General features: G+C 69.0%; 185 protein-coding genes, 2 tRNA genes, 2 pseudogenes and 1 riboswitch (1 of these 190 cut by a window edge). Of the genes and pseudogenes, 129 read left to right on the top strand and 60 right to left on the bottom strand.

Features of this window, described 5'->3' with window-relative positions; genetic code table 11:
• Positions 1-486 precede the first annotated feature (486 nt).
• From serA to ACFWNN_RS18630, 3 genes are all read left to right on the top strand, one after another.
• Positions 487-2076, top strand: a complete 1590-nt coding sequence (gene serA, locus ACFWNN_RS18640) for a phosphoglycerate dehydrogenase (RefSeq protein WP_382441148.1) — start codon at positions 487-489, stop codon at positions 2074-2076.
• Positions 2077-2262: 186 nt separating this feature from the next.
• Entirely contained in the window at positions 2263-5595 is a 3333-nt protein-coding gene (locus ACFWNN_RS18635) for a S8 family serine peptidase (protein ID WP_382441147.1), read from the top strand.
• A 275-nt stretch (positions 5596-5870) separates the two neighbouring features.
• Positions 5871-6908 carry a 3-isopropylmalate dehydrogenase gene (locus tag ACFWNN_RS18630; protein WP_285645728.1) on the top strand — a complete coding sequence of 346 codons (1038 nt, stop codon included), beginning with the start codon at positions 5871-5873 and terminating at the stop codon, positions 6906-6908.
• Between the two features lie 70 nt (positions 6909-6978).
• Here the strand turns inward: ACFWNN_RS18630 and ACFWNN_RS18625 are convergent, their stop codons facing one another.
• The gene (locus ACFWNN_RS18625; RefSeq protein WP_382441146.1) at positions 6979-7398 is read right to left on the bottom strand and encodes a YciI family protein; all 420 of its coding nucleotides are present in this window, start codon (positions 7396-7398) and stop codon (positions 6979-6981) included.
• Positions 7399-7561: 163 nt separating this feature from the next.
• Positions 7562-7708, top strand: a riboswitch (cobalamin riboswitch).
• A gap of 29 nt (positions 7709-7737) precedes the next feature.
• On the opposite strand from ACFWNN_RS18625, the gene ACFWNN_RS18620 reads away from it, so the two are divergent.
• The 6 genes from ACFWNN_RS18620 (at position 7738) to ACFWNN_RS18595 (ending at position 14075) form a co-directional block, all read left to right on the top strand.
• Positions 7738-8760, top strand: coding sequence for a FecCD family ABC transporter permease (locus tag ACFWNN_RS18620; RefSeq protein WP_382441145.1), 1023 nt, complete (start codon positions 7738-7740; stop codon positions 8758-8760).
• Entirely contained in the window at positions 8760-9497 is a 738-nt protein-coding gene (locus tag ACFWNN_RS18615) for an ABC transporter ATP-binding protein (RefSeq protein ID WP_382441144.1), read from the top strand. Before ACFWNN_RS18620 ends, ACFWNN_RS18615 begins: the two co-directional genes overlap by 1 nt.
• Positions 9494-10477, top strand: a complete 984-nt coding sequence (locus ACFWNN_RS18610; RefSeq protein WP_382441143.1) for an ABC transporter substrate-binding protein — start codon at positions 9494-9496, stop codon at positions 10475-10477. Before ACFWNN_RS18615 ends, ACFWNN_RS18610 begins: the two co-directional genes overlap by 4 nt.
• Before the next feature lie 511 nt (positions 10478-10988).
• Positions 10989-12572, top strand: coding sequence for a citramalate synthase (gene cimA, locus ACFWNN_RS18605; RefSeq protein WP_382441142.1), 1584 nt, complete (start codon positions 10989-10991; stop codon positions 12570-12572).
• A 17-nt stretch (positions 12573-12589) separates the two neighbouring features.
• Positions 12590-13348, top strand: coding sequence for a fumarylacetoacetate hydrolase family protein (locus ACFWNN_RS18600; protein WP_382441141.1), 759 nt, complete (start codon positions 12590-12592; stop codon positions 13346-13348).
• Positions 13349-13415: 67 nt separating this feature from the next.
• Positions 13416-14075 (top strand): LuxR C-terminal-related transcriptional regulator, encoded by a 660-nt coding sequence (locus ACFWNN_RS18595; protein WP_382441140.1) that lies wholly within the window; start codon positions 13416-13418, stop codon positions 14073-14075.
• Here the strand turns inward: ACFWNN_RS18595 and ACFWNN_RS18590 are convergent.
• Positions 14065-15321 (bottom strand): FAD-dependent oxidoreductase, encoded by a 1257-nt coding sequence (locus tag ACFWNN_RS18590; RefSeq protein ID WP_382441139.1) that lies wholly within the window; start codon positions 15319-15321, stop codon positions 14065-14067. The genes ACFWNN_RS18595 and ACFWNN_RS18590 overlap by 11 nt on opposite strands.
• 379 nt (positions 15322-15700) lie before the next feature.
• Between ACFWNN_RS18590 and ACFWNN_RS18585 the strand changes: the two genes are divergently transcribed.
• The 3 genes from ACFWNN_RS18585 (at position 15701) to ACFWNN_RS18575 (ending at position 16882) form a co-directional block, all read left to right on the top strand.
• Positions 15701-16438, top strand: coding sequence for an HAD family hydrolase (locus ACFWNN_RS18585; RefSeq protein WP_382441138.1), 738 nt, complete (start codon positions 15701-15703; stop codon positions 16436-16438).
• Positions 16439-16589: 151 nt separating this feature from the next.
• A tRNA-Gln gene (locus ACFWNN_RS18580) sits at positions 16590-16661 on the top strand.
• A gap of 148 nt (positions 16662-16809) precedes the next feature.
• Positions 16810-16882, top strand: a tRNA-Glu gene (locus tag ACFWNN_RS18575).
• Positions 16883-17514: 632 nt separating this feature from the next.
• Here the strand turns inward: ACFWNN_RS18575 and ACFWNN_RS18570 are convergent.
• Positions 17515-18216: an IclR family transcriptional regulator gene (locus ACFWNN_RS18570; protein WP_166043375.1), complete on the bottom strand. Its 702-nt coding sequence runs from the start codon at positions 18214-18216 to the stop codon at positions 17515-17517.
• Positions 18217-18289: 73 nt separating this feature from the next.
• On the opposite strand from ACFWNN_RS18570, the gene leuC reads away from it, so the two are divergent.
• The 3 genes from leuC (at position 18290) to ACFWNN_RS18555 (ending at position 21164) form a co-directional block, all read left to right on the top strand.
• Positions 18290-19696: a 3-isopropylmalate dehydratase large subunit gene (leuC, locus tag ACFWNN_RS18565; RefSeq protein WP_382441137.1), complete on the top strand. Its 1407-nt coding sequence runs from the start codon at positions 18290-18292 to the stop codon at positions 19694-19696.
• 2 nt (positions 19697-19698) lie between these two features.
• Positions 19699-20301, top strand: coding sequence for a 3-isopropylmalate dehydratase small subunit (leuD, locus tag ACFWNN_RS18560; protein WP_382441136.1), 603 nt, complete (start codon positions 19699-19701; stop codon positions 20299-20301).
• Positions 20302-20489: 188 nt separating this feature from the next.
• Positions 20490-21164, top strand: a complete 675-nt coding sequence (locus ACFWNN_RS18555) for an HU family DNA-binding protein (RefSeq protein ID WP_382441135.1) — start codon at positions 20490-20492, stop codon at positions 21162-21164.
• A gap of 576 nt (positions 21165-21740) precedes the next feature.
• Here ACFWNN_RS18555 and ACFWNN_RS18550 read toward each other — a convergent pair.
• Together ACFWNN_RS18550 and ACFWNN_RS18545 are read right to left on the bottom strand one after the other, a co-directional pair.
• Complete coding sequence (locus ACFWNN_RS18550) at positions 21741-22658, bottom strand: NUDIX domain-containing protein (protein WP_382441158.1); 918 nt, start codon at positions 22656-22658, stop codon at positions 21741-21743.
• Positions 22658-24955, bottom strand: coding sequence for an RNA degradosome polyphosphate kinase (locus ACFWNN_RS18545; RefSeq protein WP_382441134.1), 2298 nt, complete (start codon positions 24953-24955; stop codon positions 22658-22660). Before ACFWNN_RS18545 ends, ACFWNN_RS18550 begins: the two co-directional genes overlap by 1 nt.
• A 313-nt stretch (positions 24956-25268) precedes the next feature.
• On the opposite strand from ACFWNN_RS18545, the gene ACFWNN_RS18540 reads away from it, so the two are divergent.
• Positions 25269-26801, top strand: coding sequence for a hypothetical protein (locus ACFWNN_RS18540; RefSeq protein ID WP_382441133.1), 1533 nt, complete (start codon positions 25269-25271; stop codon positions 26799-26801).
• On the opposite strand, the gene ACFWNN_RS18535 is transcribed toward ACFWNN_RS18540, so the two are convergent.
• The 3 genes from ACFWNN_RS18535 to cofC form a co-directional block, all read right to left on the bottom strand.
• On the bottom strand, positions 26723-27889 hold the full coding sequence (locus ACFWNN_RS18535) for an acyltransferase family protein (protein WP_382441132.1): 1167 nt from the start codon (positions 27887-27889) through the stop codon (positions 26723-26725). The two genes, ACFWNN_RS18540 and ACFWNN_RS18535, sit on opposite strands and share 79 nt — an antisense overlap.
• A gap of 151 nt (positions 27890-28040) precedes the next feature.
• Entirely contained in the window at positions 28041-29015 is a 975-nt protein-coding gene (locus tag ACFWNN_RS18530) for a hypothetical protein (protein WP_382441131.1), read from the bottom strand.
• Between the two features lie 54 nt (positions 29016-29069).
• Positions 29070-29693, bottom strand: coding sequence for a 2-phospho-L-lactate guanylyltransferase (gene cofC, locus ACFWNN_RS18525; protein WP_382441130.1), 624 nt, complete (start codon positions 29691-29693; stop codon positions 29070-29072).
• Positions 29694-29766: 73 nt separating this feature from the next.
• Between cofC and ACFWNN_RS18520 the strand changes: the two genes are divergently transcribed.
• From ACFWNN_RS18520 to ACFWNN_RS18505, 4 genes are all read left to right on the top strand, one after another.
• Complete coding sequence (locus ACFWNN_RS18520; RefSeq protein ID WP_382441129.1) at positions 29767-30474, top strand: lysophospholipid acyltransferase family protein; 708 nt, start codon at positions 29767-29769, stop codon at positions 30472-30474.
• A 2-nt stretch (positions 30475-30476) separates the two neighbouring features.
• Positions 30477-31487 carry an NAD(P)H-dependent glycerol-3-phosphate dehydrogenase gene (locus tag ACFWNN_RS18515; protein ID WP_382441128.1) on the top strand — a complete coding sequence of 337 codons (1011 nt, stop codon included), beginning with the start codon at positions 30477-30479 and terminating at the stop codon, positions 31485-31487.
• Positions 31484-32551: a cystathionine gamma-lyase gene (locus tag ACFWNN_RS18510; RefSeq protein ID WP_382441127.1), complete on the top strand. Its 1068-nt coding sequence runs from the start codon at positions 31484-31486 to the stop codon at positions 32549-32551. Before ACFWNN_RS18515 ends, ACFWNN_RS18510 begins: the two co-directional genes overlap by 4 nt.
• 118 nt (positions 32552-32669) lie before the next feature.
• On the top strand, positions 32670-33128 hold the full coding sequence (locus ACFWNN_RS18505) for a cysteine dioxygenase (protein WP_382441126.1): 459 nt from the start codon (positions 32670-32672) through the stop codon (positions 33126-33128).
• Here the strand turns inward: ACFWNN_RS18505 and ACFWNN_RS18500 are convergent.
• Positions 33109-33753 carry a pyridoxamine 5'-phosphate oxidase family protein gene (locus tag ACFWNN_RS18500; protein ID WP_382441125.1) on the bottom strand — a complete coding sequence of 215 codons (645 nt, stop codon included), beginning with the start codon at positions 33751-33753 and terminating at the stop codon, positions 33109-33111. The genes ACFWNN_RS18505 and ACFWNN_RS18500 overlap by 20 nt on opposite strands.
• 67 nt (positions 33754-33820) lie before the next feature.
• Between ACFWNN_RS18500 and ACFWNN_RS18495 the strand changes: the two genes are divergently transcribed.
• Both ACFWNN_RS18495 and ACFWNN_RS18490 read left to right on the top strand, forming a co-directional pair.
• On the top strand, positions 33821-35188 hold the full coding sequence (locus tag ACFWNN_RS18495) for a PLP-dependent aminotransferase family protein (protein WP_382441124.1): 1368 nt from the start codon (positions 33821-33823) through the stop codon (positions 35186-35188).
• A 66-nt stretch (positions 35189-35254) separates the two neighbouring features.
• Positions 35255-36304, top strand: a complete 1050-nt coding sequence (locus ACFWNN_RS18490; protein WP_382441123.1) for a D-alanine--D-alanine ligase family protein — start codon at positions 35255-35257, stop codon at positions 36302-36304.
• On the opposite strand, the gene ACFWNN_RS18485 is transcribed toward ACFWNN_RS18490, so the two are convergent.
• Positions 36301-36864, bottom strand: a complete 564-nt coding sequence (locus ACFWNN_RS18485; protein ID WP_382441122.1) for a DUF3515 domain-containing protein — start codon at positions 36862-36864, stop codon at positions 36301-36303. The genes ACFWNN_RS18490 and ACFWNN_RS18485 overlap by 4 nt on opposite strands.
• Positions 36865-36887: 23 nt before the next feature.
• Positions 36888-37121 carry an Lrp/AsnC ligand binding domain-containing protein gene (locus tag ACFWNN_RS18480; RefSeq protein WP_030467939.1) on the bottom strand — a complete coding sequence of 78 codons (234 nt, stop codon included), beginning with the start codon at positions 37119-37121 and terminating at the stop codon, positions 36888-36890.
• Between the two features lie 97 nt (positions 37122-37218).
• On the opposite strand from ACFWNN_RS18480, the gene ACFWNN_RS18475 reads away from it, so the two are divergent.
• From ACFWNN_RS18475 to ACFWNN_RS18455, 5 genes are read left to right on the top strand one after another with little or no spacing between them, the layout of a single operon-like run.
• Positions 37219-38187, top strand: a complete 969-nt coding sequence (locus ACFWNN_RS18475; RefSeq protein ID WP_382441121.1) for a thiamine-phosphate kinase — start codon at positions 37219-37221, stop codon at positions 38185-38187.
• Positions 38188-38243: 56 nt separating this feature from the next.
• Complete coding sequence (locus tag ACFWNN_RS18470) at positions 38244-38654, top strand: GNAT family N-acetyltransferase (protein WP_382441120.1); 411 nt, start codon at positions 38244-38246, stop codon at positions 38652-38654.
• A 10-nt stretch (positions 38655-38664) separates the two neighbouring features.
• On the top strand, positions 38665-39186 hold the full coding sequence (locus ACFWNN_RS18465) for a gamma carbonic anhydrase family protein (protein ID WP_382441119.1): 522 nt from the start codon (positions 38665-38667) through the stop codon (positions 39184-39186).
• Between the two features lie 20 nt (positions 39187-39206).
• Complete coding sequence (locus tag ACFWNN_RS18460; RefSeq protein ID WP_382441118.1) at positions 39207-39881, top strand: uracil-DNA glycosylase; 675 nt, start codon at positions 39207-39209, stop codon at positions 39879-39881.
• Positions 39882-39924: 43 nt separating this feature from the next.
• Positions 39925-41124, top strand: a complete 1200-nt coding sequence (locus ACFWNN_RS18455; RefSeq protein WP_382441117.1) for an MFS transporter — start codon at positions 39925-39927, stop codon at positions 41122-41124.
• Between the two features lie 19 nt (positions 41125-41143).
• On the opposite strand, the gene rpmB is transcribed toward ACFWNN_RS18455, so the two are convergent.
• Positions 41144-41335 (bottom strand): 50S ribosomal protein L28, encoded by a 192-nt coding sequence (rpmB, locus tag ACFWNN_RS18450; protein ID WP_030467945.1) that lies wholly within the window; start codon positions 41333-41335, stop codon positions 41144-41146.
• A gap of 148 nt (positions 41336-41483) precedes the next feature.
• Between rpmB and ACFWNN_RS18445 the strand changes: the two genes are divergently transcribed.
• From ACFWNN_RS18445 to ACFWNN_RS18435, 3 genes are all read left to right on the top strand, one after another.
• Positions 41484-43094, top strand: a complete 1611-nt coding sequence (locus ACFWNN_RS18445) for a DAK2 domain-containing protein (RefSeq protein WP_382441116.1) — start codon at positions 41484-41486, stop codon at positions 43092-43094.
• Between the two features lie 14 nt (positions 43095-43108).
• Positions 43109-45268, top strand: coding sequence for an ATP-dependent DNA helicase RecG (recG, locus tag ACFWNN_RS18440; protein WP_382441115.1), 2160 nt, complete (start codon positions 43109-43111; stop codon positions 45266-45268).
• 245 nt (positions 45269-45513) lie between these two features.
• Entirely contained in the window at positions 45514-46644 is a 1131-nt protein-coding gene (locus ACFWNN_RS18435) for a hypothetical protein (protein WP_382441114.1), read from the top strand.
• Between the two features lie 54 nt (positions 46645-46698).
• Here the strand turns inward: ACFWNN_RS18435 and ACFWNN_RS18430 are convergent, their stop codons facing one another.
• Entirely contained in the window at positions 46699-48003 is a 1305-nt protein-coding gene (locus ACFWNN_RS18430; RefSeq protein ID WP_382441113.1) for a hypothetical protein, read from the bottom strand.
• A gap of 319 nt (positions 48004-48322) precedes the next feature.
• On the opposite strand from ACFWNN_RS18430, the gene ACFWNN_RS18425 reads away from it, so the two are divergent.
• The 3 genes from ACFWNN_RS18425 to ACFWNN_RS18415 all read left to right on the top strand — a co-directional run bounded on the left by ACFWNN_RS18425 (position 48323) and on the right by ACFWNN_RS18415 (position 53600).
• A complete protein-coding gene (locus ACFWNN_RS18425; RefSeq protein WP_382441112.1) occupies positions 48323-51700 on the top strand; it encodes a pyruvate carboxylase in 3378 nt (1125 codons plus the stop codon).
• Positions 51701-51824: 124 nt separating this feature from the next.
• A complete protein-coding gene (locus ACFWNN_RS18420; protein ID WP_382441111.1) occupies positions 51825-52895 on the top strand; it encodes an MBL fold metallo-hydrolase in 1071 nt (356 codons plus the stop codon).
• Between the two features lie 21 nt (positions 52896-52916).
• Positions 52917-53600, top strand: a complete 684-nt coding sequence (locus tag ACFWNN_RS18415) for an SDR family NAD(P)-dependent oxidoreductase (RefSeq protein ID WP_382441110.1) — start codon at positions 52917-52919, stop codon at positions 53598-53600.
• A 61-nt stretch (positions 53601-53661) separates the two neighbouring features.
• On the opposite strand, the gene ACFWNN_RS18410 is transcribed toward ACFWNN_RS18415, so the two are convergent.
• Positions 53662-53913, bottom strand: coding sequence for a hypothetical protein (locus ACFWNN_RS18410; protein WP_382441109.1), 252 nt, complete (start codon positions 53911-53913; stop codon positions 53662-53664).
• Positions 53914-54121: 208 nt separating this feature from the next.
• Here ACFWNN_RS18410 and rsmD point away from each other — a divergent pair, with 208 nt between their 5' ends.
• Together rsmD and coaD are read left to right on the top strand one after the other, a co-directional pair.
• A complete protein-coding gene (gene rsmD / locus ACFWNN_RS18405; protein WP_382441108.1) occupies positions 54122-54676 on the top strand; it encodes a 16S rRNA (guanine(966)-N(2))-methyltransferase RsmD in 555 nt (184 codons plus the stop codon).
• A 53-nt stretch (positions 54677-54729) separates the two neighbouring features.
• On the top strand, positions 54730-55212 hold the full coding sequence (gene coaD / locus ACFWNN_RS18400; protein ID WP_285645794.1) for a pantetheine-phosphate adenylyltransferase: 483 nt from the start codon (positions 54730-54732) through the stop codon (positions 55210-55212).
• A gap of 7 nt (positions 55213-55219) precedes the next feature.
• On the opposite strand, the gene ACFWNN_RS18395 is transcribed toward coaD, so the two are convergent.
• A complete protein-coding gene (locus tag ACFWNN_RS18395) occupies positions 55220-55660 on the bottom strand; it encodes a GNAT family N-acetyltransferase (protein WP_382441157.1) in 441 nt (146 codons plus the stop codon).
• A gap of 122 nt (positions 55661-55782) precedes the next feature.
• On the opposite strand from ACFWNN_RS18395, the gene ACFWNN_RS18390 reads away from it, so the two are divergent.
• The 8 genes from ACFWNN_RS18390 to ACFWNN_RS18355 all read left to right on the top strand — a co-directional run bounded on the left by ACFWNN_RS18390 (position 55783) and on the right by ACFWNN_RS18355 (position 61346).
• Entirely contained in the window at positions 55783-56499 is a 717-nt protein-coding gene (locus ACFWNN_RS18390; protein WP_382441107.1) for a DivIVA domain-containing protein, read from the top strand.
• A gap of 137 nt (positions 56500-56636) precedes the next feature.
• Positions 56637-57218, top strand: a complete 582-nt coding sequence (locus tag ACFWNN_RS18385) for a YceD family protein (RefSeq protein WP_382441156.1) — start codon at positions 56637-56639, stop codon at positions 57216-57218.
• 2 nt (positions 57219-57220) lie between these two features.
• Positions 57221-57403 carry a 50S ribosomal protein L32 gene (rpmF, locus tag ACFWNN_RS18380; RefSeq protein ID WP_030467958.1) on the top strand — a complete coding sequence of 61 codons (183 nt, stop codon included), beginning with the start codon at positions 57221-57223 and terminating at the stop codon, positions 57401-57403.
• A 16-nt stretch (positions 57404-57419) separates the two neighbouring features.
• Positions 57420-58223, top strand: coding sequence for a ribonuclease III (gene rnc, locus ACFWNN_RS18375; protein WP_382441155.1), 804 nt, complete (start codon positions 57420-57422; stop codon positions 58221-58223).
• Positions 58224-58231: 8 nt separating this feature from the next.
• On the top strand, positions 58232-58432 hold the full coding sequence (locus tag ACFWNN_RS18370; protein ID WP_030467960.1) for a hypothetical protein: 201 nt from the start codon (positions 58232-58234) through the stop codon (positions 58430-58432).
• Between the two features lies 1 nt (position 58433).
• A complete protein-coding gene (gene mutM / locus ACFWNN_RS18365) occupies positions 58434-59288 on the top strand; it encodes a bifunctional DNA-formamidopyrimidine glycosylase/DNA-(apurinic or apyrimidinic site) lyase (protein WP_382441106.1) in 855 nt (284 codons plus the stop codon).
• A gap of 622 nt (positions 59289-59910) precedes the next feature.
• Entirely contained in the window at positions 59911-60237 is a 327-nt protein-coding gene (locus tag ACFWNN_RS18360; RefSeq protein ID WP_089917641.1) for a PadR family transcriptional regulator, read from the top strand.
• Complete coding sequence (locus tag ACFWNN_RS18355) at positions 60234-61346, top strand: HAAS signaling domain-containing protein (RefSeq protein ID WP_382441105.1); 1113 nt, start codon at positions 60234-60236, stop codon at positions 61344-61346. The genes ACFWNN_RS18360 and ACFWNN_RS18355 overlap by 4 nt, the downstream gene beginning before the upstream one ends.
• Before the next feature lie 34 nt (positions 61347-61380).
• Here ACFWNN_RS18355 and ACFWNN_RS18350 read toward each other — a convergent pair whose 3' ends face one another.
• Positions 61381-61821 carry a MarR family winged helix-turn-helix transcriptional regulator gene (locus ACFWNN_RS18350; protein ID WP_285645804.1) on the bottom strand — a complete coding sequence of 147 codons (441 nt, stop codon included), beginning with the start codon at positions 61819-61821 and terminating at the stop codon, positions 61381-61383.
• 330 nt (positions 61822-62151) lie between these two features.
• Between ACFWNN_RS18350 and ACFWNN_RS18345 the strand changes: the two genes are divergently transcribed.
• The 4 genes and pseudogenes from ACFWNN_RS18345 to ACFWNN_RS18330 form a co-directional block, all read left to right on the top strand.
• The gene (locus ACFWNN_RS18345) at positions 62152-64641 is read left to right on the top strand and encodes a DUF4118 domain-containing protein (RefSeq protein WP_382441104.1); all 2490 of its coding nucleotides are present in this window, start codon (positions 62152-62154) and stop codon (positions 64639-64641) included.
• Positions 64638-65318, top strand: a complete 681-nt coding sequence (locus tag ACFWNN_RS18340; protein ID WP_382441103.1) for a response regulator — start codon at positions 64638-64640, stop codon at positions 65316-65318. The genes ACFWNN_RS18345 and ACFWNN_RS18340 overlap by 4 nt, the downstream gene beginning before the upstream one ends.
• Complete coding sequence (locus tag ACFWNN_RS18335) at positions 65315-65749, top strand: hypothetical protein (protein ID WP_382441102.1); 435 nt, start codon at positions 65315-65317, stop codon at positions 65747-65749. Before ACFWNN_RS18340 ends, ACFWNN_RS18335 begins: the two co-directional genes overlap by 4 nt.
• 120 nt (positions 65750-65869) lie before the next feature.
• A pseudogene (locus ACFWNN_RS18330) lies at positions 65870-66082 on the top strand (integrase core domain-containing protein); the annotation flags it as partial.
• 10 nt (positions 66083-66092) lie between these two features.
• Here ACFWNN_RS18330 and ACFWNN_RS18325 read toward each other — a convergent pair.
• The 3 genes from ACFWNN_RS18325 to ACFWNN_RS18315 all read right to left on the bottom strand — a co-directional run bounded on the left by ACFWNN_RS18325 (position 66093) and on the right by ACFWNN_RS18315 (position 67931).
• Positions 66093-66587 (bottom strand): hypothetical protein, encoded by a 495-nt coding sequence (locus ACFWNN_RS18325; RefSeq protein WP_382441159.1) that lies wholly within the window; start codon positions 66585-66587, stop codon positions 66093-66095.
• Positions 66588-66715: 128 nt separating this feature from the next.
• Complete coding sequence (locus ACFWNN_RS18320) at positions 66716-67189, bottom strand: hypothetical protein (protein ID WP_382441101.1); 474 nt, start codon at positions 67187-67189, stop codon at positions 66716-66718.
• Positions 67190-67211: 22 nt separating this feature from the next.
• Positions 67212-67931, bottom strand: coding sequence for a CAP domain-containing protein (locus tag ACFWNN_RS18315; RefSeq protein WP_382441100.1), 720 nt, complete (start codon positions 67929-67931; stop codon positions 67212-67214).
• A gap of 81 nt (positions 67932-68012) precedes the next feature.
• Here ACFWNN_RS18315 and ACFWNN_RS18310 point away from each other — a divergent pair, with 81 nt between their 5' ends.
• Genes ACFWNN_RS18310 through smc form a run of 4 tightly spaced genes read left to right on the top strand, consistent with a single transcriptional unit; the run spans position 68013 to position 73165 of the window.
• Positions 68013-68285 carry an acylphosphatase gene (locus ACFWNN_RS18310; RefSeq protein WP_382441099.1) on the top strand — a complete coding sequence of 91 codons (273 nt, stop codon included), beginning with the start codon at positions 68013-68015 and terminating at the stop codon, positions 68283-68285.
• 33 nt (positions 68286-68318) lie between these two features.
• Positions 68319-68825 (top strand): sigma-70 family RNA polymerase sigma factor, encoded by a 507-nt coding sequence (locus ACFWNN_RS18305; RefSeq protein ID WP_382441098.1) that lies wholly within the window; start codon positions 68319-68321, stop codon positions 68823-68825.
• Positions 68822-69454 carry an anti-sigma factor family protein gene (locus tag ACFWNN_RS18300; protein ID WP_382441097.1) on the top strand — a complete coding sequence of 211 codons (633 nt, stop codon included), beginning with the start codon at positions 68822-68824 and terminating at the stop codon, positions 69452-69454. Before ACFWNN_RS18305 ends, ACFWNN_RS18300 begins: the two co-directional genes overlap by 4 nt.
• A 60-nt stretch (positions 69455-69514) precedes the next feature.
• On the top strand, positions 69515-73165 hold the full coding sequence (gene smc / locus ACFWNN_RS18295) for a chromosome segregation protein SMC (RefSeq protein ID WP_382441096.1): 3651 nt from the start codon (positions 69515-69517) through the stop codon (positions 73163-73165).
• Between the two features lie 235 nt (positions 73166-73400).
• Here the strand turns inward: smc and ACFWNN_RS18290 are convergent, their stop codons facing one another.
• From ACFWNN_RS18290 to ACFWNN_RS18280, 3 genes are all read right to left on the bottom strand, one after another.
• The gene (locus ACFWNN_RS18290) at positions 73401-74114 is read right to left on the bottom strand and encodes a lysophospholipid acyltransferase family protein (RefSeq protein WP_382441095.1); all 714 of its coding nucleotides are present in this window, start codon (positions 74112-74114) and stop codon (positions 73401-73403) included.
• A 25-nt stretch (positions 74115-74139) separates the two neighbouring features.
• The gene (locus ACFWNN_RS18285) at positions 74140-74478 is read right to left on the bottom strand and encodes a hypothetical protein (RefSeq protein ID WP_382441094.1); all 339 of its coding nucleotides are present in this window, start codon (positions 74476-74478) and stop codon (positions 74140-74142) included.
• Positions 74479-74595: 117 nt separating this feature from the next.
• On the bottom strand, positions 74596-75033 hold the full coding sequence (locus ACFWNN_RS18280) for a hypothetical protein (RefSeq protein ID WP_382441093.1): 438 nt from the start codon (positions 75031-75033) through the stop codon (positions 74596-74598).
• An 89-nt stretch (positions 75034-75122) separates the two neighbouring features.
• Between ACFWNN_RS18280 and ACFWNN_RS18275 the strand changes: the two genes are divergently transcribed.
• Entirely contained in the window at positions 75123-76046 is a 924-nt protein-coding gene (locus tag ACFWNN_RS18275; protein WP_382441092.1) for a GNAT family N-acetyltransferase, read from the top strand.
• Here the strand turns inward: ACFWNN_RS18275 and ACFWNN_RS18270 are convergent.
• Both ACFWNN_RS18270 and ACFWNN_RS18265 read right to left on the bottom strand, forming a co-directional pair.
• Positions 75996-77570 carry a sodium:solute symporter gene (locus tag ACFWNN_RS18270; protein ID WP_382441091.1) on the bottom strand — a complete coding sequence of 525 codons (1575 nt, stop codon included), beginning with the start codon at positions 77568-77570 and terminating at the stop codon, positions 75996-75998. The genes ACFWNN_RS18275 and ACFWNN_RS18270 overlap by 51 nt on opposite strands.
• Positions 77558-78682, bottom strand: a complete 1125-nt coding sequence (locus ACFWNN_RS18265; protein ID WP_382441090.1) for an anhydro-N-acetylmuramic acid kinase — start codon at positions 78680-78682, stop codon at positions 77558-77560. Before ACFWNN_RS18265 ends, ACFWNN_RS18270 begins: the two co-directional genes overlap by 13 nt.
• Before the next feature lie 121 nt (positions 78683-78803).
• Here ACFWNN_RS18265 and ftsY point away from each other — a divergent pair, with 121 nt between their 5' ends.
• Positions 78804-80078 carry a signal recognition particle-docking protein FtsY gene (ftsY, locus tag ACFWNN_RS18260; protein ID WP_382441089.1) on the top strand — a complete coding sequence of 425 codons (1275 nt, stop codon included), beginning with the start codon at positions 78804-78806 and terminating at the stop codon, positions 80076-80078.
• A gap of 10 nt (positions 80079-80088) precedes the next feature.
• Here ftsY and rfbH read toward each other — a convergent pair whose 3' ends face one another.
• The 3 genes from rfbH to ACFWNN_RS18245 all read right to left on the bottom strand — a co-directional run bounded on the left by rfbH (position 80089) and on the right by ACFWNN_RS18245 (position 83339).
• Positions 80089-81405 carry a lipopolysaccharide biosynthesis protein RfbH gene (gene rfbH, locus ACFWNN_RS18255; protein ID WP_382441088.1) on the bottom strand — a complete coding sequence of 439 codons (1317 nt, stop codon included), beginning with the start codon at positions 81403-81405 and terminating at the stop codon, positions 80089-80091.
• On the bottom strand, positions 81402-82523 hold the full coding sequence (locus ACFWNN_RS18250; RefSeq protein WP_382441087.1) for a nucleotide disphospho-sugar-binding domain-containing protein: 1122 nt from the start codon (positions 82521-82523) through the stop codon (positions 81402-81404). The genes rfbH and ACFWNN_RS18250 overlap by 4 nt, the downstream gene beginning before the upstream one ends.
• 78 nt (positions 82524-82601) lie before the next feature.
• On the bottom strand, positions 82602-83339 hold the full coding sequence (locus tag ACFWNN_RS18245) for an IclR family transcriptional regulator (RefSeq protein WP_382441086.1): 738 nt from the start codon (positions 83337-83339) through the stop codon (positions 82602-82604).
• Positions 83340-83415: 76 nt separating this feature from the next.
• On the opposite strand from ACFWNN_RS18245, the gene aceB reads away from it, so the two are divergent.
• The 4 genes from aceB (at position 83416) to ACFWNN_RS18225 (ending at position 87954) form a co-directional block, all read left to right on the top strand.
• Positions 83416-84900: a malate synthase A gene (aceB, locus tag ACFWNN_RS18240; RefSeq protein WP_382441085.1), complete on the top strand. Its 1485-nt coding sequence runs from the start codon at positions 83416-83418 to the stop codon at positions 84898-84900.
• On the top strand, positions 84900-86069 hold the full coding sequence (locus tag ACFWNN_RS18235; RefSeq protein WP_382441084.1) for a DUF6986 family protein: 1170 nt from the start codon (positions 84900-84902) through the stop codon (positions 86067-86069). Before aceB ends, ACFWNN_RS18235 begins: the two co-directional genes overlap by 1 nt.
• Positions 86070-86144: 75 nt before the next feature.
• The gene (locus tag ACFWNN_RS18230) at positions 86145-86612 is read left to right on the top strand and encodes an Imm1 family immunity protein (RefSeq protein WP_382441083.1); all 468 of its coding nucleotides are present in this window, start codon (positions 86145-86147) and stop codon (positions 86610-86612) included.
• 61 nt (positions 86613-86673) lie between these two features.
• A complete protein-coding gene (locus tag ACFWNN_RS18225) occupies positions 86674-87954 on the top strand; it encodes an FAD-dependent oxidoreductase (protein WP_382441082.1) in 1281 nt (426 codons plus the stop codon).
• Here the strand turns inward: ACFWNN_RS18225 and pucL are convergent.
• Both pucL and uraD read right to left on the bottom strand, forming a co-directional pair.
• Complete coding sequence (gene pucL / locus ACFWNN_RS18220; protein WP_382441081.1) at positions 87881-88759, bottom strand: factor-independent urate hydroxylase; 879 nt, start codon at positions 88757-88759, stop codon at positions 87881-87883. The genes ACFWNN_RS18225 and pucL overlap by 74 nt on opposite strands.
• Positions 88760-88763: 4 nt before the next feature.
• Positions 88764-89246: a 2-oxo-4-hydroxy-4-carboxy-5-ureidoimidazoline decarboxylase gene (gene uraD / locus ACFWNN_RS18215; protein ID WP_382441080.1), complete on the bottom strand. Its 483-nt coding sequence runs from the start codon at positions 89244-89246 to the stop codon at positions 88764-88766.
• Positions 89247-89369: 123 nt separating this feature from the next.
• On the opposite strand from uraD, the gene ACFWNN_RS18210 reads away from it, so the two are divergent.
• The 15 genes from ACFWNN_RS18210 to ACFWNN_RS18140 all read left to right on the top strand — a co-directional run bounded on the left by ACFWNN_RS18210 (position 89370) and on the right by ACFWNN_RS18140 (position 107893).
• Positions 89370-90116, top strand: a complete 747-nt coding sequence (locus ACFWNN_RS18210) for a hydroxypyruvate isomerase family protein (RefSeq protein WP_382441079.1) — start codon at positions 89370-89372, stop codon at positions 90114-90116.
• Positions 90113-90970, top strand: a complete 858-nt coding sequence (locus ACFWNN_RS18205) for an NAD(P)-dependent oxidoreductase (protein WP_382441078.1) — start codon at positions 90113-90115, stop codon at positions 90968-90970. Before ACFWNN_RS18210 ends, ACFWNN_RS18205 begins: the two co-directional genes overlap by 4 nt.
• Positions 90971-90972: 2 nt before the next feature.
• Positions 90973-92673, top strand: coding sequence for a glyoxylate carboligase (gene gcl, locus ACFWNN_RS18200; RefSeq protein ID WP_382441077.1), 1701 nt, complete (start codon positions 90973-90975; stop codon positions 92671-92673).
• The gene (locus ACFWNN_RS18195) at positions 92670-93674 is read left to right on the top strand and encodes a glycerate kinase (RefSeq protein ID WP_382441076.1); all 1005 of its coding nucleotides are present in this window, start codon (positions 92670-92672) and stop codon (positions 93672-93674) included. The genes gcl and ACFWNN_RS18195 overlap by 4 nt, the downstream gene beginning before the upstream one ends.
• 5 nt (positions 93675-93679) lie before the next feature.
• Positions 93680-94969, top strand: coding sequence for an allantoinase AllB (gene allB / locus ACFWNN_RS18190; protein ID WP_382441075.1), 1290 nt, complete (start codon positions 93680-93682; stop codon positions 94967-94969).
• Positions 94966-95958 carry an allantoicase gene (alc, locus tag ACFWNN_RS18185; protein WP_382441074.1) on the top strand — a complete coding sequence of 331 codons (993 nt, stop codon included), beginning with the start codon at positions 94966-94968 and terminating at the stop codon, positions 95956-95958. Before allB ends, alc begins: the two co-directional genes overlap by 4 nt.
• A gap of 72 nt (positions 95959-96030) precedes the next feature.
• On the top strand, positions 96031-97536 hold the full coding sequence (locus ACFWNN_RS18180) for an alpha/beta fold hydrolase (protein ID WP_382441073.1): 1506 nt from the start codon (positions 96031-96033) through the stop codon (positions 97534-97536).
• A gap of 185 nt (positions 97537-97721) precedes the next feature.
• The gene (locus ACFWNN_RS18175) at positions 97722-99245 is read left to right on the top strand and encodes an alpha/beta hydrolase (RefSeq protein WP_382441072.1); all 1524 of its coding nucleotides are present in this window, start codon (positions 97722-97724) and stop codon (positions 99243-99245) included.
• 53 nt (positions 99246-99298) lie between these two features.
• Positions 99299-101083 (top strand): FtsX-like permease family protein, encoded by a 1785-nt coding sequence (locus ACFWNN_RS18170; RefSeq protein WP_382441071.1) that lies wholly within the window; start codon positions 99299-99301, stop codon positions 101081-101083.
• Positions 101084-101386: 303 nt separating this feature from the next.
• Complete coding sequence (locus tag ACFWNN_RS18165; protein WP_382441070.1) at positions 101387-101815, top strand: SAM-dependent methyltransferase; 429 nt, start codon at positions 101387-101389, stop codon at positions 101813-101815.
• A 175-nt stretch (positions 101816-101990) separates the two neighbouring features.
• Entirely contained in the window at positions 101991-103334 is a 1344-nt protein-coding gene (locus ACFWNN_RS18160) for an ammonium transporter (RefSeq protein WP_382441069.1), read from the top strand.
• Positions 103331-103669 (top strand): P-II family nitrogen regulator, encoded by a 339-nt coding sequence (locus ACFWNN_RS18155; protein WP_253323279.1) that lies wholly within the window; start codon positions 103331-103333, stop codon positions 103667-103669. Before ACFWNN_RS18160 ends, ACFWNN_RS18155 begins: the two co-directional genes overlap by 4 nt.
• A gap of 18 nt (positions 103670-103687) precedes the next feature.
• Complete coding sequence (locus tag ACFWNN_RS18150; protein WP_382441068.1) at positions 103688-106012, top strand: [protein-PII] uridylyltransferase; 2325 nt, start codon at positions 103688-103690, stop codon at positions 106010-106012.
• Between the two features lie 709 nt (positions 106013-106721).
• Positions 106722-107282 carry an AAA family ATPase gene (locus tag ACFWNN_RS18145; RefSeq protein WP_382441067.1) on the top strand — a complete coding sequence of 187 codons (561 nt, stop codon included), beginning with the start codon at positions 106722-106724 and terminating at the stop codon, positions 107280-107282.
• Positions 107279-107893 carry an HAD family hydrolase gene (locus tag ACFWNN_RS18140; RefSeq protein WP_382441066.1) on the top strand — a complete coding sequence of 205 codons (615 nt, stop codon included), beginning with the start codon at positions 107279-107281 and terminating at the stop codon, positions 107891-107893. Before ACFWNN_RS18145 ends, ACFWNN_RS18140 begins: the two co-directional genes overlap by 4 nt.
• On the opposite strand, the gene ACFWNN_RS18135 is transcribed toward ACFWNN_RS18140, so the two are convergent.
• A complete protein-coding gene (locus ACFWNN_RS18135) occupies positions 107886-111524 on the bottom strand; it encodes a hypothetical protein (RefSeq protein ID WP_382441065.1) in 3639 nt (1212 codons plus the stop codon). The two genes, ACFWNN_RS18140 and ACFWNN_RS18135, sit on opposite strands and share 8 nt — an antisense overlap.
• A 71-nt stretch (positions 111525-111595) precedes the next feature.
• Here ACFWNN_RS18135 and ffh point away from each other — a divergent pair, with 71 nt between their 5' ends.
• Both ffh and ACFWNN_RS18125 read left to right on the top strand, forming a co-directional pair.
• On the top strand, positions 111596-113149 hold the full coding sequence (gene ffh, locus ACFWNN_RS18130; protein ID WP_382441064.1) for a signal recognition particle protein: 1554 nt from the start codon (positions 111596-111598) through the stop codon (positions 113147-113149).
• A 2-nt stretch (positions 113150-113151) separates the two neighbouring features.
• Positions 113152-114207 (top strand): amidohydrolase family protein, encoded by a 1056-nt coding sequence (locus tag ACFWNN_RS18125; RefSeq protein ID WP_382441154.1) that lies wholly within the window; start codon positions 113152-113154, stop codon positions 114205-114207.
• Here the strand turns inward: ACFWNN_RS18125 and ACFWNN_RS18120 are convergent.
• Positions 114204-114680: a carboxymuconolactone decarboxylase family protein gene (locus ACFWNN_RS18120; protein ID WP_382441063.1), complete on the bottom strand. Its 477-nt coding sequence runs from the start codon at positions 114678-114680 to the stop codon at positions 114204-114206. The genes ACFWNN_RS18125 and ACFWNN_RS18120 overlap by 4 nt on opposite strands.
• A gap of 124 nt (positions 114681-114804) precedes the next feature.
• Between ACFWNN_RS18120 and ACFWNN_RS18115 the strand changes: the two genes are divergently transcribed.
• From ACFWNN_RS18115 to dprA, 15 genes and pseudogenes are all read left to right on the top strand, one after another.
• Positions 114805-115686: an RNA polymerase sigma-70 factor gene (locus ACFWNN_RS18115; protein WP_382441062.1), complete on the top strand. Its 882-nt coding sequence runs from the start codon at positions 114805-114807 to the stop codon at positions 115684-115686.
• A gap of 211 nt (positions 115687-115897) precedes the next feature.
• A complete protein-coding gene (locus tag ACFWNN_RS18110; RefSeq protein WP_382441061.1) occupies positions 115898-116674 on the top strand; it encodes a CPBP family intramembrane glutamic endopeptidase in 777 nt (258 codons plus the stop codon).
• Positions 116674-117405: a LamB/YcsF family protein gene (locus tag ACFWNN_RS18105; RefSeq protein WP_382441060.1), complete on the top strand. Its 732-nt coding sequence runs from the start codon at positions 116674-116676 to the stop codon at positions 117403-117405. Before ACFWNN_RS18110 ends, ACFWNN_RS18105 begins: the two co-directional genes overlap by 1 nt.
• A gap of 125 nt (positions 117406-117530) precedes the next feature.
• On the top strand, positions 117531-117974 hold the full coding sequence (gene rpsP / locus ACFWNN_RS18100; RefSeq protein WP_191303055.1) for a 30S ribosomal protein S16: 444 nt from the start codon (positions 117531-117533) through the stop codon (positions 117972-117974).
• Positions 117971-118210, top strand: a complete 240-nt coding sequence (locus tag ACFWNN_RS18095) for an RNA-binding protein (RefSeq protein ID WP_030468017.1) — start codon at positions 117971-117973, stop codon at positions 118208-118210. Before rpsP ends, ACFWNN_RS18095 begins: the two co-directional genes overlap by 4 nt.
• A gap of 19 nt (positions 118211-118229) precedes the next feature.
• Entirely contained in the window at positions 118230-118745 is a 516-nt protein-coding gene (rimM, locus tag ACFWNN_RS18090; protein ID WP_285645879.1) for a ribosome maturation factor RimM, read from the top strand.
• Positions 118735-119481: a tRNA (guanosine(37)-N1)-methyltransferase TrmD gene (gene trmD / locus ACFWNN_RS18085; protein ID WP_382441059.1), complete on the top strand. Its 747-nt coding sequence runs from the start codon at positions 118735-118737 to the stop codon at positions 119479-119481. The genes rimM and trmD overlap by 11 nt, the downstream gene beginning before the upstream one ends.
• Before the next feature lie 152 nt (positions 119482-119633).
• Complete coding sequence (rplS, locus tag ACFWNN_RS18080; protein ID WP_382441058.1) at positions 119634-119993, top strand: 50S ribosomal protein L19; 360 nt, start codon at positions 119634-119636, stop codon at positions 119991-119993.
• A 24-nt stretch (positions 119994-120017) separates the two neighbouring features.
• Positions 120018-120725 (top strand): annotated as a pseudogene (gene lepB, locus ACFWNN_RS18075) (signal peptidase I); the annotation flags it as partial.
• Positions 120726-120741: 16 nt separating this feature from the next.
• On the top strand, positions 120742-121608 hold the full coding sequence (lepB, locus tag ACFWNN_RS18070) for a signal peptidase I (RefSeq protein WP_382441057.1): 867 nt from the start codon (positions 120742-120744) through the stop codon (positions 121606-121608).
• Entirely contained in the window at positions 121605-122396 is a 792-nt protein-coding gene (locus ACFWNN_RS18065) for a ribonuclease HII (RefSeq protein WP_382441056.1), read from the top strand. The genes lepB (ACFWNN_RS18070) and ACFWNN_RS18065 overlap by 4 nt, the downstream gene beginning before the upstream one ends.
• Entirely contained in the window at positions 122396-122719 is a 324-nt protein-coding gene (locus ACFWNN_RS18060; protein WP_030479657.1) for a DUF2469 domain-containing protein, read from the top strand. The genes ACFWNN_RS18065 and ACFWNN_RS18060 overlap by 1 nt, the downstream gene beginning before the upstream one ends.
• 689 nt (positions 122720-123408) lie before the next feature.
• Entirely contained in the window at positions 123409-123774 is a 366-nt protein-coding gene (locus tag ACFWNN_RS18055) for a YraN family protein (protein WP_382441055.1), read from the top strand.
• Position 123775: 1 nt separating this feature from the next.
• Entirely contained in the window at positions 123776-125296 is a 1521-nt protein-coding gene (locus ACFWNN_RS18050; RefSeq protein WP_382441054.1) for a YifB family Mg chelatase-like AAA ATPase, read from the top strand.
• 229 nt (positions 125297-125525) lie between these two features.
• A complete protein-coding gene (dprA, locus tag ACFWNN_RS18045) occupies positions 125526-126740 on the top strand; it encodes a DNA-processing protein DprA (RefSeq protein ID WP_382441053.1) in 1215 nt (404 codons plus the stop codon).
• Positions 126741-126767: 27 nt separating this feature from the next.
• Here the strand turns inward: dprA and ACFWNN_RS18040 are convergent, their stop codons facing one another.
• Positions 126768-128252 (bottom strand): M48 family metalloprotease, encoded by a 1485-nt coding sequence (locus ACFWNN_RS18040; RefSeq protein WP_382441052.1) that lies wholly within the window; start codon positions 128250-128252, stop codon positions 126768-126770.
• 44 nt (positions 128253-128296) lie between these two features.
• Positions 128297-128887 (bottom strand): hypothetical protein, encoded by a 591-nt coding sequence (locus ACFWNN_RS18035; RefSeq protein WP_382441051.1) that lies wholly within the window; start codon positions 128885-128887, stop codon positions 128297-128299.
• 157 nt (positions 128888-129044) lie between these two features.
• On the opposite strand from ACFWNN_RS18035, the gene ACFWNN_RS18030 reads away from it, so the two are divergent.
• Entirely contained in the window at positions 129045-130022 is a 978-nt protein-coding gene (locus ACFWNN_RS18030; RefSeq protein WP_382441050.1) for a tyrosine recombinase XerC, read from the top strand.
• Positions 130023-130053: 31 nt separating this feature from the next.
• Positions 130054-130992, top strand: coding sequence for a FliA/WhiG family RNA polymerase sigma factor (locus tag ACFWNN_RS18025; RefSeq protein WP_382441049.1), 939 nt, complete (start codon positions 130054-130056; stop codon positions 130990-130992).
• 647 nt (positions 130993-131639) lie between these two features.
• Here ACFWNN_RS18025 and ACFWNN_RS18020 read toward each other — a convergent pair.
• Complete coding sequence (locus tag ACFWNN_RS18020) at positions 131640-132173, bottom strand: murein hydrolase activator EnvC family protein (RefSeq protein ID WP_382441048.1); 534 nt, start codon at positions 132171-132173, stop codon at positions 131640-131642.
• A gap of 373 nt (positions 132174-132546) precedes the next feature.
• On the opposite strand from ACFWNN_RS18020, the gene rpsB reads away from it, so the two are divergent.
• The 5 genes from rpsB to ACFWNN_RS17995 all read left to right on the top strand — a co-directional run bounded on the left by rpsB (position 132547) and on the right by ACFWNN_RS17995 (position 136628).
• A complete protein-coding gene (gene rpsB / locus ACFWNN_RS18015; protein ID WP_382441047.1) occupies positions 132547-133374 on the top strand; it encodes a 30S ribosomal protein S2 in 828 nt (275 codons plus the stop codon).
• A gap of 72 nt (positions 133375-133446) precedes the next feature.
• A complete protein-coding gene (tsf, locus tag ACFWNN_RS18010) occupies positions 133447-134262 on the top strand; it encodes a translation elongation factor Ts (protein ID WP_382441046.1) in 816 nt (271 codons plus the stop codon).
• 115 nt (positions 134263-134377) lie between these two features.
• Entirely contained in the window at positions 134378-135088 is a 711-nt protein-coding gene (gene pyrH / locus ACFWNN_RS18005) for a UMP kinase (protein WP_301325822.1), read from the top strand.
• A 61-nt stretch (positions 135089-135149) separates the two neighbouring features.
• On the top strand, positions 135150-135707 hold the full coding sequence (gene frr / locus ACFWNN_RS18000) for a ribosome recycling factor (protein WP_382441045.1): 558 nt from the start codon (positions 135150-135152) through the stop codon (positions 135705-135707).
• A 66-nt stretch (positions 135708-135773) separates the two neighbouring features.
• Entirely contained in the window at positions 135774-136628 is an 855-nt protein-coding gene (locus ACFWNN_RS17995; RefSeq protein ID WP_382441044.1) for a phosphatidate cytidylyltransferase, read from the top strand.
• A 10-nt stretch (positions 136629-136638) separates the two neighbouring features.
• Here the strand turns inward: ACFWNN_RS17995 and ACFWNN_RS17990 are convergent, their stop codons facing one another.
• Positions 136639-137457, bottom strand: a complete 819-nt coding sequence (locus ACFWNN_RS17990) for a VOC family protein (protein ID WP_382441043.1) — start codon at positions 137455-137457, stop codon at positions 136639-136641.
• 96 nt (positions 137458-137553) lie between these two features.
• Between ACFWNN_RS17990 and ACFWNN_RS17985 the strand changes: the two genes are divergently transcribed.
• Positions 137554-138297: a class I SAM-dependent methyltransferase gene (locus ACFWNN_RS17985; protein WP_382441042.1), complete on the top strand. Its 744-nt coding sequence runs from the start codon at positions 137554-137556 to the stop codon at positions 138295-138297.
• A 22-nt stretch (positions 138298-138319) separates the two neighbouring features.
• Positions 138320-139297 carry an aldo/keto reductase gene (locus ACFWNN_RS17980; RefSeq protein ID WP_382441041.1) on the top strand — a complete coding sequence of 326 codons (978 nt, stop codon included), beginning with the start codon at positions 138320-138322 and terminating at the stop codon, positions 139295-139297.
• A 1-nt stretch (position 139298) separates the two neighbouring features.
• On the opposite strand, the gene ACFWNN_RS17975 is transcribed toward ACFWNN_RS17980, so the two are convergent.
• Positions 139299-139685 carry a PadR family transcriptional regulator gene (locus tag ACFWNN_RS17975; protein ID WP_382441040.1) on the bottom strand — a complete coding sequence of 129 codons (387 nt, stop codon included), beginning with the start codon at positions 139683-139685 and terminating at the stop codon, positions 139299-139301.
• Between the two features lie 194 nt (positions 139686-139879).
• On the opposite strand from ACFWNN_RS17975, the gene rlmN reads away from it, so the two are divergent.
• Positions 139880-140986, top strand: a complete 1107-nt coding sequence (gene rlmN, locus ACFWNN_RS17970; RefSeq protein WP_382441039.1) for a 23S rRNA (adenine(2503)-C(2))-methyltransferase RlmN — start codon at positions 139880-139882, stop codon at positions 140984-140986.
• Complete coding sequence (locus ACFWNN_RS17965; RefSeq protein ID WP_382441038.1) at positions 140986-141462, top strand: hypothetical protein; 477 nt, start codon at positions 140986-140988, stop codon at positions 141460-141462. The genes rlmN and ACFWNN_RS17965 overlap by 1 nt, the downstream gene beginning before the upstream one ends.
• A gap of 15 nt (positions 141463-141477) precedes the next feature.
• Here ACFWNN_RS17965 and ACFWNN_RS17960 read toward each other — a convergent pair whose 3' ends face one another.
• The gene (locus ACFWNN_RS17960) at positions 141478-142434 is read right to left on the bottom strand and encodes a hypothetical protein (protein ID WP_382441037.1); all 957 of its coding nucleotides are present in this window, start codon (positions 142432-142434) and stop codon (positions 141478-141480) included.
• Between the two features lie 142 nt (positions 142435-142576).
• On the opposite strand from ACFWNN_RS17960, the gene ACFWNN_RS17955 reads away from it, so the two are divergent.
• Positions 142577-143218, top strand: a complete 642-nt coding sequence (locus ACFWNN_RS17955) for a hypothetical protein (RefSeq protein ID WP_382441036.1) — start codon at positions 142577-142579, stop codon at positions 143216-143218.
• Entirely contained in the window at positions 143211-143660 is a 450-nt protein-coding gene (locus tag ACFWNN_RS17950; protein WP_382441035.1) for a hypothetical protein, read from the top strand. The genes ACFWNN_RS17955 and ACFWNN_RS17950 overlap by 8 nt, the downstream gene beginning before the upstream one ends.
• On the opposite strand, the gene ACFWNN_RS17945 is transcribed toward ACFWNN_RS17950, so the two are convergent.
• Together ACFWNN_RS17945 and ACFWNN_RS17940 are read right to left on the bottom strand one after the other, a co-directional pair.
• Positions 143657-144148 carry a beta-class carbonic anhydrase gene (locus ACFWNN_RS17945; protein WP_382441034.1) on the bottom strand — a complete coding sequence of 164 codons (492 nt, stop codon included), beginning with the start codon at positions 144146-144148 and terminating at the stop codon, positions 143657-143659. The two genes, ACFWNN_RS17950 and ACFWNN_RS17945, sit on opposite strands and share 4 nt — an antisense overlap.
• A 120-nt stretch (positions 144149-144268) precedes the next feature.
• Positions 144269-145420, bottom strand: a complete 1152-nt coding sequence (locus ACFWNN_RS17940; protein WP_382441033.1) for a ricin-type beta-trefoil lectin domain protein — start codon at positions 145418-145420, stop codon at positions 144269-144271.
• Between the two features lie 186 nt (positions 145421-145606).
• On the opposite strand from ACFWNN_RS17940, the gene ACFWNN_RS17935 reads away from it, so the two are divergent.
• Positions 145607-147166: a serine/threonine-protein kinase gene (locus ACFWNN_RS17935; RefSeq protein WP_382441032.1), complete on the top strand. Its 1560-nt coding sequence runs from the start codon at positions 145607-145609 to the stop codon at positions 147164-147166.
• On the opposite strand, the gene ACFWNN_RS17930 is transcribed toward ACFWNN_RS17935, so the two are convergent.
• Complete coding sequence (locus ACFWNN_RS17930) at positions 147167-147529, bottom strand: winged helix-turn-helix transcriptional regulator (RefSeq protein WP_382441153.1); 363 nt, start codon at positions 147527-147529, stop codon at positions 147167-147169. It lies immediately after the preceding gene.
• Between the two features lie 103 nt (positions 147530-147632).
• Here ACFWNN_RS17930 and ACFWNN_RS17925 point away from each other — a divergent pair, with 103 nt between their 5' ends.
• Positions 147633-148532: an NADP-dependent oxidoreductase gene (locus ACFWNN_RS17925; protein ID WP_382441031.1), complete on the top strand. Its 900-nt coding sequence runs from the start codon at positions 147633-147635 to the stop codon at positions 148530-148532.
• Here ACFWNN_RS17925 and ACFWNN_RS17920 read toward each other — a convergent pair.
• Positions 148529-148786: a DUF2631 domain-containing protein gene (locus tag ACFWNN_RS17920; protein WP_382441030.1), complete on the bottom strand. Its 258-nt coding sequence runs from the start codon at positions 148784-148786 to the stop codon at positions 148529-148531. The two genes, ACFWNN_RS17925 and ACFWNN_RS17920, sit on opposite strands and share 4 nt — an antisense overlap.
• Positions 148787-148943: 157 nt before the next feature.
• Between ACFWNN_RS17920 and ACFWNN_RS17915 the strand changes: the two genes are divergently transcribed.
• Positions 148944-150083 carry an ABC transporter ATP-binding protein gene (locus ACFWNN_RS17915; RefSeq protein WP_382441029.1) on the top strand — a complete coding sequence of 380 codons (1140 nt, stop codon included), beginning with the start codon at positions 148944-148946 and terminating at the stop codon, positions 150081-150083.
• Entirely contained in the window at positions 150076-151206 is a 1131-nt protein-coding gene (locus ACFWNN_RS17910; protein ID WP_382441028.1) for a PotD/PotF family extracellular solute-binding protein, read from the top strand. The genes ACFWNN_RS17915 and ACFWNN_RS17910 overlap by 8 nt, the downstream gene beginning before the upstream one ends.
• Here ACFWNN_RS17910 and ACFWNN_RS17905 read toward each other — a convergent pair.
• Both ACFWNN_RS17905 and ACFWNN_RS17900 read right to left on the bottom strand, forming a co-directional pair.
• Complete coding sequence (locus ACFWNN_RS17905; RefSeq protein WP_382441027.1) at positions 151193-152305, bottom strand: cytochrome P450; 1113 nt, start codon at positions 152303-152305, stop codon at positions 151193-151195. The two genes, ACFWNN_RS17910 and ACFWNN_RS17905, sit on opposite strands and share 14 nt — an antisense overlap.
• Positions 152280-152819 (bottom strand): TetR/AcrR family transcriptional regulator, encoded by a 540-nt coding sequence (locus ACFWNN_RS17900; RefSeq protein WP_382441026.1) that lies wholly within the window; start codon positions 152817-152819, stop codon positions 152280-152282. The genes ACFWNN_RS17905 and ACFWNN_RS17900 overlap by 26 nt, the downstream gene beginning before the upstream one ends.
• Positions 152820-152874: 55 nt before the next feature.
• On the opposite strand from ACFWNN_RS17900, the gene ACFWNN_RS17895 reads away from it, so the two are divergent.
• The 4 genes from ACFWNN_RS17895 to ACFWNN_RS17880 all read left to right on the top strand — a co-directional run bounded on the left by ACFWNN_RS17895 (position 152875) and on the right by ACFWNN_RS17880 (position 156845).
• Positions 152875-153714 (top strand): ABC transporter permease, encoded by an 840-nt coding sequence (locus ACFWNN_RS17895; protein WP_382441025.1) that lies wholly within the window; start codon positions 152875-152877, stop codon positions 153712-153714.
• Positions 153711-154520: an ABC transporter permease gene (locus tag ACFWNN_RS17890; protein WP_382441024.1), complete on the top strand. Its 810-nt coding sequence runs from the start codon at positions 153711-153713 to the stop codon at positions 154518-154520. Before ACFWNN_RS17895 ends, ACFWNN_RS17890 begins: the two co-directional genes overlap by 4 nt.
• A 73-nt stretch (positions 154521-154593) precedes the next feature.
• Positions 154594-156198 carry a sensor histidine kinase gene (locus ACFWNN_RS17885; RefSeq protein ID WP_382441023.1) on the top strand — a complete coding sequence of 535 codons (1605 nt, stop codon included), beginning with the start codon at positions 154594-154596 and terminating at the stop codon, positions 156196-156198.
• Positions 156195-156845 (top strand): response regulator transcription factor, encoded by a 651-nt coding sequence (locus tag ACFWNN_RS17880; protein ID WP_285638736.1) that lies wholly within the window; start codon positions 156195-156197, stop codon positions 156843-156845. The genes ACFWNN_RS17885 and ACFWNN_RS17880 overlap by 4 nt, the downstream gene beginning before the upstream one ends.
• Before the next feature lie 60 nt (positions 156846-156905).
• Here the strand turns inward: ACFWNN_RS17880 and ACFWNN_RS17875 are convergent, their stop codons facing one another.
• Positions 156906-157172: a GlsB/YeaQ/YmgE family stress response membrane protein gene (locus tag ACFWNN_RS17875; protein ID WP_382441022.1), complete on the bottom strand. Its 267-nt coding sequence runs from the start codon at positions 157170-157172 to the stop codon at positions 156906-156908.
• A 135-nt stretch (positions 157173-157307) separates the two neighbouring features.
• On the opposite strand from ACFWNN_RS17875, the gene dxr reads away from it, so the two are divergent.
• The 8 genes from dxr (at position 157308) to ACFWNN_RS17835 (ending at position 165892) form a co-directional block, all read left to right on the top strand.
• On the top strand, positions 157308-158438 hold the full coding sequence (gene dxr, locus ACFWNN_RS17870) for a 1-deoxy-D-xylulose-5-phosphate reductoisomerase (RefSeq protein ID WP_382441021.1): 1131 nt from the start codon (positions 157308-157310) through the stop codon (positions 158436-158438).
• Positions 158439-158445: 7 nt separating this feature from the next.
• On the top strand, positions 158446-159663 hold the full coding sequence (locus ACFWNN_RS17865) for a M50 family metallopeptidase (protein WP_382441020.1): 1218 nt from the start codon (positions 158446-158448) through the stop codon (positions 159661-159663).
• Between the two features lie 50 nt (positions 159664-159713).
• Positions 159714-160844, top strand: coding sequence for a flavodoxin-dependent (E)-4-hydroxy-3-methylbut-2-enyl-diphosphate synthase (gene ispG / locus ACFWNN_RS17860; RefSeq protein WP_382441152.1), 1131 nt, complete (start codon positions 159714-159716; stop codon positions 160842-160844).
• Positions 160845-160965: 121 nt separating this feature from the next.
• Positions 160966-161817 (top strand): GNAT family N-acetyltransferase, encoded by an 852-nt coding sequence (locus ACFWNN_RS17855; RefSeq protein ID WP_382441019.1) that lies wholly within the window; start codon positions 160966-160968, stop codon positions 161815-161817.
• Positions 161818-161835: 18 nt separating this feature from the next.
• Positions 161836-163626, top strand: a complete 1791-nt coding sequence (locus ACFWNN_RS17850) for a penicillin-binding transpeptidase domain-containing protein (protein ID WP_382441018.1) — start codon at positions 161836-161838, stop codon at positions 163624-163626.
• Positions 163626-163754, top strand: a complete 129-nt coding sequence (locus tag ACFWNN_RS17845) for a hypothetical protein (protein WP_382441017.1) — start codon at positions 163626-163628, stop codon at positions 163752-163754. The genes ACFWNN_RS17850 and ACFWNN_RS17845 overlap by 1 nt, the downstream gene beginning before the upstream one ends.
• Before the next feature lie 10 nt (positions 163755-163764).
• Positions 163765-164622: a type I methionyl aminopeptidase gene (gene map, locus ACFWNN_RS17840; RefSeq protein WP_382441016.1), complete on the top strand. Its 858-nt coding sequence runs from the start codon at positions 163765-163767 to the stop codon at positions 164620-164622.
• 10 nt (positions 164623-164632) lie between these two features.
• A complete protein-coding gene (locus ACFWNN_RS17835; protein WP_382441015.1) occupies positions 164633-165892 on the top strand; it encodes an RNA-guided endonuclease InsQ/TnpB family protein in 1260 nt (419 codons plus the stop codon).
• Positions 165893-165929: 37 nt separating this feature from the next.
• Here the strand turns inward: ACFWNN_RS17835 and ACFWNN_RS17830 are convergent, their stop codons facing one another.
• Positions 165930-166610: an alpha/beta fold hydrolase gene (locus ACFWNN_RS17830; RefSeq protein ID WP_382441014.1), complete on the bottom strand. Its 681-nt coding sequence runs from the start codon at positions 166608-166610 to the stop codon at positions 165930-165932.
• Between the two features lie 28 nt (positions 166611-166638).
• On the opposite strand from ACFWNN_RS17830, the gene ACFWNN_RS17825 reads away from it, so the two are divergent.
• Positions 166639-168138, top strand: coding sequence for a cobyric acid synthase (locus ACFWNN_RS17825; protein ID WP_382441151.1), 1500 nt, complete (start codon positions 166639-166641; stop codon positions 168136-168138).
• Here the strand turns inward: ACFWNN_RS17825 and ACFWNN_RS17820 are convergent.
• Positions 168062-168955: an EamA family transporter gene (locus tag ACFWNN_RS17820; RefSeq protein ID WP_382441013.1), complete on the bottom strand. Its 894-nt coding sequence runs from the start codon at positions 168953-168955 to the stop codon at positions 168062-168064. The genes ACFWNN_RS17825 and ACFWNN_RS17820 overlap by 77 nt on opposite strands.
• A gap of 73 nt (positions 168956-169028) precedes the next feature.
• Here ACFWNN_RS17820 and ACFWNN_RS17815 point away from each other — a divergent pair, with 73 nt between their 5' ends.
• Positions 169029-169919 carry a LysR family transcriptional regulator gene (locus ACFWNN_RS17815; RefSeq protein WP_382441012.1) on the top strand — a complete coding sequence of 297 codons (891 nt, stop codon included), beginning with the start codon at positions 169029-169031 and terminating at the stop codon, positions 169917-169919.
• Here the strand turns inward: ACFWNN_RS17815 and ACFWNN_RS17810 are convergent.
• From ACFWNN_RS17810 to ACFWNN_RS17800, 3 genes are read right to left on the bottom strand one after another with little or no spacing between them, the layout of a single operon-like run.
• The gene (locus ACFWNN_RS17810) at positions 169903-170994 is read right to left on the bottom strand and encodes a winged helix DNA-binding domain-containing protein (protein WP_382441011.1); all 1092 of its coding nucleotides are present in this window, start codon (positions 170992-170994) and stop codon (positions 169903-169905) included. The two genes, ACFWNN_RS17815 and ACFWNN_RS17810, sit on opposite strands and share 17 nt — an antisense overlap.
• A complete protein-coding gene (locus tag ACFWNN_RS17805) occupies positions 170991-172094 on the bottom strand; it encodes an epoxide hydrolase family protein (protein WP_382441010.1) in 1104 nt (367 codons plus the stop codon). The genes ACFWNN_RS17810 and ACFWNN_RS17805 overlap by 4 nt, the downstream gene beginning before the upstream one ends.
• A gap of 46 nt (positions 172095-172140) precedes the next feature.
• Complete coding sequence (locus ACFWNN_RS17800; RefSeq protein ID WP_382441009.1) at positions 172141-172812, bottom strand: FadR/GntR family transcriptional regulator; 672 nt, start codon at positions 172810-172812, stop codon at positions 172141-172143.
• Positions 172813-172929: 117 nt separating this feature from the next.
• On the opposite strand from ACFWNN_RS17800, the gene ACFWNN_RS17795 reads away from it, so the two are divergent.
• Together ACFWNN_RS17795 and ACFWNN_RS17790 are read left to right on the top strand one after the other, a co-directional pair.
• Positions 172930-174105, top strand: a complete 1176-nt coding sequence (locus tag ACFWNN_RS17795) for an MFS transporter (RefSeq protein ID WP_382441008.1) — start codon at positions 172930-172932, stop codon at positions 174103-174105.
• Positions 174106-174153: 48 nt separating this feature from the next.
• Positions 174154-174558: a VOC family protein gene (locus ACFWNN_RS17790; RefSeq protein ID WP_382441007.1), complete on the top strand. Its 405-nt coding sequence runs from the start codon at positions 174154-174156 to the stop codon at positions 174556-174558.
• A gap of 10 nt (positions 174559-174568) precedes the next feature.
• Here the strand turns inward: ACFWNN_RS17790 and ACFWNN_RS17785 are convergent, their stop codons facing one another.
• The 3 genes from ACFWNN_RS17785 to ACFWNN_RS17775 form a co-directional block, all read right to left on the bottom strand.
• Positions 174569-174982: a hypothetical protein gene (locus tag ACFWNN_RS17785; protein WP_382441006.1), complete on the bottom strand. Its 414-nt coding sequence runs from the start codon at positions 174980-174982 to the stop codon at positions 174569-174571.
• Positions 174983-175046: 64 nt separating this feature from the next.
• Positions 175047-176420, bottom strand: a complete 1374-nt coding sequence (locus ACFWNN_RS17780) for a mycothione reductase (protein WP_382441005.1) — start codon at positions 176418-176420, stop codon at positions 175047-175049.
• 99 nt (positions 176421-176519) lie between these two features.
• Positions 176520-177047: a YbhB/YbcL family Raf kinase inhibitor-like protein gene (locus ACFWNN_RS17775; RefSeq protein ID WP_382441004.1), complete on the bottom strand. Its 528-nt coding sequence runs from the start codon at positions 177045-177047 to the stop codon at positions 176520-176522.
• An 87-nt stretch (positions 177048-177134) separates the two neighbouring features.
• On the opposite strand from ACFWNN_RS17775, the gene ACFWNN_RS17770 reads away from it, so the two are divergent.
• The 4 genes from ACFWNN_RS17770 to ACFWNN_RS17755 all read left to right on the top strand — a co-directional run bounded on the left by ACFWNN_RS17770 (position 177135) and on the right by ACFWNN_RS17755 (position 179387).
• Positions 177135-177905 (top strand): polysaccharide deacetylase family protein, encoded by a 771-nt coding sequence (locus tag ACFWNN_RS17770; protein WP_382441003.1) that lies wholly within the window; start codon positions 177135-177137, stop codon positions 177903-177905.
• Between the two features lie 10 nt (positions 177906-177915).
• Positions 177916-178365, top strand: coding sequence for a hypothetical protein (locus ACFWNN_RS17765; protein WP_382441002.1), 450 nt, complete (start codon positions 177916-177918; stop codon positions 178363-178365).
• Positions 178366-178374: 9 nt separating this feature from the next.
• Positions 178375-178845, top strand: a complete 471-nt coding sequence (locus ACFWNN_RS17760; protein ID WP_382441001.1) for a hypothetical protein — start codon at positions 178375-178377, stop codon at positions 178843-178845.
• Positions 178846-178910: 65 nt separating this feature from the next.
• Positions 178911-179387 (top strand): hypothetical protein, encoded by a 477-nt coding sequence (locus tag ACFWNN_RS17755; RefSeq protein ID WP_382441000.1) that lies wholly within the window; start codon positions 178911-178913, stop codon positions 179385-179387.
• A gap of 70 nt (positions 179388-179457) precedes the next feature.
• On the opposite strand, the gene lon is transcribed toward ACFWNN_RS17755, so the two are convergent.
• Both lon and ACFWNN_RS17745 read right to left on the bottom strand, forming a co-directional pair.
• Positions 179458-181806, bottom strand: a complete 2349-nt coding sequence (gene lon, locus ACFWNN_RS17750) for an endopeptidase La (protein WP_382440999.1) — start codon at positions 181804-181806, stop codon at positions 179458-179460.
• Positions 181807-181883: 77 nt separating this feature from the next.
• Positions 181884-182594 carry a hypothetical protein gene (locus ACFWNN_RS17745; RefSeq protein ID WP_382440998.1) on the bottom strand — a complete coding sequence of 237 codons (711 nt, stop codon included), beginning with the start codon at positions 182592-182594 and terminating at the stop codon, positions 181884-181886.
• An 82-nt stretch (positions 182595-182676) separates the two neighbouring features.
• Here ACFWNN_RS17745 and ACFWNN_RS17740 point away from each other — a divergent pair, with 82 nt between their 5' ends.
• The gene (locus ACFWNN_RS17740; protein ID WP_382440997.1) at positions 182677-183477 is read left to right on the top strand and encodes an SAM-dependent methyltransferase; all 801 of its coding nucleotides are present in this window, start codon (positions 182677-182679) and stop codon (positions 183475-183477) included.
• Here the strand turns inward: ACFWNN_RS17740 and ACFWNN_RS17735 are convergent.
• Together ACFWNN_RS17735 and ACFWNN_RS17730 are read right to left on the bottom strand one after the other, a co-directional pair.
• Positions 183450-184478, bottom strand: a complete 1029-nt coding sequence (locus tag ACFWNN_RS17735; protein ID WP_382440996.1) for a hypothetical protein — start codon at positions 184476-184478, stop codon at positions 183450-183452. The two genes, ACFWNN_RS17740 and ACFWNN_RS17735, sit on opposite strands and share 28 nt — an antisense overlap.
• A 121-nt stretch (positions 184479-184599) precedes the next feature.
• Positions 184600-186480 (bottom strand): patatin, encoded by a 1881-nt coding sequence (locus ACFWNN_RS17730; protein ID WP_382440995.1) that lies wholly within the window; start codon positions 186478-186480, stop codon positions 184600-184602.
• 79 nt (positions 186481-186559) lie between these two features.
• Between ACFWNN_RS17730 and ACFWNN_RS17725 the strand changes: the two genes are divergently transcribed.
• The gene (locus ACFWNN_RS17725; protein ID WP_382440994.1) at positions 186560-187135 is read left to right on the top strand and encodes a hypothetical protein; all 576 of its coding nucleotides are present in this window, start codon (positions 186560-186562) and stop codon (positions 187133-187135) included.
• Here the strand turns inward: ACFWNN_RS17725 and ACFWNN_RS17720 are convergent.
• From ACFWNN_RS17720 to ACFWNN_RS17705, 4 genes are read right to left on the bottom strand one after another with little or no spacing between them, the layout of a single operon-like run.
• Positions 187120-187647, bottom strand: coding sequence for an AAA family ATPase (locus ACFWNN_RS17720; protein WP_382440993.1), 528 nt, complete (start codon positions 187645-187647; stop codon positions 187120-187122). The genes ACFWNN_RS17725 and ACFWNN_RS17720 overlap by 16 nt on opposite strands.
• The gene (locus tag ACFWNN_RS17715; RefSeq protein ID WP_382440992.1) at positions 187644-188279 is read right to left on the bottom strand and encodes a CatB-related O-acetyltransferase; all 636 of its coding nucleotides are present in this window, start codon (positions 188277-188279) and stop codon (positions 187644-187646) included. Before ACFWNN_RS17715 ends, ACFWNN_RS17720 begins: the two co-directional genes overlap by 4 nt.
• Entirely contained in the window at positions 188276-190150 is a 1875-nt protein-coding gene (locus ACFWNN_RS17710; RefSeq protein ID WP_382440991.1) for an ABC transporter ATP-binding protein, read from the bottom strand. Before ACFWNN_RS17710 ends, ACFWNN_RS17715 begins: the two co-directional genes overlap by 4 nt.
• Positions 190151-190184: 34 nt before the next feature.
• The gene (locus ACFWNN_RS17705; RefSeq protein ID WP_382440990.1) at positions 190185-191081 is read right to left on the bottom strand and encodes an alpha/beta hydrolase; all 897 of its coding nucleotides are present in this window, start codon (positions 191079-191081) and stop codon (positions 190185-190187) included.
• Positions 191082-191151: 70 nt separating this feature from the next.
• Here ACFWNN_RS17705 and ACFWNN_RS17700 point away from each other — a divergent pair, with 70 nt between their 5' ends.
• Positions 191152-191357 carry the beginning of a M48 family metallopeptidase gene (locus ACFWNN_RS17700; RefSeq protein ID WP_382440989.1) on the top strand. It continues 817 nt past the right edge of the window, so the window shows 206 of its 1023 coding nt (coding positions 1-206); the start codon lies at positions 191152-191154; its stop codon lies beyond the right edge, outside the window.

Below are 191357 nucleotides of genomic sequence, written 5' to 3'. Positions count from 1 at the left end.
TGCTAGCTTCTCGAGCTCGGCCGGGCGCTTTTCAGCCCGGCCTTTTCCGGCCGATGAGCGCCTCGCAAGGGCCCCGAAGTCAAGCCCCAATCGCAACCCCCCAGGTCTTTCGTCGAGACCCGCGCAAGCACCCTCGCAACCGCAGCCCAACCAACAAAACGCAACCAACCCCGCTGGAACGCGACCAACCCAACGAAACCGGCACCCGCACGACCGCGACTCGACCCGCACCCCACCCCCAAGTCCCAGACTCACATCCCAGCGGCTGGACTTCACCCACTCAGGTGACGCCCACGTCCACCCCGCCGCCGTCCCATACTCCAAGACGACACGGGTGACCTGAGCCACCCGCCGGAATCCGGACGCAAGCCCCCTGTCTATGCTCGTTAACAGTCCGGACACATTGCGGTGCTCCGGTCGGCGCGGGCCAGCCGCCCCCGACCACGCCCGCGCCCCACGATCCGACCCTTCCTGGGAGCGATGTCCGTGAGCAACACGAGCCGACCTGTTGTCCTCATCGCCGAGAAGCTCGCGCCGTCCGTCCTGGACGCTCTCGGCGACGGCGTAGAAGTCCGCCACGTAGACGGCACCGATCGCGAAGCCCTCCTGACAGCGGTCGCGGACGCCGACGCGCTGCTCGTCCGCTCCGCCACCCAGGTGAACGCCGAGGTCTTCGCGGCCACCCGCAAGCTCAAGGTCGTGGCCCGCGCCGGTGTCGGCCTGGACAACGTCGAGGTGCCGGCGGCGACCCAGAACGGCGTGATGGTCGTCAACGCCCCGACCTCCAACATCGTCAGTGCCGCCGAGCACGCCGTCGCGCTGCTCCTGAGCGTCGCCCGGCAGATCCCGGCCGCGCACGAGACGTTGCAGAACCACGAGTGGAAGCGCTCCAAGTTCAACGGCGTCGAGATCAACGGCAAGACGGTCGGCGTCGTCGGCCTCGGCAAGATCGGCCAGCTGTTCGCGCAGCGCATCGCCGCGTTCGGCGTCGAGCTCATCGCCTACGACCCGTACGTCAGCGCCGCCCGCGCCGCTCAGCTCGGCATCGAGCTCGTCAGCCTCGAGGAGCTCCTCGAGCGCGCCGACGCGATCAGCATCCACCTGCCGAAGACGCCGGAGACCAAGGGCCTCATCGGGTCGGAGCAGCTGGCCAAGGCGAAGCGCGGCGTCATCATCGTCAACGCGGCCCGCGGTGGCCTCATCGACGAGGCGGCGCTGGCCGAGGCCGTGAAGGAGGGCCAGGTCGGCGGTGCCGGTGTGGACGTCTTCTCCACCGAGCCCACGACCGAGAGCCCGCTGTTCAACGTTCCCGGCATCGTCGTCACGCCGCACCTCGGCGCCTCGACGGCGGAGGCCCAGGACCGCGCGGGCACCGACGTCGCGAAGAGCGTCATCCTCGCGCTGGCCGGCGAGTTCGTGCCGGACGCCGTCAACGTCCAGGGCGGCGCGGTCGGCGAGGAGGTGCGCCCGTACCTGCCGCTCGTGCAGAAGCTCGGCACCGTCCTCAGTGCACTGTCGCCCAAGGCGCCGACCAGCGTCACGGTCGAGGTGCGCGGCGAACTGTCCAATGAGGACGTCGCGATCCTGCCGCTCGCCGCGCTGCGCGGGGTGTTCAGCAAGGTCGTCGAGTCGCAGGTGACGTTCGTGAACGCGCCGAGCCTCGCCGCCGACCTCGGCGTGAGCGTCGACCTGGTCAAGGAGCCCGAGAGCCCGAACCACCGCAGCCTCGTCACGGTCAAGGCCGTGCACGCGGACGGCAGCACGTTCAGCGTCTCCGGCACCGTCAGCGGCATCGCCCAGGTCGAGAAGCTGGTGAACATCAACGGCCGCAACTTCGACCTGAGGGCCGAAGGCACCGTGCTCCTGCTGGAGTACCCGGATCGTCCGGGTGTCATGGGCACGGTCGGCACGCTGCTCGGCGAGGCCGGCGTGAACATCGAGGCCGCGCAGATCAGCCAGACCGGCGCCGACGCCGTCATGGTGCTGCGCGTGGACCGCCCGGTCGACACGCAGGTGCTCGACCCGATCGGTGCCGCCGTCGGTGCGCGCACGGTCCGCTCTGTCGACTTCGGATAGTCACGACAAACCGGGAAGGGGACGGACAAAGTCCCCTTCCCGAGTACATCGTCATTCACAACGAAGTCGTAACAGGCAACTATCCGTAGACAACATTCATACTTTCGGGGCAGTCGCAAAGACACGATCAGCGATTAGCGTCCCCACGAGGTTGACCCGGTGCCGTAGAGGGCACGGCACATCTGGATGCGGGTCGAAGGCACACACCTCGGTTGGGGCAACGTTGTGAAGAGACGATCGAGTTTGGTGGTGTTCTCTGCCATCACCACACTGCTGATCGCACCCGCCACCGCACAGGCGCAGAGCCCAGAGCTCGCGCAACCGGTCAAGGGCGCGCACGGGCTGGACGCGGAAGCGTTGCAGCTCAAGGTTTCTCCCAGGCTGAACCAGACTGGCACGGTCACCGCGTTCGTCGCGCTCGACCGCAAGCCGGCCGTCGACGCGTTCGACGAGAAGAAGAGCCAGGGCAAGGAAGTCGCGAAGCAGGCCGCGAAGCAGGCCAAGAACGACGTCGCCGCCACCGCGGACCAGGTCGTCGGCCAGCTCAAGAGCGCCGACAACAAGACCGAAGAGCTGTACCGCACGTCCAACGGCGTTCCCGGCGTCGTCGTGAAGGCGGACGCCCAGAAGGTGCGCGACCTGGCCCAGCGCCCGGACGTGCTCGCGGTCTACTCGGTCGTGCCGAAGAAGCGCCAGAACTCGAACGCCGTCCAGCTCACCAGGACGCTCAACGTCTGGCAGCAGTACGGCAAGCTCGGCGACGACATCCGGGTCGGCATCATCGACACCGGCGTCGACTACACGCACGCCAACTTCGGCGGTCCCGGCACGGTCGAGGCGTTCAAGGCCGTCGACCCGACCAAGGCCGACCCGAACTTCCCGACCGCCAAGGTCGTCGGCGGCTACGACTTCGTCGGCGAGACCTACGACGGCGAGAGCACCGACCCGGCGATCAACACGCCGAAGCCCGACCCGAACCCCATCGACTGCAACGGCCACGGCTCGCACGTCGCGGGCACCACGGCCGGTTTCGGTGAGAACGCCGACGGCAGCACGTTCAAGGGCGACTACACCAAGCTCGACGCCGACAAGCTGAACGCGATGAAGATCGGCCCCGGCACCGCGCCGAAGGCCCAGATCTTCGCGCTGAAGGTCTTCGGCTGCGAGGGCTCGACCAACGTCACGTCGCAGGCGCTCGACTGGTCGCTCGACCCCGACGGCGACGGCGACTTCTCCGACCACCTCGACGTGGTCAACCTGTCGCTCGGCTCCGACTACGGCGCCCCGGACGACCCCGACAGCCTCTTCGTGAAGAAGCTGTACAAGGTCGGCGTCATGCCGGTCTTCTCCGCGGGCAACGGCGGCGACCTCTACGACATCGGCGGCTCGCCGGGCAACACGCCCGAGGCGCTGACCGTCGCCTCCGTCCGCGACTCGTACGTGCTGCGGGACGGCGCCGAGGTCAAGGGCCAGGGCCAGAAGCCCGGTCAGTACAGCCAGAACTTCACCGGCTACCTCGGCTACAACAAGGAACTGCCGGTCGCGAAGGTGACCCAGGCGGGCAACGCCGACGGCTGCCTCCCGATCACCGACGCCGCCGTCGCGGGCAAGTTCGTGTGGCTGGAGTGGGACGACAACGACGCCACGCGTCGCTGTGGTTCGGCCGCCCGCGCGAACAACGTGCAGGCCGCCGGTGGCCAGGGCGTGCTGCTCTCGTCCACTTTGGAGAACTTCGCGGCGGGCATCGCCGGCAACGCGGGCATCCCGATGTTCCAGTTCACCGGCACCGCCACCGCGGCGATCCGCCCGGCGCTGGACGCGGGCACGCTGGTCGTCCGCCTCGCGGGTGACCTGCGCACCTCGACGCCGACCTACGACCAGTCCATTTCGGACACCCCGAGCTCGTTCACGAGCCGCGGCACCCGCAGCGGTTCGATCAAGCCGGACGTCGCGGCGCCCGGTGACACGATCTCGTCGACCGCCGTCGGTTCCGGCAACGACCGCCTGGTGATCTCCGGTACGTCGATGGCGTCCCCGCACGTCGCGGGCATCGCCGCCCTGGTCCGCCAGGCGCACCCGGACTGGACGCTCGAGGAGGTCAAGGCCTCGATCATGAACACCGCCGGTGCGGACGTGAAGGAGAACGGCAAGACCTTCGCCCCCAACCGGGTCGGCACCGGCCGCGTGGACGGCAAGTCCGCGCTCGACAACCAGGTCCTCGCCTACGTCGAGGAGGACAACGGCTACGTCAGCGCGAACTTCGGCGTCGTCGAGGTCGCGAAGGCGCTCGAGAAGTCCAAGACCATCAAGCTGGTCAACAAGTCCACGAAGTCCGTGGAGTACAAGGTCGGCTACACCGCGGCCACGACGATCCCCGGCGTGAGCTACGTCCTCTCGCAGGACAAGGTGAAGCTGAGCCCGCGCGGCATCGCGAAGGTCAAGGTGACGCTGAAGATCACCGACCCGAAGGCGCTGCGCAAGACCGTCGACTCGACCGTCGAGCCGAACCAGCTCGACGTGCCGCGGCAGTTCCTCGCGGACGCCTCCGGTCGCGTGACCTTCACGCCGACCGCCGGTGCCACCGTGCCGCTGCGCCTGTCGGTGTACGCGGCCCCGAAGCCGGTCGCGGACATCAAGACCGCGTCGTCGCTGAAGTTCTCGGGCAACAGCAAGCAGGCCGTCCTGAACGTGACCGGCAAGGGTCTCGACCAGGGCACCGGCTCGCAGGCGTACCGCTCGCTGATCAGCGTCCTGGAGCTCCAGGCGCAGTCGCCGAAGCTGCGCGACTGCAAGCGCAACGTCACCGAGAACTGCGCGCTCAACGAGACCGCCAAGGGCGGCGACCTCCGCTACGTCGGCGCGGCCTCCACGGCCCCGCTCGCCAAGGCGCAGGGCAAGCCCGAGGAGGCGCTGCTCGCGTTCGGTGTCGCGACCTGGGGCAACTGGTACAACCTGGGCAAGAACACCATTCCGTTCGTCGACATCGACACCAACGGTGACGGCACGGCGGACTTCGAGGTGTTCGCGACCCGCCTGACCGACACCGACCTGCTGGTCGCGTCCACCGTGGACCTGAAGACGGGCGAGACCGTCGACATCCAGGGCGTGAACGGCCTGTTCGGCGACGTCGACGCGAACGTCCAGGACACCAACGTCGTCGTCCTGCCGGTGCTGCTCAGCGCTCTCGGCATCGACGCGTCGAAGGACTCGGCGCGCGTCTCGTACACCGTCGGCACCGCGGGCTACTACCCGGCGCCGGGCAACGCGAACAAGCTGATCGACGTGGTCGACCGCAAGCTGTCCTACGACCCGCTCAAGCCGGGTCTGTGGGCACAGGGCGGCGGCGACGCGGCGCTCTCCTACCTCGCGAAGCCGGGCACGGCCCTCGTCGTCAACAAGAACGAGGCGTCGCTGAAGGCCGACAAGTCCGACGGCCTGCTGGTCCTCAACCACCACAACGCCAACGGTGACCGCGCGTCGGTCGTCCTGGTGAAGTCGGCGGGCAGGGGCGGCTACTAGGTCGGATGTTTTACGGGAGGCCCGGTTCTTCGTTTGGAACCGGGCCTCCCGGCATGTCACGGGCCGGAACTGCCTCCCGTCACCCCTTGACGCGACACCCTTCCTGCGGTCGAGTGACACTCGAAAGTGGGAATGGGCCGTGTGGGTGTCCCGCAGTACGGGAGATAACACCCCGAAGGGGTGTCCGGCATGCGGCGAGCGGCCGCGTTGCCGGTAGCCTTTCGCGGAGGAAAGTAGTCCCACCAATTGGGGACTGACACCTGGGAGGTGTGTGGATGCGGCTCGCAGTGATCCCAGGAGACGGGATCGGGCCCGAGGTCATCGCTGAGGCCCTGAAGGTCCTCGGAGAGGTCGTTCCGGCGGCCGAGATCACTCGCTACGACCTCGGCGCGGCGCGCTGGCACGCCACGGGAGAGTTGTTGCCCGAGTCGGTGCTGGGGGAGCTTCGCCAGCACGACGCGATCCTGCTCGGCGCGGTGGGCGACCCGTCGGTGCCGAGCGGAATTCTGGAGCGGGGCCTCCTGCTGAGGCTGCGCTTCGAACTCGACCACCACGTGAACCTCCGCCCGGCTCGTCTCTACCCCGGTGTCCGCAGCCCGCTCGCGGACCCGCCGGAGATCGACATGGTGGTGGTGCGCGAGGGCACCGAGGGCCCGTACGCGGGCAACGGCGGCCTGCTCCGCAAGGACACGCCGCACGAGATCGCGACCGAGGTCTCGCTGAACACCTCGTTCGGCGTCGAGCGGGTGGTCAGGGACGCGTTCGCGCGTGCCTCGAACCGCCAGCGCCGGCACCTGACGCTGGTGCACAAGACGAACGTCCTCACGCACGCCGGCTCGTTGTGGTCGCGCGTCGTCGAGGAGGTCTCGCTGCAGCACCCGGACGTCACCGTGGCCTACCAGCACGTGGACGCGGCGACCATTCACATGGTCACCGACCCGGGCCGCTACGACGTGATCGTCACCGACAACCTGTTCGGCGACATCCTGACCGACCTGGCCGCCGCCGTCACGGGTGGCATCGGCCTGGCCGCGTCGGGGAACATGGACGTCACCAGGCGCAACCCGTCGATGTTCGAGCCGGTGCACGGGTCCGCCCCGGACATCGCCGGCCAGGGCATCGCCGACCCGACGGCCGCCGTGCTGTCGGTCGCGCTGCTGCTCGACCACCTCGGCGAGCACGAGGCGGCGCGCCGGATCGAGGCCTCCGTGGCGTTCGACCTGGCGACGCGCGACCACCAGTCTCCGGGCGCGACCTACGCGATCGGCGACCGGCTCGCGGCACTCGTGTCGTCGAACGTGCGCACGGGCTGAGTTCGTTTCAGACGTTTTGAAGCCCCGGCCGGATGGTTCCCGGCCGGGGCTTCGGCGTTTCTCCGCGCGATCAGAGCTGGCCGTTGGCCTCACGCCACGCGCGCTCCTTCTGGATGTACTCGTTGTCCTGCGGGAACTCGTCGATCGACGGCACGCGGCGGATCTCGGTCTTGAAGCCGGGGCCGGTCATCGGCATGCGGCGGGCCCACTCGATCGCCTCCTGGATCGAGGCGACGTTGAGCAGGTAGAAGCCGTTGAACAGCTCCTTGGTCTCGCCGTACGGGCCGTCCGTGATGACCGCGGGCTCGGCGGAGTAGTCGACGACGACGCCCTCGGACGGGTCGGAGAGGCCCTCGGCGGCGAGCAGCACGCCGGCCCGGATCAGCTCCTCGTTGAACGCGCCGACGGTCTCGAGCATCTTGTCGAAGTCGAACTCGCCCATGTTGGCGAAGGCCTCGTCGGTGGCGCGCATGATCAGCATGTACTTCACGGTGGTTCTCCTTGCGTCTCGTTCGTTGACGTCCAGAGGTCGAACGGGTGCCCCGCCGGATCGACACGCACCCAGAACTTTTTTGAAGTTTTCTTTTCGTGCAGGTCAGAGGCTTGCATACGGGCGGCCCGGTGTCGCAGCCGAGATGCGCCTCACGTCCGCCGTCGCACGGACGGGTGATCGTGTCGGGTTAGAGTGCTTTCGTCGTGCATGGGGGAAGTCCGGTCTGAATCCGGCGCTGACCCGCAACGGTAGGTCTCTCTGTCGAGAGGGACGAGCCCGAATACCCGCGCACGGTGCAACCAGGAACTCCTGCCGTGGACTGCGGGAAGGGCATCAGTGATCGGGAAGATCAGCGCGCTCGTCGGCGTGCTCGCCGTCAGCATCGTCGCGGGCGTGGCACTCGGCCCCGTGTCCGTTCCGTTCGACGTCACCCTGGACCTGCTGTGGGCGGCGTTCACCGGCGGCACCGTCCCGGCCGACCTCGCCGGCCAGTACCACATCGTCTGGGACATCCGGCTGCCGCGCGTGCTGCTGGCCGCGGTCGTCGGGGCCGGGCTGAGCGCGGTCGGCGTCGCGATCCAGGCGATGGTCCGCAACGCCCTCGCCGATCCCTACGTGCTGGGCATCTCGTCGGGCGCGAGTGTCGGCGCGACGGCCGTGGCGACGCTCGGCGTCCTGTCCGGGCTCGGCGTGTACGCGCTCTCGGTCGGGGCGTTCGTGACCGGCCTCGGCGCCACGGCTCTGGTCTACCTCACCGCACGCACGAGCCGAGGGCTCACACCGTTGCGGCTGGTGCTGACCGGAACCGCGCTGGCGTACGGGTTCTCGGCCGTCGCGATGCTGCTGGTGTTCCAGGCGCCGCACGGCGAGGCGGCGCGCAGCGCGATGTTCTGGTTGCTCGGCAGCCTGGGCGGCGCGACCTGGACGCAGTTGCCGATCGCGTTCGTCGTGACCCTGGCCGGCGTCGCCTACCTGATGACGCGCGCCCGGCAGCTGAACGCGCTGGCGATGGGCGACGAGACCGCCACGACGCTGGGCGTGTCCGTCAACCGGTTCCGCACGCAGCTGTTCATCGTCACCGCCGGCATCACCGGGGTGCTGGTGGCGGTCAGCGGCGCGGTCGGGTTCGTCGGCCTGATGCTGCCGCACCTCACCCGCATGGTCGTCGGCGCCGACCACCGCAAGGTCCTGCCGCTCGCGCCCCTCGCCGGAGCGTCGTTCCTGGTCTGGGTCGACGTGGCCGCCCGCATGCTGGCGGCGCCGGAGGAGCTCCCGCTCGGCGTCATCACCGCGGCGGTCGGCGTGCCCTGCTTCATCTTCCTGATGCGGCGCCGCACCTACGTGTTCGGAGGACGCTGATGCGCGTCGAGGTCGACCAGGTCACCGTGGCCGGGATCATCTCGGACATCACGCTGCACGCGGCCGACGAGGTCGTGGGCGTCGTCGGCCCGAACGGCAGCGGCAAGTCCACGACGTTGCGCTGCGTCTACCGCGCCCTGAAACCGACCACCGGCACCGTCCTGCTCGACGGCGCGGACGTCCACAAGCGACAGAACGTCGCCCGCGACCTCGCCGCCCTGACGCAGGAGTCGCAGGTCGAGTTCGACTTCACGGTCACCGAGGTCGTGGAGATGGGCCGCCTGCCGCACGACCGCTCACCCCGCGACGCCGCCGTGGTGGCCTCCGCACTGGACACGGTCGACGTCGCGCACCTGGCGTCGCGCAGCTTCCTCAGCCTGTCCGGCGGCGAACGGCAACGGGTCCTGATCGCCCGCGCCCTGGCCCAGGAACCGCGCGTGCTCGTGCTGGACGAGCCGACCAACCACCTGGACATCCGCCACCAGCTCGAAGTGCTGTCGCTCACCCGAGGCCTCGGCGTCACGGTGCTGACCGTGCTGCACGACCTCAACCTCGCCGCGTCCTACTGCGACCGCCTCTACGTGCTGGACGAGGGTGCGCTGGTCGCCTCCGGCACACCGGACGAGGTCCTGACGCCCGAGCTGATCGCCAAGGTCTTCCACGTCACCGCACACGTCGTGCGCCACCCCACCACGGGAGTTCCCCAGCTCCTGTTCGACCAGGAGGTCATTTCTTGAGAACCGCGCTCGTCGCTTCGTTGGTCCTGCTCGTGTCCGGTTGCGGCGCCACCGTCGCCTCAGCCCCTGCCTCCGCGGACCCGGTCACCATCACCAACTGCGGCGCCGAGGTCACCTTCGACTCGGTTCCGTCCAAAGTGGTCACCAACGACACGGGCATCACCGAGATGATGTTCGCCCTGGGCCTCAAGGACCGGATGGCCGGCTACGTGATCAACGGGGTCGACACCGTCGACGTGCGGACCTCGCCGTGGAAGGCCGACTTCTCGTCGTCGAAGCACCTGTCGGACAAGATCTCCAAGGAGGTCGTGCAGGGCGTCAACGCCGACCTGGTGTTCGCCGGGTGGAACTACGGCTTCTCCGAGAGCACCGGGTTCACGCCGGACGCGTTGAAGGGGCTGGGGATTCCGACCTACCAGCTGACCGAGGCGTGCCGGAACGGCGTGGGGAAGCAGCGGGGGATCATGCCCGCGCTGGACGCGTTGTACACGGATCTGCGGAACCTGGGGAAGATCTTCCGGGTCGAGGCGAAGGCGGAGGAGCTCGTCAAGTCCTACCAGGAGCAGATCGCCGCGGCCGGGAAGTTGATGGAGGGCAAGCCGCGCCCCAAGGTGTTCCTCTACGACAGCGGCCAGGACCAGCCGTTCACGTCCGGCAGGAACGCCGCGCCCCAGGACGTGATCTCGAAGGCCGGTGGGGACAACATCTTCGGCGACCTCAACGACAGCTGGACCACGGTCAGCTGGGAGACGGTCGTGCAGCGCAACCCCGATGTGGTGCTCATCGTGGACTACGCGGACGGGGAGGCGAACACGCCTGAGCAGAAGCAGGCGTTCCTGGAGGGGTTCGCGCCGTTGTCCAACTCACCCGCGGTGAAGGGCAAGAAGTTCTTCTCGTTGCCTTACGCGGCGTTGGTGGAGGGGCCTCGGAACGCGGCTTCGGTGGAGGCGTTCGCGAAGTTCCTGGCCGGGGCGTCCTGACGCTGCGGTTGCGAGGGTGCTTGCGCGGGTCGTGACGAAAGACCTGGGGTGTGCGATTGGGGCTTGACCTTGAGCCTCTGGCGGGATGCGTTCGCGGCCTTCACAAGCCGGGGTTGAAAGCGCCCCGGCCGGACCGGACAGGTTGGCATCCCGCCCCCTCAAGGTAAAGCCCCAATCGCCTTGAGCGGCGTAACCGGCTCACGGGGTGGCATCAGCCCGTTCGGGCTCGCCTGCGGCATCGCGTGCCAGGTTTCGCAGGTGGATGGCTTGCATTGACGACTGCGGTTGGGTGCCGCGTCACAGGCGTGAACCCGTGACCAGATAGTGGGAGATTTCCTCCCGTCGCTTGGTACGCCGAGCTGAGCTGTGGCAGCATCCCGGACATGGCTCAGTTCACCGCCATCATTATTGACGAGCGCGTCGGGTAGTTGCCGCCCCTGGCACCCGACGCGCAGACCTCTCGCATCCCGCGGGGGGTCTTTTTGTTTGCCCGGATGAGGAGATGACCCCGATGGCCGGCCCGACCGACGAGTTCCACGTCTACGACACGACGTTGCGCGATGGCGCACAACGTGAGGGCATTTCGTACTCCGTCACGGACAAGCTCGCGGTCGCGCGGCTGCTGGACGGGCTCGGCGTCGGGTTCATCGAGGGCGGCTGGCCCGGCGCTCTGCCCAAGGACACGGAGTTCTTCGCGCGGGCGGCGGCCGGTGATCTGGAACTGAAGCACGCCAAGCTGGTCGCGTTCGGGGCGACGCGCAAGGCGGGGATCAAGGTCGAGGACGACCCGCAGGTCAAGGCGTTGCTGGAGTCGCAGGCGCCGGTGGTGACGCTGGTGGCCAAGTCGGATCTGCGGCACATCGAACGCGCGTTGCGGACGGACACCGAAGAGAACCTGCGGATGGTGCGCGACACGGTCAGGTTCCTGAAGGAGCACGGGCGGCGGGTCTTCCTCGACGCGGAGCACTTCTTCGACGGGTACGCGTTCTCGCCGGACACCAGCCTCCGGGTGCTGGAGTCCGCTGTGGAGGGTGGCGCGGACGTGGTCGTGTTGTGCGACACGAACGGCGGGCAGCTGCCGTTGAACCTCGCCGACACGGTCGCCGAGGTCGTGGAGAAGACCGGTTTTCGCGTGGGGATCCATTGCCAGGACGACACGTCCTGCGCGGTGGCCAACACGATCGCGGCCGTTCAGGCGGGCGCGACGCATGTGCAGTGCACTGCCAATGGTTATGGCGAGCGAGCGGGTAACGCAGACCTGTTCGCCGTCGTGGGAAACCTCGTGACCAAGCTCGGCATGGAGGTGCTCCCGACCGGGGCGCTGGCCGAGCTCACCCGCGTCTCCCATGCGTTGGCCGAGATCGCGAACATCGCACCCGACACCCACCAGGCTTATGTCGGGTCGTCAGCATTCGCTCACAAGGCGGGTCTGCACGCGAGCGCGATCAAGGTGGATCCGGAGCTGTACAACCACATCGATCCGGACATCGTCGGCAACGACATGCGGGTGCTGGTCACCGAGATGGCCGGTCGGGCGAGCATCGAACTCAAGGGACGTGAGTTCGGGCTCGACCTGGCCGGCCGGGGGAAGGAGGTCGGGACGGCGCTCGCGCGCGTCAAGGAGCTGGAGGCGAAGGGGTGGTCGTTCGAGGCCGCCGACGCCTCGCTGGAACTGTTGCTGCGCGGTGAGCTGTCCGAACTGGACACTCCGCCGTTCACGCTGGAGTCCTACCGGGTCGTGCTCGACCACCGGTCGGACGGGGAGATCGTGTCCGAGGCCACGGTGAAGGTGCACGTGGCGGGGGAGCGGGTGATCGCCACGGCCGAGGGGATCGGGCCCGTGCACGCGCTGGACGCGGCGCTGCGCAAGGCGTTGCTGCCGCACCTGTCCTGGTTGGACGCGGTGGAGCTGGCCGACTACAAGGTGCGCATCCTGACGGAGCACCCCGGCACGGACGCGGTGACGCGCGTGCTGGTGGAGTCCACCGACGGCGAGCGCGAGTGGACGACCGTCGGAGTGCACGGGAACATCGTCGAGGCGTCGTGGCTCGCGCTGTGCGACGCACTCGTGCACAAGTCGATGAGGAATGGATGACCTCGTAAACTGGCACTGTGCGTATTGCCAGGATTGCTCATCCCGCTGGCGTGGCCTTCGTCGCCGTTCAAGGCGACGAGGCCGCGGAAATCGCCGAACACCCCTTCGGCACGCCCACGTTCACCGGCCGGAAGTGGCCGTTGGCCGACGTGCGGCTGCTCGCGCCCATTCTGCCCACCAAGATCATCGGTGTCGGGCGGAACTACGCGGACCACGCGAAGGAGATGGGCAACGAGGTGCCCGTCGAGCCGTTGCTGTTCTTCAAGCCGAACACCTCGGTGATCGGGCCGAACGTCGAGATCAAGCTCCCGGCCGCGTCCGAGCGCGTCGACTTCGAGGGCGAGGTCGCGGTCATCATCGGCCAGCCGTGCCGCGACGTGCCGCGCGCCAAGGCGAACAGCGTGATCATGGGTTACACGATCGCCAACGACGTCACCGCGCGGGATCTGCAGAAGAAGGACGTGCAGTTCACCCGTGCCAAGGGTTTTGACACGTTCTGTCCGTTGGGTCCCTTCATCGAGACCGAGTTCGACCCGTCGGACGTCCGCGTAGTCACCGAGCTCGACGGGCAGGTCAAACAAGACGGACGTACTTCGTTGATGGTGCACGACATTCCGTCACTGGTCGAGTACGTGTCCGCCATCATGACGCTGCTGCCGGGCGACCTGATCCTGACCGGTACTCCGGCCGGTGTCGGGCCGATGACGGCCGGACAGACGGTCTCCGTGACTGTGGACGGCCTTGGCACGCTCACCAATCCGGTCGCAAATAGGTAGCCGTACGGAGCAATCCGGCGTCCGGAAGGTTCCCCGACCGGGTACCCGCGAGTAACTTCCCGGTGTCATGACGGACCTGGCGTCCACCCGTGTGCTGCTGGTCGACGGTTCGCAGCTCATCACCGAAGGGCTGCGGCTTTCGCTGCACCGCACGCATTGCTTCCGCGTTGTGGGCATCGCCCACACCGTGGCCGAGGCTGCGCGGAGCCTCCGCGCCACGCTGGTGGACCTGGTCGTCACGGACTTCGACGTCCCGGGCGCCGGACCGCTGCGCACCGTGCGCGACACGGCGCAGTTCCGGCCGAGCGCCCGCGTCGTCGTGCTGTCCAATGCGGACAGTCCGAGCTGGGCCCGCGCGGCCCTGGACGCCGGCGCGGTCGCCTACCTGCTGAAGACCTCGCCCGTGGCCGAGCTGTTACCGCTGATCGCGGCCGCGGTGCGGGGTGCTCCCGCCACGATCGACGCGCGGGTGGGGTCACTCGCGCGCCTGCCGTCGCGGATGCCTCCGCCTGCCTCGCTCGGCCAGCTGTCGGCACGGGAGTTCGACGTGCTGGCCGAGATGGCGAAGGGAATGGACAACGCGCGCATCGCCCAGCGGCTCTTCATCAGCAACGACACCGTGAAGACCCACGTGAAGGCGATCCTGCGCAAGCTGGGCGCCCGTGACCGCGCCCACGCCGTGGCGATGGTGCTCGGCGAGTCCTCCGAGGCGTTCGTCACGACCTGACGATGGTCTGCGGTGCCCTGCGCGCGAAGTCCGGCGCGTGCTCAGGACGTGGGCCGATCGCCACCATGTAGGCGGGAATCGCCTGCAGCCGCGGGAAGCGCTGAGCGAGCTTCAGCGGTGCGGGCAGCCGGTCCGACGAGATCGTCGCGTTGCCGTCCACCACGCGCTTGAGGAAGGCGCCCTGGATGACCCGCTGCATCGTCTGGATCACCACGGTCGGGAACCACCTGCGGCGCCGCACCTTCGCGAGCTTGGCGCCGCTGACGGTGCCGTCCCGCAACGGCTTCGCGAGCAACGTGGCGGCCGCTACGGCGTCCTGCACGGCCAGGTTGATGCCCACGCCACCGATCGGCGACATCGCGTGCGCCGCGTCACCGATGCACAGCAGTCCGTCGACGTGCCACTGCTTGAGGCGGTCCAGCTTCACGTCCAGCAGCTTCGCGTCGTCGATGCTCTCGATGTGGTCGACGCGATCCGCGAGCCACGGCACGAGCGTGACGACGCGCTCGCGGAACTTCTCCACACCTTCCGCCCGCACCTGCTGATCTGTCCCCTTGCGGATCAGGAAAGCGCACTGGAAGTAGTCCCCGCGTGGAATAAGCACCAGCGCGCTGCCCGCGCTGAACCGGCCGGCGCCGCCCCTGACCTGGTCGCTCTCCTTGCGAGGCAAGCGGAACCACCACACGTCCATCGGCGCGCCGAAGCGGTACACCGGCAGTTCCACGGCGTCGCGCAGGATCGAGCTCCGCCCGTCCGCCGCGACGACGAGGTCCGCGGCGATCTCGCCCTCGTGCCCGTCGACGCGGTCCCGGTACTTCACTCCCGTGACCCTGTTGCCGCTCTTGGTGATCGCGGTGACCTCGGTGTTCATCCGCAACGAGAACGTGGGCTCGAGCCTGCCCGCGTCCGCCAGCAGGTCGAGGAAGTCCCACTGCGGCACCATCGCGATGTGCTTGTGAGGGCCGGGAATCCGGCTCAGGTCGGCGATCGGGATGCGGCTGCCGTCCTCCATCAGCGACTCGATCTTGTCCACCAACTGGTGCGGCACCTGCGCGAACGCCGGGCCGAGCCCCAGTTCGTCCAGCAGCGTGAGCGTGGACGCGTGCACCGTGTCGCCGCGGAAGTCGCGCAGGAAGTCGCCGTGCTTCTCCAGCACCGTGACCTCGACGCCACCCCTCGCGAGCAGCAACCCCAGCACCATCCCGGCAGGTCCGCCACCTACGACGAGACAGGTAGTCCTCTCCATGTCGATCCCCTCTTTTCAACCTCTGTTGAATAAACTCAGCATGCTCTTGATCGCCTGGTGCGTCAAGCGGAGTTCCGAGTGGCGTGGCTCTCGTTTGGGACGGTCCAATGTGGACGGTCTGGTGTCCCAGGCCCCGAATGGGTTGCGGCTGATGTGGAATGTCGTTGTGCGAGCTAGAGTGTCGCGCTCGCGGAACCGCCGGCTGAGACGAAGATCGTTGTCTCGCCGAACAACACTCGACCGGGCGATTGCTTTCGGCGCTCGGAGGAGTCTCACTGGTTCGTTCGGGCCCTCAAGGTCCGCTTGATCGTGCAAGGACCTATAGGAATCACCTCGTTAGCCGAATCGGACGAGGCCCCCTCGCACCTAACCTTCCGGGGTGACAACTGCGTCCCCGACTTTCACGCGTAAGAGAACCGGCGAGATCCGCGCTGTGTGCCTGGACGTCGACGACACACTTGTCGACTACAGCACTTCTTCGCGAGCCGCGTTGGCATCGATGGTCGGTAACGCCGACGCTTGGGCGTTGTGGCAGCGGATCACCGACGACCACGTCTCCCGCCAGCTCGCCGGCGACCTCCAGTACGAGCAGATGCGCAACATCCGCACGCAGGCCTTCTTCGCCGCACTCGGCGAGGACCTGACGCTCGAAGAGGCGACGCGCCGTGAGGTCGGCCGCCAGGAGGTGCTCTCCGCGGGCTGGTGCCTGTTCCCGGACGTCATCCCGATGCTCGACTGGCTGCGCGCCACCGGTCTGCCGATCGCCGCGATCAGCAACGCCTCGGGCCGCCACCAGCGCGTGAAGATCGCCCAGCTCGGCCTCTCCGAGTACTTCGACGCGGTGCTCATCGCGGGTGAGGTCGGCTGCGCCAAGCCGGACCGCGTGATCTTCCACACCGCGTGCCTCGCCCTGGGCGTCCCGCCCGGCGACACCGTCCACGTGGGAGACCGCCTGCACGCCGACGCCATCGGCGCGCGCGACGCCGGAATGCACGGCGTGTGGCTCAACCGCACGGGCCCGACCGGCGGCACCCTGCCCGCGGGCCTGTCGTCCATCACGAACCTGGCCGAACTGCCGGAGCTCGTCGTCTGCGAGCTGTCCGCCGCCAACGCCTGAGGTTCATCGTTGAGACCGGCCCCCACCTGCGCGGATGCGTGTTGGTGGGGGCCGATTTCACTTCTGGTGGGGGCGTGGTCTAGTATTTCTCTCGGCAGCAACGAGGACCTCGGAACTCCTGCGGGACAACGAAGTCGATCGTGAAAGCCAATGGGGTATGGTGTAATTGGCAGCACGACTGATTCTGGTTCAGTTAGTCTAGGTTCGAGTCCTGGTACCCCAGCTGCGAAGGAAGAACTGCCCTCGGGTAAGCTTCCGGAGCTGCTGAAAAGCTAAAGTGTTTGGCAAGAACAGCAACAAACAGAACTAAATAGCCGGATTTGGACCGGACAGAGAGATCTGATAAGGTTCACTCCAGCAAGAAGTTCTAGGGCCCCGTCGTCTAGCGGCCTAGGACGCCGCCCTCTCAAGGCGGTAGCGAGGGTTCGAATCCCTTCGGGGCTACAGAGGTGGATGAGGCCTGTCAGCGGAAAACGCTGACAGGCCTCTTTCGCTTTGTCCTCTGGGGGCCAAGCCCCCAGACCCCCGGCCGGCGGGCTCCGCCCCCGGACCCCCGCCCGTGTGTTGCCCTGATTTGCTCGGTTTGGGCTTCGCTTCGCTCGCCTCGTGGGTGTGGGCTTCGCTTCGCTCGCCGAAACCATCATGGGTGGTGTGGGTCACAAGAATGTGATCGGCCAATTCGGCCCTGTGCCGACCGTCCATTTCCGGCCGGTCGCCCTCGCTTCGCTCAGCGTGTCAGTCGGGCCATTCTCGTTCGCTTCGCCTTCGAGTTCCCGCTCAGATCGCCCATCCCTTCCGGTCTTCGCTGGCCTTCCTGCTCCCTCATTCCTGTCTCTGTCACCTCATCCCCGCCCCCTGCCCCTCCCCGCCTGCGCCCCTCTCCCGCCCCTGACTCGCTTTCCGCTCCATCGGGCCCCGCTCCCACCTTCTCCCCGGCTTGGCGTTGGGCCGTTTGGGGTCGTGCGTGTTGAGACGTCTGTGGCCGCGTGTCGGGGCGGTTAGCTCGGCGTGTCGGGTGGGAAACGGTGAAGGCCGCCTGCCCTTGGTGGGGCGGCGGCCTTCGTCGTGTTGGTGCTTTAGAGGCGGCTCTGTAGGGCTTCGGCTGCTGCCAGTAGGTCTGCTGCCCAGCGGGCGCCTGGGCGGCGGCCCATGCGGTCGATGGGGCCGCTTACTGAGACTGCGGCCACTACGGCGCCTGAGGAGTCCCTTACCGGGGCTGAGACCGAGGCCACGCCTGGTTCTCGTTCCGCCACGGACTGGGCCCAGCCTCGGCGGCGGACTTCCAGGAGGGTGCGTTCGCCGTAGACGGCGTCGGCCAGGACTGCTCGCTGGGTGCCCGGGTCCGCCCAGGCGGCCAGGACTTTGGCGCCTGAGCCCGCCGTCATGGGGAGCCTCGCGCCGATGGGGACCGTGTCCCTGAGGCCCGAAGGCGGTTCTGCCGAGGAGACGCAGACTCGCTGCATTCCGTCCCGGCGGTAGAGCTGCACGCTTTCGCCGGTGATGTCGCGCAGGCGTGGCAGGACCGAGGAAGCGGCGTCCAGCAACGGGTCCGTCGCGCCGCCCGCCAGTTCTGCCAGGGCCGCGCCGGGGCGCCAGCGGCCGTCGGAGCCACGGCGCAGCAGCCGGTGCACCTCCAGGCCCACGGCCAGGCGGTGTGCGGTTGCCCGGGGGAGGCCGGTGCGGTTGCACAACTCGGCCAGGCCACAAGGATCTTTTGCTACGGCGTTCAACACGGCCACTGCCTTGTCCAGCACGCCGATCCCGCTATGCTGTCCCACAAGCCGATACTAACTTCCCAGACAGTGAGAAGTCCAGATCTGTCGGCACGTCCATCATGTGGGAGATGTCGCGATGAGCCGCACGCTCGCGGAGAAGGTGTGGGAGGCACACGTTGTGCGCCACGGAAGTGGTGCGGAGCCGGACCTGCTCTACATCGACCTCCACCTGCTGCACGAAGTCACCAGCCCCCAGGCGTTCGACGGTCTGCGCCTTGCGAACCGCAAGCTGCGCAGGGCCGATCTCACGATCGCCACCGAGGATCACAACGTTCCGACCGTCGACATCGACAAGCCCATCGCGGATCTGGTGTCGCGCACGCAGGTTGAGACGCTCCGGCGCAACTGCGCGGAGTTCGGGGTGCGGCTGCACCCGATGGGCGACTTCGAGCAGGGCATCGTGCACGTCGTCGGCCCGCAGCTCGGCCTCACGCAGCCGGGAATGACCGTGGTGTGCGGCGACAGTCACACGTCCACGCACGGCGCGTTCGGCGCGCTGGCGTTCGGCATCGGCACGTCCGAGGTCGAGCACGTGATGGCGACGCAGACGTTGCCGTTGCGTCCGTTCAAGACGATGGCCATCAACGTCACCGGCTCGCTCGGTGAAGGCGTCACGGCGAAGGACATCATCCTCGCCGTCATCGCGAAGATCGGTACCGGTGGCGGGCAGGGATATGTGCTCGAGTACCGCGGCGACGCCATCGAGGCGCTGTCGATGGAAGCGCGCATGACGGTCTGCAACATGTCGATCGAGGCGGGCGCGCGCGCCGGCATGATCGCACCTGACGACACGACTTTCGACTACATCGAGGGCCGTCCGCACGCACCGTCCGGCGCGGACTGGGACAAGGCCGTCGAATACTGGAAGACGCTGCGCACCGACGACGACGCGACGTTCGACGCCGAGGTTCACATCGACGCGAACGAGCTGACTCCCTTCGTCACCTGGGGCACCAACCCCGGGCAGGGTCTGCCGCTCGGTGCGAGCATCCCCGACCCCGAGAAGATCGCGGACGAGAACGAGCGCGTGGCCGCCGAGAAGGCGCTGACGTACATGGGCCTGGAGCCCGGTACGCCGCTGCGCGACATCCGCGTGGACACCGTCTTCCTCGGCTCGTGCACCAACGGGCGCATCGAGGACCTGCGCGCCGCCGCGGACGTCATCAAGGGGAAGCACGTCGCATCAGGAGTACGGATGCTGGTCGTCCCCGGTTCGATGCGGGTGCGCAAGCAGGCGGAAGACGAGGGCCTGGACAAGGTGTTCCTCGACGCGGGCGCCGAGTGGCGGCAGGCCGGCTGCTCGATGTGCCTTGGCATGAACCCGGATCAGCTCGCGCCCGGCGAGCGCAGCGCGTCGACCTCCAACCGCAACTTCGAGGGCAGGCAGGGCAAGGGCGGCCGGACGCATCTCGTTTCGCCGCTCGTCGCCGCCGCCACGGCCGTGCGCGGCACCCTGTCGGCCCCCGCAGACCTGGAGAACTGACCATGGAAGCCTTCACCACCCACACCGGTGTCGGTGTGCCGCTGCGCAGGTCCAACGTGGACACCGACCAGATCATCCCGGCCGTCTACCTCAAGCGCGTGACCCGCAGCGGGTTCGAGGACGGGCTCTTCGCCGCCTGGCGCGGTGACGAGCACTTCATCCTCAACCAGGAGCCGTTCAAGGCGGGCAGCGTCCTCGTTGCGGGCCCTGACTTCGGCACCGGGTCCTCTCGGGAACACGCCGTCTGGGCGTTGATGGACTACGGCTTCCGGGTCGTCGTCTCGTCCCGGTTCGCGGACATCTTCCGGGGCAACTCGGGCAAGCAGGGGCTCGTGGCGGCGCAGTGCAGCCAGTCCGATGTCGAACTGCTGTGGAAGTTGCTGGAGTCCGAACCCGGCACGCCGGTCACCGTCGACCTCACCGACAAGACCGTTCGCGCCAAGGACTTGGTAGCCCCCTTCGACATCGACGACTACACCCGCTGGCGCCTTCTGGAGGGCCTCGACGACATCGCTTTGACGCTGCGCCACGAGGCCGAGATCAGCGATTTCGAGGGCGAACGCCAGACTTGGTTGCCCACAACGGATCCGCTTCCGGCGGTCTGAGAGGGGGCCGGATTCTCCCCTTGAGAGGGGCGAATCCGGCGCCTCCTGTCCCTCGAAGGGGCGCAATTAGCCACGCCACAACGAAAATTTTGGCGTGGCGATTGGTATTTCTCGCGTTTTGGGCCTACCGTTGCGTTCTAGTCGGCCCAGACGCTTATGGGCCGTGAGCGTCCTGGGAGGGACTGAAGGTGAACAAGGCCCAGCTCATCGAGGCGCTCGCCGAGCGCCTGGGAGACAAGAAGACCGCCGGTGCTGCTGTTGACGGGCTCGTCGATGTGATCGTGCGCTCCGTCAACAAGGGCGAGAAGGTCAACATCACGGGCTTCGGCGTCTTCGAGAAGCGTGCCCGTGCGGCTCGCACGGCGCGCAACCCGCGCACCGGTGAGACCGTGAAGGTCAAGAAGACCAACGTGCCCGCGTTCCGCCCCGGCTCGACGTTCAAGGACGTCATCAGCGGTGCGAAGAAGCTGCCGAAGGCCGTTGCGGCCAAGGCCGCCGCGAAGCCCGCCGCCGCTGCCGCCGCGAAGCCCGCGGCCACCAAGGCTCCGGCGACCAAGCCCGCGACGACCCGCGCGACGACCACGACGCGCACGCGTACGGCTGCGGCCGCCACCAAGGCGCCCGCGACCCGTCGCACCACCACGGCCGCTGCGGCGAAGCCCGCTGCTGCCAAGGCGCCCGCGAAGGCGACCGCCACCAAGGCCGCCGCCGCGAAGCCGGCTGCCGCTGCGAAGGCCCCCGCGGCCCGCAAGACCGCCGCCGCCAAGACGACGGCTGCGGCGAAGCCCGCTGCGAAGCCGGCCGCCAAGGCCACGGCTGCGAAGGCTCCGGCCGCTCGCAAGACGGCTGCCAAGAAGAAGTGAGACGGGCCTCCTGAGGGAGGCTGCGTCACTTCAGCAACTACGCGGAAGGCCCCGGTGTGCGCACACCGGGGCCTTCCGCGTGTCTGTGTGTGGAGGAGAGCCGCAGGCGTTGCAGGGCAGGAAAGGCGTGCTGAGACGCCTGGGAGGTGCTTGGCCAGGCGCGAAAGGCGCGCTGAGCGCCCCAGAGGTGCCTGGCACGGCGGGAAGACAGCTGTCCGCCCCGGCGATCGGTTCGGGCGATGAAGAAGCAGCAATAGGACGGCGGCATCGCCCGGCGGATCTGAGGAATGGTGGCCGCGCCCGGCCGTTGCCCCCGGAGTCAGCGGGGAACCGAGAAGCCGTCCCAGGCGTGAATGTCAGTGGATATGACGATCCCGCAAGCCTGGAGAAGCACCGAACTCCGGACTCCGGCACGGCTTCCGAATTGGCCGGATCGAACTCCCGCACCCGCCAATAGAAATAACGCATGAGGGCCTGCGAACGCCCCCGTCAGAAGCGAAACCGCCGCCTTCCCGGCCGAGTTGGTTGCCAGAGGCGAACTTTCGGCGGTGCCGGGAAGACGGCGGAGTCAGAGCTTCAGGGACGGGGTAGCGGGGAGGCCAGGTAATGGGCCGACACCAGGGTTGGCCAGCGCGAAGGCGAGTCCGAAGTGGACCACGAGCCGAACGGCCTGGTGAAGGCGAGCACCCAGGTGCTGCCCTTCTTGCAGGGGATCTCGTCGAGGCGCAGGCCGCCCAGTTCGGCGAGCGACTGCACGACCGACGGGATCACGCCGCCCTGCGACGAGATGACCGCACGCCCCTCCTGAGCGGCCACCTCCAGCAGCCGCACCAGACCCGCGTCCGGGTCGGGCCAGTAGCCCTCCTCGGACAGGCGGGGCTCCTCGACCATCTCCACGGCCAGGTCCGACGCGACGGCCGCGACCGTGTCCACGCAACGGACCCTGGGGGCCGTGTGCACGCGGGTCGGTGCCCACAAGGGCAACAACGTGCGGAGTGCGTCCGCCTGGCGCCGGCCCGCGTCGGAGAGCGGGCGGAGGTCATCGTCGTCGTGCCACTCGGAACGCTTGCCCGCCTTCGCGTGGCGGACCAGCAGCACGACGAGGAGGTCGGCGGGCAGGCGGGAGAACTCCTCCAGCACGTCGCGGTCCGGTCCGTACGTCAGCAACGAGGACGCCTCGGCGATCGGCAGCCAGCGCAGCTCGTCGACCTCTTCGTTCTCGGCGAACGACCCCGAGACCGCCAGCGCCGCGTAGTAGTCCACGGTCTTCGGCACACCGCGCACCGAGTACGACACCTGACGAAGATGGCGGCCGAGCACGGCGGAGTAACCGGTCTCCTCCAGGACCTCCCGCGCCGCACAGGCGGGGATGGTCTCTCCGTGGTCGAGCTTTCCCTTCGGCAACGACCAGTCGTCATAACGCTGGCGGTGCACCACCGCGACTTCGACGTCACCGTCGGCATCGCGCCAGAGCACCGCCCCAGCAGCTTTGATCACCCAAGAGCTCCGTGCTTGTGGAGAAGTTCCATCTGGTGGTCCCGAACGGACGACCCGTCCGAAGGCGAGGCCTCCCATTCTCCGTCAGCCCGCAGCACCCAGCAGCGCGTGTGGGAGTCGAGCGCGGAGTCGAACATGTCGCCGAGCTGCCGGGTCAGTCGCGGGTCGGCCACGCGCAGTGCGACCTCGACGCGGCGGTCCAGGTTGCGGTGCATCATGTCCGCGCTGCCGATCCAGTACTCGTCGCAGGCGACGAAGTGGAAGACGCGCGAGTGCTCCAGGAACCGGCCGAGGATCGACCGCACCCGGATGTTCTCGGACAGGCCCTTGATGCCCGGCTTGAGGCCGCAGATGCCGCGCACGACCACGTCCACGGGCACGCCGGCCTGCGACGCCCGGTACAGCGCGTCGATGACCTGCTCGTCCACGAGCGAGTTCACCTTGATGCGCACACCGGACGGCTTGCCCGCCTGCGCGTGCTCGATCTCGGCGTTGATCCGGTCCACGATGCCCTTGCGGACGCCGTAAGGAGCCACGAGCAACGAGCGGTACTCGTCCTGGCGCGCGTAGCCCGTCAGCACGTTGAAGAGGTCCGTGAGGTCCGCGCCGATCGTCGGCTCGGCCGTGAGGATGCCGACGTCCTCGTACAGCCGCGCGGTCTTCGGGTTGTAGTTGCCGGTGCCGATGTGGCAGTAACGGCGGATCGTCGAACCCTCCTGGCGCACCACCAGCGACGTCTTGCAGTGCGTCTTCAGGCCCACCAGGCCGTAGACGACGTGCACGCCCGCCTTCTCCAGCGCCCGTGCCCACTTGATGTTCGCCTGCTCGTCGAAGCGCGCCTTGAGCTCCACCAGCGCCACGACCTGCTTGCCCGCCTCGGCCGCGTCGATCAGCGCGTCCACGATGGGCGAGTCACCGGAGGTGCGGTACAGCGTCTGCTTGATGGCGAGCACGTGCGGGTCCGCCGCGGCCTGCTCGATGAAGCGCTGCACCGACGTGGAGAACGAGTCGTACGGGTGGTGCACGAGCACGTCACCCTCGCGCAGGGTCGCGAAAACGCTCTTCGGCGTCTCGCGCTCGCCGAACGCCGGGTGCGTCGCCGGCACGAACGCCGGGTCCTTCAACGTCTTGCGGTCGATGCCGTAGAGCTGCCACAGGCACGACAAATCGAGCAGACCGGGCACGGTCACGACGTCGTGCGGGTCGACGTCCATCTCCCGCAACAACAGTTCGAGCATGTGCTCGGTCATGTCGTCGGCCACCTCGAGACGGACCGGCGGACCGAACCGGCGCCGCGCGAGCTCGCGTTCGAGCGCCTGCAACAGGTCCTCGTCGCGGTCCTCCTCTACCTCGAGGTCCGCGTTGCGCGTCACGCGGAACGCGTGGCACTCGATGACCTCCATGCCGGTGAACAGCTCGCCCAGGTGCGCGGCGATGAGTTCCTCCAACGGCAGGAAGGTCGCCGAAGAGGAAGACCGGTCCGCTTCCACGCGCACGAGCCGCGGCACGTTGTCCGGCACCTTCACGCGGGCGAACCGCTCGCCGCCGCCCTCGGGGTCCCGCACGGTGACCGCGAGGTTCAGCGACAGCCCCGAGATGTACGGGAACGGGTGCGCCGGGTCGACCGCGAGCGGCGTCAGGACCGGGAACACCTGCTCGCTGAAGTAGTTGGAGAGCCTCAACCGGTCGTAGTCCGTGAGGTCGCCCCACGCCACGATGCTGATCCGGTGCTCTTCCAGGCCGGGCCGGATGTGGTCGAGGAACGCGCGGGCGTGCTGCTCCACGAGTTCCTGCGAGCGCTTGGAGATCGCGACGAGCTGCTCGAGCGGCGTGAGCCCGTCCGCGCTGCGCACCGTCAGACCGGTCTCCGCGCGGCGCTTCAGGCCCGCGACCCTGACCATGTAGAACTCGTCGAGGTTCGAGGCGAAGATCGCGAGGAACTTCGCGCGCTCCAGCAACGGCTGCGAGGAGTCCTCGGCGAGCGCGAGCACGCGGGCGTTGAAGTCCAACCAGGACAGTTCACGGTTGAAGTACCGGTCGTCCGGCAGGTCCGTGGGCTGGACGGGCGCCGTCACCGCGGGAGGCGCCGAGGGCACGGCCCGCGTGGGCGCGACGGCCGGCGGCTGCTCCGGTTCCGCTTTGGCACGCGGGTTGGAGGCCCGCCGCGTCGCCGCGCGGGGCTGCCTCTTCGGTGCCGCCGCCGCACGCGGGGTGGCCGCTGCCTTGCTGCGCGTGGAGCGGCGTCGGGAGGGGGTCGCCTTGCCGTCGTTGTCGTCCGTGCTCACGTCACGCATTGTGTCGCAAGATTGCCGTTAGCGCCCCTAACCAGGACGTCCGTCTGGTGAACTCCTCGTCACAGAACAGGCATGCGAAGAGCTGTAACGGCCCCGTCGGGACTACGTTCGAGGGTCACCCGCTGGCCCGGACGCAGCATCCGCCAGCCACCCGCCGTGACGGCCGCCGCACTCACGTCGACGAGGACGCCGTCATCTCGAAGGACGGTGGCGGAGCCATCGCCGTTAAATGTGGACACAGTCGCCTGCACGGAGCAGGAGCCTAGACGTTCGGACCTACACGGTTCGTTCGAGCCGCTGCCAGGGTCGATGCATGAAGGTTATTGCCACGTTGACCGCGGCGACCCTGTTGGCCTTCACCACGGCAGGCCTGGCTTCGGCGGCTTCCGCCGAACCGAAGACCCCGGTGGTGGACAAACCACGACTCCAGGCGGCGGCGAAGAACGTTCGCCTGAAAGCCTCACTTCCCGGTACCGAACGGGCCATCTCGATCGCGTTCGCCCAGTACGGCAAGCGCGACGTGGCGTTCGTGAGCATGGAGACCGGGCTCAAGACGTTCGACGTCAGCGACCTCGACAAGCCGAAACTCCTCGACCACCTCACCAAGGAGGAGATGGCGCTGCCGGGCGACGACCCGACGAAGCGCTTCTGGGAGAACGAGGACATCAACGTCGACCCCAAGCGCAAGCTCGCGTTCCTGGCGCGCGAGGTCAACTCGTTCGGCCGCGCGCTGCCCGGCGACCGCCCGACCGGCAACTACATCGTGTCCGCTGTGGACCCTGCCGACCTCAAGATCCTCAGCTTTCACAGGCAGAACACCGGTCACACCAGCACCTGCGTCAACGACTGCCAGTTCCTCTGGACGGCGGGGCTCGACCGGTCGGACGCCAAGACCGGGCGGATCTTCGTGACGGACATCCGCGATCCGAAGACGCCCAAGGAACTTCCGGTCTCCGTCGACGTCCGGGGCAAGGCGGGCGAGGGGAAGATCACGCACGACGTGCAGGTCGACGCGCAGGGCATCGCGTGGGTGGCGGGCGACGACGGCACCCGCGGCTACTACACGCAGGGCTGGCACCGCGACCCGTTGAGCGGCAAGTACCGCGAGGCGAAGGCGTGGGACCCCGTCCCGTACGCGGGTGGTGCCGTGCCGAAGGCGGACATGCCGACCTCGTTCACGCACAACTCGTTCCGGCCGATCGGCAGGACGCTCGCGGACGGGCCGAAGCCCACGCGGGAGAACCCGGCGGGAAGCCTGCTCCTGCACACCGAGGAGGCGTTCGGCTCGCCGACCTGCAAGACCGAGGGCCGGTTCGTCATCTCCTCGCTGCAGGGCACGCACAACGGTGAGGGTTGGGGCGAGACCCCCAAGGAGATGAGGACCGTCGGCATCTGGAGCCCGGACGACCAGGAGGGCACGATCCCCGGCGACGTCACGTGCTCCGCGCACTACTTCGACGTGCAGAAGAGGATCGTGGCCTACTCCTGGTACAACCAGGGCACGAGGTTCCTCGACATCTCGAACCCCGCCAAGCCGATCCAGATCGGGTACTGGCGGCCGGACACCGCGACCTCGTGGGCGCCGTACTGGCACCGCGACACCGCGTTCGTGGCGGACATCTCCCGCGGCGTCGAGATCCTGCAGCTGGAGAAGGGCGCCTACGAGGCGCAGGCGTCCGGCACTCCGGTGACCCTGACCGCCCACCACGCCAGGGAACTGATCCGGGAGAGCGACCGGGAACCCGTGCCGCTCGCCCCGAACCCGTTCTACGGCTGGGCCTGCCCGATGGTCGCGAACCGCGACGACTCGGACTGCGGCGCGGGAGCCTGCGGCGCACCCTGCTGAGCCACGCCTGCTCGGACAGCGGCTTTCGCGCGCTGGCGGGTGATCACGCGCCGGCCGAGGTTGATCATCGGGATCTCCACGGTCGCGTAAAGAACACTCGCCAGCGCCAGTCCCAATGCCGTGACCACGAAGGACTGGCCGAGACCGGACAAAGCGGGCCAGAAGAACCACGCGATCGTCGCGGCGATCGTCTGCACCAAGTACAACGAATACGACCGCTCACCGACGAACTGCATCGGCTTCGTCGACAGGAATGTCGTCATCGGACCGGGCGCGATCATCGCGGTCAGCAGCACCGCCGTCGCGAGCGCGTACACCGGAATGACCAGCACGTGACCGGGAATTCCGTTGATCCCGTCCAGGAAACCGGACATCGGCTTCACACCCAGGTGCACGGCGACGAATCCGATGGAGACGATCACCTGCGCGACCGGGTTCGTGAGCGGCCGGAGCAGGGCGAATCCACGCGGGCTGTGCAACGCGATCGCGAGCACCACACCGGTCAGGATCGAGAAGTAGTGCAACGGCCAGCCGGGGTTGCTGTGCGCCGTCGTGAAGTTGACCAGCACGAGCGCGAGCAGCATGCCGAGGGCGGCCGCACCGGCGCGGCGACGCAGCACGACGGTGCCGAGCGCGATCGCCACCAGGGGCCAGACCAGGTAGAACTTCTGCTCGATGCCCAGCGACCAGGACTGCCCGTACGGGCTGGCGCCGGCGAACTCGTTGGTGAACGTGAGGAAGTACTTGAGCGCGGAGCCGATCCCGTTGCTGACGAACGTCCCGTACAACAGGGACGCCACGACCGTCACGAGCAGGATCACGAAGTACACGGGGAGAATCCGGAACGCCCTGCGCAGGTAGAACTCGCCGAGCGAAATCCGGCCTGTCCGGTGCTCCTCGCGCAGCATCAGCGTGGTGATCAGGAATCCGCTGAGGACGAAGAACATCTGGACACCGGCCCAGCCCTGAAGCCAGTCGGGGCCGCCGTAGTGGAAGAAGACGACCAGTACCGCGGCAATGGCGCGCAGGCCGTCAAGTGCGGGAAAGCGGCGCAACGCCAGGTAGTCGGCGTGCGTCAATGAACTCATGCAGGAACACCTCGGGGTGGTGCGTCGGGGAAACGACGTCAGGGGGGTACGTCGTTCGGCACAGGGGGATACGGATGTAAAGGTGCCGGGGTTCCCTGTGGCGTTGCTCAAACACACATTTTCGTGGTGTTCGTCACGACCTCGAGCATCGTCAGCACGCGGACAACGAGGACAACCGGTTCAGCGGCGCGGACGCCGCCACGCGCCACCCCTGCCGGGTGAGCGCTCCGCCGTGGACCTCCAGCCAGTACCCGCCTTCGCTGGTGTGCATGGTCGCGCCGCTGCGCACGTCCGTGACGTAGGACGCCTCCGACACCCACGACACGAAGTCGCCGCTGACCCGCGGGAACACGATGCCTTCAGTGCGTGGCACCGACTTGATCGCCGCCAGCCGCCTTGCTTTCTCCCAGCCCTCGCGCCACCCGTGCAGTTCGTCGCCCTGCGTCCACACCACCGTGCGGGCGTCGGAGGCCACGCTGTCTCCGGGGGTCGCGTTCGCCAGTTGCTCGGGCAGCGCGCCCTCCGAACGGAACTTGCCGTCCTGCGACCACACGAGGCCGTCCCCGAGGAACACGGGGGTGCGACCGGGACCGACGACCCTGTCCTTCTTCTTGGCGAGGTCGTAGAGGTGCACGCCCAGGCTGTCCGACCAGGCCGCCTTGCCGTTGTGCACCACGGCACCGCTGTCGCCGATCTTCATGGGCGCACCGTCGTTCCTGGAGTCCCACGCGTAGGTCGTCACGCCGAGGTTCTCCGGGTGAGGTGTCGTGGAGAACGTCACCCAGCGGCCGTCGAACTCGACGCCGGAGAGCTGTGCGTCGTCCTGCACCGCCATGACCTGCTGGCGTTTCTGGCTGTCGCGCAGCACGAGTTCGGTCGTCCGGTTGCGCGTGGTCTTCACCAGCGTCGTGGCGGCGTCCTCGTCGGCGGCGACCACGACGACCTTCTCGTGCGAGCCGGACTCCGTCTCGTTGCGCGCCAGCGCGTCCTTCCAGTTCTGGGGTAAGTCCTTGCGGCACGTGCTGAGCTTGCTCTCGGCCGTGTAGTCGGACGGACGGTCGATCGGAAAAGCGGCGACACAGCCCGCCAAGGCCGTGACGGCCGCCAGCGCGATGAGCGCTCGCATCAGTCTCCCAAGTCGTGGTCACCCCAGATGACCCGGAAGACGCGCGGCGACGGCTCAGGTTGTCCAGGCGGGCAAGGCGTTCGCGGTGTGCGGGCCGAGACCCAGGCCGAGCGCGAGCCGGAGGTCCTCCTCGGTGTCCACGTCGCAGCGCAGTGACGGCCACGGCCCGAGCAACGTGGCCGCGCCCGAGACCTGGTGGTGCCCGGCCGACCCAACGCCGAACCGCGGGTCGAGCTCCCCGCCGGGAGCGGCGAGCAGCAACGTCGTCCCGGTGCCCTGCCGGTCGGGCACGAACGTGCGCCGGCCGCGGGCGGCTTCGAGTGCGGCCTGCAACTCGTCCGATCTGAGCGCGGGCAGGTCGGCCTGGAGCGCGCCGACGCGGGAGGAACGCAGCGTGCGCGCGCCGTGCCGCAACGCCTCGTTGAGTCCGGGCTCGGCGGGCTCGGGCACCGACTCGACGCCGAGTGCGGCCATTTCGGACGCCACCGCCGGGTCGGATGTGATCGTGACCACTCGGCGGACGCCCGGCGTCGCGAGGGCCGCGCTCACGGTGTCCAGCGCGAGCGCGAGCGCCAGCGCGGCGTGGGACACCGGATCTCCGCCGGTCGCGCTGGTCAGCCTGGTCTTGGCCCGGTCCAGGGTCTTCACCGGCACCAGGAGGTCGACTTCGTCTCGCACCTCGCCATAGTCCACGATCTGGCGACTAATGTGCTCTCGGGCGCAGATCAACCGCAGGTGAAGGAGAGGCCTCGTGGCCAAAAGGGAGAAGGGCGGCTTCTGGGTCGGGGTCGCCGCGGCGATCGTCTACCCGCTGTCGGGCCTGCTGGGCAGGCGGAAGTACCTGCACAGCGACCGCATCCCGCGCGAGGGGGCCGCGCTGCTGGTCATGAACCACATCTCGCACCTCGACCCGATCTACGACGCGGTGTTCACGCACCGCAACGGCCGGGTGCCGCACTTCCTCGCGAAGCACAGCCTGTGGAACATCCCGGTGGCCGGGCGGATCCTGCGCGGCGCGAAGCAGATCCCCGTCTACCGTGGCACGTCGGACGCCCAGCAGAGCCTGCGCGCGGCCCACGAGGCGCTGGCGGACGGCCAGGTCGTGGTGATCTACCCCGAGGGCACGATCACCAAGGACCCGGACGCCTGGCCGATGAACTCGCGCACCGGCGTCGCCCGGCTCGCGCTGCAGCACGACGGCCCGGTGATCCCGATCGCCCGCTGGGGCACGGTCGACATCTACGACCACTACAAGAAGAAGTTCCGGCCGTTCCCGCGCAAGACCGTCACCTACCTCGTGGGCGAGCCGATCGACCTCAGCGAGTTCAAGGCGAAGGAAGAGTCCCTCGCGGTGCTGCGCGAGGTCACCGACCTGCTCATGACCGACGTCAAGGGTCTTCTCGCCGAGGTGCGCGGCGTCCCCGCACCCGAGGGCTTCTACGGACCGAGGAAGGCCTGACCATGGCGATCGAACGTGTTGCGGTGCTGGGCTCCGGGTCGTGGGGCACGGCCTTCGCGAAGGTCATCGCGGACTCCGGTCCCGAGGTTGTGCTGTGGGCACGGCGGCAGGAGGTGGCCGCGGAGATCACCGAGACCAGGGTGAACTCCGGCTACCTGCCCGGCATCTCGTTGCCGGCCAACCTCACGTCCACCTCGGACCCGGCCAAGGCGCTGGACGGGGCGGACGCGGTGATCCTCGCCGTGCCGTCGCAGACGTTGCGGGCCAACCTGTCCGGCTGGAAGCCGCTGCTGCCGCCGGACGCGACGCTGGTGTCGCTGTCGAAGGGCGTCGAGCTCGGCACCCTCAAGCGGATGAGCGAGGTGATCCGCGAGGTCGCCGGCGTCGACGAGTCGCAGGTGGCCGTCGTGTCCGGGCCGAACCTGGCCAAGGAGATCGCCGTCGAGCAGCCGACCGCGACGGTCATCGCGTGCACGGACCACGACCGCGCGGTGGATCTTCAGCAGGCGTGCTCCAACTCGTACTTCCGCCCGTACACCAACACCGACGTCGTCGGCTGCGAGCTGGGCGGGGCGTGCAAGAACGTCATCGCGCTGGCGTGCGGCATGGCGGCGGGCATGGGTTACGGCGACAACACCATGGCGTCGATCATCACGCGCGGCCTGGCCGAGACGGCACGGCTGGGCGCGGCGCTCGGGGCCGACCCGCTGACGTTCGCGGGCCTCGCGGGGCTGGGCGACCTCGTCGCCACGTGCGCGTCGCCGTTGTCGCGCAACCGTTCCTTCGGCGAACGGCTCGGCAAGGGCGACACGCTCGCGCAGGCCCAGGAGGCCGCGCACGGGCAGGTCGCCGAGGGCGTGAAGTCGTGCTCGTCGATCCGCGAGCTCGCCAACGCGCACGGCGTCGACATGCCGATCACCGAAGGCGTCCACCAGGTCTGCCACGACGGGCTGAGCGTGCGCGACCTCGGCGCCGCGCTGCTGGGCCGCGACCGTAAGCACGAGCGCCAGTGAGCGACGAACTCGGTGACGGCACGCGCGTCGTCCACTCGGTGTCCGGCGGCGCGGGCGAACCGTTCGGCGTGCAGCCGGTGTTCGCGTCCGCGTTCCACCTCGGTGGCCCGGACACTTACGGCCGATCGGGCAACCCGACGTGGCGTGCGCTCGAAACGGCGCTCGGCTCGCTCGAAGGCGGTGAGACCGTCGTCTTCCCGTCCGGGATGGCGGCGATCTCGACGCTGCTGCGGACCGTGCTGTCCACTGGGGACACTCTGGTCCTCCCTTCGGACGGGTACTTCCTGAGTCGCAAGTTCGTGTCCGAAATGGACGTGAACGTCGTCGAGGCGCCGACGGCCGGGCCGTATCCGTCCTTCGAGGGCGTGAAACTCGTCCTGCTGGAGACGCCGTCGAACCCCGGGCTGGACGTCTGCGACATCGCGGCGCTGGCCGAGCAGGCGCACGCGGCCGGGGCGTTGCTGGCCGTGGACAACACGACCGCGACACCGCTCGGGCAACGGCCGCTGGAGCTCGGCGCGGACATCGTGGTCGCGTCGGACACCAAGGCCGTCGCCGGCCACAGCGACGTCCTCTTCGGACACATCACGGTCTCGTCGCCCGAGCTGGCCACGAGGCTGCGCGACGCCAGGACGTTGAGCGGCGCCATCCCCGGCCCGTTCGAGACGTGGCTGGTGCTGCGCGGCCTGGGCACGCTCGACCTGCGGCTCGAACGGCAGGCGCGCAACGCGGCCGCGCTGTACGAGGCGTTGTCCGGCAAGGTCTCCGGGCTGCGCTGGCCGGGGGCCGAGGCCGATCCCGCGTTCGCGCTCGCGTCGAAGCAGATGCGGCGCTTCAACGGCGTGCTGACGTTCGAGTTGGCATCGGCCGAAGCCGTCGAGGCGTTCATCGCGAAGTCGAGGTTCGTGTCGGCGGCGACGTCGTTCGGCGGCCTGCACTCGACGGCCGACCGGCGGGCGCAGTGGGGCGACCCGGTGCCCGAAGGCCTGGTGCGCTTCTCGGCCGGCTGCGAGGACACACACGACCTGGTGAAAGACGTGTCCCAAGCCTTGGGACTGGATTGACGGAGGGTCCCGGTTCCGGGACCCTCCTGCTCATGTCCTTCAACGCATGTTGCTGTTGTACCTGGCGATAGTCCCGCGTCCTCTTTTCGCGCACTCGCCTGGTTAGGACCTTTCCCCGATGTTCGCCGTTCCTGAGAACAGCGTCGTTCTGCCTGAAAACACCCCGTTGCTGCACCCCGTCCGGGTGGCGCTGGCGTGGGCGGCCGACCGCGACCGCTGGAAGCACCTGCTCCGGTACGACCCCGAGGAGCGCTTCTCGGCGTTGGTCGACAAGACCGACGACCAGGAGATCTGGCTGATGAGCTGGCTCCCCGGGCAGACCGCGTCGCTGCACGACCACGACCACACCTCCGGCGCGTTCACCGTGGTCAGCGGCCTGCTGACCGAGGTGGTGACCACACGCATCCAGGTCGTGCACTCACTGCACGCCGGTCAGTCGCGCGTGTGGGGCCCTGGGTACGTGCACCAGGTCCGCAACGACGGTGCGGACCCGGCCGTGTCGATCCACGTGTACCGCCACGGCACACGCGCGATGACGCCGTACCACTACGACCCGGTCAACGGCCCCGTGCGCTGACGTGCGGCGGTACGTCCTTGTCCGTCTCGTGCGGCACGGGCGCGCCCCACGACTGCAACAGCGGCATGTGCCCGGCCCACACGAGGTTCGCTTCGAGGTCGGACGGCTCCTCGCCGGGGCCGCCCTCGCGCACCTTGACGCTCGCCTCGGTGAGGTCGATCTCCAGCGCGGCCGTCTGCGCGAGCTCCTTCTTGGAGGGCTCACGCGCGTAGTCCCAGCTGCCGGGCGTGACGTGCTCGACGATGACCTTCAGCGCGTGCTGCGGGTCCTCGGCGATCTTCGCGGTGCCGTGGATGATCGCGGACCGGTAGTTCATCGAGTGGTGGAACACCGACCGCGAGTAGACGACGCCGTCCACGAGCGTGACCGCGACGCAAACCTGCTTGCCTTCGAGCATGCTCCTGATGGACCGTGAGCCCGTCGACCCGTGCAGGAAGATGCGGTTGCCGTCCCGGCCGTACGCGGTGGGGATGAGGAACGGCGCCCCGTCGACCTCCACGGCGAGATGGCACACGAGGCCCGCGTCGAGGATGTCGTAGAGCACCTGGCGGTCTTCGACGGCTCGCTTCTTGCCGCGGACGACGGTGCTGCGCGGAGTGGGGGAGAGCTGCACGTCAGAGGTCATGGTTCTAGCCTGAGGCGCCAAGTGGCATTATTGAAGCGCCATTTTCCGTCGATATGAGAAGGCCACTTTGGCTGAGACCGCGCTGCCCGTGGCGCTGGACCGCGAATCCGCCGAACCGCTCGCCGTCCAGCTCGCCGACGCCCTGCGTTCCGCCGCGTCGGAAGGACGCCTGCGCGCGGGCGACCGTTTGCCGTCAACGCGCGCGTTGGCCGACTCGCTCGGTGTGTCCCGCACGGTCACGGCCGCCGCCTATGAACAGTTGCACGCGGAAGGCTGGATCGCCGGACGGCACGGCTCCGGCACCTACGTCACCACGACCCCGCCAGGCCCGCTGCGCAAGCGTTCGCGCAAGCCCGTCGCGCCCGCCATCACCGACTTCGTGGACCTCGGCACCGGCGCTCCCTGGGCCGGTGGCCTCGACCGGGCGGCCTGGCGCCGGGCCTGGCGCGCGGCGGCGGACGCGGCCCCGTTGTCCCGTCCCGAACGCGCGGGCCTGCCCGAGTACCGCGAGGCCATCGCCGAACACCTGCTGCGGCACCGAGGCCTGGCCGTGAACGCCGACCCGGTGCTCGCGACCGGCGGCACCACCGCCGTGCTGACCGAGATCGCGGTCGCGGTGCTCAAACGCGGCGACGCCGTGGCCGTGGAGGAACCCGGCTACCAACGGGCCGTGGGCGTCTTCCGCGCCAACGGCCTTCGCGTGGTCCAGGCCGCCGTGGACGCGGAAGGCCTGCTGCCCGAGGCCGTACCGGCCGGCGTGAAAGCCGTCTACTGCTCGCCCGCGCACCAGTACCCGTTGGGCGGCCGCATGTCGGCTGGCAGGCGGGTGGCGCTGGTCGAACGGGCGCGCCGCGACGGGTGGCTGATCATCGAGGACGACTACGACGGCGAGCTCCGCTACGACGTGGCGCCGCTGCCGTCACTGGCCGCGCTGGCCCCGGACGTCGTCGTCCACCTCGGCACCACCAGCAAGATCCTCACCCCGACCCTGGGCGCGGGCTGGATGGTCGCGCCCGAGCACATCGCCACGACGATCCTCGAACACCGCGACCTCACCGGCACCAGCCCGGCCGCCGCTGGGCAACGCGTGGTGGTCGAACTGGCGCGGATGGGGGATCTCGGGCGGCACCTGCGCAAGCTGCGCCGCGAGCTGTCCGAGCGCCGGGCGTTGATCGTGGACACGTTCGCCGAGGCCGGCATCAAGATGCTCGGCGACGACGCGGGCGCCCACGTCGTGGTGCTGCTGTCGTCGCTCGACCGCGAACGCGAGGTGATGCGGCTCGCGCTGGAGCGCGGGCTGCGGGTGGACGGGCTGGCGCGGCACTACGTGAACAGGCCGAAGTTCCACGGCCTCGCGATCGGGTACAGCGCGTGCTCGCGGGAGCAGCTGGCGGGGGCGTTGCCCGTGCTGACCGAGCTGCTCACAGCGGTGTGATCTCCAGTACGAGGCGAGGCCAACTGTCTGGTGGGCACAATCGCCCAAACGGGTAGGGTCGCCCGCATGACGCAGCGCAAGACGAGGGTGGCCGTGGTCTTCGGCGGCCGCAGCTCCGAGCACGAGGTCTCCTGCCAGTCCGCCAAGAGCGTCCTGCCGCACCTCGACGCGGAGCGGTTCGACGTGGTGCCCGTCGGCATCACCCCGCAGGGTCAGTGGTCGCTCGGCACGGACCCGGCCGCGCTGGAGCCGGGCGCCGGCAACCTCCCCACGCTGCGCGACCGGACCGTCGTGGCGGTCGAGCCCGGGGTGGCGCTCAAGGACGTCGACGTCGTCTTCCCGTTGCTGCACGGTCCATGGGGCGAGGACGGCACGATCCAGGGCCTGCTGGAGCTCGGCGGCCTGCCGTACGTCGGACCGGGTGTGTTCGCGAGCGCGGCCGTGATGGACAAGATCTTCGCCAAGAAGCTGCTCGCCGCCGAGGGAATCGAGGTCGGCAAGTTCGTCGCCCTCGACCGTGCCGCGACGACGTTGACGCTGGACGAGCGCGAGCACCTCGGCCTGCCGGTGTTCGTGAAGCCGTCGCGCGCCGGGTCGTCCGTCGGCATCTCGAAGGTGTCCTCCTGGGACGACCTGGACGCCGCGATCTTCGAGGCGCGTCAGCACGACCCCAAGGTCATCATCGAGTCGGCCGTGCCCGCTCCCCGCGAGATCGAGCTCGCGGTGCTGGAGTTCCCGGACGGCCGGATCGAGGCCTCGCTGCCCGCCGAGCTGCGTCCCGTCGGCGACGGCGCCGACTGGTACGACTTCGAGGCCAAGTACGTCAACGACTCCTACGAGGCCGACATCCCGGCGAAGCTCGACGACGACGTCACCGCACGCCTGCGCGAGCTGGCCGTCCGGGCGTTCCGGGCGCTCGACTGCCAGGGACTGTCCAGGGTGGACTTCTTCCTCACCGACCAGGGGGAGATCATCCTGAACGAGCTGAACACCATGCCGGGCTTCACGCCGATCTCCATGTACCCCAAGGCGTGGGAGGCGACGGGCATCGACTTCCCGACGCTGCTGACCACGCTGATCGAGACGGCGATCGCCCGAGGCTCGGGCCTCCGCTAGGGAGCGGTCTTGACCGGCTGTTTGGGCAGCAGGTCGCGCACCGTGGTGGAGATGTCCTGCAACGGTCCGGTGCCCGCGTCGGCGGGCACCGTGAGCGCCACGTACACGCCGCGGTCGACGATCACCCATGTGGAACTGTCCGCACCGGGCAGTTCGAGCCACTGCACGTCGGAGATCACCCGCAGCTGCGAGGTCGCCGACAGCTCGGACGGCCTCGGCAGTCCGCAGCGCAGAACCACCGGATCGTGTTTGGCGTCACCCCACGCCACGGCGGCCGGAGGCGCGGGCGCGGCGAGCTCGCGGCGCGGCAGCATGTCCTTCCCGGACGGCAACCCCACCGGCAGCTTCTCGACCAGGGAAGCGCATTCCGGTGAGCCCGCCGACGGTGCGTCGATCGAGACCAGCGCGAGGGGACCCGTGCGACCGGGCACGTCCTCGGACTGGTTTCCCGTGCCCAGCCACAGACCGAGGCCGGCGACACCGATGGCGAGCACGACAGCCAGCCCGACCGCTGCGAGCAACGGCCGGGACAGCGCTGACGTGGTTTCCTGCTGAGTCACCCGGCTATGACAACACGGGCTGACTAGAGATGGACCACCGGGCAGGTCAACGTGCGGGTGATGCCCTCGACGTTCTGGATGCGCGCGACCACGAGCTGGCCGAGCTGGTCGACGGTCTCCGCTTCGGCGCGCACGATGACGTCGTACGGACCGGTGACGTCTTCTGCGGTGGCTACCCCGGCGATCCCGGAGATCTCGGAGGCGACTGCGGCGGCCTTGCCGACCTCGGTCTGGATGAGGATGTATGCATGCACCACGGCGTGCCCCTTCGTCGCGACAGGTTGGGTCGAGGTAGGAACGTGTCACGCAACGTACCCCAGTTGGGGTTCCGAATGCTCAGATTGGGAGGCAACTTTGCGTCCGGAGCCGCCGCGCGACGCGGAGACGGTCGCCGATGTGGGTGAGTTCACTCTCATCCACCGGGTGACGACCGGTCGGGCGCAGCCGGAGACGACCATCCTCGGGCCGGGTGACGACGCGGCCGTCGTCGCCGTCCCGGACGGACGGGTCGTCGCCTCGATGGACGTCCTCGTCGAGGGTGTCCACTTCAGACTCGACTGGTCCAGTCCTGAGCAGGTGGGCCGAAAAGCGGCCGCGGTGAACCTCGCCGACGTCGTCGCGATGGGAGCGTTGCCGTCCGCGCTGCTCGTCGGTTTCGCGTGTCCCGCGGACACCCCGGCGTCCGTCGTGCAGGGGATCATGGCGGGGTTGTGGGAGGAATCGGCGAAGGCCGGCGCGGGCATCGTCGGGGGCGACATGGTCAGCTCCGCCACGCTGGTGATCTCCATCACCGCCATGGGTGACATGAACGGGCTCGAGCCGATCACGAGGTCCGGCGCGCTCGTCGGGGACGTCGTGGCGGTCACCGGACGGCTCGGCTGGGCCGCCGCCGGGCTCGCCGTGCTCGGCCGCGGGTTCCGTTCGCCGGTCGGGATAGTGAACGCCCAGCGCACCCCGGAGCCGCCGTACGAGGAGGGCCCGAGGGCCGCCGAGGCGGGCGCCACGTCCATGATCGACATCTCGGACGGCCTGCTGCAGGACCTCGGCCACATCGCCGACTCGTCGGGCGTCGCGATCGACATCCGCACGGAGCTGCTGCCGTTGCACCCGCGCCTGCTCGACGTGGCGTCGGCGCTCGGCGGGGACGCCCGGCACTGGGCGCTCACCGGGGGCGAGGACCACGCGCTCGCGGCGACGTTCCCAGGCCCCAAGGCCGTGCCGCCGAACTGGACGACCATCGGCACGGTCCGCGCGGGCGAAGGAGTCACCGTCGACGGCCGGGTGTACGAAAAACCTCCTGGCTGGGAGCACTGGCGCGCGTAAACTGACTTCCTGTGGAACTATTCGCGCGCGCGTATGACCATCCAGACTCGGTCAAGATGATCGCCGACCTCCAGCAGGTCTACGTCGAACGCTACGGCGACGTGGACGTCACGCCGGTCGACCCGGCGCAGTTCGCGGCGCCGCTCGGGTACTTCGTCATCGGCTACCTCGACGGCGTGCCCGTGGCGTGCGGCGGCTGGCGGGTCAACGACGAGCTGGCCGGCGCCGCCGAGATCAAGCGGATGTACGTGGTCGACTCCGCGCGCGGCAAGGGCCTCTCCCGGCTCGTGCTCGCGCATCTGGAGACCGCCGCGCGGGAGCGGGAGCTGGAGCGCATGGTCCTCGAGACCGGGACGCGCCAGCCCGAGGCGATCAGCCTGTACACCTCCAGCGGGTACGAGCGGATCCCCAACTTCGGCGTCTACCGCGACCACCCGGAGAGCCGCTGTTTCGGGAAGTCGTTGTAGGTTCAGGCGCATGGCCATTTATGCGTTGGGGGACTACACGCCGCAGATCCACCCGGACGCGTACGTCCACCCGGACGCGACCGTGATCGGCGACGTGCGCATCGGCGCGTTCTCGTCGGTGTGGCCACAAGCCGTGCTGCGCGGTGACTACGGGCGCATCGTCGTCGACGAGCGCACGTCGATCCAGGACGGCACGGTCGTCCACTGCACCGAGGTCCACCCGGTGCACATCGGATCGTCCTGCGTGGTCGGCCACAACGTGCACATCGAGGGCGCCACCGTCGCCGACGAGTGCCTGATCGCGTCGGGATCGGTGGTGCTCAACGGTTCCATCGTGGAGAAGGGCGCGATCGTCGGCGCCGGCGCGGTGGTCTCGTTCGGCGGCCACGTCCGCGAACGCACGATGGTGCTGGGAGTTCCGGCCCGCGAACGCGCCGGACACGTTGTGCCGGAACGGGCCTGGGAATTCATCGTCGAGAAATACGTGCAGAACATCGCTTTGTACCGGGAAAAGCTCCGCCGCATCGATTAGGTGAGATAGGGTTCACAGCCGTGGCTCGTCCCCTCACTGAAGTTGTCGAAGCCGGTTGGGCTGAAGCTCTCGCCCCCGTTGCTGACCAGATCGCCGCCATGGGTGAGTTCCTGCGCGCGGAAGTTTCCGCCGGTCGCACCTACCTTCCCGCGGGCGAGAACGTGCTGCGTGCTTTCCAGCAGCCGTTCCACCAGGTGAAGGTGCTGATCGTCGGCCAGGACCCGTACCCGACGCCCGGCCACGCGGTCGGCCTGTCGTTCTCGGTCGCGCCGGACGTCCGGCCCATTCCCAAGTCGCTCATCAACATCTACAAGGAATACGCGGAGGACCTCGGTCACCCGATTCCGTCCAACGGCGACCTGACCCCGTGGTCAGAACGCGGTGTGCTGCTGCTCAACAGGGCGCTCACCGTGCAGCCGGGCAAGGCGAACTCCCACCAGGGCAAGGGCTGGGAGGCCGTGACGGAGCAGGCGATCAAGGCGCTCGCCGCCCGTGACGCACCGCTGGTCTCGATCCTGTGGGGCCGCAACGCGCGCAACCTGCGTCCGCTGCTCGAACCGTTGCCCGCCATCGAGTCCGCGCACCCGTCGCCGCTGTCGGCGCACTCCGGGTTCTTCGGCTCGAAGCCGTTCAGCCGCGCCAACGAACTGCTGGAGAAGCAGGGCGCCGAGCCGATCGACTGGAAGCTCCCGTAATTCGCTCCTCCCCGCATGTCCCGCGGCACTAGCGTCGAGGGACATGCGGGGGAATCGAGATCTGAAGATCCTGGCTGCCGGCTCGGCCGTGTCCGAGTTCGGCAGCTCCCTGTCGGTTCTCGTCCTGCTGTTCTGGTCGACGCCCATCAGCCCGTTGCTGGTGGCCGCGATCCTGGTCGCCGAGCTGCTGCCGTTCGTGCTCGGCGCCCCGCTCGCCGGAGTGCTGGTCGACAAGCTGCCGAACCGCAGACTGCTGATGACCTCGCTGCTCCTGCAGGGAGCGGCGATCGCGGCCATCGCGCCCCTCATGAGCCAGCCCCTGCTCGTCGTCGCACTCGTGTTGCTCTCCGGGTGCGGTCGTGCGGTGACCGTGCCCGCGACCTCTGCTCTCGTGCCGCACATCGCGGGCGAGGACGAAGCGACGCGCGGGTACGCGTGGGTCGGCACCGCCCGCAGCCTCGGCAGCCTCGGCGGTGTGACGCTCGGTGCGTTGCTCGCGGGGTTCTTCGGGCATCCCGTGGCGTTGCTCGTCGACGGGGCCACTTTCCTCGTCTACGCCGTGTTGCTGGCGTTCGTGCGTTCGGAACGCAGGCCTTCCGGTGAGCACGCCGCGCGTCCCAGCGCGCTGGCGGGGATTCGGCACGTGCGGCGGGATCCCGTGCTGTTCGCCGCGATCCTCGGTCTGGCGTTCTTCGTCGGCGCGGTCGTGGTGATCAACGTCGCCGACCCCGCGTTCGTGCGGTACGTGCTGCACGGCGACGAGTTCATGCTGGGCGCGATGCAGGCGTGCTGGATGGCCGGCATCCTCGTCGGGAACCGGCTGGCGGCCCGGCTGAGGAGCGTGTCGGAGGTCGCTCAGGCGCTCGCGATCTCCGGAATCACCACCGGGATCGCCGTGCTGATCCCGGCGACGTTCCCGTTCGTCGTGGCCGCCGGGATCGGCTGGGTGATCGGCGGTGTGTCGAACGGCGTCGACAACGTCACGATGAACGCGCTCGTGCGGTTGCGCACGCCTGAGGAGATGCGCGGGCGGGCTTTCGCCGCCGTCGGGTCGTTGGTGACCGGCGCGAACCTGCTGGGGACCGCCGCCGCCGGTGGGTTGCTGCTCGTCATGGGGCCGCGGGCGGTGTTCGCACTCGGTGGCACCGGAGCGTTTCTCTGCGGCGCTGCCTGCCTGGTGTTCGTGCGCCGGGCCCTGAAACGCGAAGAGAGCCCGGCCGTGGCCGAGCTCTCCTCGAACTAAAAACGAACTGTGGCGGTGATCAGCCGCGCACGACCTTGCCGGCCTTCAGGCAGGACGTGCACACGTTGATCCGCTGGCGCTGCGAGGCCGAGACCTTCGCGCGCACAGACTGGATGTTCGGGTTCCAGCGGCGGTTCGTCTTCCGCTGGGAGTGCGAAACCGAATGGCCGAAGCCCGGCCCCTTGCCACAGACGTCGCACACGGCAGCCACGTCAGCCACTCCTTCAGGTTCCTCAAGCGGTAAGTCATGCGTCCCGGTGGGCGCGCAAGCGTGCACAAGCCTCAACCGGGCACGGCAACTCAATGAGGGTAGCCGGTGGGCTCACCCGCGACCAAACCGGGTGGATACTCTCGCCGCCATGCAGGTCATGGATGCGGTCGCGGTGCGCAGGTGGGCGGACGCCTGCGTGCGGTCGTTGGACGCCAATCGGGAGTCGATCGACCAGATCAACGTCTTTCCGGTCCCGGATGGTGACACAGGTACGAACCTGCTGCACACGATGCAGTCGGCGCTGGACGCGCTGCTGCGCTCGCCCATGTCGACGGTCGGGGACGCGCTGTCGGCGCTGGCCCGCGGCGCGCTGGCCGGGGCCCGCGGGAACTCAGGCGTGATCCTGTCGCAGGTGCTCAGGGGCCTCGCGGAGACCGTTCAGGAGGTCTCGCTGGTCACCGGGTCGGCGCTGCGCAAGGGCCTGCACCGGGCCGACGAGCTCGCCACGGCGGCGGTGTCCAAGCCGGTGCCGGGCACGGTCCTGTCGGTGCTGCACGCCGCTTCCGAGGCCGCTCGTGACTGCGCGTCCGACGAGCTGGACGACGTGGTGATGGCGGCGTCACGCGCGGGTGCGGTCGCGTTGGCGGACACGCCCCGTCAGCTCGCCGTGCTGGCGAAGGCCGGGGTGGTCGACGCGGGCGGTCGCGGGCTCGTTGTGTTGTTGGACACATTGGCGGCGGTGATCACCGGCCAGAGCGTGGAAACACCGATAGACGCTCCCTTGCTGCCGCGCACGCCCGAGTCGCTGACGACCGAGCGGGAGAGCGGGTCGTCGGAGTTCGAGTACGAGGTCATGTACCTGCTCGACGAGACGTCCGAGGAGCTCGTCGCCGAGCTGCGGGCCACGTTGAACGGGCTGGGCGACTGCGTGTCGGTCGTGGGCGACGGGGCCTCGTTGTGGACCGTGCACGTGCACTGCAACGACATCGGCGCGGCCATCGAGTCGGGCGTGCGCGCCGGCCGTCCGCACCGCATCACCGTGGCGCGGTTCGCCGACCAGATCGCCGCGCAGGCGTCGCGGTTCGTGCGTGACCGGGCGATCGTGGTGGTGGTGAGCGGCGCCGTGGACCTGTTCCGTGCGGAAGGCGCCACGGTGTTCGACCTCGCTTCTTCTTCGGCGACGCCCACGGACCTGTTGTCGGCCATCGTGTCGACGCGCGCGCGTCACGTCGCGGTCCTGCCCGGTGATCCGGACATCCGCGAGGCCTTGGACGAAGCCGTGGCGTACGCACAGGCCGCAGGGCAGGACGTGGTGGTGGTGCCGACGTTCTCGCCCGTGCAGGCCCTCGCGGCGTTGGCGGTGCACGACTCGTCTCGTCGCGCGGGTGACGACGTTGTCGCGATGGCCGAGGCCTCCGCCGCCACGCGCCGCGGCGAGCTCGCGATCGCCGCCGACGAGGCGATCACGTGGGTCGGCCGCTGCCAGCCCGGCGACCTGCTGGGCATGCTGGACGGCGAGGTCGTGCTGATCGAGCCGGGCCCGGCGGCCGCGGAGTCGTTGATGGACCTCTCGTGCCGCCTGGTCGACCGGATGCTGGCCGGTGGTGGTGAACTGGTGACGGTGCTGCTGGGCGCCGACGCGCCGGACGGCCTGGTCGACGTGCTGGAGGACCACCTGCGGGTCACCCATCCGGAGGTCGAGGTGACGGCGTATCCGGGCGGTCAGCCGGACGCGGTCATTTTTGTCGGTGTCGAGTAGTTCAATGGGACGCGATGATCTCCTTCGACGACAACCTGCAGCCGTTGCTCGGCAAGAAGACCGCCGACGCACTGGAGACCGGCCTCGGCCTCACGACGGTCGGTGACCTGCTGCGCCACTACCCGCGCCGCTACGACGAGCGCGGGAAGCTGACGGACATCCGCTCGCTGGAAATCGACGAGCACGTCACGGTGCAGGCCGAGGTCCGCAAGTGCCAGAAGCGCCAGATGAAGGCGCGCCGCGGCCAGATGACCGAGGCCGTCATCACCGACGGCACCTCGGAGCTGCACCTGGTGTTCTTCGGCAAGCCCGCCTTCGTGGCCGAGCAGGAGCTGCTGCCGGGCACGCGCGCGCTGTTCGCCGGCAAGGTCGGCCGCTACCGGCAGAACCTGCAGCTGGTGCACCCGGCGTTCGAGGTCCTCACCGCGGAGCAGGACGGGTCGTCGTTCCTGCAGGCGTTCCTGCCCGTCTACCCGGCGTCGCAGCACATCAACACGTGGAACATCGCGAACTGCGTGAAGCAGCTCCTGGAGATCTGGGACGGCGTGCCGGAGGACCCGCTGCCCGCCGACTTCCGCGAGGAGCAGGGCCTGATCGGCCTGGAGGACGCGCTGCGGTCGATCCACCGGCCGGAGAGCTGGGCGCAGATCTCCGTGGCGCAGCTGAGGCTGAAGTGGGACGAGGCCCTGGCCGTGCAGCTGGCCCTGGCCCAGCGCCGCAAGGCCTCCACCGCCCGCCCGGCGCCTTCGTGCGTGCGCCGGTCCGGCGGCATCCGCGACGCGTTCGACGAGCGGCTCCCGTTCAAGCTCACCGCCGGGCAGGTCGAGGTGGGCGAGCAGATCGCGTCCGACCTGGAGTCGACGGTGCCGATGAACCGGTTGTTGCAGGGCGAGGTGGGCTCGGGAAAGACGATGGTCGCGTTGCGGGCGATGCTCCAGGCCGTCGACGCGGGCCGGCAGGCCGCGATGCTCGCGCCCACCGAAGTCCTTGCGGCACAACACGCCCGCTCGTTGGCGGAGATGCTCGGCGACCTCGCCCAGGCGGGCCAGCTGGGCGGCGCCGAGGAGGCGACGCGCGTGACGTTGCTGACCGGCTCGATGAACACGGCCCAGCGCCGTCAGGCGTTGCTGGACATCGTGACCGGCGAGGCGGGCATCGTCGTCGGCACGCACGCGATCATCCAGGAGAAGGTGGAGTTCCACTCCCTCGGTCTGGTCGTGGTCGACGAGCAGCACCGCTTCGGCGTCGAGCAACGGGCTGCGCTGAGCGCGCGCGGCGAACGCGAGAACCCGCACGTGCTGGTCATGACGGCGACCCCGATCCCGCGCACCGTGGCCATGACGGTCTACGGCGACCTGGAGGTCTCCGCGCTGCGCGAGCTGCCCGGCGGCCGTTCGCCGATCAAGACGTCGGTCGTCCCGGCCCGCGAGAAACCGGCCTGGCTCGACCGCGCGTTCGCCCGCGTGCGCGAGGAGGTGGCGAAGGGCCACCAGGCGTACTTCGTGTGCCCGCGCATCGGTGACGAGGAGCCGGCGAAGTCCGACGGCGACGACGACAAGCGCCCGGCCCTGTCCGTCATCGACGTGGCGAACATGCTGGCCGCAGGCCCGTTGCGCGGCCTGCGCATCGAGATCCTGCACGGCCGCATGGCGCCGGAGGACAAGGACGCGGTGATGCGCGCGTTCGCGGCCAACGAGGTCAACGTCCTGGTCGCCACCACGGTCATCGAGGTGGGCGTCAACGTCCCGAACGCCACCGTCATGGCCATCATGGACGCCGACAGGTTCGGCGTCTCGCAGCTCCACCAGCTCCGCGGCCGCGTGGGCCGGGGCAGCGCGCCCGGCCTCTGCCTGCTGGTCACGGAGATGCCGGAGATGACGGCCACGATGGAACGCCTGCGCGCCGTCGAGTCCACTCTGGACGGTTTCGAGCTGGCCCAGCTGGACCTCGAACTGCGCCGCGAGGGCGACATCCTCGGCGCCGCGCAGTCCGGCCGCCGCTCGGGCCTCAAGATGCTGTCGCTGCTGCGGGACGAGGACATCATCGCCGACGCGCGCACGGCGGCCCAGCAGGTCGTGGACGCCGATCCGGACCTGGAGAAGCACCCCGGCCTGGCGGGGATGGTGGCGACGCTGCTGACGGAGGAACGGGCGGAGTACCTGGAGAAGACCTGACCGTGCGTGCCTCACCGCGCTCGCGCGGCGCGTCCACCTGCGCGTGTTTCGCTCCGAGCGTGTGGCGCACACGCTCTTGGCCGGAGCACGCGGCGCAGTCACCCACGCCTGCCTCTCCCCGAGCGCGGCGCGTCCGGTGGCGTTCTCTCACCTCAGGCGGCTCAAACCTCGACCACCCGAAGGTGTGAGCGCGCCCCCTGCCCGATTCGTCCGGTACCCGAGCCTGCCCTCGATACCGTCCCACCGTGCGTCGCTTGATCATCACCGCGCTGGCCGCCCTCACCGTGCTCCTCGTCAGCCCGAACCCGGCGTGGGCGAGCCCGATCGCACTGACCGGTGAGCAGTCGAGGTATCCGCACGCCCTCCGCCTGGAGCACGGCCCCCAGCGCGGTTCGATCCTCGTGGTGGTGCACGGCGACCACGGAGTGAACATCCTCAAGGCCCCGCGCACCGGCAAGCGGTTCAAGCAGATCGCGAAGTTCGTCGACGACGCGAGCGCCTCGGAGACGTGCTGCGGCCACCTCTACGAGCTGCCGCGCCAGGTCGGCGACATGCCGGCGGGCACGGTGCTGTGGGCCGGGTCGGTCGGCACGAAGTCCGAGACGCTCAAGGCGCGGATCTGGCGCAGCGACGACGCCGGGCAGTCGTGGCGGTTCCTGTCGGAGTGCGCGCGGGCGAGGCCGGGCGGCGGCCTGTGGGAGCCGGACCTCTCGGTCGACGCCCACGGACTGCTGCACTGCTACTTCTCCGACGAGTCGGACGACGCGCACAGCCAGTACATCGGGCGCACCACGTCCAGGGACGGCATCACCTGGTCGGCCAAGCAGAAGGTCGTGGCCGTGCGGCAGAGCTACCTGCGGCCGGGAATGCAGCAGGTCAAGCGCCTGCCGACCGGCGAGTACTACATGATGTACGAGATCTGCGCGCAGCCGAACCAGTACTTCTGCGAGGCGTTCCACCGCAGCAGCGAGGACGGCTTCGACTGGGGCGACCCGACCCACCACGGCATCAGGCCCGTCACCAAGGACGGCAAGTACTTCGCGCACACGCCGTCGATCGTGCTCGCGCCCAACGGCACGGCCACGGGGCGGGTGCTGCTCATGGGGCAGATGCTGATGTCCGCGAACGGCAAGGTCGACCCTGGCAACGGGCGCACGATCTTCGTGTCCGAGAACGGCGGCAGGAGCGGCTGGTACGAGATGCCCGCGCCGGTCCCGGTGCCCCAGGCGCGGGACAAGGTCTGCCCGAACTACCACCCGAGCGGGGTCGCCTCGCTCGACGGGAGCGAGTTCATCGGGTTCGCGAGCGACTACACGGCGGACGGCGGCTGCCACACGAGCTGGGCCACGACGAACCTGCCGCCGTTCCCCGGCTGAGCGGGGCGCCTGAGCTGAGTGGGGTGACTCGAACCGAGTCACCCCACCGGACGATCAGTTCTGGCGCGGCCTCGGCAGCTGCTGGGTCTTGTCCGCGTCCTCCTCGGCCGAAGCCGGAGCCTCGTCCTCGGCGGTGCCGTCCTCCAGGGGCTTGAGCACCGACATCGCCGCCTCGACGGCCTCCTGCGCCGCGTGGAACTGCGTGGCGAGGTTGTCGTGCGCCGCCCGCAGCGCCGCCTCCTTCTCCGAGGCGTTGGCCGCGCGCTGGTCCGCCTCGGCGACGGCGGCGGCCGACTTCTGCTCCGCCTCGCGCACCAGGGTCGACGTGCGGTTCTCGGCGTCGCGCACCAGCGTCGACGTGCGGTTCTCGGCCTCGCGGACGAGCGTGACGGCCTTCTCGTCGGCCTCGCGCACGGTGGTCGCGGCCTTCTGGTTGGCGTCGCCCACCAGGACGGTCGCCTTGTCCTCGGCCTCGCGCAGGGTCGCCGCCGCCTTCTCCTCCGCGGCGGTCACCAGGGCGGTCGCGGAGGCAGTCGCGTCGGCGGTGGTCTTCTCGGCACGGGCGAGCGTCTCGGCCTCGAGCTCACCGAGCACCTTCTCGGCCTCCGCCTTCTTGGCGGCGAGCTCACCGTCGAGAGTGGACAGCGCGGCGACGCGCTGCGCCTCGGCGTCCGCGGCGATCTTCTCGGCCTCGGTCCGCGCGTCCGCCAGCACCTTCTGGTGCTCGGCGGTCAGCTTCGCCTTGAGACCGTCGTACTCCTGGTCGAGCTCGTCGTTGTACGCCTTGTACTTCGCGTCGAGTTCCACGCGGTGGGCGTCGAGGTCGGCCGACTTCTTCTCGAACTCGCCGACGATCCGCTCACCGTTCGCGCGCACGTCGGCGACCAGGGCCTCGTGCTCGGCCGCGAGCTTGCCCTGCAACGCCGCGTGCTCGGCCTCGAGCTCGGACCGGCGGCCGGCGGTCTGCTGGTCGAGCTCGGCGTGGCGCTGCTGGTAGTGCATCTCGAGCTGCTTGCGGCGGGCTTCGGTCTCCGCCAGCAGGCGCTGGTGCTGTTCGCGCTGGTCAGCGGCCCACTTCTCGGCCTCGCCACGGGTCGCGGCGGCCTTGTCGAGCGCGTCCTTGCGGATGTCCGCGATCTCTTCCTCGGCCAGGCTCATCATCACGCGGACACGCTCGGTCACGTTCGACGCGCTCACGGGAGCGTTGGCGAGGTTCTGCAGCTGGACCTTCGTCTTGTCGAGGTCGGCGCGCATGGCGTTGAGGAGTTTGGTGAGCTCACCGACCTGTGCGGAGGCCGCGTCACGGGCGCGGTTCGAGTTCTTGAGATCGAACTCCAACCGGGTGACGCGCTCGTTCACCTGTCGCTGGTTGTAACCACGGAGGACAACGTCGAAATGCGGTGTGCGGGCAGTAGGCTGCCCGGCTCCATCAGCCCCGGCCATATGGCTCACCCTACCGAGATAGTCGCGAAGATCGTCACTCGATCTGGTTAAACCCACTACCGGCCGCAGTCTGACCGGGTGGTGGGTTCCCACTTTCCTCCCATCACGCGAGAATCCGTGTGAGCAAGACCGATCAGGATGACACCCATCACGTGAGACAGTCCTCCCAACAGGCAAGAGTCGCACGGTAACGTGCCACGACTGATGACTGCCGAGTAACACCGGGAGGGCACGGATGTTCCGCAAGGTTCTTGTCGCCAACCGCGGCGAGATCGCGATTCGCGCGTTCCGAGCCGCCTATGAACTGGGCGCTGGAACGGTCGCCGTCTTCCCGCACGAGGACCGAAACTCTCTGCACCGCCTGAAGGCGGACGAGTCGTACGAGATCGGTGAACCCGGACATCCCGTCCGCGCCTACCTCTCCGTCGACGAGATCATCAAGGCCGCCCGCAAGGCCGGTGCCGACGCGATCTACCCCGGTTACGGATTCCTGTCCGAGAACCCGGAGCTCGCGATGGCCTGCCGTGAGGCCGGTCTCACGTTCATCGGCCCCGTGGCCGAGGTCCTCGAGCTGACGGGCAACAAGGCGCGCGCCATCGCGGCCGCCCGCGAGGCCGGGCTGCCGGTGCTGGAGTCGAGCGAGCCGTCGTCCGACGTCGAGGCGCTGCTCGCGGCGTCGCAGACCATGCGCTTCCCGGTCTTCGTGAAGGCCGTCGCCGGCGGCGGTGGCCGCGGCATGCGCAAGGTCGACGAGCCGGCGGCGCTGCGCGAGGCGCTGGAGGCGGCGTCGCGCGAGGCCGAGTCGGCGTTCGGCGACCCGACCGTCTTCCTCGAACAGGCCGTGGTCGAGCCACGCCACATCGAGGTGCAGATCCTCGCCGACGGCCAGGGCAACGTGATCCACCTCTTCGAGCGCGACTGCTCCGTGCAGCGGCGCCACCAGAAGGTCATCGAGATCGCGCCCGCGCCGAACCTCGACCCCGAACTGCGCGACCGCATCTGCGCCGACGCGGTGAAGTTCGCGCGGCACATCGGCTACCGCAACGCGGGCACCGTCGAGTTCCTGCTGGACCCGCAGGGCCACTACGTCTTCATCGAGATGAACCCGCGCATCCAGGTCGAGCACACCGTCACGGAAGAGGTGACGGACGTCGACCTGGTGCAGTCCCAGATGCGCATCGCGTCCGGGGAGACCCTGGAGGACCTGGGCCTGTCCCAGGACACCGTCCAGCTGCGCGGCGCGGCGCTGCAGTGCCGCATCACCACCGAGGACCCGGCCAACGGCTTCCGCCCGGACACCGGCACGATCAGCGCCTACCGCTCGCCGGGTGGTTCCGGCATCCGCCTCGACGGCGGCACGGCGGGCGCCGGCATGGCGATCAGCCCGCACTTCGACTCGATGCTCGTGAAGCTCACGTGCCGTGGCCGCACCTTCTCTCTCGCGGTCGCCCGTGCACGCCGTGCGATCGCGGAGTTCCGCATCCGCGGTGTGTCCACGAACATCCCGTTCATCCAGGCCGTCCTGGACGACGCGGACTTCTACGAGGGCCGCGTCACCACGTCGTTCATCGAGAAGCGCCCGCACCTGCTGACGGCGCGCCACTCGGCCGACCGCGGCACGCGCCTGCTGACCTACCTCGCGGACGTCACGGTCAACCACCCCAACGGCACCCGCCCGACCGCGGTCGACCCGCGCGAGAAGCTGCCGGTCATCGACCTCAACGCCGAGGCGCCCGCCGGGTCGAAGCAGAAGCTGGTCGAGCTCGGGCCCGAGGGCTTCGCGCGGTGGATGCGGGAGAACAAGGCCGTCGGCGTCACCGACACGACGTTCCGCGACGCCCACCAGTCGTTGCTCGCCACCCGCGTGCGCACCAAGGACCTGCTCGCCGTCGCGCCGCACGTCGCGCGCATGACGCCCGAGCTGCTGTCCCTGGAGTGCTGGGGCGGCGCGACCTACGACGTGGCGCTGCGGTTCCTCGCCGAGGACCCGTGGGAGCGGCTCGCGGCGTTGCGCGAGGCCGTCCCGAACATCAACCTGCAGATGCTGCTGCGCGGCCGCAACACGGTCGGCTACACGCCGTACCCCGAGGCGGTCACCAAGGCGTTCGTGCAGGAGGCGACGGCCACCGGCATCGACATCTTCCGGATCTTCGACGCGCTGAACGACGTCGAGCAGATGCGCCCGGCGATCGAGGCCGTGCGCGAGACCGGGACCGCCGTCGCCGAGGTCGCGCTCTGCTACACCAGCGATCTGTCCAATCCGGACGAACGTCTGTACACACTGGACTACTACCTCAAGCTGGCGGAGCAGATCGTCGGCGCGGGCGCGCACGTGCTGTGCGTCAAGGACATGGCGGGGCTCCTGCGGGCACCGGCCGCGTCGCGCCTGATCACCGCGCTGCGCAAGGAGTTCGACCTCCCGGTCCACCTGCACACGCACGACACGGCCGGCGGCCAGCTCGCGACGTACCTCGCGGCGATCCAGGCGGGCGTGGACGCGATCGACGGCGCGACCGCGTCGATGGCGGGCACGACGTCGCAGCCGCCGCTGTCGTCGATCGTGGCGCTGCTCGACCACACCGACCACTCCACCGGCCTCGACCTGCAGAACGTCTGCGACCTGGAGCCGTACTGGGAGTCGGTGCGCAAGATCTACGCGCCGTTCGAGTCCGGCATCCCCGGCCCGACCGGTCGCGTCTACCACCACGAGATCCCCGGTGGTCAGCTCTCGAACCTCCGCACGCAGGCCGTCGCTCTGGGCCTCGGCGAGAAGTTCGAGGAGATCGAGTCGATGTACGCGGCCGCCGACCGCATGCTCGGCCACCTCGTGAAGGTGACGCCGTCGTCCAAGGTCGTCGGTGACCTCGCGCTGCACCTCGTGGGCGCGGGCGTCTCGCCGAAGGAGTTCGAGGAGAACCCCGGCAAGTTCGACATCCCGGCGTCGGTGATCGGCTTCCTGCACGGCGAGCTGGGCGACCCGCCCGGTGGCTGGCCGGAGCCGTTCCGCAGCAAGGCGCTCGAGGGCAGGCCTGCCCCGAAGCCGGTCGAGGAGCTGTCCGCCGAGGACGAGGCGGGTCTCGCCGACGCGCGCAGGGCGACGTTGAACAGGCTGCTGTTCCCGGCGCCCACCAAGGAGTTCACCACGCACCGCGAGGCGTACGGCGACACGTCGGTGTTGCGCTCCAAGGACTTCTTCTACGGCCTGCGTCCGGGCGAGGAGTACTCCGTCGACCTGGAGCCGGGCGTCCGGCTGCTGATCGGCCTGGAGGCCATCTCCGAGGCGGACGAGCGCGGCATCCGCACGGTCATGGCGACCCTGAACGGCCAGCTGCGCCCGATCCAGGTCCGCGACCGCTCGGTGGCCGTCGACGTGGCGGCTGCGGAGAAGGCCGACCGCACCAACCCGAACCACGTCGCGGCCCCGTTCGCCGGCGTGGTGACGGCCGCGGTGGCCGAGGGCGACCGCGTCGACGCCGGTCAGACCGTCGCGACGATCGAGGCCATGAAGATGGAGGCCGCGATCACCGCCCCGAAGGCGGGCGTCGTGCAGCGCCTGGCGTTGCGCGGGGCCCAGCAGGTGGAGGGCGGGGACCTCCTGATCGTGCTGGAGTAGGCATCTGGTTTCGTGGGGCCCGGTCTCGTTCTGAGGCCGGGCCCTTCGTGCTGCGAGGGGTGCGGAACTCCACGACGATTCCGTGCGTTGCACCGGCACGGGGTCAGGGAGAGGGAAGCAGATCATGAAGAAGGTGTTGGGCCTGCTCGGCCTTGCGGGGGCGGCGTGGGCGTTTCGAGAGGTTCCCCGGCAGCTGGGAGGCAAGCCGGACCCGGTCCACATGTCGCGGTCGCCGCGCTACCGGGACGGGAAGTTCCACAACGACAAGGAAGTCCGCACGGTCCCTGACCGCGAGTCCTTCTCGTTGCGCGACTTCCTGGTGGGAGGCGAGGACCGCAAGCCGTCCGTCGCCGTACCCCTCGTCGCACCGTCGGCGCCGGCCACTGACGGCCTGCACATCACCTGGTACGGCCACGCGTCCGCGCTGATCACGATGGACGGCGCGTCCGTGCTGATCGATCCGGTGTGGAGCGACCGCGTCTCGCCGTCCGCGCACCTGGGTCCCAAGCGCCTGCACCCGGTTCCGCACCAGCTGTCCGATTTGCCCGACGTCAGCGCCGTGGTGATCTCCCACGACCACTACGACCACCTCGACATGGACACCGTGCAGGCGTTGACCGCCGGCACCTCCGCTGTCTTCGTGGTGCCGCTGGGCCTGGGCGCGCACCTGGCCCGCTGGGACGTGCCGCGCGACCGAGTCGTCGAACTCGACTGGGACGAGTCGTTCGAGGTGAACGGCTTCACGCTCACCTGCACTGCGGCACAACACTTCTCGGGCCGCTCGGTGCAGCGCAACGTCACCCTGTGGGCCTCCTGGGTCATCAAGCGGGGCACCCGCTCGGTCTTCTACAGCGGCGACACCGGCTACTTCCCGGGCTACTCGGTGATCGGCGCGGCGCACGGCCCGTTCGACGCCGTGCTGATGCAGGTCGGCGCGTACGGCGACGCGTGGCCGGACATCCACATGACGCCGGAGGAGGGCGTGCAGGCGTTCGAGGACCTGGGCGGCGGCCTGCTGATCCCGGTGCACTGGGCCACGTTCAACCTGGCGCTGCACCCGTGGGGCGAGCCGATCGACCGCGTGTGGCGCGAGGTCAAGGCACGCGGCCTGCGCATGGCGGTGCCGAGGCCGGGCGAGCGCGTGGACGTCGCCGCACCGAATGAGGTTGACGGGTGGTGGCAGGCTCTCGCCTGACGGACTTCGTTGGGGGAGAACATGCGCACAGCAGTCGTGACGGGTGGTGGCACGGGCATCGGCCGTGCCATCGCACTGGCCCTGGTGGACCAGGGCCTGGCGGTGACGATCACCGGCCGCCGAGCCTCGGTGCTGGCCGAAGTGCCGGGCGTCCGGTACGCGGCCTTCGACGCCACCGACCCGGCCGCCGTGGCGGCCGCGTTGCCCGACCTGCCGTCCGAGGTGGACGTCCTGGTCAACAATGCGGGCGGCGTCATCAGCCATGACGACACGAAGACCCGCTGGCTCGCCAACTACGAGTCGAACGTGGTGAGCGCGGTCCTGGTCACCGAGGCGTTGACGCCCCGCCTGGCCGCGAACGGCCGGGTGATCACCCTCGGCTCCATCGCGGGCCGGCGCGGCGGCGGCAGCTACGGCGCGGCGAAGGCGGCAGTCGAGGCGTGGACCGCGGACCTCGCCGGTGAGCTGGGGCCGCGCGGCATCACCGCGAACGTCGTGTCGCCCGGGCTGGTCGTCGACACGGAGTTCTTCGGTGACTCGATGACGGAGCAGCGGCTCGCCACGCTGGTCGGGCAGACGAAGAACGGCCGCGCTGGGACGCCGGCCGACGTGGCCGCGCTGGTGGCGTTCCTCGCGTCGGAGCAGGCCGGGCACATCACGGGGCAGGTGCTGGCGGTCAACGGCGGGGCGCACCTGGGCAGGTAGAGCGCGTGCAGTGCGCACGCCTTGCATGGCCAGGCGTGCGCACACGCCACGCGCACGGCGTTCAGTGGCGGCGTGCGCCGTCCGGAACCGTAGCGCGCAGCCGCCGGAGCCCACGCAACACCTCATCGCGGTGCTTCGCCGACTTCAGCCAGGCGGGCAGCTTCGCGAGCACCGTCATCCGCCGCACCGACGAAGCCGGCGGGTCCTCGCGCAACGCCGCCCCCACGTACGACTCCAGCAAATCAAGGTGCGCGACGTTCAACGCCCACAGCGTGCGCCCGGCACAAGGCGTGGTCAGCCAGAGGTCAGGCACAACAGCGGCGGCGTCCCAACACCACACACGCCGATAAGGACGGGCGTGCGCACACGCCGCACACACGAGACGGTCACCGACCACGACCGCACAGGCGCCACAAGACGGGCAAGCAACGAGCACCGGAGAAGCGGCCAGTGCGCACAGGCACGAGCCCGAGTCGCGGTGGCGGGTCATGGGCACAGGATGCGCCTGGGACGATGGCCACGTGACACGAATTGTTGCCGGGTCCGCGGGAGGTCGCAGGCTCAAGGTCCCGCCCAAGGGCACCCGCCCCACCTCCGAGCGGGTCCGCGAGGCCCTCTTCAGCTCCCTCGAGTCCCTGCTCGACCTCGACGGCGCGAACGTGCTCGACCTCTACGCCGGCTCCGGCGCCCTGGGCTTCGAGGCGTTGAGCAGGGGCGCGGCCCACGCCACCTTCGTCGAGGCCGACAAGAGGGCTGCTGACGTGCTCAAAGGCAACGCGCAGGAGCTCGGGTTCAAGAACACGACGATCGCCAACCGGACGGCCGAGGCCTACGTCACGACCGAGGGTGACGCGTTCGACGTCGTCTTCGCCGACCCGCCCTACGCGACGACGGACGACGAACTCGCCAAAGTGCTCAAAGGAATCGTGCCGCGGCTCACGAAGGACGCCGTCTTGATCGTGGAACGTGCTTCGCGAAGTGCCGAACCAGCTTGGCCGGATTCAGTGGAATCCTTGCGTGCCAAGCGTTATGGGGACACGGCCGTGTACTGGGGTCAGGTGCGTTCTGATGGGTGACGAGAACCACGGACACGCCTGGCGGCGTCCGATCGGGTGCTAACGTCCGATCCATGACACGTGCCGTGTACCCCGGCTCCTACGACCCGGTAACCAACGGTCACCTGGACATCATCGGGAGAGCCGCGCACCTGTTCGACGAGGTTGTCGTCGCCGTGCTCATCAACAAGAACAAGCGCACCTTGTTCGACGTCGAAGAGCGCCAGGAGATGCTGCGCGACGTCACGAAGCAATGGGACAACGTGCGCGTGGACTCGTGGCACGGCCTGTTGGTCGACTACTGCCGTGAGAACAACATCAAGGCCATCGTGAAGGGCCTGCGCGCCGTCAGCGACTACGACTACGAGCTGCAGATGGCGCAGATGAACCACCAGCTCACCGGCGTCGACACGTTGTTCATGCAGGCCAGCCCGCAGTACTCCTACCTCGCGTCCTCGCTGGTCAAGGAGGTCGCGACGTACGGCGGCGACGTGTCCACGCTGCTGCCGGCGTCCATCGAGCAGCGGCTCAAGCTGCGCCTCGAAGAGACCCGCTGACCGACGCTCAGAGCGTCAGCTTCATCCCCACGTGCGACGCGGTGAACCCGAGCCGCTCGTAGAACCGGTGCGCGTCCACACGGGACGCGTCCGTCGTCAGCTGCACCAGAGCACACCCGCGTGCGCGCGCCTCGTCGATCGCCCACCTCACGAGCTGTTCGCCGAGGCCGCCGCCGCGCTGGTCGGAACGCACCCGCACGGCCTCCACGGTCGCGCGCGTCGAGCCCAGCCGCGACAAGCCCGCGGTGAACGTCAGCTGCAACGTCCCCACGACCTCGCCGTCGCGATCCGCCACCACCAGCAGTTGGTGCGGGTCGGCGTCGATCACCTCGAACGCCTTCAGGTACGCCGGGTCGCCCGGCGTCTCCCGCCGCGCGCCCAGCGGGTCGTCCGCCAGCATCGCCACGATCGGGTGGACATCGGCCTCGACGGCTCGCCTGATTGTGATCTTCACGGTTCCCCCAGGTGGTTGTGGGGAAATCCTGACACGCCCTGCCGACGTCCCGGTCCGGGGGAGATCGGCAGGGCACACTTGCGGGTGGGTGTTTCAGGGGACTAGGGGAGTGAGACGTGTACCGGGTGTTCGAGGCACTCGACGAGCTCGTCACGATCGTCGAGGAAGCGCGCGGAGTTCCGATGACCTCGGGCTGCGTCGTGCCGCGCGGCGATGTGCTCGAACTGCTCGACGACGTGCGTGACGCGATCCCCGCGGAGCTCGACGACGCGCAGGACGTGCTGGACCACAAGGAAGAGCTCGTCGGCAAGGCCAAGCACGAGGCCGAGTCCGGCGTGTCCAAGGCACGATCCGACGCGGACCGCATGCTCGCCGAGGCGCAGGCCGAGGCCGAGGCGATGCTGTCCGACGCGCGCGCCCGTGCCGAGCGGATGATCGCCGAGGCGGAGGACCAGGCCGAACGGACCGTGTCCGCCGGCCGCCAGGAGTACGACGACCTGGTGGGTCGCTCGCACGCCGAGGCCGAGCGGATGGTCCAGGCGGGCCGCGCCAACTACGAGCGCGCCACCGCGGACGGCCGCGCCGAGCAGGCGAGGCTCGTCAACGAGCAGGAGGTCGTCCGGGCGGCGCACGCCGAGTCGGCGCGCCTGCTCGACGCCGCCCAGAGCGAGTCGATCCGGCTGCGGTCGGAGTGCGACGCGTACGTCGACGGCAAGCTCGCGGACTTCGAGGACCTCCTCGCGCACACGCTGCGGTCGGTCGGCAAGGGCCGTTCGCACCTTCGTGGTCCCGCCGTCGCGGGCGCTTCGGCACCGTTCGACTACGGTTCCTGACGAACCAGCACCCCTGAACGTGTGATTCGCACTACGTCGGACAGGTGCGATCACCTGCCGATTTCACGCGCGGGGCGCTCGTCCCGTACCCTGGAACGGCTGGACGTGGTAGGTCCCCGCCGGCAACCAATCTGATCATGACTGAGCATCGTCACGCGTCCACGCGTCCCACAGCATCCGGTCCCTGGGTCATCGACACCAGGGACATCGGCCGTCGCGCCGGGTCCAGCCGACCCTTCGTGAAGTCGGTTCCCGCCGAAGGTGTGGGGTTGCTCGGGGTGATCGCGGTGCCCGAGAACGGGGAGGTCGAACTCGACCTCCTGATCGAATCGGTCGTCGAGGGTGTGCTGGTTTCAGGGACCGCGTCCGCCAAGGTCGCAGGTGAGTGCTCGAGGTGTCTCGAACCGCTCACCGATGAGGTTGAAGTCCGGATCACGGAGCTCTACGCGTGGCCGGACAGCACCACGGACGAGACCACTGATGAAGACGAGGTCAGCCGGATCGAGAACGATCTGATCGACCTCGAACCTGTGGTGCGGGACGCCATCGTCCTCGCGTTGCCGCAGGCACCGCTTTGCGAGCCGGACTGCAAGGGGCTTTGCTCCGAGTGTGGTGGCAGGTGGGCGGAGCTCGGGCCCGACCACGGGCATGAGACGATTGACCCTCGGTGGGCCGCGTTGCAAGAGCGGTTCAGCGATGACAACAACGAGGAGAAGTAGTCGTGGCCGTCCCGAAGCGGAAAATGTCGCGTTCGAACACCCGTGCGCGCCGTTCCCAGTGGAAGACGTCTGCCGTGCACCTGGTGGCGTGCTCCAACAAGGCTTGCCGCCAGCCGAAGCCGCAGCACGTCGCCTGCCCGGCCTGTGGTCAGTACGCTGGCCGCCAGGTCGCTCAGCCGGCCTGATCTCCTCGGCGACGTAGTGGGGGGAAAGCCGCCGCGCGCACCGCAAGCGGACCGCGCGGACTTGCTCGAAGCGCTCGGCGTCCACCTGGACGCCGAGCTGCTCGTGCTGTCGCTCACCCACCGGTCTTACGCGTACGAGAACGGCGGCTTGCCGCCGAACGAGCGTCTCGAGTTCCTGGGAGACGCGGTACTGGGGCTGGTCGTCACCGACCACCTCTACCGCACCCATCCCGACCTTCCCGAAGGTCAGCTCGCGAAGCTCCGTGCCAGCGTGGTCAACATGCATGCGCTGGCCGGCGTCGCGCGCAACCTCGGTGAGGGCGGGCTAGGTGCACACTTGTTGCTCGGTCGTGGCGAAGAGCTGACCGGCGGCAGGGACAAGGCGAGCATCCTCGCCGACGGTCTCGAGGCCGTCATCGGTGCGGTGTACCTGCAGTTCGGTATCGATACCGCACGAACGTTCGTTCACCGGCTGTTCGATCCGCTCTTGGCCAAAGCTCCGCTTTTGGGTGCTGGACTGGACTGGAAGACAAGCCTGCAGGAGCTCACCGCTCAAGCCAGCCTCGGCGTCCCGGAGTACCGCGTGGACGACCAGGGGCCGGACCACCGCAAGGAGTTCACCGCAACGGTGCTCGTCGGTGGCCAGCCTTACGGCAAGGGTGATGGGCGCACCAAGAAGGAAGCCGAGCAGAAAGCCGCCGAAGCGGCTTATCATGTTCTGTCGGAACGGGTCAAGGCCGAGCAGGAGTCGGTCGCGACCAAGAACGGTCAGAACGGCGCCTCGGTGACGCCAGGGACCCTCCCATCCGAGGAAGACTGAGAAACGCAATGTATGCGACCAGGAACCGCACCAACCGCCGCACCCGCACCGTCCGCGGGCCGGTGAACACCTCCCGCAGCGGAGGCATCCAGGGACTTGTGCTGGTCAGGGACACGAGCCGCGCGGGTGTGTGGGTGCTCAAGCCCACCAAGCCGCAGGCCGCCGTGATCGAGGCGCAGCCCGTCGACGAGGGCAAGTCCGAAGCCTGACGTGCCCGAACTACCAGAGGTCGAGGTAGTACGCCTCGGCCTCGAAGCCCACGTCGCCGGCCGGGTCATCTCCTCGGTAGAGGTGCTGCACCCACGTGCCATCCGCCGGCACGACCTGGGCTCCCAGGACTTCGTCGCGCGCTTGGCCTCGCAACCGATGGTGGCAGCCAAGCGCCGCGGCAAGTACCTCTGGGTAGAACTGGCCGACAAAGCCGCCATGCTCGCGCACCTGGGCATGAGCGGCCAAATGCTCGTCCAACCCTCGTCGGCCCCCGACGAGAAGCATCTGCGCGTCCGCTTCACGTTCGACGACGGCGGCCCAGAGCTCCGCTTCGTGGACCAACGAACCTTCGGCGGCCTGGCACTGGCCGAACTCGTCGAGGTCGACGGCACCCTCGTCCCCGACTCGGTGGCGCACATCGCCCGAGACCCGATGGACCCTCTCTTCTCCCGTGATGCTGCCGTGCGCGCGTTGCGCCTGCGTCACACGGAGATCAAGCGCGCGTTGTTGGACCAAACCCTGGTCTCCGGCATCGGCAACATCTACGCCGACGAGGCCCTCTGGCGCGCCAAGCTCCACGGCACCCGCATGACCGACAAGCTCACCAAGGCCAAGGCCTCCGAGCTGCTGGATCACGCCACGGACGTGATGAGCGAGGCCCTGGGGCAAGGCGGCACGTCCTTCGACGCCCTGTACGTCAACATCAACGGCCAGTCCGGCTACTTCGACCGCTCGCTGAACGCCTACGGCCAGGAGAACCGGCCGTGCAAGCGCTGCGGAGCGTCGATGATCCGAGAGCCGTTCATGAACCGCTCCTCGTACTCCTGCCCGCGCTGCCAACCGCGCCCGAGGTAGAGCAGGCTCGCGCAGGGGTCCCCTCCGCTGTTGGTTCCCCCGCGACCCAACGTACCGAGAGGGTCTGACAGTCCGGCCAAACCGCAGTCGTCAACGCAGGCCAGCCACGCCCGCAGGCCAGGCGCGCGCACGCAACCGGCAGCCGTCAACGCAAAGCCAACCACCTGCGAAACCCGGCACGCGAAGCCGAAGGCGAGCCCGAACGGGCTGATGCACGGCTGGGCGCCGGTTACGCCGCTCATGGCGATTGGGGCTTGACCTTGAGGGGCGGGATGCGACCCTCGCTGGGTCGGCCGGGGCGCTTTCAACCCCGGCTTTTGAGGCCGCTCCGCATCCCGCTGGAGGCTCAAGGTCAAGCCCCAATCGCAACCCCCAGGTCTTTCGTCATGACCCGCGCGCCCACCCTCGCAACCGCAGCCCAACCAACAGAACGCGACCAACCCCGCTGGAACGCGAGCTGCACCAAACGAGACCCGCGCAACGCACCCCACGCCCGAAACGTCCCCTCACCATGGCCCTGACGTGCCAAAACCAGCACCCAAAACCCACAAGGCCCAACGCATTAGACAGTACTGCGCGATGCGTAGTAGTCTCCACAACGCAACAGCGGGTCGGAGGGGCCATGGACACCAGTCAGCTGCTCAAAGGGGTGCTGGACCTGGCCGTCCTTGCGGTTCTGCGCAAGGACGACGGGTACGGGTACGACGTGGTGCGCAGACTGCGCGCCGGGGGACTGAACGAAGTGGGCGACGCGTCGGTGTACGGCACGCTGCGGCGGCTCTACAACGCGGGGATGCTGACCTCGTACGTGGTGCCGAGCGAAGAGGGGCCGCACCGCAAGTACTACAGCATCAACGAGACCGGGCGGGCGCGCCTGGCTGAGTCGAGGGAGACGTGGAGGTCGTTCGCCAGCACGTTGGACGGCCTGCTCGAGGAGGTCGCAGCATGAACACGCAAGCGCTCGGGGTCGAGCACTACCTGGCCGGGATGCGTGCCGCCCTCGACGATCTGCCGCCCCATGAGGTCGCCGAGATCATGGAGGACGTCGAGGCTCACGTCGCGGAGCTGTCCACCGAGCTCGACGAGGGCGAGACGCTGGAGCAGCGGCTCGGTTCGCCTGAGCAGTACGCGCAGGAGCTCCGGCAGGCCGCCGGGTATCCGAGCCGGACCGAGCGGCTGCCGGTCACGACCAAGAACCACTGGCTGACCAGGCCTCGGGCCGCCGCGTGGGGGCTCGTCGCGGGTACCGCGGTCACGTTGCTCGCCGGGGCGGCGGCGCTCAGGGAGCCGGCTGTTCTGCTGCTGCCCGGGGTGATCCTGGTGCTCAGCCTCGTGCTGGTGCACGACCGGGGGCCGTTGCAGCAGGAGATCATGAACCTGCCGGAGACGCACCGGCTCAAGAAGTGGCTCACGCCGGAGGAGGGCACGCCTGCGGAGCGGGCGTTGACCTACCTGCGGTCGTTGCAGCCCGCGTGGTGGCTGGCTCGGGCCGGGCTGCTCGGGCTCGGGGCCGTGTTGCTCGCCGGGCGCGACATCCTCGGGTTCCTCGTGGTCGCCGCGATCGCCGTGGTGTCGGTGTTCGCCGGGCCGCGCGCCAAGGTCGACCGGCGCTGGTTGTGGATCAGCCTGCCGGCCTCGGCGCTGGCGGTGGGGTTGCTGTTCCAGGTCATCGACGTCACGGCGAACCAGCTCGCGTACAACACGTCGCGCTCGTCCTACACGCCGCCGGTCATGGAGTCGTACGAGAACATCTACGCGTACGACGAGAACGGCAAGTTGCTCTCGAACGTGCTGCTGTACGACCAGGACGGCAGGCCCATCAACGCGCCGCGTTCCTACGACAGCTGCAACGACACCAACGGTCCTGAGCCGGTGATTCCCGCTAACCGCTATCCGCGGCCGAAGATCGACTACGAAAACGGTGTTTGTTACACCGTGGCACCGTCTGTATCCGCTCCGTCATCAACGGAGAGCACATCGGTGACCACAACGCCGTCCACTTCTGGAAGCGGAACTCCGAGCTCGGCGCCACCTACTTCGGTGTCACCAAGCAAGTAAATCCTGGAGCGGGACCCGTCGGGGGGTCCCGCTCCTACTTGTTCTCCTGCGGTTCGGCCAGGTGGCGCAAAACCGGCATGGCCGAGCGCAGGTGTTCTCTGTCTTCTGGCGAAAGTTCGGACATTCTTTCACTCAATAGTTCGGCTTCGCCGTGAGCGAGCGACAGGATCGTCTCGCGGCCGACTTCGGTGAGCACGACTATCGTCGCCCTGCCGTCGGCGGCATCTGGCTCGCGACGGACGAGTCCGGTGGACTCCAGGCTGGTCACGACGGTTGTGGCGGTCGGCTGTGAGCACAGCGCGCGCACCGCGATCTCGCCGATCCGCATCGGGCCGTGGGCGCTCAGTTCTGACAGCACCAATAACTGGGTGGGTTGCAAACGACGGGCCGGAGCGGCCTGTCGAAGACTTCGCACCAGCCGGTGCACGGCCACCACGAGTTGAAGTGCCTCGTGGTTGGTGACGGTGGTGGGCATCGTTTCTCCGCGCGCATGTGATTGTCCGAATTCGGACACGAACCCTGGCACTTTCCCTCATTCACGCTCCGCGCGCTATCCGCCAACTGCCGATAACCCATTCGGCCGTTGTGGTGACACGAGGTGTCACGGCGCGCGTCCGACACACTTAAATGTGCTGGTAAACGGCGTAAAAAGCGCAGCGAAGCTCACTCGAACGGGCGCCGGGCTGAAGCATGATTCAACGAGACAGATCTGCTGTCAGAACTGTGGGAAGGCGCACTCGTTTAGCCGTGTGGCGCAGCGCATACCCCCGAACGGCGCAGATGGCGCCGGGGGCAGACTGGTCCGGTGAGTCCGAAACCCAGACGTGGCGAGCTCCGCATCCACCTCGGAGCCGCTCCCGGCGTCGGCAAGACGTTCGCCATGCTCGGCGAGGCGCACCGCAGGCGGGAACGCGGCACCGACGTCGTCATCGGATTTGTGGAGACCCACGGCCGGGCGAAGACCGCTGACCTGGTCGAAGGGCTGGAAATCGTCGCGCGCGGGCACTCCTCGCACCGCGGCGTGGAACTCACCGAGATGGACGTGGACGCCGTGCTGGCCCGCGCGCCGCAGGTCGCGGTGGTCGACGAACTCGCGCACACGAACGCGCCGGGCTCGCGTAACGCAAAGAGGTGGCAGGACGTCGAGGAACTGCTCGAAGCCGGGATTGATGTGCTGTCGACAGTCAACATTCAGCACCTGGAATCCCTCAACGACGTCGTTCAGCGCATAACGGGCGTGCCGCAGCAGGAAACGGTGCCGGACGAGGTCGTGCGCAAAGCGAACCAAATCCAGCTGGTCGACCTGACGCCCGAAGCGTTGCGGCGCAGGCTCGCGCACGGTGACGTCTACGCCGCGAACAAGATCGACGCCGCGCTCGGCAACTACTTCCGCCTCGGAAACCTCACCGCGCTGCGCGAGCTGGCTTTGTTGTGGGTCGCCGACCAGGTCGACGAGGGTTTGCTGCGCTACCGGACCGAACAGCGCATCACCGACACGTGGGAGACGCGTGAACGTGTCGTCGTCGCCATCACCGGCGGCCGGGAAAGCGAGACGCTCATCCGGCGCGCGCGTCGCATCGCCACGCGCGCGGGTGGCGACCTTCTGGTCGTGCACGTCCTACGCGGCGATGGCCTCGCAGGGGCCGATCCGCACTCGCTGCAGAAGTACCGCAGGCTCGCTGACGACGTCGGTGCCACGTTCCACACCGTTGTGGGTGATGACGTGCCCACGGCGCTGCTGGAGTTCTCACGGGGCGTCAACGCCACACAGCTCGTGGTCGGCACCTCGCGCCGTTCGCGGTTCGCGCGTGTGTTCTCCACGGGGATCGGCTCCACGGTCGTGCAGGAGTCGGGACCGATCGACGTCCACATGGTCACGCACCCCGCGACGACCAGCGGCTGGCGTGCGCGGTTCACGGGCAGCCCGCTCGAACCGAGCAGGCTCGCCTGGGGCTGGGTCCTCGCGGTGGCCGGTCCGGCGCTGGTCACGGCGGCCGGCGTGTCGCTGCGCAGCGGCCTGAACTTCTCCACGAACGTCATCGGCTACCTGCTGGTGACGCTGGTCGTGGCCATCGTCGGCGGTCTCGGGCCCGCGATCGGCGCCGCGTTGATCAACGCGTTGCTGCTGAACTTCTTCTTCACCGAGCCCATCTACACGTTCACGATCAACGCGCAGCAGAACGTGCTGACGTTCATCGCGATGATCATCGTGGGCGTCAGCACGGCGTTGGTGGTGGACCGCGCTGCTCGTCGTGCGACCCAGGCGGCGCGCGCTCGCACCGAGGCCACACTCCTCGCGTCGTACGCACACACCGTGCTGACGAACCCGCAACCGCTCGCACGGCTGCTGGAGAAGGTGAAGGAGAACTTCGGCCTCACGTCCGTGGCGCTCCTTGAACGCGTGGACGGCGCTTGGGAACGCGTTGCGTGCGTCGGCATCGGTCCGTGTGCCGAACCCGACGACGCAGACGTCGACATCGCCGTGAACGAGGACGTGCACCTCGCCTTGCGCGGCCGTTCGCTGCCCGCGTCCGACCGCCGGGTGCTGGAGGCGGCGGCGGGGCAGGCGTTGCTCGCGTTGCGACAGCAGCGGATGGCCGAGCAGACCCTCGAAGCGCAGCGCCAGGCGTCGCGCACCGAGCTGCGCACGGCGTTGCTGTCGGCCGTGGGCCACGACCTCCGCACGCCGCTGACCTCGATCAAGGCGTCCGTGGGCTCGTTGCGCGACGAGGAGCTGACGTTGTCGGCGGAGGACACCGCCGAGCTGCTGGAGGCCGTCGAGGAGTCGGCGGACCGGCTGACCGGCCTGGTCGACAACCTGCTCGACTCGTCGCGCCTAGCCACCGGCGCCGTCGAGCCGCAGTTCCGCGCCGTCGGCTACTACGAGGCCGTCGCGCGGGCACTGAGCGGCCTGACCGGCGCCATCGAGGTGGACGTCCCGGAGTCGCTCCCACCCGTCCGCGCCGACGTGGGCCTGCTCGAACGGGTGATCGCGAACGTCGTGGGCAACGCGCTGCGGTACGCGGGCGCCGTGGCGTTGCGCGCGTCGGCGCACGGCACCGAGGTGGAACTGCGCGTCGTCGACCACGGCCGCGGCCTCCCCGCCGGCACCGCGGGCGAGGTGTTCGCCCCGTTCCAGCGCCTCGGCGACCGCACGCCGGGTGGCGTTGGTCTCGGTCTGAGCGTGGCGAAGGGCTTCACCGAGGCGATGGGGGGCACGATCACCATGGAGGACACACCCGGCGGCGGCCTCACCGTGGTGCTCGCCCTCCCCGCAGATGAGGGGATCGCGTGACAAAAGTACTGGTGGTCGACGACGAGCCGCAGATCGTGCGCGCTCTGCGGATCAACCTCTCCGCCCGCGGCTACGAGGTGCTCACGGCCTACGACGGCGCCACGGCGTTAAGACTGGCCGCCGACGGCAAACCGGACGTGGTGGTGCTCGACCTAGGCCTGCCCGACATGGACGGCACCGACGTCATCGCGGGCCTGCGGGGCTGGACGACGCTGCCGATCATCGTCCTGTCCGCCCGCACCGACTCGACCGACAAGGTCGACGCCCTCGACGCCGGCGCCGACGACTACGTGACGAAACCATTCGGCATGGATGAACTGCTCGCCCGCCTGCGCGCGGCCGTCCGCCGATCCGCGGCCGCCGGCCCGGAGGACGAGCCGATCGTGACGACCGCGTCGTTCACCGTCGACCTGGCGGCCAAGCGAGTCCTGAAGGACGGCGCCGAGGTGCACCTGACGCCCACGGAGTGGGGCCTGCTGGAGGTGCTGGCGCGCAACGCGGGCAAGCTCGTCGCGCAGAAGCAGCTGCTGCGCGAGGTGTGGGGCCCCGCGTACGACAAGGAGACGCACTACCTGCGGGTGTACCTGGCCCAGCTGCGGCGCAAGCTGGAACCGGAGCCCGCCCGGCCGCGGCACCTGCTGACCGAGCCCGGCATGGGCTACCGGTTCGAACTGTGATCGACCCGCTCGCCGTGCTGGCCCGCGAGACCGGCTGCACCGCCGACCTGACGTCCGAGCACGGCCGCTGGGAGCTGTACCAAGTCTCGTTCGGCTCGTTGGACCTGCTGTACCCGGCATTGGCGCGTGAGCCGGACACGGCGCTGCTGACGTCCGTGCTGCTGCACGTACTCGAACGGACCGATGACCACGCACGCTGGCTGGAACTGGCGCCTGACGAGTACGCGGTTCGCCGCAGCCGGGAGATCGGGGTGCTGCGGCGGGCGGCGGACCTGCTGTCGGCCGAGTTCGACCTGGCGGGATGGTCGGACTGGCTGCAGCTGCGGCTCGCGCAGGTGCCGTCGCGCGACCTGCTGACCGCTCTGGCCGAAGGTGGTCGCACGAAGCGAATCCGCCGGATCGCCGCCGCCACCCAGAAGGGCTGGGTGTGATGTCCAGGGACGTTGTTCCGGGCGTGATGGCCTGTCGTGAAGACAGGCAACAGGGCAGGCGCAACCGCGAGGCCACCGCCGCCCGCACCGCCTTCGCCGAGATCCACGCCGACGAAACCGCCACAAACGCACACGTCCTACCGGCCTCAGACCAACGGTGAGATCGAACAATTCCACCGCACCCTGGCCGACGGCTGGGCTCACGCCCGCCACTACCCGTCAGACGCAGCTCGTCTGTCCGCGCTGCCCGGCTGGATCTGTTTCCACGATCACCGTCGAGCCCACTCCGCACTCAGAGGCCAGTCGCCTATCACCAGGCTGACCAACCTCCCGGAAATCACAGTCAGGGCTTCGGGTCCGGCGGCGGCGTGCTCGACGTCGAGGACGCCGGCGGCTCGGTGGCCGAGGACGAGGTCGAAGGCGTCGACGACGGCGTCTCGGTGTGGGACGGCGGCGTGCTTGACGGCTTCGTCTCGGTCGGCTGCGTCGGCTGCGGGGTTTGCTGCGGCTGGTCCGGCGTGCCCGGCTTCGGCTGGTCCTGCTGCTGCGGCGCGGCCTGCTTGCGGTCCGGTTGGGCCGCGGGCTTGGTGACGCCGGAGGACACCGTCACCACCACGGTGCTGGTGGTGCCGTCGGGGGCGACGCTCGTGATGGTCTGCACGACGTCTGCCGACGTGCGTTCCGGGGCTGCTTCGCGGCCTGACGCGGCCAGCATGGAGGCCACGGTGGCGAACAGGGTCGCTACTACTACGCCGCCCGCGGCCAGCATCACGGCCGTGCCCTTGCGCTTCTTGCGCGGGGCCGGTTCTGGTGACTGCGGATGATCTTCCTCGAACACACCCATCTCCTCGTGGGAAACCCGGTCGGATGGTCTTGCGTTCGAGTTATCGGCGGAAACGAACCAAAGCCTCAGCAGAGCCACACCTTCGTGTAGCTCTGCGTCACAAGGCGGTGACCTGCGTAACCCTAGGGTGCCGTGGTCGTTGTGGTCGTGCTCGACGCCGTGGTGGTGGTCGTCGTCTCGGCCGTGGTGGTGGTCGTGGTGGCCTTCGACGTCGTGGTGGTCGTCGTGATCACCGGCGGCGGTTCCTCGGTCGTGACCGTGGTGGTGGTGCCATCAGGACGCGTGATGGTCGTGACGCGCGTCTTCTTCGTCGTGGTGGTCGTAGACGTCGTCGTGTCGGTGATCGACGAGGTCTGCTCGACGGACGACGAACCGGACGTCGGCGCCGACGTCGGCACGATGCTCAGGGCGTCGCGGCCGACCTCCTTGCGCGGCTGCTGGGTCGACGGCGCCTCCGAAGCGCTGTCGCCACTCGCGGCGAAGGAGGCGACTGCGGCGAAGACGGTCGCCAGCACCACGCCTGAAGCGGCGAGGACGACCTGCGGCGCTCCCCGGCGCAAGCGCGAGCGCGAGTCCGGTTCCGGGCTCTCGTACACGAAGTTTCCCCTGCTCGAACGGTCAGCGGCCGAAGTTCTGGGTCCAGTAGTTGCCGCGGGTGTCCAGCCCCACGCCCATCGTGGTGAAGCTGCAGTTCTCGATGTTCTCCCGGTGACCGGTGGACTTCATCCACCCGTCGACCACGGCGGCGGCGTCCCGGTAGCCCATCGCGATGTTCTCGCCGCCCGGCTTCGGGTAGCCGGCCTCGCGCATGCGGACGTCGAACGTCCTGCCGTCCTGCGAGGTGTGCGAGAAGTAGTTCTTGTTCGCCATGTCCGTGCTGTGGGCCTGTGCGGCGGTCGTGACGCGGTCGTCGATCACGAGGGCCTTGCAGCCGGCGGCGGAACGGGCGTCGTTCACGAGGGCGAGCACGGCCTGCTCCGGCGTCTGGCCCGTGGGGGGCTTCGGCGGGTCGGCGGGCGGCTTCGGCGCCTCGGGCGGGGTCGTCGTGGTGGTGGGCGCCTCGGACGACGAGGGGGCGGAGGACGGCGTCGACGGAGTCGTGGTGGTGGGAGCCGCAGACGACTCGGAGGTGACGGGGCCGCCGGTGTTGTTCTCCGAAGGCTGTCTGTTGGGTGCTGCCGCGTTGCCGGTGCCGAACTGGTTCGCCGCGTCCTCGGCGTTCTCCTGCTGGGCGGCGTTGGTGAAGCTGATGCCGAGAGGAGAGGTACCGGTGACGGCGAGGCCGCCGATACCGGTTGCACCGATCAGCAGGCCGAGTAAGAGGCTGCGGGCACTCACGGGTCGGGACCGTACCACTAATGGGTGACAACCCCAGAGTGCGTCGTCGGTCACCTGGCGTGACTACGCAACCATTCGGAGGTGGACGTACGACTGAACGCGTGGGTGCGTGGACGGGTGCAGGGTGTTGGTTTCCGCTGGTGGACGCGTGCCAGGGCGCTGGAGCTGGGCCTGGTCGGGAGTGCTTCGAACCGGCCTGACGGACGGGTCGAGGTGGTTGCCGAGGGTCCCCGGGAGAAGTGTGAACAACTCCTGAATGCTCTCCGTTCGGGTGAGACCCCTGGCAACGTCGAATCTGTCGGTGAGCAGTGGTCCGAAGCCAGGGGTGATCTGACCGGCTTCATCGAGCGCTGAACCTTTTTCCCGAACGTGGCGTAGTAGGAGATCGTGGACTCCTCGGAAGACGTCCTCATCCAGCTGTACGAGCGCTGGAGGGGCCCGCTGCTGCACTACGTGCTGCGGCTGGTCGACGGCGACTACCAGCAGGCGGAAGACGTCGTCCAGGAGACATTGCTCCGCGCGTGGCGGAACTACGAGGACCTGACCCCGGACGACGCGGCACCGTGGCTCTACACGGTCGCGAAGAACCTGGTGATCTCCGGATACCGCCGCCGCAACGCACGCGCGACCGAGGTGCCGCTCGAACCGGTGGATCTCCCGCCGGTCAGCGACCAGGTCGAACACGTGCTGCAGACGTGGCAGATCGCGTCGGCGCTGAGGGCGCTCACGCCTGAGCACCGGACGGTCGTCATCGAGCTGTACTACCGCCGCCGCACCGTCGCGGAGGCCGCCAGAACGCTCGGCATCCCGCCGGGCACGGTCAAGTCGCGCTGCTTCTACGCACTGAGGGCGCTGCGCGACGCACTGGAGGAGAGAGGGGTGACCGAGGCGTGAGCTGCCAGCACACCGTCGACGTCGGCGCCTACCTCTTCGGCTCGCTCGACCTCAAGGAACGGGCCGCGTTCGAACGTCATCTCGGCGACTGCGACTGCTGCCAGGCCGAGATGCTGCGGCTGGCCCCGCTGCCGGGCCTGCTCGGCCGCCTGAGCCTGGAGGACGTCGAGAACCTCGACGAGATCCCGGCACTGCCACCGGCCCCGCGACGCGACCGCCGGGTGCTGATCGCGTGCGCGGCCGTCCTGGTGCTGTTCGCGCTGGCCGGAGGCAGTTTCTTCCTGACCCAGCCGCAGCAGCCCGTCGCGGCGCCCCCGTCCGCGTCACCACCGCCGCCCCCGCCGAGGTGGAGCGCGCAGGACGCGGCGACCGGGGTGGACGGCGAGGCCGAGATGGTCTCGAAGTCGTGGGGCACCGAGATGTGGTTCAAGCTCGGCGACGTCAAGCCGGGCGCGCGCTGCAAGGTGATCGTGTTCGACCGGCAGGGACAGCGGGAGATCGGCGGCTGGTGGGGGTCGGACCACGCCCCTGACGAGCGGATTCCCGGTTCGACCTCGTTCCGCGTGGATCAGATCGACCGCCTGGAGGTCTCCGACGAGAGCGGGCTCCTCGTCACTCTCCGTCCCTAGAAACGCAGGTCACCAGGCGGGTCCCGCATCACCCGCAAGCGTTTGGGTACTCTGCCCGGCGTGCATCTCAAGAGCCTGACGCTGAAGGGCTTCAAGTCCTTCGCCTCGGCTACCACGCTGCGCTTCGAGCCCGGCATCACCTGTGTGGTCGGCCCCAACGGGTCCGGCAAGTCCAACGTGCTCGACGCGCTGCGCTGGGTGATGGGCACGCAGGGTGCCAAGGACCTGCGCGGCGGCAAGATGGAGGACGTCATCTTCGCCGGCACGTCCGGCCGCGCGCCGCTCGGCCGCGCCGAGGTGACGCTGACGATCGACAACGCCGACGGCATGCTGCCGATCGAGTACACCGAGGTGTCGATCACCCGCCGCATGTTCCGCGAGGGCGCCACCGAGTACGAGATCAACGGCAACTCGTGCCGCCTGATGGACATCCAGGAACTGCTGTCCGACTCCGGCATCGGCCGCGAGATGCACGTGATCGTCGGTCAGGGCCAGCTCGCCGCCATCCTGGAGTCCAAACCGGAGGAACGGCGCGCGTTCATCGAAGAGGCCGCCGGCGTCCTGAAGCACCGCAAGCGCAAGGAAAAGGCGCTGCGCAAGCTCGAGGCGATGCAGGCGAACCTGACGCGCCTGACCGACCTCACCGCCGAGCTGCGCCGCCAGCTCAAGCCGCTCGGCAAGCAGGCCGAGATCGCCCGCCGCGCGCAGGTCGTCCAGTCTGAGCTGCGAGACAGCAAACTGCGCCTGCTCGCCGACGACCTGGTGACGCAACGGGAAGCCATCGCGCAGGAGGAGCACGACGAGGCGAAGGCCCGCGTGCGCCGCGCCGAGGTCGAGAAGTCGTTGCAGGCCGCGCAGTACCAGCAGAACGAGCTGGAGGAACGGGTCGCCGCCGACTCGCCGAAGCTCCAGGCCGCGCAGGACACCTGGTACCGGCTGTCCGCTTTGGAGGAACGCCTCCGCGGCACGGTCCGGCTCGCCGCCGAACGCGCCCGGCACCTCTCCGACGTCGTGGACGCGCCGAGCAGGGGCCGCGACCCCGACGACCTCGACCGCGAGGCCGAGGAGACCGCCGAGATGGAGCTGGAGCTCCAGGAAGGCGTGACCGAGGCCAGGATCGCTTTGGCCGAGGCCGTGGAGACGCGGGCCGAGCTGGAGCGCATGGTCTCGCAGGCGGAGAAGGCGCACATCGCCGCCGTCCGCGCGATCGCCGACCGCCGTGAGGGCCTCGCCCGGCTCTCCGGTCAGGTGGAGGCGTTGCGCAGCAAGACGAACGCGACCGCCGAGGAGATCGAACGCCTCTCCGGCACGCTCGCCGAAGCCTCCGAACGCGTCGAGTTCGCGTCGATCGAACTGGCCGAGGCCCAGGCGGTCACAGGCTACGAGGACGAGGGCGACAACGACCTCGACGAACGGCACCGGCACGCCGTGCAGTCCAACGACGCCGCACGTCAGCGCGTCGAGGAGCTCGTGAAGTCGGAACGCACCGCGGAACGCGACATCGCGTCGTGGCGCGCCCGCGTGGATGCGCTCTCACTCGGCCTCACCCGCAAGGACGGGGCGGGCGCGCTGCTCGCGTCGGACGTGCCGGGCCTGCTGGGTTCCGTCGCCGCGCTGCTGACCGTCGAACCGGGCTTCGAGGTGGCGCTGGCCGCCGCGCTCGGCCCGATCGCCGACGCCGTCGCGGTGTCGTCCGGCGACGGCGCGCTCGCGGCCCTGAAGCTGTTGAAGGAGAAGGACGCCGGACGCGCGGGCGTGCTGATCGGCTCGTACGGGTCCACTGTGGACACGTCGGGCTGGGGTCACCTGCCGTACGGCGCGCGCTGGGCGATCGACGTCGTGCACGCCCCCGACGCGTTGCGCCCCGCACTGGCCCGCGCCCTCGACCGCCTCGCCGTCGTGGACGACCTGGACTCCGCGGCCCGCTTCCACGGCAGGGCGGTCACCAAGGACGGCGACCTCTTCGGCACGGACTGGGCCATCGGCGGGTCGGGCGCCCAGGGCCAGAGCGTCATCGAGGTGCAGGCCGCCGTCGACGAGGCGCAGGAACAGCTCGCCACCGCCGAACGGGCGCTGGAGCACGCTTCGGCTGCCCTCGAAGGCGCCCGCGCCGAGCAGCAGGCCCGCCGCAAGGTGCTCGACGCGGTGAAGGAAGCGATGCAGGAGGCCAAGGTCCGCCAGGCGCGGTCCGGTGAACGCCTCAACCGCATGGTCGCCGCCGTCCGGTCCGCCGAGGCCGAGGTCAGCCGCATCAGCGACCAGCGCGCCAAGGTCGAGCAGTCCCGCGAGGACGCCCTGATGAAGCTGGGCGAGCTCGAGGAGCGGCTGCTGATGGCCGAAGAAGAGCAGACGATGGACGACGAGCCGGACACCGAGCAGCGCGACGCGTTGTCCGCTGAGCTGGCTCAGGCGCGTCAGGGCGAGATGGACGCGCGTCTGGTGCAGCGCACCGCCGAAGAGCGCGCACGGGCCGTACAGGGCAAGGCAGAGGGCCTAAGGCGTGCCGCACGCGCTGAGCGTGAGGCTCGTGAACGTCACGCGCGCGCCACGGCCCACCGTGCGCGCGGTGCCGTCGTCGCGAAGGCCGTCGTGCACGGCGGCGAACAGGCGTTGGAACGCATCGAGATCTCGCTGTCCCGCGCCGCCCGCGAACGCGACCTCGCCCAGGAGCGCCGCACGCAGCACGAGCTCCTGCTGACCCAGGTGCGCAACGTCGTCCGCGAGATGTCCGGCGAGCTGGAGAAGCTCGTCGACGCCGTGCACCGCGACGAGGTCCTGCGCGCCGAGCAGCGCATGCGCATCGAGCAGCTCGAGACCAAGATCGCCGAGGACTTCGGCATCGGTCTCGAAGACCTCACCAACGAGTACGGCCCGGACGTCATGGTGCCCGCGTCCGCCGCCGAGATGGCCGAGTACCAGGCCGCCAAGGAACGCGGCGAGCAGGTCTCCGAGCCGCAGCCGATGCCGTACGACCGCGACACCCAGTCCCGCCGCGCCAAGCGCGCCGAACGCGACCTCTCCTTGCTGGGCAAGGTGAACCCGCTCGCGCTGGAGGAGTTCGCGGCGCTGGAGGAGCGCTACAAGTTCCTCTCCACGCAGCTCGAGGACATCAAGGACACCCGCCGCGACCTGCTCACCGTCGTGAAGGAGGTCGACGACAAGATCCTCGAGGTCTTCACGCTGGCCTACGAGGACGTGGCGCGCGAGTTCGAGATCGTCTTCAAGGTCCTGTTCCCCGGCGGCGACGGACGGCTGGTGCTGACCGAGCCCGACGACATGCTGACCACCGGCATCGAGCTGGAGGCACGCCCGCCCGGCAAGAAGGTCAAGCGCCTGTCGCTGCTCTCCGGTGGCGAGAAGTCGCTGGCCGCCGTGGCGATGCTGGTCGCGATCTTCCGCGCCCGCCCTTCACCGTTCTACGTCATGGACGAGGTCGAGGCGGCGCTGGACGACACGAACCTGCACCGGCTGATCGGCCTGTTCCAGCAGTTGCGGGACCGCTCGCAGCTGCTGATCATCACCCACCAGAAGCCGACCATGGAGATCGCGGACGCGCTGTACGGCGTCTCGATGCGCGGTGACGGCATCTCGCAGGTGATCTCGCAGCGGCTGCGCACGACGGCCGACGAGCCCGTCCGTGCGGCGAAGGCCGTGGAACCAGTGGAACCCGCGCCGGCGGAAGTGCCGGAACCGGCGGGCGAGGAGAGCTGAGCGAGGGCGGCCGGACGCGGTGCCTGGGGGGCTTGAACCAGCGCCGGCCGCGGCCTCTGCTCGGGCTGCGCCAGCGCGGTGCCCTTCCTCCGTGAAGAGGTAGGTCCCCCGTGCCACCGTGCGGACGCAACCCGGCGCCCTGAAGTGGTGAGGCCCCCCAGTTCAACTTCACCCGTTTCAGGCGCGCACCGGTCACTCTGCCGGACGAGCCTTGTGAAAACCTTGTATCGCCTGGTCAGGCGCCGCGGGCGTCCAGCGCGGCGGCCTCCGCGGGCGTGGGCGCGGTGCCACCGAGGTGCGCGGGAGCCCACCAGGCGCCCTGCTCGGTCGGGTAGTCGCGCTGCGCGGTGTCGAGGAGGTCCTGCATCCGCTTGCGCAGCAGGTCGTCGCCGGAGTCACCCGGGGAGGCCTCGAACGGCTCGCCGATGAGGATCGTGACCGGGATGTGCCGCTGGGTCAGGTCCTTGGGACGACCCTTGGTCCACAGCCGCTGCGTGCCCCACAACGCCATGGGCACCAGCGGGACGCCGGCCTCGTGCGCCAGGCGGTTCGCGCCGGACTTGATGTCCTTGACCCGAAACGATCGGCTGATCGTGGCTTCGGGGAAGATCCCGACGACCTCGCCGGTGCGGAGCGCGGACAAAGCCTGCTGGTAGGAGGCCTGACCCGCGCTCCGGTCGACGGGGATGTGGTGCATGCCGCGCATGAGCGGGCCTGCGATCTTGTTGGCGAAGATCTCGTGCTTCGCCATGAACCGCGTGAGGCGCCCCGAGGGACGCGCGCCGTAGCCCGCGAAGATGAAGTCGAGGTAGCTGACGTGGTTCGACGCCAGCACGGCTCCACCCGTGCGCGGGACGTGGTGCGCCCCCTCCACGGTGATCCGCAGGTCGAGCACCTTGAACATGAGCTTCGCTGCGGCGATCACCGGGGGATATACGCGATCCGACATGCTTCCGAACGGTAGCCTAGAAAAGCTACTGGCCGGTAGGGGACCCTTCGTGTTCTCGCATGATCTTGGGCACCCCGGCGAGGTCCTCCTCGTTGCACAGCAACTTGAGGTCGTAGTACGGGTTGCCGTGGGTGTCGTCGTAATCGAGATGGACCGCGATCACGTCCACGGGTTCGCCCAGCCACTCCTGGGTCTGCCGCAACCAGGCGGCAGCACGTTCCAGAGCGGACGGAAGATCATCGTCTCGGAATTCGACCGGCCGGTAGGGAACGCCCTGGACACCGTCCCGGTTGTTCGCCGGCATGGGCAGGTCGACGGCCACCCCGGATTCGTTGAGATCGAGTTGGATCGTTTCCTCACTCACCGTAGAAGAGTCCCCCACCCTCACCTGCCCTGCAAGCCCGAATATGGGTGTCGTGCCCGACCGTGCGGCGGCATACCAGCGCTCGCGGGCACGCCGGTGTGAGTGTTGTCTCCCGTGTCAGCGCGCGCTCTTGAGGAACGCGATGTCGCGCTTGACCTTCGTGATCCGGTCGTGGGTCGGCACGAGCACCCTGGCCAGCGCCGACTGGAGCAGCTCCAGCTCCCGCGCGGCGCCCTCCGCGTCACCGGCCTGGTAGCGCAGGTTCGCGAGCAGCTGCCTGGTCTCCAGGACGTCGTCGTGCTCGGGGCCGTGCACGCGGACGAGGTCGCCCAGCAGCGGTGTGCAGACTTCGACGGCCTTCCTGAACTGCTTCGAGGTGCCGAGGACCTTCGCGAGCGTCAGCCGGACACCGAGCGTGCGGGGGTCGTCGGCGCCCACATCGCGCACGTGATCTTTGGCGAGGACCCGGAGCTCGGCGGCGGCACCGCGGAAGTCTCCTGCGTGCGCCTTGGCCTCGGCGGCAGCGGTCCGGACGGCCAGTTCTTCTGACGACACCGTTGCCATTTTACCGGCCCGCGTGTCCGTTACCTGAGAGCCGGGAAAACTCCCTCGCGTCGAACGGCCGTGCGAGTGACCATCTCTTCATGTACGACATCCGTTTCGCCGAACCTGGCGACCTCGGCGCCACGATGGCGCTGCTGGTCCGGCTCCAGGCCGACAACGCGCACCACATCGGGTACCTCGGTGAGACAGTCGAAGAGCTCCGCGCGGAGCTCGGCGAGTTCGAGCCCAGCTGGGCCGACTGCACGGTGGTGGCCGTCGACGCCGACGACAACATCACCGGCATGCTCAGCGTGGAGATCGACGCCGAGCTCGGCCGTGCGTGGCTGCACGGACCGTTCGTCGACGTACCGGTCAACCACCCGGCGGGCAGCCGCATCTGGGACCAGACCGCCGACGCGCTGTACCGCCGCGCCACCGAGCTCCTCACCGGCATCACCGACCTCGAGCTCTACGGGCACACCGCCCACCGGCGGCTGGCGGCGTTCGCCGAGAGGCACGCCTTCAACGCCGGCAAAGCCAGTGCCATCCACATCCTCGACAACGGGGACCTGCGCACGTTGTTGCTGAGGGACGCCAAGTGCCCCAGCGAACGCGAGATGCGCGTCCTCCCGACCGATCGGTTCGTGCACGAGGCCGTCGCCGTCCTGCACGAGCGATGTTTCCCCCGCACCTACTTGTCCGGGAAACAACTCGTCGAATCCGATCCGAAGAGCCGCACCGTCGTCGTCGCGATGGACGGGGACCGCGTCCTCGGGTACGCCGCCGGCAAGGCGCAGCCCGAGGAGTACTACGTCGACTTCGTGGCCGTCGAACCCGACGTCCGCGGTCAGGGCGTCGGTGTCGCCCTCGTCACCGAGCTGCTCTGGAAGCTCGCGGCCGAGCACGGGGCTCGACCGCAGGCCGCCGCCTCGATCTACGCGGGCAACGAGTCGTCGCAGAACATGTTCGCCCGACTAGGTTTCCGACTTCACATCGAGCTGGTCTCGTACCGGCACCCGGCGTGATTTGCCCCAAAAAGATCGACACAGTGACAACAGCCCACCCACCAGCAAGGTGACCGCCACCCCCAGGGGCGTGTTCCACCAGCCGGTCAGGGACTTCAGGTCGGCCGTGGCCTTCCCGAAGTCGATCGTCGGCGTGCTGCCGGCGAACTTGACCCCGAGAATCACGAAACCGACGACCAGCACCGTCGCCACGAACGCGATGATCGCGTCCACCTGCGTGACGCGCTTGAAGATCAGGCCGAGGAGGAAGGCCCCGAGCAGCGCGCCGTAGGTGTAGCCGGCGATGCCGAGCGCCTGCACCACGATCGGATCCGCCGTGGTCTTGTTCGAGGAGGCGAACAGGCCCGCGCAGACGATCAGCAGACCCGCCCACACCAGGGTCCAGATCCTGCCGTGGCGCAGGCGTTCGTCGTCGGTCATCGGGGTCTTGCGGACGCGTTCGTAGACGTCCGTGACGGTGCTGGAGGCCAAGGCGCCCAACGAGGACGAGAGCGCGGCCGCGAGGATGCCGGCGATCACGAACCCGGACAGGCCCGACGGCAGCTCGTTGACGATGAAGAACCCGAAGAGCTCGTCCTTGTTGCCGAGCCTGAGGTCCTTCACGGGGTCCACGCCGTTGTAGAACGCCCACAGCATCACGCCGATGAACAGGAAGAACGCGAACTGCAGGAACACCACGAAGCCGGAGGCGATCAACGCCTTCTGCGCGGACTTCACGTCCTTCGTGGACATGAGCCGCTGCACGATCAACTGGTCCGCGCCGTGCGAGGCCATCGACAGCAGCGCACCGCCGAAGAACGCCGCGACGAACGGGTAGGCGCCGGTCAGCGGTGACGAGGTGAAGTCGAAGATCTGGAACTTGTTGACGTCCACGGCCTTGGCGAACCAGCCGTCCGGCAGTTCGCTCGACAGCCACCAGATGATGACGAGGCCACCCAGGACGTACCAGAGCATCTGGATGGCGTCGACCCACACGACCGCGCGCACGCCGCCGAAGAAGCTGTAGAACACCATCGCGATGCCGAGCGCGGCGATGATCGTCCAGTAGCCGGCGTCGATCCCGTACTGGGCGAGCACGAGCTTGATCGGGATGGCCGTGGCGAAGAGCCGGATGCCGTCCGCGAGCAGGCGCGTGAAGAGGAACGTCACCGATGCCGTGGCGCGCATGCCGTTGCCGTAACGCTTGCCCAGGAACGCATACGCCGTGACGAGGTCACCGGCGATGTAGCGCGGGAGCAGCACGAAGCTCACGATGATGCGCCCGACGATGTAGCCGAGGGCGAGTGTCAGGTACGTCATGCCGCCCTGCGCGGGCGTCGCGACGTACGCGATCACCGGCACGCTCAGCACCGTGAGCGTCGACGTCTCCGCCGAGACGACCGACAGGCAGACGACCCACCACGAGATGCGCTTCTCGCTGACGAAGTAGTCGGTGGACGACTTCTGCCTGCCGCCGATCCACATGCCGAGCAACGGCATCCCGACGAGGAACAGGGCGATGATCGCGAGGTCTAGTCCGCGCATTTCGGTTCCCCCACGTGGAGTTCGGTGACGGGTGCGGTGACGGGTTCCGGCATCCGCAGCGGGCCGGCGCCGGGCGTGATGCTGCCGAGCAGCCGCGGCCCGGACGCGCCGGTGGCGGACGGCGTGTTGCCCGCGATCCCGTGCCACGTCAGGAATCCGAGCAACGCGGCCAGGTAGGCCTCCTTGCCGTCGCGCGGCAGGCCGAGCGAGTCGCTGATCCGCAACGGGATCGGGTCGAGCGCTTCTTCGAGCGCCTGGACCAGCACGGGGTTGCGCATGCCGCCGCCGGACGCGACGACCGTGCTCGCGTCGTGTGCGCGGCAGGCGTCGGCGATGGTGCGGGCGGTCAGCTCGACGAGGGTCCTGAGCATGTCCTCGGCCTGGACCGTGGGGAAGCCGCTCAGGTACTCGGCGTTGAAGAGCTCCTTGCCCGTCGACTTCGGCCACGGCTTGGCGTAGTACGGGTCGGCGAGGAGCTTCTTGAGGACGTCTTCTCTCACCGTTCCTCTGCTCGCGAACTCGCCGTTGGTGTCCTGGCGCCGTGCGCCGTTGGAGAGGACCTCCATGACGGCGTCCATCAGCGCGTTGCCCGGCCCCGTGTCGTAGGCGATCGGCGGGCTGCCGGGTCTCACGACGGTGATGTTCGCGATGCCGCCGATGTTGAGCGCCACGGCGTTGTCCGCCATGTTCGCGAGCCACAACGCGTCGAGCGTGCTCGCCAGCGGTGCCCCGTGCCCGCCCGCGGCCACGTCCCTGACGCGGAGGTCGGCGATCACCGGCACGCCCGTCCGTTCGGCGATCCAGGCGGGCTGGCCGAGCTGCAACGTGCCGAGGCAGTCGCCGTCCTGCACCTCGTGGTGCACCGTCTGCCCGAGCGAGCAGATCAGGTCCGCCGGCAGGTACCCGGCGGCGACTTCGCCGAAAGCCTGCCCGAGCGACGTGTCGAAGGCGCACACTTCAGCGAGGTCCCGCGGCTTCGCCAGCAGGTCCTCGGGGAACGGGTGCTCGGCGCACTGCACTGGCACGAGCTCGACGACGTGGTCGTGGATCGACAGGTCGGCGACGGCGACGTCGATGCCGTCCATCGACGTGCCGGAAATCAGTCCGATCACCCTCACGACTGTGTGGTCTATTCCACACGGTGATCGGGCGCAAGAGCTTTGGTGAAATCTTCGCCTAATTGAGCAGTAGATGGTTGACAGGTCACATCAGCGTCTGTGAAACCATGAGCCCGTGTCGACGTCCTCCCTTGTCCTGATCCTCGTCGTCGTGGCGGTCGTGCTGATCGCCGCGCTGGTGACCGGCGTGGTGCTGACGCGTCGCCGTCGCATCAGCCTGACCCAGAAGGAAGAGACGCCGAAGCCCGGCGGCTACCAGGTGGAGTCGGGGATCTCGTTCACCCCGGCCGCCCCCGACGCCGTCGTCGAGGCCGTGGTCGTGCCGCCGGTGGAGCACCCGGTCGCCGACCGCACCGAGGTGGACGGCCAGCCCGGCGTGGGCGACGACGCCTCCGTGCCGCGCGACTCGGTGAAGCGCGGCTTCGTCGAGGTCGACCTGCCCGTCGAGGCGTCCGAGGTCGAGGAGATCGAGCCCACCGAGGGCCGGTTGGAACGGCTGCGCGGCAAGCTCTCGAAGTCGCGCAACGCGTTCGGCACGTCGTTGCTGGGGCTCCTGGGCGCCGGTGACCTGGACGAGGACTCCTGGCAGGACGTCGAGGACACGCTGCTGATCGCCGACCTGGGCGCGACGCTGACCACCGAGATCGTGGCGACGCTGCGCTCGAAGATCGCCGGTTCCGGCGTGCGCACCGAGGCCGAGGCGCAGACGCTGCTGCGCGGCGTGCTGGTCGACGCGCTGGGCCCGAAGATGGACCGTTCGCTGAAGGCGCTGCCGCACGAGGGCAAGCCCGCCGTGCTGTTGGTGGTGGGCGTCAACGGCGTCGGCAAGACCACGACGACCGGCAAGCTCGCGCGCGTGCTGGTCGCGGACGGCCGCACGGTGCTGCTCGGCGCCGCCGACACGTTCCGCGCCGCCGCGGCCGACCAGCTGGAGACGTGGGGCAAGCGGGTCGGCGCGGAGACCGTGCGCGGGCCGGAGGGCGGCGACCCGGCCTCCGTCGCGTTCGACGCGGTCAAGCGTGGCATGGACGCGGGTGTCGACACGGTGCTGATCGACACCGCCGGCCGGCTGCACACCAAGGTCGGGCTCATGGACGAGCTCGGCAAGGTGAAGCGCGTGGTCGAGAAGCAGGCCGTGGTCGACGAGGTGCTGCTCGTACTGGACGCCACCACCGGCCAGAACGGCCTCACGCAGGCGCGCGTGTTCGCCGAGCAGGTCGACATCACCGGCATCGTGCTGACCAAGCTGGACGGCACGGCCAAGGGCGGCATCGTGTTCCAGGTGCAGCGCGAGCTCGGCGTGCCGGTGAAGCTCGTCGGCCTGGGCGAGGGCGCCGACCACCTGGCTCCGTTCGAGCCTGGCGCGTTCGTCGACGCCCTTCTCGGCTGACCTCCAGGCGCTAGGCCGCCACCCGGACGCTCGCCTCCACGAAGGTGCGGATCGACGACGTCACGTAGTCGATCATCTCCTCGGTCAGGCGCGGGTGCGTGCCGAGCCAGAACGTGCGCTCGGTGATCAGGTCGCTGTTCGCGAGCGTCCCCGACACGCGGTGCTCGATGTCGCGGTAGGCGGGCTGGCGCAGCAGGTTGCCGCCGAACAGCAGCCGTGTGGCGATCTTGCGGTCGTCCAGGTACCGGATGAGGTCGTTGCGGGAGAACGGCAGCGACGGGTCGAGCGTGAGCAGGAAGCCGAACCAGGCCGGGTCGCTGTTCTCGGTGGCGACCGGCAGGGTCAGGCCCGGCACGCCTTCGAGCCCGTCGCGCAGCAGCTGCCAGTTGCGGCGGCGCGCCTCGGCGAAGCGGTCGAGCTTGCCGAGCTGCGTCACGCCCAGCGCGGCGTTGAGGTCGGTCGACTTCAGGTTGTAGCCGATGTGCGTGTAGATGTACTTGTGGTCGTAGCCGGCGGGCAGCGTGCCCATCTGCCACTCGAACCGCTTGAAGCAGGTGTTGTCCTTCGCGGGCTCGCACCAGCAGTCGCGGCCCCAGTCGCGCATGGACTCCATCACCCGCGCGAGCTTGAGGTTCGACGTGACGCACGCGCCGCCCTCACCGGTCGTGATGTGGTGGGCCGGGTAGAAGCTGAGCGTCGAGACGTCGCCGAAGGTGCCGGTGAGCCGGCCGTCCAGGGTGGACCCGAAGCCGTCGCAGTTGTCCTCGACCAGCCACAGGTTGCGGTCGCGGGCGATGCGGGCGATCGCGGCCGCGTCGAACGGGTTGCCGAGCGTGTGGGCGAGCGCGATCGCCTTGGTGCGCGGGCCGATCGCGGCCTCGATCGCCTCGGGCGTGGCGTTGTAGGTGCCCAGCTCGACGTCGACGAAGACCGGCACGAGCCCGTTCTGGATGATCGGGTTCACGGTCGTGGGGAAGCCCGCCGCCGCCGTGATCACCTCGTCGCCCGGCTTGAGCGCGCGGTCGCCGAGGGCGGGCGAGGTGAGCGAGCTGATCGCGACCAGGTTCGCGCTGGAGCCCGAGTTCACCATCAACGCCTTGCGCAGCCCCAGTTTCCGCGCGATGCCGGACTCGAACGCCTTGGTGTGCGTGCCCGCGACGATCTTCATGTTGAGCGCGGCCTGCACCAGGGCCAGCCGGTCGTCGGCGTCGAACACCGCGCCGCCGGTGAGCACCGGCGTCTGGCCGGGAACGAACCTCGTCTCCTCTTCCTCGGAGGCGCGGTGGTAGGCCAGGGTGGCGGCCAGGACGACTTCCTCGGCGCTCATGCGAGCACTCCCTGCAGGTGGGCGACGACCTCGGACGGGGACAGCAGGCCGGCGTTCTCCTCGCGGAGCTGGGCGGCCCTGTGACGGGCGTGCGGGGTGTTCAGCAGACCCAGCACGGCCTCGCGGATGTTCTCGGTGCCGGACTCGCCGGGGTGCAGGCAGATGCCCGCGCCGGCCTGGGCGATCCGGTCGCCGTGCTCGAAGTGGACGCACATCTGCGGCAGCACCAGCTGCGGCAGGCCGTTCGCCAGCGCGGCGAACACGCTCCCCGCGCCGCCGTGCGTGATGGCGACGGAGGACGTGCGCATCAGGTCGTGCAGCGGGACGCCGGGCACCACCCGGACGTTGGCGGGCACGTCGGCGCAGTGCAGACCGGAACCGGCGGCCACGACCACGTCGACGTCCACGTCGGACAACGCGGTCAGCGTTCGCGCCAGCACCGAGTCGTGGTCGCCGGAGATCGGCACGTTCCCCAGCGTCACCGCGACCCGCGGCCGGTCGTTCTCGGCCAGCAGCCAGTCCGGCAGCACCGCGGAGCCGTTGAACGGCGCCCAGGTCATGGGGAGCGACGGGCACTCCGGGGTGCCGGACTGCAGGCTCGGCGGGCACACGTCGACCCACCACTGCGGCGGGTTCGGCCGTCCCCAGGTCCGGTAGAGAGGTTCGAGCAGGCGGTCGCACTCGGCGTCGACCTCCGGCGGCAACGTGAGGCCCCAGCCGTGCTTGATGCGCGGGATGCCGTGCCGGGCGGCGACCACCGGTCCCGCGTACTCCCAGGAGGTGTGGACCAGCAGGTCCGGCTCGAACCGCCGGACGACGGCGTCGAGGGCGTCGATCACGTGGTGCGCCAGCGGGACGTAGTAGCTCGCGACGTGGTCGGCGAGCGACTCGGCACCGGCCCGTTGCGCCGGTCGGGAGGCGTGGTCCGGGGCCAACTCGGACAACGAGATGTCGGCGCCGAGTGACACCGCCGACAGGCCTGCGCGGGCAGCCACTCCCGCCATCGAGTCCGGCATCGCGACCACCACGTGGTGGCCCGCGCTGCGCAGTGCCCAGAGCAGCGGGACCATCGGGTAGAAGTGGCCCTGATTCGGGCAACTCGTCACGAGGATCTTCATGTCCGAAGACCGTAGGGTGACGTGCGCCACTACTCGGTAACTGCCCGTGGCACCGCTCTCACATGGCGAAATGCCAGGTCAGTCGGCAGCCGCCAGGCGCTTCGCCACGGCGAGGACCTCGGGCAGAATTCGGCTCACCGCGTCCTTGGTGAGCCGGCCTTCCGGGCCGGAAACGGACACCGCGGCGAGCGTCGGGCCGCCCACCACCGGCACCGCGATGCACCGCACGCCGAGCTCCTGCTCCGACTCGTCCAGCGCGAACCCGCGTTCGGCGATCTCGTCGAGCGAGTCCAGCAGCTCGGCCGCGTCCGTGATCGTGTTGGACGTGTAGGCGGGCAGCCCCGTGCGTTCCAGGAGCGCGCGCACGTCCGAGCGCGGCAGCTGGGACAGCATCGCCTTGCCCACACCCGTGCCGTGGGGGAGCAGGCGGCGGCCCACCTCGGTGAACATGCGCATCGAGTGCTTCGACGGCACCTGCGCCACGTACACGACCTCGTCGCCGTCCAGCACGGCCAGGTTCGCCGTCTCCTCCACCGAGTCGACGAGCTGGGAGAGCAGCGGGCGCGCCCAGGAGCCGTACTGGCGGGAGGCGGTCTCGCCCAACCGGATCAGGCGGGAGCCGAGGGTGTAGCGGCGGTTGCTGTTCTGCCGCACATAGCCCAGCGTGACAAGGGTGCGGATGAGGCGGTGGATCGTGGGCAGGGGCAGGCCGGACGTCGCGGCCAGCTCCGACAGCGATGCCTCGCCACCGGCGTCTGCCAGGCGTTCCAGCAGGTCAAAGGCTCTTTGCAGGGACTGCACGCCACCTGTGGACACGTGCGGCTCCTCCCGTTGCAGTTCCGCAATGCAAAAACTATAGTCCACACAGCAAAACCTAGAGAGGTGGATCCAGGTGCAGGTGCTCACCGAAGAGGCCATTGAGTTCGTCGCGAAGCTGCACGAGGCGCACGCCGCCCGCAGGGACGAGTTGCTCGCCCTTCGCAAGGAGCGCCGGCCCCTCGGGTTCCTGCCGGAGACGCAGAACGTGCGGGACGGCGAGTGGCAGGTCGCCCCGGCACCGGAGGCGTTGCGGGACCGGCGGGTGGAGATCACCGGGCCGACCGAGCGCAAGATGACGATCAACGCGCTCAACTCCGGTGCCAAGGTGTGGCTCGCCGACCTCGAGGACGCGAACACGCCGCACTGGGACAACGTCGTGCAGGGGCAGGTCAACCTGTACGAGGCCGCGCGCGAGACCATCGAGTTCACCTCGCCGGAGGGCAAGGAGTACCGCCTCAAGGGCGGGCCGTACCCCACGATCGTCGTGCGGCCGCGCGGATGGCACCTCGACGAGCGCAACCTGCAGTTCGGCGGCAAGAACGCCGTGGGTGCGTTGGTGGACTTCGGTTTGCACTTCTTCCACAACGCGGAGCTCGGCAGGCCGTACTACTACTTGCCGAAGATGGAGTCGCACCTCGAAGCACGGCTGTGGAACGACGTCTTCACGACGGCGCAGAAGCTGAAGGGCGTGCCGCACGGCACGATTCGTGCCACGGTGCTCATCGAGACGATTCCGGCCGCGTTCCAGATGGAGGAGATCCTCTACGAACTGCGCGACCACGCGTCGGGGCTCAACGCCGGTCGGTGGGACTACCTCTTCAGCGTCATCAAGTACTTCCGCGACGCGGGTGCGGACTTCGTGCTGCCGGACCGCAACAGCGTCACGATGACGGCGCCGTTCATGCGCGCGTACACCGAGCTTCTGGTGAAGACGTGCCACAAGCGCGGGGCGTTCGCCATGGGCGGCATGGCGGCGTTCATCCCCAACCGGCGTGACCCCGAGGTCACCGAGAACGCGCTGCGCAAGGTCCGCGAGGACAAGACGCGCGAGGCGACCGATGGTTTCGACGGCTCGTGGGTGGCGCATCCTGATCTCGTGCCGATCTGCCGGGAGATCTTCGACGGGGTGCTGGGCGACCGGCCCAACCAGATCGACAAGCAACGGCCCGAGGTGAGCGTGACGGCCGAGCAGTTGCTCGACTTCAAGTCCGCCGGCGGTGCGGCGACGCGCGCCGGGCTCGAAGGCGCGGTCGACGTCGGCGTGCGCTACATCGCGTCGTGGCTCGGCGGCAACGGTGCGGCGGCCATCCACAACCTCATGGAGGACGCGGCCACCGCGGAGATCAGCCGCTCGCAGATCTGGCAGTGGATCAACAACAAGGTCGTGCTCGACGACGGCACCCAGGTCACGCCGGACGCCGTGCGCGAGGTGCTCGCCCGCGTCGGTGCCGAGGTCGAGGGCCCGCACGTGGCGGCGGCCGTCGAGCTGTTCGAGCAGGTCGCGTTGTCCGAGGACTTCGTCGACTTCCTGACACTGCCGGCGTACGAGCGCATCTGATGTACCAGACATCGCTGTCCCCCGAGGACGTCGCCCGGCTCACCGCCCGGCTGTCCACTGTGGAACGCAGCTGGCCGGTGGGCCGTCAGCCCGTGCACACGTGCTACGTGCCCGCCGGTCGCGTCATCGCCTCCACGGTCGCCGACTGGGGCCGCGAGGCACTGGAGTCGATCGACCGCGACCTGCTGCCGGACCTCCCGGACGGCGTGCTGGACCGCGTCGAGGCCAAGCTCCGCCGCGAACCGGTCGAGGACCTGCGCATCGACTTCGAGGACGGCTACGGCGCGCCCGAGGACGACGTCGAGGACATGGACGCCGAGAGCACGGCCCACCTCGTGTCTCGCTGGATCGCCGACGGCACGGTCCCTCCGTCGATCGGGCTGCGCATCAAGTCGTTCGACACGCCCGAGTTGCGCGAACGCGGACTGCGCACGCTTGACATCTTCCTGACAGCACTGGAAGAAGTTCCGCCAGGTTTTACGATTACTTTTCCCAAGGTGACATCTGCCGACCAGATCGATGTGTTCGCGGACGTCCTCGACCTCTTCGGCGGGGATCTGAAGTTCGAGATCCAGGTGGAGACCACGCAGTCCGTCGTGGACTCCGAAGGCCGCCTCGCCATCCCGCGGTTCATCGCCGCGGGCAGGGGCAAGGTGACAGGTCTGCACTTCGGCACCTACGACTACACGGCGGGCTGCGGCCTGTCCGCCGCGCAGCAGCACCTGGCCCACGGCGCGTGCGACTTCGCCCGCCACGTGATGCAGGTTTCCGCAGCTGGCACGGGTGTGCGCCTCTCGGACGGCTCGACCAACGTGCTGCCCGTGGGTGACGGCAAACGATACGGCTGGGACACCCATTACCGGCTCACTCGCCGGTCACTGGAGCACGGTTTCTACCAGGGTTGGGACCTCCACCCGGCCCAGCTGGTAACGAGGTACGCCGCCGTCTACGCCTTCTACCGCGAGGGCCTGGAAGCCGACGCAGCACGTCTCAGGTCGTACGTCGAGCGCGTCTCAGGAGGCGTTCTCGACGAACCGGCAACTGCGCAGGCACTCTCGGCGTTCTTCCTCCGTGCGGTGGACTGCGGTGCGCTCGATCCGGTGGAAGTGCAGGTCGCGACCGGTCTCGACGAGTCAGGACTGCGGAACCTGGTCGCACGATCGAGCTGATCGGGGCATCACCCGTTCGTGTGGTTCTGTCAATGGGTGTCGAATAGTGCGGGCAATGGGTGCAGGGTGACTCGCATGAGCATGCGAGCCGGCCTGTGGACGGGTCTACCCGACCTCGACGCGGCGGAGCACAAGTACCAGGTCGTGGCGTGCGACGGCGACGTCGACACGTTGATCAGGCTCTTGGCCCGCCCGGAGTGCAACGACGGCTCGCTCGACCACTTCGGCCGCAGCCTCACGCCCGAGGGCGACCCGGACCACAACGTCGTGCTCGCCGTGCGCGGCGGGTGGGGCTACATGTACTACGTCGACAACGCCTTCATGGGCTGGCCCAGGGGCTGCGCGGACGCGCCGTACGTCAACGAGAAGTACACCGACTTCCCGCCGGGCGTCGGTCTGCCGCTGGACGTGTTCCGGCAGCTGCTGATCGAGTTCATGATCTCGGGCGAACGGCCGACCGGCGTCGACTGGTACAGCGAGGCGGACCTGTTCCACTCGTGGCGGGATCAACAGATGGCCTTGCGCACCTCCGAAAACCGCTGACTCGGGCAGCATCGCCACCAACCTCGGCCGGCCCTCAGGTGCGGTCCGGTTCAATGGCCTCATGAAGGCCGTGGTGATGGGTGGGGGAATCGCCGGCTTGCTGGCGGCTCGCGTGCTGAGCGAGTCCCACGAGGTCGTTGTGCTCGAACGCGACGCGTTGACGGACGAGCCCGAATATCGCGCGGGCGTGCCGCAGGGCCGGCACACGCACGGGCTGCTGGTGCGGGGCGGCGAGCTCCTCGAAGAGTTGTTCCCGGGGCTGCGCGACGAGCTCGTGGAGCGGGGCGCCGTGCTCGCCGACGCGGGGGACATGCGGATCCTGCAGCCCGCCGGGTGGCTGGCCAGGACGCATCTCGGGTTGCCGTTGTTGTCGTTGAGCCGGCCGTTGCTGGAGACCACCATCCGGCGGCGGGTCACCGCCGAGATCCGGAGCGGTGTGCACGTCACCGGGTTGTCGGTGCGCGACGGTGTGGTGGACGGGGTGCTGACGCGGGACGGGAAGGTCGAGGCCGACCTCGTCGTGGACGCGTCCGGGCGGTCGTCGAAGCTGGCGGCCTGGCTGGCCGAGGCGGGTGTCGTGACGCCGGAACCCGAGGTCGTCGATTCCCGTACCGGGTATGCGACACGGCTTTACGAGGCTCCTGCGGACTTTCCCGTGGTGTTCGCGGAAAGTCTGTCCGCGCCGGACGTGTCGCGTGGCGTGGCGGCGATGCGCGTCGAGGGTGGCCGGGTGATGGTCACGGCGCAGGGGGCGAACGGGGACCATCCGCCGCGTGATCTGGACGGGTTCCAGGGGTTCCTGGACTCGTTGCGGGCGCCCATCTCGGAGATGCTCGCGGACGCCGAGGCGCTCACGCCGGTGTACCTGTTCGCGCGCACGGCCAGTCGTCGCAACGCTTTCGAGAAGGTCGCGCACTGGCCGGCCGGGCTCGTGGCGGTGGGGGACGCGGTGTGCGCGTTCAACCCCGTGTACGGGCAGGGGATCACGGTGGCGGCCATGGACGCGTTGTTGTTCCGGCAGCACGACGACTTCAGTGCCAAGGGATGCCGGAGTTTCCAGCGCAAGGTCGCGAAGACCTCGCAACTGCCGTGGCTCATGTCCAGCAACGCCGACCGCGGCTGGACGGAGCACCAGAAGGGCGGGTTGCTCGGCTGGTACCTGAAGAAGTGGCAGGTCGGGGTCGTGCACGACCCCGACCTGTTCAGCCGCTTCGTCCGGGTCGTGCACATGGTCGCCGCGCCGGCGAGCCTGCTCGACCCGGTGGTGTTCAGAAGGCTGGCAAAGTACTCCAGGCAAGGCCCGCGTCCGGAGCGTCGTCCCGCAGGATCGACCCCTCGATGAGGCCGTACGGGCGGTCCGCGGCGTAGAAGACCTCGTTGTCGTTCTCCAGGCCGAACGCGCTCAGGTCCACCAGGAAGTGGTGCTTGTTCGGCATGGAGAGCCGCACCTCGGCGACCTCGGGGTGCGACTGGAGGACGGCCTCTCCCATCGCGTACAGCGTCTGCTGCAACGAGAGAGAGTGCTTGTCCGCGAACGTCTTCAGCATGGTCGAGCGGATCTCGGCGAACGACTTCGCCCAGTCGACGTCCGTGCCCACGTAACGCCAGCGGGCCGTCACGGACGTCGCCAGGATGCGGTCGTTCGTCTCCTTCAACGTCGTGTACGGGTCCTTCGGGTAGCCGTGGAACTCCGACCCGGTCGACTTCAGCACCACGAGGTCGCGCACACCTGACACGACCCAGGCCTGTGCGCCCTCGATCGTCACGGCGGTGGTGCGCTTCTCGTTCGACCCCTGGACGAACGAGTGGTCGTGGCCCTCGATGCGGTCCCACGAGTGCTCGTCGATCAGGATCCGCGCGCCCGAGATGGGTTCCTGCGAACCGACGAAGTGCCGGCCCAGGCGCAGCGCGAAGTCCTCGATCTCACCTACGGGCGCCTGCTTGGCGAACGCGTAGACGGTGTTCTTCTGCGTGTCGGTGGCGAGCACCTTCGCGTTGTCACCGGTGAGGTGGGTGTCGGCGAGGTCTCCGCGCAGCGAGGTGCTGACGGTCAGGTCTTTGATCGTGTGCACGGAACCGTTGCGCGACACCGTGACGAGGCGGTTCTCCGCCTTTCCGTACTGGTTGGGGCCCAGGACGATGGCCATGAAATCAGCTCCCGATCAGCTTCTGCAGCCGCAACGCGGCGATCTTCGCGAGTTCGTCGTTCACGACGCGGAGCTCGACATCCGGCGGGTTGTCCATCCGAGTGGACAGGTTGCCGAGCATTTCCGCACCGCTCAGGCCGGTCGCGCACACCAGGTAGATGTGCCCGAACCGATCCTCGTACGCGGCGTTGGCGGCCGCCAGGCGATCAGCCTGGGAGCTGTCCACACCGGACTGTTCGGACCGCGACCACCTCGCCGACACCCCACCTGTCTTCTGTCGTTCGCCGATGCGCGGGTGCCCGGCGATCGCGCCGAGCACCTCCTCGTCGGAAAGTCCTTGTGCGGCAACCGAAGCGGCCGCGAGGAGAGCATCCATCGACGCGTAGGGCCTGCCCGCCACCACGGCGTCGATCCAGCGGGGTACCGCGAGGCACTCGGAGAGCAGAGGACGGAGTTCGGCCTCCGGGGCGCTGTTGAAGCTGTCCACGGTTCTCCAAGTTTCTACATCGCGGAATTGAACTTCCACATTCTTGACCCGGCCTGCTCGGGATGTCTAGTGTCTCCGTAGTACGAAATTCGACTTCCGCAATGTGGAAGGAACGGACCCGAGATGTTCGACGCAAACCTGTCCATGCTCTTCACCGAGCTGCCGTTGCTGGAACGCCCGCAAGCCGCGCGCGCCGCAGGGTTCGACGCGGTCGAGATCTGGTGGCCGTTCGCGGACGCCGTACCCGAGACGCGCGAGATCGAGGCGTTCGAGACCGCGATCGTCGACGCGCAGGTGCGCCTGGTCGGCCTCAACCTCTACGCGGGCGACATGCCGGCGGGCGACCGCGGCCTCACGAGCTGGCCCGGCCGGGAGACCGAGTTCCGGACGAACGTCGAGATCACCGCGGCCATCGCGGCACGGCTCGGCTGCCGCACGATCAACGCGCTGCACGGCAACTTCGAGACCACCGCGCAGACCGTCTCCCACTACCGCTTCGCCGCCGACGTCGCGGCGGAGATCGGCGCCCAGCTCGTGATCGAACCGCTGAGCGGCGCGCCGAAGTACCCGATCAAGACCGCCCACCAGGCGTTCGCGCTGATCGACGAGATCGACCGCGGCAACGTGAAGCTGCTCGCGGACCTGTACCACCTCGCCACGAACGGCGACGACCTCGACGTTCTCGCCGACCACGTCGACCGCATCGGTCACGTGCAGATCGCCGACGCTCCCGGACGCGGTGAGCCCGGCACCGGCGAGCTCGACCTCTTCGGGCACCTCGCGAAGCTCCGCGCCAACGGCTACAGCGGTTTCGTCGGAGCCGAGTACAAGCCCGTCACCCACTCCTTCGCTTGGAGGGACAACGCATGACCAGGATCGGTTTCATCGGACTCGGCATCATGGGCAGCCCGATGGCGGCCCACCTCGTAGCCGCCGGGCACGACGTGGCGGGCTTCGACCTCAGCTCGGCCTCGCTCGAGAAGCTGGCAGCCGACGGTGGCAAGGCCGCCACCTCCGCACAGGAGGCCGTGAGCGGCGCCGAGGTCGTCATCACGATGCTGCCGAACCACCCGCAGGTCGAGGCCGTGATCGACGAGGTCACCTTCGACGACGGCACGCTGCTGATCGACATGAGCACGATCCGCCCGTCCACCTCGATCGCCATCGCCCAGAAGCTGACGAACGTCCGGGTGCTCGACGCGCCGGTCAGCGGCGGCCAGACCGGCGCGGTCCAGGCGTCGCTGAGCATCATGGTCGGCGGCACCGAGGCCGACTTCGCCGCCGCCAGGCCGTTCCTGGAGGTCGTCGGCAAGACGATCGTGCACGTCGGGCCGCACGGCGCGGGCCAGGTCGTGAAGGCCGCGAACCAGCTGATGGTCGGCGGCATCTACGCGCTGGTCGCCGAGTCGATCGTGCTGCTGGAGGCGTCCGGCGTGGACCCGAAGGCGGGCCTCGACGTGCTCGCGGGCGGTCTCGCCGCGAACCGGATCCTCGACCTCAAGCGCGAGTCCATGATCGCGCGCGAGTTCCAGCCGGGCTTCCGGATCGACCTGCACCACAAGGACATGGGCATCGCACTGGACGCGGCACGCGCCGCCGACGTCGCGCTGCCGGTCACCAACCAGATCGCCGCGCTCGTCGCGGCGGCACGCGCGCAGGGCTACGGGTCGCTCGACCACTCCGCGCTGCTCAAGGTCATCGAGAACTTCGCAGGGAGGAGCTGAACATGCCGAAGATCCCCGTCATGCAGGCGGTCGTCGAGGTCCTCAAGTCCGAGGGCATCGACGTTGTGTTCGGCTGCCCCGGCGCCGCGATCCTCCCGCTGTACAAGGCGATGGAGGAGGACGGCGGCATCGAGCACCTGATCGTGCGGCACGAGGAGGGCGCCACGCACATGGCCGACGGCTGGTCGCGCACGACCGGCAACGTCGGCGTCGCGATCGGCACCTCCGGCCCGGCCGGCACGAACATGATCACCGGCCTCTACACCGCGCAGGCCGACTCCGTGCCGATCCTCTGCATCACCGGCCAGGCCGCCGTCTCCAAGCTGCACCAGGAGGCGTTCCAGGCCGTCGACATCGTCTCGATCGCCGCTCCCGTCACGAAGTGGGCGGTGCAGGTCAAGGAAGCCGCGCAGATGCCGTGGATCTTCCGCGAGGCGTTCCGGATCGCCCGCTCCGGACGGCCCGGCCCGGTCCTGATCGACCTGCCGATCGACGTGCAGAAGCAGGAGATCGAGTGGGACTCCACGATCGACGAACCGTTGCCGGTGCCGAAAAGCGCTCCGAGTGACGCACGGGTCGAGCGCGCGCTGGAGATGCTGCTCGCCGCCGAACGCCCACTGCTGCTCGCCGGTGGCGGTGTCATCCTCGGCGAGGCGTCCGCCGAGCTGCTGGACCTGGCTGAATTCCTGCAGATCCCCATCCAGGCCACCCTGATGGGCAAGGGCGCGATCGACGAGGACCACCGGCTCTACGCGGGCATGACCGGCATCCAGACCTCGCAGCGCTACGGCAACGCGTCGTTCCTGGAGTCCGACCTGGTGCTGGCGCTGGGCGCCCGCTTCGGCGACCGGCACACCGGCGACCTCGCCACCTACCGCGGCGACCGCAAGTTCATCCACGTCGACGTCGAACCGACGCAGATCGGCAAGGTCTTCGGACCGGACCTCGGCATCGTCGCGGACACGAAGCTGTTCCTGAAGGCCCTGCTGGACAAGGCGAAGCAGCACGGACCTCGGGACCAGGGCGCTTGGGTCGAGCGGTGCCAGGAGCTCAAGCGCACGCTGTTGCGGCGCGAGGACTTCGACACCGTCCCGGTCAAGGCACCGCGGGTGTTCAAGGAGATCAACGAGTTCTACGGCCCGGACACCTACTTCGTCACGGCCATCGGGCTCTACCAGATCTGGTCCGGCCAGCACCAGAAGGCGCACAAGCCGCGGCACTACCAGGTCTGCGGCCAGGCCGGTCCGCTCGGCTGGGAGATCCCGGCGGCCATCGGGGTCAAGAAGGCCAAGCCCGACGCGGAGGTCGTCGGTGTCGTCGGCGACTACTCGTTCCAGTTCCTGGTCGAGGAACTGGCCGTCGGCGCCCAGTACGACGTGCCGTTCGTGCTGATCATGCTGAACAACGAGTACCTGGGCCTGATCCGGATGGCCGAGGACCACGGCGGCTACGACATGAAGTACGAGGTCGACATCCACTACGACACCACGGGCTCGGACAACGTGAAGATCATGGAGGCCTACGGCTGCTCCGGCATCCGGGTCGCCGATCCGAGCGAGATCCGCAGCTCGCTGGAGTGGGCGCGCAAGGAGGCGGACCGGACCAGCCGCCCGGTGCTCGTGGAGATCATGATCGAACGCGAGGGCAACACCGCGAACGGCACCTCGATCGCCGCGATGAGGGAATTCGAGCCGCTGCCGTGACGCACGTGATCGTCGCGCCGGACAAGTTCAAGGGATCGCTCACCGCCCCGCAGGTCGCCGCCGCCGTCGCGCGCGGCCTGCGGGAGGCGGTCCCGGACGTGGACGTGCGCCTCCTCCCGGTGGCCGACGGCGGCGACGGCACCGTCGACGCCGCTGTCGCCGCCGGGTTCCTCAAGGTCGGGCGCTGGGTCACCGGACCGGCCGGCAAGCCGGTGCCCGCGTCGTTCGCGGTGAAGGGCACGACCGCCGTGGTCGAGGTGGCCTCGGCGGCCGGGCTGACGTTGCTGGAGCGGCCCGCACCGCTCGACGCGACCAGTCACGGCGTCGGTGAGCTGCTGAAAGCCGCGCTGGACAGCGGCTGCACCACGATCGTGCTGGGGCTCGGCGGCAGCGCCTGCACGGACGGTGGCGCGGGCATGCTCGAAGCGCTCGGCACGGCGTCGTTCGACGGCGTCGACCTCGTGCTGGCCTCGGACGTCGACAACCCGCTGCTCGGCCCGTCCGGCGCGGCCGCGGTCTACGGACCGCAGAAGGGCGCGTCACCCGAGCAGGTGGAGATCCTCGAAGCCCGGCTCAGGGCGTTCGCCGGCCGGATCGGGCCCGAGCACGCCGAACGACCTGGCGCGGGTGCGGCGGGCGGCATCGGGTTCGCCGCCCTCGCGGTCCTGGGCGCGCGGTTCCGGCCGGGCATCGAGGTGGTGCTGGAACTCGCCGGCTTCGCCGAGGCCATCCGGGACGCGTCGCTGGTCATCACCGGCGAGGGGTCGCTGGACGCCCAGACCAGGCACGGCAAGGCGCCGTACGGCGTGGTCAGGGCATCGGGCGACGTGCCGGTGGTCGCGGTGGCGGGTCAGTGCTCGGTCGAACCCGGCGACCTGGGGCTGAAGGCCGCCTACGCGTTGCTGGACGTCGAACCGGACGTCACGCGGTGCATGGCCCAGGCCGAAGGTCTGCTGAGAGTTCTCGGCGGTCGCATCGCCCGCGACTGGGTGTCAGAGTGAGCGGCATGGACCTGGTGTTCCGCGGCCGCAGGGTCGTCACCTCGCAGGGCGAGATCGCGTGCGACGTCGGTGTCGCCGACGGCAGGATCGTCGCCGTCGAGCCGCACATCGACTCGCCCAACGTCGTGCACCTGGCGGACGACGAGGTGCTGCTGCCGGGCCTGGTCGACACCCACGTGCACGTCAACGACCCCGGCCGCACCGAGTGGGAGGGCTTCGAGACGGCGACGCGCGCGGCCGCGGCCGGGGGCGTCACGACGATCATCGACATGCCGCTCAACAGCATCCCGCCCACCGTCGAGGTGGCGGCGCTGGAGATCAAGCGCAAGGCGGCCGCGACCGTCTCGGTGGACGTCGGGTTCTGGGGCGGCATCGTCCCCGGCAACCTCGCCGACCTGAAGCCGTTGCACGAGGCCGGCGTCTTCGGCTTCAAGTGCTTCCTGCTGCATTCGGGCGTGGACGAGTTCCCGGCCGTCACCACCACCGAACTCGAAACGGCACTGAGGCAGTTGGCGACGCTCGACGCGTTGACGATCGTGCACGCCGAGGACGCGCACACGGTCCGTGAGTCAGAACCCGACTACGCGGGCTTCCTCGCGTCACGGCCGCGTGAGGCCGAGAACAAGGCGATCCGCGACGTCGTGGAGCTGACCAGGAAGACCGGCGCGCGCACGCACGTCCTGCACCTCTCGTCTTCGGACGCGCTCTCCATCCTGGAGGCCGCCAAGCGCGAGAGCCTGCGGATCAGCGCCGAGACCTGCCCGCACTACCTCACGTTCACCGCCGAGGAGATCCACGACGGGCAGACGGAGTTCAAGTGCTGCCCGCCGATCCGGGAGGCCGAGAACCGCGAGGCGTTGTGGCAGGGCCTGCGCGACGGCGTGATCGACCTGGTCGTGAGCGACCACTCGCCGAGCACGGTCGAGCTGAAGGAAGGCGACTTCGCCACGGCGTGGGGCGGCATCGCGTCGCTCCAGCTCGGGCTGCCCGCCGTGTGGACGGGCGCGCGCGAACGCGGCTTCCACCTCACCGACGTGGTGCGGTGGATGGCCACGCACCCGGCCCGGCAGGTCGGGCTGGAGTCCAAGGGCGCCATCGAGGTCGGCAAGGACGCGGACTTCGTGATCTTCGCGCCCGACGAGACCTTCGTGGTGGACAAGAACAAGCTCCACCACCGCAACCCCGTCACGCCGTACCACGGCCGAGAGTTGCACGGCGTGGTCCGCCAGACGTGGTTGCGAGGCAAGGAAATCAGCACGACGCAAGGAAAACTGCTCAGAAGAGGAGAAGCATGACGGAGTGGACCCGGCTGCCCGATCTCGCCTCGCGCGCGGTCGGAGGTGGTGTGGTGTGGGCGAACGACGAGCTGTTCGCCGAGCGGGAGAACCTCATCAAGCCCGCCGAGCCGGTCTACCAGACCTACACCTTCGGCCACAAAGGCCAGGTCTACGACGGCTGGGAGACCCGGCGGCGCCGCTCCGAGGGCGTCGACCAGGCGGTCGTCCGGCTCGGCATGCCCGGTGTGGTGCGCGGGATCGTCGTCGACACGGCGTTCTTCAAGGGCAACTACCCGCCGTTCTGCTGGGTCGAGGGAGCCCAGGTCGACGGGTACCCGACCGCCGAGGAGATCACCGGCTGGTTCCCGCTGGTCGAGCGGTCCGCGCTGAAGGGCGACGAGAAGCACTACTTCGACGTGCGCGAAGACCGTCGCGTCACGCACGTACGGCTGACGATCGACCCCGACGGCGGTGTGGCACGTCTGCGCGTGCACGGCGAACCGCTCGCGGACCCGCGTCTGCTCGTGGGCGGCATCGACCTCGCCGCACTGGAGAACGGCGCGGTCGTCACGGGCTGCAGCAACATGTTCTACAGCTCGCCCAACAACCTCATCGCCCCTGGTCAGGCCACGGTCATGGGCGAGGGCTGGGAGACCGCGCGCCGCCGTGACGACGGCAACGACTGGGTGTCGCTGCGGCTCGCCGCACCGGGCGTCGTGCAGCTCGTCGAGCTCGACACGAGCCACTTCAAGGGCAACGCGCCGGGCTGGGCGTCCGTCCGCGGCTGCGACGAGCGCACGGACCCGGACACGTGGTTCGACCTGCTTCCGCGCGCCCGGCTGCAGCCCGACACGCGGCACCGGTTCGTGGTGGACGCCCAGGAGGCCACGGCCGTGCGGCTCGACATCTACCCGGACGGCGGCATGGCACGCCTGCGCGTCTACGGCTCGCTCACGGACGACGGCGTCTCACATCTCAGGACCAAGTGGGATAAAACCGCCGATTGACGGACTTCGGCCACCGCCGGATTCTGGCAGCGTCTCCTCCCGCAAGATCATGGATCCAGGGAGGGGAATTCCGTGCAGTTGCGCGTTTTCAGTGCCGTGGTGGCGAGTGCCGCGCTCGTGGTGAGCGCGAGTCAGCCCGTGCTCGCCGCACCGGACAGACCGGAGTACCGAGTCGGCTCGATCGCCTGGACGCCCTGTGCCGAGGCGCCGGCGATCGAGTGCGGCTTCCTCGAGTTACCCGTGGACCACGCGCAGCCGCGCGGGGAGAAGTTCCAGCTGGCGGTGTCGCGGCGCAAGGCGAGCGTGCCGTCGCAACGCATCGGCGCGATGATCATCAACCCCGGCGGGCCCGGCGGGTCGGGCGTCGACTTCTCCTTCGCCGCCGAGCGGTTCTTCACCAAGAACATCACCGACCGGTTCGACGTCATCGGGTTCGACCCGCGCGGGGTCGCCCGGTCCGCGCCCATCAGGTGCTCCGCGGACGTGCTGGCGCGCCAGCCGTCGCTCTACCCGAAGACCAAGGCCGAGTTCGACGCCGGGATCGCGTTCAACAAGGAGCTGCGCGCGGACTGCCGCAAGGTGTCCGGCGCGATCTTCGACCACGTCTCGACCACGGACGTCGCGCACGACATCGACGCCATCCGGCGGGCGCTGGGGGAGCAGAAGATCAACTTCTTCGGTGTCTCGTACGGCACGTTCATGGGTCAGCAGTACGCGGAGCTCTACGGCCGCAACCTCCGCGCCATGGTCATGGACTCCACCGTCGACCACAGCCTCGGCACGTGGCGGTTCGTCGAGACCCTGTCGCGCGGCATGGTCGGCGTCTTCGACGAGTGGATCAAGTGGAACGACCGCGACCCGTCCTCGCCGTTCCACGGTCAGGACCTGCGCGGGATCTGGCGTGATCTGCTCGCGAAGGCCGACCGCGGTGAGCTGAAGGACGCGCAGGGCAACGCGGTCACCACCGACACGCTCGTGTCCGGTGTGCAGGGCATGGGCTACTACCCGGACTGGAAGTGGTTCGCCGACTACGTCGCCTCGCTGGTCGGCGGCGGTGCGGTCGCCCGCCCGTTCGGGCAGGCCGAGGTGCTCGACTTCCCGGCCACCGCCGTGTTCTGCAACGACTTCAACCTGCGCGTCACGTCGTGGAACGAGTACCAGGCGATCACCGCGATGGAGGTCCGCACCTCGCCGGACACCCGCGGCAACGCGCTCGGGCACGTCTTCCTCGTGGCGTGTGCCGGGTACCCGAAGGCCACCAACCCGCAGCGGCCGTTGCACATCAGGAACGCGCCGAAGATCCTGATGACCAACTCGAAGTACGACCCGGCGACGGTCTACGAGTGGGCGGTCAACGCGCACCGGCAGTCCCGTGACACGACCGTCTTCGTGACGTACGAGGGCTGGGGTCACGTGGTCTACGACCGCAGCGACTGCACGAAGAAGATCAACGACGACTACCTGATCTCGGTGAAGCTGCCGCGTCCCGGCACGCGCTGCGCCGCCGTCGAACCGCCGTCCGGCGCCTCGGTGCTCTCGGCGACGCCGCTCGTCCGGAAGGGACCGTTCGCGGGCTGAGACCAGGTCCGTTCGGGCCTCCGGGGCACGCGCCGGGGGCCCGATCCGGATTGGGCCGAAACGACGAAACCAAGCGTGGTTGTACGACTACAGGCTGATTCTTTTCCCTACCTCGGTCGGTTGTCCGTCTCATCGGGCGGTGGAAGCGTTCGCTGCGCAAGTTCGGGGATCTAGGGAGGAAATCCATGCAACCGACGGTGCGTGCCCTCGCGGCCGCCCTCGCGAGTTCTGCATTGGTCCTGGGCGCGACTCAGGTCGCGTTCGCCGCTCCTGAGGGGCAGGGGCAGCCTGAGTTCAAGGTCGGTTCGGTCGACTGGAAGCCGTGCGCCGAGGTGCCGACGGTCGAGTGCGGCTTCCTGGAGCTGCCGATCGACTACGCGAAGCCGAAGGGCGAGAAGTTCCAGCTCGCCGTGTCGCGCAGAAAGGCCACCGACCAGTCGAAGCGCATCGGCGCGATGGTCATCAACCCGGGCGGTCCCGGTGGGTCCGGCGTCGACTTCTCGATGTACGCGGACCGGTACTTCAGCAAGGAGATCTCCGACAAGTTCGACATCATCGGGTTCGACCCGCGTGGTGTCGCGCGCAGTGCGCCGATCAAGTGCTCGGCGGAGGTGCTCCAGCGTCAGCCGTCCGACTACCCGAAGACGCGCGAGGAGTTCGACAAGCTCGTCGCGTTCAACAAGGAACTGCGTGCCGACTGCCGCAAGGTGTCCGGCGCGATCTTCGACCACGCCTCGACGCGGGACGTCGCGAACGACATCGACTCCATCCGTCGCGCGCTCGGCGAGCAGAAGATCAACTACTACGGCGTCTCGTACGGCACGATCATGGGCCAGCACTACGCCGAGCAGTACGGCCGCAACATCCGCGCGATGATCATCGACTCCAACATGGACCACAGCCTCGGCACGTGGAAGTTCCTGGAGACCGAGGCGCGCGGTGCTGAGGACGTCTTCAACGAGTGGGTCAAGTGGAACGACCGCGACGCCTCGTCGCCGTTCCACGGCAAGGACCTGCGGGCCATCTGGAAGGGCCTGCTCGCCAAGGCCGACAAGGGTGAGCTCAAGGACCCGAACGGCCGCGTCATCACCGCTGAGAACCTCGGCGGCGGTGTCGTGAGCATGGGCTACGGCCCGTCCTGGAAGCCGTTCGCCGACTACATCGCGACGCTCGTCAACGGTGCTCCGGCCGCGGCCAAGTTCGCCGAGGGCGAGACGTTCGAGAACCCGTTCGCGGGCATCTTCTGCAACGACTACAACCTCCGCGTCGGCTCGTGGGGCGAGTACCAGGCCCTCAACGCCATGGAGAACCGCGTCGCGCCGAACACCCGCGGCTCGTCGCTCGGCCACGGCGCGATGATGGGCTGCGTCGGGTTCCCGAAGGCCACGAACCCGCAGCGGCCGCTGAGCATCAAGCACGCGCCGAAGATCCTGCTGACCAACGCCAAGCACGACCCGGCGACGGTCTACGAGTGGGCCGTCAACGCCCACCGCCAGTCCCGTGACACCACGGTCTTCGTGACCTACGAAGGCTGGGGTCACGGCGTCTACGACCGCAGCGAGTGCACGCTGAAGATCAACGACGAGTACCTGACGTCGCTGAAGCTGCCCCGCAACGGCACGCGGTGTGCCGCCGTCGAGCCGCCGGCTCAGCAGATCATGTCCGCGGACGCCAAGCCGGTGCCCGCCGGTCCGTTCTCGGTTCGCTAACGCAGGTCAAAGGCTATACCCCCGGTGTATACGCCGGGGGTATAGTGCTGCGCGTGGCAGGGCTGTGGTGGCCTCGGGGCAGGGGTGCGTGGGCGCGGTTCGCGGTCACGGCCTTCGGTGTGGCCGTCGGTGTGACGGTGTTGATGCTGTGCCTCACGGCCCAAAGCGCGCTGCAGGGCCGTTCGGACCGCTCGGGGTGGCAGTACACCCGTGCCGACGCGTCCGCGCCCGTCCTGAGCTGGCTGGTCGTCACCGACTACCACGCCGGCGAGGAGATGCTGCGCATCCACGTCGCCGACGTCGGCCCGTCCTCGCCGACGCCGGGGTTCCCGTTGCCGCGGGACGGTGAAGTCGTTGCCTCACCGGCGATGCAGCGGTTGTTCGAGTCCACTCCGGACGATCAGCTCGATCTTCGCTATCCCGGTGCCGTCGTCGGCACGATCCCCGTGGACGTGCTGTCGCACCCCGATCAGCTCGTCGCGGTGGTCGGCGGGCGCGTGCCGAACATGTTCCCGGTGACGTCGATCGCCACCGCGCCCGATCACGGGTTCTTCGCGCTGACCAGGATCGTGCTCGGGATCGCGGCTCTGGTGCTGCTGGTGCCCGTCGTGGTGTTCGTGGCGATGGCGACCCGAATCGCCGCCGCACAACGGGAACGGCGTCTCGCGGCGTTGCGGCTGGTCGGCGCGACGCGGTGGCAGACGACCCTGATCGCCGCCGGGGAGACCGCGCTCGCGGCGTGCGCGGGAACGGTCGTGGGCTGGCTCGCGTACGAGGTCCTGCGCGGGGTGTTCGCCTCCTCGGTGACGTACGAGGGCTTCCTGTTCCATCCCGACGACGTGCGCGCGCCGTTGGTCGTGCTGGTGGTGATCCCGCTGCTCGCGGTGGTCGTCTCGGTGGTGTCGTTGTGGCGGGTCGACATCGGGCCGCTCGGGATCGTCCGGCGCGCCGCGGCGAAACCGCCCACCGCCGTGCGTGTGTTCCCGTTGTTGTTGGGCATCGGCGGGCTGTTCCTCGTGACGTACGTGCCGATGGACCGCCTCGACCAGATGACCCCGATCTTCGTGTTCGCGACGTTGGCCGGTGTCGTCGTCGTGGGGCCGTGGGTGTGCCTTCAGCTGGGACGGCTGCTGGCGCGGGCGTCCAGTGCCACGACCGCACTCGCGGCGCGGCGGATCGAGCAGGACCCGAAGGCGTCGTTCCGGGCGGCGGGCGCGCTGGTGTTCGCGGCCTTCGCGGCCACCTACCTGAGCGGCATGGTCAGCGCGTACGGCGACGACCCCGGCACCGCCACGCCGCCGGGGGTGGTGACCGTGTTCGACGGCCGCGACCGTCAGATCGTCAGCGACGGCACGGTGGCCGACGAGGAACGCATCCGCACGCGTGAGGCCGTCGCGGCACCGAACGCCATCATCAACACCCGCCGCGAGTTCGCACTGCGCGAGCAACGGCGCTGGGACGACGTCGAGTCGGTCACGCACTTCGCCTTCACGGTCGTCGTGGTGGTCGCGGGCTGCGGTCTGGCGGCCGGCGCGATCGGCGGCCTGCTGGAACGGCGCCGCTCGTTCGCCCTGCTGCGCGCGGCCGGCACGACGCTCGGGCAGCTGCGCCGGGTCGTGCTGCTGGAGACCGGGATCCCGCTGGTGGCGATGACCGCTCTGGGCGTCTCGCTGGGCGTGCTCACGTTGCTCGCCACCGGCGGGCCGCTGCCGGGGTTCGGGTTCGCCGCGGTGGTCGTGGCGGGGCTGGCGGTGGCGCTGGTGATCGCCGCGTCGCCGCTGCTGGTGCTGCGCCGGAGCTCAGGACCCGAGTCCGTGCGCGCGGACACGTTCTCGTGACCGGTCGGGTGCACTGACGCCACCAGGACGACGGGCAAGGCCACGATGGATCTCATGATCCCGCTCGGACGCTTCCAGTTCGCGATGTCCGCCCACGGCAGCCTGTCGTCGTGGGCGGCGGCGCCCAGATGCTGGCGCTGGTGACGAGACTCCGCGACGAGGGCTGGTTCCGGTTCCTGCGCGCACCCCGCGACCTGGACGCGCTGGCCGAGTTCGCCGGCCTGCCCGCCGACCGCGTCCGCGACGTCGTCGGCGTGCTGCGTCGCCGGGTCCACGCTCTCGCTGCTGACCGCGCACCCGCACATGCGCGCCACCGCGATCGAGCTGCTGCCGGCCGTGGCGAAGGAGGCCCAGCGGACCGCCGACCGCCTCGGCGTCGCCGACCGCGTCGACATCCGTGCCGAGGACGCCCGGGACTTCGCCGAGCGCGATGCGTTCGCCGTCGCGTTCTGGGCTCAGCCGTTCTTCCCGGCCGGCACCAGGCAGGCCACGCTCGCGATGATCCTGGGCGCGCTCGAGCCCGGCGGCCGGCTGCTGATGCAGGAGTGGGAGGCCGAGCCCGAGGACGACAAGGGCGCCTTCACGCTGCGCGCGTTCGTGCACCGGGGGTGGGGCGTGCCGTTCGGCAGGTCCGCCGAGGAGCTGAAAGCCGAGGCCGAGGAGGCGGGGTTCGAGTTCGTCCGCATCGGCGTTTCCGCGTTCGGGCGTTATGTCGTGATGCGCAAGGCCTGAGGACCGACGGTGATCGGACGGCTCCCGTGAGGTGGCCGAATCGTGACCGTGAACGCCGCGAAACGCGGACGTAACACCGTCGGACCCTTAGTTCACCTCCGCGAAACGTTGGGCGCGGACGGGTGAAACAGGACATCTCGATGCTCCCTGCAACCGACGTGCAGTGGAGGTCGAAGTGGATACAGGGGACACCGCCTGGGTGCTCACCAGCGCCGCCTTGGTGCTGCTGATGACGCCGGGCCTTGCCTTCTTCTACGGAGGCATGGTCCGTTCGAAGAGCGTGCTCAACATGATGATGATGAGCCTGGGCGCGATGGCCGTGGTCGGTGTCCTGTGGGTGCTGTACGGGTACTCGACGGCATTCGGCGCGGACGTCGGCGGAGGCCTGCTCGGCAAGCCGTTCGAGTTCTTCGGCCTCGACGGGCTGCTGGGCGCGGACTCGTTGTTCGGCAAGATCCCCACGACGGCGTTCGTGGCGTTCCAGGCGATGTTCGCGATCATCACGGTCGCGCTGATCTCCGGCGCCATCGCTGACCGCGCGCGCTTCGGCCCGTGGCTGCTGTTCGCGGGTCTGTGGGCCACGATCGTGTACTTCCCGGTCGCGCACTGGGTGTTCGACTTCGACGGCAAGGACGAGGCCGGCAACGTCATCGACCCCGGTGGCTGGATCGCCAACAAGCTCCTCGCGATCGACTTCGCCGGTGGCACCGCGGTGCACATCAACGCCGGTGCGGCGGGTCTCGCGCTCGCGATCGTGCTCGGCAAGCGCGTCGGCTGGCCCAAGGAGCCGATGAAGCCGCACAGCCTGCCGCTGGTCGTGCTCGGCGCCGGTCTGCTGTGGTTCGGCTGGTTCGGGTTCAACGCCGGTTCCGCCCTGGGCGCCAACGGCACCGCGGGCGTCACGTTCGTCAACACCATCGTCGCCACCTGCGCCGCGATGCTCGGCTGGCTGCTGACCGAGCGCATCCGCGACGGCAAGGCCACCACCCTCGGTGCCGCGTCGGGCATCATCGCCGGTCTGGTCGCCATCACGCCCGCCTGTTCCGCGGTCACCCCGATCGGCGCCATCGCGATCGGCGCGATCACCGGTGTGCTGTGCGCTCTCGCCGTGTCGCTGAAGTACCGCTTCGGCTTCGACGACTCGCTCGACGTCGTCGGCGTGCACCTCGTCGGTGGCCTGTCCGGCACGATCCTGATCGGCCTGTTCGCCAGCGAGGCGGCGCCGGCCAAGGTCAACGGCCTGTTCTACGGCGGCGGCTTCGACCAGCTGTGGCGCCAGGCGGTCGGCGCGTTCGCGGTGCTCGGCTACTCGTTCGTGCTGAGCCTCGCCCTCGGTTACCTGGTGAAGTTCACCGTCGGGTTCCGCGCCTCGGAAGAGGCTGAGGTCGCGAGCATCGACGAGTCGGAGCACGCTGAGCGCGCGTACGAGTACGGCAGCCTGACCAGCGCTCGGGGCGTCGGCAAGCCGAGCGTGGCCGCGGGTGCGACCGCGGTCCTTGAGGGGAGCAACAAGTCATGAAGCTGGTCACCGCGATCATCAAGCCGTTCACGCTCGACGACGTGAAGAGCGCCCTCGAACAGCTCGGGGTGCTGGGCATGACCGTCAGCGAGGTGCAGGGCTACGGCCGCCAGAAGGGCCACACCGAGGTCTACCGCGGCGCCGAGTACTCGGTGGACTTCGTGCCCAAGATCAAGATCGAGGTCGTCATCGACGACACCGCAGTCGAGAAGGTGCTGGAAGCGGTCGTGGAGGCCGCCCGCACCGGCAAGATCGGCGACGGGAAGGTCTGGGTCACTTCGGTCGACACGGTCGTGCGCGTGCGCACGGGCGAACGTGGATCGGACGCGCTGTAACTGCATAGGAGACGGTCCGTGGAGAACAACGAAACGGCCGTCGTCACGGCTGACGACCTGGTGCGAGCACGCGAAAGGCTGCTCGTGCCAGGTCGTCGTCGCTTGACCGCCGAACCTCTGCGCGAAGCACTCGTGGACCTGCACGAGTTCTGGCTCACCAAGCACGCGGGGGCAGCAGGGATATCCGGATCGGGTATCGCGCTGGTGGCGGTCGGTGGGCTGGGGCGGCGTGAGCTCGTGCCCTACTCCGACCTCGATCTCGTTCTGGTGCACAACGGCGTCAAGCACGTCGACGAGATCGCCGAGAAGCTCTGGTACCCGCTCTGGAACTCGGGAATCGGCCTCGACCACTCCGTCCGCACGGTCGGTGAGGCGTTGAGGGTGGCGGCGGGAGACCTGCGCACCGCGTTGGGACTGCTGGACATCCGGCACGTCGCCGGCGACCCCGAGGTGACGCAGAAGCTCGCGGACGGCGCCAAGCAGGCGTGGCGGGCCAACGTCCGCAACAGGCTGGACGAGATGGCCGAGTCGGCGCAGAAGCGCTGGGCCCGCAGCGGCGAGATCGCACACCGCGTCGAACCCGACCTGAAGCACGGCCGCGGCGGGTTGCGGGACATCACGATCCTGGACGCGCTGTCGGTCGCGCAGGTCGTGGACAGACCGTCCGCCGACGTGGACGAAGCCCGCCGGTTGTTGCTGGACGTGCGCACCGAACTTCGGCGTGTGGCACGGAAACCGCGCGACGTGCTGCGCGCGCAAGACGGCGACGAGGTGGCGTCCGCGCTGGGGTTGCAGGACCGCTTCGCTCTCGCCCGTTCGCTGTCCTCCGCCGCACGCACCGTCGTCTACGCGTTCGACGTCGCGATGCGCGGAGCCCGTGCCGCCGCACCGAAACGCGGCCTGGGGGCCTTCCTGCGCGGCCAGCCCGCGCGCAGACCGTTGGACGAAGGCGTTGTGCTGCACGGTTCCGAGGTGTCCCTCGCCCGTGACGCCATTCCCAGCCGTGATCCGGCGTTGTTGTTGCGTGTGGCGACGGCGGCCGCACGCAGCAAGCACCCGATCGCGAACGGAACGCTGACGCGGCTGGCGGACTCCGCACCCGAACTGCGCCAGCCCTGGCCCCGCGAGGCCCGCGAAGAACTGCTGGCGTTGCTGGGCAGCGGAAACGGCCTGGTGGACGTCGTGGAGGCGCTGGACCGCACGGGCTTGTGGGGCAGGCTCTTCCCGGAGTGGGGCGCGGTCCGCGACCTCCCGCCCCGCGACGCCGCGCACATGTGGACCGTGGACCGCCACCTGGTGCAGACGGTGGCGCACGCGGCGAGGCTGGCCACCACAGTCGCACGGCCAGACCTGCTGCTCCTGGGTGCGTTGATCCACGACATCGGCAAGGGACGCCAGCAGGACCACTCCGAGGTGGGCGCCGCCCTGGCCACCCAGATCGGCGAACGCATCGGCCTGTGGCCGCAGGACGTGGAGACGCTGTCGATGATGGTCCGCCATCATCTTCTGTTGCCGCACACGGCGACTCGTCGTGACGTCGAGGACGAGGCAACAGTGCACCGCGTGGTGGAGACGCTGGGCGGTGACGCGGTTCTGTTGGAACTGCTGCACGCACTGGCCGAGTCGGACTCCATCGCCACGGGACCGGGCGTGTGGACGGACTGGAAGGCCGCGCTGATGACCGACCTGGTCAAGCGCTGCCGCACGGCGATGGCGGGGGAGGCGTTGCCCAAACCCGAACCACTCGACCCCGAGCACGTGCAGATGGCAGAACGCGTCGCCACGTCGGGCAAACCCGACGTGCTGCTGGAGAAGCAGGACCACGCCGCGATCGTCACGGTGCTAGCACCAGACCGTCCAGGCGTCCTCTCCAAGGCAGCCGGCGTCCTGGCACTCAACTCTCTAGAGGTGCACGCTGCAACGTTGCGCTCACACGGCGGCGCGACAGTGGACGCGTTCACGGTGTCACCAAGATTCGGCTCACTACCGGACGCCAAGCTCCTGCGCGAGCAGTTGACCAGAGCGATCGAGGGCTCCCTGCCGCTGGCGGACAAACTGGCAGCCAAGGAACGCGACTACGGCGGCCCACCCCTCGACCCGCCCCCGGCCCGCGTCCTGTGGTTCGACGACGAGGCGACCGGCGCCGTGGTGCTGGAACTCCGCGCCGCCGACCGAATCGGCCTGCTGCACCGCGTGGCGGGCGCACTGGAGCAATGCGGCGCCGACGTGCAATGGGCGCGAGTCTCGACGCTGGGCGCGACAGTCGTGGACTCGTTCAGCATCGCGGGCGAGGACCTCGACAAGCGCCGGATCGAACGGGCGGTGCTCGACGCGGCCAGGTAGAGGTTGAGTAGCTCTACGCACAACCTCTCCGGGTGCTCACGCTCCTGCGCACGTCCGAGAACCGGCAGGCTTCGTGGTGTCCGGAAAGCGTCTTCGAGGGGTAGATCGCTTGCCGGACGGGCAGGCCGGCCGGGGTCCGGCGGGAGGTGACGGGTGACGGCGCCGGGGGAGGTACCGCGCACCCGTTCCACCACCGCCACTCCGGCCGGTGTCGCCCATCCCGGCCGCTCCGACGGGAGCCGCTAAGGCCGCCGCCGCTCCGCTCGTGTCGCACGCACGCGGTGCCGCCGCCACCCTTGCCGTGCGGTGCGTACGCGCGGCTGCCGCCACTCTCGCCGTGCCATGTGAACGTGCGGTTGTCGTCGCTCTCGTCGTGTCGTGTGCACGCGCGCCTGCCGCCAGTCCGGCGGTGTTGCGCGCACGCATGGCCGCCGCCGTTCCGGTCGTGTCATGCGGACGTGTGGCCGCCGCCGCTCTTGCCGTGCCACCCAATCCCGTCACCACCTCCCGCCGCGCCCCCAACCCTGCGGCCCCGCCACCCAGCCTCTGGGCACCCACCCTGGCCGGCTCCCCTCAACCACCCCGCCTCCGGCCGCCTCAACCCCCTGCCGCCCCACCCCATACCCCCTGAATCCAAGAGAACCCTGTGCATTTCGCCCGAAATCGGACCAAACTGAACGAGAAGGATGGTCAAGACGTCTTCTAGGACATGACCGCCGTGTTGAACACGCAGACCGCAGTCGTCCGAGTGCCGAAGCGCTCGCTCGTAGTCCTCGCCGGCATCCCGGGCGCGGGCAAGACGACGCTGCTCGGCCGGCTCGACGCGGACGAACCGGTCACCGTCCTCGACTCCGACCAGGTCCGCACCTGGCTGGAGCCACGCATCCCGCTCCCGTACAAGTACTGGCGCGTGTTCGTGCACCTCACCCACCGGATGCGCGTCTTCTGGGCCTCCCTGTTCTCCAGGGGCCTGCTGGTCGTCCACGAGCCGTCCACCCGCCCCGGGACGCGGTTCATGCTCCTGCTCGCCGGTCTCAGCTCGGGCCGCACCCGGCACTTCCTCTGGCTCGACGCCTCGGCCGCCCAGGCCCTCGACGGGCAGATCGCCCGCAAGCGCGTGGTCCGCACCCACGCGTTCGAACGCCACGTGCGGCGCGGCACGTCGATGCGCGCGCAGTTCGAGGCGGGCTGGGTGCCGTTCGGATTCAGCGGCGTGACGCTCCTCACCCGTGCGGGAACCTCGGGTGGTCTGCGCATCATGGTGTCGTGATCAAGGCCGTCCTCTTCGACTTCGCGGGCACCCTCTTCGGGCGCCCGACCCACCCGTGGCTGTCGGCGCGGCACCTCCAGGTGCTGCGCGCCCCGGCGCCGTTCGTGGCGCGGATGAACGCGGCGGAACGCGCTGTCTGGGACGCCCGCGACCTCACCGCGCTGGCCAACCGCTCGGCCTACTGGAACCTGTTTCGGCTGGCAGGACTCACGATGACCGACGACATCTTCCAGCGGCTGCACAACCCGGCGTTCTGGCTGCCGTACGCCGACACGAAGGCCGCGCTCGACGTCGCCAGGCCGCTCAAGGTCGGGGTCCTGAGCAACGTCTCCTGGAACATCCGCACCCTGTTCCGAAGAGAACAACTGGACGTCGACGCGTTCCTGCTGTCCTACGAGATCGGCGTCTCGAAGCCCTCCGCGAGGGCCTTCGAGGCCGCCTGCGTGCGCTTCGACGTTAGCCCGGAAGAGTGTTTGTTCGTCGGCGACGACCCGGTGTCCGACGGCGCCGCGACCAAGGCCGGGCTGAACTTCGCGCAGATCACCACGGCCCCGGTCGGCCGCCGCGAACCGGTGCTGCTGGAGGCGCTCGCGAAGCACGGCATCAACTGAGCCGCAGCCGTGCCTCCCACAGCGGGTCCTCGCCGCCCGACAACGGGTGCCGGAACCCGTCGGAGACGTTCCAGTACCGCACGGTCCCGTCCAGCGACCCCGTCACCGCCGCGCCGAACGGCGACCACAGCGCGGCGGTGACCGAGTCGTCGTGCCCTATCAACGCCGTGCGCTGCCCGCCGGTGTACGGGTCCCAGACGCGGGCCGTGCGGTCCTTGGACCCGGTCAGCAGGCTGCGGCCGTCCGGCGACCACGCCAGGGCGTTGATCTCGTTCGCATGCCCGCGCAGTTCACCCACCTCGGTCAGCGAGCCGTCCATCCGCAGCAGCACCACCGAGCCGTCCGTGCAGCCCACGGCCAGCAGATCGGTGTCCGGATGCCACGCGGCGGAGGTGAAGCGCTTGCCCTTGCCGAACGTGCACAGCGTCCGGTCCAGCGAGTTCACCGTGATCAGGTCGTCCTCCCCGGCGACCGCGAACACCCGCCGGTTCCGGTGCCACGACACCGCGCGCAGCACCCCGGAGTGCCGGGCCCACGAACCAGCGCCAAGAGGGTTCCCGGACCGGTCGTAGAGCCGCGGCGACCAGTCCCGGTCGCGCGAGACCACGGCCAGGACGCCGCCGTCCGACGACCAGCGCACGTCCGTGATCGCGTCCGTCGAGTCGGTCAGCCGCCGCACCTCGGTGGTGAGGCCGTCGGTGATCGACACCGACCCGTCGGTGCAGCCGATCGCGAGCCGCCCGCCGTCCGCCGACCACGCCACCGCCTCCGGCCAGCCGTCGTAGAACTTGCCGCCGACGGGGTTGTAGCCGTAGCCCGCGAACGGCCGTGGCTCGACCAACAGGTGGCCCACCGTCAGTTCGTCGTGGCGCGGACTCCACGCCAACGCGCGCACCGGGTGCTCCACGTCGATCGAGTTGTTCTCGTCGGGTTCGGAGCCGATCTTCCACGTGCGGTGCGTGCCGTCGTCGGAGACCGTCGCCAGCCGGTCACCCTCGTGCGACCACGCCACGTCGCACACGTCGCGCTGGTGGCCGCGCAGGCACAACAGGTCGGCGCCGGAGTCGGCGTCCCAGATCCGCACGGTGCCGTCGGCCGACGCGGTGGCGATCCGCGACCCGCCCGGCGACCACGCCACCCGGTGCACCTGGTCGAGGTGCCCGGTCAGGTCCCGTTGCCCGCGAGCGTGGTTCACGACGGCCTTCGCGTCCGGGCCACCGCTCACGAACACCCGAGGCCGCAACGGGTGGAAGCGCACCGACCGCACCGCCGACGACGCCACCTGCACGGTCGTGCGTCGCGGTCCGCCGGGTTTGCGCAGGTCGATCATGCCGTCGTCGCGCGCGCTCGCGACCAGGTTGTTGGAGGCGATGTCGGCGTCCCACAACGGCACCGGCTTGCCCAGCTTGTCGAGGTTCTCGATCTCGTCGACCGGGCTGTGGCCGCCGTCGACCTCCCACAGGTACGCGACGCCGTTCTCGCACGCGACCAGCACGCGGCTGCCGTCGGTGTCGAAGCGCACGGACCGGGGGCGGTGCCGCAGCGGGATCACGCGGATCTCCTGCTGCGTCCACGCCGACCACAGCCGCAGCGTGAGGTCGGTGGAGACGGACGCGATCACGTCGCCCTTGGGGGACCAGGCGACCGAGCGCACCCAGCCGGGCCCGTCGCCGTGGTGCTCCTGGCCGTGCGTGAAGACGTGCAGGCAGGAGCCCGTCTCCGCGTCCCACAGCCGGACCGTGCCGTCCTTCGAGCCGGTGACGACCGTGGTGTCGTCCGGGGACCAGTCGACGCCCCAGATGCCGCCGGAGTGACCCGTGAACGAGCGGTGCAGGTGCGTCGCGGCGATGGCGCGCAACAGGCTTTGCCGCCAGCCCGTGAGGTCTGGCGCGTGCAGCAGTAACCGCACGGCGTCGTCGTCTCCGGCGAGAGCGCGCAGCACCTCGTCGGGGTTGAGCCGGTCGGAGCGGTGCACCTCGTCGTTCATCCGCTGCTGCAACGACTGCCGCAGCAGCTGCATCGCGTTGCCGGAGAAGTGCAGTCCTGCCAACGTTTCTTCGAGTTCGGGCCAGCGGTTGTCGTTTGGCGCCAACACGTTCAGCAGTGAGGAGAGCCGGGACGGCGCGATGACCTGGTCGGGGTGCTTGACCCAGTCCTCGGCGATGTCCTCGACCTCACGCCGGGCGCGCAGGCCGACGTGGTCGCGTTCGAGCTCTTCCTGGAGCTGGGGCCAGTGCAGGAACAGGCTCTCGTGCGCGACCTCGATGGTCTGGCGCATCGCCGTGAGCACGCGGTTGCTGATGAACGGGTCCAGCAGCCTGCGGTCCTCCGGAGGGACCTCGTCCATCGCGAGCGCCCGGCGGGTGAACTTGCCCGACTCGTCCACCGCGACCAGCCGGCGCAACGTCCGCAGCACCCGTCGTTCGGCCTCGACGATCGGCGGCCACGAGCCGTCCGCGTTGCGCACGAGGTCGCGGGCCATCGCGAACGCCTCGTCGGCCTGCCTTCGCAGCACGTCCATCACACGGCCAGACGCCATGTACTCAGCGCGTGTGATGGGCCTCGGCGTGCGTTTGCCATCGGGGTTCACGTGCCGCCACAGGTTTTCCAGCGCGAACGCCAGCAGCGGCAACGACTCGCGGCTCGCGTCTTCTTGAATCAAACCCAACGCGGAGTCGTCGACGTTCCAGCCGAAGGAACGCAACGGGCCGTTGACGACCATCGGGATTTCGGCCTTCGTCAACGGCGTTACCAGGAAATCGTCGCGTAAGAGAGGTGCGAAGTCCTCGCGCCGCATGAGCTCATCGAGGAAATCCGCGCGAACCGTGTACACGACCCATGCCTCGCCACGGCTTGCTGCCACGAGTCTGCGCACTAAATCCGCAGACTCGCCCATTAAGAGCTCTTCCGCCTGGTCGAGCACGACGACTCTGCGGCCCGGTCCCGTGATCTCCGGCAGGACGCCCTGCGACGGCGTGACCGGACCGATGATCGTCCACCCCTCCCGTCGGAGGAGAGGGATCAGACCGGCGCGGACCAGCGACGACTTGCCGGCGCCGGACGGTCCGATGACCGCCATCGCGCCGTGCGTGCGGCGACCGAGCAACGGCTCCGCGAGCCGTTGGACGTCGTCGTCGCGTCCAAAGAAGAGGGACGCCTGGTGCTCGTCGAACGCCTTGAGACCGGGGAACGGTGACGAGAGAGGTGCCGCCTTGGTGACGCCCGCGTGTTCGAGGACCTTGAGAGCGGTATCGCGCGCCGCGGCCAGTGAATCGGGAGAGGTGGCATCGACGCGTTGGGCCTGGAGGTCGTTGAGGACCGCACGATTCTGCGACCGCGCACTGAAGAACTCGACGCACGGCGAATGCGGCTTGCGCTCGCGGAACACGGACGACTCCCAGATGCACCACTCCGAGAACGAGCCGGGCGACGTCACGACGATCAGGGCGTCGGCGCCCAGCAGCTCCCGCCGCAGGCTGTCCTTCCAGGGCAGTGACACGTCGGGTCCGGAACCGGGCGCGGTGTAGGCGTGCACGTCCTCGAAACCCGCGGCCAGCAGGGCGTCGCGCAGGTACAGCGCGATCTCGCCGCCCTCGTCGTGCCCGTGGTAGCTGAGGAAGATTCGCCCCATGAGCTGCATCCTGCATCACGAGCTGGGGAGGCACACCGGGCCGGACGACGTGAACGGCTAGTGTGGAGGGCGTGTTCTCCACGCTTTCCGACCGGCTGACCACGGTTCTCCAGGGCCTTCGCGGCAAGGGCCGGCTCAGCGACGCCGACATCGACGCGACCGCCCGCGAGATCAGGGTCGCCCTGCTCGAGGCCGACGTCGCGCTGCCCGTCGTCCGCAACTTCATCGCGAAGGTGAAGGAACGGGCCAAGGGCGCCGAGGTCCACCAGGCGCTGAACCCGGCGCAGCAGGTCGTGAAGATCGTCAACGAGGAGCTCGTCAACGTCCTCGGCGGCGAGACCCGGCGGCTGAACCTCGCCAAGAACCCGCCGTCCGTGATCATGCTCGCGGGTCTGCAGGGTGCCGGTAAGACGACGCTCGCCGGCAAGCTGGCGCGCTGGCTGAAGAGCCAGGGCCACACGCCGCTGCTCGTCGCGGCCGACCTGCAGCGCCCGAACGCGGTGACGCAGCTCCAGGTCGTCGGTGAGCGCGCGGGCGTGCCCGTGTTCGCCCCCGAGCCCGGCAACGGCGTGGGCAACCCGGTCGAGGTCTCGCGCCGCGGTCTCGAAGAGGCCAAGGCCAAGCAGCACGACATCGTCCTCGTCGACACGGCCGGCCGGCTCGGTGTGGACGAAGAGATGATGAAGCAGGCCATCGACATCCGGGCCGCGGTCAACCCGGACGAGGTCCTGTTCGTGGTCGACGCCATGGTCGGTCAGGACGCGATCAACACCGCCACGGCGTTCCGCGACGGTGTCGGCTTCACCGGTGTCGTGCTCACCAAGCTCGACGGCGACGCCCGCGGTGGTGCGGCGCTGTCGGTCCGCGAGGTCACCGGCCAGCCGATCCTCTTCGCGTCCAACGGCGAGAAGCTCGAGGACTTCGACGTCTTCCACCCCGACCGGATGGCCTCGCGCATCCTCGGCATGGGCGACGTCCTCACGCTGATCGAGCAGGCCGAGCAGCACTTCGACCAGGAGCAGGCCGAGAAGGCCGCCGCGAAGCTGCACACCGGCCAGCTCACCCTTGAGGACTTCCTCGAGCAGATGCTCGCGATCCGCAAGATGGGCCCGATCGCGAACCTGCTCGGCATGCTGCCCGGCGCCGGGCAGATGAAGGACCAGCTCGGCATGCTGGACGAGAAGCACCTCGACCGCATCCAGGCGATCATCCGCGGCATGACCCCGGCCGAGCGCGACGACCCCAAGATCATCAACGGCTCCCGCCGCCTGCGCATCGCGAACGGCTCGGGCGTCAAGGTCAGCGACGTCAACGACCTGGTCACCCGCTTCTTCGAGGCCCGCAAGATGATGGCGTCGATGGCCGGCCGGATGGGCTTCGGCGGCGGTGGCGGCAGCAAGACCCGCAAGGGCAAGAAGGGGAAGAAGGGCAAGGGCGGCCGCGGCCCGACGCCCCCGAAGATGAAGGGCGGCTTCCCGCCCGGCATGTTCCCCGGCGGCATGCCCGGCATGCCCCCCGGCGGCGGCATGCCCAACATCCCCGGTCTCGGCGGCGGCATGAACGAGCTCCCGCCCGGCTTCGACCCGTCGAAGTTCAAGTTCGACGGGGACGACAAGAAGAAGTGACCATGCACCTGCGCGGCGTCGTCCTGCCCGACGGCGAGCCGCGAGACCTGTGGGTCGTCAACGGCCGGGTCCGCACCCGGCCGGTCCCGAACGCCCAGACGGTCGTGGACGGCGGCTTCCTCGTGCCGGGCCTCGTGGACGCGCACTGCCACGTGGGCCTGGGCCCGCAGGGCGGCGTGGAGCTGCCCGAGGCCGTCGAGCAGGCGCTGGAGGACCGCGCCGCGGGCACGTTGCTGATCCGCGACTGCGGCTCACCGATCGACACCCGCCCGTTGCAGGAGCGCCTGGACCTGCCGCGCATCGTCCGCGCGGGCAAGCACATCTCCAAGCCCAGGCGCTACATCCCGGGCATCAGCGTCGAGGTGGAGACGGACCTGGTCACCGCCGTGGCCGAACAGGCCGCCGACGGCGACGGCTGGGTGAAGCTCGTCGGCGACTGGATCGACCGCGGCGAGGGCGACCTCGCTCCACTGTGGACGGACGAGGAGCTGGAGCAGGCCATCAAGGTCGCGCACGCCGCCGGCGCCAAGGTCACGGCCCACGTGTTCGGCGAGGACGCGCTGCCCGGCCTGATCAACGCGGGCATCGACTGCATCGAGCACGGCACCGGCCTCACCGACGACACCATCGCGCTGATGGCCTCGCACGGCACGGCCCTCGTGCCCACGCTGATCAACATCGAGACGTTCCCCGGCATCGCCGAGAAGGCCGGCAAGTACCCGAAGTACGCCTCCCACATGCGTGACCTGCACGCCCGTGTGTCGCGCACGGTCGCTTCCGCCATCGAGGCCGGGATTCCCGTCTACGCGGGCACCGATGCCGGTGGCGGCATCCGGCACGGGCGCATCGTCGACGAGATCGTCGCGTTGCACGGGGTGGGGATGAGCACGGTCGACGCCATCGGCGCGGCTTCGTGGAACGCCCGGGAGTGGCTCGGGTTCCCGTCGCTGACCGAGGGCGCGGCGGCGGACATCGTCGTGTACGACGAAGATCCGCGGGAGAACCTCGAGGTCCTCCGCTCGCCGCGCATGGTCATGCTCCGGGGCCGCATCCACTAGTGGTGCTGGGCGAAGGCCCCGACCTCGTAGTTGCCGCCCTTCTGCCGGGTGATCACGTTCAACCGGTTCGCGGCGTTGATCAGGCTGATCAGGCTGACCAGCGCGACCGTCTCCTCGTCGTCGAAGTGCTTGCGCACCGCCTCCCAGGTGTCGTCGCTGGTGCCCTGCGGCGTGAGCAGGGTGCCCTCCTCGGTGAGGGCGAGCGCGGCCCGTTCGGCGTCGGTGAAGACCGTCGTCTCGCGCCACCCGGCCACCAGGTGCAGGCGCAGCGGGTCCTCGCCGTTCGCGATGGCCTCCTTGACGTGCATGTCGAGGCAGAGGCCGCAGCCGTTGATCTGGCTGGCGCGCAGGCTGACCAGTTCGATCACGGTCTTGGGCAGCGTCGACTCGTGCAGCACGCCGTTGAGTCCCGCGAACCGCTTCGCGAGCTTGGCGCCGGTCTGGGTGGCGAAGAGGTTGATGCGCGGTTCCATTGGAGTTCCTCCCTCAGTGGCATTCCGATCGACCACGAGATGCCGGACCCGCGTGCCGCGTGACAGCGGCGGACTGTGATCCGGGCCACTGTCACAAGAGCCCGGCGTCTGGTGTCTTGTGACCATGGATGTCGCCACCGCCGAGTTCGTCAGCCACCGCAACCTGCTCTTCACGATCGCCTACGAGATGCTCGGCTCGGCCGCCGACGCCGAGGACGTGCTGCAGGAGACGTGGCTGCGGTGGTCCGGCGTCGAGCACGCGGCCGTGGAGAACCACCGCGCGTACCTCGTGCGGATCGTGACCCGGCAGGCCCTCGGGCGGTTGCGCACGCTCGGCCGGCGCAAGGAGTCCTACGTCGGGTCGTGGTTGCCGGAGCCGCTGCTGACCACTCCGGACGTCGCCGAGGACGTCGAACTCGCGGACAGCGTGTCGATGGCGATGATGCTCGTCCTGGAGACGCTCACGCCCACCGAGCGCGCGGTGTTCGTGCTGCGCGAGGTGTTCGGGCTGGAGTACGACGAGATCGCGTCCGCGGTGGACAAGAACGCCGCCGCCGTCCGGCAGATCGCCCACCGCGCCCGCTCGCACGTGGCCGCCCGCCGTCCCCGCGAGGTCGTCACGCAGGAGCAGTCCCGCGAGGCGATCGCCGCGTTCCAGCGCGCCACCGAAACGGGTGATCTGCAGGCGTTGCTCGACCTGCTCGCGCCCGACGTCGTGCTCCTCGGCGACGGCGGCGGCGTGAAGCAGGCGGTGCCGCGGCCGATCCTGGGCGCGGACAAGGTGGCGCGGCTCCTGGTCGGCGGACTGCTCAAGCACACCGGCTGGTCGATGGAACCCGCCCAGGTCAACGGCTACCCGGCGCTGGTCGTGCGGTTCGCCGGCGAACTCGACACGGTGATCGCGTTCCGAATGGAGGACGGCCTGATCAGCGGCCTGTACGCGGTGCGCAACCCCGCCAAGCTCACGCACATGGAGGAGCAGACGTCATTGCGCCGAGGGGTTTAGCGGCGGCGTCCGAACGCCGATCCAACCACCAGAACCAGGACATCCGGCGGGCACCCGATCTGACCATTTATTGACCAGGTGGTTGGACCGGATTCCGCCCTTGCCGCACAGTAACCTCGGATCTGGGGCCGGCGGCGTCGAGCGCGAGGTGGGCTGATCATGAGAGTGCTGTTGCTCCGCCGGCGGACGTGGCGTGACTAAATTGCAGAGTGTGAGTGAGCCGGAATCCGTGAAGCCGAGCAACGGCCTCATCGAGACGTTGCGGGACATCAGCCGCAACCCGGAGCCCGAGCGGGTGGGCCAGCGCTGGGGATTCGGCGCGTTCCTGCTGGTCGAGGCCGTCTTCATCCTGAGTGCCGTGTTCATCACGGCCGTGGGCGCGAGTTACGGCGCGACGCTCGAGTCGTCGCCGACGCTGGTGCTGGTCGGCTCGCTCGTGCCGATCATGCTCGCGGCCGGGCTCGCGATCGTGATCACGTACGTGCGCGGCAACGGGCCCGTGATCGACCTGCGGCTGAGCCTGACCAAAGCGGACGTCGTCTTCGGACTCAAGATCGGCGTCATCGGCCTGGTCTTCACCTACTTCGCCGCGTGGCTGTGGGGGACGATCGTCGGCAAGGACAACGCCACGAGCGCCATCGGCGAGCTCTTCAACCAGGCGAACCTCCCGCTGGCCGCGGCCATCACGATGTTCGTCTACATGAGCTTCATCGGGCCGATCTGCGAGGAGATCATCTTCCGCGGCCTGCTCTGGGGCGCCGTCGAACGGCAGGGCTGGAGCCGGTGGGCCGCGTTCGTGCTCACCACGGTGATCTTCGCGGTCAGCCACCTCGAACCGCAGCGCACGTGGCTGTTGCTGGTGATCGCCATCCCGATCGGCGTGGCCCGGCTGATCACCCGCAGCCTCGGGGCGAGCATCGTGGCGCACGTGCTGAACAACTTCCTGCCCGGCCTGTCCCTGCTCCTGCTCTCGGTCGGTGTCATCTGATGGACCTGAACAGCGACCTCGGCGAGGGCTTCGGCATCTGGAAGCTCGGCGACGACACCGCGTTGCTGGGCGTCATCAGCAGTGCGAACGTCGCGTGCGGGTTCCACGCCGGTGATCCGTCCACGATGCGTCGTGTGTGTGAGGAAGCCGCACGCAACGGCGTCCGCATCGGCGCGCAGGTGTCGTACCGCGACCTCGCCGGGTTCGGCCGCCGGTTCATCGACGCGGACCCCGTGGAGCTGGCCGACGAGGTGCTCTATCAGATCGGTGCGCTCGATGCGTGCGCACGAGCAGCAGGCACCGAGGTCGTCTACGTGAAGCCGCACGGCGCGCTGTACAACGCCACGGTGCATCACGCTCGACAAGCCGAAGCAGTCGTGAACGGCGTACGGGCGTTCAAGGACCTGCCGATCCTCGGACTGCCCGGCTCGCAGCTGTTGGAGAAGGCGTCCGCAGCCGGTCTGCGGGGCGTCCAGGAGGCGTTCGCGGACCGCGGCTACACGCCCGAGGGCACGCTGGTGCCGCGCAGCGAGCCCGGAGCGTTGCTCACCGACACCGCGCAGATCATCGAACGGGCGACCCGCCTGCTCGACGGCGAGATCGTGGCGGTCGACGGCACGGTGCTGAAGACGTCGGCGGAGTCGTTGTGCGTGCACGGCGACACGCCAGGTGCTGTGGCGCACGCGCGCGCTGTGCGGGAAGCGCTCGGGGCCGTCACGCCGTTCGCGTAGGACCCGATTCGGATCCACCGGCCCCCATCTGGCACAATTGCCCGCTGTCCGTCGTGGTCGGCCCCTCTGCCCGGGCCACGGCCGTGCGAACCATCAACACAGAGCTCTCGAGGAGTACCAGGCCAATGGCCGTCAAGATCAAGCTTCAGCGTCTCGGCAAGATCCGCCAGCCGTACTACCGCATCGTGGTCGCCGACGCGCGCACCCGTCGCGACGGCAAGGCCATCGAGACGATCGGCAAGTACCACCCCAAGGAAGAGCCGTCGTTCATCGCGGTCGACTCCGAGCGCGCGCAGTACTGGCTGGGTGTCGGCGCGCAGCCGACCGAGTCCGTCCAGCGCCTGCTGGAGATCACCGGTGACTGGCAGAAGTTCAAGGGCCTGCCGGGCACCGAGGGCACGCTCCGCGTCAAGGAGCCGAAGACCTCCAAGGCCGACCTGTTCGCCGCCGCGCTCGCCGCCGCGAACGAGGAGCCGATGACCGAGGCCACCACGCCGAAGGCGAAGAAGGCCAAGAAGGCCGACGACGCGCCCAAGGCTGACGCCGAGGCGCCCAAGGACGAGGCGTGAGTTTGTTGGCTGACGCCCTCGAACACCTCGTTCGCGGCATCGTCGACCACCCGGACGACGTCCGGGTGAACCTCGTCACGACCCGCCGCGGCCGCACCCTCGAGGTCCACGTCCACCCGGACGACCTCGGCAAGGTGATCGGTCGTGGCGGTCGCACCGCGACGGCCCTGCGCACCGTGATGGCCGGCATCGGCGGTCGTGGTGTGCGGGTCGACGTCGTCGACACCGACCGCTGAGAACGAGTTTCCAGGGCAAATGGACGTAGTTGTCGGCCGTGTGGCCAAGGCGCACGGGATCACCGGCGAACTCGCCGTTGACGTGCGCACTGACTCTCCCGAACTGCGCTTCGCGGTCGGGAAGACGATGCAAGCCAAGCTGCGTGACGGCACGTCCCGAAGCCTCACCGTGTCAGCCGCCCGGCCTCATGCCGGGCGGCTGCTCGTGCGTTTCGAGGAAGTCGTCACGCGCGACGTCGCCGAGGCGTTGCGCGGCACGTTGCTGCTGGGCAGCACCGACGACCTGCCGCCGACCGGCGACCCCGACGAGTTCTACGACCACGAGCTCGAAGGGCTCGCGGCCGAACTCGTCGACGGCACGAGGATCGGCACGGTCAAGGAGATCCTGCACGGACCGGGCGGTGAGCTGCTCGTGGTCATCCGTGACAAGGGCGAGGCGCTGATCCCGTTCGTGCGCGAGATCGTGCCCACCGTGGACGTGCGCGGCGGCCGTGTCGTGATCGACCCGCCAGAGGGTCTGCTCGATGCAGATTGACGTCGTCACGATCTTTCCGGAGTACCTCGCGCCGTTGCGCGCGGCGTTGCTCGGGAAGGCGATCGACCGCGGGCTGATCAGCGTCGGCGTGCACGACCTGCGCGACTGGACCGAGGACGTGCACAAGGCTGTCGACGACAGCCCGTACGGCGGCGGGCCGGGCATGGTCATGAAGGCCGACATCTGGGGTCCTGCCCTGGATGACGTGTGCACGGACGAGACGCGTCTCATCGTGCCCACGCCGGCCGGACGTCCGTTCACGCAGGCTTTGGCGCACGAGTACGCGGGTGAGTCGCACCTCGTCTTCGCGTGTGGTCGCTACGAGGGCATCGACCAGCGTGTGGTGGATGACGCTCGTCGGCGCGTGCGTGTCGATGAGGTGTCCATCGGCGACTACGTGCTCGTGGGCGGTGAGGTGGCGGTGCTCGCGATCGTGGAAGCGGTCGCACGCCTGCTGCCCGGCGTGCTCGGGAACCCGAAGTCGCACGCCGAGGACTCGTTCCAGGACGGGCTGCTCGAAGGGCCGAGCTACACGCGGCCGTTGGTGTGGCGCGACCTGGAGGTGCCGGACGTGCTGCGTTCCGGCAACCACAAGAAGATCGACCGCTGGCGGCGTGACCAGTCCCTCGTCAGGACCTTCGAACGGCGTCCTGACCTGCTGGAATCGTTGCCCGCGGATGCTTTCGACAAGCACGACCGCGCCCTGCTCACGCGCCTGCGCGAGGGCGGGGAGTAGCCCGATTTCGTTCCGGAAGGCCTGGTCTGGCACACTGGACCAGTTGCCGCAGCCGGTGTGACGTCGGCGTGCGCACACAAGCCGAACCCCCATCATGTCGTGCACAGCCATGGAACATGCTCTGGGTAGTTCAAGACACGTGAGGACCACCGATGAACATCCTGGACGCACTCGACGCCCAGTCGTTGCGCACTGACATCCCGACGTTCCGCGCGGGTGACACGCTGAAGGTTCACGTCCGCGTCATCGAGGGCTCGCGCGAGCGCGTCCAGGTGTTCCAGGGCGTCGTGATCCGTCGCCAGGGTGGCGGCATCCGCGAGACCTTCACCGTCCGCAAGGTCTCGTTCGGCGTCGGCGTCGAGCGCACCTTCCCGGTGCACTCCCCGAACATCGCCGAGATCGAGGTCGCCATCCGCGGTGACGTGCGTCGCGCCAAGCTGTACTACCTGCGCGACCTGCGCGGCAAGGCCGCCAAGATCAAGGAGAAGCGCGAGGCCAAGCCGGTCTCCTGATCGGTGGCATCGAGCCCAGAGGACTTGGAGGACGCCTCCGCACCGGACGAACCGGAGCGGGGGCGTACTCCTGTTTGGAGAGAAGTTCTCTACGTGGTGGTGACCGCCGTCGTGCTGACGGTGCTCATCCAGGCGTTCGTGGCGCGGGTCTACGTGATCCCCTCGGCGTCGATGGAAGCCACGCTGCACGGGTGCACCGGCTGCGAGAACGACCGCGTGCTGGTCGACAAGATCGTCTACCGGTTCGGCGACATCGCACCCGGCGAGGTGGTCGTGTTCCGCGGCCCCGAGGCGTGGACGACCACGGACTTCCGCACCCCGCCGTCGACCAATCCCGTCGCGGGTTTCGTGCGGAACATCGGTTCGTTGCTGGGCATCGCGCCCGCGAACGAACGTGACTTCGTGAAGCGCGTCATCGCGTTGCCCGGCCAGACCGTGATGTGTTGCGACGAGCAGCACCGTGTTGTTGTGGACGGCAAACCGCTCGACGAACCCTATGTGCATTGGCAGGCCGGAAGTTCGCCCGCCGACCACGAACCGTTCGATCCGGTGCGCGTGCCGGAGGGACGATTGTTCGTCATGGGGGACAACCGGATGAACTCCACCGACTCGCGCAAACAGGGCGGTGGGGGCGTAGCGGGCACGGTTCCGGTCGAAAACGTCATCGGGAAAGCTCGGTACGTCGTTTTCCCGAAAGATCGGTGGAGTGTTGTGTCGGATCACAACCCCCAGCCCCTAGGCTGATCTCGTGGTCGACGACGCTCCAGAGCAGAACCCGCCAGCCGACGAGCCCGGTTCGGACGCTTCGGACAAGCCAGCGAAGAAGCAGAAGAAAAAGGGCAACTTCTGGAAGGAACTGCCCGTCCTCATCCTGGTCGCGTTCGGCCTCGCGATCGGCATCCAGATCTTCCTGGGCCGCGTCTACATGATCCCGTCCGAGTCGATGGAGACGACGCTGCACGGGTGCACCGACTGCTACGGCGACAGGGTGCTCGTCGACAAGGTGACGTTCCGCTTCACGGATCCGGCGCCCGGCGACGTGATCGTGTTCCGCGGCCCGCCGTCGTGGCAGAACGACTTCATCTCCGACGAGCCGACCAACCCGGTCTCGCAGGCGTTGTCGTGGCTCGGCTCGCTGGTGGGGCTGCCGTCGGCGAACGAGGAGGACTTCGTCAAGCGCGTGATCGCCGTCGGCGGGCAGACCGTGAAGTGCTGCGACGAGCAGAACCGCGTGACGGTGGACGGCAAGCCGCTGGACGAGCCGTACAAGCACTACGATGAGGGCACGCCGGCCGAGCAGGAGTCGTTCGAGGAGCTCAAGATCCCGGACGGGATGCTGTTCGTGCTCGGCGACAACCGCAACCACTCGTGCGACTCGCGCTGCCAGGGCCAGGGCGGCCTGAACGGCCTGGTCCCGGTGGACGACGTGATCGGCAAGGCGCGCGTGATCGTGCTGCCGCCGTCGAGGTGGGGCGGGGTGTCCGACCACAACCCGCAGTCCGTCGCGATGAGCGCACCGGGATGGCAGGAGAGCGCCCCGCTGGGCCTCGGTATCGTCGGTGCGTGGCCGCTTCTGCTGCTCGGGCGTCGAGTGCGAGACCGATTCCGCCGATGACCATGCTGATGCCGCCTCGCGCGGTCGTGCGGGGCTCGTCGGGGAACTGGGCGCTCCAGAGCACGCTGGAGCGCCGGGGCCTGGGTCCGGTGGCCGGCGTGGACGAGGCGGGCCGAGGCCCGTGCGCGGGCCCGCTGGTGATCGCCGCGTGCGTCCTCCGACCGGGTGATGCCGCCCGCTTCGAGGGCCTCAACGACTCGAAGCTCATGACGGCCGCCGCGCGCGACCGGATGTACGACCTGGTCCTGAAGCGTGCACTCGATCACTCGATAGTGGTGGTTTCGCCCGCGGACATCGACTGGCTGGGCATCCACGTCATGAACATCGAGGGCATGCGCCGCGCCGTGGCGCAGATGGCGACGCACCCCGGCTACGTGCTGACCGACGGCTTCAAGGTCCCCGGCATGCCCGCACCGAACGTGGCCGTCCTCAAAGGCGACCAGGCAGCGGCGTGCGTGGCGGCGGCATCAGTGCTGGCCAAGGTCACGCGCGACCGAATCATGGCCGACCTGCACGCCCGGCACCCGGAGTACGGCTTCAACCTGCACAAGGGCTACTGCACACCAGAGCACACGGCAGCGTTGATGGAGCACGGCCCGTGTGCAGAGCATCGCTGGTCGTATGTAAATGTGGCAGCAGCGGCTGTCAAGCACGGTCTCGCCGCGCCGCACAGGGTGGCGCGCGGCACGACCGCGACCGCCGTGGTCCAGAATGATGCAGCCCCGGCTGACGCCGGGGAGCTCGCGACGAGGGAGGGCGCGGAGCAGATGACCCGCGCGGAGGCGTAATGAGTGCAGAGGATCTCGAGAAGTACGAGACCGAGATGGAACTGTCGCTGTACAAGGAGTACCGCGACATAGTCAGCCAGTTCTCGTTCGTCGTGGAGACCGAACGGCGTTTCTACCTGGCCAACTCGGTGGACGTGCAGGTGCGCAACGCCGACGGCGAGGTGTACTTCGAGGTGCGCATGTCGGACGCGTGGGTGTGGGACATGTACCGCCCCGCGAGGTTCGTCAAGAACGTTCGTGTCATCACGTTCAAGGACGTGAACGTGGAAGAGCTGGACAAGCCGGACCTCCGCCTGCCGGAAAGCGGCCCGTTCCCCAGCTGACAAGCCAACCCCGCCGCCCTCGCCCCCCGTACGCCGCTACGGGGAAGCGAGGGCGGCGCCATGTCACGCCCCACCTGGCACCGCCGTGCCCGGTCCAGCCGCACCACGCCAACCGTCTGCCCCGCCGCCGGCCACTCCGCCGCGCCTGACGGTGTCGCGCTGCCCAGCCCGGTCTCGTTGCCGCGCCTCATCTCACCGCCTCGTGCTGCGCTGTCTCACCACCGCGCTGCCTCGTGCCGAGCCGTCCCACGCCGAGCCTTCCGCCCTGCGCGCCGCAGCCAGCACCACGTCCCCCGTGCCTCGCCTTCTGTTCAATCACCCCGCCTCCGCCACCCGCACCGCGCGCTCGCCTAACCCCGCCGACCCTGGCCCCGCCCTGTGACTCGCCTCCCGCCTCCCGCCTCCCGCCTCCCGCCTCCCGCCTCCCACCTCCCGCACCCCGCACCCCGCACCCCGCACCCCGCACCCCGCACCCCGCACCCCGCACCCCGCACCCCGCACCCCGCACCCCGCACCCCGCACCCCGCCGAGGCCCTAGCACACCCCACCGACAATTCCGCCGTTCCAACATCCACAACGGCCGACTTGTCCACAGCCGCCGAGTTGTCCACAGATTCCCCGCGCCCCCACCGCACGCTCCTCCCAGCCCGGCAGTGTCGTCTCCAACGACCCGCAGGGAGGCGAGCACAGTGGCACTGGCCGAGACCAGGCAGCAGGAGAAGGGCAGACAGGGCGAGGACCTGGCGTGCAGGTACCTCGAAGGCCAGGGCCTCGTCGTCCTGTCCCGCAACTGGACCTGCCGCGACGGCGAGCTGGACGTGGTGGCCGTGGAGGACGGCCGCCTGGTCGTCTGCGAGGTCAAGACCAGGACCACCCCGCGCTGGGGCCGTCCCGACGAGGCCGTGGACCAGCGCAAGCTCTCCCGCCTGCGCCGGACAGCCCTCCGCTGGCTCGCCGCCCACCACGTCGGCTGGTGCGAGGTCCGCGTCGACCTGATCTCCATCACCTGGCCCACCACCGGCGAACCCACCCTGCAACACCTGCGGGGAGCCTGAGATGGGCCTGGCACAGGTGTGGTCGGTGGCCCTCTACGGCGTGGACGGCATCGCGGTCGAGATCGAGGCCGACGTGGGCGCCGGCCAACCCAGGACGCACCTCCTCGGCCTCCCGGACGCAGCCCTGCACGAGTCCAAGGAGCGCGTGAAAGCCGCCGTCCGCAACAGCGACGAGGAGTGGCCCAAGCAACGCATCGTCCTGGGCCTGTCCCCGGCCAACCTCCCCAAGGGCGGCAGCAGCTACGACCTGGCCATCGCCTGCGCCACCCTCGCCGCGGCAGGGTCGATCCCCACCGACCGCCTCGCCACGACCGTCCTGCTCGGCGAGCTCGCCCTGGACGGCAGGGTCCGCCCGATCAGGGGCGTGCTCCCCGCTCTCCTGGCCGCGAGGAGGGCAGGCCTCACCACGGCGATCGTTCCGGTCGACGCGCTGCCCGAAGCGGCCCTGGTGGACGGCATCACGCTGCACGGCGCCCAGACGCTCGCCGAAACCCTCGCCTGGCTGCGAGGCGACACCGAACACCTGCACCCCGCCCCACCGGCGCCGGACCAACCAGCACCGGAAGCCCCCGACCTGGCCGACGTCGTGGGCCAGCCAGAAGCCAGATGGGCTCTGGAAGTGGCCGCGGCAGGCGCCCACCACCTCCTCCTGACCGGCCCGCCGGGCACCGGCAAGACGATGCTGGCCGAACGCCTGCCAGGCCTGCTCCCACCGCTGAGCCGCCAGGAGTCCCTGGCCGTGACAGCCGTCCACTCGGTGGCGGGCGTCCTCTCGGCGGACACGCCACTGGTCGCCAGCCCGCCGTTCGTGAACGTCCACCACACGACCTCGATAGCCGCCCTCATCGGCGGCGGCAGCGGCATGGCCAAACCAGGTGCGGCTTCCAGAGCCCACAAGGGAGTCCTCTTCCTGGACGAGGCCTGCGAGTTCGGCCAGAAGACCATCGACACCCTCCGGACGACCCTCGAAGAGGGCGAAGTCCGCATCCCGCGAAGGGACGGCATAGCCCGCTACCCGGCCCGCTTCCAGCTCATCCTCGCCACCAACCCCTGCCCCTGCGCCCCGCCCAAAGAGATCGACTGCATCTGCACCACCACGGCCCGCCGCCGCTACCAGTCCAAACTGAGCGGCCCTCTGCTCGACCGCGTGGACCTGCGCGTCCGCATGCGAGCCACCATGGCCATGGCCAACGCCGAGGCCAGCCCGCCGGAACCGACGGCAGTGGTGAGAGCCAGAGTGCTCAAGGCACGGCAACGCGCAGCCGCCCGCTGGTCCGCGAACGGCCACAACTGGCCCTCCAACGCCCTCGTCCCAGGCCCGGCCCTGCGCAAGGAGTTCGCGCTGCCGAGACCGACGACGGCCCTCCTCGACAGGGCCCTGGCCGTAGGAGCCCTGACCGGCAGGGGAGCCGACCGCTGCCTGCGAGTCGCCTGGACCCTTGCCGACCTGGCGGAAGCCGACAGCCCGACCCACGACCACGTGGCAGCGGCCCTCCAGTTCAGAGAACGAAGAGCCCTCTAACGCCCGAGCCGCCGGCCGCGGACCCCACTCCCACTCCTCACGCCGGCCCCCGAGCGGATCGCCTGCCCGTCCCCGGCGGGCGATCCGCTCCCCACCAAGGAGTCGCCATGACCGCCCTCGCCGCCACCCTCCTCCGCTGCACGGTCCGAAAGCGCACTTTAGGCGCCAGCCCTCCCCAGCCCTGGAACCCCGACCCCTGGCAACGCTGGCTTCCGTGGCGGTGGTTCCGATGACCACCCCGCAGACCCCCTCCACCGCGCTGGTTCCCCTGTCAGCGCCCACGGTCGTGACCGCCGTCCCCACCCCGTCCACCCGAGCCTCGGACACCGTCCGCCTGGCCAGGGCCTACCTCTCCCGCGTGGCTGAGCCCTATCCGGCGGCCCTGGCCGCTCTGGTAGCCGAAGTCGGTCCGGTCGAGGCGGCCGACCTGGTTCGCTCCGGCGAAATTTCGCCCTCGGTCGCCAGTCAGACCTCGGCGAGGCGAGCCGAAGAACGCGCTCAGGCCGACCTGGCCGCCATCGACAGGCTGGGCGGGCGTCTGGTAATCCCGGAAGACGAGGAGTGGCCCCGCTGGCCGCTGCTCGCTCTGGAGAACATCGCCGCCCTCCGTTGCGGCGGTGAGCCGCTGGCTCTGTGGGTGCGCGGCCCGCACTTCCTCGCCGACGTCGTGGACAAGGCCGTGGCAGTAGTTGGTTCGCGTGCCTCCAGTGCTTACGGCGACCACGTTGCCGCCGAGTTCGCATACGGCTTGGCGCTGACGGGCACGACGGTCGTTTCCGGTGCCGCGTACGGGATCGACGGCGCCGCCCATCGCGGCGCGTTGAACGCCGGCGGCCTGACGATCGCGGTCCTGGCGTGCGGTGCCGACACCGCTTATCCGGGCGGGCACCAGGGACTGCTCGCCAAGATCGCGCTCGAAGGCCTGATCGTCAGCGAGTACCCGCCTGGCGTGATGCCTGCGCGGCACCGGTTCCTCACGCGCAACCGGCTCATCGCCGCTCTCGGTGGCGGCACCGTGGTCGTGGAGGCCGGACGGCGCAGTGGAGCCAAGAACACCGCCGCGATCACGCTGGCGCTGGGACGGCAGTTGATGGTGGTTCCCGGACCCGTCACGTCGGCGAGTTCCGTTGGTTGCAACGAGTTGTTGCGGGACGGACGGGCCGTGCCGGTCGGTTCGGTCGCCGAGATCGTGGAGTCGGTGGGGCGCTTCGGCGACGACCTCGCCACCGAACCCGCCGAGAAGGCGAGCGACCTCGGTGCGCCGCAAGGAGAGGCGATGCGCGTCTACGAGGCCCTGGGCAAACGGCACGGGCTGAGTGCCGAGGTCGTGTCCGTCGAGTCGGGTGTGCCGCTGGAACGGGTTCGGGCGCTGTTGCCCGAGTTGGAGCTGGCCGGCTTGGCGCTCCGGCTGGACGAGGGCTGGCAGAAGCTGGAGCTGGGATGAGCGACAGTCCACTGTGGATGGAGCAGGTCAGCGGGCGCGGAGGAAGCGCGGGACGGCGAGCGCCGCCGCGGCGACCACCAGTGCGAGGACCGACCAGAACGTGATGCCGAAGTCCTGAGCGACGGTCAGCGCGATGTCGGACTGTTGTGTCGTGGACACGCAGATCGGCAGGTCCTTCGCCTCCTCTGTTGGGCACCCGAGGTAGACGCCGCGCAGCCGGGCAGACCAGGTCCACAAGACCGCGAACAGCCAGCCGCCCGTCAGACAGGCGGCGGGAACGGCGTAGTTCAGGAAGGTCGGCATGCGGGTGGCGCCGGGGTCGATGCGGTGCCAGGAGGTGCCCAGGGCGTCGAGCCACCAGCACAGCGCGAAGGTTCCGAGAGCCAGTGAGAGGAGGGACGACAGCGCGATCGGGATGCCGATCGGGGCCTGGTCGAAGATCCGCGTGTAGAGCGGCAGGTGGCTGCCGATCACCAGGCCGCCCAGCACCGCGGCGGCGGTGAGCAGGGCGCGCAAGCGGTTGCGGTTCTCCTGCCAGGCGCTTCGCCACAGGCCGAAGGCCGCGAACAGCGTCAGCGGGACGCCGATCACCACGCCCGTGAGGATCGGGGTGACCTTGTCCTCGGGGGCGCCGCTGAGCAGGAGGTCCTGCAACGTCACGAAGGCCGTGCCCGCCGCGGCCGCGCCCAGCAGCACCTGGCCGAACGGCGAGGCGAGCAGGTGGCCCGGGTTCGTCACGGCCTGGGAGCGCTCGTCGGCTCCGGGGTGGTGGCGGAGCCAGGAGCGGACGACGGAGCGGGTCCTGTCCGTCTCGTGCTCCTTGACCGCGGCCAGGAGGCCTTCGACGCCGAACTCGGCGGCGTGCAGGTCGGCGGCGTGTTCGCGGGCCCGGAGGAACGCGCGGGCGATCAGTTCGGTGAGGAGGGTGAGCGCTGCCAGTCGCAGCGTGCTGACCAGGAAGGAGGTGACGTCGCCGCGGTCCAGCAGGACGTCCAGCCACAGCACCAGCAGGGCGAAGAAGCCCGTGGAGAGGTTCGCGAAGCGCAGGGCGGTGGCCAGTTGGTACCACCAGAGGTCGCCGGCGCGCACGTGCGCCAGTTCGTGGCGCACCACCGCTTCGAACGCGGCCTTGCGTTCGTCGGGCATGGAGTGCAGTGCCAGGAGTTCCGGTCCCAGCACGATGATCGGTTTGCGGGCGTGGCCGGTGACGTAGGCGCGGCCGCCCAGGTGCTCGCCGAGCCGCACGTCCACGTAGCGCAGCGGGCTGACCTGTTTCACCAGCGCCGCGACGGCCTGGCCCGCCTCGTGGAGGCGGGACTGGGCGATCGGCTTGGTGCGGCGGGCGCGGAACGCGCTGTAGAGGGCGAAGGCCGCCAGGCCCGGGGTCAGGAGCATCTGCAGCTTCTGGAGGAAGGAGGCGGCGCCTCCGTTCTCCAGGCGGGTCAGCCAGGTCGCGATGAAGAAGACGTTGAGCAGCACCGTCCCCGTGAGGAGGAGAAGCAGGAGGATCATCTCGGACGGTAAGGCCCTGGGGTTGACCTGCGGCTTCGCTTCCGTCATCGGGACGTGTCACCGGCCTTGTGTCTGGGGTCGCCGTCGGCGTCCGGGTCGTCCTGGGCCGTGCGGTCCTGGGCCGGGCCGGCTTGGTCGGTGTCGTCCTGGGTGGTGTCGCGCAGCACCAGGGCGGCGATGACGGCGTCCGCGAGCGCGTCGGCCTTCTGCTGCTTCATGCCGAGGGAGAGGGCGCGGTCCAGGGCGATCTGGCGCACGTCGGCCAGTTGGGCCGTGGTGAGCGGGGTGGGCGGCAGTGCCGGCGGTTCGTCGGGCTTGCCGCGGACCTTGCGCCAGGCCTTGCGCGCGGCGCTGGTCGCGCCGTCGCGGACGGCCGTGCCGATGCTGTCGGAGACGGCGGTGATCACGCTGCCGGACACGAGGGCGATCACCGGTGTCGCCATGGCGACGAGGTCTCCCAGGCCGAAGCCGATCGGGTCGTCGTAGGCCTGGCGCAGGCGGCGTTCGGCCTGCCTGGGGTTCTCCAGGTAGGGAGCGGCGACGACGTCGAACGACGGCAGCTCCTCGGGGGCGATCTTGCGCACGACTCGGCGCGCGAGGTCGTCGGCTGTTCGGACGGTGGTGCTGGCTGCCATCGCTACTCCGAAAGGTGATCTGTGCGTGCCGCCAAACCCCTGCTCGTCACAGGGAGTTGAAACGTTATCGTGTTCCCGATCATGAGAGCGCTCCCAAATGGCGCGAGGGTGTGGCGATACTTGACCAATCGCCCCGACTGGCGCAGCGTCTTGGCCTATGTCCTCGCCGCCGCATGGTCGGACACGTCGTGTCGATCTCGTTCGCCTGCGCGAAAAACTGCCGGCGAACGTGGAAGACGTGATGCGCCAATACGAACGCCATCTGATGTTGGAGCGTGATCTGTCGCCGCACACGGTGCGCGCCTACATCGGGGACGCGGTGGCATTGCTGGGACACGTGGCCGGGAATATCCCGGAACAAGCGGATGTCACGCGCATTGATCTCACGAATTTGCGCTCATGGCTTGCCGCGCAACGCACTGCGGGCGCGAGTCGCACGACTCTCGCGCGGCGTGCCGCTGCCGCGCGCGCTTTCACGGAGTGGGCGCACCGAGCAGGGCATTTGGCGTCGGATCCCGGGCCTCGGCTCGCTGCTCCGCGTCCTCATCGGACCTTGCCCTCGGTGTTGCGCGAGGACCAGGCGAAGGACGCCATGAGGGCCGTATCCTCTGGCGCGTCCCAAGGCGATCCGGTTGCGCTGCGTGATCAGGCCGTGGTGGAGTTGCTGTACGCCACAGGTATCCGCGTGGCCGAACTCTGTGGTCTTGATCTCGAGGACGTGGACTACTCCCTAAGGGTGATTCGAGTTCTGGGCAAAGGTGGACGCGAGCGCAGCACGCCGTTCGGCGTGCCGGCCGAGCGAGCGCTGCGGCGGTGGGTGGACGAGGGGCGAAACGCCCTGGTAGCACCGGATTCGCCGGCGGCGCTGTTCCTCGGTGCCCGCGGCGGCCGGCTGAACCAGCGCGCCGTTCGCACTCTGGTGCACGAGGTGGTCGCCGTGGTAGCGGATGCGCCGGACATCGGGCCGCACGGGTTGCGCCACTCCGCTGCGACCCATTTGCTGGAAGGAGGAGCGGACCTGCGCACCGTCCAAGAACTGCTTGGTCACGCTACGCTCGCAACGACTCAGCTTTACACACACGTCACTGTCGAACGGCTGAAGGCGATCCATGACCGAACCCACCCCCGTTCCTGACGCCGCAGGGGGAGGATCGCGTACGGCGACCGTGCCCCCTGAACCCGTCCTGCCCGCACCAGTGTCGAAGCAGGCGAGCAACGGGCACCGTCAGAACGGCGCGCCACGCACCGAGGCATCCCCCGAGCCCGGTGCCAACACGCATGTCAACGGCACGCCCGCTGCCGTTCCGACTGCTGTGACGCGCGCGGACGTCCGGTCCGGTGACGACGTCGAAGCCGGCATCGTCGCCCTGTGGCGCAGCTACGGCGAGTCCCGCGACCAGAGCCAGCGCGACCGCCTGGTCCTGCACTACGCGCCGCTGGTCAAGTACGTCGCCGGCCGCGTCGGCACCGGCCTGCCCGCCCACGTGGACGTGGCCGACCTGATCCAGTCCGGCATCTTCGGCCTGGTCGACGCCATCGAGAAGTTCGAGCCGGAACGCGGCCTCAAGTTCGAGACCTACGCCATGCAGCGCATCCGCGGCGCGATCCTCGACGACCTCCGCTCCCAGGACTGGGTGCCGCGCTCTGTCCGCAGCCGGGCCCGCGACGTCGAACGAGCCCTGGAACGCCTGGGCGCGAAACTGCAGCGCACCCCCACCGACCGCGAGCTCGCCGCAGAGCTCAAGATCGGCCTGGCCGAGCTCCGCGAGCTCTACGGCCAGCTCCAGCTCACCAGCGTCGTGGCCCTCGACGAGCTCATCGCCCCGAACAAGGGCGGCTCCTCCCTGGCCGAGTCGCTGCCGGACGACGCCGCGGAAGACCCGGTCGCGAGCCTCGTCGACCAGGACAGCCGCCGCCAGCTGGCCGACGCGATCGCCCAGCTCGCGGAGCGCGACCGAGTGGTCGTCACCCTCTACTACTTCGAGAACCTGACCCTCGCCGAGATCGGCAAGGTCCTGGGCGTGACCGAGTCGCGGGTCTGCCAGCTCCACACCCGAGCGGTCCTGCGCCTGCGCACCAAGCTCAACGAGCAGTCCGAGGCCTGACCGCAGCCTCACTCCAGCGGCCTCACTCCAGCCGCCGCGCTTCCGCAGCCTGGCACCTGCCGGGCTGCCGCATGCCCGCACCACGAAAGCTGCGCGAGCCTCCCAAATCGGGCATGAACCCCCTTTCCGCCCATCGCTGGGTCAAATTCACTCGAACGGGTGGCCCTTGGCCTCGGTCCAAGCACGCCCTGTGCCCACTCGGGCATCCACAGCGGAGCTGGACCGATGAAGCCGGGCGAACGTCGACGCCCTGCCCCGGTAGGCCGCTCCAGGGCAGGCGGATGGAGCAACCGAGGCTCGCGCTGCGAACCGCTGTGCCCCACGGCGGCCCTCTCGCGCCAGACCGGAACGTGACCGCCCCGCACGCGGGTGAGCAGCTCAGAAACCGGGCAGTCGGCGAACAGCGAGACCGGAAGTCGGGCAGCCGGTGATCACGGATGCCGGCGGGCCGGCCGACGACGCCGGGCGGTAGCTGTGGGGGCGGGCCGGAAGGCTGGCCTGGTTGGGGTGAGGCAGCCTCCCGGCCCGCCGGGCGGGCGGCCCGGCGCGCAACGGGGTCGCGCCGGTGCTCCACCGCCGGGGGAGGTCGGCGGGAGCGGCCCGCGGGGAGCGCCGGCGGTGTCCGGAACCGCGCGGCGCGGGTTTCGCTACCCGCCTCTGGACCGGGAGGCCGGGGGCAGGGGGAGCAGGCGGACTCCGCCCGCGGTCAGCAGGCGCAGGGGGTCCAGGTAGGTGGTGGCTCTGCGGGCTCCCCAGTGCAGGCACGGGGTGGGGCAGTGGCCTGGTTGGAGGTGGCCGATCACGTCGCCTCGGCGGACCTTGCGGCCCGCGGTCACGGTGGGGGCGATCGGCTCGTAGGTCGTGCGCACGCCTGTCGCGTGTTGCAGGGACACGAGGGTTCTGGTCGCCACCGCGCCCGCGTGGACGACGGTCGCGTCGGCCGAGGCCAGGACCGGGGTGCCTGCCGGGGCGGCCAGGTCGGCGCCCCGGTGACCTGGGCCGAACGGGGTGGCCGGGGCCTCGAAGGCCCGGACCACCTGGTGCGGCGGTGGCAGGGGCCACGCGTGGCGGGCGCCTGGCCGGGGCGGAGACGCCGGCGAGGCAGGGAGGGGCGAGGGAGCAGGTGGGGGCGGGGCGACCAGGAGGGCCGTCAGGAGCAGGGCGGTCGGGGTGAGGGGCACGGGTTCAACGGTGGAGGTGGGGAGGGCTGGGGACCAGCGGGGATCCGGGATCTGTGGATTACTCGCCGGTTGTGGACAAGTCGGCAGGGGAGGGAGGGGGCGATTCGAGGTTTGTCGGGGGATCGGAGTAGACTTTCGGGCGCGTCCCGTCTGTGTGCGGGACGACTTCGCGTGCCAACGCAGATCCGATCTTGCTGATTCAGTTTGGTCGAGTCACGACGTCCGACGGTCCTGACGGTGCAGAGATGCCCGGCGGGTGCGGGCCGAGGCGGTGGCACCAGGGCTGAAGGCCGGATTCCGGCTGGAGGCGTCAACCGGACTGACGCGCAAAGGCGAGACCTCGCGCGTCCTACAGATGAGGTGCGAACCGGCCATGGCCGTCGTAACCATGAAGCAGCTGCTCGACAGCGGCGTGCACTTCGGGCACCAGACCCGGCGCTGGAACCCGAAGATGAAGCGCTACATCCTCACCGAGCGCAACGGCATCTACATCATCGACCTGCAGCAGACGCTGACCTACATCGACCGGGCTTACGAGTTCGTCAAGGAGACGGTCGCGCACGGCGGGTCGATCCTGTTCATCGGCACGAAGAAGCAGGCGCAGGAGGCCATCGCCAACGAGGCGCTCCGCGTCGGCATGCCCTACGTGAACCAGCGCTGGCTGGGCGGCATGCTCACCAACTTCTCGACGGTCCACAAGAGGCTTCAGCGCCTCAAGGAGCTCGAGTCGATGGAGCAGACCGGCGGTTTCCAGGGTTTCACCAAGAAGGAAATCCTGATGATGAACCGCGAGAAGGACAAGCTGGAGCGCACGCTCGGCGGTATCCGCGACATGTCCAAGGTGCCCAGCGCCGTGTGGATCGTGGACACCAAGAAGGAGCACATCGCGGTCGGTGAGGCTCGCAAGCTGAACATCCCGATCGTCGCGATCCTCGACACCAACTGCGACCCGGACGAGGTCGAGTTCCCGATCCCGGGCAACGACGACGCGATCCGCTCCGCGGCTCTGCTGACCAAGGTCGTGGCCGAGGCCGCCGCCGCCGGTCTCATGCAGCGCTCCGGCGCTCGCCGTGACGCCGCCGAGGGCCAGGACAAGCCCGAGGTCGCCGCCGACGAGCCGCTGGCGGAGTGGGAGCAGGAGCTCCTCACCAACACGGCCCCCGCGGCCGAGGCTCCGGCCGAGCAGCCCGTCCAGTCCTGATTTCCCCCACGAGGTGCCCGCGAACCAGCGGGCACCTCGTGACCTAAGCGCGTACATCGCAGAAGGAAAACGATGGCGAACTACACCACCGCGGACGTCAAGAAGCTCCGCGAGCTGACCGCCGCCGGCATGATGGACTGCAAGAAGGCGCTGGACGAGGCCGACGGCGACTTCGACAAGGCCGTCGAGATCCTGCGCATCAAGGGCGCGAAGGACGTCGGCAAGCGCGCCGAGCGCACCACGTCCAACGGCCTCGTCGCCGTCAAGGACGGCGCGATGGTCGAGCTGCGCTGCGAGACCGACTTCGTCGCCAAGAACGCCGACTTCATCGCCCTGGCCGACGACATCGTCGCGCTCGCCAAGGCGAACAAGGTCGCCGACGTCGAGGCCCTCAAGGCCGTCGAGGTCGACGGCAAGACCGTGGACGCGCTGGTCCAGGAGTTCTCCGCCAAGATCGGCGAGAAGCTCGAGCTGGCGAAGGCCGTCGACTACGACGGCACCGTCTCGGTCTACCTGCACAAGCGTGCCGCCGACCTGCCGCCCGCCGTGGGCGTGCTCGTCGAGTTCACTGGTGACAACGCCGAGGTCGCGAAGGGCGCCGCGATGCAGATCGCCGCCATGCGTCCGAAGTACGTCACCCGTGAGGACGTCCCGGAGGAGCTGGTCGCCAACGAGCGCCGCATCGCCGAGGAGACCGCTCGCGAGGAGGGCAAGCCCGAGGGCGCGCTCCCCAAGATCGTCGAGGGTCGCGTCAACGGCTTCTTCAAGGACGTCGTGCTCCTCGAGCAGGCTTCCGTGACGGACAGCAAGAAGACGGTCAAGGCTCTTCTGGACGAGGCCGGCGTGACGGTGACCCGTTTCGCTCGGTTCGAGGTCGGCCAGAGCTGATTGCAGTGAGGGCGGGGTTGCGACACAACGGCGACCCCGCCCTCAGCATGTCCGCAGACTTCACGCGAGGAGAGGACCTGTGAGCGAAGAAGGTAGCCACGGCTACAACCGGGTGATGCTCAAGCTCGGTGGCGAGATGTTCGGCGGCGGTGGCGTCGGTGTGGATCCCGACGTCGTCCAGACAGTCGCCCGGCAGATCGCGGCCGTCCACAAGTCCGGCGTGCAGGTGGCCGTCGTGATCGGTGGTGGCAACTTCTTCCGCGGGTCCGAGCTCCAGCAGCGGGGCATGGACCGCTCGCGCGCCGACTACATGGGCATGCTCGGCACGGTCATGAACTGCCTGGCGTTGCAGGACTTCCTGGAGCGTGAGCACGGCATCGACACGCGCGTGCAGACCTCGATCCAGATGACGCAGGTCGCCGAGTCGTACATCCCGCGCCGCGCGATGCGCCACCTCGAGAAGAAGCGCGTCGTCATCTTCGGTGGCGGCGCCGGCCTGCCGTACTTCTCCACCGACACCACCGCCGCCCAGCGCGCGCTGGAGATCGGCTGCGAGATCGTCCTGATGGCGAAGGCCGTCGACGGCGTCTACACGGCCGACCCCAAGATCGACCCGGACGCGCTGATGTTCGACAACATCACCCACCGCGAGGTGCTGGAGCGCGGCCTCAACGTCGCCGACGCCACGGCCTTCAGCCTCTGCATGGACAACAACATGCCGATCCTCGTCTTCAACCTCCTCACCGAGGGCAACATCGCTCGCGCGGTGCGTGGTGAGAAGATCGGCACTCTGGTCAGCACCCCCGGTGGCCGTCCGGCCTTCTAGACCTGGTGGGATCTCTCCAGGACCGGGAATTGGGCACGAACACGCAGAGCAAGGAGCAGTCGTGATCGACGAGACCCTCCTCGACGCCGAGGAGAAGATGGAAAAGGCGGTTTCGGTCGCGAAGGAGAACCTCTCCTCCGTCCGAACCGGTCGTGCGACTCCCTCGATGTTCAACCGCATTCACATCGACTACTACGGCTCCATGACGCCGCTGAACCAGATGGCGAGCATCACGGTCCCCGAGGCGCGCATGGCGGTCGTCAAGCCGTACGACGCGGGCCAGCTGAACGCCATCGAGAAGGCGATCCGGGACTCCGACCTGGGCGTCAACCCGAGCAACGACGGCTCGATCATCCGCATCGTCATCCCGCAGCTCTCCGAGGAGCGCCGCCGGGACATGGTGAAGGTCGCGAAGTCGAAGGGCGAGGACGCCAAGGTCTCCGTCCGCGGTGTCCGCCGCAAGGCGAAGGAAGAGATCGACAAGCTCGTCAAGGACGGCGAGGTCGGCGAGGACGACGGCGCCCGTGGTGAGAAGGAGCTCGAGGCTCTCACCCACAAGTACGTCGCGCAGGTCGAAGAGCTCGTGAAGCACAAGGAAGCCGAGCTTCTCGAAGTCTGATTTCCCTGATGGTTCGCCCGGCCGAGTCGCGGCAGGCGTGATGGCCCTGGCCGGGCGGAGGTCGTGATGGGAGCACAGGTGGCAGGCGGTCCCGCGGACGTGCCGGCGTCGAAGCCGTCGCGCGCGGGACGTGACCTGCGGGCGGCGATCCTCGTCGGCGTCGGGCTCGGCGCCGTGATCATCGCGTCGCTGCTGACCGTGAAGGAGACGTTCATCGCGATCGTCGCCGCCGCGGTCGCGGTGTCGACGTGGGAGATCGCGACCGCCTTCAAGAAGGCCGGCATCACCGTCGCCCTGTGGCCCGCGTTGATCGGCGGCCAGGCGATCCTCTGGCTGTCCTGGCCGCTGGAACGCACCGGCATGATGACCGCGTTCGTGGTCACGGTGCTGGTGTGCATGATCTGGCGGTTCCGGGGCGGTTCCGACGGCTACCTGCGCGACCTGAGCGCCTCGGTGTTCACGGTCGCGTACGTGCCGTTGTTCGCGGCCTTCGCGGCCATGCTCGTCGTTCCCGACGACGGTGCGGGGCGCGCGTTCGCGTTCATCATCGGCGTCGTGCTGTCGGACGTCGGCGGCTACGCGGCGGGCGTCTTCCTCGGCAAGCACCCGATGGCGCCGACGATCAGCCCCAAGAAGTCCTGGGAGGGCTTCGCGGGCTCACTGGTCGCCGGCATGGTCGGTGGCGCGATCACGCTGACGACCCTGCTCGACGGCCAGTGGTGGCACGGCGTGCTGTTCGGTGCCGCGCTGGTCGTCACGGCCACGGCGGGCGACCTGGTCGAGTCGCTGATCAAGCGCGACCTCGGCATCAAGGACATGGGCACGCTGCTGCCCGGCCACGGCGGCCTGATGGACCGGATGGACTCGCTCCTCCCGTCCGCCGTCGTCTCTTGGCTGCTGCTGCACCTCTTCGTGCAGTAGCCGGCCCGCGTCAGTCGTCGTACGGGTCGTCCACCTCGGTGCGCGGTTCGGCCTCGATCACGCGGGACTGGTCGATCACGGAGAACGCCATTCCCGCGTGGTCCTCGACGACGGTGATGCGCCCGAACGGGGTGTCGTAGGGCTCGACGGTCACTCGGCCGCCGAGCTCCAGCACCCGGTACGCCACCGAGTCCGTGCCGATCTCCGGCGCGGCGTTGAAGTACACCATCCAGTGGGAGCGCTCTCCGTACGGGAACTCGCGGCCCATCTTCTGCCGCCCGATCACCTCGGTGCCCTCGACGGACCACGACGCGTAGTCCAGCCGGTGACCGTCGCCGATCTGCGTGATGTCGTAGTGGCACAGCTCGCCGAAGAACTCGTCGGCCGCCGCGCCGTCTCGGGTGTTGAGCTCGGCCCACGCGTAGGAACCGTGACCGCCCATGCCGAAGCGCCACTCCGGAGGCACGTGCCGGAAGCCGACGACGGCGCCGGTCGGGTCGGCGATCACCGTGCTCTGCGTGTGGTCGGCGGCGTCCTCGGGGTTGCGCAGCACCGAACCGCCGAGGTGGAAGGCCTTCTCCGCGGTGGCTCGCGCATGGGGTGTGACCAGGTACAACCGCCACGCCTCGGGATCACCCTGGGGCAGTCCGGCGACGGGGATGCCGTCGACCATCGCGACGGTGTAGCCCGCGTCGTCGGCGTAGTGCCAGCCGAACAGGCCTGTGTAGAACTCGATCGCACCGCGCAGGTCGTCGACGGATCTCTCGACCCAGCACGGACTTCCGGACAGCAACGGCGCGAGCTGGGGAGTGTTGGGCGCGATCGACACTGCCGCCTCCTGCAGGGGGAGAGATGCCACAACGCTACGCCGTGATTGGACGAATTCGTACGGTCGCTGACAAATGGAAGCCCTACAGTGGCTTTTGTGAGGGGATTCGTGCGGGCGGCGCTGAACGCGGTGCGTCCGGCAGATGTCGTGCCCAGTCCGAACATCTGGCATTGGCCTGACGTGTATGAGGTCGAGAACCGCGCACAGGACGTCCAGGGCGCGATCTGGGCGGCGATACGCGAAGAATGTCCGTTTGACGGGCAGGATGTCGTGGACGTGGGCTGCGGCGATGGATTTCACCTGCCGTTGTTCGCCGAGGCCGCGAAATCGGTCACGGGAGTGGAACCGCATCCGCCGTTGGTCGCTCGGGCCAAGCGCAGAATTGCTTCGCTGTCGAATGCACGCGCCCTCTCCGGACCCGCGCAGGGGTTGCCGCTCGATGACGCTTCCGCGGATCTCGTGCACGCCCGCACCGCCTATTTCTTCGGTCCCGGATGTGAACCGGGACTGCGTGAAGCGGACCGGGTGCTGCGGCCGGGCGGCGCGCTGGTGATCGTCGACCTGGACGGGTTCGCCGATCCGTACGGCCCGTGGCTGCGCGCCGACGAGCCGCGCTACGACCCGGCGGTGGTCGAGAAGTTCTTCGCGGACAACGGGTTCTCGCTGCGGCGCGTCACGGCCGAGTGGCGGTTCGAGAAGCGCGAGGACCTGGAGGCGGTGCTGCGCATCGAGTTCTCCGAGAAGGTCGCCGAACGGGCCATCGCCTCGGTGAACGGGCTGAGCTTCCCCGTCGGGTACCGGGTGCACGTGCGGCGCAAGCCGGCCGGGCTGATCGTGTGATCCGCTACTAGGCTCTCGGTTCGTGGAGACGCGAAACGCAGGCAGGTTGGGCCGCCAGGTCGGCGTCGTGGGACTGGGCTGCTGGCAGCTCGGTGCCGACTGGGGCGAGGTGGACGAGAGCGACGCGCTCGCGTTGCTGCACGCCGCGGCGGACACGGGGGTCGACTTCTTCGACACCGCCGACGTCTACGGCGACGGTCGCAGCGAGACGCTCGTCGGGCGTTTCCTCAAGGAGCGCGAGGACGACGGGATCTTCGTCGCCACGAAGATGGGGCGGCGGCTGCCGGCGCAGGTCAGCGAGGGCTACAGCCGGGAGAACTTCCTCGCGTGGAACGACCGGAGCCGCCGCAACCTGGGCGTCGACACCCTGGACCTCGTGCAGCTGCACTGCCCGCCGACCGCGGTCTACAGCCGCGACGAGGTGTACGACACCTTGGACGAAATGGTGGAGCAGCAACGGATCGCTGCTTACGGCGTGTCGGTGGAGAAGGTCGAGGAGGCGCTGGAGGCGATCAGGCGCCCGCACGTGGCCAGCGTGCAGATCATCCTGAACGCGTTCCGGCACAAGCCCCTCGAAGAGGTGCTCCCCGCGGCCGCCGAGGCCGGGGTGGCGATCATCGCGCGGGTGCCGCTCGCGTCCGGTCTGCTGACCGGGAAGTACGACAAGGCAACGACTTTCGGCGCGGACGACCACCGCAACTACAACCGCAACGGTGAGGCGTTCGACGTCGGCGAGACCTTCTCCGGCGTGCCTTACGAGGTCGGCCTGGAGGCGGTGGAACGCCTGCGGCCGCTGGTGCCGGAGGGGGCCACGATGGCGCAGTTCGCGCTCAGGTGGATCGTGGACCAGTCCGGCGTCACGGTGGTGATTCCCGGTGCTCGCAACGTGGAGCAGGCGCGCGCCAACTCGCACGCGGCGTCACTGGAGCCGGTCGACGCCAAGGCCGTGGCCGAGGTGTACGACGAGCTGATCCGGCCGCACGTGCACGACCGGTGGTAGGTCACTCCTCGGCGAGGATGGCGTACAGCTTGCGCCGCAGGTCGTTGTAGAGCTCGACCGCGCGGGCCTTCTGCTCCGGCGTGCCCGCGTGGGAGATCTGCTCCATCGCGGCGCCGAGAAGCCGGACCGCGGTGCGCAGCTCGCCGTCGACCGGGTCGAGCTGGATGTCGATGTCGTGCCAGGGCGGGGCCGTGTGCTCCGCCCTGCCGTGTTCGGTGACGGTGAACAGCTTCTTGCCTCCTTCTTCGTTCGCGGAGACGAGGCCTTCGTCGGCGAGCATCTGCAGCGTCGGGTAGACCGAGCCGGGGCTCGGGCTCCACACGCCGCCGGTGCGCCGGGCGATCTCCTGGATGATCTCGTAGCCGTGCATCGGCCGTTCTGCCAGCAAGGACAGAACCGCCGCCCGGACGTTGCCGCGCCTCTGGCGGCCGCCCCTGCCGCCGCCCCCGAAGGGACCGCGGCGATGCCTGTGGTGGTGCTCTCTGTGGTGTGGTTTCATCATCATGTCGCTAACGATATATCGGAAGCTATCGCGATGCAACGGTCTTAGTCCGCCGAACTTCGTGGGACACTGGATGTGCTATGACTTCGCTTCCCCTCGTCTTCGACGCGCCCAAGCGCGGCCTGCCGCCGCGCCACCTGGTCGACCTCTCGCCCGCCCAACGCGCGGAAGCCGTTGCGGCCCTTGGTGAGAAGCCGTTCCGGGCGAAGCAGCTGTCGAACCACTACTTCAGCCGCCTGACCGTCGACCCGGCCGAGATGACCGACATCCCGGCCGACGCCCGCGAGAAGCTCGTGGCCGACCTGATGCCGCCGCTCTTCACGGTCGTGCGCAAGGTCACCGCTGACGAGGGCACCACGGCGAAGACCCTGCTCCGCGCGCACGACGGCACGCTCATCGAGTCCGTGCTCATGCGCTACCCGGACCGCGCGACGCTGTGCATCTCCTCACAGGCGGGCTGCGGCATGGCCTGCCCGTTCTGCGCGACCGGCCAGGGCGGCCTGCAGCGCAACCTGTCGACCGCGGAGATCGTGGACCAGGTGCGCCTCGGCGCCGCCGCCATGCGCGACGGCGACCTGCCCGGTGGTCCCGGCCGGCTGTCGAACATCGTCTTCATGGGCATGGGCGAGCCGCTCGCGAACTACAAGCGGATCCTCGAGGCCGTGCACCGCATCTGCGACCCGGCGCCGGACGGCCTGGGCATCTCGCAGCGGCACGTCACCGTGTCGACGGTCGGCCTGGTCCCCGCGATCAAGAAGCTGACCGAGGAGAACCTCCAGGTGCGGCTCGCGGTGTCGTTGCACACGCCGGACGACGAGCTGCGCGACACGCTGGTGCCGGTCAACACGAAGTGGAACGTCGCCGAGGTCCTCGAAGCCGCTCGCGGGTACGCGGACAAGACCGGGCGCCGCGTCTCGATCGAGTACGCGCTGATCCGCGACATCAACGACCAGGGGTGGCGCGCGGACCTGCTGGGCAAGAAGCTGCGCAAGCACCTCGGCCAGCTGGTGCACGTGAACCTGATCCCGCTGAACCCGACGCCGGGCAGCAAGTGGGACGCGTCGCCGAAGCCCGTCGAGCGCGAGTTCGTGCGGCGGGTGCGGGAGCAGGGCGTCGAGTGCACCGTGCGGGACACGCGTGGGCAGGAGATCGCCGCTGCCTGCGGTCAGCTGGCCGCCGAGGGCTGATGGACGCCGCGCAGATCGGTGCGGCGCTCGACGACGTCTTCGACCAGGCGCTCGTCTTCCACGGCTTCACCGACTACCTGCGCGACTACGACGTCATCGTTTACGCCTCCGCCGACCCCTCGACGGGCATCCGACCGGAGCACCTGAGGTACCGCTTCCGGTACTGCGTCCGCGCCGAGGTCACGACCTCGGTGGCGCCGGAAACGTGGAAGCGCTCGCTCGACGACGCGTTCGTCGACGGCTGGGAGGACCGCGACGACCTGGACGGGTACGTCTGGGGCGTGCGCTGGCAGGTGCTCTACCCCGGTGCGAAGGTGGTGGCGGACTCCGAGGCCGCCGCCGCGTGGTCGGCGCGGCTCGGCATGCCGATGCACGAGGTGCTGATCGAAGCCAACGGGCACACCATCTCACTGGTGTTCGCGGATCTGCTGGTCGACCGCGTCGAGCCAGGTCACTCGCCGTTCACGGTGACCTGACCCGACTCGGGGCGGTCAGACGTCGGTGTACCAGTGCACGCCGAGCGTGCCGCGGTTCGCGATGCGTTGCTGCGCTTCGATGCCGACCCAGCCGCGGAACCTCTGCGCGTCGTCGATCACCTGGAGCTGCGGCTTGAGGTGGGAACCGCCGGTGTAGCAGGTGTTGCCGCCCTGCAGCAGGCACGTGCAGAAGTGCTCGTAGTAGTTCTTGCGGCCGCCGTCGGACGCCAGGTAGTAGCGGACCGCCTTCTGCTCACCCGGTTTGCAGGCCGAGCAGGCGGTCGAACCGTCGGCGACCGCGATGGCGGCGCTGAGGCAGTTGCCGTTGCACTTCTTGAACTCCTGCAGGTTGATGCCCGAGGTGCCCCAGTCGGAGGTCATCCTCTCGTTCTTGGCGTCCCAGGCGTTGTAGCGGAACTCGCCGGGGTAGCGCTTCTTCGGGATGTCGTCGAGCGGCACGGAGACGGTGGTCCTGACGTTGCTGCCGTAGCCCTTGCCGACGTTCGTGCCGTAGCTCGAGCCGGTCAGCGCGATCACGCTGATGCCGGTCTCCGGACGGCTCACCGTCCAGTTCTCGGTGGCGCCGTTGCTCCACGAGATGGCCATCTTGTCGCCGGTGACGGTGTAGGTGCCCCGGAGTTCCTTGACCTCGGCGCCGTTCTGGAAGCCGCCGGCGGTGTGGATCTTGCAGTTGTCGCAGCCCGCCGAGGTCGGGCCGATGGTGGCGGCCGGGTAGCCGATGTTCCAGCTCCAGAACCAGAACGCCTCGCGCACGGTGCCGTCGAGGCCGAAGTAGTACATCGCGAGCCGGGCGAACTCCTTGCCTGTCGGCGGAGTGCCTTCCGGCGCCACCTGGCCGATGGAGACCGCGTAGCTCTCCTTGCCGCCTGGTCGTTCCGCCGCCTGCGCCGGGACCGGCGACACCAGCGCGAGGACCCCGATCGCGACAAGGCTCAAGAACTTGCGTTTCAACGTCGTCAACCCCCTGAAGACGTGGTCTGCAATCGTTCGGAACGTAGCAGCGTGACCGGACGGTTACGCAGGGTTTCATCAGGTCGGGTGACGGCGGAAACTCCGTCGCCTTGGTCAGAGCGGCGCTCTACCGTTGCCGGCGATGAAACTCGAGGGGGAACGCTGGCGCACGCTCGTCAGCACCGTGCGGCTGGGCAAGGACGAGTACCGGGTGGTGCAGCCTGCTCGGCCGCTGAAGCACGCGCCGTTGTACGAGGGGTACGCGGGCGTCGAGTCCTGTGTGGACAAGGCCGCGGCACTGGAGATCACGATGGCGTGGGCGTTCGCGATGCGGTCGCCCCGCACCTTGGTGTACCTGCCGTTGAAGCAGAGCGATCCGGAGTGCGCGCGGAGCGACGGGCCGTTCCTGGACCTGGTGCTGGTGCACCACAGTCTGGGGTTCCGGCTGTCGAAGTGGAAGGAGGTGCGCGCGAAGCTGCGGGGCGGCCGGCCGCACACCGTTGTCTGCCAGGGGTTCGGGCGCGAGCCCGACTACGACAGGCGCTACGACCGGGAGTACAGGGATCTGCTGCGCGGCGAGATCGTGGCCGAGACGGTCTTCATGGTCGGTAGCGCGCCTGCCTTCCACATGGCTGGGCACGCGTTGCTGGAGTTGGTCGAGGACTGCCCGCGGCACATGCACGAGAACCCCGGCACCCACTGCTGCGCGGAGATCACCGAGAGTCTGCGGCATTGGGAATGGCTGCACGTGATGTACTGCGACGAACATCGCGTGCATGCCTGAGGGGGCAACGGAAATGGGCGTCCTGTACGACTACTTCGCCGCGCCGACGGACGAACTCGCCGCCACCGCGATCGACGGCGGGCCGGTGCACAGGTTCCCGACGGTCGAGACCAAGTCGCTCGACCCGGCGGTCGTCATGGGGCAGTTGGAGGAGCTCCTCACCGGGCGGTCCTACGACGAGATCTCCGACGACCCGCGGTGCGGTGAGGACGTCGCGATCGAGCACGACGGCGAGGTCCTGGTCCTCACGGTCACCGACGGCCTGCGGGACGCGCTCGCGGCGGCCGGTGACCTGGACGAGGTCGCGGTGCGGTGGGCGGCGATCGAGGAGCTGGACGGGTTCGATCCCGAGGTGCTCGCCGAGATCCTGCGCGACCTCCGAAGCCTTGCGGCAGAGGCGAAGAAGAACGGCGAGCGCCTCTACTGCTGGGCCTGCGTCTAGAGCTTCACCTCGGTCAGCGCACCCGTCGCCACGTCGAACACGAAGCCGCGCACCGAGTCCTTCACCGGCACGAACGGGTTGCCGGTGATGCGCGAGATCGACTGACGCACGTCTTCTTCGAGGTCCCCGAACGCCTCGGCGGACCAGGCGGGCTTCACGCCGACCTCGTCCTGGATCGACCGCTTGAAGTCGTCGTCGGTGAACGTCAGCATGCCGCAGTCGGTGTGGTGGATCAGGATGATCTCGCGCGTGCCGAGCAGGCGCTGGCTGATGGCGAGCGACCGGATCTCGTCGTCGGTCACGACTCCGCCGGCGTTGCGGATGACGTGCGCCTCGCCCTCCTGCAGGCCCAGCACGCGGTACACGTCGATGCGGGCGTCCATGCACGCCACGACGGCCACGTGCTTGGCGGGCGGCAACGGGAGCGGCCCGGAGAACTGGGCGGCGTAGGTGGCGTTGTTGGCGAGCAGTTCGTCGGTCACCGACATGATTTCAAGTCCTCTCACCTGGATGTATAGGTGAGCAAACTGTCGTATGCGCATACCTGCAACAGCGCCCGGAACGTGAGAAAGGCCCCCACTCAGACACAAGCGGGGGCCGACGCATCTCTAGAGCGTCCAGTTCTGGTTCGTGCCGCCCGTGCACGTCCAGATCTGCAACCGCGTGCCGTCGGCGGACGAGTTGCCCGCCGCGTCCAAGCACTTGCCGGACTGCGGGTTGCGCAAGGTGCTGCCGACCCGCGACCACACCTGCGCGCCCGTGCCGTTGCACGTCCAGAGCTGCACCACGGTGCCGTCAGCGACGCCAGAAGCGTTGACGTCCATGCACTTCCCGAACGCCCGCAAGGTGTCACCGACGCGCGACCACTGCTGCGCGCCCGTGCCGTTGCAGCCCCACAACTGGATGACCGTGCCATCAGCGGTGCCGGAGTTGCTGACGTCGACGCACTTTCCGCCGATGCCGACGATCGTGCCGGAGCCGGAACCCGACGAGGACAGGAACTGGCTGCGCGCGACGTTCCAGCGCGTGGCCAGGTAGGAACCCGCGGGCGGGTTGGTGTGGAAGTAGTCGTTGCCACCGCAGTCGATCTGGTTCTCCGGCGCACCGGGGCAGACCTTCACCAGGCCGCCGGGCGGGTTCGGGATTCCGCCGTCGTCGTAACACATGATGTCCTCGTCGTCCCAGCAGTGACCGAACGCCGTGGAGTTGGGCGCCGATCGCTGCACGGCGCCCAGCGTGTGCAGCAGCTCGTGGGCGCTCGCCTGCCACGTCCAGCAGCCCGTGCCCACGGCGGCGTACGACGGCCCGGAGTTGTAGCCGTTGTCGGCGCCGGGACGGTCGTCGCCCGGCGCGCCCCACGCCACCCCGCAGCCGCCGGAGTCGTGCCAGAACAGGTACTTGCGGTCGGCGCGGTTGTACCCGCGCGCGGCCAGCTGGTCGGCGACGGCCGAGGGCGACGACATCGCCGACTGCGGCACGACAACGTTGTCCACCTTCGCCCGGCAGTCCGGCTGCGTCACGAACCGCACGTGCCGCACGCCGCCGCCGAGCCGGGAGCCGGCCTCGACGAACGCGCTGTCGATCTGGTCGGCGAACGTCTGGAACTGGCCCACGAGCTGCGCGTACCGGTCCGGCGACTGGTCGCCGCGCACGTACACGGCCTGAACGCGCTTGCCGCTCACCCCGTCGCCGTCGCAGACCACGGACTGCGCGGACAGGGCGGGAGAGGGCTCCCGGAACTCGTTCGGGAGATCGTCCACGATCGGACTGAACAGGGTCAACGCCGCTAACAACACGCCAAAAGACATGAGAGACCGCCTTCAACGCGAGAGTGCAGGGAAGCGGTCTAGACCTTCTCGAACGGTAGCGAACCCGGCACGCACTGTCAGCGGACAGAACCGGACAGGAAACCGGTCGACCGAGCCGTGCGGCTACCATGCCGCGACGTGGGGGAAGAAACGAGGCTCGTCGCGGGCAGATACGCGATGCTGCGAGAGCTCGGCCGGGGCGGCATGGGGGTCGTCTGGCTGGCCGAGGACAAGGTCATCGGACGGCAGGTCGCGCTCAAGGAGCTGCGCACGACCGAGAGCGAACGGGTGCTCCGCGAGGCACGCACGGCAGGCCGCCTGAACAGCCCGAACGTCGTCGGCATCTACGACGTCATCGTCGAGCACGGCGCGACCTACCTGGTCATGGAGCTCGTCGAGGCGCCGACGCTCTCCGAGGTCATGACCCGCAGGCAGCTCACCGAGGACGAGGTCGCGGACATCGGCCTGCAGACCCTCAGCGCACTCGAGGCGGCGCACGCGGCGGGGATCGTGCACCGCGACGTCAAGCCCAGCAACATCATGGTGCTGCCCGACGGACGTGTGAAGCTCGCCGACTTCGGCATCGCCCGCGCCATGGACGACCCTGGCCTGACGGCCACCGGCGGCATCATGGGCTCGCCCGGTTACATGGCGCCGGAGTTGTTCGCGGGCAAGCAGCCCTCGCCCGCGAGCGACCTGTGGGCGTTGGGCGCCACCATGTTCCACGCCGCCGAGGGCCGTTCGCCGTTCCAGCGCGACACGACCGCGGCCACCATGCACGCGATCATGTACGAGGAGCCGGTCCTGCACCGGACCAGCGGCCCGCTCGCCGACACGATCATGGCCCTGCTCGCCCAGGACGAGACGCTCCGGCTCACGGCCGCCCAGCTCAAGCAGCGGCTCAGCGGCGCCACGACGGTGGTCAAGCCGCTCACGCCGTCCGAGCAGACCGTCGTCATCGAACCGGTCACCAGCTACGTCACCCCGCCTGCGCCGACGCACGCGGACTGGGACGACAAACCCCGGTCGCGCAAGAAGATCGGCGTCTTCGCGGGGGCGGCGGCAGCGCTGGTCGTGATCGCGCTCGTCGCGGTCTTCGTCCTCAAACCCGATGCGCGGCAAGGAATCGCGTCCGCGCAGCAGGGCGTGAGCTCGGTTCAGCCGACCGGGACCACGAGCAGCAGCACGGCGTCCAGTGCGCCGGCGAGCAGCAGCAGTGCGGCGCCCAGCAGCTCCGCACCGTCGTCCAGCCAGGCGTCGCAGCCCGTTCAGGCACCCCCGCCGCAGCAGACGACGACGCCACCGAAACCGCCGCGCCAGACCGTCGCGTTCACCCGGCACATCAAGAACGGCACCGCCTTCCACTACAGCGGCACCCCGCAGCTGGGGCCGCCGGCGGGCTTCAGCGTCGAGGACACCGGTGGCCTCGGCAAGCTCCTGGTGAACGAGGAACCGAACACCCGGATGCTGTACGCGTGCCGCATCCTCAACTCCGACGACCACATGACGTCGTCGCAGCCGAACTGCGAGGGCCAGACCGTCCTCGGCAAGCTCGGCTACGTCTTCGTCACCAAGCCGGCGGACGTCCCCTCGCTCCCGGTCTACCGGTGCCTGTTCAAGGGCACGCACTTCGACTCGATCCACGCGAACTGCGAGGGCCAGCAGCCCGAGTTCCAGTTCGGCTGGACGGTCCAGTGATCAGCGAGCCGTAGCGGGCTCCAGGCCGACGGGCTCGGAGCTGTCGAACGTCTCGCGCGCCTCGGCCACCGACTCGTAGTTGCGCTGCGCCCACAACCGCAACGCGGCGAGCGGCTCGGTGACGCTGCGCCCGAGTTCGGTCAGCTCGTACTCGACGCGCAACGGCACCGAGGGGTACACCGTGCGCGTGACGAGCCCATCGCGCTCCAACGTGCGCAACGTCTGCGTGAGCATCTTCTGGCTGATGCCCTCCAGCCGGCGCTTGAGCTCGCCGAACCGGCGCGGCCCCTCTTCGAGGTCGCCGATCACCAGCGCCGTCCACTTCGACGCGACCATGTCCAGCAGGTCGCGGCACGGGCACATCTTGAGGTAAACGTCCCTGATCACGGATAGTTTCTACCAGGTACCTAGTGCACAAGATAGTGCCTAATTGCTGTCAGAGACCTGGTCTCCCAGACTAGGTGACATGCGAGCGATCATCCAGAACGAGTTCGGCGGCCCCATCACTCTCACCGACGTCCCGAAGCCTGCCCCGCTGCCGACGGAGGTGCTGGTCAGGGTGCACGCGGCGGGCGTCAACCCGGTCGACTGGAAGACCCGCGCGGGCAGCGGCATGGCGGGCGTGCAGACGTTCCCGTTCATCAACGGCTGGGACGTCTCCGGCGTGGTCGAGGAGGTCGGCTTCGGCGTCACGACCCTCAAGCCGGGCGACGAGGTCTACGGCATGCCGTGGTTCCCGCGTGCCGCGAGCGCCTACGCCGAGTACGTCACGGCCCCGTCGCGCCACTTCGCGAAGAAGCCGAAGAGCCTGACCCACGTCGAGGCGGCCGCGCTGCCGCTGGCCGCGCTCACCGCCCACCAGATCCTGATCGACACGGCTGACGTGCAGAAAGGCCAGAAGGTCCTGATCACGGCGGCAGCGGGTGGCGTCGGTCACCTGGCCGTGCAGATCGCCAAGGCCCACGGCGCGCACGTCATCGGCACCGCGCGCGAGCCCAAGCACGCGTTCCTGAAGGACCTCGGCGCCGACGAGGTCGTGGACTACACGAAGGGCGACTACGCGGGCACCGACATCGACCTGTTCGTGGACCTGGTCGGCGGTGCGTCACCGGCGCCGGTGCGGCCCGGTGGGTTGTTCGTCGGCGTGCCGTCCGGAGTGGACAGCGCGATCCGCGGCGACATCAGGACCAGCCCGATCCTGGTCGAACCCGACCGCGCGGGCCTGGAGGCGATCACGGCGCTGGTCGAGTCGGGCGAGCTCAGCGTGCACGTCGAGGCGACGTTCCCGCTGGCAGAGGCCGAAAAAGCACATGCCCTGGGCGAGACGGGTCGCACCCAGGGCAAGATCGTGCTCGAAACGCTTTAGCGGCGCCAGGGCTTCTTGCGGCGCGCGGCGTCCCACACCAGCAGGGCGATGATCGTGATGCCGGACGCGACCAGCCAGATGTTCTCGGTCTGACCGTGGTGGTTGCCGATCAGCATCAGGAAGCAGAAGATCGCGGAGAGCCAACCGGCGATGCGCGTGCCCTTGGGCAGCTGGCCGTGCCAGCCCCACTCGTGCGACGGCTCCTCGTGCGGGTCGACGGCAGGACGCTTGTCCAGTTCCGAGGACGTGGCCACGGTTTCCTCCACTGCTCATCCGGATTACGTGGTCATCGTCGCACATGTGGGCCGGCCGGGATGTGTGAGGTCGCGCGCGCACGACTGACGAGCGAGGTCGGACGGGTTTAGGCTCTGCGCGGCTCATCCGTCCGATCTCGCGAAGGCGCCCTCGACCTTGACCGGCTTCTCTCCCGCCGAGGCCTCCACCCCGGACACGTTCGCCCCCGTCGAGATCGGTCTCCACGGTGTGCGCAAGCGCTTCTCCGACCAGGTGGCGGTCGACGGCATCTCGCTGAACGTCCACGAGGGCGAGTTCTTCTCCGTCCTCGGCCCGTCCGGCTGCGGCAAGACCACGGTCCTGCGCATGATCGCCGGGTTCGTGGACCCGGACGAGGGCCGCATCGAGCTCGACGGCAACGACATGGTGGGCGTCCCTCCGTACCGGCGGGACGTCAACACCGTCTTCCAGTCGTACGCGCTGTTCCCGCACATGTCGGTGTGGGACAACGTCGCGTACGGCCTCAAGCGCAAGAAGGTCCGCGGCGACGAGCTGAAGAAGCGCGTCGGCGAGCACCTCGAACTGGTCAGGCTGTCGCAGTTCGCCAAGCGCAGGCCCACGCAGCTTTCGGGCGGTCAGCAGCAGCGCGTGGCCATCGCCCGTGCGCTCGCCGCGGGCCCGCAGTTGCTTCTGCTCGACGAACCACTGGGTGCGCTCGACGCCAAGCTCCGCAAAGAGCTGCAGATCGAGCTGATGCGCATCCAACGCGAGGTCGGCACGACCTTCCTGTACGTCACACACGATCAGGAAGAAGCGCTCGTCCTGTCGCACCGCATCGCCGTGATGAACGCGGGCAAGATCGAGCAGGTCGGCTACCCCGAGGACGTCTACGAACGGCCGGCGACGCGGTTCGTCGCCGGGTTCATCGGCACGTCCAACATCCTCGATGCCGAGGTGTCCGGTGTGGACGGTGGAATGGTCTCGCTGAAGGCGTCCGGCGCGACGAACCTGCGGGCGAAGTTCTCCGGCAGCGTCGCGCACGGCAAGAAGGTCGCCGCGACCGTGCGCCCGGAGAAGGTGCACCTGTTCAACGAGACCGCCGAACCGCCGACGGGCTGGTGCGTGCTCCAGGGTGTCGTTCAGGATGTCGTCTACACCGGCGTCTCCACGCAGTTCGTGGTCGGCACCCCTGGCGGCGTGCTCACGGCGTTCGTGCAGAACGCCCAGCGCATCGACGACGCGGGCGCGCCCGGCCAGACCGTGCGGATGGCGTGGGACCCCGAGTTCACCGTGCTGCTGGAGTCCGGCGATGGGTGAGCTGCGGATCGCCCGGCTGTGGGACGTCGACAGCCCTCGGGTGACCCGGCGCACCATGCTCGGTTCGATGGCGTTCTTCGCGCTCGCGGCCTGCGCGGTCGGCCCGGCGCCGACGAACACCGGCGGCCCGAGCGCGGGCAGGGCCGTGAACCTCACCGACGAGCCGAAGCTCAACTTCTACAACTGGACCGACTACATCGCGCCGGAGACGTTGCCGGGCTTCACCTCGATCAGCGGCATCGAGGTCACCTACGACAACTTCTCCACCAACGACGAGATGGAAGCCAAGATCGCGTCCGGCCAGGCGGGCTACGACCTGGTGGTGCCGAGCGACAACTTCCTGCGCCGGTTCCTGCGGTCCGGCCTGCTCCAGCCGCTCGATCACGACGCCATCCCGAACCTGCGCAACCTGGAGCAGCGGTTCGTCGAGGCCGAGTACGACCCCGGCAACCGCTACTCGGTCCCGTGGGCCTGGGGCACCACGGGTCTCGCGTACTCGAAGTCGCAGATCGGCGGCGAGGTGACGAGCTTCGACGCGTTCGACCTGCCGGACGCCCAGGGCCGCAGCTCGATCCTGGACGAGGCCCGCGACGGCATGGCGATCGGCCTGCTCAAGCTCGGCCACGACCCCAACACCACCGACCCGAAGCAGATCGACGACGCGGCGAACTTCTTGCTGTCGTTGAAGAAGAAGCTCGGTCAGATCACCTCGGACGTGATCGAGCCGCTGACCTCCGGCCAGGTCCGGCTCGCGCAGTCGTACTCCGGTGACGCCTTCCAGGCCGCCGACACCAACGACGACATCGGGTACGCGATCCCGTCGGAGGGCGGACTGTCCTACGTGGACCTCCTGGTCATCCCGAAGGACGCGCCGCACGCCGGCAACGCGCACCGGTTCATCGACTACATCTTGGGTGCGGAAGCGGGTGCGGCGCTGTCCAACGCCGTCCGGTACGGCAGCGCCAACGCCGCCGCGAAACCCTTGATGGACAAGGAACTGCTCAACAATCCGGTCGTCTACCCCGCCGACGACCAGCTCGCGAAGCTCCCGTTCACCAAGGACCTCGGCGGCGACGCCGAAGCGCTCTACGCGGACGCCTGGACGAAGGTCAAGACCGGCTGACCGGGAAGCTCCTCATCCCCCTGATCACGACCGAGTCCCGGTGACGGATCTCCCCGGCCTGCCGCAGTTCCGGCATCTTCCTTGCCAGCGCGCGGAACGCGACGTCACCTTCCATCCGGGCCAGCGTCGCGCCCAGGCAGTAGTGGATGCCGCTGGAGAACGCGAGGTGCTCCGGCTTGTGCACGCGCATGACGTCGAACTTGTGGGCTTCCGGGTAGACCTCGGGGTCGCGGTTCGCGGCGGCGATCAGCAGCGTGACCATCTGGTCCTCGCCGATGCCGTCGACCTGCTCGTGGGCGATCCGGCTGGTCAGCTGCACCGGCGGCGCCCACCGCAGCGTCTCCTCGACCACGGACGGCGCGAGGTCCGGGTTGGCCCGGAAGAGCCGCCACTGCGCCGGGTGGTCGAGCAACGCGCGGGTGCCGTTGCCGATCAGGTTGACCGTGGTCTCGAAGCCCGCGACCAGCAGCAACACCAGCGTGCCGAGCATCTCCTGCGGGGTCAGCCTCTGCTCGGCCTCGGCGGCGACCAGCGAGCTGATCACGTCGTCGCCGGGCGTCCTGCGGCGTTCCGCGATCAGCCGGTCGAACAGCGCGAGCACCTTGTCGTTGGCGTTGGCCATCTCCGCCGTCACACCCGAGTCGAACGAGGCCGCGACGAGCGCGCCGTAGTCCGCGAACTCGGCGGTGTCGGCGTCCGGGATGCCCAGCAGGTCGCTGATCACCGAGATCGGCAACGGCGCCGCGAAGTCGCTGATGAGGTCGAACTCGTCCTTGTCCAGCAACGAGTCCGCGACCTTCTCGACGCGCGCCCGGTACTGGTCGATCTTCTTCGGGCTGAACGCCGGCGTGGCGATCCGGCGCAACCGCGTGTGGTCCGGCGGGTCCTGCTCCAGGAACGACTCGGGCAGCAGACTCCCGTTGGCCGGGTAGCTGCCGTCGGAGAAGCGGACGCCGAACCGGCGGTCGCGCAGGATCCTGTTGGCCAGCGGATGACTCGTCGTCACCCACATCCCGCCGTCCTGCGTCAGCGGGCCGTGCGCGCGCAGCCGTTCGTAGATCGGGTGCGGGTCTTCATGTCCGGTCAGTTGCTCCAGCACTTGCTACCCCCTCGAACACCGTGGTGAGCACGAACCGGGGAGCGTCCAGCGGCGCGAGACGGCCGAAGCTGATCGCCTCCCAGGCGTTGAAGAGCCCGGCGTAGAGGGTGTGCAGGATCCACCACGCGGGCAGGTCGCGGCGCAGCTTGGTGCCCTGCAGCCGGGTGATCAGGTCGAGCACGGGCCGGTCCATCGCCTCGATGCGGGTCCGCAGCTCCGCGTCGCGTTCGAGGCCGGGGAAGCGGAGCAGGAACTCCACCCGCGGGCCGAGCGCGACCAGGCGCGTGATGAGGTCCTCGATCGCGTCGTCGCGGTCGAAGTCCACGTGGCAGGCGACCGAGTCGATCAGGTCGAGAGCGTCGTTCGCGACCGCGCGGACCAGCGCCGCACGGGTCGGGAAGCGCTTGTGGAGTGTGGTCCTGCCGACACCGGCGGCCCGCGCGACGTCGCCCAGGGACGCGGTCGGGTCCTTGAGCAGCACAGACGTGGCCGTCTGGAGCAGGTGAACACTCATGTTCACAACGGTACACGGATGTTCGCTCCAGAAACGGGTGGCAGGATGTCGATCCGTGCTCCGACGCTGGCTGAAAGCCAACGCCCTCCTCGTCCCCACCGGTGTCTGGCTGGGGTTCTTCCTGATCGCACCGCTCGTCGTGGTCGTCGAGTTCAGCTTCGCGACGCGGGACACCGGCGTCGCGCGCGCCGTGCTGCCGTGGACGATCGACGCCTACCGGACCGCGCTCGACCCGGCGTTCCTGCCGATCTTCGGACGGACCCTGCTGTACGCGGGGGCGACCACGGTGGCGTGCCTGCTGCTCGGCTTCCCGCTGGCGTGGTTCATCGCGCGGCACGGCGGGCGGTGGCGGACGGCGTTGCTCGCGGCGGTGCTGATCCCGTTCTGGTCGAGCTACCTCGCGCGCATCTACGCGTGGAAGGCGCTCCTGGACGGCGAAGGGCTCGCCAACACCGTGCTCGGCTGGGTCGGGCTGGACCGTGACGGCGGGTTCCTGCTGACGCACGGCGCGGTCGTGCTCGGCCTGACGTACGGGTTCCTGCCGTTCATGGTGCTGCCGCTGTACGTGGCGTGCGAACGGTTCGACGTGCGGCTGATGGAGGCGTCCTACGACCTCGGCCACGGGCGGACGTCGACGTTCTTCCGGGTGGTGCTGCCCGGGGTCATGAGCGGGGTGCTGGCCGGGTCGTTGCTGGTCCTGGTGCCGGCGGCGGGTGACTTCGTGACGCCGAAGCTGCTCGGCGGGGTGGAGCAGTCGACGTTCGGGTCGGTGATCGACGACCAGTTCCGCGGCGGCAACAACTGGCCGTTGGGTTCGGCGATGGCCGTGCTGCTGCTGGTGCTGGTGGTGGCCGTGCTCGTGCTGCGCGGACGCCGTGGGGAGGACGTGCTGTGAACCGTCGTCCGTGGGCGCTCGGTGCCGTGGTGGCGCTGGTGTTCCTGTTCTTGTACGCACCGATCGCGTGGCTTGCCATCGCGTCGTTCAACTCGTCGCGCTCGTTGTCGCGCATCAGCGGGTTCTCGTTGCAGTGGTATTCGGAGCTGGCGGACGACACGCGCGTGTTCGCTTCTCTGCAACTGACGCTGCAACTGGCGTTGGCGTCGGCGGCGATCTCGACGGTCATCGGCACGTTGGCGGCCTTCGGGCTGCGGCGGGCGTTCCCCGGTCGTGGGCTGTGGACGGTGCTGTTGTCGTTGCCGCTCGTGGTGCCCGAGGTCGTCATGGGTGTGGCGATGCTGGGGTTCGTCGTGAAGCTCGCCGGGATTCCGCTGGGGTTCGGGGCGTTGCTGTTCGCGCACGTGGCGTTCTCGCTGAGCTTCGTGGTCGTGGTGGTGCGGTCGCGGGTGTCCGGAATGGACGCCCGGCTGGAGGAGGCGGCGGCCGACCTCGGGGCGTCGCCGTTCGTGGCGTTCCGGACCGTGACGCTGCCGCTGGTCGCGCCCGCGGTGGCGGCGGGGGCGGCGTTCGCGTTCCTGCTGTCGTTCGACGACGTGGTGATCTCGTCGTACCTCACGGGGGTGGGGTCGACGACGTTGCCGGTGTTCGTCTACGCGCAGGCGTCGAAGCGCGGGATCTCGCCGGAGATCGTGGCGCTGTCGACGTTGATGGTCGCCGCGACGGCGCTGCTCCTGATCATCGGCGTGGTGTTCGCCTCGTGGCGCGCGAGAAGGGCCGGATCAGTCGCGAAGCTGGCTGGTTAGTCAACTTTCGTCGCGGGAATTCGATACTCCAGCGTGCCGCGCGGGCGGGTGGACCTCTCGTAGCTTTGGCGGCGTGATTACTGCTGTGCGGGCGAGGGCGGAGGCGTTCCGCGCCGACGCGCTGGCCCGGCTCCGCGGCCTGACCCCGGTGCGGCTCGTCGGCGACCTGCTCGTCATGGTCGCCGCGATCCTGCTGGACGTGTGGCCGGGACCGTGGTCCGAGACGAAGCTGTCGGGCTGGGCGCTCGCCGGGGTCTTCTCCATCTACGTCGTGCTGCTGCCCCTGCGGCACCTGTTCCCGGCGACGGCCATGATCGGCGGGGCGGCGATCCCGGTGCTCGGGCCCGCGATCATGGTCGTGCTGAGCTACACGGCCGGCCGCCGGATCGAGTCGTGGGTCAAGGCCGTGGCGTCGGCGGTGCTCACGTTCGTCGTCGTGACGCTGATGTGGGACTGGGAAGGGCAGCCGCTCGACCTCGATCCCGTCTACGGGATGCTCATCCTCATCACGATCTTCGGCGTGGGCGTGGCGCTGCCGTTCCTCGTCGGCCGCTACCTCGCGCAACGCGACGCGCTGGTGCAGGCCATGCAGGACCGCGAGGAACGGATGCGCGGCGAGCACAAGCTGCTGACGCGGCAGGTGCGTCTGCGGGAACGCAGCCGCATCGCGCAGGACATGCACGACAGCCTCGGCCACCGGCTGTCGCTGATCTCCGTGCACGCCGGGGCACTGGCGCTCGACCCGTCGCTCGGCGAGAAGCAGCGCGAGGCGATCGGCGTGCTGCGCTCGGCCGCGTTGACCGGCATGGGTGAGCTGCGGTCGATCATCGGCGTGCTGCGCGCCGAGGACGGACCCGACGACGACCCCGCCACACGCACAGCGGAGTCCATCGACTCGTTGGTGAGCGACGCGCGCAAGGCAGGCGTTCTGGTCAGTCTGGTGCGCGGCGGACAAGCACACCCGTTGCCGTCACGTGTCTCTCACGCCGCCTATCGCGTCGCACAAGAAGGCCTGACCAACGCCGCGAAGCACGCACCGGGCGCCGCTGTGCAGGTGACCGTGAAGTACGAACCGGACGCGTTGGTGGTGGAGGTGCGCAACAACCCGTCGCGCAACGGTTCCACCGCGGGCACACCGGGCGTCGGCCTTATCGGCCTCACCGAACGCGTGCGCGTGGCAGGCGGAATCCTGCACGTCGGCGCGCTGCCGTCGGGCGGCTTCCGCATCGCCGCCGTGCTGCCCTACGAGGAGACCCCGCTCCCCGACGAGCCCGAGGACGAGCAGGACGAGACCGAGTCGCCGCGCGGGTTCCGCAAGTGGGCGGGCGTCGGCTCGATCGCGGGCGCGGCGCTGGTGCTGGCCGTGATCATCGGCGGCTTCACCTACCTCGGCTCGCAGCCGGTGACGCAGGTCGTCTCGCAGGAGAACCTCGACCGCATCCAGGTGGGCCAGTCCGAGTCCGACGTGCTGAAGCTCCTGCCGTCCGGCGACGAACCCCTGGTCGCCGACGGCGAACGCAGGTCGCAGGCCTCGCCGGAGCCCGAGGGCGCCCGGTGCGTCTACCACATCACCGACGAGCAGTCGTACCTCGCGAAGGGCACCAGGGTGGTGCGTTTCTGCTTCCGAGACGGCAAGCTGGTCGAGAAGAAGATCCACGTGCAGAGGACAGGTCAATGATCCGGGTGCTCATCGCCGACGACGAGCCGTTGATGCGGGCCGGCATCAAGGCCATCCTCGGCACCGCCGACGACATCGAGCTCGTGGCGGAGGCAGGCGACGGCCGCGAGGCGCTGCAGATCGTGCGCGAGCGCCGCGTCGACGTGGCCGTGCTCGACATCCGCATGCCCCGCATGGACGGCCTCGCCTGTGCCAAGGAGCTCCGCGTCGTCGCCCCCTCGGTCCGCGTCGTCATGCTCACGACGTTCGGCGAGGACGACAACATCGTGCGGGCTCTGTCGGACGGCGCCGCGGGCTTCCTGCTGAAGGACTCCGCGCCCGAGGAACTGCTGCGGGCGGTGCGGGCGGTCAACAACGGCGAGGCGTACCTGTCGCCGATGGTCACCTCGCGCGTCGTCGGCATGGTGGCGACCTCGGGGCAGCCGAAGCGGCAGGAGGCGCAGAAGGCCGTGGAGGGGCTGACCGACCGCGAGGTCGAGGTGCTCGCGCTGCTCGGGCAGGGCATGTCCAACGCGGACATCGGCGCGAAGCTGCACATGTCGGAGGCGACGGTGAAGACCTACGTGTCGCGCCTGCTGGCCAAGCTGGGCCTGACCAACCGGGTGCAGGCGGCGCTGATGGCCAGGGACGCAGGCATCGCGAACTGAGTCAAGACAGAACAAAGGCCGTTCGGGGGACACCCGAACGGCCTCGAACGCCATGTGCGGCTAAGCGTGGCTTCGCCGTCCCGTGACCAGTCGATAGATGCCCAGCAGGATCAACGATCCGACGATGGCCAGGAGCCACGTGCGGATCTCGAAGAACGATCCGAGATCGGTCCCGAAGAGCGCGGATCCGATGAACCCGCCCAGGATCGCGCCCACGATGCCGATCAGCATCGTGATGATGATTCCGCCCGGGTCCTTGCCCGGCATGATCGCCTTGGCGATTGCTCCGGCCAGCAGGCCGAGCACGATCCATCCGAGGATGCCCACGGAGAGTCTCCTTCCAACGACTTGACGACGCTGGAATGCCCTCGAACTGGTGACTTCACACCTCCAAAACCACTCCGTTATCAAAGTAACGGGCTGTGCCGGGCTCTCAGGCACTCTCCGGAACAATGAGGGGCGATGAGTACTCCACGCACTGTCCTGATCCTCGGGTCCACCGGCTCGGTCGGGACCCAAGCGCTCGACGTCATCCGGCGCAACCGCGACCGCTTCCGGGTCGTCGGGCTCGGCGCCGGCGGGCGTCAGCTGGACCTGCTGAAAGAGCAGGCGGCCGAGTTCGACGTGCCCGTCGTGGCGGTGGCCAACGGGGCCGACGTGCCCGGTGTCAGGACGCTGACCAGCATGGTCGACCTGATCGAGGCCGCGCCCGCGGACGTGGTCCTGAACGGCATGGACGGGTCCAGGGGACTGGAGCCGTCGCTCAAGGCCCTGGAGACCGGGGCCACGCTCGCCCTCGCGAACAAGGAGTCGCTCATCGCGGGCGGGCCGCTCGTGCTGGGGGCGGCGAAGCCCGGCCAGATCGTGCCGGTCGACTCCGAGCACTCGGCGCTCGCGCAGTGCCTGCGCGGCGGCACCGAGAACGAAGTCCACAAACTGGTCCTCACCGCTTCTGGTGGCCCTTTCCGGGGCAAAACCCGCAAAGAGCTCGAAGCGGTCACGGTGCAGGAGGCGATGGCGCACCCGACGTGGTCCATGGGCCAGGTCGTCACCATCAACTCGGCGAACCTCGTCAACAAGGGCCTGGAGCTGATCGAGGCCCACCTGCTGTTCGGGGTCCCCTACGACCGGGTCGACGTCGTGGTGCACCCTCAGTCCATCATTCACTCGATGGTCACGTTCACGGACGGCTCGACGCTCGCGCAGGCGTCGCCCCCGGACATGCGGCTGCCCATCTCATTGGGGCTGGGGTGGCCCGAGCGCGTCGCGGGTGCCGCGCCCGCCTGTACCTTTGACACCGCCTCCTCGTGGACTTTCGAACCCCTGGACGACGTCACGTTCCCAGCGGTCGAGTTCGCGCGGCAGGCCGGCACCGCGGGCGGTTGCGTTCCCGCGATCTACAACGCCGTGAACGAGGAGGCACTCGCCTCCTTCGTCGCCGGCAACACGTCGTTCCTGTCGATCGTGGACACCATCGGCCAGGTTCTCGGCGAGGCGAACGAATGGCATCACGACCCCGCGGACGTCGCGGAGGTCATGGCCGCCGAGGACTGGGCACGCGCACGTGCCCGCGAGCTGGTTGGAAGGAACTGAACTTCTCGTGAACACATTCATCAACATCCTCGGGGTGCTGTTGTTCGCGTTCGGCATCGCGGTGTCCATCGCGTTGCACGAGTTCGGGCACCTGCTGACCGCGAAGGCCTTCGGCATGAAGGTCACCCGCTACTTCATCGGCTTCGGCCCGAAGCTCTTCTCGTTCCGCAAGGGCGAGACCGAGTACGGCCTGAAGGCGATCCCGGCCGGCGGCTTCTGCGAGATCACCGGCATGACGGCGCTGGACGAGGTGCACCCGGACGACCGCAAGCGCGCCTTCTACAACCAGAAGGTGTGGAAGCGCGTCGTCGTGCTGTCCGCCGGGTCGATCACGCACTTCATCCTCGGCTTCATCATCCTGCTGATCCTCGCGATGTCGCTCGGCCTGCCGAACAACAAGGACCTGCCGGTGCTGGCGGAGATCTCGCCGTGCGTCCAGGACCACACCGTCGGCCTCACCCTCGACACGCCGTGCCAGCCGGGCGCCCCGGCCCCCGCCAAGGACGCCGGTCTGCGGCCTGGTGACGAGGTCACGTCGATCGCCGGCAAGCCGATCGCGACGTGGTCGGAGATGCTCAAGGTCACCCGCGACCTGCAGGGCCCGACCGAGTTCAAGGTGCTGCGCGACGGCAAGGAGCTGGCGCTCACGGTGAACGTGCCGCAGGTCACCCGCGAGGTGCTCGACGGCAAGGGCGGCCGCGAGGTCAAGGAGGTCGGCGCCATCGGCGTCACCTGGCAGCAGAACTTCGAGTACAGCCCGCTCGCCGCGGTCCCGGCGTCCATCGCGTTCACCGGCGACATGTTCGTGAACACCTGGAAGGGCCTCATGCGCTTCCCGGAGCGCATTCCGGCCGTCGTGAAGGCCATCGGTGGCGGAGAGCGAGACCTGGACACGCCCATCTCGGTGGTGGGTGCGTCACGGCTGGGTGGTGACGCGGCCGAGCGCGGTCTGTGGGCGTTCTTCATCCTTATGCTCGCGGGGCTGAACTTCTTCGTCGGTGTGTTCAACCTCCTGCCCCTGCTGCCGCTTGACGGTGGTCACATCGCCGTCAACCTCTACGAACGGGTGCGAGACTGGTTGAGGAAGCTGCGCGGGAAGCCCGCCGGCGCGCCGGTCAACTACATGCGCCTGTTGCCGCTCACCTACGTGGTCATCTTCATCGGCGGCGCCATCACGCTGCTGACCGTGACCGCCGACATCGTCAACCCGATCAGGTTGCAATAAGTGATTTACGGAAAGGTGCACAACCCATGAGTGACGGCGTGATGCTCGGAATGCCGGCACTGCCGCCGCCGGTGCTGTCGGAACGTCGCAAGACCCGCCAGTTGATGGTGGGCAACGTCGGCGTGGGCAGCGAGTTCCCCGTCTCCGTCCAGTCGATGACGACGACGCTCACGTCGGACGTCAACGCGACGTTGCAGCAGATCGCGGAGCTCACCGCGTCCGGCTGCGACATCGTCCGCGTCGCCTGCCCCTCGCAGGACGACGCGGACGCGTTGCCGGCGATCGCCCGCAAGTCCCAGATCCCGGTGATCGCCGACATCCACTTCCAGCCGAAGTACGTCTTCGCCGCCATCGAGGCTGGTTGTGCCGCGGTCCGGGTCAACCCGGGCAACATCCGCAAGTTCGACGACCAGGTGAAGGAGATCGCGGCCGCCGCCAAGGACCACGGCACCCCGATCCGGATCGGCGTCAACGCCGGTTCGCTCGATCCGCGCCTGCTCAAGAAGTACGGCAAGGCCACGCCCGAGGCGCTGGCCGAGTCGGCGATGTGGGAGGCGTCGCTCTTCGCCGAGCACGACTTCCACGACATCAAGATCTCCGTCAAGCACAACGACCCGGTCGTCATGGTGCGCGCGTACGAGCTGCTGGCCGAGCAGTGCGACTACCCGCTGCACCTGGGCGTCACCGAGGCCGGCCCCGCCTTCCAGGGCACCATCAAGTCGGCCGTCGCGTTCGGCGCTCTGCTGCGCCAGGGCATCGGCGACACCATCCGGGTGTCGCTGTCCGCCCCGCCGGTCGAGGAGATCAAGGTCGGCCACCAGATCCTCCAGTCCCTCAACCTGCGCCCGCGCAAGCTGGAGATCGTCTCCTGCCCGTCGTGCGGCCGCGCCCAGGTCGACGTGTACACGCTCGCCGAGCAGGTCACGGCGGGTCTGGAGGGCATGGAGGTGCCGCTGCGCGTCGCCGTCATGGGCTGCGTCGTGAACGGCCCCGGCGAGGCCCGCGAGGCCGACCTGGGTGTCGCGTCCGGCAACGGCAAGGGCCAGATCTTCGTGAAGGGCAAGGTCATCAAGACCGTGCCGGAGCACGCGATCGTGGAGACGCTGATCGAGGAGGCCATGCGCCTCGCCGAGGAGATGGAACCGGTCGAGGGCGAGTCCCCGGCCGTCACGGTCGGCTGATCTTTTGAACGCTTTGAGGGCCCCATCCCACTTCGCGGGATGGGGCCCTCACCGTGTGTCTGGGCACAGGCGCACTGTTGGCTGATGTCACGAGGACGTTTCATCTGGCACGCTAGGTGACGTGCTGAGGCTGGCCGGAGCGCGCGTTCTCGACGAACGCGACCTGATCGACGTGCGCGGGGTGTTCGACGCCGACCCCGTGGCGGCGTGCATGGTCGCGGCCAGGGTCGAAGTCGCCGGCCTCGACCCGTGGCGCCTCGGCGGCGAGATGTGGGGCTCCGACTCCAAGCCGATCCGGGGCAAGGTCGAGGGCCTCTGCTTCTCCGGCCCGAACCTGATCCCGCTCAAGGGCAGCGCGGCGGCCATGCGCATGTTCGCCGACCGCGCCCGGCGCCGCGGCCGCATGTGCTCCAGCCTCGTCGGCCCGGCCGAGCAGGTCCTGACGCTGTGGGAGGAGCTCCAGCCGGACTGGGGACCCGCCCGCGAGGTGCGCGGCGACCAGCCGCTGATGGCCATCTCCGGCACGCCGAAGATCACCCCGGACCCGCTGGTCCGCCAGGTCCGGCCCAGCGAGATCGGCCGCTACCTGCCCGCCGCCATCTCGATGTTCATCGAGGAGGTCGGCATCGACCCGTGCGCCGAGGACGGCGGCGCGGGCTACCGGGCGCGAGTCTCCGAACTGATCGCCGCCGGACGGGCGTTCGCGCGGTTCGAGCACGGTGAAGTGGTCTTCAAGGCCGAGATCGGCGCGATGTCGTCCAAGGTGGGACAGATCCAGGGCGTCTGGGTGCGGCCGGACCGCCGGGGCGAGGGCATCGGCACCGCGGGCACGGCGGCGGTGGCCGACCGGCTGACCAGGGTGTTGAACAGGACCGCGAGCCTTTACGTCAACGGCTACAACACCGTGGCGCAGGCCGCGTACCGCCGAATCGGTTTCGAACAAGTCGGGCAATACGCCACTGTCCTCTTCTGAACGGGCATACTCGCGCGAGTGCGCCTTCTCGCGACGATCACGGTTCTGCTGGTGACGGTGAGCGGCTGTGGGCTGTTCAAGTCGGAACCCGGGGCCCCGGAGATCACCAACGACTTCCTGGCCAAGCTCGCGTCCGGTGACGTGGCCGGTGCCGCCGGGATGACCGACAACCCGGCCGACGCCAAGGACACCCTGGAGAAGTTCAGAGGCGCGTTGAAGCCCGAGGGGCTGAGCAGCAAGGTCGACCAGATCCGCAAGAACGGCGAGCTCGCGTCCGAGGCGTCGGTCACGCTCGACTGGAACCTCGGCAAGAACCGCCACTGGACGTACGCGACCAAGTTCGACGTGCGCCAGGAGGGCGACACGTGGAAGGTGCACTGGGCGTCGTCGGTGGCGCACCCGAAGCTCGCGCCGCAGCAGACCATCAAGCTCGCCGAGCTCACCCCCGACCCCGCGCCGGTGCTGGACCGCGACGGCACGCCGTTGCTGGCCCCCGAACGCGTCGTGTCGGTCCTGCTGGTCGCCAAGGAGGCCGGCGATCTCGGCACCGTCACCAAGGCCCTCGCGGACGCGCTCAACCCGCTCGACCAGGCCATCACCCAGCAGACCATCACCGACGGCGTGGGCAAGACCCCCGAAGGCCAGGCCTACCAGGTGGCCGCGCTGCGCGACGCCGACTACCAGTCGGTGAAACCGAAGATCTACGAGCTGCCCGGCGTCCGGTTCAGCTCGCAGACGTCGCTGCTCGCCCCCAGCCGCACGTTCGGCGCCCAGGTGCTGCCCGCCGTCCGCAAGCTGATGGAGAACGACATCGCGGGCAACGCGGGCTTCCGCGTCAGCACCGTCGACGCGCAGGGCACAGAGGTCGAGGAGCTGCACTCCAAGGCCGCCGAACCCGCGAAGGCCGTGAACGTGGCGCTGTCCCGGATCATCCAGGCCGCCGCCGAGGACGCCGTCGAACCCGAGAAGCAGCCCACGATCCTGGTGGCGCTCCAGCCGTCCACCGGCGACATCCTGGCCGTGGCGCAGAACGACCCCGCCGACGCCCAGGGCTCGCTGGCGCTGACCGGCCGCTTCCCGCCGGGCTCCACGATGAAGGCCGTCTCGGCGCTCGCCGCGATCGAGTCCGGCAAGGTCAACGCCGACACCCCGGTGCCGTGCCCCGGCAAGACCACCATCGACGGCCGCCGGATCGTGCCGAACTCCAGCGAGTTCGACAAGGGCACCATCCCGCTGCACTCGGCGTTCGCGTTCTCCTGCAACACCACCTTCGCCCAGCTCGCCGTCGACATGCCCGCCGACCTGCTGCCGAACACCGCGTTGTCGCTCGGCCTCGGCGTCGACTTCGACATCCCCGGCCTGACGACCATCACCGGTTCCGTGCCGCCCGCCACCGACGTGGTGGAACGGGCAGAGGACGCGTTCGGTCAGGGCAAGGTGCTGGCGTCACCGTTCGGCATGGCGCTGGTGTCGGCGTCCATCGCCAAGGGCTCCATGCCGATGCCGCAACTGGTGCGGGGCAAGGAGACCAAAGCCGACAAACAGCCCACCGCACCACCGGTCGCCGCGCTGGATCCCGTGCGCGCCATGATGCGCGAGGTCATCGAGGCGGGCACTGCACCACAACTCAAGCCGTACGGTGACGTGCGCGGCAAGACTGGTACCGCACAGTTCGGTGACGGCGTGCACTCACACGGGTGGTTCATGGGCTACCGGGGCGATATCGCGTTCGCGACCCTGGTGCTCAGCGGAGAGACTTCGACTCCAGCCGTGGACGTGGCGGCGAGGTTCCTCAAGGCGGTGCCGTGATGAGCAAGACCAAGGAATTGACTATCCGTGAACGCCTGGTCCGCGCAGGCGTGCTGCTGCCCGCGCCGCGGCTGCCGGAGCCGAGGGCGGAGGACCAGGTTCCGGGCGTGGAGCGCAGGCAAGGCTAATCTGGAGGGCATGGCTGTTCGTGCTCCTCTGCAACCCGGTGTGCAATCCCCGCGTCGTCAGGTGCCCTCGCGCATCGTGCGTCCCGAGTACGTGGACAAGCCGGCGCCGCAGAAGAGCACCGACCCGTGGGTGCAGCCGCCGGAGATCATCGAGGCCATGCGCGTCGCCGGCCGCCTCGCCGCCCAGGCGTTGCAGGAGGCAGGCAAGGTCGTCGTGCCGGGCGTGACGACGGACGAGATCGATGCCGTGGCGCACGAGTTCCTGTGCGACAACGGCGCGTACCCGTCGACGCTCGGCTACCGGGGCTTCCCGAAGTCGTGCTGCACCTCGCTCAACGAGGTCATCTGCCACGGCATCCCGGACAGCACGGTCGTCGAGGACGGCGACATCGTCAACATCGACGTGACGGCGTTCATCGGCGGCGTGCACGGCGACACGAACGCGACGTTCTTCGCGGGCACCGCCTCCGAGGACGCCAAGCTCCTCGTCGAGCGCACGCACGAGGCCACGATGCGCGCCATCAAGGCCGTCAAGCCCGGCCGTGAGCTCAACGTCGTCGGCCGCGTCATCGAGGCGTACGCCAAGCGGTTCGGCTACGGCGTGGTGCGCGACTTCACCGGCCACGGCATCGGCCGCACGTTCCACAGCGGGCTCGTCGTGCTGCACTACGACGAGCCGTCGGTGAAGACCGTGCTGGAGCCCGGCATGACGTTCACGATCGAGCCGATGATCACCCTCGGGGACTACGAGGGCGAGATGTGGGACGACAACTGGACCGTCACCACCAAGGACAAGAGCTGGACCGCGCAGTTCGAGCACACCATCGTGGTGACCGAGACGGGCTCGGAGATCCTCACCGTCTGCTGAGGCCCCTTTGGTGGGTGGCAGATGCAGTAGCTTGACGTTTGTGCGGACGGCTTATCGGTGTCGGGCCTACCCCACACCCGAACAGGCGGCTGTGTTCAGCCGTACATTCGGGTGTGTCCGTCTCGTGTGGAACAAAACTCTCGCTGAGCGTCAAGCGAAGTACCGCACCGGTGGAGGAGCGACCAGATATCGGGAAACCGATGCCGCGTTGACCGAGTGGAAGAAGACGGACGAACTGGGATTTCTGAGCGAGGTGTCGAGTGTGCCGCTGCAACAGGTGTTGCGGCACCAGCACGTTGCTTTCAGCAACTTCTTCTCCGGTCGTGCTCGATGTCCCCGATTCAAGTCTCGGCGCGGTCGTCAGTCCGCGCATTACACGCGTTCGGCGTTCCGGGTGCGCGACGGGAAACTGTGGCTGGCCAAGACCGGAGCGCCGTTGGAGTTGGCCTGGTCGTGGCCTGGCATTGACCTGACCACGGTCAACCCGACAACAGTCATCGTGTCTCGTGAGCCAGACGGTCGTTGGTACGTGACCTTGGCAGCCGATGTCGTCGAACCGGCATCGGCTCCGGAGACTCGCCGTGAGGTCGGAATCGACCTCGGAATCAGCACTTTCGCGACCACCAGCGAGGGTGAGGAGATCGTCAACCCGCGGTGCCTGGAGCGCCGAGCTCGCAGTCTTGCGAGGTACCAGCGGTACATGAGTCGATGCCGGCTCGGATCCAGGAACCAGGAGAAGGCCAGGAAGAAGGTCGCCGCGGCGCATCGAAAAGTTCGAAATGCTCGCCGTGATTTTCTTCATCGCGCTAGCTCGAACCTGGTTCGTGACCACGACCTGATCGCGATTGAAGACCTGGCAGTCAAGAACATGGTCCGCAACCGCAGCCTCGCCCGCGCCATCTCCGATGTCGGGTGGCGTGAGTTCCGGGCGATGCTGGAGTACAAAGCGGCGAAGGCTGGTCGAACGCTGGTCGTTGTCGACCGTTGGTACCCGTCCAGCAAGACGTGCAGCTCGTGCGGGCATGTACTCGCACAGCTCGCTCTGTCGGCCAGGCGCTGGACCTGCCCGATCTGCCGCGCCCGTCACGATCGGGATGTCAACGCGGCGAAGAACATCCTTGCCGCTGGTCGAGCGGTAACTCGAAGTCCTGCTTCGAGTGAAGCCTGTGGAGCAGATGTAAGACGCCGAGGTAAGCCCTCGCCGCAATCCGCTGTGAAGCAGGAAACCCGCATCGTGAGATGTGGTGCGTCAAGCACGGCACGTTGCTGAACGTGTGGGGCTCTCCACTTCTGCCGTGGAGAGGAAGTCAAAGTCTGCTGAGGACTGACCGCAGTGCGGCCGCGACCGTCGAGGGTGACGTCGCGGCCGCCAGGTGGTGCGACTCGACGCGCTCGACCGGCCAGCCCAGCGACTCAGCCTGCGCAGCCGCCTCCTCGTAGAACGGCGACAGCAGCACGTACCCGCACGCCCCGGTCCACTCGACGCTCGGGCGCTGCTCCTTCATGAACTCCCACGGCACCTCGGGCGCCTCGTCCCGCATCTCCTCGCGCAGGTCGGCAGGTACGAGACGCAAGGGATCCGAGTCGAACCAGCGGTCCCAGCGCGGCAGCCGCCCGTCGCGCACCGACGCCTTGACCTGACGCGCCAGCGCGGGGTCGACGGTGTCGCGCCAGGCGCGGCCCGGGGTCGGCAGGTCGGAGTCGAGGAACACCAGGCCGGCGACGTCGAGCTCCAGCGCGTCCGCGAAGCCCGGGAGCAACGGGCCCGCGCCGCTGTGGCCCACGAGCACGAGTGGGCCCTCGACGCCGGAGTCCTCCAGGGCGTCGGCGAACGCGCCGATCAGCCGCTGGTGCACGGGTGCCTCGGTGATCGTCATCTGCAGGTCGACCAGCAGGACGGTCGCGCCGTCGGAGGCCAGTTCGTCGGCGAGCGGGCGCATGCTCGAAGGGCCGAGGAACGGGCTGTGCATGAGCACGACGGAGACCATGGGGGTGATGATGGCAGCATTGGCGTCCATGCGGGGCGCGATGTTGATCTGTGGGACGACCTCCGACGCGGGCAAGAGCGTCCTGGTCGCCGGTCTGTGCCGCTTCTTGGCACGCCAGGGCGTCGACGTCGTGCCGTTCAAGGCCCAGAACATGTCCAACAACTCGTTCGTCACACTCGACGGCGGGGAGATCGGGCGCGCGCAGGCTCTTCAGGCTCGAGCGGCGTTCAAGGAACCCAGCGTGCGGTTCAACCCCGTGCTGCTCAAGCCCGGCAGCGACCGCACGTCCCAGGTCGTGGTGCTCGGTCAGGCGGTCGGGACCGTGTCGGCGATGAGCTACCGCGAACGCAAGCAGGCGCTGCTCGGCACCGTCTTGTCCACTTTGGACGGGCTGCGGCGCGACCACGAGGTCGTGATCTGCGAGGGGGCGGGCTCGCCGGCCGAGATCAACCTGCGCCCCAACGACATCGCGAACATGGGCCTCGCCACCGCGGCGAACCTGCCGGTGCTGGTGGTCGGCGACATCGACCGGGGTGGGGTGTTCGCGCACCTCTTCGGCACGGTCGCGGTGCTCGACGCGGCGGACCAGGCGCTGGTCTCCGGCTTCGTGGTCAACAAGTTCCGCGGTGACCAACGACTGCTCGAACCCGGCCTGAAGCAGATGCAAGCCTTGACCGGACGTCCGGTGCTCGGTGTGCTGCCGTGGCGCGAGGAGCTGTGGCTCGACGCCGAGGACTCGTTGTCCTACAACGCGGACGGGGTCGTCGGCAGGCCGCAGCCGCCGCGCAAGGACTGGCTGCGGGTCGCGGTGATCCGGTTGCCGCGCATCTCGAACGCCACCGACGTCGAGGCGCTCGCCTGCGAACCCGGCGTGTCCGTCCGGTTCGTCACGGAGCCGTCGCGGCTCGCCGACGCGGACCTGGTCGTGCTGCCCGGGTCGAAGGCCACCGTCGACGACCTGGCGTGGCTGCGCGAAACCGGCCTGGCGCAAGCGATCCAGCGCTTCGACGGCCCGATCCTCGGCATCTGCGGCGGCTTCCAGATGCTGGCGAAGAGCATCGAGGACGACGTCGAGTCGAAGCACGGCACAACAGACGGTCTCGGCCTGCTCGACGTCGACATCCGCTTCCGGCACAGCAAAACCCTCGCCACGCCGTCCGGTGAGGCCTGGGGCGAGCCCGTCACCGGCTACGAGATCCACCACGGCCAGGTCGTCCGCAACGCCGAACGCCCGGTGATCGGCGACGAGGGCGCCCAGACCGACCGGGTCGTCGGCACCCACTGGCACGGCCTGCTGGAGAACGACGCGTTCCGCCGCAGGTTCCTGAGCTGGGCCGCGGCCGTCGCGGGCCGGGACTTCGAGCCGGGGCAGGTGAGCTTCCAGGCCGCGCGCGAGGCCCAGCTGGACCTGCTGGGCGACCTGGTGGCCGATCACCTGGACACGAAGGCCGTCATCGACCTGCTGGAACGAGGGGCTCCGGCAGGACTGCCGTTCGTGCCGCCCGGCGCCCCAGCAGCTGTGGAATAGCCAGCCCGGCCAGCACCAGCGCACCGGCCCCGAGCTGCACCGCGCTCATCTGCTCGCCGAGGATCGCCCAGGCCGAGAACATCCCGAACACCGGCACCAGCAACGAGAACGGCGCCACGACCGACGACTCGTACTGGCGCAGCAGGAATCCCCAGATGCCGAACCCGAGCAGCGTCGAGACCCAGGCGACGTACCCGACCGCACCCACACCGCTCCAGTCGAGGCGGCCGAGCGCGCTCATGTCCTCGGTCAGCGCCGACAGCGCGAACAGCGGCAGCACCGCCACCGCGCTCACCCACACCATGAACCGCAGCGTGTCTGTCGGCCGCGCGTAGCGCATCAGCACGTTCGACACGCCCCAGCAGGCCGCCGCGATGATCACCAGCGCGAAGCCGAGCAGCGGCGACGAGAGCCCGTAGTCCCACGCGATCAGCCCGATGCCCGCGATCGCCAGCGCGATCCCGGTGACCTGCACGGGCTTCGGCCGTTCGTGCAGCACGACCGCCGCGATCGCGGTCGTGAAGATCACCTGGCTCTGCAGCACCAGTGACCCGAGGCCCGCCGGCATGCCCACCTTGAGGCCGACGAACAGGAAGCTGAACTTCGCCACGCCGAGCACCAGTCCGACCGCGATGATCCAGCGCCACGGCACCGAGGGCCGTCCGACGAAGAAGATCGCGGGCACCGCCGCCACGAGGAACCGCAGGGCGGAGAACAGGATCGGCGGGAACTCGTCGAGACCGACCTTGAGCACCACGAAGTTGAAGCCCCAGATGGCGGCCACCAGCACAGCGAGCAGGACGTGACGTGGACTCATGGCCTCAAGCTTGCGCGCGCTAACTATTTAGCACCAGTTCCGCTTTCTAAGGTGATGGGTTTAGCATCGCTACATGCTCGACCTAGGCAGACTGAAGGCCCTGCACGCCATCGCGACCCACGGCACGGTCGGCGCCGCCGCCGAGGTGCTCGGCTACACGCCGTCGGCGGTCTCGCAGCAGATCGCGAAGCTCGAACGCGAGACCCGCACCACGCTGCTGGAACGCAACGGCAGGGGCGTCCGCCTCACCGACGCCGCCCGCCTGCTCGCCGAGACCGCGGACCAGGTGCTCAAGCTCGTCGAGGAGGCCGAGGTCGCGCTGGAGGAACAACGCGGCACCGCGATCGGCCGGCTGTGCATCGGCGCGTTCGCCACGGCCTCGCGCGGCCTGCTGCCGGACGTCCTGGTGAGCCTCGGCGAGCAGCACCCGGCACTCGACGTGCGGCTCACCGAGATCGACCCGCCCTACGCGACCGAGGCCGTCGCCCGGGGTGAGCTCGACCTGGCGATCGTGCACGACTGGGCCAACACGCCGTTGCCCGTGCCGGAGTCGCTGTCCCGCGAGTTCATCGGCGAGGACGTGGCCGAGGTGCTCGTCCCGGACTCGAACCCGTTGTCGCGCAAGGAGTTCCTCGAACCGATCGACCTCGCGGGGGAGCGCTGGATCTGCCAGGTCGAGGGCTCGATCTGCTTCGACTGGCTGGAGCGGACGTTCCACGGAGCGGGCATCGAACCCGTGGTGGCGTACCGGATCAGCGAGTACCACACGCAGATGGCGTTGCTGGCCAAGGGAATCGGCGTCGCGCTGATCCCGAGGCTCGGCAGGGGAGAGGTACCGGAGAACGTCCGGGTCGTGCCGCTGCGGCCCACGCCCACCCGCCGGTTGTACGCGGTGTGGCGGACCCAGGCCTCGCGCAGGCCCGCCATCACGGCGACGCTGGAGGTGATCAGGGAGCCACGATGACGTGCGGCTTCTTCGGCGCCATCACCTTCAGCACCGCCTTGGCCTCGCGGATCACCCCGGCCATGTCCTTCTTGGTGGTCTTCACGTAGGGCTCGATCGTCAGCGTCGCCGCGTCCTTGTTCTCCACGACGTTCCAGGTGCCGCGCAGGAACCCGTCCACCAGGAACGTCGGCGGGAACACGCCGTTGCGCACCGCGCCCCACCGCGACCGCGCGTCCTCGCTCATGATCCGCTGCCGGTCCGCGTGCCCGAGCAGCACGTTGTCGAACGCGGGCAACAGCCGTGCGGGCGCGGGCACGTCCTCGGACACGATCAACCCGTCCGGCACGTCCAGCAACACCTTGCCTGCCTCGTTCTTGTACTCGACGAGGTCCAGGCTGGCCGCGTGCGCCTTGAGCCCGATCAACCGCGACCACGCCTGCATGTCCGCGAGCGTCGCCGGCCCGAACGCCCGCAGGTACCGCTTGATCAGCTCCGGCACGGCGGCTTCCGCAGGCAGCTCACGGCCGAGCCACGACGCCATCGCGACGTTCTGCGGCACGCCGCCCACGCCCCAGATCCCGCGCGGTGGCACCTGGATCATCGGCACGAGCATCTGCGCCTGCGTGGACATCTCGCGCGCCTTGGCCTCGGGGAAGTGCTCCTCGAGGTGCGCGCCGATCTCCGCGACCGTGCGCGGTTCGGCGTCGATGTACTCGCGGGTGATGCGCGCCAGCTTCTCCAGGTCGATCTCGACCCTGGTCGCGGGCGGCATCACGATCTTCGCCCACTTGTTCAGCTCCGGCTGCAACGCCGTGCGCATCAAGTACACGTCGTTGGCGGAGATGAGGTGCAAGGTGCCGCGCCACAACGTCATCCGCACCAGCGAGCGGTCGATGATGAGCTTGCTCAGCGCGTCGACCTTGTACGGCTTGAGCCGCGTCCAGAGGGCGAGGTACGGCGGGATGGGGGCCTGGGCCTGGAGGCCGCCGAGGTGCTCGACGGCCTCCACGATCGGCATGGACGTGCGCTCCAGCAGCAACTGCCGCGCGAGCAGCGTGCGGTTGAGGGTGCGGTTCGAGAGTGTTGTGCTCACAGCGATTTGAAGAACTTCCTGATGTCTTGGACCAGCAGGTCCGGCTCCTCCATCGCGGCGAAGTGACCGCCGCGGTCGAACTCGGTCCAGTGCACGATCGTCGGGATCATCTTCTCCGCCAGCGACCGGACCGGCAGGCTGAGGTCGTGTGGGAAGACCGCCACGCCGGTCGGCACGGTCGACGGCTGCTGGTTGCCCCAGTTCGCCGACTGCTCCTTGTACAGCGCCGCCGAAGAGCCCGCCGTGCCGGTGAACCAGTAGATCGACACGTTGGTCAGCATCTGGTCGCGGTCCACCGCGTCCTCGGGCGCGCCGTCGTTGTCGGTCCAGTCGTGGAACTTCTCCGCGATCCACGCGAGCTGCCCGACGGGGCTGTCGGTGAGCGCGTACGAGAGCGTGCGCGGCCGGCTGCGTTGCAGGTGCATGTAGCCGGAGAGTTCCTTCTGGTAGTGGTCGAGCGACTCCAGTGCGCGCAGCTCCTCGTCGCTCAGGTCGTTCACGCCCTGCGGCCGGAACGTCTGCAGCATGTTCACGTGCACGCCGATGACCTGCTCGGGGAACACCCGGCCGATCTCCTGCGCGATGCCCGAACCCCAGTCGCCGCCCTGCGTGCCGTAGCGGTCGTAGCCGAGGCCCTCCATGAGCTTCGCGAACGCCCACGCGACGCGCAGGACGTTCCAGCCGGGTTTGCGCGTGTGGCCGGAGAAGCCGAAGCCGGGGATCGACGGGATGACGAGATGGAAGTCCTCGGACAGCGGCCCGATGACGTCGAGGAACTCGACGAACGAGCCGGGCCAGCCGTGGATCAGCAGCAACGGCGTCGCGTCCGGGTTCTGCGAGCGGACGTGCAGGAAGTGGATGCGCTGCCCGCTGATCTCCGTCGTGAACTGCGGGTAGGAGTTCAGCCGTTCCTCCTGCGCCCGCCAGTCGAACCCGTCTCGCCAGTAGTCGGCCAGCGGGCGCAGGTAGCTCAGCGGGATGCCGTACGACCAGCCGACGCCCGGCAGGTCGTCCTCCGGCCAGCGCGTGCCGGCCAGGCGGGAGCGGAGGTCGTCGACCTCGGCCTGCGGGATCTCGATGCGGAACGGCGTGATCTCCATGGCCCCCACGCTATGAGCTAGTGCGGACAGCCTTTGTCCGCGTTGTTCAGCAGAACTTCTCGATCAGCTCCTCGAAGAAACCGCCCGCCTCGATCGCCGCCTTCTCCTGGTCACCGTCCCGGACGGCGTGCAGCAGCCCGGTGTGCGACACCTGGTCCTGACCAGGCTGGCTGGTGTCGACAGAGGCCGCCACCGAAGCTTTGACCGCCTCGGTCAAGCCCTGGTAGAGCTCCGCTAGAAGCGCGTTGTGCGAGCACTGGACGAGCAGCACGTGGAACGCGGTGTCGTGCTCGATCACCTCGGCCCACTGCTCGTTCTCCATGGCCGCGTCGCGCTTGGCCAGCACGTCGGTGAGGCGCGCGAGCTCGGCCTCGGTGCGGTGCTTGGCGGCCAGGCGGGCGCCCTCCACCTCCAGGGTGCGGCGGACCTGGAGCACTTCCTTCAGCTCTGTCCCGCACATGCGGCGGACCGCGCCGGAGAGTTCGCTGGTCGCGCGGACGAAGGTGCCGTCGCCCTGCCGCACCTCCAGCAGTCCGGCGTGGGAGAGCGCGCGCACGGCCTCGCGGACCGTGTTCCTGCCCACCCCGAGCGCGGTGACCAGCTCGGGCTCGGGCGGAATGCGCTGCCCGACGGGCCATTCACCAGTCGTGATCGCGCCCCGCATCTGCTCGATCACCTGGTCGACCAGGCCCGCCCGTCGGGTAGTGGCCAACGGCACAGCGTCGTCCTTTCATCCGAACATCCTACGTCTGCGATAGTGAAGCGCGTGACGATGAAGCAGACGACTCTTGCCGCACAGACTGCCACCGATCCGGGTCGCAGGGTGACGGTCGTCATGAATCGTCACGTTCCGCTGGTCGGGTCCGCGTTGCTCGCGATCGGGGTCGCCCTCGCTGCCGCGAATCTCCGTCCGGCGGTGACCAGTCTGGCCTCGGTCCTCGGTGATGTCCGCGCCGCCCTGGGGGTTTCCGCCGCATGGACCAGCGCGCTGACGGCCGTTCCGGCGCTTTGTTTCGGCTTCGCGGCGTTCGCCGCACCTTGGCTGGGTCGCCGCCTCGGCATGGCCCGCGCGATCGGACTTTCACTGGGGGTGCTCACGCTCGGCCTGGTGCTGCGCGTGATCGACGGTCCGTGGGTCGTGCTGGGCGGCACCTTCATCGCGTGCGCGGGCATCGCGGTGTCGAACGTGCTGATCCCGGTCGTCGTGAAGGCCTCGTTCCCCACCCGCGTCGGGCTGATCACCGGCGTCTACACGGGCACCCTGTCGGCCGGCGCGGCTCTCGCGGCCGCGCTGACGCCCCGGCTGGAGGACTGGCTCGGTTCGTGGCGGCTCGCCGTCGGCGCCTGGGCGTTGCTGTCCCTCGGCGCCGTCGTCGTGTGGTTCGCCGGGGCCCGGCACGGGTCGGCGGCCTCGGTGGTGCGCTCGACCGCTCCGGTGCAGCCCCGCTCGTTGCTGCGCAGCCCGCTCGCGTGGGTGATCACCGTGTTCTTCGGGCTGCAGTCGTTGTTCGCCTACACCGTCATGGGCTGGCTGCCCGCGATGCTCGTCGACTCCGGCGTCGACCGGAACACCGCCGGGATGCTGCTCGCCGTCTCGATGCTGCTGAGCGTGCCGGTCAGCCTGTTCGTGCCGCCGATCGCCGCCCGGTTCTCCAGCCAGGCGCCGATGGTGCTGGCGCTCGGCGTGCTGTCGTTCGCGGGCATGCTGGGGATGCTCGTGGCACCCTCGGCGGCTCCGGGGCTGTGGGTGGTGCTGATCGGGTTCGGGATGGGCATGTTCCCGCTCGCCCTGCTGATCATGTCGTTGCGCACCAAGTCCACTTCGGACACCGCGCGGCTGTCGGCCATGGCGCAGAGCCTCGGCTACCTGATCGCGGCTTCCGGGCCGTTCGCGTTCGGGGTGCTGCGGGAGGCCACCGGCACGTGGACGGTCTCGCTCGGGCTGCAGTTGGTGCTGCTGGCGGCGCTGACCGTCCTGGGCATGCTCGCCGGGCGCCCGCGCTACATCTAGTCAGGAATCGAGAAGCGGGGCGTTCTCGCTGGTCCTAGCGTTGTCGGCATGGACATCACGATTCACGCCACGTTCCTGCCGCACACCGACCCCGACGCCTCGCTGGCGTTCTACCGCGACCTGCTCGGGTGGGAGGTCCGCGCCGACGTCGGCAGGGGCACGATGCGGTGGATCACGGTCGCTCCCGTGGGCGCGGCGTCGTCCGTCGTGCTGGAGCCGCCCGCGATGGCCGACGGCCTGACGGACGTGCAGCGCACCGCGATCACCGAGATGATCTCGAACGGTTCGTACGCGTTCATCAACCTCGCGACCCCGGACCTCGACGGTGCGTTCGACAAGCTCCAGGCGGGTGGCGCGGACGTCGTGCAGGAGCCGGCCGACCAGCCTTGGGGCGTGCGCGACTGCGTGTTCCGCGACCCGGCCGGCAACACCGTCCGAATCCAGCAGGCTTGAGGCTTTTGCGTTAGTTCGACGCGAAACCGCGGTGCAGCACGGTCAGCTGGTCCGCGAGGTAGCGGGCCCAGGCCTTGGCGCGGTCCCAGTCGGGGGCCGCGCCGCCGAAGCTGATCGGCCCGCTCGCACCCAGTTTCCTGATCATGCGCGTGACGTCGTTCGGTACCGGCGGCGTGCCGCGGTGGTACAGCCACAACGGGGTGTGCTTGAGGGATGCCTTGTGCCGCTTGACGAACCGTTGCGCGTCGCGGGTGGCCGCGTCACCCATGATCACGGCACCGAACCCGTGCAACGTCTCGGCCGCGGCGACCGAGAGCACGGTGACTCTCAGCCCGCAGCCGGCGAGTTCGGTGCCGATGATCTCGGCGATCTCGTCCGTTTCGGCGATTTTCGAGGTGTAAGCGACGAGGACTCTGTCTGTCATCGCTGCATCGTTGTTGGTCTTCGCCGTTTTCGGCAGCGGCGGAAGTCCCTGTCGTTTAAGGCCTTCAGTCCAGCTGGAGGCTGAGGAGCGCGTTCTCGACCAGTTCGGGCATCGCCGGGTGGATCCAGTACTGCCCGCGCGCCATGGTCTTCGCGTCCAGCCCGAAGCTCATCGCCTGGATCAACGGCTGGATCACCGTCGACGCCTGCGGCCCGATGATGTGCGCGCCCAGGATCTGCCCGGTGGCCGGGTCGGCGATCAGCTTGGCGAACCCGGTCGTGTCCTCCATGGCCCAGCCGTACGCGATGGACGCGTAGGCCTGGCTCGCGGTGACGTACCGGATTCCCTTCTCCTTGGCCTGTTCCTCGGTCAGCCCGACGCTCGCGATCTGCGGGCTGGAGAACACGGCGGCCGGCACGAACCGGTGGTCGGAGCGGATCTGGTCGTCCGGGTGCAGCAGGTTGTGCTGCACGACCCGCGCCTCGTGGTTCGCGACGTGCTTGAGCTGGTGCTCCGAGCTGATGTCGCCCATCGCGAAGATGTGCGGCTGGCTCGTCTTCTGGAACTCGTCGACCTTGACGCGGCCGTCCGCGTGCAGGTCGATGCCGGCGTTCTTGGTCTGGAGCAGATCGCTGTTCGGCTGCCGGCCCACCGCGATGAGGAGCTGGTGCGCCTCAACGGTTTCCTCGCCGTTCGGGCCCTCCAGGTGGAGCCTGACACCGGTCTCGGTCTTCTCGGCGCGCGTGGTCTTGCGGTTGAGCAGGACGTTCCACTTGTCCTGGGCGATCTCGGTGAAGCGCTCGGCGATCTCCAGGTCCTCGTGGCGCAGCAGCAGGTTCGAGCGCGCGATCAGGGTGACCTTCACGCCGAAGCTGCTGAAGACGTGCGCGAACTCCGAGGCGATGAAGCCGCTGCCGACGATGATCAGGCTCTCGGGCAGCTCGTCGAGGCGCATGATCGTGTCGCTGGTGTGGTAGCCGGTGGTGTCCAGGTCCGCGATGGCCGGGATCGTCGGGCGGCTGCCCGCGGCGAGCACGACCCGGTCGGCGGTGATGGTCTCGCCGGTGCCCGTGTCGATGGTGTGGGCGTCGATGAAGTGGGCCGTGCCTTCGTAGACCGTGACGTTCTCGTTCTCGTTGGCGCGCCAGTTGCGGCCGCCTTCGGCGATCGGGTCGATCCGGTTGAAGATCCGGTCGCGGATCTCCGGCCAGTGGACGGCGTCCGTGTGCGCGTCCACGCCCAGCTTCTTGGCGTTGGCCGGGGCCGCCGCCTGGTCCGCGGTGTGGACGAACATCTTGGTGGGGATGCAGCCCACGTTCAGGCAGGTGCCGCCGAAGGTGCCCTTTTCCAGGATGGCGATCTGCCAGCCTGCCATGGCGTCCGTTGGAATGCTGTTGCCGGAGCCGGTGCCGATGATGACCAGGTCGAAGTGCCTCACGTGTGGATCCAACCATTTCGGCGGTGGTTGTGTTCCGTGGCGGGGATTACGTGGGCCTTACGGAGGCGGTGGGGCCCCGGGCCGGGACCCCACCGGGCCTCAGTGCTGGTAGGTCGGGGTGATGATCGCGCGGGCCAGGGTGTGGAAGGCCAGGTTGAAGCTCACGACCGCCGGGGACGCGTCGGCGTCCACGTCCAGCTTGTCGACGTCCACGGCGTGCACCACGAAGTAGTAGCGGTGCGGCTGGTCGCCCTTGGGCGGGGCGGCGCCGCCGAACGCGCGGGTGCTGTAGTCGGAGCGCACGTGGAAGGCGTCACCCGGAAGTGTGGCGTCGGAGGCGCCCGCGCCGGTGTCCAATTGGGTCGTGGTGACGGGGACGTTGACCGCCACCCAGTGCCAGAAACCCGAGGGGGTGGGGGCGTCCGGGTCGTAGCAGGTGACGGTGAAGCTGCGGGTCTCCGCGGGGAAACCGGACCAGGAGAGTTGGGGCGAGGTGTTGCCGCCTTCGAAGACCTGGGCGTCGGGGAGCTGTTCGCCGTCGCGCACGTCCGTCGAGGTGACGGTGAAGGTGCCTGCTGCGGGGAGCAGCAGGTAGGGGTCGGGTGCGACTGGGCGCTCAAGGCTCATGGAGTCCTCCTCTTGTGATCAGTTCGACCCTAGTCCCGTGCAACCATGGGGGCCTGCGCGACGTCTTTCGCGTGGAGGGGGATTTTGATGTCCAGGTTGCGGCTTTTTGCTGCCTTTTTGCTGGTTGCCGGGGTGGTGTCGTGTGCGGACGCGCCCGGTGAGCAGAGCGGTGGGCCCGTGCTGACCACGTCCAACCCGCCGGTCACCACGACCACGCAGGAGCGGCCCAAGCGCATGTTCGAGCCGCCCTACCCGTACGGGACGGTGCAGGCGAAGGCGCCCGCGATCGTGGACGGGATGGTCCCCGTCGTCACGAAGATCGCGACGGACAAGCCGTACGTGTTCATCACGATCGACGACGGCGCGGTGCAGCACCCGAAGGCCCGTGAGCTGATGATGGAGGCCGGGGTGTGGCCGTCGGTGTTCCTCAACACCAAGTACGCCGAGGGCCACAAGGACTACTTCAAGCAGCTGCCGGTGACGGTGCACAGCCACACCACGAACCACCCCAACCTGCTGGGCAAGGGACTCGAGTTCCAGAAGCACGAGATCTGCGGCAACGCGGACTTCCTGGCGGCGGACTACGGGAAGCGGCCCACGCTGTTCCGGCCGCCGTTCGGCAACTACGACTCGACGACCCGGCACGCGGCCGCGAGTTGCGGCTTCAAGGCGCTGGTCAACTGGACGGCCGCCGTCAACGACGGGCGCGTGCAGTTCCAGCAGGGCGACAGGCTCAACCAGGGCGACATCGTGCTGATGCACTTCCGCACCACGTTCGTGGAGGACTTCACGGCGTTCCTGAACCGGGCGAAGCAGGACGGGCTGACCCCGGTGCCGCTGGAGGACTTCCTGGGGTAGAGGGGGAAAGATGAAGCGAATCGCAGCAGTGCTCGTCGCCGTGGGGATGGCGATGAGCGTCGTACCGGCGGCGGTGGCGGCCGAGGGGAACGAGCTGGCCGCCATCCGGACCGGGCAGCACCCGGCGTTCGACCGGGTCGTGTTCGAGTTCACCGGGCCTCGGCCGAGCGTCACGCACGGCCGCACGTCCGAGCTGTACCACTGCGGGTCCGGCAAGGAGATCGACGCGGCCGGCGACGAGTTCGTCGAGATCACCATGCAGCCCGCCAACGCGCACGGCTACACCGGGCAGCGTTCGTTCACCACGCCCGGCCTCAAGAAGGTCCGCAGCGTCACGAACACGTGCGACTTCGAGGCGCATCTGGGCTTCGGGATCGGCTACGCGGGCACGAACCGCGCGTACACGGTCTCGTTCCTGGACAACCCGAGCCGCGTCGTCATCGACTTCGACAACAACTGAGGGGCTCAAGTGAAGAAGCGAATCGGAGCGGTCCTGCTCGCGGTGGCCGCCGTGTTCACGGTGGTGCCGGTGGCGTCGGCGAGCGGGCACGCGGAGCTCACGAACATCCGCACCGGCAAGCACGAGAACTTCGAACGGATCGTGCTGGACCTGAACGGGCTGCCGAGCAACTCGCTGTCCCGCGAGGCGACCGAGGTCTCGAACTGCGCCTCCGACAACCCGGTTCCGCTGGCGGGCAACGAGATCCTGGAGACGATGTTCTTCAGCGCCGCCTCGTACGACGAGAACTTCAACCCGACGTACACGGGACCGCGCAACTTCGTCCCGCAGGGGCTGACCAACGTCAAGGGCGTCGCGATCACGTGCGACTTCGAGGCGACGCTCGGCATCGCGGTCTCGTACGACAACCCGAACTCGTGGCACAAGGTGTTCACGCTGACCAACCCCGACCGGGTCGTCATCGACATCTACTCGTACTGACGCAACTGTGCTCCAGGTCACACGTCTTCAGGGTGTCGCAGGAAGCCCTGGAGAGGGGGCCGAAGATGAACAGACGTCTGGTCGCGGTGCTGGTGGCAGCGCTGGCCGTGTTCACGCTGGCGCCGATGGCGTCGGCGCAGGGCACGGCCACGCTGTCGGACATCAGGACGGGGCAGCACAACGGCTTCAGCCGCGTCGTGCTCGACCTGTCCGGGCTGCCGTCCGAACACCGGGTCAGCGAGGTCACGAGCATCGCGCACTGCGCTTCCGGCAACCCGATCACGGTCGCCGGCGGGCAGGTCAACGAGATCCTCGCGGTCACGGTGATCGGTGCGGCCGCCCATGACGACAACGGAAACCTGACGTACACCGGCTCGCGGAACTTCGCGACGCCCGGCCTGAGCAACATCCGCGGGGTCGCGCTCACGTGTGACTTCGAGGCCACGCTGGGAATCGCGGTCGGCTACAGCAACACCGCGTCGTGGCACCGGGTGTTCACGCTGACGAGCCCGAACAGGCTCGTCATCGACGTCGGTCTCTAGAAACGAAAAAGCCTCGTGGGGGCAGCAGTCGCCGCTACTGCCCCCACGAGGGGTCTATGCGAGGAAACCGTTACGCCGCAACGGTCGCGACGGTCTCCTTCGAGAGTGCGTGCTCCAGCACCTGGGCCACGTCCGAGACGAAGTGCACCGTCAGCTGCTCACGCACCGACTCCGGCACATCGTCGAGGTCCGGCTCGTTGCGCTGAGGCAGCAACACGGTCGTGATGCCCGCACGGTGAGCGGCCAGCAGCTTCTGCTTCACGCCACCGATCGGCAGCACCCGCCCGGTCAGCGAGATCTCGCCCGTCATCGCCACGTCCGAGCGCACCGGGCGGCCCGAGAGCAGCGACGCCAGCGCCGTCGTCATCGTGACGCCCGCCGACGGCCCGTCCTTCGGCACCGCGCCCGCCGGGACGTGGATGTGCACTCCCCGGTCGGCCAGCGCCGCGGCCTTCTGGTCGTGCGACCGCAGGTAGGACAACGCGATCTGCGCGGACTCCTTCATCACGTCACCGAGCTGACCGGTGAGCGTGACGCCGGTCGAGCCGGTGTCCTTCGGGGCCAGCGAGGCCTCGATGAACAGCACGTCGCCGCCGACCCCCGTGACGGCCAGACCCGTTGCCACGCCGGGCACCGAGGTCCGTTCCGCCGACTCGGGCGTGTTCTTCGGGCTGCCGATGTAGCCCTTCAGCGACGGCTGGTCGACCACGATCGGGAGCTCGGACTCGCCCAAAGCCACCTTGGCGGTCACCTTGCGCAGGATCCGGGCCAGCGCGCGTTCCAGTTGCCGCACACCGGCTTCCCGCGTGTACTCGCTCGCGAGCTGGTGCAGCGCGGGCTTCTCGAACGTCACGTCCTCGGGGGTGAGGCCGGCGCGTTCGATCTGGCGGGGGAGCAGGTGGCCACTGGCGATCGTGACCTTCTCGTCCTCGGTGTACCCGTCCAGTTGGACGAGCTCCATGCGGTCGAGCAACGGCGCCGGGATCGACTCCAGGACGTTCGCGGTCGCGAGGAACACGACGTCCGAGAGGTCGAGCTCGACCTCCAGGTAGTGGTCGCGGAACGTGTGGTTCTGCGCCGGGTCCAGCACCTCGAGCAACGCCGCCGTGGGGTCGCCGCGGTAGTCCGAACCGACCTTGTCGATCTCGTCGAGCAGCACGACCGGGTTCATCGAACCGGCCTCGCTGATCGCCCGGACGATCCGGCCCGGCAACGCGCCGACGTACGTGCGGCGGTGACCGCGGATCTCGGCCTCGTCACGCACGCCGCCCAGAGCGACCCGCACGAACTTGCGGCCCATCGCGCGCGCCACGGACTCACCGAGCGACGTCTTGCCGACGCCGGGAGGGCCCGTCAGCGCGAGCACGGCGCCGGAACGACGTCCGCCCACCACGCCCATGCCGCGGTCGGCCCGGCGCTTGCGCACGGCCAGGTACTCCGTGATGCGCTGCTTCACGTCGTCGAGGCCCGCGTGGTCGGCGTCGAGGATCTCGCGCGCCGCCTTGATGTCGTAGGAGTCCTCGGTCCGCTCGTTCCACGGCATCTCGAGAACGGTGTCGAGCCACGTCCGGATCCAGCCCACCTCGGGCGACTGCTCGGAGGTGCGCTCCAGCTTGTCGACCTCGGCGAGGGCCGCCTTCGCGACCTTCTCCGGCAGGTCCGCCGCCTCGACGCGAGCGCGGTAGTCGTCCTGCTCGGTCGCCGGCTTGCCGTCGAGCTCGGCCAGCTCCTTGCGGATCGCGGCCATCTGCTGGCGCAGCAGGAACTCCCGCTGCTGCTTCTCGACGCCTTCCTTGACGTCCTTCGCGATCGTCTCGTTGACGTCGAGCTCGGTCAGGTGCGCCTGACCCCACTCGACCAGCTTCTCCAGCCGCTCGGTGACGTCACTCGTCTCCAGCAGCCAGATCTTCTGCTTCTCGTCGAGGTACGAGGCGTAGCCCGCGAGGTCCGCGAGTGCGGACGGGTCGGTGATCTGCTGCACCGAGTCGACCATCTGCCACGCGCCGCGCGTCTGCAGGATGTTCGTCACGAGCGCGCGGTACTGCTTGGCGAGCTCGCGGGTCCGGTCCGTGATCGGCGAGTCGTCGGCGATCGTCGCGTTCACCCACAGCGCCGCGCCCGGCCCCGTGGTGCCCGTGCCGATGCGCACGCGCTTGGTGCCGCGCACGACGGCGGCGCGTTCGCCACCGGGCAGACGGCCCACCTGCTCGATCTCGGCCAGCGTGCCCACTGCCGCGTACTTCCCGTCCAGCCGTGGGACGAGCAGCACTTGATGATTTGCGGCGGTCGTGGCGGCGTCTACGGCCGCACGGGCCTCGGCGCTCGCGTCCGCACCGGAGATGCGGATCGGCACGACCATGCCGGGAAGCACCACGACGTCGTCCAGCGGCAGAACCGGCAGGGCCAGGGTTTCGCCCATCTCGTCATCCTCCAAAGTTGAGTCTGTACCGCTCAACCAACTGGAGTCTGCCGGTGTTCCCCCTGCCGTGTTCGCTCTCAGCGAGCGGTGGCCTTCAGGCGTCTGACCAGCGCGATCTCGCCGGTGACGCGGGCCAGCGCGGTGCTCGTCGGGCACGAGGACAGCACGCCCACGGGCTTGCGTCGCAGGTCGAGACGGTCGCCGCCGGGAAATTTCACCGAGCACCGGTTGGCCGCCGCGACGAACGGCAGGAGCGTCTCGCCCGCCTCGACCGCACGCCCGCTCAGCACGAGGGCACGGGGCGTCCGGCGAGGCGGGGCGATCGCGATCGGGGTGTCGAACCGCAGCAGTTCCTCGACGGCGTCCTTGGCGAGCTCGGGCTGGTTCCGCAGCAGCGTCGCCTGATCGGGGTGGTCTTGGAGGGCGTGCAAGGCGTTGGTGAGGAACGCCCGGGTGGTCGCCAGGGCGGGCTCGGCGAACGCCTCCACGCCGTGCGCGAGCGTGAACGCCTCGGCCGCCGTGGCCGCGACGGACCGCGCGAACGTGGCGTCGTCGGCGTCGAGCACCTCGAGCGTGATCAGCGTGATCACCGGCCTGGCGAGCTTCACGGCGTGCGCGATGGTCCGTCTGGGTAACGGTTCCGGGTGACCGGACTCCAGGTCGAGCACTGTGAGTACGTCGTCGTAACGAGTGATGCACCAGCCACCGATGTCGGCGTCGAAGTGCACCGGCGAGCGTTCCCTGAGAAGGCGGAACCTCGCGTGGCGGTCAGCGGTGGTGCAGTGCATGGTTCCTAGCACGTGACCGAAACCATTCCGGTTCGGATGTGTGGCGGTGGACACCCGTGCGGCGACGACGGAGGATGCGCACGTGAAGGAAGAGCTGAAGTGGGTCCCGTCCACGGTCGACGTCACGCGCCCGAGCGTGGCGCGGATGTACGACTACTACCTCGGTGGCTCGCACAACTTCGAAGCCGACCGTGCCGCGGCGAAGCAGGTGGAATCGATCTTCCCCGGCGTCGCCCAGAGCGCGCAGGCGAACCGCTCGTTCCTGCGCAGGGTCGTCCGCCACCTGATGACGCAGGGCGTGGACCAGTTCCTCGACCTGGGCTCCGGCATCCCGACCGTGGGCAACGTCCACGAGATCGCCCAGCACGACAACGCGGACGCCCGTGTGGTCTACGTCGACTTCGAACCGGTCGCCGTCTCGCACAGCAACGCGCTGCTGGCCGACAACCCCAACGCCAACGCCATCCTCGCCGACCTGCGCGCGACCTCGACGGTCCTCGCCGGTGCCCGCGAGACCCTCGACTTCAGCCGCCCGGTCGGCGTCCTGATCATCGCCGCGCTGCACTTCATCTCGGACGCCGACAGCCCGTACGAGGCCATCGCCGAGTACATGTCCGAGCTGCCGGCCGGCTCGCACCTCGCCATCACGCACGCCACCTGGGACAGCCTCAACGACGAGGAACTGGCCGAGGCGCGCGAGGTCGCGAAGATCTACAGCAACTCGGACAACAAGCTCACCATGCGCACGCACGCCGAGGTGACCAGGTTCTTCGAGGGCATGGACCTGCTGGAGCCGGGCGTCGTCGCGGTCAACGACTGGCGCCCGGACTCCTTCGACGAGGCCAACGTGGGCATCTACGGCGCGGTCGGCCGCAAGCGCTGAAGCAGCCTGTCCCTGATCTCGTTGGTCTCGCGGTCGGTGAGGGTGCGTTCCGGCGCCCTCATCGTCACGCGGAGGAGCACGTTCTTCTGACCGGGTGCGGCGTTCAGCCGTTCCCGGACGTGCTGCGGTAGGTCCTCGGTTCTCGTTTCGCTGAGGATCGCGATCTCCTCGACGACGTCCTCGGGTACCAGCGCGCGGATGCGGTCGCCGAGCGTCTCGACGTCGTCGTGGTCGTTCGCCATGATCGAGACGTCCCTGATGGCGGCCGGGTGCCTGGAGATCGGCCGGTAGGGGCTCAGATCCAGCATCTGGGTGGCGATGCGCGGGTCCTCGTTGCGCAGCAGGCGGATGTCCGGGATCTCCTTGCGCAGCATCAGGACGCGGTCGAGCCCCAGTCCCATCGCGAGGCCGTGCGGGTGGTGTTTGAGGACGTGCCGCGCGGCCTTCCCGCACTCGCCGATCTCCACCCACTCGCCGTTGTGCTCCACGTCGATCTGCTTGCCGTGCGTCGTGTACGGGTGCACGGCGTCGATCGTGCGATAACGCTTGCCGGGCAACAGGGTCGTGACGACGCCGTGGATGAGGTCGTCCAGCGGTTCCTCGTTCGTGCTGATGCGCCAGACGTCGAGTTGGTGGGGCGTGCCGGTGTGCAGGCGGTCGACGGTGTCGCGGCGGTAGACGACGCCGGGACAGAGCAGCGTGACGTCCGGGGTGGCGTGCCTGAGCGCGGGCGGGATCATCGCCGACGTGTGGCTGCGCAGCATGCACGTCTCGCTGACGTACCTGGTGTAGCGGGCTTCCCTGGTCACCGCGTCTTCGGGATAGCCGAGGAGCTCGTAGTTGTGCTCCACGGGCACCACCGGGTGGTGGCGGACGGTCTGCGGGTTGTGCAGGACCTGACTGAGATCGTCGATCAGGAGTTGGAGCGCGTGCGGGCCCTGCGCGGGATCGGTGAGGTCGCGGACGTTCAGGGCGTGCACGAGTTCTTCGGTGCGGTACATGAGGATTCCCGTTCTGGTCGGTGTGGGGTGCGGAGTCCCCCGACCGACGGGAATTTCAGGCGCGCGCCACCCACGCAGGTCGGGGGTGGCTAAATCGCTTCACACAGCCAGGCTAGCGCGGCTACTCGGGCGGTGTCAGCCGCAAATCCGGGTCCACTGGCGGCACGCCGTCGAACGGCCCGTCGTCCTTCAGCCGTCCGACGTGGTCCAGCGCCACCTCGATGCCGTCGCGGAACGGGTCGCCGTCGGCCGGCGGGGTGCGGAACCACTCGTGCAGCTCGGCCGGGATCTGGAACCGCTCCAGCAGGTCGTCGTACAACGCCTCGCGGTCGGCGGCCTGCACGCCGAGCTCCTGGTACTCGCGCAGGGCCATGCGCAGGCGGATCCAACGGTAGCGGTCGGTGTTCCGCTGCTGTTCGAACCGTTCGCGCAGCAGGTCGCCCGCCTTCTGCCCGCGCAACGCCAGCCGCCTGATGGTGTCCGGTGGCATGAAGAGGTTCGAGCCGCCCTCGTCGTCGGACTGCCGGACGTGCGCGATGCGGCCGCGGTAGCCGGGGAGCGCGGACTGCATGGTGTCGCGCCAGTCGAGGAAGGTGTCCAGGATGGACACCAGGAAGCGCGGCATCGAGTTCAGCGCCGCGTAGTGCGTGCCCGAGGTCGAGGCGTCCTGTTCCGGCAGCCAGACGTCGTTCGTGTCGCCGGGCGGGTAGGGCTGCAGGCTCAGGCCGAACGTGGGCCAGCGCGGCAGCAGCGCGTCGAAGAAGTGGATCGGGAAGTTGCTGGTGATGCCGCCGTCGGAGAACCAGTGCACCCTGCCGTCGCGGCAGAGCGGCACGGCGGCGATCAGGCCGGGGAACGACAGCGACATCCGCACGGCGAGCACGACCGGCAGCCGGTCGCGGTCGGGCAGCGCGCGCAACGGCATGCGCTCGTGCAGCGGGCACTTCTCCGCCTGGGGCGCCCCGTCGAGCTGTTCGACCACGCGGCCCGGCAGCACGTACCCGAGACACTCCTCGCAGTACTGCCACTCCTCCTTGAACGGCAAGCGGTACGGCCGCCCCTCGGACAGGTCGGTGGTCATCAGCACGAGGTTGATGTCCCCGAGATCGCCGAACGTCAACGCCTCTTCCGTGCCCGCGAGGTCGTCCAGCCGGTCGGCGATCCAGTCGGCCAGCGGCGGCACCCCGGTGGAGGCCGGCACGCCCGCCCTTCGGTCGAGCCACGACGGCCGGTAGTCGCCGGTTCCCGGCACGAGTCCGAAGTGGATGGACCGCGCGTTGTCCTTGAGGAACCGCTGCATCGCGTACCCGTACGTGACGATCAACGCGCTCACGGCCGCCAACGTCAGCACCAGCCACACGAGCAGCACGATCGCCGCCGTCGCGTAGTGCTGGGAGAACGCCAGCCCGAGCACCAACGGCACCAACGCGAAAACCGCCGCGGGCCAAGGCAAACTCGACCGCAACGGCCACAGCACGATCACCAGGCATGCCAACGCCACCACGGTCACACCGACCGCGAGCCACCCCGGATACCCCGACGGCGCGAGCCACGCCGAGTACAGCACCGGCCCACCGAGCCACAGCAACGCCATCAACCCGAGCACGGCCTTGGCCCGCAACCCGACCGCACCCAGCAAAGCGAAGAACAGGCACGTGATCGCACTACGACCCGTGGTCTCGCGCTTCTGCATGGACGCCACCACGATCCGATACAACGCACGCGTCTTCTCGGCGGGCTGGAACAGCTGCGCCATCCGCCACCGCTCGGCGCCCTCGCCGGATGTGAACCAGTCGATCAGCCCGGCGAGCTTGTCGAACCCGCCTCTGCCGCGTCCCCGTTCGGCGGCGGCGGTGAATCCTGCCGCGATCGCCCCGGCGGACGCGCCGCCGATCTGCTTGAACTCGTAGTGGCGGGCCAGCGAGGCGACCGCGAGGGGGTAGACGACACCGCTGGTCGTGCCGCCCCGCATGGTCAGGTCGCAGTAGCGGTCGTACTCCATGCGCTGATGATCGCGCGATCAGACGCATTAGTCAGCGAAGTTCACTCGGACGCCGAGAACGACTGCTTGGATGACGGGCATGACCGCGTACGACGTCGCCCGCAGCCTGCCCGACATCCCGCAGTTGCGCGCGCTCTGTCGTGCGCTGGCCGCGCTGGACGCCGTGCTGGACCCCGACAGCGACTACCCGTACCACCAGTACAACGACGCATGGGCGCCAGGCGAGGAGATGGCGTCCATGCGGGACGGTGCGGGCAACGAGTACGACATCGTGTTCACGGCCGCGGGAGCGTTTGTGCGCGGGTTCGACCACGAGTCGCCGATGAGCCCGTACGCCAACGATGACGAGGAGCCGTGGCCGGGCGTTCTCGACTCCGTGCCCGAGGTGTTCCGCAAGTGCGTGGAAGAGCCGGCGTTCTCCGATGAGTTCGACATGCCGTTCCTGACCGTGTGCCTGTGGCGCGAACACGGCGACACGTCCTGGCGGCACGGGGAGATCGACTTCCCGGAGGACGGCGACGACGGGGCCGGCTGGCTGTTCGCCCTGCTGGCCGATGGCACGCCAGAGGCGTACCGGAAGTGGGCGCAGGACTACTACGAAGAGCCGGTCGACCTCGCCGTCGTGCAGCGCGTCTTCGCTCAGTTCAGCGGCTGACGTTCCACCGCCAGCCACCACGAGATGACGTCCTCCGCCACCTCGGTCACGGGCTGGTCGGCCCGCACCACGTAGTCCTCGACCCACGACGACGTGTACTGCCGTTCCAGCTCCTCGGCGCGTTCGACGTGCCACCGCAGGTCGGCGTCGCCCTGGTGCCGTCGCGCGAGCCGTTCGCGGATCACCGGCAGGTCGGCCTTCAGTCGGCACACGTTGAGCTTGCCGCCGATCACCGAGGCGTAGCGGGCGCGTTCCTCCCGGCTCTCCACCACGCCCGCGAGCACGATCCGCTGCACACCCACCTCGACGTAGTTGCGCACCACGGCTTCCAGGTTGCGCAGCTGCAGCTCGAAGTGGAACGGGTCGTCGGGCGGCGGCGGCCAGCAGGCGGACAGCCAGTCGAGGTCGATCACCGCGTGCGGCACCCCGACCCCGGACAGCCGGTCGCCGACGGCTTCGGCGACGGACGTCTTGCCCACGCCCACCGGACCGGTGATCAGCAGCGCCTTCACCCAGCCACCGAGGCCAGTTCGGCGGGAGTGCCGGACATGATCACCCGGACGTGCTCGGTCACCTTCTCGACCGGCCAGTCCCACCACGCGATGCGTTCCAGCAGCTCGACGTCGGCGTCGGAGTACCGCTTCTTGATCAGCGAAGCCGGGTTGCCGCCCACGATGCCGTACGCCGGAACGTCCGACACCACAACGGATCCGGCCGCGATGATCGCCCCGTTGCCGATCCGCACGCCCGGCATGATCAGCGCGTTGTAGCCGATCCACACGTCGTTGCCGACCACCGTGTCGCCCCTCGAAGGCGCCCCCAGCGCGATGTCGAGGGTCTTCTCGCCCCACACGCCGCCGAAGATCGTGAACGGGAACGTCGACACGCCCGCCATGCTGTGGTTGGCGCCGGACATGATGAACCGGACGCCCTCCGCCAGCGCGCAGTACCGCCCGATGACCAGCTTCTCCGCCCCGAAGTTGTAGAGGACGTTGCGCTGCTCGAACTCCGTGGCGTGGTGCGGATCGTCGTAGTAGGTGTACTCGCCGATCTCGATCTGCGGGTTCTTCACCAACGGCTTCAAAAGCACCGTGCGCGCGTAGTCCGGCAACGGGTAGAGGTTGTCGGGCGAGGGAATCGTCACGGTGCTCCGATCGGCTCTTCGCTGAACTGAGTGCGGTACAGCTTGGCGTAGTGGCCCTCCTTGGCCAGCAACGCTTCATGCGTACCACGTTCGACGATCTGACCGGCGTCGACGACGAGGATCTGGTTCGCCGCGCGGATGGTCGACAGCCGGTGCGCGATGACCAGCGACGTCCGTCCGGCCAGCGCCTCGACCAACGCCTCCTGCACCGCCGCCTCCGACCGCGAGTCGAGGTGCGCGGTGGCCTCGTCCAGGATCACCACGCGCGGCTTGGCCAGCAGCAGCCGCGCGATCGTCAGCCGTTGGCGTTCGCCGCCGGAAAGACGGTAGCCGCGCTCGCCGACGACGGTGTCCAACTGGTCCGGCAACGACGACACGAGGTCCGCGAGCCGGGCCCGGCCGAGCGCGTCCCAGATCTCCTCGTCGGTCGCGGTGGGCGCGGCCAGCCGGAGGTTCGCGCCGATCGACTCGTGGAACAGGTGCCCGTCCTGCGTCACCATGCCCACGGTCTCGCGGATCGAGTCGAAAGACAGGTCGCGAACGTCCACACCGGACAGCCGGATCGTGCCGGAGTCCGCGTCGTACAGCCGGGGGACCAGCGAGGCGATCGTCGACTTGCCCGCACCCGACGCGCCGACCAGTGCGATCAGCGAACCCGGTTCGGCGGTGAAGGACACCCCACCGAGAATCTCCTCGCCACCACGGGTGTCGAGCGAGGCCACCTCTTCCAGCGACGCGAGCGACACCTTGTCCGCAGACGGGTAGGCGAACTTCACGTCCGAGAACTCGACCTGCACCGGACCGTCCGGCACGGCGGCCGGCTCCGGCTTCTCCTTGATCAACGGCGGTAGGTCCAGCACCTCGAAGACCCGCTCGAACGACACCAGCGCCGTCATCACGTCCACCCGTGCGCCCGCCAACGCCGTCAACGGCGCGTAGAGCCGCGTCAGCAGCAGTGCCAGCGTCACGATCGTGCCCGGCGCCATCTGCCCCTGGAACACGAACCAGCCACCCAGCCCGTAGACCAACGCCAGCGCCAACGACGACACGAGCGTCAACGCGACGAGGAACAACCACTGCGCCACGGCCGTCCGCACGCCGATGTCCCGCACGCGCCGAGCGCGCGCACCGAACTCCGCGCTCTCCAACGCCGGACGCCCGAACAGCTTGATCAGGGTGGCGCCGGGAGCCGAGAACCGTTCGGTCATCTGCGTCGTCATCATCGAGTCGAGGTTCGCGGCCTCGCGATGCATGGACGCCAAGCGCTTGCCCATCCGCCGCGCGGGAATCAGGAAGATCGGCAACAGGACCATCGCGAGCACCGTGACCTGCCACGACAGCGTCAGCATCACGGCCAGGGTCAGCACCAGCGCGATCACGTTCGTGACCACCCCGGAGATCGTCTCGGAGAACGCCCGCTGCGCCGCGATCACGTCGTTGTTCAGCCGCGACACCAACGCTCCGGTGCGCGTGCGGGTGAAGAACGCGATCGGCATCCGTTGCACGTGGTCGAAGACGGCCTGCCGCAGCCGCAGGATCAGGTCCTCGCCGACCCGCGACGACTGCCACCGCTCGGCCAGCGAGAACCCGGCCTCCAGCACCGCCACGCCGGCGATCGCGAGCGCCAGCCACACCACCAGACCGAAGTCGCGGCCACCGATGATCGTGTCGACCACCCGGCCGGCGAGCACCGGCGACGCCACCGCGAGCACCGCGGCCACCGCCGAGGTAGCCAGAAGTCCGTACACGGCACGGCGTTGCGGCCGTGCGAACCGGGCGACACGCTTCAACGTCGCCCGGCTCACGCGGCGGCTCTTCTCGTCTTGCATCGCGCTTTCGAGCGCGTACCAGGCGTTGAAGTCGATGTTCATGACGCCCAGTCTCGAACCTCGACCTACAACGAGGTCAAGCCGTTTTCAGGAACTCGTCGACCTCGGCGAAGACCGCCGCACGCACTGGCGCAGGCGACAGGAACAGGTCGTGCATGCCCGCCTTGATCTCCACCACCTTGACCGATGATCCGATCTTCGGGCCCCACTTGCGCATGCCCTCGACGTCGAGGACGGCGTCGGCCTTCGACACGTCCTCGCTCCACTCCTTGGCGTTCAACATGCTCTTGTCGGAGTGCAGCACCAGGACGGGCACGCGCACGTCGAGTCCCTTGTGGACCTTCTCCTGGCCCAGCAGCACGGCCCGGATCCACCCGGCGAGCACCGGGAAGCCCGCCAGCGGCTTCCACTTCAGGTCGAAGTCCCACTCGCCGTTGCGCGAGTTGTGGATCGCCGCCCCGTACGCCTCGCCGAGGTTCGCGCGGATCTTCACCTTCGGCGCGACACCACCCAGCACCTTCACGATCTGCCGCACGAGCGGCGGTTCGACGACGTCGAGCCACGGGCTGTTGAGCACCAACGCGTCGATGAGGTCGCTGGAACGCCGTTCGTGCGCCCACAACGACGTGGTGAGTCCACCGGTCGAGTGACCCATGAGCACCACACGTGAGTGCTCTTCACGAACCTTCGCGATCGCCGCGTCGATCTCCTCGAAGTACACGGTGATGTCGGTCGTGTAGTTCGGCAGCTCGCCGTCGCGCAGCGACCGTCCGTAACCGCGCAGGTCCACGGCGTAGAAGTCGTAGCCCTGGGCCGCGTAGTGCTCGGCCACGTGCTCCTGGAAGAAGTAGTCCGCGAAACCGTGCACGTAGAGGATCGCGCCGCGGTCGTTGGCGACCGCACGACGGCGGACCAGAGTGGCTGAGGCGCCGCCGCGCAGGGGGAGGACCGTGGTGTCTTCGTCGCTGCTCACCGCGCAAGTTTGCAACGGTCTGGAGCCGATTCCGTGCAGCCTTGTCCGGATCGTGTCTAACCTGGATGGTGTGACGGGGGATATTGAGCAGTCATCGAGGGTGCGGTTCCCGGGCATCAGCCCACGCGCCTATGAGCATCCTGCCGACCGAGGCGCCCTCGCGGTGCTGAGGGCGGTGCCCGCCGTGGCACCGATCCTCAAGGCGGTCGCCGGAGCCTTCACCGAACGCGGGGAGCGCCTGCTGCAGGTCGCGTCCTCCGTCCGGGTCGGCCCCAA

This window comes from Lentzea sp. NPDC058450 (assembly GCF_042721395.1).
In the GTDB taxonomy this organism is placed as follows: Bacteria; Actinomycetota; Actinomycetes; order Mycobacteriales; family Pseudonocardiaceae; genus Lentzea.
The sequence above is the reverse complement of the archived record's forward strand: the minus strand, read 5'-3'. Positions and strand labels throughout refer to the sequence as shown.

Coding starts and splice junctions, on each gene's coding strand:
- ACFWNN_RS18630 (WP_285645728.1), top strand. CDS start 5,871: ATGCGGCTCGCAGTGATCCCAGGAGACGGGATCGGGCCCGAGGTCATC.
- ACFWNN_RS17745 (WP_382440998.1), bottom strand. CDS start 182,594: ATGCACTGCACCACCGCTGACCGCCACGCGAGGTTCCGCCTTCTCAGG.
- cimA (WP_382441142.1), top strand. CDS start 10,989: ATGGCCGGCCCGACCGACGAGTTCCACGTCTACGACACGACGTTGCGC.
- ACFWNN_RS17965 (WP_382441038.1), top strand. CDS start 140,986: ATGGACGCCGCGCAGATCGGTGCGGCGCTCGACGACGTCTTCGACCAG.
- ACFWNN_RS18205 (WP_382441078.1), top strand. CDS start 90,113: ATGACCAGGATCGGTTTCATCGGACTCGGCATCATGGGCAGCCCGATG.
- ACFWNN_RS17845 (WP_382441017.1), top strand. CDS start 163,626: ATGAGCAAGACCAAGGAATTGACTATCCGTGAACGCCTGGTCCGCGCA.
- ACFWNN_RS17790 (WP_382441007.1), top strand. CDS start 174,154: ATGGACATCACGATTCACGCCACGTTCCTGCCGCACACCGACCCCGAC.
- lon (WP_382440999.1), bottom strand. CDS start 181,806: ATGGGCGAAACCCTGGCCCTGCCGGTTCTGCCGCTGGACGACGTCGTG.
- ACFWNN_RS18210 (WP_382441079.1), top strand. CDS start 89,370: ATGTTCGACGCAAACCTGTCCATGCTCTTCACCGAGCTGCCGTTGCTG.
- rimM (WP_285645879.1), top strand. CDS start 118,230: ATGGACGTAGTTGTCGGCCGTGTGGCCAAGGCGCACGGGATCACCGGC.
- ACFWNN_RS17925 (WP_382441031.1), top strand. CDS start 147,633: ATGCGAGCGATCATCCAGAACGAGTTCGGCGGCCCCATCACTCTCACC.
- ACFWNN_RS18535 (WP_382441132.1), bottom strand. CDS start 27,889: ATGAGTTCATTGACGCACGCCGACTACCTGGCGTTGCGCCGCTTTCCC.
- ACFWNN_RS17815 (WP_382441012.1), top strand. CDS start 169,029: ATGCTCGACCTAGGCAGACTGAAGGCCCTGCACGCCATCGCGACCCAC.
- leuD (WP_382441136.1), top strand. CDS start 19,699: ATGGAAGCCTTCACCACCCACACCGGTGTCGGTGTGCCGCTGCGCAGG.
- ACFWNN_RS17785 (WP_382441006.1), bottom strand. CDS start 174,982: ATGACAGACAGAGTCCTCGTCGCTTACACCTCGAAAATCGCCGAAACG.
- alc (WP_382441074.1), top strand. CDS start 94,966: ATGACGGAGTGGACCCGGCTGCCCGATCTCGCCTCGCGCGCGGTCGGA.
- ACFWNN_RS17820 (WP_382441013.1), bottom strand. CDS start 168,955: ATGAGTCCACGTCACGTCCTGCTCGCTGTGCTGGTGGCCGCCATCTGG.
- ACFWNN_RS18155 (WP_253323279.1), top strand. CDS start 103,331: ATGAAGCTGGTCACCGCGATCATCAAGCCGTTCACGCTCGACGACGTG.
- ACFWNN_RS18360 (WP_089917641.1), top strand. CDS start 59,911: ATGGACACCAGTCAGCTGCTCAAAGGGGTGCTGGACCTGGCCGTCCTT.
- ACFWNN_RS17825 (WP_382441151.1), top strand. CDS start 166,639: ATGCGGGGCGCGATGTTGATCTGTGGGACGACCTCCGACGCGGGCAAG.
- ACFWNN_RS18060 (WP_030479657.1), top strand. CDS start 122,396: ATGAGTGCAGAGGATCTCGAGAAGTACGAGACCGAGATGGAACTGTCG.
- rplS (WP_382441058.1), top strand. CDS start 119,634: ATGAACATCCTGGACGCACTCGACGCCCAGTCGTTGCGCACTGACATC.
- ACFWNN_RS18270 (WP_382441091.1), bottom strand. CDS start 77,570: ATGCGCGGACTAGACCTCGCGATCATCGCCCTGTTCCTCGTCGGGATG.
- ACFWNN_RS17900 (WP_382441026.1), bottom strand. CDS start 152,819: ATGAGTGTTCACCTGCTCCAGACGGCCACGTCTGTGCTGCTCAAGGAC.
- ACFWNN_RS18115 (WP_382441062.1), top strand. CDS start 114,805: ATGGATGTCGCCACCGCCGAGTTCGTCAGCCACCGCAACCTGCTCTTC.
- ACFWNN_RS18530 (WP_382441131.1), bottom strand. CDS start 29,015: ATGCGAGCGCTCATCGCGCTGGCGGCCGTCACGGCCTTGGCGGGCTGT.
- ACFWNN_RS18050 (WP_382441054.1), top strand. CDS start 123,776: ATGGGCCTGGCACAGGTGTGGTCGGTGGCCCTCTACGGCGTGGACGGC.
- ACFWNN_RS18615 (WP_382441144.1), top strand. CDS start 8,760: ATGCGCGTCGAGGTCGACCAGGTCACCGTGGCCGGGATCATCTCGGAC.
- ACFWNN_RS18425 (WP_382441112.1), top strand. CDS start 48,323: ATGTTCCGCAAGGTTCTTGTCGCCAACCGCGGCGAGATCGCGATTCGC.
- ACFWNN_RS18370 (WP_030467960.1), top strand. CDS start 58,232: ATGTATGCGACCAGGAACCGCACCAACCGCCGCACCCGCACCGTCCGC.
- ACFWNN_RS18290 (WP_382441095.1), bottom strand. CDS start 74,114: ATGTCGGATCGCGTATATCCCCCGGTGATCGCCGCAGCGAAGCTCATG.
- ACFWNN_RS17755 (WP_382441000.1), top strand. CDS start 178,911: ATGAACAGACGTCTGGTCGCGGTGCTGGTGGCAGCGCTGGCCGTGTTC.
- ACFWNN_RS17775 (WP_382441004.1), bottom strand. CDS start 177,047: ATGAGCCTTGAGCGCCCAGTCGCACCCGACCCCTACCTGCTGCTCCCC.
- ACFWNN_RS18500 (WP_382441125.1), bottom strand. CDS start 33,753: ATGACCTCTGACGTGCAGCTCTCCCCCACTCCGCGCAGCACCGTCGTC.
- ACFWNN_RS18030 (WP_382441050.1), top strand. CDS start 129,045: ATGTCCTCGCCGCCGCATGGTCGGACACGTCGTGTCGATCTCGTTCGC.
- rpsP (WP_191303055.1), top strand. CDS start 117,531: ATGGCCGTCAAGATCAAGCTTCAGCGTCTCGGCAAGATCCGCCAGCCG.
- ACFWNN_RS17710 (WP_382440991.1), bottom strand. CDS start 190,150: ATGAACATCGACTTCAACGCCTGGTACGCGCTCGAAAGCGCGATGCAA.
- rlmN (WP_382441039.1), top strand. CDS start 139,880: ATGACTTCGCTTCCCCTCGTCTTCGACGCGCCCAAGCGCGGCCTGCCG.
- ACFWNN_RS18355 (WP_382441105.1), top strand. CDS start 60,234: ATGAACACGCAAGCGCTCGGGGTCGAGCACTACCTGGCCGGGATGCGT.
- ACFWNN_RS17955 (WP_382441036.1), top strand. CDS start 142,577: ATGAAACTCGAGGGGGAACGCTGGCGCACGCTCGTCAGCACCGTGCGG.
- ACFWNN_RS17945 (WP_382441034.1), bottom strand. CDS start 144,148: ATGTCGGTGACCGACGAACTGCTCGCCAACAACGCCACCTACGCCGCC.
- ACFWNN_RS18125 (WP_382441154.1), top strand. CDS start 113,152: ATGCACCTGCGCGGCGTCGTCCTGCCCGACGGCGAGCCGCGAGACCTG.
- ACFWNN_RS18225 (WP_382441082.1), top strand. CDS start 86,674: ATGAAGGCCGTGGTGATGGGTGGGGGAATCGCCGGCTTGCTGGCGGCT.
- ACFWNN_RS18595 (WP_382441140.1), top strand. CDS start 13,416: ATGACGGACCTGGCGTCCACCCGTGTGCTGCTGGTCGACGGTTCGCAG.
- ACFWNN_RS18145 (WP_382441067.1), top strand. CDS start 106,722: ATGACCGCCGTGTTGAACACGCAGACCGCAGTCGTCCGAGTGCCGAAG.
- ACFWNN_RS18135 (WP_382441065.1), bottom strand. CDS start 111,524: ATGGGGCGAATCTTCCTCAGCTACCACGGGCACGACGAGGGCGGCGAG.
- gcl (WP_382441077.1), top strand. CDS start 90,973: ATGCCGAAGATCCCCGTCATGCAGGCGGTCGTCGAGGTCCTCAAGTCC.
- pucL (WP_382441081.1), bottom strand. CDS start 88,759: ATGGCCATCGTCCTGGGCCCCAACCAGTACGGAAAGGCGGAGAACCGC.
- ACFWNN_RS17795 (WP_382441008.1), top strand. CDS start 172,930: ATGAATCGTCACGTTCCGCTGGTCGGGTCCGCGTTGCTCGCGATCGGG.
- ACFWNN_RS18120 (WP_382441063.1), bottom strand. CDS start 114,680: ATGGAACCGCGCATCAACCTCTTCGCCACCCAGACCGGCGCCAAGCTC.
- ACFWNN_RS18545 (WP_382441134.1), bottom strand. CDS start 24,955: ATGCGTGACGTGAGCACGGACGACAACGACGGCAAGGCGACCCCCTCC.
- coaD (WP_285645794.1), top strand. CDS start 54,730: ATGACACGTGCCGTGTACCCCGGCTCCTACGACCCGGTAACCAACGGT.
- ispG (WP_382441152.1), top strand. CDS start 159,714: ATGCCGGCACTGCCGCCGCCGGTGCTGTCGGAACGTCGCAAGACCCGC.
- ACFWNN_RS18455 (WP_382441117.1), top strand. CDS start 39,925: ATGCGGGGGAATCGAGATCTGAAGATCCTGGCTGCCGGCTCGGCCGTG.
- ACFWNN_RS18165 (WP_382441070.1), top strand. CDS start 101,387: ATGCGCGCCACCGCGATCGAGCTGCTGCCGGCCGTGGCGAAGGAGGCC.
- map (WP_382441016.1), top strand. CDS start 163,765: ATGGCTGTTCGTGCTCCTCTGCAACCCGGTGTGCAATCCCCGCGTCGT.
- ACFWNN_RS17725 (WP_382440994.1), top strand. CDS start 186,560: ATGACCGCGTACGACGTCGCCCGCAGCCTGCCCGACATCCCGCAGTTG.
- ACFWNN_RS18445 (WP_382441116.1), top strand. CDS start 41,484: ATGCAGGTCATGGATGCGGTCGCGGTGCGCAGGTGGGCGGACGCCTGC.
- recG (WP_382441115.1), top strand. CDS start 43,109: ATGATCTCCTTCGACGACAACCTGCAGCCGTTGCTCGGCAAGAAGACC.
- ACFWNN_RS17770 (WP_382441003.1), top strand. CDS start 177,135: ATGTCCAGGTTGCGGCTTTTTGCTGCCTTTTTGCTGGTTGCCGGGGTG.
- ACFWNN_RS17880 (WP_285638736.1), top strand. CDS start 156,195: ATGATCCGGGTGCTCATCGCCGACGACGAGCCGTTGATGCGGGCCGGC.
- ACFWNN_RS18035 (WP_382441051.1), bottom strand. CDS start 128,887: ATGGCAGCCAGCACCACCGTCCGAACAGCCGACGACCTCGCGCGCCGA.
- pyrH (WP_301325822.1), top strand. CDS start 134,378: ATGCTCAAGCTCGGTGGCGAGATGTTCGGCGGCGGTGGCGTCGGTGTG.
- ACFWNN_RS17995 (WP_382441044.1), top strand. CDS start 135,774: ATGGGAGCACAGGTGGCAGGCGGTCCCGCGGACGTGCCGGCGTCGAAG.
- ACFWNN_RS18415 (WP_382441110.1), top strand. CDS start 52,917: ATGCGCACAGCAGTCGTGACGGGTGGTGGCACGGGCATCGGCCGTGCC.
- ACFWNN_RS17950 (WP_382441035.1), top strand. CDS start 143,211: ATGCCTGAGGGGGCAACGGAAATGGGCGTCCTGTACGACTACTTCGCC.
- ACFWNN_RS18230 (WP_382441083.1), top strand. CDS start 86,145: ATGAGCATGCGAGCCGGCCTGTGGACGGGTCTACCCGACCTCGACGCG.
- ACFWNN_RS18350 (WP_285645804.1), bottom strand. CDS start 61,821: ATGCCCACCACCGTCACCAACCACGAGGCACTTCAACTCGTGGTGGCC.
- ACFWNN_RS18250 (WP_382441087.1), bottom strand. CDS start 82,523: ATGAAGATCCTCGTGACGAGTTGCCCGAATCAGGGCCACTTCTACCCG.
- rfbH (WP_382441088.1), bottom strand. CDS start 81,405: ATGAGCGCCGAGGAAGTCGTCCTGGCCGCCACCCTGGCCTACCACCGC.
- ACFWNN_RS18635 (WP_382441147.1), top strand. CDS start 2,263: ATGCGGGTCGAAGGCACACACCTCGGTTGGGGCAACGTTGTGAAGAGA.
- ACFWNN_RS17765 (WP_382441002.1), top strand. CDS start 177,916: ATGAAGCGAATCGCAGCAGTGCTCGTCGCCGTGGGGATGGCGATGAGC.
- ACFWNN_RS18105 (WP_382441060.1), top strand. CDS start 116,674: ATGGACCTGAACAGCGACCTCGGCGAGGGCTTCGGCATCTGGAAGCTC.
- ACFWNN_RS18515 (WP_382441128.1), top strand. CDS start 30,477: ATGGCGATCGAACGTGTTGCGGTGCTGGGCTCCGGGTCGTGGGGCACG.
- rpsB (WP_382441047.1), top strand. CDS start 132,547: ATGGCCGTCGTAACCATGAAGCAGCTGCTCGACAGCGGCGTGCACTTC.
- tsf (WP_382441046.1), top strand. CDS start 133,447: ATGGCGAACTACACCACCGCGGACGTCAAGAAGCTCCGCGAGCTGACC.
- ACFWNN_RS18490 (WP_382441123.1), top strand. CDS start 35,255: ATGACGCAGCGCAAGACGAGGGTGGCCGTGGTCTTCGGCGGCCGCAGC.
- ACFWNN_RS17930 (WP_382441153.1), bottom strand. CDS start 147,529: ATGTGCCCGTGCCGCGACCTGCTGGACATGGTCGCGTCGAAGTGGACG.
- ACFWNN_RS18420 (WP_382441111.1), top strand. CDS start 51,825: ATGAAGAAGGTGTTGGGCCTGCTCGGCCTTGCGGGGGCGGCGTGGGCG.
- ACFWNN_RS18275 (WP_382441092.1), top strand. CDS start 75,123: ATGTACGACATCCGTTTCGCCGAACCTGGCGACCTCGGCGCCACGATG.
- ACFWNN_RS17910 (WP_382441028.1), top strand. CDS start 150,076: ATGGGTGAGCTGCGGATCGCCCGGCTGTGGGACGTCGACAGCCCTCGG.
- ACFWNN_RS17830 (WP_382441014.1), bottom strand. CDS start 166,610: ATGGTCTCCGTCGTGCTCATGCACAGCCCGTTCCTCGGCCCTTCGAGC.
- ACFWNN_RS17805 (WP_382441010.1), bottom strand. CDS start 172,094: ATGGAGATCACGCCGTTCCGCATCGAGATCCCGCAGGCCGAGGTCGAC.
- ACFWNN_RS18175 (WP_382441072.1), top strand. CDS start 97,722: ATGCAACCGACGGTGCGTGCCCTCGCGGCCGCCCTCGCGAGTTCTGCA.
- ACFWNN_RS18465 (WP_382441119.1), top strand. CDS start 38,665: ATGGCCATTTATGCGTTGGGGGACTACACGCCGCAGATCCACCCGGAC.
- dxr (WP_382441021.1), top strand. CDS start 157,308: ATGAGTACTCCACGCACTGTCCTGATCCTCGGGTCCACCGGCTCGGTC.
- trmD (WP_382441059.1), top strand. CDS start 118,735: ATGCAGATTGACGTCGTCACGATCTTTCCGGAGTACCTCGCGCCGTTG.
- dprA (WP_382441053.1), top strand. CDS start 125,526: ATGACCACCCCGCAGACCCCCTCCACCGCGCTGGTTCCCCTGTCAGCG.
- ACFWNN_RS18505 (WP_382441126.1), top strand. CDS start 32,670: ATGTTCGCCGTTCCTGAGAACAGCGTCGTTCTGCCTGAAAACACCCCG.
- ACFWNN_RS18385 (WP_382441156.1), top strand. CDS start 56,637: ATGACTGAGCATCGTCACGCGTCCACGCGTCCCACAGCATCCGGTCCC.
- allB (WP_382441075.1), top strand. CDS start 93,680: ATGGACCTGGTGTTCCGCGGCCGCAGGGTCGTCACCTCGCAGGGCGAG.
- leuC (WP_382441137.1), top strand. CDS start 18,290: ATGAGCCGCACGCTCGCGGAGAAGGTGTGGGAGGCACACGTTGTGCGC.
- ACFWNN_RS17730 (WP_382440995.1), bottom strand. CDS start 186,480: ATGGAGTACGACCGCTACTGCGACCTGACCATGCGGGGCGGCACGACC.
- ACFWNN_RS18040 (WP_382441052.1), bottom strand. CDS start 128,252: ATGATCCTCCTGCTTCTCCTCCTCACGGGGACGGTGCTGCTCAACGTC.
- ACFWNN_RS18470 (WP_382441120.1), top strand. CDS start 38,244: ATGATCGCCGACCTCCAGCAGGTCTACGTCGAACGCTACGGCGACGTG.
- ACFWNN_RS18590 (WP_382441139.1), bottom strand. CDS start 15,321: ATGGAGAGGACTACCTGTCTCGTCGTAGGTGGCGGACCTGCCGGGATG.
- ACFWNN_RS18065 (WP_382441056.1), top strand. CDS start 121,605: ATGACCATGCTGATGCCGCCTCGCGCGGTCGTGCGGGGCTCGTCGGGG.
- ACFWNN_RS17735 (WP_382440996.1), bottom strand. CDS start 184,478: ATGTACCGCACCGAAGAACTCGTGCACGCCCTGAACGTCCGCGACCTC.
- ACFWNN_RS18235 (WP_382441084.1), top strand. CDS start 84,900: ATGTACCAGACATCGCTGTCCCCCGAGGACGTCGCCCGGCTCACCGCC.
- ACFWNN_RS18540 (WP_382441133.1), top strand. CDS start 25,269: ATGAAGGTTATTGCCACGTTGACCGCGGCGACCCTGTTGGCCTTCACC.